This is a genomic window from Sphingomonas colocasiae, from assembly GCF_019880585.1.
GTDB lineage: Bacteria > Pseudomonadota > Alphaproteobacteria > Sphingomonadales > Sphingomonadaceae > Sphingobium_A > Sphingobium_A colocasiae.
Map to the genome: position 1 here is coordinate 1 of NZ_JAINVV010000004.1, position 223929 is coordinate 223929.

At 67.2% G+C, this 223929-nt stretch carries 211 protein-coding genes, 1 tRNA gene and 1 other RNA gene (1 of these 213 only partly in view); 103 read left to right on the forward strand and 110 right to left on the reverse strand.

Annotated features, from left to right (window positions below; translation table 11 throughout):
• Positions 1-563: 563 nt before the first annotated feature.
• From K7G82_RS30285 to K7G82_RS06515, 6 genes are all read left to right on the forward strand, one after another.
• A complete protein-coding gene (locus tag K7G82_RS30285) occupies positions 564-992 on the forward strand; it encodes a DUF6961 family protein (RefSeq protein WP_425517249.1) in 429 nt (142 codons plus the stop codon).
• A gap of 1242 nt (positions 993-2234) precedes the next feature.
• A complete protein-coding gene (locus K7G82_RS06495; protein WP_222989055.1) occupies positions 2235-2441 on the forward strand; it encodes a cold-shock protein in 207 nt (68 codons plus the stop codon).
• A gap of 62 nt (positions 2442-2503) precedes the next feature.
• Entirely contained in the window at positions 2504-2728 is a 225-nt protein-coding gene (locus tag K7G82_RS06500; RefSeq protein ID WP_222989056.1) for a hypothetical protein, read from the forward strand.
• A gap of 115 nt (positions 2729-2843) precedes the next feature.
• Entirely contained in the window at positions 2844-3590 is a 747-nt protein-coding gene (locus K7G82_RS06505) for a spermidine synthase family protein (protein ID WP_343228538.1), read from the forward strand.
• A gap of 15 nt (positions 3591-3605) precedes the next feature.
• On the forward strand, positions 3606-3815 hold the full coding sequence (locus K7G82_RS06510; protein ID WP_222989057.1) for a hypothetical protein: 210 nt from the start codon (positions 3606-3608) through the stop codon (positions 3813-3815).
• 416 nt (positions 3816-4231) lie between these two features.
• Positions 4232-4642, forward strand: coding sequence for an EF-hand domain-containing protein (locus K7G82_RS06515; RefSeq protein WP_222989058.1), 411 nt, complete (start codon positions 4232-4234; stop codon positions 4640-4642).
• A gap of 19 nt (positions 4643-4661) precedes the next feature.
• Here K7G82_RS06515 and K7G82_RS06520 read toward each other — a convergent pair whose 3' ends face one another.
• The 6 genes from K7G82_RS06520 to K7G82_RS06545 form a co-directional block, all read right to left on the reverse strand.
• Positions 4662-5705 (reverse strand): zinc-dependent alcohol dehydrogenase family protein, encoded by a 1044-nt coding sequence (locus K7G82_RS06520; RefSeq protein ID WP_222989059.1) that lies wholly within the window; start codon positions 5703-5705, stop codon positions 4662-4664.
• Positions 5706-5815: 110 nt separating this feature from the next.
• Complete coding sequence (locus K7G82_RS06525; protein ID WP_222989060.1) at positions 5816-6649, reverse strand: oxidoreductase; 834 nt, start codon at positions 6647-6649, stop codon at positions 5816-5818.
• 18 nt (positions 6650-6667) lie between these two features.
• Positions 6668-7201: a nuclear transport factor 2 family protein gene (locus K7G82_RS06530; protein ID WP_222989061.1), complete on the reverse strand. Its 534-nt coding sequence runs from the start codon at positions 7199-7201 to the stop codon at positions 6668-6670.
• A 58-nt stretch (positions 7202-7259) separates the two neighbouring features.
• Entirely contained in the window at positions 7260-8069 is an 810-nt protein-coding gene (locus tag K7G82_RS06535) for an SDR family oxidoreductase (RefSeq protein ID WP_222989062.1), read from the reverse strand.
• Positions 8070-8119: 50 nt separating this feature from the next.
• The gene (locus tag K7G82_RS06540; protein WP_222989063.1) at positions 8120-8521 is read right to left on the reverse strand and encodes a GlcG/HbpS family heme-binding protein; all 402 of its coding nucleotides are present in this window, start codon (positions 8519-8521) and stop codon (positions 8120-8122) included.
• Positions 8522-8679: 158 nt separating this feature from the next.
• Complete coding sequence (locus K7G82_RS06545; protein ID WP_222989064.1) at positions 8680-9561, reverse strand: helix-turn-helix domain-containing protein; 882 nt, start codon at positions 9559-9561, stop codon at positions 8680-8682.
• Positions 9562-9727: 166 nt separating this feature from the next.
• Here K7G82_RS06545 and K7G82_RS06550 point away from each other — a divergent pair, with 166 nt between their 5' ends.
• From K7G82_RS06550 to K7G82_RS06570, 5 genes are all read left to right on the forward strand, one after another.
• Entirely contained in the window at positions 9728-10336 is a 609-nt protein-coding gene (locus tag K7G82_RS06550; RefSeq protein ID WP_222989065.1) for an outer membrane protein, read from the forward strand.
• A 222-nt stretch (positions 10337-10558) separates the two neighbouring features.
• The gene (locus K7G82_RS06555) at positions 10559-11233 is read left to right on the forward strand and encodes a response regulator transcription factor (RefSeq protein ID WP_343228571.1); all 675 of its coding nucleotides are present in this window, start codon (positions 10559-10561) and stop codon (positions 11231-11233) included.
• Positions 11230-12576 carry a sensor histidine kinase gene (locus K7G82_RS06560; RefSeq protein WP_222989067.1) on the forward strand — a complete coding sequence of 449 codons (1347 nt, stop codon included), beginning with the start codon at positions 11230-11232 and terminating at the stop codon, positions 12574-12576. Before K7G82_RS06555 ends, K7G82_RS06560 begins: the two co-directional genes overlap by 4 nt.
• Positions 12577-12626: 50 nt before the next feature.
• A complete protein-coding gene (locus K7G82_RS06565) occupies positions 12627-13019 on the forward strand; it encodes a hypothetical protein (protein ID WP_222989068.1) in 393 nt (130 codons plus the stop codon).
• Positions 13020-13122: 103 nt separating this feature from the next.
• Entirely contained in the window at positions 13123-13590 is a 468-nt protein-coding gene (locus K7G82_RS06570; protein WP_222989069.1) for a hypothetical protein, read from the forward strand.
• Between the two features lie 21 nt (positions 13591-13611).
• On the opposite strand, the gene K7G82_RS06575 is transcribed toward K7G82_RS06570, so the two are convergent.
• Entirely contained in the window at positions 13612-14892 is a 1281-nt protein-coding gene (locus K7G82_RS06575) for an ACS family MFS transporter (RefSeq protein ID WP_222989070.1), read from the reverse strand.
• Between the two features lie 139 nt (positions 14893-15031).
• Here K7G82_RS06575 and K7G82_RS06580 point away from each other — a divergent pair, with 139 nt between their 5' ends.
• The 4 genes from K7G82_RS06580 (at position 15032) to K7G82_RS06595 (ending at position 17968) form a co-directional block, all read left to right on the forward strand.
• Positions 15032-16252, forward strand: coding sequence for a helix-turn-helix domain-containing protein (locus tag K7G82_RS06580; protein ID WP_222989071.1), 1221 nt, complete (start codon positions 15032-15034; stop codon positions 16250-16252).
• Between the two features lie 31 nt (positions 16253-16283).
• Positions 16284-16916 carry a Vgb family protein gene (locus K7G82_RS06585; protein ID WP_222989072.1) on the forward strand — a complete coding sequence of 211 codons (633 nt, stop codon included), beginning with the start codon at positions 16284-16286 and terminating at the stop codon, positions 16914-16916.
• A gap of 106 nt (positions 16917-17022) precedes the next feature.
• Positions 17023-17673, forward strand: coding sequence for an FABP family protein (locus tag K7G82_RS06590; RefSeq protein WP_222989073.1), 651 nt, complete (start codon positions 17023-17025; stop codon positions 17671-17673).
• A 112-nt stretch (positions 17674-17785) separates the two neighbouring features.
• Positions 17786-17968, forward strand: coding sequence for a hypothetical protein (locus K7G82_RS06595; RefSeq protein WP_222989074.1), 183 nt, complete (start codon positions 17786-17788; stop codon positions 17966-17968).
• Between the two features lie 89 nt (positions 17969-18057).
• Here the strand turns inward: K7G82_RS06595 and K7G82_RS06600 are convergent, their stop codons facing one another.
• The 3 genes from K7G82_RS06600 to K7G82_RS06610 form a co-directional block, all read right to left on the reverse strand.
• Entirely contained in the window at positions 18058-18741 is a 684-nt protein-coding gene (locus K7G82_RS06600) for a Fe2+-dependent dioxygenase (protein ID WP_222989075.1), read from the reverse strand.
• An 83-nt stretch (positions 18742-18824) separates the two neighbouring features.
• Complete coding sequence (locus K7G82_RS06605; protein ID WP_222989076.1) at positions 18825-19973, reverse strand: aromatic ring-hydroxylating oxygenase subunit alpha; 1149 nt, start codon at positions 19971-19973, stop codon at positions 18825-18827.
• Positions 19974-20001: 28 nt separating this feature from the next.
• On the reverse strand, positions 20002-20928 hold the full coding sequence (locus K7G82_RS06610) for a DMT family transporter (protein ID WP_222989077.1): 927 nt from the start codon (positions 20926-20928) through the stop codon (positions 20002-20004).
• A 74-nt stretch (positions 20929-21002) separates the two neighbouring features.
• Between K7G82_RS06610 and K7G82_RS06615 the strand changes: the two genes are divergently transcribed.
• The 14 genes from K7G82_RS06615 (at position 21003) to K7G82_RS06680 (ending at position 34058) form a co-directional block, all read left to right on the forward strand.
• A complete protein-coding gene (locus tag K7G82_RS06615; RefSeq protein ID WP_222989078.1) occupies positions 21003-22253 on the forward strand; it encodes a Rieske 2Fe-2S domain-containing protein in 1251 nt (416 codons plus the stop codon).
• A complete protein-coding gene (locus K7G82_RS06620) occupies positions 22247-22732 on the forward strand; it encodes an aromatic-ring-hydroxylating dioxygenase subunit beta (protein WP_222989079.1) in 486 nt (161 codons plus the stop codon). Before K7G82_RS06615 ends, K7G82_RS06620 begins: the two co-directional genes overlap by 7 nt.
• Positions 22729-23574, forward strand: coding sequence for an alpha/beta fold hydrolase (locus tag K7G82_RS06625; protein ID WP_222989080.1), 846 nt, complete (start codon positions 22729-22731; stop codon positions 23572-23574). The genes K7G82_RS06620 and K7G82_RS06625 overlap by 4 nt, the downstream gene beginning before the upstream one ends.
• Positions 23571-24917 (forward strand): metal-dependent hydrolase family protein, encoded by a 1347-nt coding sequence (locus K7G82_RS06630; RefSeq protein WP_222989081.1) that lies wholly within the window; start codon positions 23571-23573, stop codon positions 24915-24917. Before K7G82_RS06625 ends, K7G82_RS06630 begins: the two co-directional genes overlap by 4 nt.
• A 23-nt stretch (positions 24918-24940) precedes the next feature.
• Positions 24941-26119 carry a Rieske 2Fe-2S domain-containing protein gene (locus K7G82_RS06635; protein WP_222989082.1) on the forward strand — a complete coding sequence of 393 codons (1179 nt, stop codon included), beginning with the start codon at positions 24941-24943 and terminating at the stop codon, positions 26117-26119.
• Between the two features lie 5 nt (positions 26120-26124).
• Positions 26125-26943 (forward strand): alpha/beta fold hydrolase, encoded by an 819-nt coding sequence (locus tag K7G82_RS06640; protein ID WP_246623363.1) that lies wholly within the window; start codon positions 26125-26127, stop codon positions 26941-26943.
• Between the two features lies 1 nt (position 26944).
• Entirely contained in the window at positions 26945-27208 is a 264-nt protein-coding gene (locus K7G82_RS06645; protein ID WP_222989083.1) for a hypothetical protein, read from the forward strand.
• A gap of 9 nt (positions 27209-27217) precedes the next feature.
• Positions 27218-28045 carry a DODA-type extradiol aromatic ring-opening family dioxygenase gene (locus K7G82_RS06650; RefSeq protein WP_222989084.1) on the forward strand — a complete coding sequence of 276 codons (828 nt, stop codon included), beginning with the start codon at positions 27218-27220 and terminating at the stop codon, positions 28043-28045.
• A 5-nt stretch (positions 28046-28050) separates the two neighbouring features.
• Positions 28051-28365 (forward strand): non-heme iron oxygenase ferredoxin subunit, encoded by a 315-nt coding sequence (locus tag K7G82_RS06655; protein WP_246623436.1) that lies wholly within the window; start codon positions 28051-28053, stop codon positions 28363-28365.
• Between the two features lie 117 nt (positions 28366-28482).
• Positions 28483-30780 carry a TonB-dependent receptor gene (locus tag K7G82_RS06660; RefSeq protein ID WP_222989086.1) on the forward strand — a complete coding sequence of 766 codons (2298 nt, stop codon included), beginning with the start codon at positions 28483-28485 and terminating at the stop codon, positions 30778-30780.
• The gene (locus K7G82_RS06665; RefSeq protein WP_222989087.1) at positions 30773-31966 is read left to right on the forward strand and encodes an NAD(P)/FAD-dependent oxidoreductase; all 1194 of its coding nucleotides are present in this window, start codon (positions 30773-30775) and stop codon (positions 31964-31966) included. Before K7G82_RS06660 ends, K7G82_RS06665 begins: the two co-directional genes overlap by 8 nt.
• On the forward strand, positions 31963-32835 hold the full coding sequence (locus K7G82_RS06670) for a fumarylacetoacetate hydrolase family protein (RefSeq protein ID WP_222989088.1): 873 nt from the start codon (positions 31963-31965) through the stop codon (positions 32833-32835). Before K7G82_RS06665 ends, K7G82_RS06670 begins: the two co-directional genes overlap by 4 nt.
• A gap of 18 nt (positions 32836-32853) precedes the next feature.
• Positions 32854-33261 carry a RidA family protein gene (locus K7G82_RS06675; RefSeq protein ID WP_222989089.1) on the forward strand — a complete coding sequence of 136 codons (408 nt, stop codon included), beginning with the start codon at positions 32854-32856 and terminating at the stop codon, positions 33259-33261.
• 53 nt (positions 33262-33314) lie between these two features.
• Positions 33315-34058: a GntR family transcriptional regulator gene (locus tag K7G82_RS06680; RefSeq protein ID WP_222989090.1), complete on the forward strand. Its 744-nt coding sequence runs from the start codon at positions 33315-33317 to the stop codon at positions 34056-34058.
• A 15-nt stretch (positions 34059-34073) separates the two neighbouring features.
• On the opposite strand, the gene K7G82_RS06685 is transcribed toward K7G82_RS06680, so the two are convergent.
• The 3 genes from K7G82_RS06685 to K7G82_RS06695 are packed head-to-tail and all read right to left on the reverse strand — an operon-like array spanning position 34074 to position 38358.
• Entirely contained in the window at positions 34074-34595 is a 522-nt protein-coding gene (locus K7G82_RS06685) for a GNAT family N-acetyltransferase (protein ID WP_222989091.1), read from the reverse strand.
• Between the two features lie 20 nt (positions 34596-34615).
• On the reverse strand, positions 34616-37012 hold the full coding sequence (locus K7G82_RS06690) for a penicillin acylase family protein (protein WP_222989092.1): 2397 nt from the start codon (positions 37010-37012) through the stop codon (positions 34616-34618).
• The gene (locus tag K7G82_RS06695) at positions 37009-38358 is read right to left on the reverse strand and encodes a peptide MFS transporter (protein WP_222989093.1); all 1350 of its coding nucleotides are present in this window, start codon (positions 38356-38358) and stop codon (positions 37009-37011) included. Before K7G82_RS06695 ends, K7G82_RS06690 begins: the two co-directional genes overlap by 4 nt.
• Positions 38359-38514: 156 nt before the next feature.
• On the opposite strand from K7G82_RS06695, the gene argE reads away from it, so the two are divergent.
• Complete coding sequence (gene argE, locus K7G82_RS06700; protein ID WP_222989094.1) at positions 38515-39720, forward strand: acetylornithine deacetylase; 1206 nt, start codon at positions 38515-38517, stop codon at positions 39718-39720.
• A gap of 16 nt (positions 39721-39736) precedes the next feature.
• The gene (locus K7G82_RS06705) at positions 39737-40501 is read left to right on the forward strand and encodes a GntR family transcriptional regulator (protein WP_222989095.1); all 765 of its coding nucleotides are present in this window, start codon (positions 39737-39739) and stop codon (positions 40499-40501) included.
• Positions 40502-40641: 140 nt separating this feature from the next.
• On the opposite strand, the gene K7G82_RS06710 is transcribed toward K7G82_RS06705, so the two are convergent.
• From K7G82_RS06710 to K7G82_RS06720, 3 genes are all read right to left on the reverse strand, one after another.
• Positions 40642-41943, reverse strand: coding sequence for a spinster family MFS transporter (locus tag K7G82_RS06710; RefSeq protein WP_222989096.1), 1302 nt, complete (start codon positions 41941-41943; stop codon positions 40642-40644).
• A complete protein-coding gene (locus K7G82_RS06715; RefSeq protein WP_222989097.1) occupies positions 41940-43934 on the reverse strand; it encodes an alpha/beta hydrolase family protein in 1995 nt (664 codons plus the stop codon). Before K7G82_RS06715 ends, K7G82_RS06710 begins: the two co-directional genes overlap by 4 nt.
• Before the next feature lie 87 nt (positions 43935-44021).
• Positions 44022-46151 carry a TonB-dependent receptor gene (locus K7G82_RS06720; RefSeq protein ID WP_222989098.1) on the reverse strand — a complete coding sequence of 710 codons (2130 nt, stop codon included), beginning with the start codon at positions 46149-46151 and terminating at the stop codon, positions 44022-44024.
• 134 nt (positions 46152-46285) lie between these two features.
• Here K7G82_RS06720 and K7G82_RS06725 point away from each other — a divergent pair, with 134 nt between their 5' ends.
• The 5 genes from K7G82_RS06725 to K7G82_RS06745 are packed head-to-tail and all read left to right on the forward strand — an operon-like array spanning position 46286 to position 50108.
• Complete coding sequence (locus K7G82_RS06725) at positions 46286-46783, forward strand: acyl-CoA thioesterase (RefSeq protein ID WP_222989099.1); 498 nt, start codon at positions 46286-46288, stop codon at positions 46781-46783.
• A gap of 1 nt (position 46784) precedes the next feature.
• On the forward strand, positions 46785-47543 hold the full coding sequence (locus K7G82_RS06730; RefSeq protein ID WP_222989100.1) for an SDR family oxidoreductase: 759 nt from the start codon (positions 46785-46787) through the stop codon (positions 47541-47543).
• 2 nt (positions 47544-47545) lie between these two features.
• The gene (locus K7G82_RS06735) at positions 47546-48445 is read left to right on the forward strand and encodes a beta-keto acid cleavage family enzyme (protein WP_222989101.1); all 900 of its coding nucleotides are present in this window, start codon (positions 47546-47548) and stop codon (positions 48443-48445) included.
• Positions 48445-49689 (forward strand): aconitase X, encoded by a 1245-nt coding sequence (locus tag K7G82_RS06740; RefSeq protein WP_222989102.1) that lies wholly within the window; start codon positions 48445-48447, stop codon positions 49687-49689. The genes K7G82_RS06735 and K7G82_RS06740 overlap by 1 nt, the downstream gene beginning before the upstream one ends.
• Positions 49683-50108, forward strand: coding sequence for an aconitase X swivel domain-containing protein (locus K7G82_RS06745; RefSeq protein ID WP_222989103.1), 426 nt, complete (start codon positions 49683-49685; stop codon positions 50106-50108). Before K7G82_RS06740 ends, K7G82_RS06745 begins: the two co-directional genes overlap by 7 nt.
• Before the next feature lie 122 nt (positions 50109-50230).
• On the opposite strand, the gene K7G82_RS06750 is transcribed toward K7G82_RS06745, so the two are convergent.
• Both K7G82_RS06750 and K7G82_RS06755 read right to left on the reverse strand, forming a co-directional pair.
• On the reverse strand, positions 50231-52750 hold the full coding sequence (locus K7G82_RS06750) for an ABC transporter permease (protein ID WP_222989104.1): 2520 nt from the start codon (positions 52748-52750) through the stop codon (positions 50231-50233).
• Positions 52747-53439: an ABC transporter ATP-binding protein gene (locus K7G82_RS06755; RefSeq protein WP_222989105.1), complete on the reverse strand. Its 693-nt coding sequence runs from the start codon at positions 53437-53439 to the stop codon at positions 52747-52749. Before K7G82_RS06755 ends, K7G82_RS06750 begins: the two co-directional genes overlap by 4 nt.
• 71 nt (positions 53440-53510) lie before the next feature.
• On the opposite strand from K7G82_RS06755, the gene K7G82_RS06760 reads away from it, so the two are divergent.
• The gene (locus tag K7G82_RS06760; protein WP_222990198.1) at positions 53511-54158 is read left to right on the forward strand and encodes an arylesterase; all 648 of its coding nucleotides are present in this window, start codon (positions 53511-53513) and stop codon (positions 54156-54158) included.
• Between the two features lie 176 nt (positions 54159-54334).
• Positions 54335-54757: a VOC family protein gene (locus K7G82_RS06765; protein ID WP_222989106.1), complete on the forward strand. Its 423-nt coding sequence runs from the start codon at positions 54335-54337 to the stop codon at positions 54755-54757.
• A 57-nt stretch (positions 54758-54814) separates the two neighbouring features.
• On the opposite strand, the gene K7G82_RS06770 is transcribed toward K7G82_RS06765, so the two are convergent.
• Both K7G82_RS06770 and K7G82_RS06775 read right to left on the reverse strand, forming a co-directional pair.
• Positions 54815-55207, reverse strand: a complete 393-nt coding sequence (locus tag K7G82_RS06770; protein ID WP_222989107.1) for a cupin domain-containing protein — start codon at positions 55205-55207, stop codon at positions 54815-54817.
• Positions 55208-55242: 35 nt separating this feature from the next.
• Positions 55243-55383 carry a hypothetical protein gene (locus K7G82_RS06775; RefSeq protein WP_222989108.1) on the reverse strand — a complete coding sequence of 47 codons (141 nt, stop codon included), beginning with the start codon at positions 55381-55383 and terminating at the stop codon, positions 55243-55245.
• Between K7G82_RS06775 and K7G82_RS06780 the strand changes: the two genes are divergently transcribed.
• Positions 55382-57223 (forward strand): amidase, encoded by a 1842-nt coding sequence (locus tag K7G82_RS06780; RefSeq protein ID WP_222989109.1) that lies wholly within the window; start codon positions 55382-55384, stop codon positions 57221-57223. The genes K7G82_RS06775 and K7G82_RS06780 overlap by 2 nt on opposite strands.
• A gap of 109 nt (positions 57224-57332) precedes the next feature.
• On the opposite strand, the gene K7G82_RS06785 is transcribed toward K7G82_RS06780, so the two are convergent.
• From K7G82_RS06785 to K7G82_RS06795, 3 genes are all read right to left on the reverse strand, one after another.
• Positions 57333-59108 carry an SLC13 family permease gene (locus K7G82_RS06785; RefSeq protein WP_222989110.1) on the reverse strand — a complete coding sequence of 592 codons (1776 nt, stop codon included), beginning with the start codon at positions 59106-59108 and terminating at the stop codon, positions 57333-57335.
• A gap of 86 nt (positions 59109-59194) precedes the next feature.
• Entirely contained in the window at positions 59195-61555 is a 2361-nt protein-coding gene (locus K7G82_RS06790; RefSeq protein ID WP_222989111.1) for a transketolase, read from the reverse strand.
• Positions 61556-61772: 217 nt separating this feature from the next.
• The gene (locus K7G82_RS06795; RefSeq protein WP_222989112.1) at positions 61773-63557 is read right to left on the reverse strand and encodes an ABC-F family ATP-binding cassette domain-containing protein; all 1785 of its coding nucleotides are present in this window, start codon (positions 63555-63557) and stop codon (positions 61773-61775) included.
• Positions 63558-63665: 108 nt separating this feature from the next.
• On the opposite strand from K7G82_RS06795, the gene K7G82_RS06800 reads away from it, so the two are divergent.
• From K7G82_RS06800 to K7G82_RS06810, 3 genes are all read left to right on the forward strand, one after another.
• Positions 63666-63983 carry a hypothetical protein gene (locus K7G82_RS06800; protein ID WP_222989113.1) on the forward strand — a complete coding sequence of 106 codons (318 nt, stop codon included), beginning with the start codon at positions 63666-63668 and terminating at the stop codon, positions 63981-63983.
• Positions 63984-64057: 74 nt separating this feature from the next.
• Positions 64058-64723, forward strand: coding sequence for a response regulator transcription factor (locus tag K7G82_RS06805; protein WP_222989114.1), 666 nt, complete (start codon positions 64058-64060; stop codon positions 64721-64723).
• Between the two features lie 44 nt (positions 64724-64767).
• Positions 64768-66144: a sensor histidine kinase gene (locus tag K7G82_RS06810; RefSeq protein ID WP_222989115.1), complete on the forward strand. Its 1377-nt coding sequence runs from the start codon at positions 64768-64770 to the stop codon at positions 66142-66144.
• Here the strand turns inward: K7G82_RS06810 and K7G82_RS06815 are convergent, their stop codons facing one another.
• From K7G82_RS06815 to K7G82_RS06825, 3 genes are read right to left on the reverse strand one after another with little or no spacing between them, the layout of a single operon-like run.
• Positions 66145-66948, reverse strand: coding sequence for a hypothetical protein (locus tag K7G82_RS06815; RefSeq protein ID WP_222989116.1), 804 nt, complete (start codon positions 66946-66948; stop codon positions 66145-66147).
• Between the two features lie 13 nt (positions 66949-66961).
• A complete protein-coding gene (locus K7G82_RS06820; protein ID WP_222989117.1) occupies positions 66962-67843 on the reverse strand; it encodes an ABC transporter ATP-binding protein in 882 nt (293 codons plus the stop codon).
• Positions 67844-67850: 7 nt separating this feature from the next.
• Positions 67851-68132: a chorismate mutase gene (locus K7G82_RS06825; RefSeq protein WP_222989118.1), complete on the reverse strand. Its 282-nt coding sequence runs from the start codon at positions 68130-68132 to the stop codon at positions 67851-67853.
• A gap of 96 nt (positions 68133-68228) precedes the next feature.
• Between K7G82_RS06825 and K7G82_RS06830 the strand changes: the two genes are divergently transcribed.
• Genes K7G82_RS06830 through K7G82_RS06845 form a run of 4 tightly spaced genes read left to right on the forward strand, consistent with a single transcriptional unit; the run spans position 68229 to position 72441 of the window.
• Positions 68229-69245: a polyprenyl synthetase family protein gene (locus K7G82_RS06830; protein WP_222989119.1), complete on the forward strand. Its 1017-nt coding sequence runs from the start codon at positions 68229-68231 to the stop codon at positions 69243-69245.
• Positions 69246-69255: 10 nt separating this feature from the next.
• Complete coding sequence (locus K7G82_RS06835) at positions 69256-69651, forward strand: DUF1801 domain-containing protein (RefSeq protein ID WP_246623364.1); 396 nt, start codon at positions 69256-69258, stop codon at positions 69649-69651.
• 8 nt (positions 69652-69659) lie between these two features.
• Positions 69660-72110, forward strand: coding sequence for an ATP-dependent helicase HrpB (gene hrpB / locus K7G82_RS06840; RefSeq protein WP_222989120.1), 2451 nt, complete (start codon positions 69660-69662; stop codon positions 72108-72110).
• Positions 72111-72162: 52 nt separating this feature from the next.
• Positions 72163-72441 (forward strand): ETC complex I subunit, encoded by a 279-nt coding sequence (locus K7G82_RS06845; protein ID WP_222989121.1) that lies wholly within the window; start codon positions 72163-72165, stop codon positions 72439-72441.
• Between the two features lie 206 nt (positions 72442-72647).
• On the opposite strand, the gene K7G82_RS06850 is transcribed toward K7G82_RS06845, so the two are convergent.
• Genes K7G82_RS06850 through K7G82_RS06865 form a run of 4 tightly spaced genes read right to left on the reverse strand, consistent with a single transcriptional unit; the run spans position 72648 to position 75349 of the window.
• A complete protein-coding gene (locus tag K7G82_RS06850; protein WP_222990200.1) occupies positions 72648-73184 on the reverse strand; it encodes an NUDIX hydrolase in 537 nt (178 codons plus the stop codon).
• Positions 73178-73861, reverse strand: coding sequence for a TPM domain-containing protein (locus K7G82_RS06855; RefSeq protein WP_222989122.1), 684 nt, complete (start codon positions 73859-73861; stop codon positions 73178-73180). The genes K7G82_RS06850 and K7G82_RS06855 overlap by 7 nt, the downstream gene beginning before the upstream one ends.
• Positions 73861-74739 (reverse strand): TPM domain-containing protein, encoded by an 879-nt coding sequence (locus K7G82_RS06860; RefSeq protein ID WP_246623365.1) that lies wholly within the window; start codon positions 74737-74739, stop codon positions 73861-73863. Before K7G82_RS06860 ends, K7G82_RS06855 begins: the two co-directional genes overlap by 1 nt.
• Before the next feature lie 10 nt (positions 74740-74749).
• On the reverse strand, positions 74750-75349 hold the full coding sequence (locus K7G82_RS06865; protein ID WP_222989123.1) for a LemA family protein: 600 nt from the start codon (positions 75347-75349) through the stop codon (positions 74750-74752).
• Between the two features lie 114 nt (positions 75350-75463).
• Between K7G82_RS06865 and mscL the strand changes: the two genes are divergently transcribed.
• The 3 genes from mscL (at position 75464) to K7G82_RS06880 (ending at position 76704) form a co-directional block, all read left to right on the forward strand.
• Complete coding sequence (mscL, locus tag K7G82_RS06870; protein ID WP_222989124.1) at positions 75464-75886, forward strand: large conductance mechanosensitive channel protein MscL; 423 nt, start codon at positions 75464-75466, stop codon at positions 75884-75886.
• Between the two features lie 53 nt (positions 75887-75939).
• Positions 75940-76280: a transfer-messenger RNA gene (gene ssrA, locus K7G82_RS06875) on the forward strand.
• A 154-nt stretch (positions 76281-76434) separates the two neighbouring features.
• Positions 76435-76704 (forward strand): hypothetical protein, encoded by a 270-nt coding sequence (locus tag K7G82_RS06880; RefSeq protein ID WP_222989125.1) that lies wholly within the window; start codon positions 76435-76437, stop codon positions 76702-76704.
• A gap of 109 nt (positions 76705-76813) precedes the next feature.
• Here K7G82_RS06880 and K7G82_RS06885 read toward each other — a convergent pair whose 3' ends face one another.
• From K7G82_RS06885 to hisG, 20 genes are all read right to left on the reverse strand, one after another.
• The gene (locus tag K7G82_RS06885; protein WP_222989126.1) at positions 76814-77818 is read right to left on the reverse strand and encodes a sensor histidine kinase; all 1005 of its coding nucleotides are present in this window, start codon (positions 77816-77818) and stop codon (positions 76814-76816) included.
• A gap of 213 nt (positions 77819-78031) precedes the next feature.
• Complete coding sequence (gene pnp, locus K7G82_RS06890; protein ID WP_222989127.1) at positions 78032-80362, reverse strand: polyribonucleotide nucleotidyltransferase; 2331 nt, start codon at positions 80360-80362, stop codon at positions 78032-78034.
• A gap of 169 nt (positions 80363-80531) precedes the next feature.
• The gene (gene rpsO / locus K7G82_RS06895) at positions 80532-80801 is read right to left on the reverse strand and encodes a 30S ribosomal protein S15 (RefSeq protein WP_222989128.1); all 270 of its coding nucleotides are present in this window, start codon (positions 80799-80801) and stop codon (positions 80532-80534) included.
• Between the two features lie 24 nt (positions 80802-80825).
• Positions 80826-81722 (reverse strand): tRNA pseudouridine(55) synthase TruB, encoded by an 897-nt coding sequence (truB, locus tag K7G82_RS06900; RefSeq protein WP_222989129.1) that lies wholly within the window; start codon positions 81720-81722, stop codon positions 80826-80828.
• 31 nt (positions 81723-81753) lie between these two features.
• Positions 81754-82113 carry a DUF6491 family protein gene (locus K7G82_RS06905; protein ID WP_222989130.1) on the reverse strand — a complete coding sequence of 120 codons (360 nt, stop codon included), beginning with the start codon at positions 82111-82113 and terminating at the stop codon, positions 81754-81756.
• Position 82114: 1 nt separating this feature from the next.
• On the reverse strand, positions 82115-82501 hold the full coding sequence (locus K7G82_RS06910; RefSeq protein ID WP_222989131.1) for a DUF6491 family protein: 387 nt from the start codon (positions 82499-82501) through the stop codon (positions 82115-82117).
• A gap of 48 nt (positions 82502-82549) precedes the next feature.
• The gene (locus K7G82_RS06915; RefSeq protein WP_222989132.1) at positions 82550-83101 is read right to left on the reverse strand and encodes a GNAT family N-acetyltransferase; all 552 of its coding nucleotides are present in this window, start codon (positions 83099-83101) and stop codon (positions 82550-82552) included.
• Positions 83098-83673, reverse strand: a complete 576-nt coding sequence (locus K7G82_RS06920) for a thymidine kinase (RefSeq protein WP_222989133.1) — start codon at positions 83671-83673, stop codon at positions 83098-83100. The genes K7G82_RS06915 and K7G82_RS06920 overlap by 4 nt, the downstream gene beginning before the upstream one ends.
• A 4-nt stretch (positions 83674-83677) precedes the next feature.
• Positions 83678-84568, reverse strand: coding sequence for an alpha/beta fold hydrolase (locus K7G82_RS06925; RefSeq protein ID WP_222989134.1), 891 nt, complete (start codon positions 84566-84568; stop codon positions 83678-83680).
• Positions 84569-84877: 309 nt separating this feature from the next.
• Positions 84878-85270, reverse strand: a complete 393-nt coding sequence (rbfA, locus tag K7G82_RS06930; protein ID WP_222989135.1) for a 30S ribosome-binding factor RbfA — start codon at positions 85268-85270, stop codon at positions 84878-84880.
• A 68-nt stretch (positions 85271-85338) separates the two neighbouring features.
• Positions 85339-87921 (reverse strand): translation initiation factor IF-2, encoded by a 2583-nt coding sequence (infB, locus tag K7G82_RS06935; protein ID WP_222989136.1) that lies wholly within the window; start codon positions 87919-87921, stop codon positions 85339-85341.
• Positions 87922-87955: 34 nt separating this feature from the next.
• Positions 87956-88615: a DUF448 domain-containing protein gene (locus K7G82_RS06940; RefSeq protein WP_222989137.1), complete on the reverse strand. Its 660-nt coding sequence runs from the start codon at positions 88613-88615 to the stop codon at positions 87956-87958.
• Between the two features lie 66 nt (positions 88616-88681).
• Positions 88682-90280 (reverse strand): transcription termination factor NusA, encoded by a 1599-nt coding sequence (gene nusA / locus K7G82_RS06945; RefSeq protein WP_222989138.1) that lies wholly within the window; start codon positions 90278-90280, stop codon positions 88682-88684.
• A gap of 3 nt (positions 90281-90283) precedes the next feature.
• Positions 90284-90829, reverse strand: coding sequence for a ribosome maturation protein RimP (gene rimP, locus K7G82_RS06950; RefSeq protein ID WP_222989139.1), 546 nt, complete (start codon positions 90827-90829; stop codon positions 90284-90286).
• Positions 90830-90962: 133 nt separating this feature from the next.
• Complete coding sequence (locus K7G82_RS06955; protein ID WP_222989140.1) at positions 90963-92933, reverse strand: alpha/beta hydrolase family protein; 1971 nt, start codon at positions 92931-92933, stop codon at positions 90963-90965.
• Positions 92934-93086: 153 nt separating this feature from the next.
• Entirely contained in the window at positions 93087-95201 is a 2115-nt protein-coding gene (locus K7G82_RS06960) for a sodium-translocating pyrophosphatase (RefSeq protein WP_222989141.1), read from the reverse strand.
• Between the two features lie 132 nt (positions 95202-95333).
• Entirely contained in the window at positions 95334-96242 is a 909-nt protein-coding gene (gene thiL / locus K7G82_RS06965; protein WP_222990202.1) for a thiamine-phosphate kinase, read from the reverse strand.
• On the reverse strand, positions 96239-96694 hold the full coding sequence (nusB, locus tag K7G82_RS06970; protein WP_222989142.1) for a transcription antitermination factor NusB: 456 nt from the start codon (positions 96692-96694) through the stop codon (positions 96239-96241). The genes thiL and nusB overlap by 4 nt, the downstream gene beginning before the upstream one ends.
• Before the next feature lie 29 nt (positions 96695-96723).
• Positions 96724-98028 (reverse strand): histidinol dehydrogenase, encoded by a 1305-nt coding sequence (gene hisD / locus K7G82_RS06975; protein ID WP_222989143.1) that lies wholly within the window; start codon positions 98026-98028, stop codon positions 96724-96726.
• A complete protein-coding gene (gene hisG, locus K7G82_RS06980; RefSeq protein WP_222989144.1) occupies positions 98018-98683 on the reverse strand; it encodes an ATP phosphoribosyltransferase in 666 nt (221 codons plus the stop codon). Before hisG ends, hisD begins: the two co-directional genes overlap by 11 nt.
• A gap of 47 nt (positions 98684-98730) precedes the next feature.
• Between hisG and K7G82_RS06985 the strand changes: the two genes are divergently transcribed.
• From K7G82_RS06985 to K7G82_RS06995, 3 genes are read left to right on the forward strand one after another with little or no spacing between them, the layout of a single operon-like run.
• Positions 98731-99798, forward strand: a complete 1068-nt coding sequence (locus tag K7G82_RS06985) for a DUF2332 domain-containing protein (protein WP_222989145.1) — start codon at positions 98731-98733, stop codon at positions 99796-99798.
• Positions 99785-100831 (forward strand): DUF2332 domain-containing protein, encoded by a 1047-nt coding sequence (locus K7G82_RS06990; RefSeq protein WP_222989146.1) that lies wholly within the window; start codon positions 99785-99787, stop codon positions 100829-100831. Before K7G82_RS06985 ends, K7G82_RS06990 begins: the two co-directional genes overlap by 14 nt.
• A gap of 55 nt (positions 100832-100886) precedes the next feature.
• Positions 100887-101243, forward strand: coding sequence for an endonuclease domain-containing protein (locus K7G82_RS06995; RefSeq protein ID WP_222989147.1), 357 nt, complete (start codon positions 100887-100889; stop codon positions 101241-101243).
• Positions 101244-101374: 131 nt separating this feature from the next.
• Here the strand turns inward: K7G82_RS06995 and K7G82_RS07000 are convergent, their stop codons facing one another.
• The 4 genes from K7G82_RS07000 to K7G82_RS07015 all read right to left on the reverse strand — a co-directional run bounded on the left by K7G82_RS07000 (position 101375) and on the right by K7G82_RS07015 (position 104084).
• Positions 101375-102259, reverse strand: coding sequence for an alpha/beta fold hydrolase (locus tag K7G82_RS07000; protein WP_222989148.1), 885 nt, complete (start codon positions 102257-102259; stop codon positions 101375-101377).
• 56 nt (positions 102260-102315) lie between these two features.
• Entirely contained in the window at positions 102316-103215 is a 900-nt protein-coding gene (locus K7G82_RS07005; protein WP_222989149.1) for a pirin family protein, read from the reverse strand.
• Complete coding sequence (locus tag K7G82_RS07010) at positions 103212-103664, reverse strand: NUDIX hydrolase (RefSeq protein ID WP_222989150.1); 453 nt, start codon at positions 103662-103664, stop codon at positions 103212-103214. The genes K7G82_RS07005 and K7G82_RS07010 overlap by 4 nt, the downstream gene beginning before the upstream one ends.
• Before the next feature lie 135 nt (positions 103665-103799).
• Positions 103800-104084: a BolA family protein gene (locus tag K7G82_RS07015; protein ID WP_222989151.1), complete on the reverse strand. Its 285-nt coding sequence runs from the start codon at positions 104082-104084 to the stop codon at positions 103800-103802.
• A gap of 40 nt (positions 104085-104124) precedes the next feature.
• On the opposite strand from K7G82_RS07015, the gene K7G82_RS07020 reads away from it, so the two are divergent.
• Entirely contained in the window at positions 104125-104727 is a 603-nt protein-coding gene (locus tag K7G82_RS07020) for a J domain-containing protein (protein ID WP_222989152.1), read from the forward strand.
• Between the two features lie 88 nt (positions 104728-104815).
• Here the strand turns inward: K7G82_RS07020 and K7G82_RS07025 are convergent, their stop codons facing one another.
• From K7G82_RS07025 to K7G82_RS07050, 6 genes are all read right to left on the reverse strand, one after another.
• Positions 104816-105622: a TIGR04222 domain-containing membrane protein gene (locus K7G82_RS07025; RefSeq protein ID WP_222989153.1), complete on the reverse strand. Its 807-nt coding sequence runs from the start codon at positions 105620-105622 to the stop codon at positions 104816-104818.
• Between the two features lie 38 nt (positions 105623-105660).
• Positions 105661-106227, reverse strand: coding sequence for a glycine-rich domain-containing protein (locus tag K7G82_RS07030; RefSeq protein ID WP_222989154.1), 567 nt, complete (start codon positions 106225-106227; stop codon positions 105661-105663).
• Positions 106228-106420: 193 nt separating this feature from the next.
• Positions 106421-106909 (reverse strand): VOC family protein, encoded by a 489-nt coding sequence (locus K7G82_RS07035; protein ID WP_222989155.1) that lies wholly within the window; start codon positions 106907-106909, stop codon positions 106421-106423.
• A 24-nt stretch (positions 106910-106933) separates the two neighbouring features.
• Complete coding sequence (locus K7G82_RS07040; RefSeq protein WP_222989156.1) at positions 106934-107710, reverse strand: VOC family protein; 777 nt, start codon at positions 107708-107710, stop codon at positions 106934-106936.
• Positions 107711-107870: 160 nt separating this feature from the next.
• Positions 107871-108590 (reverse strand): DUF1428 domain-containing protein, encoded by a 720-nt coding sequence (locus K7G82_RS30290; RefSeq protein ID WP_222989157.1) that lies wholly within the window; start codon positions 108588-108590, stop codon positions 107871-107873.
• A gap of 99 nt (positions 108591-108689) precedes the next feature.
• Positions 108690-109127 (reverse strand): VOC family protein, encoded by a 438-nt coding sequence (locus tag K7G82_RS07050; RefSeq protein ID WP_222989158.1) that lies wholly within the window; start codon positions 109125-109127, stop codon positions 108690-108692.
• Between the two features lie 62 nt (positions 109128-109189).
• Here K7G82_RS07050 and K7G82_RS07055 point away from each other — a divergent pair, with 62 nt between their 5' ends.
• The 3 genes from K7G82_RS07055 to cobT all read left to right on the forward strand — a co-directional run bounded on the left by K7G82_RS07055 (position 109190) and on the right by cobT (position 112802).
• On the forward strand, positions 109190-109894 hold the full coding sequence (locus K7G82_RS07055; protein WP_222989159.1) for a winged helix-turn-helix transcriptional regulator: 705 nt from the start codon (positions 109190-109192) through the stop codon (positions 109892-109894).
• Positions 109895-109964: 70 nt separating this feature from the next.
• Positions 109965-110969, forward strand: coding sequence for a cobaltochelatase subunit CobS (cobS, locus tag K7G82_RS07060; RefSeq protein ID WP_222989160.1), 1005 nt, complete (start codon positions 109965-109967; stop codon positions 110967-110969).
• A 6-nt stretch (positions 110970-110975) separates the two neighbouring features.
• Positions 110976-112802 carry a cobaltochelatase subunit CobT gene (gene cobT / locus K7G82_RS07065; protein WP_222989161.1) on the forward strand — a complete coding sequence of 609 codons (1827 nt, stop codon included), beginning with the start codon at positions 110976-110978 and terminating at the stop codon, positions 112800-112802.
• Positions 112803-112966: 164 nt separating this feature from the next.
• Here the strand turns inward: cobT and K7G82_RS07070 are convergent, their stop codons facing one another.
• On the reverse strand, positions 112967-113365 hold the full coding sequence (locus K7G82_RS07070; RefSeq protein ID WP_222989162.1) for a glycine zipper 2TM domain-containing protein: 399 nt from the start codon (positions 113363-113365) through the stop codon (positions 112967-112969).
• 182 nt (positions 113366-113547) lie between these two features.
• Here K7G82_RS07070 and K7G82_RS07075 point away from each other — a divergent pair, with 182 nt between their 5' ends.
• Entirely contained in the window at positions 113548-114549 is a 1002-nt protein-coding gene (locus K7G82_RS07075; RefSeq protein WP_246623366.1) for an esterase-like activity of phytase family protein, read from the forward strand.
• A 286-nt stretch (positions 114550-114835) separates the two neighbouring features.
• On the opposite strand, the gene rpmB is transcribed toward K7G82_RS07075, so the two are convergent.
• On the reverse strand, positions 114836-115126 hold the full coding sequence (rpmB, locus tag K7G82_RS07080) for a 50S ribosomal protein L28 (protein WP_222989163.1): 291 nt from the start codon (positions 115124-115126) through the stop codon (positions 114836-114838).
• Between rpmB and K7G82_RS29720 the strand changes: the two genes are divergently transcribed.
• The 3 genes from K7G82_RS29720 to K7G82_RS07095 all read left to right on the forward strand — a co-directional run bounded on the left by K7G82_RS29720 (position 115116) and on the right by K7G82_RS07095 (position 118590).
• Complete coding sequence (locus K7G82_RS29720) at positions 115116-115454, forward strand: YqaE/Pmp3 family membrane protein (protein WP_246623367.1); 339 nt, start codon at positions 115116-115118, stop codon at positions 115452-115454. The genes rpmB and K7G82_RS29720 overlap by 11 nt on opposite strands.
• Before the next feature lie 37 nt (positions 115455-115491).
• Complete coding sequence (locus K7G82_RS07090; protein WP_246623368.1) at positions 115492-115944, forward strand: nucleoside deaminase; 453 nt, start codon at positions 115492-115494, stop codon at positions 115942-115944.
• 315 nt (positions 115945-116259) lie between these two features.
• Positions 116260-118590, forward strand: coding sequence for a TonB-dependent receptor (locus K7G82_RS07095; protein ID WP_222989164.1), 2331 nt, complete (start codon positions 116260-116262; stop codon positions 118588-118590).
• Positions 118591-118774: 184 nt separating this feature from the next.
• On the opposite strand, the gene K7G82_RS07100 is transcribed toward K7G82_RS07095, so the two are convergent.
• From K7G82_RS07100 to K7G82_RS07130, 7 genes are all read right to left on the reverse strand, one after another.
• Positions 118775-119296: a nuclear transport factor 2 family protein gene (locus K7G82_RS07100; RefSeq protein WP_222989165.1), complete on the reverse strand. Its 522-nt coding sequence runs from the start codon at positions 119294-119296 to the stop codon at positions 118775-118777.
• Between the two features lies 1 nt (position 119297).
• Positions 119298-120047, reverse strand: a complete 750-nt coding sequence (locus tag K7G82_RS07105) for an SDR family oxidoreductase (RefSeq protein WP_222989166.1) — start codon at positions 120045-120047, stop codon at positions 119298-119300.
• Positions 120044-120607: a nuclear transport factor 2 family protein gene (locus K7G82_RS07110; RefSeq protein WP_222989167.1), complete on the reverse strand. Its 564-nt coding sequence runs from the start codon at positions 120605-120607 to the stop codon at positions 120044-120046. The genes K7G82_RS07105 and K7G82_RS07110 overlap by 4 nt, the downstream gene beginning before the upstream one ends.
• Positions 120607-121506: an SDR family NAD(P)-dependent oxidoreductase gene (locus tag K7G82_RS07115; protein ID WP_222989168.1), complete on the reverse strand. Its 900-nt coding sequence runs from the start codon at positions 121504-121506 to the stop codon at positions 120607-120609. Before K7G82_RS07115 ends, K7G82_RS07110 begins: the two co-directional genes overlap by 1 nt.
• Positions 121507-121568: 62 nt before the next feature.
• Positions 121569-122510: a winged helix-turn-helix transcriptional regulator gene (locus K7G82_RS07120; RefSeq protein WP_222989169.1), complete on the reverse strand. Its 942-nt coding sequence runs from the start codon at positions 122508-122510 to the stop codon at positions 121569-121571.
• 6 nt (positions 122511-122516) lie between these two features.
• Entirely contained in the window at positions 122517-123875 is a 1359-nt protein-coding gene (locus K7G82_RS07125; RefSeq protein ID WP_222989170.1) for an MFS transporter, read from the reverse strand.
• A 1-nt stretch (position 123876) separates the two neighbouring features.
• On the reverse strand, positions 123877-124371 hold the full coding sequence (locus K7G82_RS07130) for a nuclear transport factor 2 family protein (protein ID WP_222989171.1): 495 nt from the start codon (positions 124369-124371) through the stop codon (positions 123877-123879).
• Between the two features lie 138 nt (positions 124372-124509).
• Here K7G82_RS07130 and K7G82_RS07135 point away from each other — a divergent pair, with 138 nt between their 5' ends.
• Positions 124510-126000: a carotenoid oxygenase family protein gene (locus K7G82_RS07135; protein ID WP_222989172.1), complete on the forward strand. Its 1491-nt coding sequence runs from the start codon at positions 124510-124512 to the stop codon at positions 125998-126000.
• Positions 126001-126129: 129 nt separating this feature from the next.
• Here K7G82_RS07135 and K7G82_RS07140 read toward each other — a convergent pair whose 3' ends face one another.
• The gene (locus K7G82_RS07140) at positions 126130-127827 is read right to left on the reverse strand and encodes a class I adenylate-forming enzyme family protein (RefSeq protein ID WP_222989173.1); all 1698 of its coding nucleotides are present in this window, start codon (positions 127825-127827) and stop codon (positions 126130-126132) included.
• A gap of 163 nt (positions 127828-127990) precedes the next feature.
• Between K7G82_RS07140 and K7G82_RS07145 the strand changes: the two genes are divergently transcribed.
• The 3 genes from K7G82_RS07145 to K7G82_RS07155 are packed head-to-tail and all read left to right on the forward strand — an operon-like array spanning position 127991 to position 131045.
• On the forward strand, positions 127991-128998 hold the full coding sequence (locus K7G82_RS07145) for an NAD(P)H-dependent amine dehydrogenase family protein (RefSeq protein ID WP_222989174.1): 1008 nt from the start codon (positions 127991-127993) through the stop codon (positions 128996-128998).
• Positions 128995-130143, forward strand: a complete 1149-nt coding sequence (locus K7G82_RS07150) for a thiolase family protein (protein WP_222989175.1) — start codon at positions 128995-128997, stop codon at positions 130141-130143. Before K7G82_RS07145 ends, K7G82_RS07150 begins: the two co-directional genes overlap by 4 nt.
• Entirely contained in the window at positions 130140-131045 is a 906-nt protein-coding gene (locus K7G82_RS07155; RefSeq protein ID WP_222989176.1) for an NAD(P)H-dependent flavin oxidoreductase, read from the forward strand. The genes K7G82_RS07150 and K7G82_RS07155 overlap by 4 nt, the downstream gene beginning before the upstream one ends.
• Positions 131046-131329: 284 nt before the next feature.
• Here K7G82_RS07155 and K7G82_RS07160 read toward each other — a convergent pair whose 3' ends face one another.
• From K7G82_RS07160 to K7G82_RS07175, 4 genes are read right to left on the reverse strand one after another with little or no spacing between them, the layout of a single operon-like run.
• Positions 131330-132121: a DUF1295 domain-containing protein gene (locus tag K7G82_RS07160; protein WP_246623369.1), complete on the reverse strand. Its 792-nt coding sequence runs from the start codon at positions 132119-132121 to the stop codon at positions 131330-131332.
• Between the two features lie 18 nt (positions 132122-132139).
• Positions 132140-133915, reverse strand: a complete 1776-nt coding sequence (locus K7G82_RS07165; RefSeq protein ID WP_222989177.1) for an AMP-binding protein — start codon at positions 133913-133915, stop codon at positions 132140-132142.
• The gene (locus K7G82_RS07170) at positions 133912-134424 is read right to left on the reverse strand and encodes a nuclear transport factor 2 family protein (RefSeq protein WP_246623370.1); all 513 of its coding nucleotides are present in this window, start codon (positions 134422-134424) and stop codon (positions 133912-133914) included. The genes K7G82_RS07165 and K7G82_RS07170 overlap by 4 nt, the downstream gene beginning before the upstream one ends.
• Positions 134421-135647, reverse strand: a complete 1227-nt coding sequence (locus K7G82_RS07175) for an acetyl-CoA acetyltransferase (protein ID WP_222990208.1) — start codon at positions 135645-135647, stop codon at positions 134421-134423. Before K7G82_RS07175 ends, K7G82_RS07170 begins: the two co-directional genes overlap by 4 nt.
• Positions 135648-135874: 227 nt before the next feature.
• Between K7G82_RS07175 and K7G82_RS07180 the strand changes: the two genes are divergently transcribed.
• The 6 genes from K7G82_RS07180 to K7G82_RS07205 all read left to right on the forward strand — a co-directional run bounded on the left by K7G82_RS07180 (position 135875) and on the right by K7G82_RS07205 (position 143464).
• Positions 135875-137881, forward strand: a complete 2007-nt coding sequence (locus tag K7G82_RS07180) for a serine hydrolase domain-containing protein (protein WP_222989178.1) — start codon at positions 135875-135877, stop codon at positions 137879-137881.
• The gene (locus tag K7G82_RS07185) at positions 137881-138891 is read left to right on the forward strand and encodes a dipeptide epimerase (RefSeq protein WP_222989179.1); all 1011 of its coding nucleotides are present in this window, start codon (positions 137881-137883) and stop codon (positions 138889-138891) included. The genes K7G82_RS07180 and K7G82_RS07185 overlap by 1 nt, the downstream gene beginning before the upstream one ends.
• Positions 138888-140168 carry a peptide MFS transporter gene (locus K7G82_RS07190; RefSeq protein WP_222989180.1) on the forward strand — a complete coding sequence of 427 codons (1281 nt, stop codon included), beginning with the start codon at positions 138888-138890 and terminating at the stop codon, positions 140166-140168. Before K7G82_RS07185 ends, K7G82_RS07190 begins: the two co-directional genes overlap by 4 nt.
• A gap of 79 nt (positions 140169-140247) precedes the next feature.
• Entirely contained in the window at positions 140248-141375 is a 1128-nt protein-coding gene (locus K7G82_RS07195; protein ID WP_246623371.1) for a dipeptidase, read from the forward strand.
• Between the two features lie 56 nt (positions 141376-141431).
• Positions 141432-142475, forward strand: coding sequence for an N-acetyltransferase DgcN family protein (locus K7G82_RS07200; protein WP_222989182.1), 1044 nt, complete (start codon positions 141432-141434; stop codon positions 142473-142475).
• Positions 142476-142549: 74 nt separating this feature from the next.
• Positions 142550-143464: a hydroxymethylglutaryl-CoA lyase gene (locus K7G82_RS07205; protein ID WP_222989183.1), complete on the forward strand. Its 915-nt coding sequence runs from the start codon at positions 142550-142552 to the stop codon at positions 143462-143464.
• Positions 143465-143690: 226 nt separating this feature from the next.
• On the opposite strand, the gene K7G82_RS07210 is transcribed toward K7G82_RS07205, so the two are convergent.
• A complete protein-coding gene (locus K7G82_RS07210) occupies positions 143691-144605 on the reverse strand; it encodes a kinase (RefSeq protein WP_246623372.1) in 915 nt (304 codons plus the stop codon).
• A 26-nt stretch (positions 144606-144631) separates the two neighbouring features.
• On the opposite strand from K7G82_RS07210, the gene K7G82_RS07215 reads away from it, so the two are divergent.
• Complete coding sequence (locus K7G82_RS07215) at positions 144632-145597, forward strand: 2-hydroxyacid dehydrogenase (protein WP_222989184.1); 966 nt, start codon at positions 144632-144634, stop codon at positions 145595-145597.
• Positions 145598-145647: 50 nt separating this feature from the next.
• Here the strand turns inward: K7G82_RS07215 and pruA are convergent, their stop codons facing one another.
• Positions 145648-147276, reverse strand: a complete 1629-nt coding sequence (gene pruA, locus K7G82_RS07220) for an L-glutamate gamma-semialdehyde dehydrogenase (protein WP_222989185.1) — start codon at positions 147274-147276, stop codon at positions 145648-145650.
• A 238-nt stretch (positions 147277-147514) separates the two neighbouring features.
• Between pruA and K7G82_RS07225 the strand changes: the two genes are divergently transcribed.
• From K7G82_RS07225 to ccoS, 11 genes are all read left to right on the forward strand, one after another.
• On the forward strand, positions 147515-148321 hold the full coding sequence (locus tag K7G82_RS07225; protein WP_222989186.1) for an AraC family transcriptional regulator: 807 nt from the start codon (positions 147515-147517) through the stop codon (positions 148319-148321).
• Positions 148322-148367: 46 nt separating this feature from the next.
• Positions 148368-148589: a hypothetical protein gene (locus K7G82_RS07230; protein WP_222989187.1), complete on the forward strand. Its 222-nt coding sequence runs from the start codon at positions 148368-148370 to the stop codon at positions 148587-148589.
• A gap of 124 nt (positions 148590-148713) precedes the next feature.
• On the forward strand, positions 148714-149454 hold the full coding sequence (locus tag K7G82_RS07235; RefSeq protein ID WP_222989188.1) for a Crp/Fnr family transcriptional regulator: 741 nt from the start codon (positions 148714-148716) through the stop codon (positions 149452-149454).
• Between the two features lie 27 nt (positions 149455-149481).
• Complete coding sequence (gene ccoN / locus K7G82_RS07240) at positions 149482-151149, forward strand: cytochrome-c oxidase, cbb3-type subunit I (RefSeq protein WP_222989189.1); 1668 nt, start codon at positions 149482-149484, stop codon at positions 151147-151149.
• An 11-nt stretch (positions 151150-151160) separates the two neighbouring features.
• Positions 151161-151895 carry a cytochrome-c oxidase, cbb3-type subunit II gene (ccoO, locus tag K7G82_RS07245; protein ID WP_222989190.1) on the forward strand — a complete coding sequence of 245 codons (735 nt, stop codon included), beginning with the start codon at positions 151161-151163 and terminating at the stop codon, positions 151893-151895.
• Positions 151892-152053: a cbb3-type cytochrome c oxidase subunit 3 gene (locus K7G82_RS07250; RefSeq protein WP_222989191.1), complete on the forward strand. Its 162-nt coding sequence runs from the start codon at positions 151892-151894 to the stop codon at positions 152051-152053. The genes ccoO and K7G82_RS07250 overlap by 4 nt, the downstream gene beginning before the upstream one ends.
• Positions 152046-153023 carry a cytochrome-c oxidase, cbb3-type subunit III gene (gene ccoP / locus K7G82_RS07255; protein ID WP_222989192.1) on the forward strand — a complete coding sequence of 326 codons (978 nt, stop codon included), beginning with the start codon at positions 152046-152048 and terminating at the stop codon, positions 153021-153023. The genes K7G82_RS07250 and ccoP overlap by 8 nt, the downstream gene beginning before the upstream one ends.
• The gene (ccoG, locus tag K7G82_RS07260) at positions 153010-154461 is read left to right on the forward strand and encodes a cytochrome c oxidase accessory protein CcoG (RefSeq protein WP_222989193.1); all 1452 of its coding nucleotides are present in this window, start codon (positions 153010-153012) and stop codon (positions 154459-154461) included. Before ccoP ends, ccoG begins: the two co-directional genes overlap by 14 nt.
• Positions 154458-154913, forward strand: coding sequence for a FixH family protein (locus K7G82_RS07265; RefSeq protein WP_222989194.1), 456 nt, complete (start codon positions 154458-154460; stop codon positions 154911-154913). Before ccoG ends, K7G82_RS07265 begins: the two co-directional genes overlap by 4 nt.
• Complete coding sequence (locus tag K7G82_RS07270; RefSeq protein ID WP_222989195.1) at positions 154910-157033, forward strand: heavy metal translocating P-type ATPase; 2124 nt, start codon at positions 154910-154912, stop codon at positions 157031-157033. Before K7G82_RS07265 ends, K7G82_RS07270 begins: the two co-directional genes overlap by 4 nt.
• Entirely contained in the window at positions 157030-157179 is a 150-nt protein-coding gene (gene ccoS, locus K7G82_RS07275) for a cbb3-type cytochrome oxidase assembly protein CcoS (protein ID WP_222989196.1), read from the forward strand. The genes K7G82_RS07270 and ccoS overlap by 4 nt, the downstream gene beginning before the upstream one ends.
• 89 nt (positions 157180-157268) lie before the next feature.
• Here the strand turns inward: ccoS and K7G82_RS07280 are convergent, their stop codons facing one another.
• Positions 157269-157925: an OmpW/AlkL family protein gene (locus K7G82_RS07280; protein ID WP_222989197.1), complete on the reverse strand. Its 657-nt coding sequence runs from the start codon at positions 157923-157925 to the stop codon at positions 157269-157271.
• A 130-nt stretch (positions 157926-158055) separates the two neighbouring features.
• On the opposite strand from K7G82_RS07280, the gene hemN reads away from it, so the two are divergent.
• Together hemN and K7G82_RS07290 are read left to right on the forward strand one after the other, a co-directional pair.
• Positions 158056-159378 (forward strand): oxygen-independent coproporphyrinogen III oxidase, encoded by a 1323-nt coding sequence (hemN, locus tag K7G82_RS07285; protein WP_222989198.1) that lies wholly within the window; start codon positions 158056-158058, stop codon positions 159376-159378.
• Positions 159368-159595, forward strand: a complete 228-nt coding sequence (locus tag K7G82_RS07290) for a hypothetical protein (protein ID WP_222989199.1) — start codon at positions 159368-159370, stop codon at positions 159593-159595. The genes hemN and K7G82_RS07290 overlap by 11 nt, the downstream gene beginning before the upstream one ends.
• A gap of 80 nt (positions 159596-159675) precedes the next feature.
• Here K7G82_RS07290 and K7G82_RS30015 read toward each other — a convergent pair whose 3' ends face one another.
• The 6 genes from K7G82_RS30015 to K7G82_RS07320 form a co-directional block, all read right to left on the reverse strand.
• A complete protein-coding gene (locus K7G82_RS30015; protein ID WP_222989200.1) occupies positions 159676-162150 on the reverse strand; it encodes a cadherin domain-containing protein in 2475 nt (824 codons plus the stop codon).
• A 136-nt stretch (positions 162151-162286) separates the two neighbouring features.
• Positions 162287-164119 (reverse strand): sensor histidine kinase, encoded by a 1833-nt coding sequence (locus K7G82_RS07300; protein WP_222989201.1) that lies wholly within the window; start codon positions 164117-164119, stop codon positions 162287-162289.
• On the reverse strand, positions 164116-164805 hold the full coding sequence (locus K7G82_RS07305) for a response regulator transcription factor (RefSeq protein ID WP_222989202.1): 690 nt from the start codon (positions 164803-164805) through the stop codon (positions 164116-164118). The genes K7G82_RS07300 and K7G82_RS07305 overlap by 4 nt, the downstream gene beginning before the upstream one ends.
• A 63-nt stretch (positions 164806-164868) precedes the next feature.
• Positions 164869-165486 carry a response regulator FixJ gene (fixJ, locus tag K7G82_RS07310; RefSeq protein WP_222989203.1) on the reverse strand — a complete coding sequence of 206 codons (618 nt, stop codon included), beginning with the start codon at positions 165484-165486 and terminating at the stop codon, positions 164869-164871.
• Complete coding sequence (locus tag K7G82_RS07315; protein ID WP_343228539.1) at positions 165479-166612, reverse strand: sensor histidine kinase; 1134 nt, start codon at positions 166610-166612, stop codon at positions 165479-165481. Before K7G82_RS07315 ends, fixJ begins: the two co-directional genes overlap by 8 nt.
• A 30-nt stretch (positions 166613-166642) precedes the next feature.
• Entirely contained in the window at positions 166643-167455 is an 813-nt protein-coding gene (locus K7G82_RS07320; protein ID WP_222989204.1) for a universal stress protein, read from the reverse strand.
• Positions 167456-167630: 175 nt separating this feature from the next.
• On the opposite strand from K7G82_RS07320, the gene K7G82_RS07325 reads away from it, so the two are divergent.
• Entirely contained in the window at positions 167631-167990 is a 360-nt protein-coding gene (locus tag K7G82_RS07325; RefSeq protein ID WP_222989205.1) for a hypothetical protein, read from the forward strand.
• A 187-nt stretch (positions 167991-168177) separates the two neighbouring features.
• Here K7G82_RS07325 and K7G82_RS07330 read toward each other — a convergent pair whose 3' ends face one another.
• Positions 168178-169719, reverse strand: a complete 1542-nt coding sequence (locus tag K7G82_RS07330; RefSeq protein ID WP_222989206.1) for a DUF4403 family protein — start codon at positions 169717-169719, stop codon at positions 168178-168180.
• A gap of 79 nt (positions 169720-169798) precedes the next feature.
• Positions 169799-171007, reverse strand: coding sequence for a threonine synthase (locus K7G82_RS07335; protein WP_222989207.1), 1209 nt, complete (start codon positions 171005-171007; stop codon positions 169799-169801).
• Positions 171008-171179: 172 nt separating this feature from the next.
• On the opposite strand from K7G82_RS07335, the gene K7G82_RS07340 reads away from it, so the two are divergent.
• On the forward strand, positions 171180-172121 hold the full coding sequence (locus tag K7G82_RS07340) for a LysR substrate-binding domain-containing protein (RefSeq protein WP_222989208.1): 942 nt from the start codon (positions 171180-171182) through the stop codon (positions 172119-172121).
• A gap of 12 nt (positions 172122-172133) precedes the next feature.
• Here K7G82_RS07340 and K7G82_RS29735 read toward each other — a convergent pair whose 3' ends face one another.
• The 7 genes from K7G82_RS29735 to K7G82_RS07370 all read right to left on the reverse strand — a co-directional run bounded on the left by K7G82_RS29735 (position 172134) and on the right by K7G82_RS07370 (position 179359).
• Positions 172134-173276 (reverse strand): hypothetical protein, encoded by a 1143-nt coding sequence (locus K7G82_RS29735; RefSeq protein ID WP_485117847.1) that lies wholly within the window; start codon positions 173274-173276, stop codon positions 172134-172136.
• 5 nt (positions 173277-173281) lie between these two features.
• A complete protein-coding gene (locus K7G82_RS29740) occupies positions 173282-174100 on the reverse strand; it encodes a DUF3857 domain-containing protein (RefSeq protein WP_246623373.1) in 819 nt (272 codons plus the stop codon).
• Positions 174101-174298: 198 nt separating this feature from the next.
• Positions 174299-174375: transfer RNA gene (locus tag K7G82_RS07350), tRNA-Arg, on the reverse strand.
• A 63-nt stretch (positions 174376-174438) separates the two neighbouring features.
• Positions 174439-174843, reverse strand: a complete 405-nt coding sequence (locus tag K7G82_RS07355) for a hypothetical protein (protein WP_343228540.1) — start codon at positions 174841-174843, stop codon at positions 174439-174441.
• Between the two features lie 17 nt (positions 174844-174860).
• Entirely contained in the window at positions 174861-175514 is a 654-nt protein-coding gene (gene nth, locus K7G82_RS07360) for an endonuclease III (protein WP_222989209.1), read from the reverse strand.
• The gene (gene dapB, locus K7G82_RS07365) at positions 175511-176239 is read right to left on the reverse strand and encodes a 4-hydroxy-tetrahydrodipicolinate reductase (protein ID WP_222989210.1); all 729 of its coding nucleotides are present in this window, start codon (positions 176237-176239) and stop codon (positions 175511-175513) included. The genes nth and dapB overlap by 4 nt, the downstream gene beginning before the upstream one ends.
• A gap of 210 nt (positions 176240-176449) precedes the next feature.
• On the reverse strand, positions 176450-179359 hold the full coding sequence (locus K7G82_RS07370; protein WP_222989211.1) for a TonB-dependent receptor plug domain-containing protein: 2910 nt from the start codon (positions 179357-179359) through the stop codon (positions 176450-176452).
• A 400-nt stretch (positions 179360-179759) separates the two neighbouring features.
• Between K7G82_RS07370 and K7G82_RS07375 the strand changes: the two genes are divergently transcribed.
• On the forward strand, positions 179760-180470 hold the full coding sequence (locus K7G82_RS07375; protein ID WP_222990211.1) for an NAD-dependent deacylase: 711 nt from the start codon (positions 179760-179762) through the stop codon (positions 180468-180470).
• Between the two features lie 266 nt (positions 180471-180736).
• On the opposite strand, the gene era is transcribed toward K7G82_RS07375, so the two are convergent.
• From era to K7G82_RS07400, 6 genes are all read right to left on the reverse strand, one after another.
• Positions 180737-181642, reverse strand: a complete 906-nt coding sequence (era, locus tag K7G82_RS07380; RefSeq protein WP_222989212.1) for a GTPase Era — start codon at positions 181640-181642, stop codon at positions 180737-180739.
• Between the two features lie 70 nt (positions 181643-181712).
• Positions 181713-182438, reverse strand: a complete 726-nt coding sequence (gene rnc / locus K7G82_RS07385; protein ID WP_222989213.1) for a ribonuclease III — start codon at positions 182436-182438, stop codon at positions 181713-181715.
• Positions 182387-183208 carry a signal peptidase I gene (gene lepB / locus K7G82_RS07390; RefSeq protein ID WP_222989214.1) on the reverse strand — a complete coding sequence of 274 codons (822 nt, stop codon included), beginning with the start codon at positions 183206-183208 and terminating at the stop codon, positions 182387-182389. Before lepB ends, rnc begins: the two co-directional genes overlap by 52 nt.
• A gap of 46 nt (positions 183209-183254) precedes the next feature.
• On the reverse strand, positions 183255-183380 hold the full coding sequence (locus tag K7G82_RS30020) for a hypothetical protein (RefSeq protein ID WP_281422978.1): 126 nt from the start codon (positions 183378-183380) through the stop codon (positions 183255-183257).
• Positions 183377-184576, reverse strand: coding sequence for an MFS transporter (locus tag K7G82_RS07395; RefSeq protein ID WP_222989215.1), 1200 nt, complete (start codon positions 184574-184576; stop codon positions 183377-183379). Before K7G82_RS07395 ends, K7G82_RS30020 begins: the two co-directional genes overlap by 4 nt.
• Positions 184573-184986 (reverse strand): MarR family winged helix-turn-helix transcriptional regulator, encoded by a 414-nt coding sequence (locus tag K7G82_RS07400; RefSeq protein WP_222989216.1) that lies wholly within the window; start codon positions 184984-184986, stop codon positions 184573-184575. Before K7G82_RS07400 ends, K7G82_RS07395 begins: the two co-directional genes overlap by 4 nt.
• A 114-nt stretch (positions 184987-185100) precedes the next feature.
• Between K7G82_RS07400 and pgi the strand changes: the two genes are divergently transcribed.
• From pgi to K7G82_RS07415, 3 genes are all read left to right on the forward strand, one after another.
• The gene (gene pgi, locus K7G82_RS07405) at positions 185101-186621 is read left to right on the forward strand and encodes a glucose-6-phosphate isomerase (RefSeq protein ID WP_222989217.1); all 1521 of its coding nucleotides are present in this window, start codon (positions 185101-185103) and stop codon (positions 186619-186621) included.
• A gap of 178 nt (positions 186622-186799) precedes the next feature.
• Entirely contained in the window at positions 186800-188146 is a 1347-nt protein-coding gene (gene gorA / locus K7G82_RS07410) for a glutathione-disulfide reductase (protein ID WP_222989218.1), read from the forward strand.
• 55 nt (positions 188147-188201) lie between these two features.
• A complete protein-coding gene (locus K7G82_RS07415) occupies positions 188202-189221 on the forward strand; it encodes an NAD-dependent epimerase/dehydratase family protein (protein WP_222989219.1) in 1020 nt (339 codons plus the stop codon).
• Positions 189222-189258: 37 nt separating this feature from the next.
• On the opposite strand, the gene acs is transcribed toward K7G82_RS07415, so the two are convergent.
• Both acs and K7G82_RS07425 read right to left on the reverse strand, forming a co-directional pair.
• Complete coding sequence (acs, locus tag K7G82_RS07420; protein WP_222989220.1) at positions 189259-191208, reverse strand: acetate--CoA ligase; 1950 nt, start codon at positions 191206-191208, stop codon at positions 189259-189261.
• 368 nt (positions 191209-191576) lie between these two features.
• Complete coding sequence (locus tag K7G82_RS07425) at positions 191577-192977, reverse strand: helix-turn-helix domain-containing protein (RefSeq protein ID WP_246623374.1); 1401 nt, start codon at positions 192975-192977, stop codon at positions 191577-191579.
• A gap of 216 nt (positions 192978-193193) precedes the next feature.
• Between K7G82_RS07425 and K7G82_RS07430 the strand changes: the two genes are divergently transcribed.
• The 6 genes from K7G82_RS07430 (at position 193194) to K7G82_RS07455 (ending at position 201227) form a co-directional block, all read left to right on the forward strand.
• Entirely contained in the window at positions 193194-194726 is a 1533-nt protein-coding gene (locus K7G82_RS07430; protein WP_222989222.1) for an acyl-CoA carboxylase subunit beta, read from the forward strand.
• Between the two features lie 30 nt (positions 194727-194756).
• Positions 194757-195179 carry a methylmalonyl-CoA epimerase gene (gene mce, locus K7G82_RS07435; protein ID WP_222989223.1) on the forward strand — a complete coding sequence of 141 codons (423 nt, stop codon included), beginning with the start codon at positions 194757-194759 and terminating at the stop codon, positions 195177-195179.
• A gap of 11 nt (positions 195180-195190) precedes the next feature.
• Positions 195191-195967, forward strand: a complete 777-nt coding sequence (locus tag K7G82_RS07440; protein WP_222990212.1) for an enoyl-CoA hydratase-related protein — start codon at positions 195191-195193, stop codon at positions 195965-195967.
• Between the two features lies 1 nt (position 195968).
• Positions 195969-198119 (forward strand): methylmalonyl-CoA mutase, encoded by a 2151-nt coding sequence (gene scpA, locus K7G82_RS07445; RefSeq protein WP_222989224.1) that lies wholly within the window; start codon positions 195969-195971, stop codon positions 198117-198119.
• A 2-nt stretch (positions 198120-198121) separates the two neighbouring features.
• On the forward strand, positions 198122-199114 hold the full coding sequence (gene bioB / locus K7G82_RS07450; RefSeq protein ID WP_343228573.1) for a biotin synthase BioB: 993 nt from the start codon (positions 198122-198124) through the stop codon (positions 199112-199114).
• Between the two features lie 127 nt (positions 199115-199241).
• Positions 199242-201227 (forward strand): acetyl-CoA carboxylase biotin carboxylase subunit, encoded by a 1986-nt coding sequence (locus tag K7G82_RS07455; RefSeq protein WP_222990213.1) that lies wholly within the window; start codon positions 199242-199244, stop codon positions 201225-201227.
• Positions 201228-201367: 140 nt separating this feature from the next.
• Here the strand turns inward: K7G82_RS07455 and glk are convergent, their stop codons facing one another.
• The 4 genes from glk to K7G82_RS07475 all read right to left on the reverse strand — a co-directional run bounded on the left by glk (position 201368) and on the right by K7G82_RS07475 (position 205200).
• Positions 201368-202336, reverse strand: coding sequence for a glucokinase (glk, locus tag K7G82_RS07460; RefSeq protein ID WP_222989226.1), 969 nt, complete (start codon positions 202334-202336; stop codon positions 201368-201370).
• Positions 202337-202488: 152 nt separating this feature from the next.
• Positions 202489-202935, reverse strand: coding sequence for a RidA family protein (locus K7G82_RS07465; RefSeq protein WP_222989227.1), 447 nt, complete (start codon positions 202933-202935; stop codon positions 202489-202491).
• Between the two features lie 37 nt (positions 202936-202972).
• Positions 202973-203155, reverse strand: a complete 183-nt coding sequence (locus tag K7G82_RS07470; protein WP_222989228.1) for a YbdD/YjiX family protein — start codon at positions 203153-203155, stop codon at positions 202973-202975.
• Positions 203152-205200: a carbon starvation CstA family protein gene (locus K7G82_RS07475; RefSeq protein WP_222989229.1), complete on the reverse strand. Its 2049-nt coding sequence runs from the start codon at positions 205198-205200 to the stop codon at positions 203152-203154. The genes K7G82_RS07470 and K7G82_RS07475 overlap by 4 nt, the downstream gene beginning before the upstream one ends.
• A 180-nt stretch (positions 205201-205380) precedes the next feature.
• Between K7G82_RS07475 and K7G82_RS07480 the strand changes: the two genes are divergently transcribed.
• Positions 205381-205887 carry a DUF1993 domain-containing protein gene (locus K7G82_RS07480; RefSeq protein WP_222989230.1) on the forward strand — a complete coding sequence of 169 codons (507 nt, stop codon included), beginning with the start codon at positions 205381-205383 and terminating at the stop codon, positions 205885-205887.
• Between the two features lie 194 nt (positions 205888-206081).
• On the opposite strand, the gene K7G82_RS07485 is transcribed toward K7G82_RS07480, so the two are convergent.
• Entirely contained in the window at positions 206082-207329 is a 1248-nt protein-coding gene (locus K7G82_RS07485) for a M24 family metallopeptidase (protein WP_222989231.1), read from the reverse strand.
• A gap of 158 nt (positions 207330-207487) precedes the next feature.
• Between K7G82_RS07485 and K7G82_RS07490 the strand changes: the two genes are divergently transcribed.
• Positions 207488-208849: a serine hydrolase domain-containing protein gene (locus tag K7G82_RS07490; RefSeq protein ID WP_222989232.1), complete on the forward strand. Its 1362-nt coding sequence runs from the start codon at positions 207488-207490 to the stop codon at positions 208847-208849.
• A 213-nt stretch (positions 208850-209062) separates the two neighbouring features.
• Complete coding sequence (locus tag K7G82_RS07495; protein WP_222989233.1) at positions 209063-210958, forward strand: amidase; 1896 nt, start codon at positions 209063-209065, stop codon at positions 210956-210958.
• Between the two features lie 106 nt (positions 210959-211064).
• Here the strand turns inward: K7G82_RS07495 and K7G82_RS07500 are convergent, their stop codons facing one another.
• The 3 genes from K7G82_RS07500 to K7G82_RS07510 are packed head-to-tail and all read right to left on the reverse strand — an operon-like array spanning position 211065 to position 215579.
• Complete coding sequence (locus tag K7G82_RS07500) at positions 211065-212654, reverse strand: serine hydrolase domain-containing protein (RefSeq protein ID WP_222989234.1); 1590 nt, start codon at positions 212652-212654, stop codon at positions 211065-211067.
• A 31-nt stretch (positions 212655-212685) separates the two neighbouring features.
• A complete protein-coding gene (locus K7G82_RS07505; RefSeq protein ID WP_222989235.1) occupies positions 212686-213951 on the reverse strand; it encodes a dicarboxylate/amino acid:cation symporter in 1266 nt (421 codons plus the stop codon).
• Positions 213948-215579 carry an N-acyl-D-amino-acid deacylase family protein gene (locus K7G82_RS07510; RefSeq protein ID WP_343228541.1) on the reverse strand — a complete coding sequence of 544 codons (1632 nt, stop codon included), beginning with the start codon at positions 215577-215579 and terminating at the stop codon, positions 213948-213950. Before K7G82_RS07510 ends, K7G82_RS07505 begins: the two co-directional genes overlap by 4 nt.
• Before the next feature lie 160 nt (positions 215580-215739).
• Here K7G82_RS07510 and K7G82_RS07515 point away from each other — a divergent pair, with 160 nt between their 5' ends.
• From K7G82_RS07515 to K7G82_RS07530, 4 genes are all read left to right on the forward strand, one after another.
• Entirely contained in the window at positions 215740-216645 is a 906-nt protein-coding gene (locus K7G82_RS07515) for a LysR family transcriptional regulator (protein ID WP_222989236.1), read from the forward strand.
• 161 nt (positions 216646-216806) lie between these two features.
• The gene (gene dgcN / locus K7G82_RS07520) at positions 216807-217817 is read left to right on the forward strand and encodes an N-acetyltransferase DgcN (protein WP_222989237.1); all 1011 of its coding nucleotides are present in this window, start codon (positions 216807-216809) and stop codon (positions 217815-217817) included.
• Positions 217802-218806: an N-acetyl-D-Glu racemase DgcA gene (gene dgcA, locus K7G82_RS07525; protein WP_222989238.1), complete on the forward strand. Its 1005-nt coding sequence runs from the start codon at positions 217802-217804 to the stop codon at positions 218804-218806. Before dgcN ends, dgcA begins: the two co-directional genes overlap by 16 nt.
• Before the next feature lie 54 nt (positions 218807-218860).
• Positions 218861-220546, forward strand: coding sequence for an amidohydrolase family protein (locus K7G82_RS07530; RefSeq protein ID WP_222989239.1), 1686 nt, complete (start codon positions 218861-218863; stop codon positions 220544-220546).
• Between the two features lie 393 nt (positions 220547-220939).
• On the opposite strand, the gene K7G82_RS07535 is transcribed toward K7G82_RS07530, so the two are convergent.
• Together K7G82_RS07535 and K7G82_RS07540 are read right to left on the reverse strand one after the other, a co-directional pair.
• Positions 220940-223672 carry a TonB-dependent receptor domain-containing protein gene (locus tag K7G82_RS07535; protein WP_222989240.1) on the reverse strand — a complete coding sequence of 911 codons (2733 nt, stop codon included), beginning with the start codon at positions 223670-223672 and terminating at the stop codon, positions 220940-220942.
• A gap of 160 nt (positions 223673-223832) precedes the next feature.
• On the reverse strand, positions 223833-223929 hold the 3' portion of the coding sequence (locus K7G82_RS07540) for a serine hydrolase domain-containing protein (protein WP_222989241.1). Its footprint extends 1406 nt past the window's final position; the window shows 97 of its 1503 coding nt (coding positions 1407-1503); its start codon lies off the right edge, out of view; the stop codon is at positions 223833-223835.

The window sequence follows — 223929 nt, forward strand, 5'->3', positions numbered from 1 at the left end:
GCTTCCCCTTCCGTTCATAGATTGCAGCCAGCTTTTTCATGTCTTCACTTTGCGCACGAAGCGCACGCCTGTCCACTCGATGACGGCGACCAACCCAGTCTTTTCAATTTATGAGTTCACGGCCTAAACCAGGCGAAACAGATTGAGTGCATCGGTCGTCCTGATATCGACTCATTGATTCGGACATCGGGGTGATGATGACGATTTGTCGTCGAGTCCCGGTCAAGTTTCGTGGTGCTGAAGCGAAATATCAGTGGAAGACCAAAAAAATAAAAGAAATTCCGATGATATGAATATATTTTGATTTGGATTAGGACTCATCGGTAAAAATCATGTATCATCCCTTCATCGGTGTCGCTGTTCCCCACAAGCTGATGCCGAATGACGGTAATTTTGTTGAGCCGCCGCTTGTGAAAGCCGGAGGCTCCTTATGTCCCAGGAAAATCATTACGATTATCTCTCGCGACGCGAACGCGAGTGTCGTGAAGCTGCCGAACGAGCTGAAGATCCAGCGGTCCGCCTCACCCATATGACTTTCGCGAAGCATTATGCGAGGCTGATCGATGCGCCCATCGCCCAAGGGCAAATCGGATGAGAGGCGTCAGCCAGACTCGGGAGACGCGCGAAGATCTCATTGCGCGTGCCCGCACGGCAATGCGCCAAGCGGAGGCCGAAAAAGTGCCGAACCGCGCACGGATTTATGTGGAGGCTGCAGAAACCTGGCTGCGATTGGCGGAGCGCAAGGTGAAGCGGACTGCTCAGGCGTCTCAACAGCTTTCACTGCCAGCTTGTCGCGCGTAGACGATCAGGAGCGATGGGCTTTCGCTGTCAGGCTTCTGGCGCAGCATGGTGGTCGCGTCGGAGATGTTGTCGAGGAACGGGTCCATCATTTTGGAAGGCTAGGTGATGAAGATGCCCTGATCTTCTGGGGTGATATCGCTGAAAAGCTGATCCAGTTGATGGGGCCGGAGAACGGCTCCGAGTCGAACTGATGGTCGCTTGCCTTGCTCCCATCCTTACCAAAAACCTGTCAGGCCGAGATCATTGTCGGCGCGGATGGCTCAGGAATCGTTCGCGTGACCCTGATCCGGCCAGTCGCGAGGCATGGCCATGGAGGAGCGGTCACAACGGCCGCAGCGATATAGCGGTGGGACGCCTCCGCGACTCACGGCCAGCGTGAACCGTCCGATGATCAGGAAGGCAACAGGGACAACCTCGCCCCTTGTGCCAACGGAATCCCTGTTCTGTGACCATCGCGCGTGGCCCTTCGCCCCGCATGAACATAAAAGGTCGCCCAACTGGGCTTCTGGCTTATGCAACTGACGCTCCGTCAACGCGGTCGGCGCTTGCGCCTAACCTATTTCAAGCGAGAGCTTTGCAGATGCTCCCGGTCGCTGACGTGCTCGGTCGGTTTCAACGATGTCCGCTGATAGCAGATGGTGAGCAATACGGCGAGTCGAGCTTGGGCTGTATTCATGCAGGTTTCCCGCCCGCAGTTGTGTCCAGGGCAGTGGTTCGACCGATCCTGCGACCTGTCATGGCGCTTCGGCAGGACTTGATAATACAATCCAGCGCAATGCATCGCTTATGACTTCCGGACTGAGGCGGAAGCAGTTTCGGGGAGCGGACGATTTCATCGGAAACCCGCGTCGGGCTACGGGCGGTAAAATCAACGTAGCGCCAGCGCGATTTCACCTCGGCGATCACATCCTGACCACGCCGTATCGTCGTCTTGTAGAATGCGATTTCTCGCTGAAGCTCGCTGTCAGCCGGTCGTGCGGAAACGCTGGTCGGCGATACCTGATGTCGTGCTTCACGGCGATCCCCAGGAAGTTGGCCACTGTCTCTGGTGATGCAATCCGTTGCCAATGATCGAGCACACCAGCCTGTATTCATTTCGAATATTCGATATTATTCGCACAGCATATGCAGTTGATATCTGGACCTTTGATGATCATGCCAAAATCATGATGATGTGATGAATTCATGGATATCCGAATGACGCCGCGTATCTGCTTGCGCGCTTCAAATTTATTTTTTTTAGAATTTTTTTCGGGTTCTCTTGCCGTCGGGCTATCTTTTTTTCGGATTGGCCCTATGATTTAAGGAGCTGACGTCGCCTGCGACGGATATCGGGCCGCTATTGGCTCCCCTTTGTCCCTTTCTAGCCTCACGACGCCGGGATGTGCCGCTGTTGGCGCATGCCCGTCACGCATGGGATAAAGGATATCCATATGATCACCGGAACCGTTAAATTCTTCAATGCTGACAAGGGCTTTGGCTTCATCGCGCCGGAGAGCGGCGGCAATGACGCATTCGTGCACGTCAGCGCTGTCGAGCGCGCCGGAATGCGCACGCTCGATAAGGACCAGCGTATCTCCTACGAGTTGGAGACGGATCGTCGTGGCAAAACTTCGGCGGTGAACCTGCAGGCTGCCTGAGGATGCTCGACCGGCGGAGGTTTCAGGATCTCCGCCAGTTTTTCAGGGGATCAGGAGGCGTCATGTTGTCTTTGCAGTTCTACCAGGAGCAGGCGGCTCTGCAGCAAATTGCTGCCGATAACGCGACGCTTGAAAATGTTCGCGAGCGCTGTCAGCGCGCCGCTGATACGTGGGCGGCTTTTGCGGCTCGCAGCGAGCGCGCGGAGAAAGCGCGTATAGAGGCGGCGTCCGAAAAGCTGCTTGCTGGACTGAGTGAAAATCCTGACCAAGGGTGCGCGACAGTCTGAGTGCGCTGTACGCAGCGGTCGTCAGCGGTGCTCAATCCAAATCTGAGGTAATCGATATTTTTGACTATGGCTGTCGCGGACGCGACGGATGCCTTCCTTTTTGCGGGATCGGCATGTGAGCCTGGCTTTGTCCAGGCCGGACGGTGCGTGCGAGGAAGACCCGACACCATGGGGGGTGATCATCGACACTGCCGCCATCCCCGGCGGCGGCTATTTGCATCTTCTTCGTCACGAGCAGGATTATGAAATTCTGTTTGGTGACGAGCAATTGATGGGTAGCTGGGATTATCATTCAGAAAGGGCCCTGGCGACGCTCGTCTTCGATCGGTTGGGAGCACGTGTTGATCGTGTACTGGTCGGTGGATTGGGCATGGGCTTCACGCTCGCCGCCGCGCGCTCCGTGTTGCCTTCCACTGCGACCATAGTCGTAGCTGAACTCGTTCCGAAGGTTGTGGCTTGGGCCAGCGGTCCTCTCGCCCACATGTTCGGGGATTCACTCGGAGATCCGCGAGTGTCGATCGAGGTTCGGGATGTGCACGATATGATCGTGGAAAGTCGCTCCAAGTTCGACGCGATCCTGCTTGACGTCGACAATGGTCCGGATGGCCTCGTAAGCGAAGCCAATGAGCGGCTTTACTGCAACTGGGGACTCAAGGCAGCCTATGCCGCACTCAGGCCGGGCGGCATGCTCGCGGTCTGGTCGGCATATCCTGACGATGCTTTTTCGGAAAGGCTTCGGACGGCGGGTTTCGAACTGGAAGTCGTCAGCGTGGATAGCGGGGACGAACAGTATCCGCCTCACGTCATTTGGCTGGCGGCTAAACGACTCGCGTCGGAGTCGATCAGATTCTCAGGCTCATAGTTTCGGAGAAACTTTATGTCGTCAAAGGTCGTCCGCCCCTATCTTTTGTCGAAGGATGAAGACGGAGCTTTCAGGGTTACCGTGCGCACAACGCGGTTCAATTCGCAGGGCTATCCTCTCGTGTCGAGTGAAATGCTGGACGATGTGTTTCGGACCCAGGCTGCGGCGCGCGCGTTTGTGAAGGAAACATTCCGCGTCGAGGCGGCTCAAATCGCTACGAAGTGACAGGCTCCCAAGTGCAAAGCCAAGGTGCCGGATGAGGCATCGCAGGTCCAGCGCAGGTCGGATTTTCGATTTTCATTGGGCCAAAGCGCTTTCAGTAGGAAAACGCCCAGAGGCGTACGCGGGCCAGTTTGGGTCTGGCGTGGGTAAGCCAAATCTACCTGCCATTACAGCCTGAAAACCGCAGAAAACCAACGTACTTCGCAAATTCTGGAGAGGCCTTCGTAATGCGAGGGTCAGGTGTTCGAGTCATCTAAGCAGCAGCACCTTTTTGCGCTTCCCAAGCTGGTGGAATCAGGCCGACCTGCGGATGCCGCGTGGACGTATGGGCGTTGCGACCAAAACGGCACCCATGCCGGATCATTCACATTGCCGACAGCCATGGGCGATCAATGTGCGCCTTTCAGAAGGAATGACGCATGATCCGGATTATCGCCGCCATCGCGCTGTGTATCGGCGCTCCAGCCCTGTTCGCGTCGCCCACGGCCGCGCAGTCGGCGATCGCGCTGGGGGAGCGTCCGATCAAGCGGGCGGAGGTGGTCGCTTTCGTGAAGCGGCAATTCGCGCAGATGGATGTCAATCGCGACGGGCATGTCGATCCCAGGGAGTATGAGGCCTATCGCGCGGCCCAGGGCGACAGGACCGGCGCGGGGCTCGGCTATATCGGCCGCCGCTGGTTCGAGCGCGCGGATGCAAATGGCGACGGCCGCGTGACGCCGGAGGAAGCGCAGGCCCGGCCGCTTCAACTGTTCGACATGGCCGACGCGAACCGGGATGGCGTCGCGAGCCTTCAGGAACAGTCGGTGGCCTCCCTCTTCATGGGGCGCTGACCGGGACGGCGAACGGCTTTCAGCCCAGGTCCGTAATGACGCTCAGGCCGACCGCGTCGGAGGTGCCCATGCCGGTGAGCGCGTCGATCCCCTCGGCAAGCGCGATGCGCCGGCCGATCAACGCGCCGGGCGCGATCCTGCCGGATTCGAGCATCGCCAGCATGGCGTCGTAGCGCCATGCCTGCATGCCGTGGCTGCCATAGATCTCCAGCTCGTGGCCGATCACCTGCGCCATCGGGATCCTGGGCGTCGCTTCGTCGCCGACCATCAGGCCGATCTGCACATGCCGGCCGCGCCGGCGCAGATTCTGGATCGAGTTGAAGCAGGTCGTCGGATGCCCCAGCGCGTCGATCGACACATGCGCGCCGCCCCCCGTGATCTCGCGCACGGCTTCGACGACAGACGGCACATCGGCGGCGTTGACGGTCGCGACCGCGCCGCATTCGCGGGCGAAGGCGAGCTTGTCGTCCGCCAGGTCGATCGCGATCGGATGCGCGCCCAGTGCCGCCGCGATCATGATCGCGGACAGGCCGACACCGCCGCAGCCATGGACGGCGATCCATTCGCCCGGCTTCAACCGGGCCTGATCGACGACGGCGCGAAAGGAGGTGGCGAAGCGGCATCCCAGGCTGGCGGCGGTGGCGTCGTCGACGCTGTCGGGCAGCGCCACCAGATTGGTGTCGGCGAAATCCAGCGCGACATATTGGGCGAAGGATCCCCAATGGGTGAAGCCCGGCTGGAACTGGCTGGGGCAGATCTGCTGGTTGCCCGAATGGCAGGTTCCGCAGCGGCCGCAGCCGGAAACGAACGGCACCGTCACCCGGTCTCCGATGGCGAAGCGCCGGACGTCGCGACCGATCGCGACGATGCGGCCGGCAAGCTCATGGCCCGGCACGTGCGGCAGGCCGATATCGGGATCATGCCCCATCCAGCCATGCCAGTCGCTGCGGCAGATGCCCGTCGCGCCGACCTCGATCACCACGCCGCCTTCGCCAGGCTCCGGATCGGGCAGGGTTTCGATCGTCGGCGTCCGCCCGAACGCATCGTAGAACATCGCCTTCATCCTGGGATCCGCCTTCGTTCCGTCATCGACGGGATGCTCTTGGGCAGGATGCCGCCCGGTTCCAAGCGGAAAATTGAGCGGCCGCACCGTCGCGGCCGCTCGCATCGGGTTCAGGCGCCGGGAAAATCGGTCGAGATCGAAACCGGGCGCCACTGCGCGAGGATCGCGGCATCGGAGAGATGCTTCGCCTCGATCGCCGCCACCGTATCGCTGCCCAGCGGCAGGCGAACCGGCGGGTTCGGCGCATCGGCGAATTCGACGAGCACGCGCGCCAGCCGGTCGGGATCGCCCGGCTGGGCATGGTTGAGGCCGGCGGCGCGCGCCCGCACCGCGCCCGCGGTGCCGGCATAGTCCGCGATCGCGTGCGGACTCACCGAAAGCGACGTCGCGTCGAGGAAGTCGGTACGGAAATAGCCGGGTTCGACCACCGTGACATGGATGCCGAGCGGGGCGAGTTCGGCGTGAAGCGATTCGGACAACCCTTCCACCGCGAATTTGGACGAACTGTAGACGCCGAAACCCGGACCGGCGCGATAGCCGCCGATCGACGAGATGTTGAGTATCCGTCCGGACCGCCGCGCCCGCATATGGGGAAGCACCGCGCGCGTGACGTTCAGGAGCCCGAACACATTGGTGCGGTAGAGGCGCTCGACATCCCCGGCGGTCGCCTCCTCGACCGCGCCGAGCAGGCCGAAACCGGCATTGTTGAGCAATATGTCGATCCGCCCGAACCGTGCGATGGCGGCGTCCGCCGCGGCCTTTGCCTGCGCTTCGTCGGTGACGTCGAGCGCGATCGCCAGCAGCCTGGAATGCGTGCCCAGCCGTTCGGTCACGCGTTGCGGGTTGCGCGCCGTCGCGACGACGGCGTCGCCCCGCGCCAGTGCCAGTTCGGCGATCCGCGCGCCGAAGCCGCGTGACGCGCCGGTGATGAACCAGGTTTTCATGACGGGTGTCCTTTCCGTTCAATTGGCAGGGGCCGGCGCGACGCGGGCCCAGAGTTCGTTGAATTCGATGGCGTCGAAAAAGGCCGAGGCCTTGATGATCCGGCCGTTCCGCATGTCGAGGAACCAGGCATAGGTGTTGACATATGGCTTGCCGTCCAGGGCGGTGCCGCGCGCGTCGAAGAAGGCGACGACGGTGTTTCCGTCCGCATAGAGATTGCGGACGCTGGGCCTGAGCGGCGACTGCATCCGCGCATTGAACGGCCGGATCACCTCCCGCATGAAATCCGCCTTGCTGGGATAGGTCCTCGACGCGACCGAATGGCCCTCGATCGTCCAGCGCGCATCGTCGGCGAGCAGGTCGAACGGGCTGCCGGTGCCGGCGCGCCAGGCGTCGAAACTCGACTGGACGGCATGGCGGTTGCGCTTCTCGGTCTCGGTCGGCGTTTGCGCCAGGGCCGTGGGCCGCAATGCGAACAGCGCCAGCGCGGTGGCGCCGACGCCCAGTGCGGCGTCGTAGATCCGGCGGGTGCGGGATTTCAGATGGGCGAGCATGGCATGGTTCCTTTCGAAAGATCCGGGGCGGCTGGGTAAGCCGCCCCGGCAGCGGGGATCAGATCCGGTTTTCCCAGGCGTCGAGCTGGTGCTGTTTCAGCATGTCCTCGATCACCTGGGGCACGACGTTGCGGAACTTGCCTTCGTCGGCGGGGACGATCTCGATCATGCGATCGATCATCTCCTGCGGGTCCATCTTGCCTTCGGGCGTGGCGAAGAAATCGTCGAAGCCCTTGCGCAGATCGGCGCGCTTGGTGAAGTTCTTCTCGTCGTCGAGCCAGCGGAACGGATTGTCCGCCATCGTCTCGTTATAGCCGGTGTAATAGGCGCCGGGATTGATCGTCTGGACCTTGATGCCATAGGCGGCCAGTTCCTGCTGCATCGCCTCGGCGAACGCTTCCAGCGCATGCTTGGTCGAGACATAGGTGCCCCAGTTGGCCGGGGTGAACAGCCCGCCCATCGACGAGGTGAAGACCACCTTGCCCTGCTTGCCCTCGCGCACCCATTTCTGGACGACGCCCTGGGTCAGCACCAGCGGCAGGAACACGTTGACCTCGTAATTCCTGCGAACCAGATCCACCGGGATCTCCCAGACCGGCCCGGCTTCGCCCATGCCCGCATTGTTCCACAGCACGTCGAAGTCCCAGCTCTGCGCCTGGCGGATGTCGTAGGGATCGGTCAGGTCGAGCCGCTCGACGCGAACCCGGTCCTCCAGGCCCAGGGCCTCCACTTCCTCGCGCAGCGGGGTGACCTGCGAGGAGACCTGGACGGTGGCGATGACGGTGTGGCCGTTCCGGGCCATGCCGATGGCGGCGCCCTTGCCGAAGCCAGAGCCTGCGCCGGTGATGAGGATCGTCTTGGTGGTCATGATGATGTCCTTTCGATTTGATGGGTTGAGTTGGCTGTGATGGTTGGTGGTCAGTTGCCGAGCGCCGCGAGCGCGGCCCTGGCGATGTCGAGGTCCTGGGCGACCGCGCCGCCGGAAATCCCGAGTGCGCCGATCAGCGTGCCTTGGGCATCCCGGATGGGAAGGCCGCCGGCAAAGACGACCAGGCCGCCATTGGTCTGTTCCAGGCCGGGCGAAGTGCCGCCGGGCTTGCAGAACTCGCCGATCGCTTCGGTGGGCATGCCGAACAGGGCGGCGGTACGGGCCTTGCCCAGAGCGATGTCGATCGACCCCAGAAGGGCGCCGTCCATGCGGGCGAAGGCCTTCAGGTTCACGCCGGCGTCCAGAACCGCGAGGTTGACCGGAACGCCGATTTCAGTGGCCCGCGCCTCGCCGGCGGCGATGATGGTGCGGGCGGCATCGGTGGTGATCATGGTGTTTCTCCTGCCTTGCGAGGATCGGAAGGGATGGTGTTCCCGTCCGATGAGGCAGGTTTAGGCGGCGGGCGCGGGCCGGTATTTCCAGATCCTGCGGAGTGATGCGCAGATCTTGCTCTTGAACCGATCTTGCCGATGTGCGGATCGGCGGCCGTCTATCGCAGATGCAGTTCCCGATACTGGCCGGGGGTCAGGCCGGTGGCCTTGCGGAACACGCGGATGAAATTCGCCTGCGAACCGAAGCCGGTGTCGAGCGCGATCTCGACCAGCGAGGAATGGGCAAGGGCCAGTTTGTGCCGGGCGGCCTGGACACGCCGATCGGTGATGTAGCGATGCGGCGTAAGCCCCGTGGCGTCCCGGAACAGGCGGGAGAAGTGGAACGGGCTGAGGCAGGCTTCGGCCGCGAGATCGTCGAGCGTGACATCTTCGGCGATCCGCGCCTCGATGAAGTCCAGCACGCGCTTCAGCCGCTTCTGATCGAGCGAAGGCGCCCTGGCGGCGGGCTGCCAGCGATCGACGGTGTAATTCCCGATCAGGTGCCCGGCGAGCGCCACCTGCATGCCGTCGATGAACAGGCGATCGGTCGGTTGCGGCGGGCGATCGAGCATCGATCGGAAGGCGGATCCGATCTGTTGCAGCGTCGCGTCCGCGAAACCGCCGGCATAGGCCAGCCGGGTCTTGGCCGGGTCGATATCGTAATCGGCGAGCGCGCTTGTCTCCATCAGCGTGGGCGGCAGGAACAGGTGGAGGCTCTCCACCGGACCCGAAAGCTCGATCCTGCTTTCATCCGTCCCCACGGGCACGATCCAGCTCGTGCCCGGCCGCGCGATACCCTCCTGCGCATTGCCGTCGCCGGTGCGGCCCACCTGTGCCTGCCCCGACAGGATCAGCACGATCTCCGTGCATTCGGGGGTGACCGCCGTTTGCGCGCCGCCCTCCAGCCGTCGATGCTCGACGCGCAGCGACGGCCAGGCCTCCGCGCTGCTCAGCCGTTCGCTTCTATGATATTTCCGGTCGCCGTGCGTCGTGATCGCCATGCCGATCCTCAGACGGCCATCTTATCCATTCGTTTCACAGTGGCAACATCCGGTGCGCGCACCGATCGACCGCGCGCAATGCCGCGGCAACGCAACGGGTGGAAGAGGCTGGCGGCCGCCGCCTCGGATGCGAGCGGCCGATCAAGGTACAGTGAAGGAATGACAGATGAAGAGTCGAATTCTTGTTGCGGCAGTATGCGCGATGGTGCCTGCGGGCGCCTTCGCGCAATCCGCGGATGAAGGCAGCTTCAGCGGCATGAAGATCGGGGTGTCGGCGGATTATCGTTCGCACGAGGCGGAATATCCGCTCACCCGCATCGGCACCACCATCGACAGGGACCGGGCGGGCTTCGGCTATCGCGGTCATGCCGGCTTCGACATGGAGCTGGGGCATATGCTCGTCATCGGCGCCGAAGCCGGGCTCGGCCGGGGCGGCAAGCGGCTGCGCGCCAAAAGCGCCACGGGCGAATATTCGCTCACGCCCGGCTGGAGCTGGGATGTCTCGGGCCGCGCGGGCATCCTGCCGGCGGACACTGTCCTGCTCTACGGCCGCGTCGGATATAGCTGGCTGCGGGTGCGGGAGAAGACCGATTTCGTGGCGACCACGGTCAAGGACATCCGCACCGGTGCCACCGAGAGCGGATTGCTGTATGGCGGGGGCATCGAGACCGCGATCGCGCCGGGCATCTTCGTCCGTGCCGAATATAACCGCGTCAATTACCGTGACGGTCTGCGCGCGTCGCGCACCCAGCTTGGAATGTCGATGAGTCTCTAGAGCGATTTGAGTCTCTAGAGCGATTTCGAGGCGGGCGGACCCGCCCGCCGGCTTGGAAATCGCGGTGAGTAAATGCAGCGATTTCGAGGCGGGCGGACTCGCCCGCCGGCGAAATGCCCAGGGTCGATCCGGTCCCGGATCGGCCCTGGGCCTGGCCCCGGCGGCGGCGCGACGGCCTGTCGTCCCCGATACGGCTCAATCAACGAAAACGGAGCAGCCTTGGTGCGGATATTGCTGGTCGAGGACGAGATGGAAATGGCGGCGGCGCTTCGTTCGGTGCTGGAGCGCGAGGGCTTCGTCGTCGATCATGTCCACAGCTTCGCCGATGCGCGCGAGGCCGCGATCGATGGCGACCACGATCTCGTCCTGCTCGACCGGACCCTGCCCGATGGCGAGGGGCTTTCGCTGCTGCCCGAATTGCGGCGCGGCAATCCCGGCGTGCCGGTGATCGTGCTCACCGCGCGCGGCGACATCGCCGATCGGGTTTCCGGCCTCGATCACGGCGCGGACGATTATCTCGCCAAGCCCTTCGCGATGGAGGAATTGCTCGCGCGGATCCGGGCGGTGCGCCGCCGCCCCGCGACCCTGGCCGCCGAACAGGTCCAGTTGGGAGAGCTGATCTACGACATGGCGCATGACGAGGCGCATGTGCGCGATATCCGCTTGGACCTGCCGCGCCGTGAATTGCGCGTGCTGGCCGCGCTGATGCGGCGGCGCGGGCGCACCGTGCTACGCCCCGCGCTCGAACAGGCGGTCTATGGCTTCGACGACGAGATCCAGTCGAACACGCTGGATTCGCACATATCGCGGCTGCGCAAGAAGCTGGCGGAATCCGGGGCGGGAGTGGAAATCCACGCGATCCGGGGCGTCGGTTACCTCCTCCGTCGCGCGTCATGAAGCGCCGCAGGCCGCGATCGCTCAAGCGCCGGCTGATCGTCCAGCTTCTGCTGTTCCATATCGTCGTGCTGTTCATGTTCGGCCTGGCCTTTGTCGCGTTCCTGATCCGCGCGGACACGGGCGGCGCATTGGTCGATCCCCAGATCACCGATATCGCGGCGCGCGCGATCGCGCGGCGGCCCGATGGCCGGCTGGAACTGAGGGAAACCGACGAGATGAGGGCGCTGCGCGCCGCCGTGCCCGATTACTGGTTCGTTGCGCGCAGCGGCCGCGGCGAGATCATCCAGGCCGGCGTCGTGCCCGAACCCTATCGGGCGCTCGGCCGGCAGCTCGATCGCGTGGGCTTCGCCGACATTCGCGATCTGGGCGAACCATCGGAGCTTTCGGCGGTCATCCGGAAGGCCGACGGGCCGGCGGGGCGCTTCACCGTGCTTGGCGAAGGCCGGCTGTTCAGCCTGACCTTCGTCGTGCTGTTCCTCTCCAACCTGCTGATGATCCCGATCCTGGCGCTGCTCGCGGTTATCACCGTGATCGCGATCCCGTGGATCGTGAGCAGGGCCTTTGCCGGCATGGCGACCGTCGCCCGCGAAGCCGAGCTGATCGATACCGATCGGCGCGGATACCGGCTCGCCGAAGAGAATATCCCGGCGGAGGTGATTCCGCTGGTGCGGGCGATCAACGGCGCGCTGCACCGGCTTGACGAGGGATATGACCGGCATCAGCGCTTCGTCGTCGATGCGGCGCACGAGCTGCGCACGCCCATCGCGATCCTGCAGGCCAAGATCGAGGGGCTGGACGATGCCCGGATCGTGAACCGGCTGGGGCGCGATGTCGGCCGGCTCGGCACGCTGGCGGAGCAGCTCGTCGATCTCCAGCGGATCGACAAGGGCGTGTCGCTGTCGCGCGGTGTCGATCTGGGGCTAATCGCGCAGACCGTCGCGGCCGATCTCGCGCCGATCCTGATCGCCAATGGCTGCGAGGTCGAGGTGATAGACCTGGGCAACGCGCCGGTCTGGGGCGATGCCGGTGCGATCGAACGCATCCTGTGCAATCTCGTCCGCAACGCGATCGAGCATGGCGGCGACCATGTCGTCATCCGCGTCCAGGGCTGCGCCGTCGAGGTGGAGGATAATGGGCCCGGCATTCCCGATCATGAGCGCGAGCGGATCTTCGAGCCCTTTTATCGGCTGCGCGCGCGGTCGACCGGGGCAGGGCTGGGCCTCAATCTGGTGCGGCAGGTGATGAACCGGCATCATGGGCGGATCGAGGTGTCGGACGCCCCCGACGGTGGCGCGACGATGCGGCTCGAATTTCTCGCGGCGACGCGATCGCTGCCAGCCTGACGCAATGCAGATGGCGTTGGCTGCCGCGATCGATCCGATCGCGAGGTTTCATGAAACGCCACAGCCCGACCCGTCTTTCCGTGCCCGCCGCCCTGCTACTGGCGATATCGGTGCTGGCGGGCTGCTCGGCCGATATCATGCGCGGTTATGTCGGCCGCCCGCCGGAAGCGGTGATGGCCAGATATGGCCCGCCCGTCGATGTACGCGACCTGCCGGGCGGGCGCCGCGCCTATCAATGGCTTGAGGAGAGCACCGTCACCGCCTTCGGCGCGACGACGACGACCGTCGAGGAAAAGGGGAGGCGAAGGCCCCGGCAGGAGATCACGACCGAATTCGCGCCGTCGACGACGGAAACCCAGCGCTGCTTCTACACCTTCTACGCGCGCCGCGCGGCGGAAGGGTGGCTGATCGACGGTTTCGAGAAGCCGGCATCCGGCTGCTGAACCCGCTTTCAGGGCGGCCCGGCGGCCGGCGCCAATTCCCCGCAATGTCCGTCATGTTGTCTTCGGAGCGCGGCCCGCTTGGCCGCCAGTTCGGAGTAGAGACATGGTCGCTCGTTTGAGAAGATGCGCGCTGGCAATCGGCGCGTTCGCCTGGCTTGCCGACGCCGTACCGTCCGTTTCCGTGGCGCATGCGCAGGATTCGCAGGATCGGCGATGGAGCCATCGCCCGCCGCCCCGCCCGATGGAGCCGTCCTTCGATCGCTGCGACCGCCTGCACGGGCGCGACCGGGCGCGCTGCGAGGGCCGGCGCGATCGCGACCGGCGCGCCTGGCGTCATCACGAACGCGAAAGGGAGCGCGATCGGCGAAACGATGCCAGGACAGAGGGCGTCGTCGCGGGCGTGGTCGGTGCGGCGATCATCGGCGGCGTGATCGCGGCGGTCGCGAAGGACGGCAAGAAGAAGAAGGAACTGCGCGAACGCCGCCGCCACTGCATCGACCGCTACGGCAACTATGACGAGCGGACCGACAGCTATCGCGCCAGCGACGGGCGCTTCCATCGCTGCGAATGATGGAGGCGCGCAGGCGCCGGATCAGTCGATGATCCGGCGCCCCGTGCCCCAGGCCAGCCAGATCACCGCGCCCAGCACATTGACCCCCGCCGCGAGCAGGAAGGTCGCCGTATAGCCGCCGGTCAGGTCGAGCAGCAGCCCGGTCGCCGCGACGCCGATGATGCCGGGCAGGGTGCCGGCGGTGTTGGTGATGCCCCACAGCACGTCGGCATGGCGTGGCGCGATGTCGAGATGGTTCACCGCGAAGCCGGCGAAGGCGAGCGCGCCGACGCCCAGCGCGCCGCACATGCACAACAGCGCCATCGCCGGCGTCGTCGCCTGGAGCGCGAGCAGGAAGAAGGCCGCGCTGCCGAGCAGCCCGCCGCATTGCATGATGCGCCGCACGCGCGTCACGTCCGCGCCGCGCGCGATCATCTTGTCGGCGACGACGGCGGCGGCATTGCCGACCACGAACTGGCTGATCCAGGGGCCGATCGCGAACAGGCCCGATCCGGCGACCGACATGTGCTGCACGTCGCGGAAGTAGCTCGGCAGCCAGGCGAGCATCAGGTAGAGTGTCCAGTTGTTGCAGAAATGATTGATGATCAGCGCCCAGACGGCCTTGTGCGACAGCAGCACGCGCCACGGGATCGGCTGGCGCACCGTGCCCGTTTCCGCCTCGATCGGCGCGAGCAGCGCGCGTTCCTCCGCGCTGATCGTCGGATGCACCGCCGGCCGCGCATGGATCAGCCGGAACCAGAAGACCGCGAAGACCAGGCCGAGCCCGCCAAAGGCGTAGAAGACGCTTTGCCAGCCATGATGTTCGATCAGCCAGCCGGTGACGAGCAGCGCGAAGATCGTGCCCATCGGGATGCCGGTGAGGTTGATCGCGGCGGCGCGCGATTTTTCGGGCCCCGGCATCCAGCGCGCGAGCAGATTGTAGATCGCAGGGAAGCTCGCCGCCTCGCCCGCGCCCATCAGGATGCGCGTGGCGATCAGCGCCGCGAGCGAGATCGAACCCGCGATCGGGGTCAGGAAGGTGAAGGCGGACCAGGCGATCAGCGCGCCGCCCAGCAGCAGCCGTCCGCCGATCCGGTTGGCGAGCCAGCCGGTGGGGACCATCGCCGCCATATAGCCGATGAAGAAGGAGGACAGCACCAGCCCCTTGGTGGTGCCCGACCAGCCATATTCCTCGGCCATCGGAATGATCGCGACCGAGATGTTGACCCTGTCGATATAGCAGATGAAGGTCGCGATCGCGCACATCAGCACCACGATGTGCCGTTTCTGCAGCCCCGGTTTCGAGGCCTGCCCCGCCGCCATGCTTGTCCTCCCCGCTGATTTATCCTGTTTCCGCAGATAGATCGGATGTGGCGCCGTTACGCAAGCGCCACGTCCATCGGTTGTCGCTTCACGGGCTTCGGATTACCACCGGGCCGATGACAGGGTGGACGCGACCGGCATGGATTCGCTGATCACCGCGGCGGCGCGCGCGCTGGCGGTGGGCGATGCGATCGGCGCGCTGAACCGCGTCGCGTTGCGCGACGATGCGCCGGCATTGGCGTTGCGCGGCATCGCCATGGCGCAGCTCGGCGAATATGCGCGCGCCACCGCCCTGCTGCGGGGCGCCGAGCGCGGCTTCGGTTCGAAACAGGCGGTGGCGCGGGCACGCTGCGTGGTCGCGGAGGCGGAGATCGCCTTGGTCTCGCGCGATCTGAACTGGCCGGTGAAGCGTCTCGACGCGGCGCGGCTGGCGCTCGCGGCGCGGGGCGATCCGGTCAACGCCGCGCATGCGGGCCATCTCCAGATCCAGCGCCTTCTGCTCATCGGCCGGATCGAGGCGGCCGAGCATCTGCTTGCCGGATTCGATCCCGCGCCCTTGCCGCCCGCCTCGCTGGCCGCGCATGCGCTGGTCGTCGCCGGGATCGCGCTCCGCCGTCTCCAGACCGGACGCGCGCGCGACGCATTGGCGCGGGCCAGGCGCGCGGCGGATGCGGCCGATATTCCGGCGCTGACCGCCGAGGTCGAGAGCGCGGTGCGCAGCCTCGACCGGCCGGCGGCACGGCTGATCACCGGCGGCGAGGCGCGCGTGATGCGGTTGGATGAGGTGGAGGCGTTGTTCGCTTCGGATGTGCTCGTCATCGATGCGTGCCGCCATGCGTTACGCGATCCAGGCGGCGTCGCCACGCTGGCGACGCGGCCGATCCTGTTCGCGCTTGCCCGCCTGTTGGGGGAAGCATGGCCGAACGATGTGTCGCGCGAAGCGCTGCTCAAGGGCGCATTCGGCGCGCGTCACGCCGATGAATCGCATCGCGCGCGGCTGCGCGTCGAGATCGGCCGGCTGCGTGCCGCGCTCTCGGCGCTGGCCGGGATCAGCGCGACCGGGCGCGGGTTCGCGTTGCGGCCGCACGGTACGCGCCGGGTGGTCGTGCTGGCGCCGCCGATCGACGACGATCACCGCGCGGTGCTGGCGCTGCTGGCGGATGGAGAGGCCTGGTCGAGCTCCGCGCTCGCGCTCGCATTGGGGGCGAGCCAGCGCACGGTGCAGCGCGCGCTCGATGCGCTGGCGGCGGCGGGCAAGGCGCGGCCGGTCGGCCGTGGCCGCGCGCGCCGCTGGATGACGCCGCCCGCCATCGGCTTCACGACAAGCTTGTTACTCCCGGGGCCGCTGCCAGTCGGTTAGGACCGATCATCAGTTTGGAGGATGGCGAGACATGAAACGATCAGAGGCCGAGATCATCCGCGAATATGGCCCGTTCCCGGATGTGGAGGCGGTGCACGGCGTCACCTATGACGGCGAACGCGTGTGGTTCGGGGCGGGGGAACGGCTGCAGGCGCTGGATCCCGAGAGCGGCGAACTGCCGCGCGCGATCCCGGTCCCCGCGCATGCCGGAACCGCGTTCGACGGACGGCATCTGTTCCAGATCGCCGAGGACCGCATCCAGAAGATCGATCCCGGTTCGGGCGCGGTGGTCGCGACCATCCCGGCCCCCGGCGGCGGCGGTGATTCGGGGCTTGCCTGGGCGGAAGGGTCCCTGTGGGTGGGCGAGTATCGCGCGCGCAGGATCCATCGCATCGATCCCGAAACGGGCACGATCCTGCGCACGATCGAATCCAGCCGCATGGTGACGGGGGTCACCTGGGTCGATGGCGAGCTGTGGCATGGCTGCTGGGAGGGGGAGGAAAGCGCGCTGCGGCGGATCGATCCGGACAGCGGCGCCCCGATCGAACAGATCGACATGCCGGCGGGCATGGGGGTGTCGGGGCTCGAATCCGATGGCGGCGATCGCTTCTTCTGCGGCGGCGGCGACAGCGGCCGGCTGCGCGCCGTGCGGCGGCCTCGCTGAAGCGGAACGCCGCCGTTACGATTTTGGCTGCCGCGCGGCCGATCTTGCCATAATGTCCCCGCCATCGCCGCCGCGGATCGCGGCGGTCAACGGCGGAGGGCAGGGCGTGGATATTCCAGACGACATCTTTACCGAACCCGAGGATGTCGATCCGGAAACGCTCGCCAATCTGGGGCCGCTGCGTCGCCTGGCCGGCATATGGGAGGGGCAGCGCGGCGTCGACATCAATCCCAAGGCTGACGGGCCGGAACAGCGCGATTATTATGAGCGCATCGAAATGCAGCCGATCGATCCGCAGGCGAACGGGCCGCAGCTTTTCTACGGCCTGCGCTATCACGTGCACATCAACACGCGCGAGGAGGCGATCACCTTTCACGATCAAGTCGGCTATTGGCTGTGGGAGCCGGCGACCGGGCTTATCCTGCAGACGCTGGCGATCCCGCGCGGGCAGATCGCGATCGCGGCGGGCCATGCCGCGCCCGATGCGAAGCAACTCGTGCTGAAGGCGGAGCGCGGGCAGACCGACTATGGCATTTGTTCCACCAGCTTTCTCGAAGCCGCCTTTCGCACCGATTCCTACACCATCCAGGTCGATTTCCACGATGACGGGTCGTGGAGCTACGTCTCCGACACGATGTTGCAGGTGCGCGGCCAGGATGCGCCGTTCCTGCACCGGGACCGCAACACGCTGACGAAAGTGGGCGAGCCCGATCTCAATCCCTGGGCGCGGATCGAACGAGACGGGCAGGGCGACTGAGCCACGGCTTTTGCGCGGCGACGGGTGGTCTGCCTGCGTCGGACGCCCTTCCGAATCGCGCGCCGAACATGATATCATGCCGGCGAGCGCGGGGGTGTTCGAAGGAGGAACCATGATCCTCGACAATGAACGCGGCTATCTGGGCTGGCGCGCACGGATGGAGCGCATCCGTGCGCAACGCGCCCCTGATCCCGCCGGATATCGCGCGCATATCGAACTGGCGCGCAGCTATGAGCGCCGCCTGTCCGGTCTGACGATCGGCGACATCAGGAAACCGTCGCTGAGAAAGGCCTGAGAGGCTGTTTGGAGATGTGCTGAAGCGCATATTTCAAGGCCGGCGCGGCAATGCGCCATCGGCGCATTTTCCAAACACACTCCGAGGCGTCAGGCGTCGGCCCAGCGGCGCAGCAGATTGTGGTAGACGCCGGTCAACTGGATGATCGCGCGATCGTCCTGGCCGCGATCCTGGGCGATGGTCTGGATCGCGGTGTCGAGTTCGAACATCGTCCGCCGCGCATCGGTGTCGCGGATCATCGACTGGATCCAGAAGAAGCTGGCGACGCGGCGGCCGCGCGTCACCGGTTCAACCCGGTGCAGGCTCGATGCCGGGTAGAGCAGCATATGGCCGGCGGGCAGCTTCACCGCCTGCGCGCCGAACTGGTCCTCCACGATCAGCTCGCCGCCGTCATAGGCATCGGGATCTTCCAGGAAGAGCGTGGCGGACAGGTCGCTGCGGATGCGGAAATCGCTGCCGCGCCGGATGCGGATCGCATTGTCGACATGCAGGTCGAACGCCTGGCCGCCCGAATAGGCGTTGAACAGCGGGGGAAAGATCTTGAGCGGCAGCGCCGCCGCGATGAACACAGGAGACCGGCCGAGCGCGTCGAGGATCAGCGCGCCCGCCTGCTTCGCGGCGGCGCTGTCCTCCGGCAATTGCATGTTGCGCTTGGCCAGCGCCGATTGATGGCCGGACGTGGCGTTGCCGTCGATCCAGTCCGCGGCGTCGATCAGGCCGCGCACTTCGGCGAGGGCGGCCGCATCGAGAATCTCGGGGATCGCGATCATCATGATGCCTTCGCGCTATTGCCAAGGCGTGCAATCGTCAATGCTATTGCGATGCGTTCTTAGAAATGATCGGGCCTCCCGCGCGATCACACGGCGCTGCTCAACCTGTCCGCCAGATATCGCGCGAACCGGTGCGTTCCCGTCTCGAGCGGTGAAAGCGGCGCCTGCTGCCCATATCCGCTGGCCGCGCCGCGCTGGACCGCTTCGGTCCTCAACCGGTCCTCTTCGTTGAAGGTGGCCGCGAGATCGAGAAAGTAGAAGCGGGGATCGGTCGGATCGATCGCCGCCGGATCGATCGAAAACGGGCCGCATAGTCCGTGATCGATGCGCACCTCGCTGGCGGAGATCGGCTGCATCGCGATCCACCAGACCCAGTCCGACGCGACGGAGAAGACCAGCCCGGGAAAGACCCCGCCGACAATGGCGGTCCGCCGTTCATGGTCGGTGAGATATGGTTGGGGCGTGGCGATCGCCGGATCGGCCGGCGGCGGCGCATAACCATCGGCAAGCCCCGCGAGATAGTGGAAATAGTCGATCGGGCCCGGCTGCATCCGAACCCGGCTGACCGGCGAAACCGGCGCCAGCGTTCGCGGATGGGTCGCGCTCAGATGATAGGCCTCCAGCCCGTTCTCGACGAGGATTTTCCAGTTGCATCGCCAGACCAGCGTTTCGCGGCGCAACGAGCGCATTGCGCCGACACCATAGGCCGCGATCGCGCTGTCCAGGCCGGCGAGGCGAGGTTGGAGGGGGGCGGGCGAGTCCGCGAGGCTGAGGAAGATGAAGCCGTTCCACAGCGTCACCGCCACCGGCCGCAGCGCGATCGACGCCGGGTCGAAACCATCGCCCATGCGTGGGGCATTGAGCAGTCGCCCGTCGATGCCATAGCTCCATGCATGATAGGGGCAGGTGATCGCGCGAACGCAGCCCGCGCCTTCGATCAGGATCGAAGCCCGATGCGCGCACACGTTCAGGAAAGCCGCGATTGATGTATCCTTCTGGCGAACCACGACGACCGGGGCGCCGTTGACCTCGGTCGTGAAATAGCCGCCGGTGTCCGCGATCTCGTCGTCGCGGCCGACGCAGATCCATTCGCGCGCGAAGATGTGCGTGCGTTCGCGTTCGAGGAGCGCCTGGCTGGCATAGGCCGATGGCGGCAGCGTCGTCGCGCGCGATTCCGGCGCTGCTGCAAGCGCGCCGATCTGATCGAGAATGGTCGAAAGCTGGGGAGTGGACATAAGCGCTCCGGATGTGAGGAGGGTGCGATCAACTGCTCGGGTTCGCCGACTGCGCACGGACGATCAGCGCCAGCGCGGCCAGCGTCATCGCCAGCGCGAGGAGATGGAGGTGCGTCACGGTCGCGCCCAGCCAGCACGCGGCGAAACCGGCGCCGAACAGCGGCTGGAGCGCGAGGGCGAAGGCCGTCCGGGTGGCGCCGTTGACGATCAGGCTGCGATTCCAGGCGAGATAGGCGAGGATATAGGCGCCGATCCCGAGGTAGAGCATCGCCGCCCAATGCCGGGCGATCGCGTCGATCGCGCCGAATCCGCCGGTCAGCGCCGCGAACGGCAGCAGCGAGATCAATCCGCCGAGGATCGCGATCGTCATGAAACTGAGCGGCGAACAGCGCCATCGCCGCAAGCGGCTGCCGATGGTGTAGATCGTCATCAGCAGGTTCGCGGCGAGGATCAGCAGCTCGCCGCGTCCGATGCCGCCGCCGCTGCCCCGGTCCACCAGCATCGCGCCCGCCGCCAGCGTCAGCAGGCATGCAATCGCGACCGGTCGCCAGGGCAGTTCGCGCAGGATCAGCCAGGCGGCCGCGGCCACCATCATCGGTAATGTCGCGGTCAGGATCGCGACGCTCACCGGTTGCGCGGTCGTGAGTCCCTCGAACCAGAGATATTGGAACCAGGTGGTGCCGCAGGCGCCGAGCAGCGCGATCCAAGGTGCCTCGCCGCGCAGCGCCGCGCGATCGGCCAACAGATCGCGCCCTGCCAAGGGCAGCAGCGCTCCTAGCGCCACCGCCCAGCTCCACAGCGTCAGCGGAAGTGCCGGCACATCTGCGAACAATGCGCTGCCCACCACGATCAGGCTGGCCCAGATCAGTGGCGGCAGCACCAGCAGCGCGATGCTGAAAAGCTGGCCGCCGCCGCCTTGCTGGCGGGCAACGCCGCTACTCAATCGATCCGTCACGGTATCCCCTCTTGCATCGACGTAACATTTCTGTATCAGGAGAATCGTCCTACGAAAAGAGTGATCAGGTGGTGATGAACAGTTCGTTTGAGTGGCCGAGCGCCGATTTCACGCGGGTTCCCTATCGCGTCTTCCGCGACGAGAAGGTGCATGCGCGCGAAGCCGAGCGCCTCTTCAAGGGGCCGTTCTGGAGCTATCTCTGCCTCGACATCGAACTGCCGGCCGCGGGCGACTATGTGATGTCCTATGTCGGCGAGACGCAGGTCTTCGTGACGCGGACCGAGGAGGGCGGGGTCGCCGCCTTCGTCAACAGTTGCGCGCATCGCGGCGCGCAACTGGTACGCAACCTGCGCGGCAACAGCCTGTCGCACACCTGCGCCTATCACCAATGGTGCTTCGATCTGGAGGGGCGGCTGATCGGCGTGCCGCAGCAACGCGGCGTGAAGGGCAAGGGCGGCATGGGCCCGGAATTCGATCGCGATCGCCACGGGCTCAAGCGCCTGCGCGTAGACAGCTACAAGGGGCTGTGGTTCGGCACCTTCTCCGACGATGTCGCGCCGCTCGCCGACTATATCGGCCCGCGCATCACGCCTGAGATCGACCGGATCTTCGACCGGCCGATCAAGATACTCGGCTATTATCGCCAGCGCATCCCGGCCAATTGGAAACTCTATCTGGAGAATGTGAAGGACCCCTATCACGCGGGGCTCCTCCATCTCTTTCACGTGACCTTCGGCATCTATCGGCCGACCATGTCCGGTCGCGTCTTCATGGACGAGACCAACGGCCACAGCGTGCTGCGGACCGCCGATATCGGGGAGCGGCAGTCCGATGTGAACGAGGCGTATAGCGGGATCGACAAATATCGCGCCGATTATCGCCTGGCCGACGCATCGATGTTCGACGTCGCGCCCGACTATGACGACCGGGTAACCAACATGATCATGACGATCTTCCCCAATCTGATGCTGGGGCAGGTCGCCAACACCTTCCAGGTCCGCCACGTTCGCCCCAAGGGGCTGAAGGAATTCGAACTCTACTGGACCTATTTCGGCTTCGCCGACGAGGATGAGACCGCCACCGAAGGCAAGTTGCGCCAGTCCAATTTCGTCGGACCGGCCGGCTATATCTCGCTGGAGGACGGTGAGGCTGGGCGCCTCGTCCAGATCGGCACCGACCGCCGGAGCGACGAGGATTGCTCGATCGTCGAGATGGGCGGGCGCGGCGAGATCGGTGACGCGGATACGCTGGCGACCGAAGTCGCATTGCGCGGTTTCTGGAAACGCTATGTCGGGGCGATGGGATGGGACGTCGCGCCATGCTGAACCCGCTCCCCACGCCATTCGATCGCGAAGCGGTGCTGGCGCTGCTCGCCGAACATTCGCTGTGCCTTGACGAGGGACGGATCGACCAATGGCCCGATCTGTTCGTCGACGACGGCATCTACCGCGTGCTCTCCCGCGAGAATGTCGAACTCGGCCTGCCGGCGCCGCTGGTCTATTATTACAGCCGGGGGATGATGCGCGATCGCGTCACCGCGCTGCGCGACGCCCTGACGTTCGAGCCGGTCTATACCCGCCACATGATCTCGGACATCCGCCTGTCCGCCGATGGCGCGGGCCAGGTGGAGGCGCGGTCGAATTTCGCGATCTACCAGACGACGGAGGAAGGCGTGACGCGCCTGTTCGCCGTTGGCGGCTATCGCGACGTGATCACGGCGACGCCGGACGGACCGCGCTTTCGCGAGCGCTGCGCGATCGTCGATACCTTCGGTGTCCAGAATCTGATCGCGTTGCCGCTATGACGGCCGCGAACCCCTTCACCAGTCTCGAGCGCCGCCTGCTGCGGTTCGAGGATATGGCCGTCAATGCGTGGGAAGGTGGTTCCGGTCCCTCACTGCTGATGCTGCACGGGTCCGGACCCGGCGCGTCGAGCGTCGGCAACTGGCGGCCGGTGCTTGACCGGCTGACGGCGCATTTCCGTGTTCTCGCGATCGATCTGATCGGCTTCGGGGAATCGGGGCGCAGGCCCGCGCCGCCGTTCTTCGACACCGATTTGTGGCTGCGCCAGGCGCAATGGGCGCTCGCCTTGCTGCCGGGCGAGGCGGTGGGGGTGATCGGCCATTCGCTGTCCGGCGCGCTGGCGTTGCGCCTCGCGGCGCGTGACGGGCGCGTCGCCGGGGTTCTGGCGACGGGCACGATGGGTGGCGACATGCCGGTCAACCCACATCTCGATCATGTGTGGCGATGCCCGCGTTCGCGCGACGCCATGCGCGCGGCGGGGCGAACATTGATCGCGGACGAGCGCCTGATCACCGACACCTATCTCGATCAGCGCATGGCCGTCATCGGCGCGCCCGGATATGCCGATTATTTCGACGCGATGTTCGCCGGTCCGTTCGATCGCTTCATCGCCGCGGCGCGCGTCACGGATGCGGATCTCGCCCGGATCGCGGTTCCGGTCATGATGCTGCACGGCCTTCAGGATCGCGCCTTCCCGGCCGAACCCAACACGCTGGCATTATTGCCCAGGCTCGCGCGCGGCGATGCGCTGCTGTTGTCGAACTGCAGTCATTCGGTCGCGATGGAGCGGCCCGACGCGCTGGTCGCGGCCGCCATCGGCCTCTTCGGAAAGGACGGACTATGACGCTCACACTGATCCGGTGCGGAACGCTTTACGCGGGGGGAGAGGCGGCGCCCGCGTCCCGTCAGTCGCTGCTGATGGACAATGGGCGGGTGATCTGGACGGGGCCGCGCGATCAGGAACCGACGGTGGAGGACGCATCGATCATCGACCATGACGACGCGTTCGTCATGCCCGGCCTGATCGACGTCCATGTCCATCTTTCCTATGGCGAGGCACGGACGGAGGAGGATATCGATCTGTTCGCCAGCCTCGAGTTCCGCGCGCTTCGCGGCATGGAGGCGGCGCAGCGCATCCAGCGCGCCGGCTATACCTCGATATGCGATCCCACCACGTCGGGGCGTGTCAGCCTCGCGATCCGCGACGCCGTCGATGCGCGGCTGTTCGGTGGTCCGCGCGTCACCACGTCCGGGCGCAACATCAGCACCCGGCAAGGGCTGGTCGACTGGTATCCGACCTGGATCGGCGTGCCCGAAACCTCGATCGGCCAGATCGTCCGCACCATCGACGAGGGGATCGACGCGATCCGCGCGCAGGTGAAGGACGGCGTCGATTTCATCAAGCTCGCGATGGACGGGGATTCGATGAATCCCTCCTCGGTCAAACTCGCCTGCGCGTTCCGTCAGCAGGAAGTGGATGCGCTTGTCGAGGAAGCGCATCGCCTGGGCCGCAAGGTCGTCGTCCATGCGCGCGGATCGGAAGGCGTGCTCCACGCCGCGCGCGCGGGCGTCGATCTGATCTTCCACGCATCCTATATGGATGACGAGGCGCTGGACGCGGTGGTCAGGAGCGGTGCGGCGATCTGTCCGACGCTCAGCCTGCTCGTCAACAATATCGAGTTCACCCAACCGACCGATCCGAGCCATCCCGCGCTGGTCGATGCCCATAAGCGCGAACTCGAAGCCGCCTCGCGCAACCTGGAAAAGGCCCGGAAAGCGGGCGTGCGCTTCCTGGTCGGCAGCGAAGCGGGCTTCGCCGTGACGCCCTATGGCGAATGGCATGCGCGCGAACTGCAGAACCATGTCGATTATATCGGTTTTTCCAATGCCGAAGTGCTGGCCCAGGCGACGACGAACAACGCCTGGTTCACGCGAGACGGCGGCGATGTCGGGCGGATCGGCGCCGGCAGCCATGCCGATCTGCTGGTCGTGCGGCGCGATCCGTTCGCGGACTTCGGCGCGCTGCTCGATCGGTCGAATATCGTGGCCGTCTATCAGGGCGGCGAAGCCGTGGACCTGGCGCCCAATGCCGCGCGGAAACGGCTGCCGACCGAATTTTCCTACGCCATGTGGAACGAAGTCTACACGCGTGACACTCTCGCGGCGCGCGCCCGCGTCGCCGCATAAACAAAAGAGGATGGGACAGGATCATGCTGCACAGCGCTGACGAACTGGTCGACCCCGCGATTCTCGACAAGGTGCGCGGGTGGCGCGACTATGTCGAGGCGAAGCTGGGCTTCCGCAACCACTGGTATCCGATCCTGCTGTCGAGCGAGGTGGAGGAGGGGCGCCCCGTCACGGCGATGCTGTGCGGGGAGAATCTGCTGCTCAACCGGATCGACGGCGAGGTTTTCTGCATCCGCGATCGCTGCCTGCATCGCGGCGTGAAATTCTCCAGAAAGCCGGAATGCCATACCAAGGCGACGATCACCTGCTGGTATCACGGCTATACCTATCGCTGGTCCGACGGCCGGCTGACCGATGTGATCGCGGCCCCCGATACGCGGATCGTCGACGGCAATCGCGGCGTGCGCGCTTATCCGGTGCGCGAAGCCAAGGGCCTTGTCTTCGTGTTCATGGGCGATCGGGAAGGCAACGTCCCGCCGCTTGCCGACGACGTCCCGCCCGGCTTCCTCGACGACGATAATTTCGTCATCGCGCGGCATCAGGTGGTGGCATCCAACTGGCGGCACGGCGTCGAGAACGGCTTCGACACCACGCATATCTATATCCATCGCGAATCCAGGCTGATCCAGGAAGGCAACATGGTCCTGCCGCTCGGCTTCGCGCCGTCGCAGACCAAGAGCTTCGAGATATCCGATCCGGAGGACGGCCCGGTCGGCGTGATCGAAACCTACGGCCCGCACGTCGTCCCGGCATTCGAAGGCCGGGTGGAGGGCGAGACCGTGTTGACGGTGCCGTCCGACATCACGGGCAAGAATCTGGTGCCGAGCACGATCTCGATGTGGATGCCGTGCGCGCTCAAGGTCGATCCCTGGCCGTCGCCGACGACGACCCAGTTCGAATTCTACGTGCCGATCGACGACACGCGCCATCTGTATGTCCAGACGCTCGGCACCCGGGCCACGACGCCGGAGGAGGAGCGCGCCTTTACCCGCGAATTCAACAATCGCTGGGCCTATTATGCGCTGGAGGAGTTCAACGGCCCCGACATCTGGGCGCGCGAGGCGGCCGAGGAGGGCTATGCCGACGACCGGCAATGGATCGATGAGGCCCTGTTCGAAGCCGATGAGAATATCGTCGCGTTCCGCCGACTGGCCGCCAGACGCAATCGCGGCGTGCAGCGCCCCGCCGACATAAGGAACTGACCGGAATGATGATGTTTCAGCACAGGCATGTCGATGCCGGGGGGCTCGACACCCATTATCTCGAAGCTGGCGAAGGATCGCCGATCGTCCTGATCCATGGCGGCGGCGCGGGCGCCGATGCGGAAGGCAACTGGGCCAACCTGATCCCGATGCTCGCGGCCCATCATCGGGTGCTCGCGCCCGACATGGTGGGATTCGGCCGTTCGGCCAAGCCGGGCGGCGTGGATTACGAATATTCGCAGCCGGGGCGAGAAGCGCATATCATCGCATGGCTGGAGGCGCTCGATATCGGCCCGGCGATGCTTGTCGGCAATTCGATGGGCGGGCTCACCGCATTGGGCGTTTCGGTCGATCGGCCCGATCTGGTTTCCGGGTTGGTGCTGATGGGCAGCGCCGGCCTGCCGGTGCCGCCGTCGCCCCAGCTCCGCGCCATCATCGAATATGACTATAGCGCGGAAGGCATGGCGCGCATCGTGGACGCGCTGACCGGTCCTGATTTCAGGGCGCCAGACGGCATGGTCGACTATCGGCTGAACCTCTCGACAGAGCCGGACACCCGCCGCGCATATGATCGCATCGTGGCCTGGCAAAAGGCCAATCACGGACTGGAGATTCCCGAAGCGCGGATCGCGGCGGTGACGGTGCCGACATTGGTGATGGCGGGCAAGGACGATGGCGTGGTGCCGGTGGCCAATGCCTATCGCTTTCTCGACCTCATTCCCCAATCCTGGGGGGCGATCCTGCCGCGCTGCGGGCATTGGCCGATGATCGAGTTCCCGGAGATCTTCACCGGCCTGGTGCGGCGCTTCGCGGGGCAGGGCTGAAATGAGGCGCGGCGCCTTTCATGATTTCGCGCATCGCCTGTGGCAGGAACCGGATCTGCGCGCGGCCTTCGCCAGCGATCCCGCGGGCGTGCTCGAAGCCTCCGCGTTGAGCGAGGAGGAGAAGCGGCTGCTGCTCGACGGATCGTTTCCGGCGCTCGCGGAGCTCGGCATGCATCCGCTGGTGCAGATGCCCTATTCGCTCGCGCGCAATCCGCAGGTGGCCGATCAGATCAGCTTCCGCGACTATCTTGACCATCTCGACTGAGGATTTACGATGGGCAGCATCGTCGGCGCATTCGGTACGGCGCATATCCTGATGAAGCGTGGCACCGGCGGGGACGCGGGTGAACGCGTCTTCGCGGGGATGAAGGAGATCGGGCGCCGCGCGCGCGCGTTGCGGCCCGATCTCCTCGTCATCGTCTCCTCGGATCATTTCTACAATTACCATGCGGATGAAGCCGCGGGCTTCGCCGTCTCGCCGGCCGCGATCCATGTGCCGTTCGGCGACATGCAATTGCCGCGGGATTCCTTTCCGGGGGATTCCGGGTTCGCGCGGGGGCTGGCGGCGCATGCCGGGCGGCAGCATGTCGACGTGAAGCTGCTCGACGGATATCGGCCCGATCATGGCGTGGTCATTCCGGCGCTGATGGCGGACAAGACGCGGTCGATCCCCATCGTCCCCCTGATATCGAATACCGGCCGCACCCCGCCGCCGGCCTTCGCGGAGGCGTGGCGGCTGGGCGTCGCGCTGCGCGACTATGTCGAGCAGGCGACGCCGCCGGATCTGCGGGTCGTCGTGATCGGCACCGGCGGGCTTTCCCACTGGCTGGGCGTCGAGCAGATGGGGCGCATCAATCCCGATTTCGATGCCGCCGTGCTCGATGCCCTCACCTCCGGCAGGCCTGACGACCTGACGGCCTGGGACGAGGCCCGGATCGTGAGCGAGGGCGGCAATGGCGGGCTTGAGGTGATGAACTGGCTGGTGATGGCGGGCGCCGCGGGCGGTTCGGGCGGTGAGCGCGTCTATTATGAGGCGGTGCCCGAATGGATCACCGGCATGGGTGGCGTCGAACTGTTCGTGAACGAGGGGGGCATGTGTTGAGCGACATGGATCTGGTGCGGATTGGCAAGGCCGACGATCTTCAGGAAGGCGAAATCCGCCGCGTTTCCGTGCCTGGATATGAGCCGCTGGCGCTGTGCCGCAGTGGCGGGCGCCTGCACCTGTTCGCGGATATGTGCTCGCATGGCATGGCGTCGCTGAGCGAGGGCGAAGTGGCGGATGGCCAGGTCTTCTGTCCCTTTCACGGCGGCGGCTTCGATGTTGCGACGGGTATGCCGACCGAGCGGCCCTGCACCATTCCCATCAATGTCTATGCGCTTGTCGAGCGCGATGGCGACGTGCTGGTCGCCGGAAAAATGTGATCCACGATAATCGTCCTACAATTATTGGTTGACGTAAAACGCAGGACCAATCATTGAAACAAATGTGCCGCAAGCCCGAGACTCGGGCGGCCGCCCATTTGGATTGGGGGACTGACAATGAAACATCGTCGTTCATTGGTTTTCGGCCTGCTCGTCAGCAGCGCCTCGATCGTCGCATTTCCGCCCTCGGCCGCGATCGCGCAGGACGTGACGGCGGATCAGTCGTCGCAGGCGGATGCCGCTCCGCGCGATGGCGAACTTGCGGAGATCGTCGTCACCGCGCAGAAACGGGCCGAACCGCTGCAGCGGGTTCCCGCTGCGGTAACCGCCTTCGGCAGCGACCAGATCGCGCGCTACGGCTTTTCCGATGCCAAGAGCCTGACCCAGCAGACGCCGGGATTGCAGATCAAGTCATCCAACGGGCAGACCAAGCCCAATGTCTTCCTGCGCGGCATCGGCACGTCCGATTTCAACGCGACGGCATCGGCGGCCGTCGGCTTCTATGTCGACGAGGTCTATCAGGGGCTTCAGTCGAACCAGCTTTTCCAGATCTTCGATCTCGACCGGATCGAGGTGCTGCGCGGGCCGCAGGGCACGCTGTACGGCCGCAACACCACGGGCGGCGCGATCAATTTCTTCACGCGCAAGCCCGATGGCTCGACGCGCGCCAACGGTACGCTGACCTATGGGCGGTTCGATCAGCTCGAGGCGGAAGCCGGCGTCCAGACGGGGCTGAGCGACACGCTCAGCATCAGATTGTCGGGCGTGTATCGCCGCAGCGACGGCGACGGCGTCAATCTGTTCGACGGCAAGCGCATCCGCGATTACCGGACGATGGGTGGCCGCGGCATCATCCGCTGGGCGCCGGATGGCCATGAATGGACGCTCAGCCTGTTCGGCGGGCGGCATCGCGGCGACGGGGTCCGCTATCATTTCCAGCGCGTCGACAACGGCCTGTTTCCTGACGATGTACTGCCGATCATCGGCGTGGCTTCGCCCTATGAGGAACCGGGCGGTTTCTATGACGGCTCATGGGATCTGCCGGAAACCGACCGGATCAATTCGCACGGCGGATCGCTGGCGGGCAGGATCGATCTCGGCGGCGGGTTCACGCTGCACAGCATCACCGGATATCAGCGCGTCAGCGCCTATACCCGGTTCGATTCGGACGCGTCTCCGCTCAATTATGTGAACGTGATCTATTCCGACAAGGATTGGCAGGCATCGCAGGAATTGCGGCTGGAATCCGATCCCGAACAGCGGCTGAGCTGGATCGTTGGCGGTTATTTCTACCGCGATCGCATCCGCGCCTCGAACCATTTCGACATCGGCCGCTTCGCCCGCGAACTGTTCGGCGCGCAGCCCGACCTCAGCGACTCGCACGCGCCGATCGATCTTGGTCAATTCTATACCCAGCGCACGCGCAGCATCGCGGCTTTCGGATCCGCGAGCTACCGGTTCAGCGACACGCTGAAGCTCACCGCCGGCCTGCGCTACACGCGTGATCGCAAGACGCTCGACTATGTCACCACCGCCGATGCCGCCGAAGCGATCGGCATTCCCGCGTTGATCGACGTGGCGCGGCGCAGGAACTGGGAAGGCGTCACCGGCAACGCCGTCATCAATTATCAGGTGACGCCGGCGACGCTGATCTACGCATCCTATAATCGCGGGTTCAAGAGCGGCGTCTACAACGCCTCGCCATTCTTCAATCCCGACGATGTGAACTCGGCCGATCCCGAGCATGTGGACGCCTATGAGCTCGGTCTGAAGACGACGGTGCTCGATCGGCGGCTGCGGATCAATCTGTCGGCATTCCAGAACAGCTTCTCCGACCTTCAGGTCTTCCAGTTCGTTCCCGATCCGACCACCGGCATCCCGACGTCGCGCTATTCCAACGCGGGCGCGGCGCGGGTGCGCGGCCTCGAATTCGAGATCCAGGCGAAGCCGGTTCCCGATCTGACGCTGGCGCTGAGCGGCGCCTATCTCGACGCCAAATATACGCGCTTCATCGCGGTGGCGGACGATCCGGCCACCCCGGTGAACGAGGCCCGCGATCTTTCCGGCAACCGGTTGATCGCCGCGCCGCGCTGGAACGTCAGCGGATCGATCGAATATGCCATCCATGTCGGCGGTGTCGACATCGTGCCCGGCTATGACTTCAGCTATAACAGCCTGCAATATTTCACCGCCGAGAACAGCCGCGCGCTCTCCCAGCCGCGATATCTGGTCCACAATGCCGGGATCGCGATCCGTTCGCCCGACGAGCGCTACGGGCTCATGATCTGGGCGCGCAATTTCACCGGCCGGCATTTCAACAACGAGATCCTGCCGCTGCCCGATTTCGGCCTGAACGGCGTGGTGCGGGGAACGCGCGCCAGCTACGGCATAACGCTGACCGCCAGATATGAGTGATCGCGTCGAGCGGATCGTCATCGTCGGCGCTGGGCAGGCGGGCGGACGGGCGGCGTCGGAACTGCGTGGTCTCGGCTTTGCGGGATCCATCACGATCCTGGGCGATGAAGCCCGCCTGCCCTATGAGCGGCCACCCTTGTCGAAGGTGGTGCTGGCCGGCGATGCCCGTGCCGAGGATGCGCCGGTCAATCCCGCGGCCTTTTATGAGGAACAGGGCATCGAACTGCGCCTGGACGATCCGGCATGCGCGATCGATCGCGCGGGATCGGCGGTGTCGCTCGGGAGCGGCGAGACCATCCCATATGATCGGCTCATTCTCGCCACCGGCGTTCGGCCGCGTGCCTTGCGGGTCGCGGGCGCCGACATGGCCGGGATATTCAGCCTGCGAACGGCGGCGGATGCCGAACGGATCGGTGCGTCGCTCGCGACGGCGCGCTCCGTCGCGATCGTGGGTGGCGGCTTTGTCGGGCTCGAAGTGGCGTCGCTGGCCAGCGCGCGCGGATTGCCGGTCACGGTGATCGAACGCGCGGGGCGCTGCCTGTCCCGCGTCGTTCCCCCGCTTGCCGCCGGGCGCATCGCCGCCCGCCACCTGGAACGGAATGTCCGGATCCGGTGTGATGCGGAGATTGCGGCGATCACCGGCGATGGGCGGGTGGAGCATATCGAACTCGCCGATGGGGAGCGCGTGGCCGCCGATCTGGTGATCGTCGGAATCGGATCGCGGCCGCAGGACGATCTCGCGCTGGCGGCGGGGCTCGCCTGCGCCGATGGCGTGCTTGTCGATGCGCGGGGGCGGACATCGGATCCCGCGATCCATGCGATCGGTGATGTCGCGCGCCATGGCGCGGGGCGCCACGAATCATGGCAGAACGCCGAACACGGCGCCGCCAGGGCGGCATCGTCGATCATGGGGCTGCCGCTGCCGGCGGACGATGCTCCCTGGTTCTGGACCGATCAGCAGGGCTGGAACGTGCAGCTCGTCGGCGCCTTCGTGGATGGCGACGACGTGCGCGAGGTCTCTCTCGGCCCGGAAAGCTTCGTCCATCTCCATGTGCGTGACGGGCGCCTGGCCGGCGCGGTGCTGTTCAACGCAGGGCGGGAGCGCCGGAAGCTGACGCGCATGATCGGTCAGGCGGCGTCTTTCGATCAGATCATCGGCCAACAGACAGGATTGGGTGTGGCATGAAATTGGTGAGTTATGTGGCGGATGGCGCTGTGCGGCCCGGTGCGCTGCGCGATGACGGGCGAATCGTCGATCTGGGTGGACTCGCACCGTCGGTGCTCGCGCTGATCGCCGGCGACGCCTTGGACCGCGTGCGCGCTCTTGTGTCCGATCCGGCCACGCGGCTGGCGCCATCTGCCGCGCCGATCGTCGCGCCAATCCCCGAACCCCGCCGCAACATCTTCTGCGTGGGCAAGAATTATCGCGAGCACGCGCTGGAGTTCGGCGGAAGCGGTTTCGACGGCGGCGCGAAGGGCGGCGACGAGATCCCCGAGGCGCCGATCATCTTCACCAAGGCGACCACAAGCGTCGTGGGGCCGTTCGCGCCGGTGCTGGGTTGGCTCGATCCGGATGGGCAGGTCGATTATGAGGGCGAGCTTGCCGTCGTCATCGGCCGTGGCGGACGTGCCATCGCCGCGCATGACGCGATGAGCCATGTGTTCGGCTACACCATCGTCAACGACATCACGGCGCGCGGTGCGCAGAAGCGGCACAAGCAATGGCTGCTCGGCAAGGGACTCGATACATTCTGCCCGATGGGTCCGACGCTGGTGACGGCTGACGAGATCGGCGATCCGGCCGGCTTGCGCGTTATCACCCATGTCAATGGCGAGCTGCGCCAGGATGCGCCGGTTTCCGATCTGATCTTCGACATTCCGGCGCTGATCGCGGCGATCTCGCAGGGGATCAGCCTGTTGCCCGGCGACGTGATCGCCACCGGCACGCCCGCGGGTGTGGGGATCGGTTTCTCGCCGCCGCGATTCCTGGCGGCGAACGACATCGTCAGCGTGCGGATCGATCCGATCGGCACGCTCGAAAACCCCATCCACTGAACGAAAGGCGAAACCGACATGGCCGATATCGCGATCTACAATCCCGAAACGCTTGGCGCGCCGCTGGGCCAATATACGCATGTCACGCGCGTGCGCGCCAATGAGTTCCTGTTCATCGCGGGCATGCTGTCCGCCAATCCGGCGGGTGAAATCGTCGGGGAGGGCGATTTCGACGCGCAATGCGTGCAGGTGTTCGCCAATATCGAGGCCGCGCTCGCTTCGGCCGGCGCCAGTTTCGCGAACGTGGTCCAGTTCACCACCTATCTGGTCCATTCGCAGGATATTCCGCGCTTCATGTCCTATCGCCTGCGCGCCTTCCCACGCCTGTTCCCCAGCGGAATCTATCCGCCCAATACCCTGTTGATGGTCGATCGGCTGGTGCAGGAGCCATTTCTTGTCGAGGTGCAGACTATTGCGGCCATTTAATGTAGACGGATTTTGTAACGACGGATTTTGTGATTTCGAATGAAAGGTTTGAAATGAACGCGCTTGCCGATTTCCTGAAAGCGCAAGCACCGAACAAGCCCGTGGCCGATGTGCTTGCGGACATATTCCGCAAGCGGATCATGGATGGCGAGTATCTGCCGGGCGAACGCCTGGTCGAGGCCGATCTCACCAAGCTGTACGGCGTCAGCCGCGGGCCGATCCGGGAGGCCATCCGCAGGCTGATCGCGGAAGGACTGGTGGAGGCCGAGAAGCATCGCAGTCCGACGGTCAAGGGCCTCGATCAGGCGCAGTTCCAGGAAATGTTCGAGATCAGGGGCGTGCTGGAAGGCTATGGCGCCGCGCTCGCCGCGCGCAACGTGACGGACGCCGCGAAACGCAAGGCGCTGAAGGAAGAGGCGCAGAAATGGCGATCGGGCGTCTATTCCTCCGCGCCCGAGGTCTTTGTCGCGGCGAACACGCGCTTCCACGACGAGATCGGCGTTCTCGCCAATCGCGAACTGCTTGCCACCCAGATCCGCATGCTGGCGATCCCGGGCTATAAGGCGGTGTTCGAACCGCTGCTCCAGCCCGAGGAGATGGCGCGGTCGTCGGTCGATCACGCCGATATCCTGGAATTGATCGCGAAGGGTGACGCGACGGCGGCCGAGGCGCGGATGCGCAGCCATGTGCAGAATTCGGGCGCTCGTGTCGGCGCCAAATATTCCGATCAATTGTTCGACCGGCGCCTGCGTGAGCTGGAACGATTGCGGGGCCTCGATTCCTTCAAATCGGACTGAGGCGGATCGTACCTGTCAGGCCGACGACCCGGCTCGGCGGCGATCGAACATGATCGTCGCCGCGCCGTTGAATTCGATTTCGCCGATCGGGCGATAGCCGCGCGCGGTGGCCAGCCTGATCGACGGCGTGTTCGCCGGATCGATCAGGCAGGTGGTGCATGGGGCGGGCAGATGCGCGTCGGCCCAGGCGAGCACCGCCGTCAGCGCCTCGCCCGCCAGCCCGCGCCCCTGCGCGCCTGATGCGAGCATCCAGCCGGTTTCCGGCTGCTCGCCCGACATCGGCACGCCCACGCGCTGCTGATAGGCGAGCGCGATCTCGCCGACGAAGCGGCCGGTGTCCGCCTCGCGCAGCATCCAATAGCCGAAGCCGAACAGCGACCAATGGCCGGCATATTTGAGCAGCCGGGCCCAGCCCTCCTCGCGCGTGCAGGGCTTGCCGATGAAGCGCAGCAACTCGGGATCGGACCAGAGCGCGAGGATGTCCGCGAAATCTCGTTCGGCCGGCCGGCTGAGCGTCAGGCGCGGCGACGAAAGCATATCGGGCGCGGCGCAAGCGATCACGGCGCGGGTTTGAGCGCGATCACGCGTTCGGCCGCCTGGTCGACCGCAGCCCGGCTGAACGAGAGCGGCGCGTAGCGCCCCTCCTTCCAGGCCGGCAGCAGATCGCGATAATGCGGATCGCTCGGGTCGCCCGACTGGCCGGGCATGTTGAGGAACATCGACTTGTCCCAATCGCCGACATCCATCACCAGCCGGACCGAGGGGCCGTGGACGGCGGCGAAGCTGCTGCCGCGATAGGCGGTCATCGCGGGGGTGGAGGAGGATCCCGCCACCGGCACCGGCCCCACCGTCATCGACTGCCGCAGCGCGTCGTCCGCCAGCGCGGCGACGGCGGGCTTGAGCGTGAGCGTGTGCAGCCGGCCCCATTGCCATGTCGTCATGTCCGGCCCCAGCTTCCCGCGCAGATCGGCGAGCGTCGCTTCCAGACTGTCGAGCAGCATCGATTTCGCTGCCGCCGCCGGATCGGCGCCCAGCAATGCGTCGCGCGTCTCCAGCAGGGAAAGCAGCGCGTCGGGCGATCCGCGCTCGATGATCGGGCGCGCGGGCGCCGGGGCGATCCGATCGACCATCACGCGGCCGAGATGCTGGGTCAGCCAGCTTTCGTAGATCGCCGCCGCCACGCTCTCCGCCGCGACATTGCCGTCCCACGCCTTGATCAGCGCCAGCGCCTGGCGCGCCTCGGGCGTCCCGCCTTCGAGCGGGGCGGCCAGCGCGATCATGCGCAACGCCAGGAAGCTGCCGGTATCCATCTGCAGCGCCATCGCGTCGGCGACCGACAGGCGGGGCTTGGCGGCCATCACCTGCGAGATACGATCGATGCGGCTGCGATCGCTCCATTCGAAATTGAGTGGATAACGTGGCGTATAGCCGGCCGGGAAGTTCATTTCGTTGGCGCTTGCGAACCAGCCCTTTTCCGGATTCTTGATCTGCGGCAGGTCGGCGGGGCGGCTGACGCCTTGCCATTCATAACGGCCATCGCCGGGGACTGGCAGCAATCCGTCCCAATTGGAGCGGATCGGCGCGAAGCCGGCGGCGGACCAGCCCGTCGTGCCGCTGAGATCTGCCCAGATCAGGTTGAGCGGCGGCGTGCCCCAATGATCGGCGGCCTTGCGGAAATCGCTCCAGTTCGCGGCGTTCGCCAGCCAGGATGCGGCGGCATAGCCCGATGCTCCCGGTTCGGACCAAGCGGTACGGAGCGCGAAGGCGCGACCTTTTTGAGCCTCCTGCCGCAGCACCGGACCGTGTCTGGTGTAGCGGAGCTCGACCTCGACCGGTGCGCCGCCCTTCACGGGAATGGTCTCGCGCACCCGCTTCATCTTCTCCCAGCGGCCGCGATAGCGATAGGAATCCGGATCGCCGGCTTTGGTCTCGTAGACGTAGAGATCCTCCTGATCGGTGCCGAAGATGGTCAGGCCGAACGCCGCCTTGCCGTTGTGGCCGAACGACACGCCGGGAATCGCGGGCTCGCCCGCGCCGATCAGCGAAACCCCCGGCGCGTCGAGATGAACGACATAGCGAAGGCTGGGCACGCCGAAGGCGCGATGCGGATCATTGGCCAGGATCGGCCGGCCGGTCGCGGAATGAGAGGGGGCGATCACCCAGTTGTTCGATCCATCCGCGGTGTTCGGATCGGCCGCATCGGCAAGGCGTGCCGTTGCGGTCGAGGGCGGTGGCGATGGCGCGAAGCTCACTTCGGCTGTGGCGAGAAGATAATCCTCCATCACCTCCGGGGTGACGGCACAGGGATCGAGCCCCTGCGGCATGACCGGCGCATGATCCGGGTAAAGCTTGGCGCGCAGCCGGTCTGCTTCGAGCCCGCCGGCACAGGCAACCCGCGCGCGCAACACTTCCTGCCTGGCGTTGGAAACCAACGCGTGGCTGCGGATGCGGAGAATGTCGTCCGCCTGCCAGCGTTCCGGCCGGCTGCCGGTGATGTCGAATTCGACCGGCAATGGCTTGGTGCCGGCCAGCACCTCGTCGACATAAGCGTTTACCCCCGCCGCGAATGCGGTGTAGCGATCGCGGCTTCCCGGTGCGTACCGCGTCCATTCATGGGCCATGTCGCCGCGATAGAGGAAGAGCCGCGCGGCGCGGTCCTGCTTGACATAAGCGGGGCCGAAGCTGGCGGAAAGCAGGCCGAGCCCCCGCTTGCGCCAGAGGTCGATCTGCCACAGCCGATCGCGCGCGGCATTGTAGCCCTGCAGGAAATAGGCATCGCGTTCCGATTTCGCGTAGATATGCGCCAGTCCCCAGCGGTCGACGACGATTTCGGCGGGCTGTTGCAGGCCGCGTACGGCCCAGTCGTCGCGCTTCACGTCCGATGCGGCGGCGACGGACGGCAGGGCGGCGGCGATCAGCGCAATCGATCGAATCCGGGGCAGGGCAGGCATCATCCGGTCACTCTCCTCTCAACCAGTTTATGGATGATCGGGCGCAGCATCAGGGCCGCGACCAGCCCCGTGACGGCGATGCCGGCATGCAGCAGCCAGAATTCCGGCGCCCCCATCCTTTCGTAGAAGCGACCAAGCCAGCCGACGGTGAAATTGGCAAGTGCGATCGACATGATCGCGAGGCTCATCATGATCGTCGCCTTGGCGGGCGGCGCGTGGCGCGATACGAATGCCTTGAGCGGCGGTTCGCCCCAGATGAAGCTGAAATCGAGCATCACGAAAAAGGCGAGCACCCAGATGAGGGGCACCGGCCCGGACGCGGTCGCGGCACCCAGCGCCAGGATCGCGAAGGCGGTCGCCGCCATCGCGCAGCCGATCGCGATCTTGCCGATATCGCCGGGCTCGCGGCCGCGCGCGTCCAGCGCCCGCCACAGTCGGACGCCGGCGAGGATGCCGGCCATGGTGGCGATGCCGTCGAAGGTGAAGATCCAGGTGACGGGGATCGTCAGCCCCCAGGCCCGGCGGTCGACATGGTCGGTCGCCCAGACGGGAAACAGCGTATAGGCCTGATAGACCGCGCTGAACATCAGCACGAAGGGGATGAACGCCAGCAGCAGCCCCAGGATCGCGCGCCAGTCGTCGCGGGTGAGCGGGGCCTGCGCGACGCTCAGGCGGACGACAGGCGGTTCGGGGGGCAGATGGCGCCGGCCCGCGAGGTAGATGATCAACGCCGCGACCATCGCGACCGCCGCGACGCCGAAGCCGTAATGCCAGCCCAGCGTCTCGCCCAGCGTGCCGCAGACGAGCGGCGCGGAAAGCGCGCCGATATTGCGGACGAGCATGTAGATGCCGAAGCCGCGCGTACGGCGCGGATCGTCCGCGCCGTAGAGGCGGCCGATCTGGACGGCCATATTGCCCTTGATGAAGCCCGCGCCGAGCACGAGCAGCAGCAGCGCAAGCAGGAACAGCCGTTCCGACGTCATCGACAGATGGCCGAGCGTCATCAGCACCGCGCCCAGCACGATCGTCCGCGTCTGCCCGAGCACGCGATCGCCCAGCCAGCCGCCGAGCAGCGGTGTCGTGTTGACCAGCCCGACATAGAGGCCGAAAATCTGCGACGCGAGCGCGATGGTGGTCATCGGCCCGCCGATCGACTCGAGCCCGGCGCGCAGCTGGCCGAGCCCGGCGACATGCTCGAAATGCCCCGGCCGCAGCAACTGGCCGACCATGTAGAGCATCAGCAGCGCCTGCATGCCGTAATAGGAAAAGCCCTCCCACACCTCGGTGAAGGCGAGGTAGGCCAGGCCGCGCGGATGTCCGAAAAAGGCGGTGTCCGCGCTGCGTTCCATGCTTTCCCCAAAAGCGGTTCATCGCCCCGCGCGACGAATATCTATTGACTGTGTACCTCAAAAATACAATGTGTATACAGATTTTTGAGTGCACGCGTCTCAGCGTCGGAACAGGGGTTTCATGTCGTTATCAAGCACCGGCGGGGGTGTCGCACAATGCCGTCGGTAACCATCGATCCCAAGGCCGGCGTGCAGGCGGAACCCGAGATCGTCCGCGAGGCGATCGATATCCTCGACCGGCTGGTCGGGTTCGACACGACATCGTCCGAATCGAATCTGGCGCTGATCGCCTATGTCGAGGGGTATCTCGCCGAACATGGTGTGACGTCGCGCCGCATCGCCAATGCCGACGGGTCCAAGGCCAATCTGCTCGCCACGATTGGAGAGGGGATGGCGGGCGGCATCGTCCTTTCGGGCCATACCGACGTGGTGCCGGTGAAGGATCAACCCTGGACGTCCGATCCGTTCGTGCTCACCCGGCGGGGCGACCGGCTCTATGGGCGCGGCACCAGCGACATGAAGAGCTTCCTGGCGCTGGCGCTGGCGGCAGTGCCGCTGCTGGCGCGGGCGCCGCTCGCTCGCCCCGTGCACCTCGCCTTTTCCTATGACGAGGAGATCGGCTGCCTTGGTGCGCCCGATCTGATCCGCAACATCGTCGACGACGGTTATAGCCCGATGGCCGCGATCATCGGCGAGCCGACGGGCATGACGATCGTCAACAGCCACAAGAGCATCCACCTCTATGAAGTGGTGGTGATCGGCCGCGAGGCGCATTCGAGCCTGGTGCATGAAGGCGTGTCGGCGAACATGGTCGCGATCGAACTGCTCGCCACGCTGGTCGAGATTGCCGAGGCCGAACAGCGCGACCATCGCGATCCGCGTTTCGAGCCGCAATGGTCGACGCTGACGGTGGGCACGATCCAGGGCGGCACCGCGCCCAACATCCTGGCGCGCGAATGCCGCTTCACCTTCGATCTGCGCTGCATTCCCGATCGCGAGGCGGAAACCGTGCTCGAACCCTTCTGGCGCGCGGTGGAGCGGGCGCAGGCACGGCTCGCGGCGGAAGGCGACGGCACCGGCGTCGTCATCAACCGCCTGGCGCAGGTGCCGGCGCTGCGCCGCGAACTGAGCGGCGCGGCCGAGCAATTGTCGGCGATGCTGAGCGGCGCGAACGAGCCGGGAACCGCGGTTTCCTATGGCGCGGAGGCGGGTCAGTTCCAGGCGGCCGGTCTTTCCACTGTCATCTGCGGCCCGGGATCGATATCTCAGGCGCACCGGCCGGACGAATTCGTCGAGCTGAGCCAGATCGAAGCGGGCGCCCGCTTCATCGCCCGGCTCGTCGCATTCGTCCGCGGGGGATGAGGGAAAGGCAGGCAGCATGGGAAGCAAGACGATCGCCAAGGCCGTGAACGATCCGGACGAAACCGGCTCGGACGATGGCGCGCTGGGCGATGGCGTGCGTCAGTCTTCGGGGCAGAAAGTCTATACGCTGCTGCGCGAACAGATCCTCAGCCTTGAACTCGCGCCCAATACCGAGCTGGACGAAGTGCAGTTCAGCCGCGAGCTCGGCTTTTCGCGCACGCCGATCCGCGAGGCGCTGATCCGCCTGGCATCGGACAGCCTCGTCGTCCTCGCGCCCAATCGCGGCGCGCGCGTGGCGCCGCTCGATCTCGATCAGGTGCCGCAGGTGCTCGAAGCGCTCGAACTCTATGAACGCGCGACGACGCGCTGGGCGGCGCTGCGCCGCCAGCCGGTGCATCTCGCGCTGCTGGAACAGCGCAATCGCGAGTTCGCGGTCGCCTGCGAAACCGAGGATCCGCGCGTGATCGTGGAGGCGAACTGGGCATTCCACGATGCGATCAACCAGGCGTGCGGCAACAAATATCTGGCGGCCGATTGCTCGAAGATGCTGCGCGGCGTGATGCGCCTGTCCTTGCTCGCCTTTCGGCAGAGCGACGCGCAGCTTTCCAGCTACGACGTGATCGAGCAGCACCGCGAGATGATCGAGGCGATCCGCAGCGGCAATGCCGATCTGGCGGAGGAACTGGTCTATCAGCATTCGGACGAGTTCCGCGACCGGATGAAGACCTTCGTCGCGGGGACGTCGACGGCGGATTTCTCGCTGGTCGGGCGGCGGGGGTAACAACCCCACTTTGTCATTCCCGCGAAAGCGGGAATCCAGCTTCTTCTTCTTTCTGACGCTTCACGGAAAAGCTGGATTGACCTACGGTCGACTACGTCTCCCGCGTGCGCGGGAATGACACAGAAAGGCGAAGTTGGAGTCTAATCCTCCAGATCACCCGGCACCGCGCCGGCCGCGCTGAACATCAGGATCGCGGTCGGCACGGTCAGCGTCATCACGATCAGCAGGGCGTAGCGCAGGCCGGTCGGCCCCATCGACGCGCTGAACATGTCGCTGAGCGCGCCCGTCACCACCGGCCCCAGGCCGAAGCCGAGCAGATTGCCGAAGAACAGCAGCAGCGCGATCGCGGTCGCCCGTCGCGCGCTGCCGCACACCGCGTGAACCGCCGCGAAGGCCGCGGGCAGCGAGGCGTAGAGCAGGATGCCGCCGAGCGTGCTGATCGCCAGGAACCAGCCGAGATCGTCGATCAGGAACATCAGCGTGTTGGGGAGCGCGGCAAGGCCGAAACCGAGCGCCGGGAACCAGGCGATCCATCTTTTGTCGCGCCGGACCAGCATGTCGCACGCCATGCCGCCCGCAAGGCTGCCGATCAGCACCGCGACGCCCGAAGACAAGCCATAATAGAGCCCGGCATCTGCGATCGGGCTGCCGACCACGCGGATCAGATAGGATGGCACGAAGACGAGCGAGCCATAGGCTGCGAAATTGTAGAAGGTGAAGCCGATCAGCAGCCGCACGAAGGAGCGTTTGGCGGCGAGGCGACGGATCGAGGCGCCGAAGGCTTCGGTGGTGCCGCGCGGCGCCGAAGTTGCGCCGGAACGGCGGGGTTCGTCGAGCAGGAAATAGACGATCGCCGCGATCAGCAGCCCCGGCAGCCCGAACGCCATCAGCGTCGCGCGCCAGCCATAAGCGGTGACGATCTGCGACCCGATCGAAAGACCGATCAGATAGCCCGCCGTGCCGGATGTCGCGAAGATGCCGATCGCGCGCGCGCGTGAAGATGGCGGGAAATAATCGACGATCAGCGCCTGTGCGGGCGGGGTCGCGCCCGCTTCCCCGACGCCGACGCCGATCCGCGCGAGCAGCAATTGCCAGAAACTGCCCGCAACCGCGCACAGCATCGTCATCGCGCTCCAGATGCTGATCGCGACGGTGATCAGCAGCGTGCGATCGCCGCGATCGGCCCAGCGCGCGATCGGCAGGCCGAGCATCGAATAAAGCAGCGCGAAGGAGAGGCCGCTAAGCAGCCCCAATTGCGTGTCGGAAACGCCGAATTCCTGCTTGATCGGTTCGAGCAGGACCGAGATCACGACACGGTCGATCGAACTCGACGTGCCGACCAGGAACAGGATCGCCAGGAAGAACCAGCGCCGCGCGGGCGAATAGAGATGCGACGATCCGGTGGTCGCGGCCTGATCCGGGGCGGCAGCGCCCGGCGTCATGGGCGTGGCCCGGTGTTGCGCCCCTCCCAGGTGCGGAACCAGCGCAGCACGCGTATGCCCTGGTCGATCTGCGCCTCGAAGCGCGCCGCGGCGTGCCCTTCCTCGGGATAGAGCACCAGCTCGCTCGGCACGCCGCCCAGCACCAGCGCATGGTGATATTGCACGGCCTGGCTCGACGGTGTGGTCTTGTCCTGCTCGCCGGCGATCAGCAGTGTCGGCGTCACCACCGTGTTCGCACGCGCCAGTGGGCTGCGTTGGTCGAACACGCCGCCGACATCATAGGGGTCGCCGCCCGAATAGAGCGACAGGAATTCGGGATGGTGCGCGGTGAAGAATTGGCTGCGCATGTCGGTGAGTGGCGCGATCGCGCAGGCGGCCTTGAACCGGTCGGTCTGGCCGACCAGCCAGCAGGTCATGAACCCGCCATAGCTGCCCCCGGTGACGAACAGCTGGGTCGGATCGACATCGTGATTGGCGATGACATGGTCGACGCCGGCGAGGATGTCGTGCGCGTCCTCGCCCGCCATGTCGTCGATCACGCGCGATGCGAAATCGAGCCCGCGTCCGGAACTGCCGCGCGGATTGGGGAAAAGCACCGCATAGCCCGAACTGACGAGCAAGGCGGCGAGCGGATTGTCGAAACTCCAGGAATCGCGGAACAGGTGCGACGGCCCGCCATGGATGAAGGCGACCAGCGGCGGCCGTTCGACGCCAGCAGGCAGGGCGAGATAGCCCATGATTTCCAGCCCGTCGCGCCCTTGCCAGCGGATCGCCTGGGCGGGCCGCATCGCATCCAGGATCGCGCGTGCGCCGTCATGCGCCAGATCGAGCACTACCCGCTCGCCGCCATCGTTATCGACGCGGATGATATGGGCGTAGCGGTCGAATGCATGACCCGGCACGATCGCGCCGGTGTGGCCGCTGGGCGTCGCGGCGGGAACCTTGCGGCCGCCGGTGCCCGGCGATCGCCACTCGATCGCGGTTTCGCCGGTGGAGAGGTCATGCGTGCCCGCGACGCTTCCGGGCGCCGCGAAGCCCGCGAAGAACAGGCGGGCGCTGTCGCGCCATGCGAGTGCCGAGACTTCGGCGCCGATCGCGGGCTGGCGCCGCTCGCCCGTCGCGCGATCGTAAAGCGTCAGCGTGCCGAGCGCGACGGTGCGGTGGAAGCGCCCCTCGACGATGGCGATGGTCCGCCCGTCGGGCGATCCGCAGACTCTGGCCAGTTCGACATCGGGTCGCGCGAAACGCGCGAACGCGCCGCCGCTTGCTGGCGCTATGCCGATTTCGGTCTGGTACCAGCCGCCCTCGGTGGGGCTGGAGGAGAGGATCGCGACGATTTCGTCGCTGCCGCACCAATCGGCTTCCCAGACAGTCTGGCCGGCGGTGCCGATCGCGGTCAGGCGGTTCGCCGCGATGTCCCAGACGCGCGCGCGCCGCCAGAGATTGTCGTGCGATCCGGTTTCGACCGTCGGCATCCAGGATGGGCGCGCGACATCCGCGCTGCCGATGCGCGCGGTGCTCGCCGATCCGGCGGCGTCCGCGCCGGCATCTGCGCTCTGGATCAGGATGCGCCGCCCATCGGCGGACCAAGCGAAACTCTCGACCGCCTCGCCCTCCAGCACGGGGCCGGCGATCTGAACCTCAGATGTGTCGGCGTCCGCCAGGAAAAGCTGGAAGTTGCCGCCGCCGCGGCCACGATCGGAGAGAAAGGCGAGCTGGGTGCCGTCGGGCGACCATTTGGGATCGGTATCGTTGGCGCCCGCGTTGCCCAGCAATCGCACGGTGCCATCGGTGCCGAGCAGCGCCAGTCGGGTGACCGGAAAGCCGCCTTCCGCTTCATAGACCGGCCCGGAAAAGGCGATCACGCCCGTCGCGGGATTCTCGACAGCGTGGACGATCGCATGGAATTGCGCGGTGCCGGGCCGATAGAGTTTCTCGAAATAATCGGCGACGCGCGTCTGGATCGCGGCGAGTTCGTCGTTTTCAATCATGCCGGCCCGGGTCTTTCGATCGTCGTCACGCAACACATGTTCCTATCGCATCGGGCGGCGGACCGGGAGGTCCGCCGCCCGACGGGATCAGAGATGGAATTCGAACTGGAGGCCGACGGTGCGCGGCCGGGTCCGGAATTCCAGGCTGACATCGCTGGGCGGCTGCAGGCGGCCGTTCCAGTTGGTGATATTCTCCACGAACAGTGTCGCGGTCCAGTTGTCGGGCGATTTCAGCGCGAAGCCGGCGCGGGCGGTGAAGGGCGCGTCGCTGATGAACAGCCGCGACACGCCGCCCGAAAGCAGGCGGCCGGGGATCTTCGAGCGATAATTCACCGATCCCGTGAACTGCCCTTCCAGGCCCGCGCCGCCGATCGGGAATTCATATTCGGCGAAGGCGCTGGCGGTATATTCGGGCGAGAAGGCCAGCCGCTCGCCCTTCTGGAACAGCACCACCGGGCCGGCGGCCGTCTGGGTGATGATCGCCGCGTCGAGGTCCAGCCCGTTCCAGCTGAAGGTGCCGCCGAAATCGAGCCCCCTCACCGGGCGGACCGTCGCGCTCAGATCGACGCCGAAGCCGCTGGCCGACGAACCGTTGACGCTGGCCGCGATCGGCGCCCCCATGAAGTTCAGGTTCACATTCTGCTGAATGTCCTTCCAGTCGATATAATAGAGCGCCGCGTCGAAGCTGAGCGCACCGTCGAGCAGGCTGCCCTTGGCGCCGATCTCGTAGTTGGAGAGCTTGTCCGCGCGGACGGGCGGCAGCGTCGGCGCGGTGCGGATCACCGTCGGGCTCTGGTTGAAGCCGCTGCGGAAGCCCTGCGAATAGGATGCATAGGCCGTGAAGCTGCGCGAGGGCAGCCAGGTGAGCACCACGCGCGGCGTGACCGCGTCGAAGGTTTCGGTGCGGTGTGCCAGAGGCTGGGCGGGGTTGCCCGTCGTCGGCGTCCGTTCGATCTGCGAGACGCGGTCGTTGAAATAGCGCAGGCCGCCGGTCAGCTCGAGCGTATCGTCGAGGAAGGTCTTGGTGAGCTGGCCGAACACCGCGTAGGAACGCGACTTGTCGTTGGTGTTGATCGGCGCGGGCAGCACGAACAGCGTCTGGTACAAAAGGTCGGTCGCGTCGCGGTAGAAGGCGCCGGCGGACCAGCGCCAGCTTCCCTCGCTCTTCGAATTGAGCAGCAGCTCCTCGGTGAAGACCTCGGATTCGATGTTCGAATAGAGCGTCTGCTTGGGGCCGAGCGTATTATAGTCGCGCAGGCCACGATTGACGAACTTCAGATAGCTGGTCGCGCTGGTGATGGCGACGCCGGGCAGGTCATAGCCGATCTTCGCGCTGAACGCGTCATAGTTCAGCTTCTGCGGGATCGGCACCGGCGCGAGCTGGATGCCGGCGGCATTGGCATAGCTGGGCGCATCCTGATCGATGCGCGAGATCCAGGCCGACAGGCCGATGCTGAGTGCGTCGGTCGGCTGCGCGTTGATCTTCAGCCGGACGTTGCGCGATTGGGTGTCGTTGGCGTTCTTGATGCCTTGCGCCGGCTGCTCGATCCAGCCGCCCGCATTCTCGAAACCCGCCACCACGCGCACCGCCAGCTTGCCTTCGACGAGCGGGATGTTGACCGCGATATCGCCGCGATAGCTTTCGTCGCCGTCCTGCGTCGAGGAGATGCCCGCGCGCGTCTTCAGCTCGAATTTGTCGAGATTGGCGTCGTTGGTCAGTAGGCGGACGACGCCGTTCAGCGCGTTGGCGCCATAGAGCGTGCCCTGCGGCCCGCGCAGCACCTCGATCCGCTGCATGTCGAAACCGTTGGTGTCGGGCAGGATCGCGGACTTCACCAGGCCGAAGGGCACCGAGTCGATATAATAGGCGGCGGTGCTCGATCCGGCGAGCGTCGCGCCATTGGCGGCCACGCCGCGAATGGTGAGCTGGGTGGCGCCGCCCTGCGCGGTGCTGGTGATCGAAACGCCCGCGACGTTGCGCAGCGCATCGGTGACGCCGCCCGTGGTCTGGCCGTCGAGCTGCGCGCCGCCGAGTACGGCGACCGAGATCGGCACGTCCTGCAGCCGTTCCTCGCGCTTCTGTGCGGTCACGACGATCTCGTCAGTGGCGTCTTCCGCCGCGTCGGCGGTCTGCGCGCCGGCGGGCGCCGCCCAGGCCAGCGGCAGCAGCGCCAATGCCACACCACACTGCAATCCCGTCGACAGCTTCTTCCGCATCATATCCCCCTGCACCTTTTCGGTTCGTCAGTGTTGAATTTCTCGTGAACACAATTTGTATAATCTGTGTAGACAAGTCAAGCGCGTCGCTCTAACCCAGCGTTTATCGGCGGTTTCGAGAGGGATTTGAGGGCATGGCTGGGCCGGAAGGCGTGGTGGAAACCACGTCAGGAGACGGGATCGAGACGTTTCGGGGCGTCGTATTCCCCTGGCATTGCGACTCGATGGGGCACATGTCGGTGCAGCATCAGATGCCGCTGCTCGACAATGCGGCCTATCATCTGCTCGGCACGCTGGCGCCGACGACCGCGCTGGAGGACGGGCACCGCCTCGGCTGGGCCGATGTGTCGCACGAGATCCGCTATCTGCACGAACTGGTGGCGGGCGATCTGCTGGTGCTGCGATCGGGCATCCTGTCGATCGGACGTTCGTCGCTCAGGCACCGCACGGTGATGACGCGGCGGTCCGACGATCGCGTCTGCACCGTGCTGGAGGGCGTCACCGTCCGTTTCGACCTCGATGCGCGGCGTTCGATCCCGCTGTCCGATCCGGTCCGCGCCATCGCCGGGACGCTGCTGATCCCGGCCGCATCCGATCAATCTTCGCCCGATCAATCTTTACAGGGAGCATAAAATGGAACGAGTCCTCGTGACCGGCGCGGGCGACAGTGTCGGCCGCGCCATCGCCGAACGATTTCTGGGCAAGGGATACAAGGTCCATATCTGCGACATCCGCGCCGATGCGGTGCGGGCGACGCTCGACGCCAATCCGGGCATGAGCGGCAGCGCCGTCGATGTCGGCGTCCGCGCCGATGTCGACCGGCTGTTCGACGATGTCCGCGCCTCGGTCGGCGACCTGTCGATCCTCGTCAATGTCGTCGGCATGGCGGGGCCGCGTGGCGCCATCGAGGAAATAGACGAGGACGAGTGGGACAAGACCATCGCCGTCAACCTGTCCGGCATGTTTTATTGCATGAAGCGCGCGGTGCCGATGCTGAAGGCCAATGGCGGCGGGTCGATCGTCAATTTCTCGACCTGCTCGACGCGCACCGGCATCCCCTATCGCGCGCCCTATATCGCGTCGAAGGCGGGGGTCGAGGGGCTGACGAAGAACAGCGCGCGCGAACTCGGGCCGTTCGGCATCCGCTGCAACGCGATCCTGCCCGGCATCATCAACAACGACCGGTTCCGCTTCATCGTCCAGCGCAACGTCGACGCGACGGGGCGCAGCTTCGAGGACATCGAGAACGACTATCTCAAATATGTCTCGCTGCGCACCAAGGTCGAACTGAGCGAGTTCGCCGACATGGTCGAGTTCATCACCTCGGACGCGGGCCGGAAGATCACCGGCGAGACGATCGCCGTCAGCGGCAACATGGAATGGGAAGAATAAGCATGAGCGGCAACAAGACGATCCTCACCTGCGCGGTCACCGGCGGCGCGCCCTTCAACCCCAGGCATCCGTCGATGCCGATCACGCCGAAGCAGATCGCCGATGCGTGCATCGAGGCGGCGTCCGCCGGGGCCAGCATCGTCCATATCCATGTCCGCGATCCGGAAACCGGCCAGGGCAATCGCGATCGCGCGCATTTCCGCGAGGTGGTCGATCGCGTCCGCCAGACCGGCACCGATATCGTGCTCAACCTGACCTGCGGCATGGGCGCCTATTTCCTGCCCGATCCGGAGCGGGAAGGGCATATGCTGCCGGGCAGCGACGTGGTCGGCGTCGACGAGCGCGTCGCGCATGTCGAGGAACTGCTGCCCGAGATCGCGACGCTCGACATCGTCACCAACAACCAGGTGGAGGGGCCGACCGAATATATCTATTTCAGCCCCACCCATACGCTGCGCGCGATGGCGAAGCGATTCCAGGCGGCGGGCGTGAAACCCGAACTGGAAGTCTTCGGCGCGGGCGATATCCTGTTCGGCAACACGCTGGTCGAGGAGGGGCTGATCGACGGGCCACCGATGATGCAGATGGTGCTGGGCGTGCAATGGGCGGCGCCGCATGGCGTCGATACCATCCTCTACCAGCGCGGTCTGATGACGCCGGGCACGCATTGGGGCGCGTTCGGCATCGGCCGCGAACAGATGCCGATGCTGGCGCAGACCCTGCTGCTGGGCGGCAATATCCGCGTCGGGCTGGAGGACAATCTCTACATGTCGCGCGGCGTGTGGGCGACCAACGGCCAGCTGGTCGAGCGCGCCTATTCGATCGTCAACGCGATCGGCGGCTATAGCGTGGCGACGCCCGCCGAAACGCGTGAGATCCTGAAATTGCGGCAGCCCGGCTGATGGAGCTGGAGCCGATCGACCGCGCGCTGCTGGATGGCGATCATGGCGCCGCGGCGGCGCGCGCGATGGCGATGCTCGTCCGCTATGGCGAAGCGGGTGGCGCGCCCCGCTTCGTGTCGATCGAATCCGCGCATATCGACGGCTGCCTCTATCACGGCCCGTCGAGCATCGATTTCGCGCGCCGCTTCGCCGATCTTGGCGGGCGGGTACGGGTGCCGACGACGCTGAACGTCGCCGCGGTCGATGTCGTCCATCCCGGCTGGCATTGCGGCCCGCCGGAATTGATCGACGCGCAGCGGGAACTGACTGATCTGCACGAACGGCTCGGTTGCGTCGCGACGCTCACCTGCGCGCCCTATCAGCGCATGGTCCGTCCCCGGCCGGGCGAGCATGTCGCCTGGGCCGAATCGAACGCGATCGTGTTCGTGAACTCGGTGCTGGGCGCGCGCACCGATCGCTATGGCGATTTCACCGATCTCTGTGCTGCGCTGACCGGGCGGGTGCCGCTCGCCGGGCTGCATCGCGACGAGAATCGCCGGCCGCGATGTATGGTCGCCGTGCCGGGGCTTGAGGCGGCCGGGCTGCCGCGCGATCTGTATTTCGCGGCGGTCGGCTATGTCATCGGCCAGCGGGCGCCGGGTCAGGTTCCGTTGGTGAGGGGCGTTCCGGTGGACGCCACGGAGGATGAGCTGAAGGCGCTGGGCGCGGCGGGGGCATCCTCCGGCTCGCTCGCGCTGTTTCATGCCGAAGGGGTGACGCCCGAAGCGCAATGGGCGGCCGAGCAGGCCGCGCGCGCACCGCTTGCCGAGATCGCGATTCAGGCCGCCGACCTTCATGACGCCGTTTCCCGGCTGTGCCCGGTGGTGGAGGGGGAGGCGGTGGCGGCGGTCTGCCTGGGCACGCCGCATTATTCGCTCGACGAATTCCGGATCCTGAACGCCGTGCTCGACGGACGCGGCCCGGCCGAGGGCGTCGCGCTTTACGTCTCGACCTCGCGCGAGATCGCGGCGGCGGTTGAGCATGATCCGGCCTTCGCGCCGCTGCGCCGTTTCGATGCCCGCATCGTCGTCGATACCTGCACCTATCTGGCGCCCGTCGTCCGCAACACCCAGGGCGCCATCCTGACGACCTCCGCCAAATACGCGCATTACGGCCCCGGCAATCTTCAGCGGCGCGTGGGGCTGATGACGCTCGAACGCTGCATCCGTTCGGCCGCACTCGGCCGGGTTGCGCCGCCATGCTGATCGCGGCGCGGGCATTGACGCCGGGCCGCGCCGCCGGGCCGTTGCTGCTGCTGAGCGAGCCGCTCAGCCTGTGGGGCGGGCTCGACCTGCGGACGGGCGCGATCATCGATCGGACGCACCCGCAATGCGGGGAGGGAATCGCGGAGCGCATCGTCGCGATGCGCAGCGCGCGGGGGTCCTCGTCCTCGTCGAGCGCACTGGTCGAGGCCGCGCGCGCCGGCGTCGCGCCCGCCGCGCTGATCCTGGGGCTGCACGATCCGATCCTGACGATCGGCGCGCTCGTCGCGGCGGATCTTTATGGAATCGAGATTCCGTTGATCGTGGTCGACGAGAGGGCTTGGCCCGCGCTCGTGGATGGAGTTGCGCTGTCGATCGAGACGAAAGGCAATCAAGCCTGGATCACCGTCGATCCAGTTTAGCCGTCCACACCCGTTCGGGCTGAGCCTGTCGAAGCCCTGTCCTTCTACTTCGATACCAAGGAAAGGCAGGGCTTCGACAGGCTCAGCCCGAACGGTGAAGGGGATAGCGTGCTATCCTGACGCTACAGCCGCCGCAGCGCCTGTGCGGGCCGCACCGACATCAGCGGCAGCGATCCGAGCAGGCCGATGCCGAGCGTCAGCACCGCGCCGGCGCCCAGCGTCCCGAGCACGGCCCACCAGTCCGGCGCCCAGCCGAATTCGAACACCCGCACGATCACATACCAGGCGGCGGCGATGCCCAGGCCGAGTGAGACCGAGGCGAGCAACGCGGCCAGCAGGCCATATTCCATCGCCTGCGCCGTCAGGATCTGCCCGCGCGTCGCGCCCAGCGTCTTCAGGATGACGCTGTCATAGCTGCGCGCCTGGCGCGAGGCGGCGATCGCGCCGACCAGCACCGCGATGCCCGCCAGGATCGCGACCGAGGCCGACAGCAGGATCGCGGTCGCCATCTGGTCCAGGATGGTGCGGACCTGCCCGATCACCTCGCTGACCGCGATGATCGAGGCGGAGGGGAAGGCCGCGAGCAGCGCGCGCGAGACCGGGCCGTCATGGCTTTTGTCCATGCTGATCGTCGCGGTCAGGCTGTGCGGCGCGCCCGCGAGCGCGCTGGGTGAGAAGACGAGGATGTAGTTGAAGCCCATCGTGTCCCAATGGACCTCTCGCAGCGAGGCGATCCTGGCCTCGATCTCGCGGCCGAGCACGCTGACGGTCAGCGTGTCGCCGACGCCGACCTTCATGATCGTCGCGGCTTCGCGGTCGAGCGAGACGAGCGGCGGCCCGGCATAGTCTTTCGGCCACCAGCGCCCCTCGACCAGCTCGCTGCCCTGCGGCAGGCTGTCGCTATAGGTCACGCCGCGTTCGCCGCGCAGGAACCACGCGCCCTCGGGCAGTTCGGCGAGGTCTGCGACGCGCTGGCCGCCATAGGCCACGATCGTGCCGCGCATCGAGGGGACGATGTTCATCTCGGCCTCCGGCGCCTCGCGCCGGATTACCCCCTCGAAGCGCGCGCGTTCGCCCGAGGGGATATCGAGCACGAACTGGTTGGGCGCCTTTTCGGGCACGGTGCGGGTGATCTCGGCATTGAGGCTGGTCTCGATGCCGGCGAGCGTGACGAACAGGGTGAGCGCCAGGCCGAGCGCGATGACCAGGGCGACGGTCTGCGCGCCGGGGCGATGGAGATTGGCGAGCGCCAGCCGCAGCAGCGGCCGTTTCGGGCGCGGCAGGCGCTGCGACACGCGCCGGATCGCCCAGCCGATGCCGAGCAGCAGCACCAGCACCGCGCCGACCGATGCCAGCACGACCGCCGCGAACAGCGGCTCGCGCGCGGTGCCTGTCGCCAGCGCGACGACCAGCGCGGCCAGCAGGGCGACCCAGCCCAGGGTGCGACGATCGATCCCGGCGGCGTCATCGACGGCGGCGCGGAACAGGGCGGCGGCGGGCAATGTCCGCGCGCGGGCGAGCGGGGGCAGCGCGAAGGCGAGCGCGATCAGCGCGCCATAAGCGGCGCTCGTGGCGAGCGGCAGCGGATAGACCGCGATACCGGGCCGGACGGGCAGCAGATCCTGCGCCAGCGTGACGATCGCGATCGGCAGGATCGCGCCGAGCACGAGGCCGCAGCCGATCGCGAGCAGCGCGACCGCGCCGATCTGCATCAGATAGATGCGCGCGATATCCACCGATGTCGCGCCCAGGATCTTGAGCGTGGCGATGCCGCCGCGCTTGAGCGTCAGATAGGATGCGACGCCGTTGCTGACCCCGATCCCGGCGATGACGAGCGCGGCGAGGCCGATAAGCGACAGGAACTGGCCCATCCGTTCGAAGAAGCGGCTGGCGCCCGGCGCGGCGCGGTCGCGATCCTTATATTCCCAGCCGGCGGAGGGATGGCGTGCCTCCAGCGTATCGACCGTTTCGGCGGGATCGCGGCCGGCGGACAGGCGCAGCCGGTATTTGCTTTCGAACAGGCTGCCGGGCTGGAGCAATTGGGTGCGGCGAAGACCCTCCAGCGAGACGATCGCGACGGGGCCGAGCGTGAAGCCCTCGCCGACGCGATCGGGCTCCTCGGCGATCAGCCCGCGAATGCGGAATTCGGCCTCGCCATAGCGCAACGTGCCGCCGGGGCGGACGAGCAGCCGATCGGACAGCGCCTGGTCGATCAGGATCTCGCCGGGCGCGAGCGGTTTGTATGTGGTGCCGTCCGCCAGCCGCAGCGTGCCGTAGAGCGGATAGGCGGTGTCGACGCCCTTGAGTTCGGTGAGCACCGCCGGTGGCGCGCCGCCCGTACCGGGGCCACGCGCCATCGCGCGTGTGCGGACGGTATCGCTGAGCCGGCCCAATTTGCCGAATTCGGCCTTTTCCGCCGCGCTGGCCTCGCGCTGGGTCATCGCGATCTCGATGTCGCCGCCCAGGATGACGCGCCCGCGCGCGGCGAGTTCGGCGGTGATCGATGCGGTCAGGCTGCCGATCGCCGCCAGGGTGGTGACGCCGAGCAGCAGGCAGACGAATAGCAATCGGAGCCCGCGAAATCCGGCATGGAGATCGCGCCGCGCGATCCGCCAGCAGGCGGCCCAGCCGAGCGGGGTCACGCCGCGCGATCCGCGACGAGCAGGCCGTCGCGCATCTCCAGCACGCGATCGCAGCGCGTGGCGAGCGCGGGATCGTGCGTGATGATCACCAATGTCGCGCCCGCCGCCGCTTGCCGCGCGAACAGCAGGTCGACGATCGCGTCGCTGGTGTGGCCGTCGAGATTGCCGGTGGGTTCGTCGGCGAAGATGATCGTCGGCCGCGGCGCCACGGCGCGCGCGATCGCCACGCGTTGCTGCTCGCCGCCCGAAAGCTGCGCGGGATAATGGCCGATCCGGTGGCCGAGGCCGACCGCTTCGAGTTCGGCGGCCGCGCGCGCGAAGGCGTCGACGGCGCCGGCGAGTTCCAGCGGCACCGCGACATTCTCCAGCGCCGTCATCGTCGGCAACAAGTGGAAGGATTGCAGGACGATGCCGACGCGCCCGCGCCGCGCCCGTGCCAGCGCATCCTCGTCGAGCGCGCGATAGCCGATGCCCGCCACGGCGACCTCGCCGTCGCTGGCGCGCTCCAGCCCGGAAAGGATCGCCATCAGCGAGGATTTGCCCGATCCCGACGGCCCCAGGATCGCGACACTTTGTCCGCGCGCGATATCCAGGTCGATCCCCTTGAGGATTTCGACGGGCGTTTCCTTCGATCCCAGCGTCAGCGTGACATTGCGCGCGCGGATTGCGATATCGGTATCGTTGGTCATTGCCGGAGCGCGCGCCCTTGTCGTTGAAGTTTCCCCACTATGCGGTCGCAGCCTTGCTCGTCCACTCGCTCATGGCCTGCACATCCGAACCGCCGGCAGGCAATTTGGTGACTGCCGACGCCAATGCAACGGCACCGGCGTCGAATGTGGTGGAAGACGGCGGCAAGCTGGTCGTTGCCTTCGGCGACAGCCTCTATGCCGGTTACGGCGTGCTGCCGCAGGAAAGCTTTCCCGCCGACCTGCAAAAGGCGCTGGCGGCCGACGGAATCGCGGCGACCGTCCACAATGCCGGCGTCTCGGGCGATACCAGCGCGGCCGGGCTCGCCCGGCTGGCCTTCACGCTTGACGGCCTGCCGCGCAAGCCCGATCTGGTGATCGTCGGGCTGGGCGGCAACGACATGCTGCGCGGCATCGATCCCGAGCAGACGCGCGCGAACCTGACCGCGATCTGCGAGGAACTGAAGAAGCGTGGCATTCCGATCATGCTGACCGGCATGCTCGCGGCACCCAATATGGGCGCGGATTATGCCGGGCGCTTCAACCCGATCTACGCCGATCTCGCCAAGCGCTATGGCGCGACGCTCTATCCCTTCTTCCTCGACGGGGTGGTCGGCACGCCCGCGCTGATGCTGCCCGATCATATCCACCCCAATCCCCAGGGCATCGATCGCATCGTCGGGAAAGTGGCGCCGGTCGTCGCGGACGCGCTGGGGGACTGAGCCGATCCGGTTTCGGTAGCCGGGTGGCCATGCTATGCCGTCCGCGTCGAAAAAGGCCGGCCGGTGTGGTTAGCCCGGCCCCCCGTTCACAACGGGTCTGTCCGTCGCCGATGCGACGAGTCCCGCGGCCTTGAACGCCCGCGCATGGTGCGCGGGCGAGAAAAGGAGCGTGGACGATGCAACAGCAGATTTCCGTCATCACCCTGGGCATTTCCGATCTCGCGCGATCGCGCCGTTTCTATGTCGACGGCTTTGGCTGGGGCCCGGTGTTCGAGAATGAGGAGATCATCTTCTACCAGATGAACGGCCTGATGCTCGGCACCTGGCTACAGGGCGCGCTGGAAACGGATATGCGGCGGAGCGGCCTTGCCCGCCCCGGCGCCTTCGCGCTGGCGCACAATGTCGCGGCGGCGGCGGATGTGCAGCCCCTGATCGAACGGCTGGCGGAGGCGGGCGGCACGATCCTGCGCGAGGGCGATGCACCGCCGCATGGCGGCTTTCGCGGCTATGTCGCCGATCCCGACGATCATTGCTGGGAAATCGCCTGGAATCCGTCCTGGACGATCGATGCGGAGGGCAGAGTGACGTTCGGCCTTTGACCGGCCCCAAGGCTGAAAGGTCTGCGGGGGGCGGCGCACTCCCCCGCAAACCGATCCTCAATGTTCTTTCGACAGTTCCACCACGATCACCTCGATCGGCTCGGGACCGACATTCACGTCCTGATGCTGGGTGCCGGGCGCGTTGGCGGGCAGCCAATAGGCCTTGCCCGACTGCCATTCATGGATCTCGCTGGTGCCGTCCTGCTCCAGGATCTTCATCGTGCCGCCCTTGAGCGCGATGAGCGCGCGGGGATGTTCGTGGCGGTGGAAGGGCAGCGGCGTGTTGGGGGTGATCACCGATTTCCACACCCGCGCCTGCGGGTTCTGGAACAGCGGCTCGCGTCCCGTCTGCGGCGCCGCAGCGACGCCGGCGGCATAGCCTGCGCCCGCCGACACGGCCGATACCGCCATCGCCATTATCGCCACTGTCAGTCCCGTCTTTCGGTTCATCGTCCATCCCCCGGAAAAGTTGCGCGGCCAAGCTATCACGGTCGCCGTGCGGGGAAAGCTGAAATCCCGTGGAAATCGATCGTGGCGGCGCGTTGCGCGCCCGCCATGCCGTGATAGGGTCGGGCACGGGTGATGCGGGGGCGATGGATGCGGTTCTGGTCGGGTTGCAGGGTCATGATGCTCGGCGCCGCCGCGCTGGCGTTGACGGGGGCCGCGCCGGCGCCGCCATTCGATGTAGTGGAGGCGTCGATCGCCGATATCGACGCGGCGCTGGCGTCGGGCAGGGTGACATCGCGGCAGCTTGTCGAGGCCTATCTGGCGCGGATCGCCGCTTATGATCAGGCGGGGCCGGCGCTCAACGCGATCGTCACGCTGAACCAGGCCGCGCTGGCGCAGGCCGACGCGCTCGACGCGGAGCGCAAGGCGAAGGGGCCGCGCGGGCCGCTTCACGGCGTGCCCATCCTGATCAAGGACAATTTCGACACGGCGGACATGCCGACGAGCGGCGGCACGCTGGCGCTCGCGACGCTGCGGCCTTCGGTGGACGCGGCACAGATCGCGAAGCTGCGCGCGGCGGGCGCGATCATCCTGGGCAAGACGACGCTGCACGAACTGGCGTCCGGGGTGACGACGGTGTCGTCCTATACCGGCTATAGCCGCAATCCCTATGATCCCGCGCGCTCGCCCGGCGGATCGAGCGGGGGCACCGCCGCAGCCGTCGCCGCCAGTTTCGCGGCGGCGGGCATGGGCAGCGACACCTGCGGATCGATCCGCGTGCCTTCGGCCTATCAGAATCTGTTCGGCCTGCGCGGCACGGCGGGCCTGTCGAGCGGCAAGGGTATCATGCCGCTTTCCTCCACCCAGGATATCGGCGGGCCGCTGGCGCGCTCGGTCAGCGACCTCGCGATCATGCTGGAGGCGACCGTCGAGCCCGACGCGGGCGGTACGCCGCGATCCTATCGCCCGATGCTGCGAGCCGACGGGTTGAAGGGCGCGCGGATCGGCGTGATCCGGGGTATGTTCGGCACCGCGCCCGAGGACAAGGAAGGGCAGGATGTCGCCGACGCCGCGATCGTCCGGATGCGCGCGGCGGGGGCGGTACTGGCCGACGTGACCCTGCCCGGCGTGGAGGATCTGCTCAAGGACAGCAGCATCACCCCGCATGAATTCAAATATGATTTCGCCGCCTATCTCGCCGCGCATCCCGGCGCGCCGGTGACGTCCCTGTCGCAGATCATCGCGCTTGGCCTGGATCACGACGCGCTCGACGCGCGGTTCCGGCTGCGCGATGCGGGATCGTCACGCGACGAGGCCGCCTATGCCGCGATCCTGGCCAAGCGCCGCGCGCTCAACGCGCTGGTGCTGCGGGTGATGGCCGAACAGAAGCTGGACGCGCTGCTCTATCCCACCACGCTGCGCCGCGCGCCGCTGATCGGGGCGGACGATGCGATGGTCGCGCCGACCTGCCAGTTCAGCGCGACCGCCGGTCTGCCGGCGATCGCCATTCCCGCCGGGTTCACCGAGCGCGGATTTCCGATCGGACTGGAATTGCTGGGCGCGACCTTCGCCGAACCGACGCTGATCCGGCTCGCTTATGGCTGGGAACAGGCCGCGCGACCGCGCCGTGCGCCGTTCAGCACGCCCCCGCTGATCGCGGGCAAGGCCCCCGCGCCGATCGCCTTCACCACCACGATGCGTGTGGCCGGCGGTGGCGGCGCGACGGCCGATTTCCGCTATGATCCGACGACGGCGACGCTCGACATCCGCGCCAGGGTGACGGGCATCGCCGCCGACCAGATGATCGCGCTGACGCTCCAGCGCGCGCGGGACGGCGGCCCCGGCCCGATCCTCGCGCCGCTGATCATGCATGGCGGGCTCAGCGGCGCCACACGATTGACGCTGTCCGCCCCGGATCGCGCCGCGCTGCTTGCCGGCGGATTCTACACCGCGCTCTACACGCGCGCCGCGCCATTGGGGGCGGCGAAGGCGGTGGTCAGGGTGCCGCCGGGGAAATAGAGCATCGTGCGGAAAAGTGGGAACCGGTTTTCCGTAAAAACGATGCGATCACAAATATCTAGAGCGGACTTCGCGATTCAGGTTTTGCGCAGTCCGCTCTAGAAGCGGTTCAGCGCACCGGCCAGAAGGCCAGGATCAGCGGCACGCCGACGATCAGCACGATCAGGCTGAGCGGCGCGCCCAGACGGGCATAGTCGCCGAACCGATAGCCGCCCGGCCCCATCACCAACGTGTTGCACTGGTGGCCGATCGGCGTGAGGAAGTCGCAGCCCGCGCCGACCGCGACCGCCATCAGGAAGGCATCCGGGCGCATGTGCAGGTCCTGCGCGAAGCTGGCGGCGATCGGCGCCATCACCAGCACGGTCGCGGCGTTGTTGAGGAAGGGCGTCACCGCCATCGCCGCGACCAGGATCAGCGCTACCGCGCCCCAGGGCGGCAATGTCGCGGCGGTGGCGGACAGCCAGTTGGCGATCAGATCGGTCCCGCCCGTCGTCTGCAGGGCGCCGCTGACCGGGATCAGCGCGCCCAGCATGATCAGGATCGGCCATTCGACATGGGCATAGGCTTCGCGCACCGGCAGCGCCCCGGTCAGCATCACGAGCGCGGCGGCGCCGAAAAAGGCGACGGCGACGGGCACCAGCCCGAGCGCTGTCGCCGCCATCGCCGCGCCGAGGATGGCGACGGGCAGGATGCGCTGCTGCGGACTGCCCAGCCGCAGCGGCCGTTCGGCGAGCGGCAGGCAGCCGAGCGCGCGAAGCTGTTCGGGCAATGTGTCGAGCGCGCCCTGGAGCACGATGACGTCGCCGGCGCGCAGCATCGTGTTGCCGAGGCCGCGCAACAGCCGGTCCCCGGATCGCGATATCGCGAGCAGATTGACGCCGTACCGATCGTGCAGCGCCACTTTTTCGGCGGCGCGCCCGATCAGCACCGAATCGGCGCCGATCACCGCTTCGATCACGCCGACATTCTCGGCGGCGGTTTCGGTCACCAGCGCGCGGTCCTGTCCGGCCAGCGCCAGGCCGTTCTCCGCGATCGCGCGTTCCAGCGCGTCGGGTTCACCCTTCATCACCAGCGTGTCGTCCGCCTTCAGCACCATCCGCCCGGACGGTTTCCGCCGCTTGCCGTCGCCGCGTTGCAGGCCGGTCAGCTCGACCTCGCCCAGCCTGTGCCGGAGGGCGGCGACCGTCTGGCCCACGATCGGGGCGTTCTCGGGGATTTCCGCCTCGGTCGTGTAATCCTGGATGTCGAGCGCTTCGCCCATCGTCGGCGCGGCGCGGCGGTCGCGCGGCAACAGGCGATAGCCGAAACGCAGGAAGACGATGCCGACCAGCGAAAGACCGAGCCCGACCGGCGCATAGTCGAACATCGCGAAGGGCTCGCCCGTCATCTGTTCGCGCACCCGCGACACGATGATATTGGGTGAGGTGCCGACCAAGGTGATGAGGCCGCCGAGCAAGGATCCGAACGCCATCGGCATCAGGAAGACCGATGGTGAGGCGTCCGATCGCTTCGCCATGCGGAAGGCGGCGGGCATCAGGATCGCGAGCGCGCCGATATTCTTGACCAGCGCGGAGAGGAAGGTGACCGACGAGACGAGGATGGTGAGCTGCCAGCGCACGCGCGACATGCCGGCGGTCAGCCGGTCGAGCACCCGCTCCACCAGGCCCGATCGCGCGACCGCGGCGCTGACGACCAGCGCGCTGCCGACGATGATGACGATATCGTCGCTGAACCCCGAAAATGCCTGTTTCGCGGGCACCGTGCCCGCCGCGATCGACGCGAGCAGCGCGAGGATGGCGACGAGGTCGTAGCGCAGCCGTCCCCAGATGAAGAGCAGCATCATGCCCGCAAGAATTGCTAATGCGAGCATCTGGGGTTGGGTCATCGCGGCTCCGGACGGGCAAGCGCGACCGGACGGCCCCGCCCGAAGCTAAACGCCCCGGGCGGGAAATTGGTCCCGATAAAAGCGGGTTAGTCCAGGATCAGCTCCGCCATGGCATCGACGATCGCATCGGCGTCGAGGCGATAGGTGCGATACAGGTCCGGCAGGTCGCCGGTCTGGCCGAAGCGGTCGAGGCCGAGCGGGCTCACCCGGTGGCCGCGCACGCCGCCCAGCCAGGCGAGCGAGGTCGGGCTGCCGTCGATCACCGTCACCAGCGAGGCGTTTCGCGCCAGCCGGCCGAGCAGCGCATCGGCATGCGACGCGCCGGCCTCGCCCTTCGTCCAGCGATTGGCGCGCTGCGCGGACCAGCCGCGCTGGAGCAGATCCGGCGAGGTGACGTTGAGCAGGCCGATGCCCGGCAGATCCTCGCTGAGCTGTTCCCAGGCGGCGAACGCCTCCGGCATGATCGCGCCCGTCGCGACGATCGCGTGCGCCGCGCCCTCGCCGGGCTCCTTCAGCCAGTATCCGCCCTTCAGCGCGTCGTCGCGCCAGCCCGTGCCGGCGCGCTCCACCTGATCGAGCGTGCGCGTGGTCAGGCGCAGATAGACCGAGCCGCCGCCATCGGCCTGCATATGGTCGAACGCCCATTCCATCATCGCGGCGAGCTCGTCGGCATAGGCGGGCTCGAAATAGGTGAGGCCCGGCTGGCCGATGCCGATCAGCGGCGTGTTGATCGACTGGTGCGCGCCGCCCTCCGGCCCGAGCGTCAGGCCCGACGGGGTGGCGACGAGCAGGAAGCGCGCATCCTGGTAGCAGCCATAGTTGAGCACATCGAGGCCGCGCGAGATGAACGGATCATAGACCGTGCCGATCGGCAGCAGCCGCGTGCCGAACAGCGGCGCGGCCAGGCCGAGCGCGGCCAGCGTCAGGAACAGATTCTGTTCGGCGATGCCCAGCTCGACATGCTGGCCGGCGCCATTGCCCGTCCATTTCTGCGCGGAGGGGATGCGGGCGAGCTGGAAGACGTCCTTCAGCTCCTGCCGGCGGAACAGGCCGCGCTGGTTCACCCAGGCGCCGAGATTGGTTGAAACGGTGACGTCGGGCGAGGTCGTGACGATATGGTCGGCGATCGGATGGCCCGATTTGGAGAGGTCGAGCAGGATGCGCCCGAACGCCGCCTGGGTCGATTGCTCGGCGCCCTCGGGAACCGGGATCGCGGGCACGGGCACCGCGGGCGCCGCGGTCTCGCGGTTGCCCGCGCTCAGCGGAGAGGCGTCGACGAACGCCTTCAGTTCGGCGGCGGCATTGTCGCCAAGCCCCGCATAGGGCGCCCATTCGTCGCCCTCGGCGATGCCCAGCCCCTGGCGCAGCGCTTCCACCTGGCTGGGGTTCATCAGCCCGGCATGATTGTCCTTGTGGCCCGCGAAGGGCAGGCCATAGCCCTTGACGGTATAGGCGATGAACACCGTCGGCCGGTCGTCCTGCGCGTCGTCGAACGCCTCCGCCAGCGATTCGGCGCAATGGCCGCCCAGATTGGTCATGAGCTGCGACAGCGCCGCATCGTCATAGCTCGCGATCAGCGCGGCCACGCGCTTGTCGGCGCCGATGTCGCGCATCAGCCGCTCGCGCCACGCGGCGCCGCCCTGATAGGTGAGCGCGGCATATTCGGCATTGGGGCAGGTATCGATCCATTGCTCGATCGCCTTGCCGCCGGGCCGCGCGAACGCCGCCTTTTGCAGCTTGCCGTATTTCAGCGTGACGACGCGCCAGCCGCAGGTCTCGAAGATATCGTCGAAGCGGCGGAACATCCGGTCCGCCGTCGTCGCGTCGAGCGACTGGCGGTTATAGTCGATGATCCACCAGCAATTGCGGATGTCGTGCTTGTACCCTTCGATCAGGCATTCGTAGATATTGCCTTCGTCAAGTTCGGCATCGCCCATCAGCGCGATCATCCGGCCCGCCTTTTCGGGGGCGAGGCGGCCATGCGCGATCAGATAATCCTGCACCAGGCTGGCGAAGGCGGTTATGCCGACGCCCAGGCCCACCGATCCGGTCGAGAAATCGACGGGAATCCTGTCCTTGGTGCGGCTGGGATAGCTTTGCGCGCCGCCCAGCCCGCGAAAGCGCTGGAGCTGGTCCAGCTCCTGGTTGCCGAGCATATAGTGGATCGCGTGGAGCAGCGGCCCGGCATGCGGCTTCACCGCGACCTTGTCGTTGGGGCCGAGCGCGTGGAAATACAGCGTCGACATGATCGTCGACATCGACGCGCAGCTCGCCTGATGCCCGCCGACCTTCAGCCCGTCGCGGCTGTCGCGCAGGTGATTGGCGTTGTGGATCGTCCAGGCCGATAGCCAGCGTAGCCGCGCATCGATCCATTCGAGATAGGTGACCCGCCGCTTGCGCTCCGCGCGCGCCGCGATGCTGTCGATACGGGTCTTCGAAGGGGCCATGATCGGGTTCCGTGAAAAGGACGCTAAGCCTGTCCTAATCCGTGGAGCTCGAAGGCGGCAACTTGAATCGTCATTTCGGTGGTTTGGAATGCGCGGAGGCTTATCGCCCTACTCATGTCATTCCGGCGAAAGCCGGAATCTCTTGCTCTATGCCGAGGGAGATTCCGGCTTTCGCCGGAATGACGTGATGACGGTGAAAGTTGTTCCAACCCCGCCCTCAATCGAGCGCTTCCGCCATCTCCGCCAGTTCGAGCCAGCGCAGTTCGGCCGCGTCGCGTTCCGTGCGCGCGTCGTCGATCGCCTTGGTGAGCGCGGCGAAGCGCTTGGGATCGCGCGTGTAGAGGTCGGGATCGGCGAGCGTCGCCTCGTCGCGGGCGATCGCGGCCTCGATCTCCTCGATCCGGCCGGGCAGCAGGTCCAGGTCGCGCTGATCCTTGTAGCTGAGCTTGGTTCTCGCCTTGGCGGGCGGCGGGGGCGGCGGCGGCGCGGCTTTCGCCACGGCGCGCGCGGGTTGCAGCCGCGCCTTGCGCTGGCGTTCCCAATCCTCATAGCCGCCGGCGACGATATCGACATGGCCCGATCCGTCGAGGCCGAGCGTGACCGTCACCGTCCGGTCGAGAAAGTCGCGATCGTGGCTGACGATCAGCACCGTGCCTTCATAATCGGCGATCACTTCCTGCAGCAGGTCGAGCGTTTCCAGGTCGAGATCGTTGGTTGGTTCGTCGAGCACCAGCAGGTTGCTGCGCCGCGCGAATTCGCGCGCGAGCAGCAGGCGCGAACGCTCGCCGCCGGACAGCGAGCCCACCTTGGCGTCGGCCAGCGCGGGTTCGAACAGGAATTCCTTCAGATAGCCGACGATATGCTTCTTGGCGCCGAGCACCTCGATCCAGTCGCCGCCATCGGCCAGCACGTCGCGCACCGTCTTTTCCGGCGCCATCAGGCTGCGCTGCTGGTCGATGATCACGCCGTCGAGCGTCTTGGCGAGCTTCACGCTGCCCTCCTCGGGCTCGATCTCGCCGGTCAGCAGCTTCAGCAGCGTCGTCTTGCCCGCGCCGTTGCTGCCGACGATGCCGATGCGGTCGCCGCGCTGGATGCGGAAGCTGAAATCCTTGATCACCGCGCGCTCGCCGAAGCGCTTGGTGACGCCGACGGCGTCGATCACCGTCTTGGTGCGGACATCGTCGGTGCCGATCGAAAGCGCGGCGGTGCCCGCCGGGCCGAGCATCGCGGCGCGAGTGGCGCGCATTTCCTTGAGCTTGGCCAGCCGGCCCTGGTTGCGCCGGCGGCGGCCGGTGACGCCGCGCTGGAGCCAATGCTCCTCGATCTTCAGCTTGGCGTCGAGCCGCTGCGCGTTGCGCGCTTCCTCTTCATAGACCTTCTCGGTCCAGGCATCGAAGCCGCCGAAGCCGATTTCGTGCCGGCGCAGCGTGCCGCGATCGAGCCACAGGCTCTGGCGCGTCAGCCGGGTGAGGAAGGTACGATCGTGCGAGATCGCGATAAAGGCGCCGCGATAGCGGCCCAGCCAGTCCTCCAGCCAGTCGATCGCGCCGATGTCGAGGTGGTTGGTGGGTTCGTCGAGCAGCAGCACGTCGGGATCGAGCGCCAGCGCGCGGGCGATCGCGGCGCGGCGCCTTTCGCCGCCCGAGGCGGTGGCGGCCGGACGGTCCATGTCGATACCGAGTTGATCGGCGATCGCGGCGACTTCATGGGCTTCCGGCGCATCGCTGCCCGACAGCGCATAATCCATCAGCGTCGCATGGCCCGCCATCGCGGGTTCCTGTTCGAGCAGCACCACTTTCGTGCCGGGCACCATCGTCCGGCGCCCTTCGTCGCAATCGATGGCGCCGGCGATCAGCTTGAGCAAGGTCGTCTTGCCCGCGCCGTTGCGGCCGATCAACGCCAGCCGGTCACGCGGGCCGACGAACAGGTCGAGATGGCGGAACAGCCACCCCGAACCCTGGATCAGGCCGAGATCTTCATAGGCAAGGACGGGGGCTGACATGGAACGCTCTGATTGTCCTGAACTTGGGGTGTCGGATCGCCGTTCGATGAACCGGCTATTCATGGCCTATTCAACGCTTTCCCCCTATGCCACAAGCCCATGAACGCAATGACTCGTCTTCTTGTATCCCTCGGATTGGCGCTTTCGACCGCGCTTCCGCCCGTCGCGGCAGAGGCGCAATCCCGCCGTGACGAACAGGATTCGGCCTATGACGCGAGCCGCAAGGGGCATGTGATGCCGCTGCACCGGATCGAGGCGATGGTGGTGCCGCGCTATGAGGCGAGCGGCGCGTCCTATCTGCGCGCGAGCCCCGAATATGACGAGGAACGCGCGATCTATCGCCTGAAATTCCAGCGCGACTACAAGGTGTTCTGGGTCGAGGTCGATGCGCGCAACGGGCGCGAGGTCGGCCGTTCGGGGCGCTAGTTTCTAGACCTTCGACAAGTCCCGCGTCCCCGGTGTAGGGTTGCGGCGAACACCCGTTTCAAAAAGGGGAAGAGATGCGCGTTTTGATCGTTGAGGACGAGCCGAGCCTCGGCCAGCAGCTCCGCAGCACCTTGGAGGGCGCGGGCTATGCGGTGGATCTCGCCACCGATGGCGAGGACGGCCATTTCCTGGGATCGACCGAAAGCTACGACGCGGTCGTGCTCGACCTTGGCCTGCCCGAGATCGACGGGCTGACGGTGCTCGATCGCTGGCGCCGCGAGGGCAAGGCGATGCCCGTGCTGGTGCTGACGGCGCGCGACAGCTGGTCCGACAAGGTGGCCGGGCTGGACGCGGGCGCGGACGATTATCTCGCCAAGCCCTTCCAGTCCGAGGAACTGATCGCCCGCCTGCGCGCGCTGATTCGCCGCGCATCGGGCAATGCCTCGTCCGAACTGGTGGCGGGCGACGTCCGGCTGGATACGCGATCGGGCAAGGTCACGCTGGCGGGATCGCCGGTGAAGCTGACCGCGCAGGAATATAAGCTGCTGAGCTATCTGCTCCATCACAAGGGCAAGGTGGTCAGCCGCACGGAGCTGATCGAACATATCTACGATCAGGATTTCGACCGCGATTCGAACACGATCGAAGTGTTCGTCACGCGGATCCGCAAGAAGCTGGGGCCGGACGTGATCACCACCATCCGTGGCCTGGGCTACAGCCTGGAGGATCCGGAGGCGTGATCGCGCCTTCGTGCTGAAGACGATGCGGGGCCACGCCGACGCTGATGACTGAACCCGCGCCCGCCGCTCTCAAGCTGCCGAAGCAGCGCAACACCGGATCGCTCAGCCGGCGCATGATCGGCGTCGCGGCGCTGTGGATCCTGGTGCTGCTGGTCGGCGGCGGGCTCGCGCTCGATCGCGTGCTCACCACCGCGATCACGCGCAATTTCGACGCGGGCATGGAATATGTGCTCAATTCGATGATCGCGTCCGCGGAGATCGGGCCGGTGGGGGAGGTGCGCTTCAGCCGGCCGCTGGCCGACCAGCGTTTTCTGGAGCCCAATTCGGGCCTGTACTGGCAGGTGACCGGCAAGGGCGTCGAGCCGTTCCCGTCACGCTCGCTATGGGATCGGCGGCTGCGCACGGGCGCCGCGCATCGCGATTCGGCGATCCACACCTATGACAGCAGTGAATTCCAGGATCAGAAGCTGCGCGTGATGGAGCGCGACATCCAGCTTCCCGATTCGCCGACGATCTGGCGCTTCCAGATCGCGCAGAGCCGCGACGGGCTGGACGAGCAGATCGAGACATTGCGCCGCACATTGGTGCGCAGCTTCGCGTTGCTCGGCCTGGGGCTGATCGTGATGGCCGCGCTCCAGACCTTTTACGGCCTCTGGCCGCTCAAGAAGCTGCGCGAAGCGATCGGCGCGATGCGCGCGGGGCGGACGAATCGGGTGGAGGAAGCGATGCCCGACGAGGTCCAGCCGCTGATCCAGGAACTGAACGCGCTGCTCGCGCACAACGAGAAACAGGCGGAGGAAGCGCGCGAACATGCGGGCAATCTGGCGCATGCGCTGAAGACGCCGCTGACCGTGATCATGAACGCCGCGACCGCGCACGCGGCCGACCTGCCCGAAACCGTGATCCGCGAAGCCGCGACGATGCGGCGGCAGGTCGACCATCATCTGGCGCGCGCCCGCGCGGTCGGCCGGCGCGGCCATGCCCATAGCCGCGCGGTGGTGTGGCAGAGCCTGGAAGCGGTGGAGCGCGCGGTGGGCCGGCTCTACGCGCATGTCCGTTTCGACATGGACGGCCCGCGCGATCTGGCCGTGCACACCGAACGCCAGGATCTGGACGAGATGCTGGGCAATCTGATCGAGAATGCCGCGAAATATGGCGGCGGCAGCGTGTTCGTCACCGTCCAGCAAAGCGGCGGTTTCGTCGAATGCCTGGTCGAGGATGACGGCCCCGGCATTCCCGAGGAGGAGCGGCAGCGCATCTTCGATCGCGGCGTCCGCCTCGACACCGGCAAGCCCGGCACGGGCCTTGGCCTCGCCATCGTCCGCGACGTCGCCGAAATCTACGGCGGCACGGTCACGCTGGAGGAAAGCGAGGATCTGGGCGGCCTGCTGGTGCGGCTGAGACTGCCCGCCGCGGCGTGATCACTCCCGCGACAAGTCCTGCCGCGAAAACAGGATGATCGCCGTGGCGATCAACACGAAAGCCCAGCAGAGCAGCATCGCCGCGCCCGCCAGCGCATCGCCGCCCGATCCGCCCTGCGCCCAGCCGCGCGCCATGTCTCCGGCATGGACGGGCAGCAGGATCGCCCGGTTGATGCCGGCGGGCGGCTGCGCGAAGGCGAGCAGCAGCGACTGGCCGAGCGCGAACAGGAAAGCGGGCATCGCGCCGCCGAGCAGAGAGCGCGTCGCGACCGCTCCCGCCATGGCGAGCGCCCCCAGCGCCGCGAGTTCGGCGAGCGACGCCGCCCAGGCCACGGCCAAAGCGGCCCAGCCCGGCCCGCCATCCACGTTCCAGGCGACCGGCGTGCCCTTCGCCAATCCGGCGACGAACGCCGAGAAGAACTCGACCGCGACGATCGCGGCCAGGCTCAGGGCGGCGCAGGCCAGATAGACCATGAATTTGGCGAGGATCAGGTTGAGCCGCCGGTTGCGCGGGCCGATCAGCCGCCAGCTTTCCCAGCGATATTCGTTGGCGACCAGCGCGGCGGCGCCGATCGCGTAGAAAAGCTGCGCGATCGGGTTGCCGCCGGCGCCGAGCGACCGGATCGCGAGGCGGAACGGCTCGATCGTCGGCGGCACCATCTTCGAATCGATCCGGACCGCCAGTTCGATGCCCAGCCCGAAGATCAGGATGAACAGCGGCACCAGCGCATAGGCCCAGAACAGCGCGCGCGGATTGCGCAGCGCGCGATAGGCTTCGCCCGAGATCGCCTGAGCCAGCATCATCGGCCAGTTCCTATCATTGGCCCGTTCTTTCGAAGAACAGCCTTTCCAGGTCACCGCGCACCCAGCGCGCCTCGCTGACGGCAATGCCCGCGCCGACCAGCGCGGCGATCAGGGCCGGCGCGTCGGCCCGCGCGATCGGCGCCAGCATCGCGTCCTCGCCATCGGCGCGCGCATCCGCGCCCGCGATTTCGATCGCCCGCGCGATCGGCGTGGCGGCGATCCGCAGCCTGTCGCCCGATCCCAGCAGGTCCGCGATCGGCCCGCTCGTCACCAGCCGGCCATGATCGAGGATCGCGACATGGTCGCAGATGCGCTGGACCTCGTCGAGCAGATGGCTGGACAGCAGCACGGTCGCCCCGTCGCGATCGGCGATATCGCGGACGAGCCGGCGGATGTCCTGGATGCCGGCGGGGTCCATGCCGTTGGTCGGTTCGTCGAGGATCACCAGTTCCGGCGCGCCGATCAGTGCGCAGGCGATGCCCAGCCGCTGCTTCATGCCCAGCGAGAAGCCGTCGACCCGCCGATTCGCCGCCTCGCTCAGCCCGACCCGATCGAGCAGGCCCTCCGCGTCGGCATCGGCGATGCCCGCCGTCAGCGCGACGCTGCGCAACGTCTGCGTGGCGGTCAGATAGGGGTGGAAGCGCGGCGCCTCGATAAAACCGCCGACCCGGCGCAGGACGCGGGCATCGACCGGCGCGCCGAACAGCAGCACCTCGCCCGAACTCGGCCGCACCAGATCGAGCACGATCCGCAAAAAGGTCGATTTGCCGGCGCCATTGGGGCCGAGCAGCCCGAACACGCCGCCCCGGGGCACGGCCAGGTCGAGCCCAGCGAGCGCCGTCACCGCGCCATAGCGCTTGGCGACCGAGCGTGCCTCGATGACCGCGCCGGTCATGTGCCTGTCAGCCGGCCTGCATGCCCTGATGGTGGCGGATCACCTCGTCGATGATGAAGCGCAGGAATTTCTCGGTGAAGTCCGGATCGAGATTCGCCTGTTGCGCCAGCGCGCGCAGGCGCGTGATCTGGCGTTCCTCGCGCCCCGGATCGGCGGCGGGCAGGCCGGTTTCGGCCTTGTGCCGGCCAACCGCCTGGGTGATCTTGAAACGCTCCGCCAGCATGAACACGAGCGCCGCGTCGATATTGTCGATGCTCTCGCGATAGCGCGTCAGCCGGTCGTCGGTCATGGAGCCTCCCTGTCGCCGTGGCTTTTCGGGGGAGCGGCGCGCGAAAGCAAGGCCATATTGCTTGCATATCGCCGCCGTCCGGGCCAAGGCGCCGCCATGTCAGCGACCATCCACCGCCTCGCGCCCGCCGGGCGCGCTCCTTCGCTCGAACCGATGATGGCGCTGGTCGCCGGCGATCTCAATCAGGTCAACAGCGTGATCCTGGCGCGGATGCAGTCGGATATTCCGTTGATCCCCGAACTCGCCGGGCATTTGATCGCGGGCGGCGGCAAGCGCATGCGCCCGATGCTGACGCTGGCCTGTGCGCGGCTGCTCGATTATGCGGGCACGCGCCAGCACAAGCTGGCCGCCTGTGTCGAATTCATCCACACCGCGACGCTGCTGCACGACGATGTCGTCGACGGATCGGATCTGCGCCGGGGCCGGCGCACCGCCAACATGATCTGGGGCAATCCGGCGAGCGTGCTGGTCGGCGATTTCCTGTTCAGCCGTTCGTTCGAGCTGATGGTGGAGGATGGCAGCCTGAAGGTGCTGCGCATCCTGTCCAACGCCTCCGCGGTGATCGCCGAGGGCGAGGTGAACCAGTTGACCGCGCAGCGCCAGGTGGAGACCGGCGAGGATCGCTATCTCGAGATCATCGGCGCCAAGACCGCCGCGCTGTTCGCCGCCGCCTGCCGGATCGCGGCGGTGGTGGGCGAACGCAGCGAGGCGGAGGAACTGGCGCTCGACGCCTATGGCCGCAATCTCGGCATCGCCTTCCAGCTTGTCGACGATGCGATCGACTATTCCTCCGACGAGGAGACAATGGGCAAGGGCGTCGGTGACGATTTCCGCGACGGCAAGGTGACCTTGCCCGTGATCCTCGCCCATGCGCGCGGCAGCGACGAGGATCGCAAATTCTGGCGCGACGCCATGCATGGCCACCGCATCAGCGATGCCGATCTGGCGCATGCCACCGCCCTTTTGAACAGCACCGGCGCGATCGCCGACACGCTGCAGCGCGCACGCCATTACGGCCAGCGCGCGATCGACGCGCTCGGCCTCTTCCCCGCAAGCCAGGCTAAGGCGGCGCTGGTCGAAGCGGTCGAATTCGCGATCGCGCGCGCCTATTGAGGGCGGGCCGATGATGCGCGGCATGGCGCCGGCGGCAAGCCCCGATGCCTATGTCGCCGCGCTCACCGGCTGGCAGCGCGAACGCGTCGAGATGCTGCGCGCGGCGATCCAGGCGGGCGCGCCCTTCGACGAGATCATCAAGTGGGGCAATCTCGTCTTCGTCTCCAACGGCCTGTGCATGCTGATCCGGGCGGAGGCGCATCGCGTTCTGCTCGGCTTCTGGCGGGGCAAGCGGCTGACCGCATATGATCCGCGCATCAAGCCGAGCGGCAAATACGAACTCGCCAATCTCGTCATGACCGAGGAGACGGTGATCGATTCCGCTCTGGTCTCGCGGCTCGCCGCCGCCGCCGCCGCGCTCAATGCCGAGCTGGGCGATCCGACGCGGGTAACGAAGGGCGATTGAGCTGGGCCATGGCCGACCTGCCGATCCACGCCGTTCTGCCCGTGCTGCTCGCCGCCTTGCGCGACGCTCCAAACGCCGTGCTCGTGGCGCCGCCGGGCGCGGGCAAGACCACGGCGGTCGCGCCCGCGCTGCTGGGCGAACCCTGGTGCACCGGCCAGATCCTGCTGCTCTCGCCACGCCGCCTCGCCGCGCGCGCCGCCGCCGAGCGGATGGCGCAGCTCGCGGGCGAGTCCGTCGGCGGCACGATCGGCTATGCGACGCGCATGGACAGCCGCCAGTCCGCGGCGACGCGCGTGCTGGTGTTGACCGAGGGGATTTTCCGCAACCGCATCCAGGCCGATCCCGAATTGCCGGGTGTCTCCGCCGTGCTGTTCGACGAGGTGCATGAACGCAGCCTCGACAGCGATTTCGGCTTGGCGCTCGCGCTCGACGCGCAGGGCGGGTTGCGGCCCGATCTGCGGCTGGTCGCGATGTCCGCCACGCTCGACGGCGCGCGTTTCGCGGCGCTGATGGGCGACGCGCCGGTGGTGGAGAGCGAGGGGCGGAGCCATCCGCTCACCTTGCGCCATATCGGCCGACGCGCCGAGGCGCGGATCGAGGACGAGATGGCCGCCGCGATCCGCCGCGCGCTGGCGGAGGAGGCGGGCGGCGTGCTCGCCTTCCTGCCCGGCGTCGCCGAGATCGAGCGCACCGCCGAGCGGCTGACCGGCCTGCCCACCGATGTCGATCTCCACCGGCTGCACGGCACGCTCGATCCCGGCGCGCAGCGCGCCGCGATCGCGGCCGGGCCGGCGGGGCGGCGCAAGCTGGTGCTGGCCACCAGCATCGCGGAGACCAGCCTGACGCTCGACGGCGTGCGCGTGGTCGTCGATTCGGGGCTGGCCCGCCGCCCGCGCTACGATCGCGCGGCGGGGATGACGCGTCTCGTCACCGAACGCGCCAGCCAGGCATCTGTGACGCAGCGCGCGGGCCGCGCGGCGCGGCAGGGGCCGGGCGTCGCGATCCGGCTGTGGGAGGAAGCGGCGACGGTGGGGCTGCCGCGTTTCGATCCGCCCGAGATCCTCGAAGCCGATCTGTCGCCGCTGATGCTCGATTGCGCGCTGTGGGGCGTGAGCGATCCACGCAGCCTCGCCTGGCTCGATCCGCCGCCAGACGCCGCCATCGCCGAAGCGCGCGGGCGGCTGGTCACATTGGGCGCGATCGACGGCGACGGCCGCCCGACCCGCCATGGCGCCCAACTGGCGAAGCTGCCGATGCCGCCGCGCCTCGCCCATATGCTGGTGGAGGGCGGCGCGCGAGGCTGGGGGCGGCTGGCCGCGCAGGTCGCGGTGCTGCTGTCCGAACGCGGGCTTGGCGGGCAGGACGCCGATCTCGAACTGCGGCTGCGGCGCTGGCGGGGCGAACGCGGGCAACGCGCCGAATCGGGGCGGCGGCTCGCCGAACGATGGGCGAAGCTGGCTGGCGGCGGCGCGGGCGATATGGGCGGCGATGCGGAGATCGGCGTTTGCGTGGCGCTCGCTTTTCCCGATCGCCTGTCGCGGCGGCGCGGCGCCGACGGGGCGGACTGGATTTCGGTTGGCGGGCGCGGCTTCCGGCTCGATCCGACATCGCCGCTCGCGCGCGAGGAATGGCTGGCCGTGGCGGAGATTCAGGGCGTGGCGCAGGGCGCGCGCATCCTCTCCGCCGCCGCGATCGACTTCGCGACGGTGGAGGCGCTGTTCGGCGACCGGATCGAGAGCGGCGCGCATGTGAGTTTCGATCCGGCGACGCGCGGCGTGCGGGCGATGCAGGGGCGCTGGCTGGGCGCGATCCAGCTCGCCAAGGGGCAGGATGCGAAGGCCGATCCACAGGCGATCGCCGTCGCGCTGGTGGAGGGCGTCCGCCTCCACGGCGTCGATCTGCTGCCATGGAGCGAGAATGCCCGGTCGTTGCGCCGTCGCGCCGGTTTCGCCCGTCGTTCCGCCCCGGAGCTGCCCGATCTGTCGGACGAGGGGCTGGCGGCGACGCTCGACCAGTGGCTGCCGCCGCTGGTGGCGGGCAAGCGCCGGCTGTCCGACGTGGAGGGCGCAGCGCTTTCGGGCACGCTCGACGCGCTGCTCGGCTGGGAGGGCCGCAAGCGCGTCGATTCGCTGGCGCCCGCCGATTTCGCGAGCCCCGCCGGCAGCCATCACGCGATCGATTACGAGGCCGATGCGGGGCCGACCGTCACCGTGCGCGTCCAGGCGTTGTTCGGGCTGGCGACGCATCCGATGGTGGCCGGCGTGCCGCTGGTGCTCAGCCTGACATCGCCGGCCGGCCGGCCGATCCAGACGACGCGCGACCTGCCGGGATTCTGGGCGGGGAGCTGGCATGCCGTCGCCAAGGAGATGCGCGGCCGCTATCCGCGCCACCCCTGGCCGGACGATCCCGCCGCTGCCAATGCGACGCTCAGGACCAAGAAGGCGGACGCGCGGCGTTGAAGCCGCGCCATGCCCTGTGTATGGGGCGTGGCAAGGACAAGAGGGCAGACAGATGGCCGCACGAATCTACCAGACCCCCAAGAACGCGATGCAGTCGGGCAAGGCGCGCACGCATCGCTGGGTGCTCGAATTCGAGCCCGCCGAGCGCAAGCGCCCCGATCCGCTGATGGGCTGGGCCGGTTCGGGCGACACGCGCGAGCAGGTGAAGCTGAGCTTCCCGAGCGCGGAGGCCGCCAAGGCCTATGCCGATCGCGAAGGCATCGCCTGCCATGTCGTGGCCGCGCCGGAACGGACGCTGAAGCTTCAGGCTTACGCGGATAATTTCCGGTAATCGGTTCGGTTTGATGATGTGCCTGACCGGTTTGTCGCCGATCGGGCAACAAAAGGCAGAATCTTCCCCGTTCGTCGCTGCAGCGGAAGCTGGAGCCCGTACAGTCCGTCCACCGCGCGGATGCGAGACATCGCATGGACCCCGGCTTTCGCCGGGGTGACATCAGGGAAAGGGAAAATCGCGCCGTTCCGGATTGCCCGGGGTGATCAGCGCCCCAGCAGTCCCGGCCCGAGCAGCGTCAGCAGCTTCACGTCCATCACCATGCCGGCGCGCCGTTTTTCGGCGATGAATGCCGCGATGTCCGCCAGCTTCACGCGGTGGACCGTGATGTTCTCGCCTTCGACGCCGCCGCCCTCGCTCACCTTTTCCAGATCGTGCGCGCGCACCAGCGTGAAGGTTTCGGAGACCATGCCGGGCGAGGAGGCGAAGCGGCCGATCGTCTCGATCCGGGCGGCGCGATAGCCGGTCTCCTCCTCCAGCTCGCGGCCCGCGGCGAGCTCGATCGCCTCGCCTTCATCCTCGTCGCCGACCAGGCCCGCCGGCAGCTCAAGGCAATCGGCGCCCAGCGGCACGCGATATTGCTGGACCAGCAGCACATGATCGCCGTCCTCGCCCGAATCAATGGCGAGGATCACCGCGGCCTCGATCCCGCGCGTGCGTGAGACATATTCCCATTTGCCGCGCGTCTTCGCGGTGATGAAGCGGCCCTGCCAGACCGTGTGTTCGATATCGTCGCTCACAATTCGATCAGCCGATCGGGAATTTCATTGGGGTCTCCGGAATCCTTTGGAAAATGGGCGGCGAGGATCGCGCCGACCTGGCGCACGGCCGCCGCCATGCCTTCGCCGGGGCGCCCGGCGCGGACCTCGTCGATCAGCGCGGCCATCGCGTCGCCCCAGCTTTCGGAGGGCACGGCGCGATGCACCGCCTCGTCGGCGACGATCTCCGCCATATGCTCGCCCATCGAAAGATAGATGAGCACACCGGTCTTCTTCACGGTGCGGCTTTCGGCGCCGACCTTGAAATACTGGATCGCGCGCGCGCGGACGCGGCGGGCCTTGGTCGCGCGCGGGGTCAGCGCCAGCCGCAGCGGCATCCAGGCGAGGATGTAGCGCACCGCGAGGAACTTGGCGGCGAGCGCCACGAAGATGATCGGCAGGATCTCGCCGATCGAGAATTCATGTTCCCAGCCGTTCGCCGCCCAACTGAGGATGGCGATGATCTTTTCGGGAAACACCGCGAACAGCGCGAGCGCAAGGAACATGATGCCGATCGCCCAGTGCAGCCCGGCATCATGATATTTGTCGGACAGATCGGTGACGATCGTCACGATCTCGCCATCGGTGCCGCGTTCGGCCTCCGTTACCGCGTCGCTCACCCGCTTGTGGTCGGCCTCGCTCAGCCGGTTCACCTTCGCCATCACCAGCTCCCCGATGCGCCGCCGCCGCCGAACGATCCGCCGCCGCCCGAAAAACCGCCGCCTCCGCCGCCCCAGGACGATCCGCCGCTACTGCCGCTGCTCCAGGAATCGCTGCTGGAGGACGAGCTCCAGCCGCCGGAGGAGGGGCCCCAGATCACCACCGGCCCGCGCCCGCCACGATAGCGGCTGCCGCGTCCGCCGCGCACCGCGTTGAACAGCGTCGGCAGCACGATCATCGCGACCACGATCAGCCAGAACAGCAGGATCAGCGGCGATCCGCCGCTGTCGCGCCGCGCTTCCTTGTCCGCCGCCAGCAACTGCTGTTGCCGCGTCGCCGCCTGATCCGTCGGCAGGCCGATCTGCTCCATGATCGCATAGGCGCCGGAGACGATGCCGCCGGGCATGTCGCCCGCCTTGAAGTGCGGCAGGATCTGCTGGTTGATGATCAGGCTTGAAAGAGCGTCGGTCAGGATCGGTTCCAGCCCATAGCCGACCTCGATCGCCACCTTGCGTTCGTTGGGCGCGACCAGCAGGATGACGCCGTCATTCTCCTTGGTGCCGATCCCCCAGTGGCGGCCGAGCTGATAGCCATAGTCGCGGACCTCATAGCCCTTGAGATCGGATATCGTCGCGACGACGAATTGCCGCCCGCTGGCCTTTTCGAGCGCATCGGACTGGGTCGTGATCTGCTGTTCCTGCTCCGGCGTCAGCAGGTCGGCCTGATCGACGACACGTCCCGTGAGCGGCGGGAAGGCGCTCGCGGGAACGATCTGCGCCTGCGCCGCCGGCATGAGCGAGGCGATCAGCAACGCGAACAGGATGGACAGGCGCATCACGGGATGCGGCATGGCCGGCAATGCGATGCGCAGACGGCTCATCGCGCTTCTATCAGCCCTTGCTGAAATCGACGGTGGGGGCCTGGTCCGCGCCGGCCTTGGCTTCGAAGGGGACCATGGGCTTGGCGCCATGGATGATCTTGGCTCCGATCATGTCCGGAAAGGTGCGGATGGTGGTGTTATAGCTCTGCACCGCGCCGTTATAGTCGCGGATCGCGATGTTGATGCGGTTCTCCGTGCCTTCGATCTGGCTCATGAAGGTCGTGAAATTCGCCTGGCTCTTGAGCTCGGGATAGGCCTCGACATTGGCGAGCAACCGGCTGAGCGTGCCGCCGAGCTGCGCCTGCGCCTGCTGGAACTGGGCGACCTTGGCGGGGTCGGTCAGATCATTGGCGCTGACCTGGATCGACGTCGCCTTGGCGCGTGCCTCGATCACGTCGGTCAGGATCGTCTTTTCCGATTCGGCGGCGCCCTTCACCACGGCCTGGAGATTGGGAATCAGGTCCGCGCGGCGCTGATAGGCGGCCTGCACGTCCGCCCATTTGGCCTTGGCGTTCTCCTCGGCCGTGGGCACGCTGTTGATGCCGCAGGCCGAAAGCGTCAGCACGGCGGCCGGGGCGAGCAAGGCGAAACGAAGGCGGTCGCTGGTCATATATCCCTCCGGACTGTCCTGCACACGCAATACAGCCCTGCCCAACATGCTGCAACGCCTTGCGTTCGCCGGCAGAGTGGGCGAATCTGCCGACAGGCAGACAGGGAGTGACAGATGTTCCAGGAATTCAGGGCGTTCATCGCGCGCGGCAACGTGCTCGACCTCGCGGTCGCGGTCATCATCGGCGCGGCGTTCGGCAAGATCGTCACATCCTTGACCGAAGACCTGATCATGCCGGTGATCGGCGCGATCTTCGGCAATATCGATTTTTCGTCGCTGTTCGTGATCCTGGGTGAGGTGCCGGCCACCTATACCGGCTCGCTGGCCGACTATGCCGCGTTGAAGGCGGCGGGCGTGCCGCTGTTCGGCTATGGCGCCTTCCTGACGCAGGTGATCAATTTCGTGATCATCGCCTTCGCCATCTTCATGCTGGTCAAGGCGGCCAACCGTTTCCACAAAAAGGCCGAGGACGCGCCGGCGGGGCCGACCGAGGTGGAACTGCTCACCGAGATCAGGGACGCGCTGCGCAACAAATAAGCGCGGGCGATCGGGCAATGGAATGGGGCGGGGTGTCGCGACGGCGGCATCCCGCCCTTTCAATTTGGCGCGCCCGTCCCTATATCGATCGCGCCGGACTTGTCCGGAGATGGCGATGAATGATGTCGTGGAATAGATGCAGCGGACCCGGGGGCAGTACCCGGCGGCTCCACCAAAAACCCGTCTCGGCGGGCTTCTGACGGGGCCGAACCAGGATCGACGTGTGTTCAAAGACGATGTTTTCGCCCGGCCTGAATGCGCCGTAAAACCGTTCAAAACCACAAGTGCCAATGACAACGAGGCGCTCGCGATTGCCGCGTAATCACGGCCTAACGGCTTAGATTACAAGGCTTGAACGCGGTTCGGGCCGAACCGGGCAACAGAATCGGATTCCGGCGGCACGGGGAGCGCCGAGCAACAGAAGCTCCCCACCTGTTTTTCTTTCGTCATCGGTTCGTCGCAAATCTCGGAACCCTTGGGGTATCCCGCGATTTGTGCCTGTTCCGCCGTGCAGGTTCGCGCGGCCCCAATTGTTGCAGGGGTAGGAAATGAAGACAGTTTTCAAATCGGTCGCTCTGGCGAGCCTGGTGGCGCTGGCCGCGTGCGGCGGCAAGGGCGACGACGCGCTGGCCGACAATGTCGAGGCGAATGCGGACAATGTGGCCGACGCGCTCGACGCCCAGGCGGACAATGCCGTCAATGAGGCGACCGAGGACATGCTGGAGAATCAGGCGGATTCCGTGCGCGAGAATGGCGAGGCTGCGGCCGACGCCATCGACGATGCGGACGTCAACGCCGCGCAGGTGAAGACGAGCTAGGCGAAGCGGTCTCCCGTTTCGGCTTCCAGGGGCCGGTGCCGCGTGCGGTGCCGGCCCCTTCCCGTTTCAGGATTGGCCGTCCTGACTGACGGCCAATCCTGCTGGTCGCTCAACCGGGCATGGCCAGCAGGGCGCGGGTGCGTTCCTCGCGGACCAGCGTGAAGGATCCGCCCAGTTGCCGGGCGAGCATCTGGGCGATGCGCAGGCCCAGGCTCTGGCTGTCCTCCAGCCGAAACCCCTCGGGCGGGCCGGCGCCGTTGTCGCTGACTTCCAGCAACAGCCCCGAGGGTGTCCGGTTGAGGCGAACGCCGATGCTGCCCGCCGAACCGTTCGCGAAGCCATGTTCGATCGCGTTGGCAATCGATTCGGCGACGATCAGCGCGATCGGGATCTTGGCGTCCGGCCCGATCTCGATGCCGTCGTCCACCGACACCTCCAGCGCGACGTCGTCGCGGCCGCTGGCGGACAGGACATCGCCGCACAGCGTGTCGAGAAACGGGCCGACGGGTACATGGCCGCCCGTGGTGTCGTGAAGCTGGCGGGATATCTTGCCGATCAGCGTCAGCCGGCGCGCCGCCTCGTCCAGTGCGTCGCGCGCGCGCTTGTCGGTCACCCCGCGCTTTTGCAGCGTCAGCAGCCCGGCCACGACCTGGAGATTGTTCGAAACGCGGTGCTGGAGCTCGCGGAACAGCAGTTCGCGATTCTCCGCGAGCAGGCGGCTGGTCTCGCGTTCGCGCGCGGCGCGGGCCACGAAGGTCTGGAGCGCGTGGATCAGCACGATCTCCGCGCCGACGACGAGCGCGAAAAAGCTCAGCGCGACCGCGATGCCGGCGTCGAACGCGAAGACCGTTGTCGGCGTGATGAAGAAATACCAGGCCAGCGCGCCGCTCGCGACGGCGCAGAGCGTGCCCGGTTTCCATCCGAACAGCAGCGTGGTGGCGACCACCATCGGAAAGAAGGTGAGGAAGGGGTAGCCGGGCGGCATCCAGGGCGCGGACAAGAGCCGCAGGCCCAGGCCGATTCCCGCCGCGAGCAGCGCCGCGAGCATAGCAAGCAATTGCCGATCCGCCAGCAGCGGCAAACGCTCGACAAAGGCCTGTACCCGTCCCGACATGCGCCCCCCGGCGGCCAGGGCATGTGGTGATCCGCTGGAAGCCGATCGCAAGCCCTTGATCTTCTTCGTCGCGATTTGCGGCGCAAATCCCCGAAGACCGCGCATGCGTATCACGCCGCCAGGGGCTTGTCAGCGGATTCCTGTGCTAAGTTATTGGAGATAAAGAAAAGGGGGCGTGAAGCCCCCTTTTCCGTGTCTTTGCCGTTCAGGCGATCAGTCGTCGTCGCGCTTCAGGAAGGCCGGCGCGAATTCGGGCTCCGGCCCGTCATCATTGCCGCCTTCGCTGCGTTCACGGCGGGGACCGCGATCGCCCCGGTCGCCACGCGGGCCACGGTCACGGTCACGGCCGCCGCGTCCGCGGTCGCCGTCACGACGGGGGCCGCGATCGCCACGGTCACCGCGCGGACCGCGATCTTCGCGGGGCTCGCGGGGCGGGCGGGTGTCTTCCAGCTCGGCGCCGGTTTCCTGATCGACGACGCGCATCGACAGGCGAACCTTGCCGCGCTGGTCGATCTCGAGCACCTTCACCTTCACTTCCTGCCCTTCGGACAGGACGTCGGCGACCTTCTCGACGCGCTCGTTCTTGATCTCGGAGACGTGGACGAGGCCGTCCTTGCCGCCCATGAAGTTCACGAACGCGCCGAAATCGACGAGATTGACGACCTTGCCGGTATAGATCTTGCCGACCTCGGCTTCCTCGACGATGCCGAGGATCCACTTCTTGGCGGCTTCGATCTGCGACAGGTCCGACGAGCTGATCTTGATCAGGCCCTCGTCGTCGATGTCGACCTTGGCGCCGGTCTCGGCGACGATCTCGCGGATCACCTTGCCGCCGGTGCCGATGACTTCGCGGATCTTCGACTTGTCGATCTGCAGCGTCTCGATGCGCGGGGCGTGCGCCGAAAGCTCCGTGCGGGTTTCGCCCAGTGCCTTGGCCATTTCGCCCAGGATGTGCGCGCGGCCCTCATTCGCCTGCGCGAGCGCCTGCTTCATGATCTCTTCGGTGATGCCCGCGATCTTGATGTCCATCTGCAGCGAGGTGATGCCCTCGCTGGTGCCGGCCACCTTGAAATCCATGTCGCCGAGGTGATCCTCGTCGCCCAGGATGTCGCTGATCACCGCGAAGTCCTTGCCTTCCAGGATCAGACCCATGGCGATGCCCGAAACCGGGCGCTTCAGCGGCACGCCGGCATCCATCATCGACAGCGAACCGCCGCACACCGTCGCCATCGACGACGAGCCGTTGGACTCGGTGATGTCGGAGAGGACGCGGATCGTGTAGGGGAACTCGTCCTTGGTGGGCAGCACCGGATGCAGCGCCCGCCACGCCAGCTTGCCGTGCCCGACCTCGCGGCGGCCCGGCGCGCCGAAGCGGCCCACTTCGCCGACCGAATAGGGCGGGAAGTTGTAGTGCAGCATGAAATGCTCGTAGCGCAGGCCGTTCAGGCCGTCGATCATCTGCTCGGCGTCCTTGGTGCCCAGCGTGGTCGTGCAGATCGACTGGGTCTCACCGCGCGTGAACAGCGCCGAACCATGCGTGCGCGGCAGGAAGCCGACGATCGCCTCGATCGGGCGGATCTGCGTGGTGGTGCGGCCGTCGATGCGCTTGCCGTCCTTCAGGATGGCCTGGCGGACGATCTCCGCCTCCAGCTTCTTGACGAGCTTCAGGCTGGCGATCTTCTCGCCGGCTTCCGCGTCGGCGAACAGCTCGCGCGCCTTGGCGCGGGCTTCGTTCACCGCGTTCTGGCGGGCCTGCTTGTCGGTCAGCTTGTACGCGGCGGTCAGATCCTTGCCGATCGCGCTCTTCAGCTTCTTCTTGGTTTCGCTGCGGTCGATCTCCGCCGACATCTCCCAAGGATCCTTGGCAGCCTGTTCGGCCAGCTTGATGATCGCCTGAATCACCGGCTGGAAGCCGCGATGCGCGAACATCACCGCATTCAGCATGACCTCTTCCGAAAGCTCCTTGGCTTCGGATTCGACCATCATCACCGCGTCGTGCGTGCCGGCGACGACCAGATCGAGCTCGCCCGCGGCGACCTGCTCGTCGGTCGGGTTCAGGATGTACTCGCCATCGACATAGCCGACGCGCGCGGCGCCGATCGGGCCCATGAAGGGCACGCCCGAGATGGTGAGCGCGGCCGACGCGGCGACCATCGCCAGCATATCGGGCTCGTTTTCGCCGTCATAGCTCAGCACCTGAGCGATGACGTTGATCTCGTTGAAGAAGTTCTCGGGGAACAGCGGGCGGATCGGGCGGTCGATCAGGCGGGAAACCAGCGTTTCCTTTTCGGTGGCGCCACGCTCGCGCTTGAAGAAGCCGCCCGGAATGCGGCCGGCGGCCGAGTATTTTTCCTGATAATGGACGGTGAGCGGGAAGAAATCCTGCCCGTCCTTCACCGAGCGCGCGGCCGTGACGGCGCAGAGCACGACGGTTTCACCCAAGGTCGCGAGCACCGCGCCGTCGGCCTGGCGGGCAACGCGGCCCGTTTCGAGCTTGAGGGTTTGTCCGCCCCACTCGATTTCGACTGTTTTCATGTTGAACATTGATTTTCCTTACGTCCGGATCGCCAGATGCGATCCGGTGCATCTTGTGTACGCGCCGGATTTGGCGCGCTTGTGACGGGACTGGTATCCTGCCCGTCTGCTCCCGCCAAGGCGCCGGATTGCGCCAGGCCGGAATGTGCGAACGGCCCCGTCTCCGGGGCCGTTCGGATTATTTGCGAAGGCCGAGCTTCGCGATGATTTCACTGTAGCGCCCGCTATCCTTCTTCTTCAGATAGTCGAGAAGGCTGCGGCGCTTGTTGACCAGCATCAGCAGGCCGCGGCGCGAGTGGTTGTCCTTGGCGTGCGTCTTGAAATGCTCGGTCAGGTTGGTGATGCGCTCGGTAAGGATCGCGACCTGGACCTCTGGGCTGCCGGTGTCGCCGGCTTCACGGCCATGTTCCTTGATCAGCGCGTCCTTGCGCTCAGCGGTAATCGTCATGTCATTTCTTCCTTCGACATCGCATCACAGGTTGAAGCCGCGCACCACCCGGAGTTCATGTCCGGAAAGCTCGACCAGCGCGACCGGCGTTTCCGCTTGGGTGGCGAGGTGGAGGCCCTGCTGGGCGGCAATCCCGATCAAGACCTGCCCCTGGCGGAGCAGCCTTGCCTGATCGGGGGTGACGGATAGAGCCGGGATGTCGTCCAGCCCCGCCGTCAGCGGCAAGGTTATGTCTTCAAGTCGGCGGGCCTTAGCGGCTTCGGCCAGATTGTCCAGCGAAATCGCGTGATCGAGCGTGAACGGGCCGGCCTTTGTGCGGCGCAGCATGATGACATGGCCGACGGTGCCGAGCGCCAGCGCGATGTCCCGCGCCAGGCTGCGGATATAGGTACCCTTCGAGACATGGGCGGAAAGGGTGACGGCGGCGACCGGCCCGTCCGCCGGTGTTTCGCCGGCCAGCGCGAGACTGTGGATGGTCACGTGCCGCGCGGCCAGCACGACCTCTTCGCCGGCGCGGGCCAGATCGTAAGCGCGCTTGCCGTCGACCTTGAGCGCCGAATAGGCGGGGGGCATCTGCTCGATCGCGCCGGTGAAAGCGGGCAGGATCGCCTCGACCGCCGCGCGCGTCGGCAGCACGTCGCTTTCGGCGATGATCCTGCCTTCGGCATCGAGCGTGTCGGTCTGCGCGCCGAAGCGAATCGTGAAATCATAGATTTTCGACGCGTCGAGCATGCGGCCTGCCAGCTTGGTCGCCTCGCCGATCGCCACCGGCAGGACGCCCGATGCGAGCGGATCGAGCGTGCCGCCATGGCCCACCTTCATCTTGGGATAGCCGCCCTCGCGCAACGCGCGCTTGACCGCCGATACGCCTTGCGTCGACCCCAGTTCCAGGGGTTTGTCGAGAATGATCCAGCCGTGCATCGGCCGCGATTAGCTGGCAGGCGGGGAAAAGTCAGCTACTGCGCTTCGCCTTTCTGGGCGGAGCCTCCGAACGGGTCAGGCTGTCGATCTGGCAACGCCAGCCCTGGGCGTAGAGCGCGCCGGTACGGTCCAGCGTGCCGCCCGGCGGCGTCTCGAAACCGATCGTGTTGGCGGAACGGAGCCGTGCACACCGGCCCATCGTACGCGCATAATACCATTCGCCGGTGATGCTGCGGATATAGAGGCCGCGATCGTCAAGCGCCCGGTAATCCTGGATGCCGTCGCGATTCGCGAAGGGGATTTCGGCTTCCTGGCCGATCGGCGTCGGCGTCCGTTCGGCCAGGGCGGGAACGGCGGCGAGCATCAGCGGCGCGATCAGCAGGGCTTTCATCTCAGCTTTCCTTCCTCTTCTTGCGATCCGCCTTTCTGGGCGGCGGGTTTGACGTGGCGAAGGTCTCGATCTGGCAGGTGCGGCCCTCGACGACGATCTGGCCGAATTTGTCGAGCGCGCTCGTCCCCTTGGTGACGAAGCCGATGCCGATCGCATAGGGCAGGCCAGGGCAGGGGCCGAACAGCGTGGCGCGATACCAGTTGCGGCCCTGGTCCTGGATCCACAGCGCGCTGTCGCCGTCGGCCTGGAAGTCGCGGATGCCGCGATGATCGGCGAAGGGGATCTGGGTTTCCATGCCGATCGGGCGCGGTTTCGGCGGCGCGGCCACCGCGCCGCCGGCCATCGAGGCTGCGGCAAGAGCCGCCAGCGCGCGTTGCAATGTCTTCATCGGCCTTTCCTGCCTTTCCGACGCTGAACGCATGCTGAGCGGAAGCGTTCAGCCGTCTTTGCGCCATTCATCGGCAAGGACGGAGAAGAGGGCGGTATCCCGCACATGCCCGGTCCAGGTGATGCGTTCCTGGCGCAGCACGCCTTCCTTCACGCCACCGATCTTCGCGACCGCCGCCATCGACCGCGTGTTGCGCACATCGACGCGGAATTCGACGCGCCGGAAGCCGCAGGCGAAGGCGTGATCGAGCATCAGCCGCTTGAAACGGTCGTTGATGCCGGTGCCGCGCGCTCCGGGGACGATATAGGAATTGCCGATCTCGACCACGCCGCGCGGTGGCTCGATCGCCAGATAGGCGCTCATCCCCACCAGCACGCCGCCATGCATGATCGCGAAGCCCAGCTTGGCGCCGCCGGCCGCCAATATCTCGAAATTGGCGTCGAAGTGATCGGGATCATAGGACAGGCCGTAAATCGGCCAGATCGCCAGATCCTCCGCGCAGGCCGCGCGGAGCGCCACGCGGTGGCGTTCGGCCAGCGGTTCGAGCACCAGATCGCCATCGGCGAGCACGGTCGACAGGGCGGCGGCATCGGCGGTCATCGGGTCTTCTCCATGAAATGGCGGCGGCACAGCGCGACGTAGCGGTCGTTTCCGCCGATCTCGGTCTGCGCGCCCTCGCGCACCGCATGGCCGGTCGCGTCGACGCGCAGGTTCATCGTCGCCTTGCGGCCACATTCGCAGACCGCCTTCAGCTCGACCAGCGTGTCGGCGATCGCCAGCAGATGCGCGGCGCCTTCGAACAGATTGGCCTTGAAATCGGTACGCAGGCCGTAGGCGAGCACCGGGATATTCATCTCGTCGCACACCCCGGCAAGCTGGAACACCTGGTCGCGCGTCAGGAACTGCGCTTCGTCGACGAGCACGCAGGAGAGCGTCCGCCGGTCATGCTCGGCTTCGACGGCGGCGCGCAGATCGGTCGCGCGATCGAACAGTTCCGCCTGCGCCGCCAGGCCGATGCGCGAGGTGATCATGCCGCGCGCATAGCGATCGTCGACCGAGGCGGTGAACAGCATCGTCTCCATGCCGCGCTCGCGATAATTGAAGCTCGCCTGCAGCAAGGTCGTCGATTTGCCCGCGTTCATCGACGCGTAGTAGAAATAGAGCTTGGCCATCGGATCAGCCGATCGGCGGCGCGATCTGGATCAGCCAGCGGACGAGCAGATCGGCCAGCGCCACACGGTGATCGGAAAAGCTGTGATCGGTCGGCCAGACCTGGATCTGGGTGCGGCGCGCGACCGACTGGGCGTCTCCACCCACCCGCCGCGCCGTGGCGGCACCGCCGCGTTCCGCGCCGACGATCGTCAGTGGGCGATCCCCATAGGCGATCAGCCTTTGCGCGAGATCGAAGCGTTCGCGATTGTCCGTCATCTCCTTCGCCAGCGCATCGGCGCTGGTACCGGACAGCGGGGGCAGGTTGCCCGCCGCGCCGCGATTCCACCCCGCCAGCCCCTGGGGCGAGGCGATCGCCGCCGCGGTTTCCGCGATGTCCCAGGGATCGATCAGGAACAGGCCCTGCACCGCGGCATCGTCGGCGGCGGCGTCGGCGGCTATGAAGCCGCCCATGCTATGCCCGGCGACCGCGATCAGCGTGGGGTCGATCCGGTATTTGGCAACCGCTTCGGCCGAGCGGAGAAAGGCGAGCGCGACATGCGCGTCCTCGGCTGAGCGGGCGAAGGAGAAATGACCGGGGCTGCCCCAGGATCCGCGATAGTGCAGGGTCAGCACGTTCCAGCCGGCGCGACGCGCGGCCTGCGCCAGATCCAGATTCTGCTCATTGCCCGGAAAGCCGTGCAGCAGCAGCAGCGTGGGGTGGGGCGCCTTGCCCGATGCGGTGTACATCACCGCGTTCATCGCGCCGTCGCCCGACGGGATCACGCAGGCCGACATGCCGGCGGGCGCCGTGGCGTCCGCCGCCGGATCGGCGATCACGGCGCGATGGATCTCGTCCTTCGCCAGCGCCGGAACCGCCGGCATCAGCGCCGCAAGCGCGAAGATCAGCCACCGCATATTCGAAACTCCCCAAAGCCCGGCGTCGACACGTCGCATCCGCCGGAAACCGGATCGTCATTGCGAGGCGCGCAGCGACGAAGCAATCCGGCGGCGGATGCATCCCTGGATCGCTTCGCTACGCTCGCGATGACGGACGTCAAGGGGATAGGTTGGAGATCATACCGGAATGCGCTGAGTTCGACTTATCGCATTCCGGTCAAGCCCGCGCGGCGTTTGAGCGTTCCAGGGGGCGGATGCGTCAGGATCCCTGCATCCTGCTATCAGAGCGCCGGCGAGCGGATCGAAGCCGGTTGCCGCCCGATCCGCTCAGTCGTCGGCGTCCAGGTCGCGCGCCACTTTCGGATCGCGCAGCAGCCGGTCGATATGCGTGCCCTCGTCGAAGCTTTCGTCCGCCAGGAACTTCAGCTTCGCGGCATATTTCATCTTCACGCGGCGGGCGACCTCGCGCTGGAAATAAGCGGTGTTGGTGCGCAGCGCCTTGAGCACGGCTTCCTCGTCGCGGCCGAGCAGCGGTTTCACGAACACCGTCGCGTGGCGCAGGTCGGGGGACATGCGCACCTCGGTCACCGAAACCGGGTGGCTGGCGAGCACATCGTCATGCACCTCGCCGCGCGTCAGGATCTCGCTCAGCACATGGCGCACCTGTTCGCCCACGCGCAGGACGCGGACGGAGCGGGTTTCGGGCGTTTCGTTTCGCATCTTCAATTCACCAATCGGCCGCCGCCCGGATCACCTCCGGGGCGGCGGCCCATATTCGCACGTTCGCGTCACAGCGTCCGATCGCGCATCTCGACTTCGAAGGTTTCGAGATAATCGCCCGCACGGATGTCGGTGAAGTTCTGCGTGAATGTCACGCCGCACTCCAGGCCGGCGCGAACTTCGGCCACGTCATCCTTGAAGCGCCGCAGCGACGCGATTTCGCCATTGTAGATGATGACGTCGTCGCGCGTGATGCGGGCCTTGAGCGCCTTGCGGATCGCGCCTTCGGTGACGAGCAGACCGGCCGCCTTGCCGTGCTTGCCCGCCGAGAAGACTTCGCGGATCTCGGCGCGGCCGACCACGGTTTCGATCGCTTCCGGACCGAGTTCGCCCGCCATTTCCGAACGGATGTCGTCGGTCAGGTGATAGATCACGTCGAAATATTTGAAGCGGACCTTGTCACGCGTGCCGATTTCACGCGCCTTGGCGTTGGGGCGGACGTTGAAACCGATGATCGGTGCGTTCGACGCCCGGGCGAGAGTCACGTCGGACTCGGTGATGGCGCCGACACCCGAATGGAGCACGCGCACCTTGATCTCGTCGGTCGAGATCTTGTGGAGCGCGGCCACGATCGCTTCGGTCGAGCCCTGCACGTCGGCCTTCACGACCACCGGATATTCCAGTGCCTTGTTGGCCTGAAGCGCCGAGAACATCGTGTCGAGCGAGGCCGGCGCGGTCGCGGTCCGTTTCTGCGTGGCGAGCTGCTCGCGATAGGCGGCGACTTCGCGCGCCCGCGCTTCGTTCTCGACCACCGAAAGCGGATCGCCGGCGCCCGGCGTACCCGACAGGCCGAGAACCTCGACGGGGGTCGAGGGACCGGCTTCCTTGATCTGCTGGCCCTTGTCGTTGACCATCGCGCGCACCTTGCCGCTCTGCTGGCCGACGACGAAGACGTCGCCGACGCGCAGCGTGCCGCGGCCGACCAGAACGGTGGCGACCGGACCACGGCCCTTGTCGAGCTTGGCCTCGATCACCGTGCCTTCGGCGGCGCGATCGGGATTGGCCTTCAGTTCGAGCAGTTCGGCCTGGAGCAGGATCTTGTCGATCAGTTCGTCAAGGTTGAGCTTCTTGAGCGCCGAAACCTCGACGTCCTGGACGTCGCCGCCCATGTCTTCGACCACGATCTCATGCTCAAGCAGGCGCTCGCGCACGCGCTGGGGATTGGCGTTTTCCTTGTCGATCTTGTTGATCGCCACGATCATCGGCACGCCGGCCGCCTTGGTGTGATTGATCGCCTCGATCGTCTGCGGCATCAGCCCGTCATCGGCCGCGACCACGAGCACGACGATGTCGGTCACGTTGGCGCCGCGCGCGCGCATGTCGGTAAAGGCTTCGTGGCCCGGCGTGTCGAGGAACGTGATCTTGTCGCCCGACTTCACCTGCACCTGATAGGCGCCGATATGCTGGGTGATGCCGCCGGCTTCGCCGGTCACGACATCGGTGCCGCGCAATGCGTCGAGCAGCGAGGTCTTGCCGTGATCGACATGGCCCATGATCGTCACGACCGGAGGACGCGGCTTCAGCGTCTCCAGGGCATCGATATCGGCGGCGGTATCGATCTCGACGTCGGAATCCGACACGCGCTTGATGTTATGGCCGAACTCGGTGACGAGCAGCTCGGCGGTGTCCTGATCGATCGTCTGGTTGACGGTGACCATCATGCCCATCTTGAACAGCGCCTTCACCAGGTCGGCGCCCTTTTCGGCCATGCGGTTCGCCAGTTCCTGAACGGTGATGCCTTCCGGCACGACGACGTCGCGGATCTGCTTGGCCTGCGGCTGGCCGCCGCCCGTATAATGGGCGCGCCGTTCCTTCTCGCGGGCGCGCTTCAGCGCCGCGAGGCTGCGCGCGCGCGCGCCTTCGCTGTCGTCCAGCGCCTTGGTGACGGTGAGCTTGCCCGATTGCCGGCGATCGTCGCCGCCGCGCGGACGCGCGGGGCGCGCCGGCGGCTCGGGGCGCTTGGGGCTGGGCACCGGCGTGAACTTGCGCGGCGCGGGGCGATTGTCCTCGGGCTTGGCGGCCGGTGCTGCGGCGGCGGGCGCCGGAGCCGCCGTCGCCGCGGCGGGCACGGCTGCGGCAGGCACGGGGGCGGGGGCTGCAACGGGTTCGGGTTCAGGCGCGGGCGGCGGCGCGTTCGCCGCTTCCTCCTCGGCCTTGCGATTCTGCTCGGCGCGACGCTTTTCTTCCTCGGCGGCAGCCTGCTTCTGCTGCTCCTCGCGGCGACGCGCGTCCTCGAGCGCGGTCATCCGCGCCTCCTCGGCTTCACGCAGCAGCTTGGCCTGCAGTTCCTGGCGCGAGAGCAGGCTGTCCTGCTGGCGCGGCGCTGCCGGCGGCGGGGGCGGGCTGGCCACCGGGCGTGCAGGGGCGGGCGCGGCGGGCGCGGGCGCCGCGGGTGCGACGTCCTGTTCGACGGGCGCGGCATCGGCCTCGCCGGGCTTGCCCAGGATGCGGCGGCGCTTGACCTCCACGACCACGGTGTTCTGGCGGCCATGGCTGAAGCTCTGCTTCACCTTGCCCGTCTCGACCGTGCGCTTCAGCCCCAGCGGCGGGCGCATGCCCAGTTTCGGCTTGTCGTTGTCCGTATCACTCATCGACTGATCTCAAACCCTTCATTCTTGTCCGCCGTCATGCGCCCGTGGCGCATGAACCCTGCACCGCATTTGCGCAAGGCTCCGCTTCCGATTCACTTCCGATAAAATCCCGCCAGCGGACGATGGCGTTCTTCACGCGCTCGGCTGCTGCCCGATCGGTCACCGCGACATGGACCGCGTTCTCGCGGCCCAGCGCCATCGACAATATAGTGCGTCCCACCGGCAAAGTCATGCCCCTGAGGTCGCTTCCTTCCGCATCGCTGCCCACGCGCCATGCCTGGTCGAGCTTGCGCGTGCCGTCCGCGCTCGCATCGGCGGCGTGGAGCAGCAGGCGAACCTGGCCCTTGCGCGCGGCATCCTGGATCTTTTCCGATCCGATCAGCACCGCGCCCGATCGCGATTCGAGGCCGAGCCGGTCGAGCGCGTCACGCTGCAGCGCGTCCGCGATGCGCGCGCCCAGATCGGCGGGCGCCGAAACCGTGCCGGACTTGAAGGCCCGCGCCAGCGCGCCCTTGAGCTTGCCCTTGGCATTGGCGGTGTCGAGCGTCGCCCGGTCCACGCCGATCCATGCGCCACGGCCCGGCGCGCGGGCGCGAATGTCGGGCGCGACGACATCGTCCGGGCCCAGTGCGAGCCGGATCAGTCCCTCGCGAGCCTCGCGCTCGCCCGACAAGATGCATTTGCGATCGTTCATCGGCGCCCTCCCCGGTGGAAGGGCGCGTCCGAAAGCCGCGATGCCGTTCGATTACGCCTTAGCGTCTCATTGGGAGGTATCCGCAACCGCGTCCTCCCCTTCATCCTCGAACCAGTGCGCGCGCGCGGCCATGATGATCTCGTTGCCCTGTTCCTCGCTCAGCCCATATTCGGCGAGCACGCCGCCCTTGTCCTCCGGGCGGCTGCTGTCGTTGCGGCGGCGCGGATCGTTGCGCTTCTTCTGGATCAGCTCGTCGGTGGCGAGATCGGCGAGATCGTCGAGCGTCTTGATGCCGGCCTTGCCGAGCGTGACGAGCATCGCCTCGGTCAGATAGGGCATGCCGGCCAGCGCATCCTCCACGCCGAGCGAGCGGCGCAGTTCGCGATTGGCTTCCTCGCGGCGGTCCAGCGCTTCCTGGGCGCGGCTCTGCAGTTCGGCGGCCAGCTCCTCGTCGAAGCCCTCGATCATCGAAAGCTCGTCGGTCTCGACATAGGCGACTTCCTCGAGCTCGCCAAAGCCTTCGGCGACCAGGAGCTGGGCCAGCGTCTCGTCGACGTCGAGCTCGTTCTGGAACATCTCCGAACGCTCGATGAACTCGCGCTGGCGCTTCTCGCTCGCGTCGGCCTCGGTCATGATGTCGATCGCCTTGGCCGTGAGCTGGCTGGCGAGGCGGACATTCTGGCCGCGACGGCCGATGGCGAGGCTCAACTGATCGTCGGGCACCACCACTTCGATGCGGTCTTCCTCCTCGTCGAGGATCACGCGGCTGACGCTGGCGGGCTGGAGCGCGTTCACCACGAAGGTCGCGGTGTCCTCGGACCAGGGGATGATGTCGATCTTCTCGCCCTGCATCTCCTGCACCACCGCCTGGACGCGGCTGCCCTTCATGCCGACGCAGGCGCCGACGGGATCGATGCTCGAATCATGGCTGATCACGCCGATCTTGGCGCGGCTGCCCGGGTCGCGCGCGGCCGCCTTGATCTCGATGATGCCGTCGTAGATCTCGGGTACTTCCTGCGCGAACAGCTTCTTCATGAAATCGGGATGGGCGCGCGACAGGAAGATCTGCGGCCCGCGATTCTCGCGGACGACGCGCAGGATCAGCGAGCGGACGCGATCGCCGACGCGGACCACTTCGCGGGGGATCTGCTGGTCGCGGCGGATGACGCCCTCGGCGCGGCCCAGGTCGACGACGACATGGCCGAACTCGACGCGCTTGACGACGCCGGTGATGATCTCGCCCGAACGGTCCTTGAATTCCTCGTACTGGCGCTCGCGCTCGGCGTCGCGCACCTTCTGGAAGATCACCTGCTTGGCGGCCTGCGCGGCGATGCGGCCGAATTCGATCGGCGGCAGCGGATCGACGATGAAGTCGCCGACGACCGCGTCCTTCTGAAGCTTCTGCGCTTCCTTCAGGTTCACCTGCTTGAAATAGTCGTCGACCGCCTCGACCACCTCGACGACGCGCCACAGGCGCAGGTCGCCGCTATTGGGGTCCAGCTTGGCGCGGATGTCGTTCTCGGCGCCATAGCGCGCGCGCGCCGCACGCTGGATCGCATCCTCCATCGCCTCGATGACGATCGTCTTGTCGATCATCTTCTCGCTGGCGACCGCATTGGCGATCGCGATCAGCTCGGCCTTGTTGGCGGAAATGGCTGTAGCCATGGCTTAGTCCTGTCCTTCCACTTGAATGCTGTCCGCGCCTTCGGCTGAAAGCGGCGCTGTCGCGGCGATCAGCCGGTCGGTCATGACCAGCTTCGCGCTTGCGATGTTGGCGAAGGGCGCGCGCATCTCGCCCGCCTTGTTTACATCGACGACGACGATATCGCCATCGATTCCGATCAGGTTGCCGGTCAGCTGCTTGCGGCCGTCCTGCGGCTCGGCAAGGTTGATTCGCGCCTCATGCCCGGCCCAGTCGGAGAAATCCTGGAGGCGGGTGAGCGGCCGGTCGATCCCCGGCGAGCTGACTTCCAGGCGATAGGCCTCGTCGATCGGATCGCGGCCCTCGGCTTCCAGCGCATCGAACCGGTCGGAGATTCGGCGCGACAGCGCGGCGCAATCGTCGATGGTGAGCTGGCGGGTGTCGGGCCGTTCGGCCATAACCTGCAAGGTCCGGTCACCCACGCCGCCGAACAGCTTGACGCGCACCAGCGCGAAGCCGAGCGCTTGCGCCTCGGGCTCGATCAGGCTGGTCAGTGCGTCGATATCGGTCATCGGATCTCCGGACATGAATATGCGGCTTCGCCGCCGGAACCTTGCGGTTACCGGCCTCGCCATTGTTACCGATGTCGAGAAAGCAGATGCGATATAGTGCGGCTTCGCATCCGGGGCAAGCGGTGATGCGCGATCAGGCCGGGTTGTGCTTCGCCAGGAACGCTTCAAGCCGGTCGAGCCAGTCCTGCATATTGGCGGGATCGCTGAAACCGTGTCCCTCGGTCTCGTAGGTCCTGAACTCGACGTCCTTGCCCGCGCGCTTCAGCGCATCGGCATAAAGGCTCGACTGTTTGTAGGGCACGGTGCGGTCCTCCTTGCCGTGCGCGAGCAGCACGGGGATGCGCAGCCTGTCGACCTGCTGAAGCGGCGAGATGGTCGCGAGATCGAAGCCGGGCCCGCCGCGCACCGTGTCGCGCCAATCCTTCCGGTACCGTTTCGATATGGCATAGGTCAGGCTGTATTTGAGCTGGCGGTTGAAATCGCTGACGCCGGCGAAGCTGGCGGCGCAGCGATAGCGTTCGGGATTGCGCGTCGCGCCCCAGAGCGCGGCATAGCCGCCATAGGATGCGCCGACGATGCACACGCGCTTGGGATCGATCAGCCCCTGCTTCGCCAGCCAGTCCATGCCGTCGTCCAGATCGTCCTGCATCGCGCGGCCGATCTGTCCCTCGCCCTTTTCGTAGAATTGCTTGCCATAGCCGCCCGAGCCCCGGAAATTGGGCTGGAACACCACATAGCCGCGATTGGCGAGGAACTGCACCTCGGCATCGAAGGCCAGCTTGTCGCGCACGTCATATGGGCCGCCATGCGGCAGGATGATCAGCGGCAGATTCTTTTCCGGCCGGCCGCGCGGCAAGGTGAGGTAGGCGGTGATCGCCAGCCCGTCGCGTGCCTGATATTCGACGGCGCGGGTGGGGGAGAGCTGGTCCGCGCGCAGATCCTTGTTCACATAGGCGACGCGCCGCAGCACCCCGTCGTCGATATTGTAGAAATAATAATAGCCGGGATCGCTGGCCGATCCGATCCAGTACAGCATCTTCTTGCCGTCGGTGCTGCGGTTGACCAACCGGCTTTGCCGCCCCTTTAGCGCCGAGTCGATCTGCGACTGATGCGCCTTCATCGCGGGATCGAACCAGACGACGCGATCCTGATCGTCGACATAGCGGATCGCCTCCACGCCGGTCCCGTCGTCGTTGAGGTCGACATCGGAGAGATCATATCTGGGATCGCCGAACACCAGTTCGCCGCGCGTCCGCGTCGCGTAATTATATTTGTAGAGCGCGAAGCGGCCGGTTTCCTTGTTGGACAGGACGAAGCCCTCGTCCGATTCGCGGTTGAAGCGGAGCAGGTCGAAGCTCGCCTCGTCATCGTCATAGCGAGCCTTGCCGACGGTGCGGAATTTCTCGTCCGCGCTCTTGCGGTAGACCAGCGACCAGACCCGCTCGCGAAAGGCCATGCCGGCGCGCACCGTGCCGCCCGAATCGGCGAACCATTCCCAGACCGGCGCCATCGGCTTGACGATCTCCTGCATCGCGCCGGTGGCAAGCTCGACCCGATAGACCGACGGCCAGTCGTAGATCGTCTTCTGGATCTGCATCAGCAGATAGACGCCCGCAGGATCGACATAGAGGACGTCGTCGCCCTCCAGCCCCTGGTTCTTGCGGCCGATGAAGCTCATCTTCTTCGTCGCCAGATCATAGGCGAGCAGGCGTGTCAGCCGGGCCTCGTCGTCGAAATAGGGGACGGTGGAGGCGATGCTGACCAGGATGCGGCCGGGGCCGGCCCAGCGATACCAGGCGATCTCCCCCTTTTCGGGGCCGGCGAAGGAGTCATAGGTGCCGTCCGCCAGCGTGAAGATGGCGATGCCGTCGCGTCCGCCGCTGGTGGTGCTGGCCAGCAGCTTCAGCCCGTCGGGCGAAAGCTTCGGCCCACGCAGCGTCGGCTGTGTCGCGAAGATGGCGCTCGGAATCCTGGTGGGCGGGCCGGCGGGGCGGGCGGATTCGCTCGCGGCCGGCGCGGCGGCCGGAATCGGCGCCGTCTGCGCGAATGCGGCGGCGGACGCGCACGCCGCGCCGAACGTCAGCATCGAAAAACCCCGTTTCAAGCCCGCTCCCCCGAACGCCCCATCGGGCCGGGTTATGGAAATACGGCTTCGGCTACAAGGTGATCGGTCCATTTCGGACCCGATAAAGCCCGATAAAGAAAGCCCCGCCCGGACAGTGTCCGGACGGGGCGAAGTCGATCGATGCGTGTTCGGTTACATCGCGCCGTGCGCCAGCGCCGCCAGCAGCAGCAGCGCGACGATGTTGGTGATCTTGATCATCGGGTTCACCGCCGGACCGGCGGTGTCCTTGTAGGGATCGCCAACCGTGTCGCCGGTCACCGCGGCCTTGTGGGCTTCGCTGCCCTTGCCGCCGTGATGACCGTCCTCGATATATTTCTTGGCATTGTCCCACGCGCCGCCGCCCGAGGTCATCGAGAGCGCGACGAACAGGCCGGAGACGATCACGCCCAGCAGCAGCGCGCCCAATGCCGCGAAGCCGTTGGCCTGACCCGCCACCGCCGTGATCACGAAATAGACCAGGATCGGCGCCAGCACCGGCAGCAGCGAAGGGATGATCATCTCCTTGATCGCCGCCTTGGTGACCAGATCCACCGTGCGGGCGTAATCGGGGCGGCTGGTGCCGTCCATGATGCCCTTGTTGCTGGCGAACTGTTCACGCACGTCCTTCACCACGTCGCCCGCCGCACGGCCGACGGCGGTCATGCCCATCGCGCCGAACAGATAGGGCAGCAGCGCGCCCAGCAGGAGCCCGACGATCACATAGGGATTTTCGAGGCTGAAATTGACCTGCAGATCGGGGAAGAATTCCCGAAGGTCGGTGGTGTAGGCGCTGAACAGCACCAGCGCGGCGAGGCCCGCCGAACCGATGGCATAGCCCTTGGTGACGGCTTTGGTGGTGTTGCCCACCGCGTCGAGCGCGTCGGTCTTTTCACGGACGCTGTCGTCCAGCCCCGCCATTTCGGCGATGCCGCCGGCATTGTCGGTGACGGGACCATAGGCGTCGAGCGCGACCACCATGCCGGCGAGCGCGAGCATCGAGGTGGCGGCGAAGGCGATGCCGATCAGCCCGGCGAGCTGATAGGCGATGACGATGCCGACGACGATCACCAGCGTCGGCAGCGCCGTCGCCTCGAGGCTGACGGCGAGTCCCTGGATCACATTGGTGCCATGGCCCGTTTCTGATGCCTTGGCGATCGAGCGGACCGGGCGATAGCCGGTGCCGGTGTAATATTCGGTGATCCACACGATCAGCCCGGTGACGGCGAGGCCCACCATCATCGACCAGAAGAGGTCCATGCCGGTGAAGGCGCCGATGCCGCTCAGATCGCCGCCGATCGGCGTGTTGAGATCGCCGAGCGTCCACTGCGTGACCCCGAAGATCGCGGGGATCGAGAGGATCGCGGTGGCGAGGAAGCCCTTGTAGAGCGCGCCCATGATCGAGTTGCTCGAACCCAGGCGGACGAAATAGGTGCCGATGATCGAGGTGAGCGCGCAGACGCCGCCCACGGCGAGCGGCAGGCTCATCAGCGCCAGCAGCGTGCTGTCGTCGATGCCCGACACGAGCAATGCGGTCAGCACCATGGTGGCGCCGACTGTGACGACATAGGTTTCGAACAGGTCGGCCGCCATGCCCGCGCAGTCGCCGACATTGTCGCCGACATTGTCGGCGATCACGGCCGGGTTGCGCGGATCGTCCTCGGGAATGCCCGCCTCGACCTTGCCGACCAGATCGGCGCCGACATCGGCGGCCTTGGTGAAGATGCCGCCGCCGAGGCGCGCGAAGATCGAGATGAGCGAGGCGCCGAAGGCAAGCGCGACGAGCGCGTCGACCACCTGGCGCTCACCGGCCGCCAGCCCCGCCGGGCCGGTCAGGTACCAGAAGAACACCGCGATCGCGAGCAGCGCCAGGCCCGCCACCAGCATGCCGGTGATGGCGCCCGCGCGGAACGCGACGGTCAGTCCGTTCTGCAGGCCCTGGCGTGCCGCCTCGGCCGTGCGGACGTTCGCGCGCACCGAGATGTTCATGCCGATGAAGCCGGTCACGCCCGACAATATGGCTCCGAGAAGGAAGCCGATCGCGGATGTGAGGCCGAGAAAGACGAAGACCAGCACCGCGACGACGACGCCGACGATGGCGATGGTGCGATATTGCCGGCCGAGATAAGCCTTTGCGCCTTCCTGGATGGCGCCTGCGATTTCCTGCATCTTTTCGTTGCCGGCGGATGCTGCGAGCACCTGCCGGCTTGTAATGAAGCCATAGAGCACGGCGATCAGGCCGCACGCTATGGAAAGCTGGACGACGGTCATCAGGTTTCCTTCCCCTGTTCCGGGCATATTGAAGCACGCGAACACTCGCCCCCTGTTGTGGTTTTTCGGGGCTGTGCAGGGGTATAGGGGGCGGTTTCTCGCTTTTGCAAGCCAGCGCGGGCGCGGCGCGGATTATCCGTGGAGATAGCCGAGCCGGGCGGGCGGCGCGACGGCCTCTCCATGATGGCGGATCGAGAGCCCGTCGCCCGCCGTGACGGCGCCGATGCGCGTCGCCGGAACGGGAAGCGCGGCGGCGGCGGGCGCCGCGAACAGCAGTTGATAATCGTCGCCGGCGGTGGCGGCGCTCAGGCGCGCCTCGCGTCCGTCGCCGTTGAGCGCGCGATAGCCGTCAGACAGCGGCACAGCCTCCAGTTCGATCGCGATGGCGACGCCGCTCGCTTCCGCCATGCGGGCCGCATCGAGCAGCAGCCCGTCGGATACGTCCATCATCGCATGGACGACGGGCGCGAGCGCGCGGCCATCGGCGAGGCGGGGAGTGGGGCGGCGATAGGCGGCGAGCAATACGGGATCGGCGGCGATCAGACCCTGGGCCATGGCGAGGCCCGCGCCCGCGTCGCCGATCGTGCCGGTCACGTACAGCGCGTCGCCCGGCCGCGCGCCGGTGCGCGAGGGCGCCGGGCCTTCGGTGCGCCCGATCGCGGTCAGCCCCAGCGTGCGCGGCGCGCCCGCCGGCAGCGAGACGGTGTCGCCGCCCAGCAACGGCACGTCATAGGCGGCGAGCACCGCGTCCAGCCCGGCGAGGAAGTCGGTTTCCCATCGGCTGTCGGCGGCGAGCGCATAGCCCAGCAACACCCCGGCGGGCGCCGCGCCCTTGGCCGCCAGATCGGAGAGATTGACCGCGACCAGCTTCCACGCGACGTCGCCCGCCGGATCGTCCGGCAGGAAATGCACGCCCTCCGCGATCATGTCGTGCGTCAGCACCAGCCCGTCGAGGACCGCCGCGTCGTCGAGAAGGCCGCGCGCCGCCGGATGACGCGCCAGGCCGCGAAGGGCCGCGATGAAGGCGGCCTCGCGACTCAGCCGCGCACCGCCTTCGCCACCGCGTCGAGCAGGCCGTTGACGAAGCCGGCCTCGCGCTTGTCGTAAAAGGCGTGCGCGACGTCGAGATATTCGCTGATCACGCTGCCGGTGGGCACGTCCGCGCGGGCGAGCAGCTCATAGGTGCCCGCGCGCAGGATCTGGCGCATCGGCTTGTCGAGGCGTTCGAGCGACCAGCCGCTGGCGAGCTTGCCGGCGACGATCGCGTCGATCTCCGCGCGGCGGGCATCGACGCCCGCGACGACATCGTCGAAGAAATCGATCTCGGCATCGGCATATTCGACCTCCTCGATCGTCGCGCCCAGCCGGTGCTGATGGAATTCATGGAGCAGCACGCGCAGCGGCGTGCCTTCCATCTCCATCTGGTAAAGCGCCTGCACGGCGGCGAGGCGGGCGGCGGAGCGGGACTGGGCGCGGTTGGCGGGTTTGGTCATCGATCGATCTTATCTCAAAATAGGCGCGGTCAGGAGAGGCGGAGCGCGACCGACCTGGCGTGCGCCGGCAGTCCTTCCGCATCGGCGAGCGCGACGGCGGCGGGGCCGATCCGCTGGAGGGCGGCGGGATCGCAGGCGAGGAAGCTGGTCCGCTTCATGAAGTCGAGCACCGAAAGCCCCGACGAGAAGCGCGCGCGCCGCCCGGTCGGCAGCACATGGTTCGGCCCGGCGACATAATCGCCCACCGCCTCGGGCGTGTGGCGGCCGAGAAAGACCGAGCCGGCATGGCGCACGCGCGCGAACAGCGGCTCGGGATCGGCGACGGCGAGTTCGAGATGTTCGGGCGCCAGCCGGTCGACAAGCGGCAGCGCGGCGTCCAGCGACGGCACCAGCACGATCGCGCCATTGGCCAGCCAGCTTTCGGTCGCGGTCGCGCCGGTGGCCAGCGAGGCGAGCTGGCGCGTGACGGCGGCGGCGACGGCATCGGCGAACGGTGCGTCGTCGGTGAACAGGATGGACTGGCTGGTCGGGTCGTGCTCGGCCTGGCTCAGCAGATCGGCGGCGATCCACTCGGGATCATTGTCGCGATCGGCGACGACGACGATCTCCGACGGGCCCGCGACCATGTCGATGCCGACGACGCCGTAAAGCTGGCGCTTGGCCTCCGCCACCCAGGCATTGCCGGGGCCGGTGACGACGTCGACCGCGCCGATCCGGGCGGTGCCATAGGCGAGGGCGGCGACCGCGTGCGCCCCGCCGACGCGCCATACCTCATCGACGCCCGCGATCTCGGCGGCGGCGAGGACGAGCGGATTGGTCTCGCCACGCGGCGTGGGCGTCACCATGGTCAGCCGGTCGACCCCCGCGACGCGCGCGGGAATCGCGTTCATCAGCACCGAGGACGGATAGGCGGCGCGCCCGCCGGGAACATAGACGCCGGCGGCGTCGACGCCGCGCCAGCGCGCGCCGAGCCGGACCCCCGCCGCGTCGACATTGTCGCTGTCGGCGGGCTTCTGTTTGAGGTGATAGGCGCGGATGCGATCGGCCGCGAGCTCCAGCGCGGTGCGCAGCTCGGCGGACAGGCCGTCGAGCGCGGCGCGGCGCTCGGCGCGCGGGACTTCCCAGCCGGTCGTGTCGAGATCATGGCCATCGAACTTGAGCGTCAGCGCGTGGAGCGCGGCGTCTCCCTCCGCCCGGACGCGCGCGAGGATCGCCGCCACGTCGCGCGAGACATCGGCGTCGCTTTCCCGGCGCGCATCGACCAGCGCGGCGAAATCGCGCGCGAAATCGGGCGCCGAGGCGTCCAGGCGCAGCGGTCCGGCGTCAGGCCGCATCGCGATTTCCGGCGATTTCGCGGAACCGGTCGACCAGCGGCACGATCTCGCCCGCGCGCATCTTGAACGCGGCGCGGTTGACGATCAGCCGCGCGGAGACCTGCGCGATCACCTCGACCTCGACCAGGCCGTTCTCCTTGAGCGTGCGGCCGGAGGAGACGAGATCGACGATCCGGCTCGACAGGCCGAGCAGCGGTGCCAGCTCCATCGCGCCGTTCAGCTTGACGCATTCGGCCTGCACGCCGCGCGCCTCGAAATGCTTCCGCGTCAGATTGGGATATTTGGTGGCGACGCGTACATGGCTCCAGCCTCGCGGATCGTCCTTCGCAGCGAGATCGACGGGTTCGGCGATCGACAGGCGGCAATGGCCGATGCCGAGATCGACGGGCGCGTAGAGCTCCGAATAATCGAATTCCTGCAACACGTCCGATCCGACGATGCCGAGCTGCGCCGCGCCATGCGCGACGAAGGTCGCGACGTCGAACGCGCGAACGCGGATCAGCGAGATTCCCGGATGGTTGGTCGAGAAGCTGAGCGCGCGGCTGCCCTCGTCCGAAAACGCGGGTTCGGGCACGATGCCGGCGCGCGCGAGCAGCGGCAATGCCTCTTCCAGGATGCGCCCCTTGGGCACGGCGATGATGATCGGCTGGGCCATGATGCGCGGCGCTTTACTTGGGCGGGCACAATAGGGCAACTGAGCCCGTGGCCAGCCAATCCGACTCCACGGTGCTCGACACGTTCCGCGCGCAGGCGGCCGCGTGCCGCGAGATGGGCGCGCCGCGCACCGCCGCGATCATCGATGCCGCCGCCGACCTTGCCGATCCCGCGACATCGACCGGCGGACGCATCCTCGGCCTCACCGGTGATTCGTCGCGTTTCGGCGGGGCCACGGGGCTGCGGCTCGCCGGCGGCCTGCACGCGCTGGCGCGCAGCGGCGCGGTGCCCGAACTCAGCGCCTATTACGCGGCGGCCAGCGACGACGCGCATGCCGCCGTCGCCGCCGCGCTCGGCGCGCGCGACGCATGGCTCGAAACCTGGCTCGATCTGCCGCCCCAGACCAACGAGACCGCGCGCTCGGCGGCGGTGATGGCGGGATTGCTGGTCGCGGCCGACCGGTTCGGCCTGCCCTTCGAACTGCTCGAACTGGGGGCGAGCGCGGGGCTCAACCTCAATCTTGCCCGCTACCGCTTCGATCTGGGCGGCGTCGCGGCGGGCGATCCCGGCGCGCCGCTGGGTTTCTCACCCGAATGGCGCGGCCCGCCGCCGCCGGCCGTGCCCGCGCGCATCCTGGGCTCGCGCGGGGTGGACAGGGCGCCGATCGACGTCGCCGATCCGGCCAATCACGAGCGGCTGATCGCCTATATGTGGATCGACCAGCCCGAGCGGATCGCGCGGGCGGAGGCGGCGCTGGCGATCGCGGCGGCGCATCCCCCGCGACTCGACCAGGGCGATGCCGCGGACTGGGCGGAGGCGCGGCTCGCCGAACCGCGCGCGCCGGGCGTCGCGCGCATCCTCTATCACACCGTTGCGTGGCAATATTTCGACGAGGCGGGGCAGGCGCGCATACGCGCCGCGCTCGATGCCGCGGGGGCGGTCGCGACCGACGACACGCCGCTCGGCTGGCTCGGGCTGGAGATCAACGAGGATCGCAGCGCCTATGAGCTGCGGCTGACCCTGTGGCCGGGCGGCGAGACGCTGCACCTGGCCGATTCGCACCCGCATTGCGCATGGATTCAGTGGCACGGGATCGAACGGCATGGCCGACGCTGAAACCAATCTTCAGGCGTTCGAGCTGCAGGCGCGATATTGCGATGCCAATGACGCGCCGGTCACCGCGCGGCTGTGCCGGGGCATCGCCGCCGCGATCGATGCCGCGACGGAGACGGGGCGGCGGATCCTGGCATGGCCGGGCGCGCCGATTCCCGATGCGCTGCCGCTGCGGGTGGCGGGCGGCTTCCACGCGCTGTGGCGCGACGGCCGCGCGCCCGAACTCGACGACCTGTTCGTTGGACGCGAGACTGGTCGCGATCGGATCGCGGATGCTCTCCGCGTCACGCTGGCCGCCCATGATGGCGAGATCGCGACCTGGCTGGCCGGTCCGCCGCAGACCAACGAGCCGGGCCGTTCGGCGGGGCTGATGGCCGGGCTGCTCATGCTGGCGCGGCGGTTCGGGCCGCGCTTCGAGCTGCTGGAGATCGGATCGAGCGCCGGTCTCAACCTGTTGATCGACCGCTATCGCTTCGATCTGGGCGGGGTCATGGTGGGGCCGCCGGCCTCGCCGGTGCTGATCCGCCCCGAATGGCGCGGCCCGCCGCCGCCCGCCGCGACGGTCGAGATCGAAAGCGTGCGCGGCGTCGATATCCAGCCGATCGATCCGACCTCGGCGGAGGCGGAGCGGCGGCTGCTCGCCTATATCTGGGCCGATCACGCGATCCGTTTCCCGCGCGTCGCTGCGGCGATCGAGATGATCCGCGAAAAGCCGGTGATGCTCGATCATGGCGACGCGGCGGACTGGGTGGAGGCCCGCCTCGCCGAACCGCAACAGGCCGGCGTCACCCGTGTCCTGATGCACTCGATCGTCTGGCAATATATCCCCGCCGCCGGCCAGGCGCGGATCGAGGCGGCGATGCGCGCCGCGGGCGCGCGGGCGAGCGCGGAACGGCCGCTCGGCTGGGTCCATCTGGAAGCCGACCGGACGATGAACCGCCACGACCTGACGGTGCGGCACTGGCCCGGCACGGGCGAACCGGTGCTCCACGGCCATGCCCATGCGCACGGCTTCTGGGTGGAATGGCTGCAATAAATTCCTCCCTGGAGGGGAGGGGGACCAGCCGCAGGCTGGTGGAGGGGTAGGCACGATGCTGGGTAGTCCGAAAGGAACTGTCAAACGCGCACGCTCGTTGCGGCGAACGATGAGTCTGCCTGAAGTTCTGCTCTGGCGTGCGCTTCGCGGCAGGCCGTATGGGCTAAAATTTCGGCGTCAGCATCCCGCCGGGGATTATGTGATCGACTTCTTCTGCCTTGAAGCGGGATTGGGAATCGAGGTGGATGGGGTCTCGCACGATATGGGCGATCGGCCTGAGCGCGACATGGCGCGCGATGCTTGGCTGCTGGAACAAGGGGCGGAGGTGCTGCGGATCCCGGCGCGGGATGTGCTCGACGATCTCGATGCCGTGGTTCGGCATATCGTGGCGGCTGTCCGGCGGCGGCGCTGAACCCCTCCACCACCCCGGCGCTGCCGGGGCGGTCCCCCTCCCCTTCAGGGAGGATTTGCGCATGAAATCATTCCTCCCTGAAGGGGAGGGGGACCAGCCGAAGGCTGGTGGAGGGGTTGGCGCGATCCTGGTTAAGCCAGAAACGCCCGGATCGCCTTCGTCACCGCTTCGGGATTCTCCCACGGCACGAAATGGCCGGCATCGACCTTCACGATCTTCAGGTCGGGCACCAGCGCGTCGAGCCCGTCGAGCTGGCAGGGGAGCAGCGCGGTGTCGCCCAGGCCCCAGATGACGAGCACGGGCATGCGGAGCGGCGGGAAGGGTTGGGAGAGGAAGGCGGGCGGTTCGGCATCCTCGCCGGTTTCCGGCACGACGATCGACGAGGCGCGGTACCAGTTGAGCATCGCGGTCATCGCGCCGGGCTGGCTCCATTGGTCGAGATAGACCGCTCTTTCGTCGCCGACCTTCGCGGTGTCGACATGCTTGGCGAAGGTGCCGTCGAAGAACGCCTCCAGCCCGATCGCCTCCAGATGCTTCTCAAGGTTCGGATTGCGGAAGGCGCGGATATACTGGCTGGCGGCGCGCTGGCCCGCGTCCTTGATCAGCGATTTCTGGAAGATATAGGGGTGCGGCGCGTTGATGATGATCAGCCGTTCCACCCGGTCGGGCCGGGTGAGCGCCGCCATCCAGGCGATCGCGCCGCCCCAGTCGTGGCCGACCAGCGTGAAGCGGCCGATGCCGAGCGCGTCGGCGAGGGCGATCAGGTCGCCCACCGTCTTGTCGGGCGCATAATCGGCGACCTCCGGCGGCTTGGACGAACGCGCGAAGCCGCGCTGGTCGGGCGCCACGACGAAATGATCCTCCGCCAGATCGGGAAGCTGGTGCCGCCAGGTGCGGTGCGATTCGGGAAAGCCGTGGAGGAAGATGATCGGCGGGCTGGCCGGATCGCCCCCCAGCGCCACGTCGAGCTCGACGCCCGTGGGCAACGCGAAACGTTCGTGCCTGATCTCCGCCATGCGATCCTCCCTTTGCGCGCGCAGCTTAAGCCGCTCCGGCGGCGGAGGCGAATCCGTTACGGATAGCTGACGGTATTGGGGATTTCGGGGATCGGGATGAATTCCTTGTCGTCGCCCGGCACCTTGGGGAAGCGGTCCTCGTTCCAGTCCCGCCTGGCCTGCTCGATCCGCTCGCGGCGGGAGGAGACGAAATTCCACCAGACATGGCGCGGCGTCGCGAACGCCTCTCCGCCGCACAGCATCACGCGGCCGCCCTGTTCGGACCGCAGCGTCGCGCGCGTGCCGGGCTTGAGGACGTACAGCGTCATGGGGGCGAGCGCCATGCCGTCCAGGCTGGCGTCGCCGATCGCGACGTAGAGCGCGCGTTCCTCGGCTTCGGCGTCGATCGGGATCGCGCTGCCCGCGCCGAGCAGGATGTCCGCATAGATGGTGCCGGCATAGGTGGTGGTCGGCGCGGTCCGGCCCCACAGGCTGCCCATGATGATCCGCGCCTGCACGCCTTCGTCCCTGACGATGGGCAGCGCCGCCTTGGCGACATGTTCGAATGCCGGGGCGATCTCCTCGTCCCGTTCCGGCAGCGCCAGCCAGGTCTGGATGCCCGACAGCGCCGGCCCGGCCGCGCGTTCGCGGCGTGGCGAGCGTTCCGAATGGACGATGCCGCTGCCCGCCGTCATCAGGTTCACCGCGCCCGGCTCGATCGTCTTGAAGGTGCCCAGCGAATCGCGATGGTCGATCGCGCCCGCGAACAGATAGGTGACGGTGGCGAGGTTGATGTGTGGATGCGGGCGCACGTCGATGCCCTCGCCCACCGGCAGGTGCGCCGGCCCCATCTGGTCGAAGAAGATGAAGGGGCCGACCATGGTGCGCGCCCTGGCCGGCAGGGTGCGATGCACCTTGAACCCGCCCAGGTCGTGGGTCACCGGCAGGATGGTCTGGATCACGGGATCGTCGGTCATGCGGTTGCTCCGGTTGTGGCCTTGAGGAGTGCGACCAGATCCTCGGGATAGATGCGTTCGGGATGCGCGGCGATCTCGTCGGGCGTGAACCAGCGCCACCGCGTCATCACGCGTTGCTCAAGCTCGGTATGGCGCGCCGTGTCGATCGCGGCGTCGCCGGCGCGGACCAGGAACCAGCGTTCGTCGGCGGTGACGGGCACGCCCTCCAGCGTGACGAACTCGATCTGCCGGCGCGCGATCTCCTCGCCCGGATCGGCATCGATCCCGGTTTCTTCCAGCAATTCGCGCCGGGCGGCCTGATAATAGCTTTCCCCCGGATCGACCGCGCCGCCCGGCGTGCACCAGAAGGGCGGCCGGTCGTCAGGATCGAAGCGGAACAGCAGCGCCCGGCCCGCCGGATCGATCAGCAGGATGCGGGAAGCGGGGCGGGCGGTTCGGGTATCGGTCATGCATCGGGCCTAAAGCGGGTGCCGGACGGGTGAAAGCGCCTGTCGGGCCGGGATCCGCGACAGGCGAAGGTCGATCCGAAATGTGAATCAGGCTCTAAGCGACAGGGTGAGGGCGCGATTCACGCTTTCAGTGAGTCACTCGCCCGGCGCGCGCGCCTTGATCGCGAGCGCGTGGACGGCGTTCCGCATCAGATCGCCGAGCGCGTGGTTCACCATACGCTGCCGTGCGACGCGGCTCTGCCCGGCGAACGCCGCGCTTTCGATCTCGACGGTGAAGTGCGATTCGCCGCTGCCGTCATCACCCATATGGCCGCGATGCTGCGCGCTGTCGTTGATCACGGCGAGCCGTGCGGGGGAGAGGGCCGCCGTCAGCCGCGCTTCGATTTCCGTGGCCACGGGGCCTTTTGTCGGGGTCTGCATCGGCCCTATATAGGGGGTTTGATCGGGATCGGGAGCGGTTTTGAGCGACGGACGGACAGAAGAGGGCAAGCGCCGCACGCGCTTCCACGGGCGCGTGGAGGGCGGGGGCCGGCGATGCGACCATGCCGGATGCGAAGAAGCCGGGGAGTTCCGCGCGCCCGGCACGCGCCGCCCCGGTTTCGACGGCCCGGGCGATTGGCGCTGGTATTGCCTGGAACATGTCCGCGCGTTCAACGCGGGCTATAATTTCTTCGAAGGCATGGATGCCGACGAGATCGCGGCCGCCCAGCGCCCCTTCGCCGGATGGGAGCGCGAGACCCGCGCCTTCGCGACGAGCGGGGCGGACCGGCCGCCGCGCTGGGCCGATTTCTCCGATCCGCTCGACGCGATCTCCGCGCGCTTCCGCGACACCGCGCCGCAGCCGCGCGCCGACGGCAAGCCGCTGTCAGGCGAGAACCGCAAGGACCTGAAGCTGCTCGGGCTCACGCCCGACGCGACGCGCAAGGACTTGCGCCAGCGCTATGCCGATCTGGTGCGGCGCTACCATCCCGATCGCAATGGCGGCGATCGCAGCCATGAAAAGGCGCTGGGCGATGTCATCGCGGCTTATACGCGGCTGAAGGGCGCGCCGGCCTTTGCTTGAGATGTCCGCGGATCGGTGAGGTCATTCGCCGACCTGAATTCATTCCGTCGCTCCAGCGCACGCTGGAGCGACTGGGGGCTGGAGTAGCTTAACCGCCGCAGCCGCCACATCCGCCGCCGCCGCAACCGCCGCCGCCTCCTCCGTCGCCACCCCCACCGCTGCCGCTGTCGCCGGAGCCCGCGCTGCGAAGCTGGTGGAAGGCGGCCCAGCCTGAACCGGCGAGCACCGTGGTGCCGAACAGCGCGACGGCAAGGCCGATCTCCGAGTTGGTCGGCGCCTGTTTGAGCCGCGCGGAGCGGGCGGTGGCCTGTTCGAGCGCGTCCTGGCCCGCCCGCGTCCGCCGGTCGACCGCGAAGAAGCGGATGAGCGCAAAGATCGCGGTGACGATCAGGAAGACGGTGAGGAAGCCGACCGGGCGGCCGCGCGCGTCGCCGATCAGCCATTTGGTCGCGCCGAAGACGATCAGCAGCAGATAGGGCGATGTCTGCCAGAAGCGCATCTGGAACAGCGTCGCCCCATCCATCAGCAGGCCGGAGGCGGTGAGCCGGCGTTCGACCGGTTCGGCATAGGGTCGCAGCGTCTTTTCGATCGCCGGCCACGACATGGGCTGGGGCAGCGCGAGCACGCTGTGTTCGGCCGCGCCCTGGCCGGCATCGCGCGCGATGGCGCGGAAATTGTCCTTGCCGATCATGTCCAGCGCGCGAATCGACAGCAGCCGCGCCACGACGGCATCGGCGAAGCGCGCCGGGCCGCCCGCCAGCCATGCAAGGTCGTTCGCGTCGGTCACGCGCTGGCTTCGTCCGTCGGGGCGCAGCCAGCGCGGAATGGCGAGGCCCACGAAGATGGTGAGGATCAGCAGCACCCCGTACAACAGCAGAAAGGGTCCGCCGGTCATGTCGAAGGGTCCAAGGGGCATAATCTGGGTCTTTCTCCCTACCAGTAAAGGAAATGGACGACGGCGATGGCGCCGGCCAGCCACAGCAGCGGCCGGACCGCCCGTCTTGGAATGATCAGCGCGTCGCGCGGATGGACGCGCCGTGCCCTGGGATCGTCGATCAGCCGCCGCGCCGCGCTCGGCCACAGATCGGCGGGCGGCGGGGCGCCAAAGGCCTGTTCGTAGCTTTTGAGCGTATCGGCATATTGTTCGAAATAGCGATGCTGCTCGGCGCCGCCGCCCGCCGTCGGCCCGTGATGGAGCGGCCGGCCGAGCACCTCCGGGCAGAAGCGCTCCCAGTAATCGCGGCTGTAGGTGAGGTGGAGGTGCCAGGCCTGGTCGACCGCGTCGGATGGCGTGACCTGATGATCCACCGTCGCGGCGAGGAAGCAGAAGCGCTTATATTCCTCGATCACGCGCTGGGCGTGCGCGCCGGTCCAGCCATTGTCGCGCGCCAGCCGTTCGGCGAAGGGCAGGTCGGCGTCTTGGGGGCCGATGATGTAAGGGGAAAGCGCGGCCCAGACCGGGTGGTCAGGTGTTGCAAGCAGACTGTGTGTCTCGCTCATCTATTATGTCTATTAGCATGGTAGATATTACGAATCGATGAAAAAAAAGCCCGGCCATCAGACCATCTGAGTGGAGCCTGATTGGCTGCGCCGTACTGACGTTTCACGCCATCGGTGGAAGCGCGTAGCGCTTCCACCTCAAGCGATCAGGCTCCAGGCCGGGCTCGAAGAAATATCGCCTTGTCGATGCCGGTCAGTCGACGAGCTCGCCGTCCGCCGCCGCTTCCACCCTGGCGATGTCGATCCGCTTCATCGTGAGCATCGCCTGCATCGCGCGTTTGGCGCGGCCCGGATCGGGATCGCCGAGCAGCGCGATCATGCGCCGGGGCACGATCTGCCACGACAGGCCGAACCGGTCCTTCACCCAGCCGCATTGCTCGGATTCGGGCACGCTCGACAGCGCATCGGTCAGCCGGTCCGCCTCGGCCTGATCGTCGCACATGATCTGGAAGCTCACCGCTTCGTTGAATCTGAAATGCGGGCCGCCGTTCAGCCCGACGAAATTCTGGCCGGCGACGACGAATTCGACGGTGAGCACGCTGCCCGCGCCGCCGCTGGGATTGTCCGCCGGCGAGCGGTGGACGGCGACCACGCGCGAATCGGGCAGGTGCTCGGCATAGAAATTCGCGGCTTCCTCGGCATTGCCGTCGAACCACAGGCAGGGAATGATCTTCTCGGACATGATCCGTCTCCTTGTTTTCCGGGTTTACTTGCCCGGTGCGACCAGGCCGAAAAGCGCGCCCTGGGGGTCTATCGCGTTGAGCACCATCTCGCCGCCCGGCACTTCCATCGGGCCGTGGGTGACGGTGCCGCCGGCCTGCTCGATCCGCGCCTTGGCGGCCTCGATCTCGGGCACGCGGAAATAAAAGCCCCAGCCCGGGCGCACGCCCGGCATTGCCTTCATCACCGCGCCGATCGCCTCGCCGCCCTCGCTATTGGCGATGAAGCTGTAATCGCCCATCTCGCCCATCTCCATCGCGCCGACCTTCTTGATGTCGAAATGCGTGTCGTAAAAGGCGAGCGCGGCGGCATCGTCGGTGGTCTGCAGCTCGTTCCAGCTCACATGGCCCATCGCATGCCGGCCATAGGCGGTGCTGGCCTCGTCGCTGGCCCCGCGCATCACATAGATGGCGACGCCCTGGGGATCGCTGACCATCGCGATGCGGCCGACATCGGGGATGTCGCTGGCGGGCAGATGGATCTGGCCGCCCGCCGCCACGATCGCGGCGACGGTGGCGTCGACATCGTCGACCCCGAAATAGCCCATCCAGCCGGGCACGGCGCCGCCCGCGACCATGTCCGCATTGAGCGCCAGCACGCCGCCGACAAAACCGTCGGCCGCCGCGATCATGCGATAATCCATGCCCTGGGAAGGCCTGTCGCCGATCGTCCAGCCGACGACGCTGTCGTAGAATATCTTCGACGCGTCCGGATCGGGCGTCATCAGTTCGTACCAGATGAATTCGCCATGCGCATTGGCCATGACCTGTCTCCCTCGTCCGTGTTCAGATTTGTTTTGGAAAGCGGAAGAGCGCTTTCCGGCGGCACCGGCCCGCTCCCCCGCCCAACCTCCCGACAGGATGATACTGGTTCGCGAGGTTGGGCGAGGGAGCGGGCTGGCACCGGCTTTCCCCAAAAGCCGCTCAGGCGTCGACGAGCGGCGAGAAGCCGCCATAGATCATGCGCTGGCCGTTGAAGGGCATCTCGGAGCCGTCGGGCTTCATCCGCTCGTCCTCCATCACCTTTTTCCAGCCTTCCTGGCGCGCTTCCTTCGATGGCCATTCGACCCATGAGAAGACGGCGACCTCGTCGCCCTCGGCCTTGATGGCGCGCGCATAGTCGGTGACCTTGCCGGTGGGCACGTCGTCGCCCCATGCCTCCACCACGCGCGTTGCGCCGTGATCGAAAAAGACCTGCGACGCCTTTGTCGCCAGCGCGCGATAGGCTTCCTTGTTGCCGGCGGGCACGGGCACGAGATAGCCGTCGGCATAGCCCATGGCGCCCTCGCCGCTGTCGTCGACGATCGCCTCGAAGCCGCCGACGATCATGCGCTTGCCGTCGAACGGCATGTCCGCGCCCATCGTTGCCATGCGCGGATCGGACATCATCTTCTCGACGGCGGCTTCGCGCACCGTCTTCGATGGATATTCGAACCAGGAGAAGACGACGACCTCGTCCTCCTTCGCCTGCACCGCGCCCTTGAAATCGGTCACCTTGCCGTCGGGCACGTCGTCGCCCCAGCACTCGACCATCCGGGCCACCCCGAATTCCTTGAACAGCGGCAGCGCCTGTTCGGCATGCTTGCGATAGGCGTCCTTGTTGGCCGCCGGCACCGCGACGACGAATCCTTCCACATAGGTCATTGCATCTCTCCTCATGCGAACCGGGCGGGGGCTTCGCGCCCCTCGAAAATCAATTGCGGAACCGCCATCCGTTTGCCGGCCCCTGCTTCATCGCGCGGCTCAGGCGGCCGCGGGCTCGGCGCTCCACGCGGCCATCGCCGCATCGACATCCATCCACACCAGCTCGACGATATGGCCGTCGAGATCCTCGAAACTGCGGCCGTACATGAAGTCGCCCATTTCCTGGCGCGGCGTCGGATCGGCCTTCGCGCCGGCCGTGATCGCCTTCGTCATGGTCGCCTCGACTCCATCGCGGCTGTCCTCGCTCAGACATAGCAGCACCTGGGCGGTGCTGCGGGTGTCTGCGACGGACTTTGTCGTGAAGTCGTTGAACCGTTGATGTGACATCAGCATGAAGGTGATCGTGTCCGAAAACGCCATCATCGCGGTGTCGTCCGTGCAAAAGCGCGTATCGGCCGTCGCGCCCACCGCTTCGTAGAAGCGCCGCGCCTTCGCCACATCCGCCACCGGCAGGTTCACGAAAATCATCTTCGCCATTTTTCATCCTCTCGCGACTCGTTGTTTGACCCTGATGCCCCCGGAGGTTATAAAAAGCAACTATGAAGTTACAAAAAATAACCGACTCGTCCGAAGCCGCGCAAAAGCGCCGTTATGACGATGCCTGCGCGGCCACCCATGGGATGGACATCATCGGGGAGCGCTGGGCGCTGCCGGTGATGCGCGAACTGATGCTGGGGCCGCGCCGCTTCAGCGAACTGCGCAAGAGCCTGCCCGCGATCAGCGCGAACGTGCTGACGCAGCGGCTGACCGGGCTGGAGGAAGCGGGCATCGTCACGCGATCGAAGCTGCCGCCGCCGATCTCCGTCCAGGTCTATGGGCTGACGCCCTGGGGGCAGGAGGCGGGGCCGGTGTTCCAGGCGCTGGGCCGCTGGGCCGCGCGTTCGCCACGGCATGATCCGACGCGCCCGTTCAGCGCGGTTTCGCTGATGCTGTCGTTGCGCACGATGATCGATCCGGCGCGCGCGCGCGGGCTGACGATGCGGATCGGCTTTCATCTGGGCGAGGAGGCGTTCTTCCTGACGATCGACGACGGCGCGGTCGCGATCGGGCGCGGCGCGGTCGAGCGGCCCGATCTGGTGATGACCGGGGTGCCCTCCGGCGTGGCGGCGGCGGTCTATGCGGGCGTGCCGCTCGACGATCTGGCGCGGGACGGGCTGCTGGCGGTGGAGGGTGATCGCGCGCTCGCCGCCCACTTCGCCACGCTGTTTCCGATTCCCGCCAAGGCGCCGCCGGGCGTTGTTTGACGCGTTCGCGTTGCATCCGCGCGCGCCAGCCTTTAACCGGGCCGCGACTCTCTTGCATGCAGGCCGATCCATGACCGACATTCCCAACGCCCAGCCCGACAGCCGCGAGTCGACGGTGCTCGACGCGCCCGACAAGCAGGTGAGCGTCCGCGACCTGTTCGGCATCGATACCGACATGATGGTGCCCGCCTTCAGCGAGGCCGACGAACGCGTGCCCGATCTCGATCCCGCCTATGTGTTCGACGGGGACACCACGCTCGCGATCCTGGCGGGTTTCGCGCACAACCGGCGCGTGATGGTCCAGGGCTATCACGGCACCGGCAAGTCGACGCATATCGAGCAGGTGGCGGCGCGCCTCAACTGGCCGTGCATCCGCATCAACCTCGACGCGCATATCAGCCGTATCGACCTGATCGGCCGCGACGCCATCGTGCTGCGCGACGGCCAGCAGGTCACCGAGTTCCGCGAAGGCCTGCTGCCCTGGGCGCTGCAGACGCCGACCGCGCTGGTGTTCGACGAATATGACGCCGGCCGCCCCGATGTGATGTTCGTGATCCAGCGCGTGCTGGAGACCGAGGGCAAGCTGACGCTGCTCGACCAGAATCGCGTGATCCGGCCCAATCCCTGGTTCCGCCTGTTCGCCACCGCCAACACGGTGGGCCTGGGCGACACCAGCGGCCTGTATCACGGCACGCAGCAGATCAACCAGGGCCAGATGGACCGCTGGAACATCGTCGTCACGCTCAACTATCTGCCCGCGCAGGTCGAGGCGCAGATCGTGCTCGCCAAGTCGGGCGAATATGATCACGAGGGCGGCAAGAAGGAGGTGGAGAACATGGTGAAAGTGGCGGACCTGACCCGCCAGGGCTTCATCAATGGCGACATCTCCACCGTCATGAGCCCGCGCACCGTGATCACCTGGGCGCAGAACTCGCTGATCTTCAAGGATGTCGGCTTCGCCTTCCGCCTGAGCTTCCTCAACAAGTGCGACGAGGCGGAACGCGCGCTGGTGGCCGAATATTATCAGCGCGTCTTCGGCAAGGACCTGCCCGAAAGCGTCGTGGCGAAAGCCTGAGCCGGGGTGGCCGAACAGACGCCCCTCGACCGCTTCAAGGCGGTGCTGACCGGCACGGCGCGCGCGATCGCGCGTGAGCCGGAGGTGGAGCTCGCCTTCACCGCCGACGCGCCGGTGCAGGCCGGGCGGCATCTGAAGGTGCCGATGCCCGGCCGCAACCTGCCGCCCGAACAGGTGGCGGAAGCGCGTGGCTTCGCGGACAGTTTCGCGCTGAAGCTGCGCCATCACGACGCGGCGCTGCACGCGCGCGCGGCGCCGGGCGACGCGGTGGCGCGCGCCGCGTTCGACGCGGTGGAACAGGTGCGGATCGAGGCGCTGGGCGGCCGCAACATGGCCGGGGTGAAAGCCAACCTGGCCGATGCCCATGCGATGCGCATGCGATCGGACCCGATCACGCGCGCGCGCTCGCGCGAGGAAGTGCCGCTGTCCAGCGCGATCGCGCTGCTCGCGCGCGAAAGGCTGACCGGCGAACCCGTGCCGGAGGCGGCGAAGGGCGGCCTCTCGCTGGTGCGTGACTGGATCGAGGAGAAGGCGGGCGCCGATCTCGACGCGCTCGGCCTCGCACTCGACGATCAGGCCGCGTTCCAGAAGCTCGCCACCCGCCTGCTCGAGGATCTCGAGCTGATCGACGGCGAGATGGTGCCCGATTCGGCCGATGAGGGCGGCGACGAGCAGGAAGGCGAGGATCCCGAGGAAGGCGACGAGAGCGAGGGCGAGGACGAGTCGGGCGGCTCGGACGGCCAGAGCGACGCGCGCGGCGAGCCCGACGGCAGCCAGTCCGAGGATGGCGAGGCCGGCGAGGCGCAGGAGGACATGGCGTCCGAAACCGACGCCGAACTGGGCGAGGAAGGCGAGGAGGGCATGTTGCCCGTCCGCCCCAACCGGCCGGTGCCCGATCTCAACACCCAGTTCGACTACAAGGTGTGGACCGAGCAGTTCGACGAGGTGGTGACCGCGCTGGAGCTGTGCGACGAGGACGAGCTGGACCGGCTGCGCGCCTATCTCGATCACCAGCTCGTCCATCTTCAGGGCGCGGTGACCAAGCTCGCCAACCGGCTGCAGCGCCGGCTGATGGCGCAGCAGAACCGGAGCTGGGATTTCGACCAGGAGGAAGGGATGCTCGATGCCGCGCGGCTGGCGCGCGTCGTGGTGAGCCCTGGCCATTCGCTGTCCTACAAGGTGGAGCGCGAAACCGATTTCCGCGACACGGTGGTGACGCTGCTGATCGACAATTCGGGTTCGATGCGCGGGCGTCCGATCTCGATCGCCGCGATCTCGGCCGACATCATGGCGCGCACGCTCGAGCGTTGCGGCGTCAAGACCGAGATCCTCGGCTTCACGACGCGGGCGTGGAAAGGCGGGCAATCGCGCGAGAACTGGCTGGCCGCCGGCCGGCCGCCGATGCCCGGCCGCCTCAACGACCTGCGCCACATCATCTACAAGCAGGCCGACGAACCCTGGCGCCGCGCGAAGCGCTCGCTCGGGCTGATGATGCGCGAAGGGCTGCTCAAGGAGAATATCGACGGGGAGGCGCTGCTCTGGGCGCATAACCGCCTGATCGGGCGGCCGGAGGAGCGGCGGATCCTGATGGTGATCTCTGACGGCGCGCCGGTCGACGATTCGACGCTCAGCGTCAATTCGGGCAGCTATCTCGAACGGCATCTGCGCCAGGTGATCCACTGGATCGAGAACCGCTCGCCGGTGGAGCTCGTCGCGATCGGCATCGGCCATGACGTGACCCGCTATTATCAGAAGGCGGTGACGATCATGGACGCCGAACAGCTAGGCGGCACGATGGTGGAGCAGCTGGCGGCGTTGTTCGACAATGATTGAGGGCTGACGCCTGCTGGTGTCATCCCCGCGTGCGCGGGGATGACAAGGTGGCCCAAATAACGCGAGGGCCGAAACCTTTCGGTTCCGGCCCTCCGGGGTCCGCGATGTACAGGTCGCGGCGTACCCCTTGTCCTCGTTACGCTACACCGAGGAATGTCGTTGGCTTAGCGGCAGCGGCTGTCCGACTTGTCGATGGCGCGGCCGGCCAGGGCGCCCACGGCGCCGCCGATGATCGTGCCTTCGGTGCGGCTGCCGCGACCGGCGACCTCGTTGCCGAGCAGGCCACCGGCGATCGCGCCGATGATGGTGCCGGCGGTGCCGTCGCGGCGGCAGCGATAATAGCCGTCATTACCACGATAGCCGCGATCGTTGCGGTAACCGTAGCGGTCGCCGCGATAGCCGCGATAACCACGGTCGTTATAGCCGCGATAGTTATTGTAGCCGCGGTGATTGTCGTAACCGCGATAATATCCGTCGCGCTGCGCCATGGCGGGCGTCGCGGGGATCAGGGTGGCGGCGCCCATGGCGAGCGTGGCACCCACAAGGCTCAGTTTCTTCAACATGGTCTTCTCCTTGCGTTTCAAACTCGGCGGCGGGGCCAACCTCCGTCCGATGAGATGCTTATGCCCTGATTCGTTTGAGGCTCGCCTGAACGCACATGTTATCCGCCGTTCAGATGCCGTTGCCTGCCGTTCAGGAAAGCTTGGGCTGGCAAGCGGGGACAGCTTCTCTACAAGCGTCGCCGATGCGCCTGTTCAAGCCGTTACTGTTGCTGCCCGTCCTGCCGTTCATGCTGATGCTGAGCGGCGATGGCGAAACCTCCATGGTGCGTCAGGTGCTGGGGCCGAGCAGCGCGGTCTCGGCGATTCCGATCCCGCTCGACGCGTCGGACCCGAAGCGCGTTCGCGTCGGCCGCCTGCACTATCTGAAGGGCTGGCGGCTGGAGAATCCCGATCCCGCCTTTGGCAGCTTTTCCTCGATGCTGGTTTCGGACGAGGCCTTGCTGCTGCTCAACGACGCGGGCGGATATGTCCGGCTGGCGCGGGGGCCGGGGGATACCATCGGCGCGGCAAAGTTCGGCGATCTGCCCGACGGCCCCGGCGATCCCTATCTCAAGCGCAATCGCGACAGCGAATCGATGACCGTCGATCCGCGCACGGGCGCGATCTGGGTGGGCTTCGAAAGCCGCAACGCGATCTGGCGCTATGCGCCCGGCCTGGCGCGCGCGGAGGCGGGGCGCCGCCCGCCCGAGATGCGCAAATGGCCGGGCAATGCCGGCGCGGAGGCGATGGCGCGGCTGAGCTCGGGGCGCTTCCTTGTCCTGTCTGAAGGCGGCAAGGCGCCGCCGGGCGCCGACGCGGCATTGCTGTTCGATCGCGACCCGACCGATCCCGCCGCGAAGGCGACGCGCTTCTATTATCGCCCGCCATCGGGCTTCCGCGTGACCGACGCCGCCGAGCTGCCGGACGGGCGCGTGCTGGTGCTGCATCGCCGCCTGGGCGTCTGGCCGCTGTTCACCGCCAAGCTTTCGATCCTGGACCCGAAGACGATCGAGCGCGACGGGCTGGCATCGGACGAGGAGATCGCGACGCTCGCGCCGCCGCTGGCGGTCGACAATATGGAGGCGCTGGCGATCACGCGCGAGGAGGGGCGGATTATCGTCTGGATCGCATCCGACGACAATTTCGGAACGCCGTTCCAGAAGAGCCTGTTGCTGAAATTCGTGCTGGAGGATGGCGGCCGCTAGCGGGGCAAGGCGTTCAGGCGAGTCGGGCTTGCGTCCACCACCCGCCGTTCGTGCTGAGCCTGTCGGGACGAAGTCGGCCGTAGGCCAACCCCTGTCCTTCTACTTCAATGTTAAGGAAAGGCAGGGCTTCGGCAGGCTCAGCCCGAACGGGCGCGGGCGGCGCGCCGGCGTGGCATGGCGATGGCGCCGGTTTCGGCTTGTTTCGAAGTTCACCGGACGCGACAAAGCGCCGCCCGGTTTTCACCGGCCGGCGCCACATCGTCCGAATCAAATCGGTTGGCGCGGCTCAGGCCGCGGCCGAGACCTTCTTGGCGACTTCGCGCTTCAGGCGACGCGCCTTCAGGCTCAGCTTCTCGTCCGAGGTCTTGAGCAGCCAGTTGTCCAGGCCGCCATTATGCTCGACCGAACGCAGGCCATGCGTCGAAACGCGCAGCTTCACGCTCTTCTCGAGCGAATCGGACATCAGCGTGACATTCTGCAGGTTGGGCAGATAGGTCCGCTTGGTCTTGTTGTTGGCGTGGGACACATTGTGGCCCACCTGGCGGCCCTTGCCGGTCAGTTCGCAAATGCGCGACATCGTCTTCGTCCTGCAATCAAAAGCGTCTGGAAAGCGTGGGCCACTAGCGGCCCGGGCGATTCGCGTCAACCTTCGCGCCGATGAAACCCGGCGCGGCGTCGTTCGTTCATCCAGCATGTCCGCCGCAACCCTCATCGCCGCGATCCTGCTGCCGCCGCTCGGCATCTTCCTCGTGCGCGGGATGGGGCGCGACTTCTGGACCGCGACGATCCTGACCGCGCTGTTCTACCTGCCGGGCATGATCTTCGCGCTGTTCGCGGTGCTCGGTGGCTCCACCGCGCGCCTGGACGACCTGTTCGCGCGCTTGCGGAGACCGGCGAAGGCCTGAGCTTCCGCGCCGGGCGATCACGCTTTATGGCTCGGCGATGGCCTTTCCCTTGCCCGATCCGATGCGCCAGGCGCTTCTGCTCGCCGAAGCCGCCGCCCAGGCGGGCGAAGTGCCGATCGGCGCGGTGGTGGTGCGCGACGGCGTCGTGATCGCCAGCGCCGCCAACGAGACGCGCGCACGGCCCGATCCCACCGCCCATGCCGAGATGCTCGCGATTCGCCGCGCGGCGGAGGCGCTGGGGCAGGAACGGCTGACCGGCTGCGACCTGTGGGTGACGCTGGAGCCATGCGCGATGTGCGCCGGCGCGATCGCGCATGCGCGCATCGCCAGGCTCTATTATGCGGCGTCGGATCCCAAGGGCGGCGGCGTCGAACATGGCGCGCGCGTGTTCGACCAGCCGACCTGCCATCATCGCCCCGAAATCTATGCCGGGCTGGGCGAAGGCGAAGCGGCGGCGCTGTTGCGGGATTTCTTCGCCGCGCGCCGATAGCCGCCACCCGGCCCTTGCTGCGATCGTCCGGGGTGACCCGCTTCATCGTCCACAAGGGTTTGCTTTCGAAATCCACTCGGCCAGGCCGCTCCGGATCGAACCGCGTAGCCCGGAAACACGTGTCGTGATCGCCGCAATATCCAGCAAAGACAGGGATTCTGCCGCATATCCGCGATGACGTCGCCGGTCGCCGACCATGCCCGTCGAATCGCGATTGAACTAACTTGCATTGACGAACCAACTAAATGGGCATAGCTTCCTTGGCGAAACGACCGAGGGGCGCGGCCCGATCGGCGTCGAAAAGGGAGGGAGTCCATGAACGGCATTCGTGCGCGCGTTTCGTATCTCGCAATCGCCCTGGGGCTCGCCTCGGCCTGTTCGCCGGCCCTGGCGCAGACATCGCCGCAAGCGCCGCAGGACGAGGCCGCATCCGGCCCGCAGCTCGCCGATATCGTCGTCACCGCGCAGCGGCGCGAGGCGACGGTTCAGGATACCGCCGCCGCCATCTCGGCATTCGGCGGCGAATCGCTCGAAAACGCGCGCGTGCTCAGCTTCGAGGATCTCGCCGGTGCCGCGACCTCGCTGTCGTTCACCGCGCTGACGCCGATCGATCAGGAATTCAACATCCGCGGCATCACCAACACCCGGCTCGATTCGCCATCGGCCGACCAGTCGATCGGCATCTTCGTCGACGACGTCTATGTCGGGCGATCGGGCCTGTTCAATTTCGACCTGTACGATATCGACCGCGTCGAGGTGGTGCGCGGGCCGCAGGGCGTGCTGCTCGGCCGCAACGTCGTCGGCGGCGCCATCAACATCCTGACCGCGCAGCCCGAAGCGGAGACGGGCGGGGCGGTCACCGTCTCCTACGGCAATTACAACGAGAAGCTGGCGCGCGGGCACATCACCGGCACCATTTCCGGCCCGCTCACCGCGCGGCTGTCGTTCCAGTATCGCAACCGCGACGGCTTCAACCACGATCTGCTGCACGATGTCGATCTCGACAATGCGGACAGCTTCCAGATGCGCGGGCAGCTCAAGCTGGCGCCCGAAGGCAGCGATTTCACCGCGCGGCTGGTGTTCGATTACACCAAGGACAAGTCCAACGGCTTCCACAGCGTCGCGATCGACGGGCCGGCGGCAGGCTCGGGCCCGTGGAGCGCCGCGCGCGCGGCGATCGGCACGATCCGGGGCAAGCCGCTGGGCGTGCGCGAGAGCCTGCCCGAATGGCCCCGCTACAAGGGCGACGCGGCGGATACGCCGCAGCAGCTCAACCGCGAGGCATGGGGGCTTTCGCTCCGGCTCGACAAGGAACTGGGCGGCCTCGGCACGGTCAGCTCGATCACCGGCTATCGCAAGGGCGAGGCGTTCAACGTCTATGACCAGACGGGCATCGGCCCCGACAATGGCTATGGCGTGATCTCACCCACATTGTTCACCTTCCCGGTGAACGAGGACGAGAATATCCGCCAGTTCACGCAGGAGATCCGGCTGGTTTCGCCCGAGGTGGAGGATAGCGGCTTCGATTATATCGTCGGCGCCTATTACCAGCACGACAAGGTGAGCAAGCTCGACAAATTCTGGGCGGAAGTGCCGCTGCCCGCGCTCACGACGCTCTCGGGCGAAAGCCATTGGGACAATCGCGCCACCAACGAGAGCTATGCGATCTTCGGCCAGCTCGGCTACCGCTTCAGCGAGAAGTTCCACATCGTCGGCGGCGTCCGTTATTCGCACGACAAGAAATCGGGCCGGGTCACCGGCATTTCGGTGGAGGGCGGCGACAAGTTCAATCCCACCGATCTCGTCGCGCTGACGCCGCTCGCCGGCACCTTCCGCGAAGGGCAGAGCTTCACCACGCCCTATCGCGACACCTGGAGCGAGATGACGCCGCAGGTGACCGCCGAGTTCAAGCCCAATCGCAACATGCTGTTCTATGTGACCTTCGCCACCGGCTATAAGGGCGGCGGGTTCGAGGACGATCCGGCGAACGCGGTCGCGGCGCAATCGAGCTACGATCCCGAAACCGTCGATAGCTGGGAAGCGGGCGCCAAGCTGGACCTGTTCGACCGCCGCGTCCGCCTCAACATCGCCGCGTTCAAGATGCGCTACAAGAATCTCCAGGTCACCCAGACCTCGGCGGCGTGCCTGTGCAACATCACCGACAATGCCGCCGACGCGAAGATCAAGGGCGTCGAACTGGAAGCGACCGTTGCGGTGACCGACGGGCTGACGCTCAACGGCGGCCTGACCCTGCTCGACACCAAATATATCAATTTCATCGACTCGCTGGGCAACGACAATTCGGGCAATTTCCTCCAGCGCACGCCCAAATATCAGTGGAATGTCGGCGCCGATTTCGTGACCGACCTGGGAAGCTGGGAGCGCGGCTTCCGCGCCAACATCAACTATAGCCGCCAGGGCAAGCTCTATTGGGCGCCAGACAATCTGCAGATGGAAAAGCCCTATGGCCAGCTCGGCGCGCGCGTCTCGGTCACGCCCAATCGTGGCGACTGGACCTTCTCGCTCTGGGGCCGCAACCTCACCAACACGCTCTACCGCACCAACATCATCGCCTTTTTCGGCGATGAGGTGAGCCGCCTCGGCGCGCCGCGCCAGTACGGCGCCGAGGTCTCCATTAAATTCTAAGGCCCCTCCTCGGCCAAACTGAAAGGGCGGCAACCGCAGGGGTGCCGCCCTTCTTGTTTTTCCGTTCGATCTCCGTTCGGGCTGAGCCTGTCGAAGCCCTGTCCTTCCCATCCACGGTGCTGAAGAAAGGACTGGACTTCGACAGGCTCAGTCCGAACGGTGTGACTGGCTTCCGGACTCCGCTTCAAAAGCGCGTGTAGCTCAGATCGCCGCCACCCTTCTCGCCCATCACCATGCGCGGATCCTCGGGCTTGAACAGGCCCAGGCACCAGCCCTCGCTCGACGGCATGTCGTGGTTCCAGTCGAACGCCATCTTGCGGTGGAGGATGCGCCATTCGCCGTCGCGGCGGACGAACTTGTCGACGATGCGGCCGCCGGTCAGCGTGTCCCAGGGCTCGTCGCCCTTGGGGAAGCGCGCGAAGGTGAGCAGATAGCTTTCCACCCAGGCGGTATCGCCGTCGAGCTCGACATGCATGTTGCAGACATAGTGGCAGATCGTGCCCGTCTTCATCAGCCGCTGCACCGCGCCGTCGACATAGGGGCGGGCGGGGCCGGAATAGCTGCTGCCATGTTCCTCGATCGCATCGTCCCAATAACAGCTATGGAGCAGCGGCCCGTCGGCGCGATCGACGCCGCGGGCGTAGCGCGCCATGACATCCTGGATATCCTGCTTGGCGAGCAGGGTCTCGATCGTGTTCGCGTGCATCTCAGCGCCTCCCGTCGTGCAGCGCCTTGACCATCGAGCGCTTGATCGTGTGCGGATCGCGCGCGAGGAACGCGCGCACCGAAACCGAATGGGGATCAGTGTCGTGCTCGTCGATCCGGTGTTTGACCGCGAGCAGCCCGGCCTTGCCGATATCGCGCGGCGTCGATTTCTCCTGCCAGGTGACGTGGCTCGCCATGCGCGTGTCGACCGATCCGACGATCAGCGCCGCCACATGCGTGCCCTGCGGCTCCAGCTCGGCGCGGATGCAATCGCTCGCCGCGCGCGCCGCGAATTTTGACGGGCTATAGCCGCCCATGCTGGGCACCGCGATGATACCGCCGGCGGAGAGCACATTGACGATCGCGCCGCCGCCATTCGCCTTCAAGATCGGCGCGAAGGCGCGGCACATGGCGACGAGGCCGAGATAATTGGTCTCGATCTCCTGCCGCATCGCGCTCAGGTCGGGCGCGTCCATCAAGGTCACGCGGTTGAACGCGCCGGCATTGTTGATCACCAGATCGACATCCTGGCAGCGCGCGGCGGTGGCCGCCACCTGATCCTCGCGCGTCACGTCCAGCGCGATCGGCACCAGCCGTTCGGGATCCTTCGCGCAGGCCGCTTCCGCATCGGCCAGCGCGCGCGCGGCGACATAGACGCGGCGGGCGCCCTGTTCGATCAGTTCCTCGACAAAGCCCTCGCCGATGCCGCGATTGCCCCCGGTCACGATCGCCGTGCATCCCTCGATCCTCATGCCGCTGCTCCTTCGTGGCGCCCAATTCCTTCGTGTCGACCGGTCCATTCGCCATAGAGGATGTCGTGCGGCTTCTTCGCGCCGCGCACCGCCTTCGCCATGTCCGGAATGATCATGCCGCGCCCCCAGGTCTCGTTCACCGGCATCTCGTGGTTCCATTCCCAGGCGAGCCGGCGATGCGCGATCCGCCACGTGCCGTCGCGGCGCTCGAACCGGTCGACGCAGCGCGCCATGGTCAGGCTGTCATAGCTGTCCTCGCCGCCGTCCCGGCGCGAGAAGGTGAGGAAATAGCATTCGCTGAGCGCGCGATCGCCATCCAGCTCGATCGTGATGTTGGTGCAGAGATGCGTCATCAGCGGCGCGCCCGGCAGGATCTTGCGCATCACCGCGACATAGTCGCTCGCCGGCCCGACAAACACGCCGCCATGATCCTCGATCGCGTCGGGATGATAGGCGGCGGCGATCAGATCGGCATCGCCGCGATCGGCGCCGCGCGCATAGCTGATCAGCACATCCTCTATCTCCTGCCGATCGAGCAGTTGCTCCACCGTCAAACGCATCATGCTCTCCCTTTCTGACTGTCGCGCCGGGCATCGGCGTAAAGATCGGCGAAGGCGGCTTCCGCGCCCACGAATTCGCGCGCATCGGCCATGTCGCCGATCGCGGCGATGTTGGCGGCGATCCAGGCGGGATCGGTGTCGGGCGCGCTCGCGCCCGGCGCCTCCATCACGCGGGCGCGGCGGAAGCGCCGGCCGCCCGCCATCAGGATCTGGCCGTTGAGGTCGCAGGCGGCGCTCGTCAGGTGGAGCGCCATGGCGGCGGCATTGCCGGGCGCCATCAGCGGGTCGCTGGGCTCGCCATCGGCCACCGTCATCGCGGTGGCGGCATAGGGGCAGATCACGTTGGTGCGGACGGTGCTGCGCCGCATCTCGTCCGCGATGGTGAGCGCGAAGGCGTTCACCGCACCCTTGGACGCGGCATAGGGCGATCGCCCGCGCACGCCGTGCAGCCCGGCAGCGGAGGAGACGAACAGCAGCCGCCCGGCCGGGCTCGCCTCCAGATGCGGCATCGCCGCCTGGGCGAGCGCCACGGTTGCGAAGAAATTAGTTTCCATGAGCGCGCGAAGATCGGCTTCGACGAGCGCTCCGAGTTTCGCCGCGGGGCCACTGATCCCGGCATTGAGGATGACGGCGTCGATGCGGCCATAGGCGTCGAGCGCGGTGCGCAGGATCGCGTCCGCCGCGCCTGGCGCATCGACCGCATGCGTATCGGCGACGGCGTCACCCCCGGCGGCGCGAATCTCTGCCGCCACGGCTTCGGCCGAGCTCGGCTCGCCGGCGCGTGCGCGATTGTTCACGATCACGCGCGCACCCTGCCGGCCCCAGGCCCGCGCAAAGGCGGCGCCGAGCCCCTTGCCGGCGCCCGTCACGATCACAACCCGTCCGATGTCGTCGTCCATCGCATCGCTCTCCCTGACAGGATGCTAGCGACGTAGGTATGATAATGAAAGTAAGAATCGTGTCAGGCGGCGTCGCGTTCGTCGCCTTCGACGATCTCGAATTCCACCTCGTCCGGGCGGATCGGCTTGCGGCATTCCGAACAGATCACCTGCGGATCGAGCGGCTGGCCGCATGCCTTGTGGGTCAGCAGCAGCGGCGGCCCTTCGGGCGAGCAATAATAGGTGTCGCCCCACTTCATCAGCATCAGCAGCGCGGGATAATAATCCACGCCCTTGCGCCGCAGCTTATATTCGTAGCGCGGCGGGCTGGTGGCGTACTGGACCTGGCGGATCGCGCCGATCGAGGTGAGCCAGGCGAGCCGTTCGGACAGGATGTTGGTCGCGATCGCGGTGTCGCGGCGGATATCGTCGAAGCGGTTGATGCCGGTGAAGATCGACCGCATGATCAGGCTGGCCCAGCGATCGCCCATGATCCGCGCCGCTTCGTCGAACAGCGAGGTCGCGTCTTCGGAACTGTCGCGCTGCTGCCGCCGCCGGCTGTAGAGCGGCGCCATCAGGCCGACGCCGGGGCCGGGTTTCCAGTCGACCACGGTGGCGTCGATCGTCTCGTTGCACGCGCCGCAGGCGGGGGTGGGCTCGAAGGTCTTGCCGCAGGGCTTGTGCGTCAGGATCACGCCGATCTTGCCGGCGCGGTCCGCCCAGCGCTGTTCCCAGCGCAGCAGCATCAGCGAGGTCCAGTAGACGTCGCGCCCCTTGCGGGTGAGCACATATTCGTGGCGCGGCGGGCTGGTTTCGTAGAGCCGCTTTTCCAGCATGCCCGATTCGACCAGCCGCTTCAGCCGGTCGCTGAGCAGCGCCTTGAGCAGGCCGGTGCGCCGGCGCAGCACGTCGAAACGCCGCGCGCCGAGCCATCCCGCCTCCAGGATCAGCAATGTCGGGGTGTCGCCCACCACTTCGAGCGCGCGCCAGATGGAACAGGTCCGGATGAGATTGTCGCCATGCATCACGATTCAAGCATATAGGCCCGATGCCGTCCGGGTCGAGTGCCCCGCGTGCGATGCCAGCCGCGCCGCCCGCCAGAAGAACAGCGCGGCGATCAGGTAGCCGAGCGGCGCGACGATCGCGATGGCGTAGCGGATGCCCGATTCGAACGGGAACAGCGTGTCGCCCAGCAGCGCGGTCGCGGTCGGCCCCAGCCCGAGCCCGACCAGGTTGATGACGAAGACATAGGCCGCCGAAACCGTCGCCCGCATCCGGTTGGGGGTAAGCTGCTGCAAGGTGGAGGGGGCCGCGCCCACCGTGACGGCGGCGGCGGAGAAGAACAGCACGAAGGCGATCGCGAAGCCGCCGATCGACGGCACGAGCGGGAAGGCGGCGGCGCCCAGCGTGCCTGCCGCCGTCGCCCAGGCGCAGAAGCGCATGCGTGCGCCCGGCGCCCCGCCGCCATAACGATCCATCAGCAGGCCGCCGCCGATCATGCCGATCAGCCCGCCCAGGATCAGCAGCCCGCCCGCCAGATAGCCCGCGTCGTGCATCTCCATGCCGAATGCGCGCATCAGCATCGCCGGCAGCCAGGAAACCGATCCGAGCACCGAGAAATTGACCGCGCTCACGCCGATGAAGATCGACCAGAACAGCCCGCCATTGCGGCCGACATGATCGACGACCTCGCGGATCGGCGGTGCGGCGGCGGATGCGCCGCCGGCATCGCCCTCGCGGGGCGGTTCGGGCAGCAGCAGGAAGATCAGCGCGACCAGCACGCCCGGCAATCCCGCGCAGACAAAGGCGAATTGCCAGGGCTTGAGCGCGCCGATCAGCGGCATCGTCACATCGCCGGCGCGCGCGACCAGCGTGATCACCAGCGCGCCGATCATGAAGGCGAGCCCGGCGCCGATCGCCGATCCCAGGCCGTAGACGCCCATCGCCAGCCCCAGGCGGCGGCGGGGGAAACTGTCCGAAATGATCGAATAGGCGGCGGGGGAGAGCACGGCTTCGCCCACGCCCACGCCCATGCGCGCGACGAAGAACTGCCAATAGCTCGTCACCGTGCCGCACAGGGCGGTCATCAGGCTCCACAGCGCGATCCCCGCCGCGACCACCTTCATCCGTGGCGCGCGATCGATCAGCCGCCCGATCGGCAGCCCCGCGATGGTGAAGAACAGCGCGAACGCCATGCCCTGCAACAGGCTGATCTGCGTGTCGCTGAGGCCGAGATCGGCCTTGATCGGCTCGACCAGCAATCCGATGATCATCCGGTCGATGAACGAGAAGATATAGGCGACGAACAGCGCCGCCACGATTCCCCAGGCGAGGAAAGGCGGCGGGCGCTCCGGATCGGACGGCGCGGCGGGGCGCTCGTCCCCCGCCATGCTATTCGCCTTCCGCCTTGTGGAAATCCTCGCTCAGGCCCATTTCGCGGACGAGCATCGCCCGGTCGTAATATTCGCGCCAGGCCTTGATCTTGTCGCCCTCGACCTCGAGCACGCCGACGACGGGCACCGCGCCGGCATGGCCCTTGTAGACGAACCGGTCGACGCGCTCGATGAACACGACATCGCCGACGCGGCCGATATTGCGCACGTCCAGCTTGATCGATTCGGTGCCGTCGCCAAGCTGCGCGATGCGCTCCGCGATCGCCTTTTGCCCGTTGATCGGTTCGATCATCATCGAATGGAGCACGGCGTCGTCGGCGAACATCGCGCCCGCGCCCGCCCAGTCCCTGGTGTTCCATGCCTCGATCTGCCGTTCGACCACCGCGATCTTCGGATCCTTCGCCATGCTCTTCTCCTGTTGCGGCGAATCGCCTGCGAAGGCGGGGGCCGAAATCGCGGCCATCAGCGCCGCCGCCAGCATCCCGAAACGCATGCTCTTCTCCTATTGGTATGACTATGAAAGCGATGCTGTCGGGTTGCGAGGCGCAGGTCAAGCCCCATGGAGCGACAAACTTGCGTAACCAGACCGATGCGCGTATTGCAACTGAATGACACGCAGCAAAGGTGCAGCATGAAGGTAGAGCGTCTGCCGCCGATCCGATCGTCACTCCAGCCGAGCAACCACCCCTATCTCAACGGCGCGTGGACGCCGCAGATGGAGGAGGTGAACGCGATCGACCTCGACGTGATCGAGGGGGAGATTCCGTACGATCTCGATGGCATCTATCTGCGCAACACCGAGAATCAGATCCACCAGCCGGCCGGGCGCCACCACCCGTTCGACGGCGACGGGATGATCCACCAGATCGACATCCGCGACGGCAAGGCGAGCTATCGCAACCGTTTCATCCGCACGCGCTGCTTCCATGCGGAGCAGGAAGCGGGGCGCTCGCTCTGGGGCGGGCTGATGGACGGGCCGGGCGTTTCGGAACGGCCGGGCTTCGGCGCGCATGGCCGGCTGAAGGACAGCGCGAGCACCGACGTGATCGTGCATGGCGGCAAGGCGATCGCGACCTTCTACCAGTGCGGTGAGGCCTATGTGCTCGACCCCGAGACGCTGGAGACCGAAGGGGTCGCCCCCTGGGTGCCGATCGACGGCATCTCCGCGCACCCCAAGCTCGATCCGCTGACGGGCGAACTGCTGTTCTTCAACTATTCGACGCACGCGCCCTACATGCATTACGGCACCGTCGATCCGGCCGGGCGGCTGACCCGCTACACGCCGGTGCCGACGCCGGGGCCGCGGCTGCCGCACGACATGATCTTCACGAAGAACTGGGCGATCCTGAACGACATGCCCGTCTTCTGGGACGCGGAGCTGCTCAAGCGCGACATCCATGCCGTGCGCCTGCACGAAGGGGTGCCGACGCGCTTCGCGCTGGTGCCGCGCGACGGCGACGGCGATATCCGCTGGTTCGAGGCGGAGCCGACCTATGTGCTCCACTGGAACAATGCCTATGAGGATGGCGACGAGGTGATCGTCGACGGCTATTTCCAGGAAAATCCGACGCCCGATCCGATCCCCAACGAGGATGGCTACGGGCATTTGATGGCCTATCTCGACCAGTCGAGCATGCGGCCCCGGCTGCATCGCTGGCGCTTCGACCTGAAGACGGGCGAGACGCGCGAGGAGCGGCTGGACGATCGCATCCTCGAATTCGGCATGATCAACCAGCGCTTCCTGGGCCAGCCCTATCGTTACGCCTATAGCGCGGTGGCGAAGCCCGGCTGGTTCCTGTTCAACGGGCTGGTCAAGCATGACCTGGCGACCGGGGAATCCTGGACGGTGACGCTGGAGGAGGGGCGCTACGCCTCCGAAGCGCCGTTCGCGCCGCGCACCGGCGGCACGCAAGAGGATGACGGCTATCTGATCAGCTTCGTGACCGACGAGAACCGGGGCACGTCGGAATGCGTCATCATCGATTGCAAGCGCTTCGAGGATGGCCCGATCTGCCGCATCGCGCTGCCGCACAAGATCTGCAGCGGCACCCATGCGCATTGGGTGGAGCGCAAGGATCTGGAGGCGGCCAAGGCCGAGCGGCGGGAAGCGCTGGCGGCCTGAGGTGGGGTGGGGTCCCGCGCCCACTCATGTCATTCCCGCGAACGCGGGAATCCAGTGTCGTAGAGCACTATGATCGACATCTCCTGGATTCCCGCATTCGCGGGAATGACAGGGTTCTAACTGGCCTGCCTACTCCGCCGCCAGCACCAGCGCGCGCAGATCGGCGCGCATCACCTTGTTCATCGCATTGCGCGGCAGGGCGGGGACCGCGACCACGCGTTCCGGGCGCTTGAACACCGCGACGCCAGCCGCCGCCAGCCGCTCGCCGAGTTCGCGGACGCTGGGCGGCGTCGCGCCGTCCTCGACGACCACCGCCACCGCGACGCGTTCGCCGAGATCGGCATCGGGTACGCCGACGCTCGCCGCCTCGCGCACGCCGGGGATGCCGACCAGCAGTTCGTCGATCTCCGCCGGCGAGATGTTCACGCCGCCGCGTACGATGATCTCCTTCGATCGGCCGACAAAGCGGTAGAAGCGTTCGAGCGGCCCGTCCCCCGCGATCTCGAACAGGTCTCCGGTGCGGAACCAGTCGCCGTCGAACGCGGCCCGGGTGAGCGCCGGCGAGCGCCAATATTGGGCGAAGGTGGTGCCGCCGCTGATCTGCATCTCGCCGGGCCGGCCGGGCGTGGTGATTTCCTCGCCGCTGGCTTCGTCGATCAGCCGGGTGCGTATCACGCGCGCGACGGGGCTGTCCCAGCTGATGCCGGCCGCGCCGAAGCGCGGGAAGAAATGCGCGCGCTCCGCCCGGTCCGGCACGTCGGCGGGGCTGGAGATCAGCGACATGCCCTCGTTCGATCCGAAGATGTTGCAGATCTCTATGCCATAGCCGTCGGCCCAGCCCTCGATCAGCCAGGGGGTGAGCGGCGCGGAGCCCGATCCGATCGCGCGCAGCGAGGAGATGTCGGTATCGCCCATGATCGCGGGCTGCTTCAGCAGCGCCGTGAGCACGGCGGGCGGCGCGATCGTATAGGTGACGCGCTCCGCCGCGATCTGCTTCAGGAAGACGCCAAGGTCGAAGGGATGGTGCAGCACCAGCTTCCCGCCAATCTCCAGCCAGGGCATCACCAGTCCGCCGATCGAGGCGATGTTGACCAGCGGGAAGGGGTTCAGCAGCACGTCCCCCGGCACCATCTCGCACGCCCAGACCAGCACATGGGCGTTGAGCACCCAGTGATTATGGTCGCGCGGCACGCCCTTGGGCCGCGCCTCCGTGCCCGAAGTCCAGCAGATCGTCAGCACCTCGCCCGCATCGACCGGATTGCCGGCCAGCCAGGGCGCCACCGTCGCGGGATCGGCGGCGTCGATCGCGGCGCGCAGGTCCACGCCATGCGCCGTCGGGCCAAACACCAGCACTTCCATGCCCGGCAGCGCTTCGGCGAGCGCCGCCGCCATCGCGGCATGATCATGGCCATGAAAGCCGGGAATGGTGATGAAGGCGCGTGGTTCGGCCTGTTCGACGATGTGCGACAATTCGTGCGCGCGATATTGCATGACGACAGGGCTAAGGATCAGCCCCAGCCGCGCCGCCGCCAGGAAGATGGTGACCGCGTCGATGGTGTTGGGAAGCTGCACGCAGATGCGGTCGTCCTTCGCCAGCCCGCGCGCGATCAGCGCGGCGCATGTCCGCTCGACACGGTCCTGCAGTGCAAGCCAGGTCAGGCGCTCCGGCGCGCGCCCGTCCAGCGCCTCCCGATTGAGCGGATCGACGATCGCCTCCGCCGCGCCGCCCGCCATCGCCGCCCGCTGAAACAGCGTATCCACGCAGGCCCCGTCCCACCATCCGCGTGAAACATGGTCGGCGGTGCGCTCGGCCGGCGTCAGGAACATCGCTCTCTCCCTCTTGTACTTTCAAACTTTCATAAAGATACTGACATCGCCGGGCAAGTGATCTACGATCGCAGCATGGCGCCGCGATGCGGCCATGACGAACGAAATTTCTGGGGGGAGAGCCGCGATTCCGATCCGAGTCATCCAATGGGCGACGGGCTCCATGGGCCGCACCTCGCTGCGCCGGATCATCGATCATCCCGGCCTCGAACTGGCGGGCGTCCATGTCTATTCCGCCGACAAGGCCGGGCGCGACGCGGGCGAGATCGCGCGGCGGCCGCCCGTCGGCATCATCGCCACCAGCGATCGCGACGCCATATTGGCGACGGCGGCGGACGTCGTGATCCACGCGCCGCGCATCACCCTGCCCTATGACGCGCTGGTGCCCGATGTGGAGGCGCTGCTGCGATCGGGCAAGAATGTGATCTCGACGGCGGGCTTCCACTGGCCTTCGGCGCAGGGCGCCGAATATGCCGACAGGCTGCGCGACGCCGCGATCGCGGGGGGCGCGACGCTCGCGGGGGTGGGGGTGAATCCCGGCACCATCGTCGAGCGGCTGGCGCTGGCGGCGACCGCGATGTGCGTTGATCTCGATTCGCTCACCGTCTCCGAAACCGTCGATGCCTCGGCGATGGCGAGCCCCGCCTTCGTGTTCGACCTGATGGGGCTGGGCAGCGATCCCGCGACGCGCGATATCCGCAACGGTCCGCTCGCCGCGCTCTATTCGACGCTGTTTTCCGAAGTGCTGCATTTCGCGGCGCACAGCATGAAGACGGTGATCGCGTCGATCACGCCCGATCACCGGCTGACGCTGGCGCCGCGCGACATTGTCGTGCAGGCGGGGCTGATCCCGGCGGGCACCGTGGCGGCGACCGAATGGCGCTGGACCGCGCATCTCGCCAATGGCGCGGATTTCACATTGTCGATCCTGTGGACCGCCGATCCCTCGCTCCACGCCAATAACAACGGCCATTGGGATATCCGGATCGAGGGGCGGCCCAATATCCGCATGACGCTCGACATATCGGAGGCCGATCCGGCGGCGCCGCCGTCGCGCGCGCTGACCGACGCGACGATGGCGGTGGCGATCAACGCGATTCCCGATGTGGTCGCGGCGCCCCCCGGCCTGTTCGCGTTCATGCCGCCCACGGCCTGGCGGGCGGCGGCATGAGCGCCGTCTATATCCATGACGCGCTGCGCACGCCGCGCGGCAAGGCGCGCGCCGATGGCGGGCTGGCGGGCGAGACGCCGCAATCCCTGGTCGCGCATCTCGTCGATGCGCTGGAGGCGCGCGGCCATGATCCGCGCGGGCGCGCGGGACGGCTGACCCTGGGCTGTGTCGGCCAGATCGGCGCGCAGGGCGGGCATGTCGCGATGGTGGCGAAGCTGAAGGCGGGATTGCCCGACGCGATGCCTGCCCACACGATCAACAATTTCTGCGCGTCCGGGCTCAGCGCGATCGGCCTGTCCGCCGCCGCCATCGCCGCCGGGCAGGCGCAATGGGCGCTGGGCGGCGGGGTGGAGATGCTGTCGCGCGTCGCCTTCATGGCCGATGGCGCGGATTATTACACCGCCGCCGACATGGATCCGCCCCGGCGCTACATCCCCGTCGCGCTCGCCGCCGATCTGCTGGCGGAAAAGGAAGGGATCGATCGCGCGGCGCTCGATGCCGTCGCGCTCGCATCGCAGGCGCGCGCCGTCGCGGCGGAAGCGCGGCCCGAACTGCTCGCCTCGCGCATCGCCGTCGCCGGGCTGGACCGTGACGAGGCGGTGCGCCCGACCGACGCCGCGCGGCTCGCGGCGCTGCCGCCCGCCTTCGCGGTGCTGGCCGATCAGTATCGCGGCGTGATCGGCGACGCGCCGATCGACCATCGCCACAGCGTCGGCCACGCGCCGCCCATGGCCGATGGCGCGGGGCTGGCTTTGCTCGGCCCGAAGGAGGGCGCGCGGGCCCGCATCCTGGCGATCGCGGAAGCCGGCGGGGATCCGCGCGATTCGCTGACCGCCGGCTTCGCCGCGATGGACATCGCGCTCGATCGCGCCGGGCTGACGCTGGACCGGATCGACCGGATCGAGTTCATGGAGGCATTCGGCGTCACCATCGCCAAGTTCATGCGCGATCGCGCGCCGGACCCTGCTCGCGTCAATGTCGGCGGCGGCCATATCGCCAAGGGGCATCCGATGGGGGCCACGGGCGCGATCCTGCTGTCGACATTGCTCGACGCGCTCGACGCGGCGGACGGAACATTGGGGCTGGTGGTCGCGACGGGCGCGCAGGGCGTCGGCGTCGCCATGATCGTGGAGCGGATCGGATGATCGAGAAATTGCGCCTGCCGGTGGTGGCCGCGCCGATGTTCCTGGTGTCCGGGCCGGACATGGTGATCGCCGCCGCGCGCGCCGGAATCGTCGGCGCCTTTCCCACGCCCAATTGCCGCACGGCGGCGGAACTGGACGGCTGGATGGCGCGGATCGCGGCGGAAACGGCGGATGCGCCGGGCCTGTGGGCGGCGAACCTCGTCACCCATTCGAGCAACGCGCGGCTTGCCGACGATCTGGCGCTGGTGGCGAAGCACAGGCCACCGATCGTGATCACCGCGCTGGGCAGCCCCGCGCCCGCGATCGAGGCGGTGCACGGCTATGGCGGCACGGTGCTGGCCGACGTCATCAACGTGCCGCTCGCGCGCAAGGCCGCGGCGGCGGGGGCCGACGGGCTGGTCTGCGTTTCGGCGGGGGCGGGCGGGCATACCGGCTTCCTTTCCCCCTTCGCCTTCATCTCCGCGTTGCGCGCCGAGTTCGGCGGGCTCATCTGCGTCGGCGGCGGCATCGCCGATGGCGCGGGCGTGGCGGGCGCGATCGCGGCGGGCGCGGACCTCGTCTATATGGGCACGCGCTTCCTGGCGGCCGAGGAAAGCATGGCGGTGGCCGGTTACAAGGACATGGTGGTGGCGAGCGGGCTGGAGCACCTGATCGTCAGCGCCGCGATCACCGGCACCCCGGCATCCTGGCTGATTCCCTCGCTTGTCGCCTGCGGGTACGATCCCGCCGCGCTGGGCGCCGCCGCGACGCGCGATTATGGCGGCGATGCCCACAAGAAGTGGAAGGACCTCTGGGCGGCGGGGCAGGGGGTCGGCGCGGTCCGCGGCATCGAGCCGGTCCGCGCGATCGTCGATGCGATCGCGGGGCAATATGCGGCGGCGGTTGAACGGCTTGCGGGATAGCTAACCCCGTCGCTCCAGCGAAAGCTGGAGCCCATGTGATCTTCGAGCGGCGGTGCGGTTGGACGCACCGTATAGGCTCCAGCTTTCGCTGGAGCGACGGGGTGGTTGCTATCTCAACAAATGCCAACCCAACACGTCATCCCAGCGCAGGCTGGGATCTCCCACAGAAAAAAGCGCGATCTGGTTGGCAGACCCCAGCCCTCGCCAAAGGCGAGGTTTATCCTGAGCGCCTGCTTCCAGGCAGTCGAAGGGCTGGAGTGACGTGTAGGTTTGAAGTCTGGCGTCTACACCCGCTTCGGCGGCCAGGGCACGAAGCCCGAGGTTTGCCGCACATAGTCCGCATAGCCTTCGCGGGTCTTGCCCAGGCGGCGTTCGATCGTCGGCGCGCCGGACCATTTCATCAGCGTCCAGGTGAGCAGCACCGGGCCGGGCAGCGCCCATAGGCCGGTGCCGGTTTCCGCGGCGATCAGCCACAGCCCCCACCAGGTGAGCGCGTCGCCGAAATAATTGGGATGGCGCGTATAGCGCCACAGGCCGCGATTCATCACCTGGCCGGCATTGGCGGGATCGCGCTTGAAGCGGACGAGCTGCGCGTCGCCCACCGTTTCGAACAGGATGCCGGCAAGCGCCACGCCCGCGCCGATCCAGCCGAGCACGCCCACCGCCGGCGCGGCATCGACCTGGCCGAGCTGGACGGGCAGGCAGACGACGAACAGCAGCGGCGCCTGCGTCGCGAACACCAGCAGCGCGGATGCCTTGGCGAAGCTCCAGCCCTTCGCGGATTCGGCCTTGCCCAGCAGCGCCTGGTAACGCCGGTCCGGCCCATGATCGCGCCAGCGCCAGATCATGTAGCTGCCCAGCCGCGCCGCCCACAGCCCGCACAGGCCGAGCAGCAGCAACTTGCGCTGCGGATCGCCGCCGGCCTGGGCATAGCTTGTCGCCGCCATCACCAGCATGCCCCAGGCCCAGAAGCTGTCGACGGGCGTCACGTCGCGCATCGGCAGGCAGATCAGCCACAGCAGCGCGAAGCAGCCGGCCAGGATCAGCGCGTTGGTCACCAGTATCGAAAGCAGCATCGTCGTTCCCCCAGAAATTCAGATGATTCGGACGCCATCGTCCGGCAGGTCCGCGAACACGCGCTCGACCAGTCCGGCGCGATGGTCGAGCACGGCGCGGCGGTTGATCGTGCCCTTGTCCGAAACCTCGTGCGTGCGCGGATCGGGCGGCGTGTCGAACAGCGCGACGCGGCGCACCGTCGCCGATCCGCCATGCTGCCCCTCATTGGCCTCCGCCACGCCAGCTGCGATCGCGTCGAGCGTGGCGCCCGGCCGGGGCCATGCGATCATCGCCAGATAGGGGCGCCCGTCATCGGCGAGGACAAGATCGGTCACCTGCCCGGCAAGCGCCTTCAGCAGCTTTTCGCGCAGCGCGCCGCCATGCACCCAGGTGCCGTTGGCGAGCTTGAACTCCTCGGCCAGCCGGCCGGCGAAGGCGAGGCCCTGGCCCGGATCCGCGGGATCGTGGAAGGTCGCGACATCGCCGGTGCGGTAATAGCCCTCATCGTCGAACACGGTCGCGTTCTTCTCCGGCTCGTCGAGATAGCCCTTCATCACATTGGGGCCGCGCAGCCGCACCTCATACCGCCCGTCATAGGGGACCAGCTTCAGGTCGAGCCCGGGCGCGGGCAGGCCGATGCCGACGCGCGTGGTGGGGAAATGGATCGCCATGCAGCCGGAGACGGTCTCCGTCATGCCATAGCCCGTCGTCATATGGATGCGGTGCCCGGTTTCCCGCACCGCCAGCGCCTGTAGCCGGTCATAGACATGCTGGGGCAGGCCGGCGCCGCCATAGAGCATCAGCCGCAGCTTGCGGAAGAAGCTGGCGCGCAGCGCCGCGTCCCCCTCCAGCGCCTCGACCAGCATCGCATAGCCGGCGGGGACATTGTTGAAATAGGCGATCGAAACGTCGCGCAGATTGGCGATCGAAGTCTCGAACAGGCCCGGCGCCGGCTTGCCCGCATCGATATGCAGCGTGCCGCCTTCGAGCAGGCAGGTCCGCAGCACCGATGCGCCGGCGGCATGGTGCCAGGGCAGCCAGTCGAGCATCACCTGATCCCAGCCCGCCGCCTTGCCGATCATGTCGAGACCCTGCGCGCCACAGGCGGCGAGCGCGCGCATCGATTGCGGCACCACCTTGGGCAGGCCGGTCGAGCCGGAGGTGAGCATGTAGATCGCGGGCGCGTCGGGATCGATCGTGGCGATCGCCCGGGCGACGGCGTCGCGCGGCTCGGTCGCGACGATCGCGTCATAGGCGGCGCCGCGCCCGAACGCGGCGGGGTCGGTCGAAATCACCATCGCATCGGCGTCGAACACCGCGTTCACCGCGGCCGCGATCGCGGGATGGGGATCGGCATAGACCGCCCCGGGGCGCGTCTTGCCGACGACATGGCGCAGCCGGGCGTGATCGCCGCCCACCAGGCCATAGGCCATGCTGACGGGCACCAGCACCACGCCCGCCGCGAAGGCGGCGAAGCTGAGCACCGCGACGGGCAGGCTGTTCTCAGCCATCACCAGCATCGCCGATCCGCGCGGCAGCGTATCGAGCATCCATTGGGTGGCGCCGTCGATGTCGCGCTTCAGTTCGGCATAGCCGCGATAGGCCCATGCGCCCCCGGCATCGCGCCAGCCGATCGCCGGGGCATCGCCGCGTTCGGCCGCGCGCGCGGCGAAGGCGCGCGGCATGTTGGGGTCGTGATCACGCAGCGGCACCCGGCTGCGGATGACGATCGTGCCGTCAGGGCGCCGATCGACATCGAGGTCCACCGCCATGAACTCCGCCTCGCGGAAGGGCGCGTCGTCCGGGCCCGTCATGCGGCGGGGCGATTGATCAGTTCGGTCACCTGCGGCGGATAGGCGCCGCCCGCCTTCATCGCGTCGATCGTGGCGCGATCGACATAGTCGCGCCAGCCGGTGATCTTGTCGCCGCGAAACTCGATCACGCCGGCATAGGGCGCCGCGACCTGCTTGCCGTCGGTGGTGACATATTCGTCGACCCCCTCGACGAACAGGCGGTCGCCATCCTCGGCATGCGCGAAGATCCGCCAGCGCACCTCGCCGATGGACTTGCCGAAGCGCTCGATAAAGGCGCGCGCTTCCGCCTTGCCGCGCGCGGGCGGCGCGATCGCGGCGGCATAGTGCCAGACGATATCGTCCGCCATCTGCCCGATCACGAACTCCACATCCTTGCGCTTCCACGCATCGATCACGGCCTGGAACTGTCGGAAGCGCGTATCTGGCATCTGTCTCTCTCCTGCTTGGGCGCCGCGGCCGATCGCGAGCGCCGCGACGCCCGCGCCGATCATCGCGCGCCGGTTCATCATGCCGCGCGTTCGACGACGAAGCTGACGGTGGTGGTGGTGGATCCGCCGATATTGAGCGTCTGGACGCGGCGGGCATTCTCGACCTGCATGTCGCCGGCCTGGCCCGTCACCTGGCGGCTGGCGTCGAGCAGCATGCGCACGCCCGTCGCGCCGACGGGATGGCCCAGGCCGATCAGCCCGCCCGAGGGATTGATCGGCAGCCGGCCGCCCATCTCGATATCGCCGGCCTCGATCGCCTTCCACGCCTCGCCCGGCGCGGTCAGGCCGAGATGGTCGATCGCCATATATTCGGTCATCGCGAAGCAATCATGGGTCTCGACCGCGTCGATCGCCTCCACCCCGCCGATCCCGGCGCGCGCGCGCGCATCGTCGATGGCGCGCTTGACCTGGGGGAAGACATGGCTGGCGCCCTCGCTCATCCGCAGCTTGTCGCGATAGCCGATCGGGGCGGAGCGGTGGCCCCAGCCCGAGATCCGCGCCAGGCTTTCGACGGGCGCGCCGCGTCTGGCCGCATATTCGGCGGCCTTCCGGGGGGAGGCGAGGAAGACCACGGCCGCGCCGTCGGTGATCTGGCCGCAATCATTCTTGCGCGTGCGGCCCTCCACCACCGGATTGGCGGTGTCGTCCTCCGTGAAGCTGTCCGGCCCGAATTGCCAGCCGCGCGTCTGCGCATTGGGATTGCGGCGGGCATTGCCGAAATTCACCTCCGCGATGCGCGCCAGATGCTCGTATTTCAGGCCCCAGCGCTGATCATATTCCTCGGCGAGATCGGAAAAGGCGCGCGGCCAGACGAACGCGGCGTCGGCGAATTCGCGGCCGGCATAGGCGGCGGCGGCAAGGTGCTCCGCCGCCGTCTGGCCTGATACGTTGCGCATCAGTTCGATGCCGACGACGCAGGCGAGGTCGTAGCGGCCAGCCTCGATCTCCGCCGCCGCCGCCAGCACCGCGACGCTGCCGGATGCGCAGGCGGCCTCGTGTCGCGCGGTCGGCAGCCCGTCGAGCGCCGGATCGACATAGGCGAAGAAGCCGCCAAGCAGCCCCTGCCGCGCGAACAGGTCTCCGACGAAATTGCCGACATGGCCGGATTCGATCTCGGCGGCGTCGAGGCTGGTCGCCTCCAGCCCGTTGCGGACCGTGTCGACGAAGCCGTCGCCGATGCTCATGCCCTGGCGATCCCAGTTCCGCGCGAAGTCGCTTTGCCAGCCGCCCAGCACATACACCATCGTCACTCTCCCGATTCTTATAGGTATGGTTATACAAGTTATGGGGGCGGGGCAATGGCAAGCGCGTTCGTTCACCCGGTTTTGGCGGCGATCGCTCGCCGCGCCCGGTTTGGCCAAGAGTTCGTGTTGACAATTTTCCAATTGGGACCAGAATGTCCCGTTCAGAACATATCGAGGGGATCGGTCCGTGGCAGGATGTTGCCGTGGGCCGGACGAAGGGGACGGACATGCGAACGATCAAGTTATTCGCCGCCGCCGCGCTGATGCTGGTCGCGGGTGCGACCGCCGCGCAGCAGGCGATCAATCCCGCGCCGACGATCCTGCCGCCGCCGGCCGCCAAGCCCGTGGGCGCCGCCGCCGGAACCGCCGCCGTTCCCGCCACCCCCGGTCAGCCCGCGCTCACCAAGCAGGATGTCGATAGCTGGCTCGACGGCTATATGCCCTATGCGCTGAAGACTGGCGATCTCGCGGGCGCGGTGGTGGTGGTGGTCAAGGACGGCCAGGTGCTCACCCAGCGCGGCTTCGGCTATGCCGATATCGCCAAGCGCAAGCCCGTCGATCCCGAACGCACGCTGTTCCGCCCCGGATCGGTCTCCAAGCTGTTCACCTGGACGGCGGTGATGCAGCAGGTCGAGGAAGGCAGGATCGACCTCGACGCCGATGTGAACACCTATATCGATTTCAAGATCCCGGCGCGCAACGGCAAGCCGGTGACGATGCGCCAGATCATGACGCACACCGCGGGCTTCGAGGAGCATGCGAAGAACGTCATGTTCTACGACGTCAAATATCTCGCCCCGCTCGGCGATTATCTGAAGGAATGGGTGCCCAAGCGCATCTTCGACGCGGGCACCACCCCGGCCTATTCCAACTATGCCACCGCCCTTGCCGGCTATGTGGTGGAGCGCGTCGCCAAGATGCCGTTCGACGATTATGTCGAGCGCCGCATCTTCCAGCCGCTGGGCATGGCGCATTCCAGCTTCCGCCAGCCGCTGCCCAAGGCGCTGGCGGCGGACATGGCCTCCGGCTATCGCGCGGCCTCGTCGCCCGCCGCCCAATATGAGATCGTCGGCCCGGCGCCCGCCGGCAGCCTCGCCTCTCCGGGCGCGGACATGGCGCGCTTCATGATCGCGCATCTGAACGGCGGCGCCGGGCTGATGAAGCCCGAGACGGCGAAGCTGATGCACGACACGCCGACGACGATCCTGCCGGCGGTCAACCGGATGGAGCTGGGCTTCTTCGAAACCAACATCAACGGCCGGCAGGTGATCGCGCATCTGGGTGACACGCAGGTGTTCCACACCTCGCTGCACCTGTTTATGAACGAGAATGTCGGCTTCTACGTGTCGTTCAACGCGTTGGGCAAGCAGGGCGCGTCCGGCCGCCTGCGCGGCGCGCTGTTCGAGGATTTCGCCGACCGCTATCTGCCCAATATCGCGCCGAAGGACGGCAGCGTCGACGCCAAGACCTCCGCCGAGCACGCGCGGATGATGGCCGGGCTGTGGCAGAGCAGCCGCCGTGGCGAGAACAACTTCATGGCGATCACCAACCTGCTCGGCCAGACCGAGGTGAGCGTTGGCCCCAAGGGCGAATTGCTGATCCCGGCGCTGACCGATCTGGCCGGCCAGCCGCGCAAATGGGTGGAGATCGCGCCCTTCGTCTGGCGCGACGCCAACGGGCATGAGCGGCTTTCGGCCAATGTGGCCGATGGCAAGGTCGTGCGCTGGTCGTTCGACGGCGTCTCGCCCTTCATGGTGTTCGATCGCGTGCCCGCCTCGCAATCGGGCGCCTGGCTCAAGCCCCTGCTCTACACCAGCCTGCTCGTGTTGCTGCTGACGCTGCTGCACTGGCCGATCGCCGCGCTGATCCGCCGCCGCTACAAGGCGCCGCTCGCGCTGGAGGGCCGCGCGCGGCTCGCCTATCGCGCGGTCCGGCTCGGCGCGGGCCTCGATCTGGCGATGCTCGGCACCTGGATGTACACCTTCACGGTGCTGATGGGCGATCTCGCCAATCTGACGGCGGCGTCCAACGGACTGCTCTGGACGCTCCAGATCTTCAGCCTGATCATCTTCGTTGGCGCCGTGGCGCTGGCGGCGTGGAACCTCCTCGTCACCTTCAAGGGCAATCGTCGCTGGACGAGCAAGCTCTGGGCGGTGCTGCTGGTTGTCGCCACGCTGACCGTGCTCTACGTCGCCTGGACCTTTGGACTCATAGCAATGACGGTGCACTTCTGATGTCACGCCTTACTCTCGGTACTTCTGTCGAAAGCCTTCCCTTCGCGGCGCCCTTCCGCATCTCCGGCTATGTGTTCGAATCCGCCGAATGCGTTCTGGTGACGCTCGACGACGGCGAATATCGCGGGCGGGGCGAGGCGGCCGGCGTCTATTATCTGGGCGACGACGTGCCGCACATGCTCGCCGCGATCGAGGCGGCGCGCCCCGCGATCGAGGCCGGCGTTTCGCGTGAGGAACTGCGTTCGGTCATGCCGGCGGGCGGCGGGCGCAACGCCGTCGACGCCGCCTTGTGGGAACTGGAATCGAAGCGGACGGGCCGGCCGATCTGGGATCTGGCGGGGCTTGAGGCACCGCGTCCGCTCGTCACCACCTTCACGCTGGGCGCCGACGATCCGGCGGTGATGGCGGAAGGCGCGAAGGCGTTCGATCATGCGCGCTCGATCAAGATCAAGCTGACCGGCGAGCTCGACCTCGACATCGCCCGCGTGAACGCGATCCGCGCCGCGCGGCCCGATGTGTGGCTGGGCGTCGACGGCAATCAGGGCTTCGACATCGCCGATCTCGACGCGCTGGTCGAAGCGATGGTCGCGGCCGATGTGAAGCTGATCGAACAGCCGCTGAAGCGCGGGCGCGAGGCCGATCTGGACGGCTATAAATCGCCGATCCCGATCGCGGCCGACGAAAGCGCGCTGACGCTGGACGACGTGCCCGGCCTGGTCGGCCGGTTCGACGTGTTCAACATCAAGCTCGACAAGTGCGGCGGCATGACCGAGGGCCTGATGATCGCGCGCGCCGCGCGCGAAGCGGGCCTGGGCGTGATGGTGGGCAACATGGTGTGCACCAGCCTGGGCATGGCGCCCGGCTTCCTGGTCGGCCAGCTTTGCGACATCAACGATCTCGATGGCCCGATCTTCCTGAAGCAGGATCGCAAGCCCGGCATCCTCTATCGTGACGGCACCGCCTGGTGCGACGAGAAGGTGTGGGGCGCGGAAGGGCCCGCCGCCGCATGAGCGACGACACGGCGCGCGGCTGGTTCGGCCAGCCGCGCGGCCTGACCATATTGTTCCTCACCAACATGTGGGAACAATTCTCCTATTACGGCATGCGCGCGCTGCTGGTCTATTACATGACCAAGCAGCTCCTGATGAGCCAGGGCCACTCGTCCTTCGTCTACGGCGCCTATACGGCCTGCGCCTATTTCACCCCGATCGTCGGCGGCGTGATCGCGGACCGGCTGCTGGGCAAGCGCCGCGCGGTCATCATCGGCGCGACCATCATGGCGCTGGGCCATTTCATGATGGCGTTCGAAGCGCTCTTCTATGTCGCGCTGGCGACGATCGCGCTGGGCAACGGCCTGTTCCTGCCCAGCCTGCCGAGCCAGATCAACGATCTCTACAAGGCGGGCGATCCCCGGCGCGGCTGGGCCTATAATGTCTATTATGTCGGCATCAATATCGGCGGCTTCCTGGCGCCGCTGATCTGCGGCACGCTGGGCGAGCTTTACGGCTGGCATTACGGCTTCGGCGCGGCCGGGCTCGGCATGCTCGCCGGGCTGGTGATCTATCTGGCGGGGCAGCGCTATCTGCCGCCGGAGACGCCGCGCGCGCCGACCGAGGATCTGCCCCCCATGCGCTGGGCCGATCATCGCCGCACCTTCATGGTGCTGGGCGCGATCGCGCTGTGCGTGACGGTGTTCCGCGGCGCTTACGAACAGGTGGGCAACACCGTCGCGCTCTGGGCCGATGCGGGCATCGATCGCGCGGCGGGCGGCTTCACCATTCCGATGACGTGGTTCCAGTCGCTCAATCCGCTGATGGTTATGCTGATGACGCCCGCCTTGCTGGCCTATTGGCGGCGGCGCGCCGATGCGGGGCGCGATACGCCGCCGGCGCGGCGCATGGCGACGGGGGCGCTGATCGTCGCCGCCGCCTATCTGATGCTGGCCGGCGTCGAATGGTCTTCGGACGCGCGCGCGGGCTGGATCTGGCTGGCGATCTTCTTCGTGATCTTCACGCTGGGCGAATTGTTCATCCTGCCGACGGGCCTTGGCCTGTTCGCGCGTCTGGCGCCGCCCCGGCTGGGGGCGACGACGGTCGCCGCCTGGTATCTGGCGATCTTCACGGGCAGCCTGTCCGCCGGTCTGGTCGGCACCTTCTGGAGCCGGATGGATCATGGCGGCTTTTTCGCGCTGCTGGCGGTGATCGCGACGGTCGCCGCCGGGCTGCTGCGATTGCTCGACCGGCAGGTGCGTGCGGTCGATCCGACATGGATCGCCAAAGTCGATTGACATTTTTCCGATCAGGACAATACCATCCTTGATTGGATCAGTGTTTCAGGGGGGATGTGGGATGCCGGAAGTTGCGCGCATGGGTCGTCGTGCCGTTCTGCGGGGCGCGGCCGTCGCGACCGCGCTCGGTTTCCCGATGATCAATTCGGGCAGCTATGCCGCCGCGCCGGGCTCCGCGAAGCGCTATTCGAAGCGCGCGCTCGACCTGATCGAAAAGACGCTGGTGATCGACATGCTGGCGGTGCCCAAGATCGACATGTCGCCCGACGTGTTCGCGCGGCCGCTCACCCCGCAGCAGATCGCCGATTTCAAATCGTGCGGCATCACCGGTTTTCACAATGCGGAGGGGATTGGCGGCCCGAAGGCGCGCGAGGAGGCGCTGACCTTCCTGGCGGCATGGCAGGGTTTCGCCGGGCGCAATTCCGACCTGTTCTCGCTGGTCGGCACGATCAAGGATCTCGAGCGCGCCAAGGCGGAACGCAAGATCGGCATGATCATGGGCATCCAGAACGCCGAACAGTTCAACGGCCCCGACGATGTCACCCTGTTTTACCGGCTCGGCCTGCGCTGCGCCCAGCTCACCTATAACACGCAGAACCTGATCGGATCGGGCAGCACCGAGCGCGTCGACGGCGGCGTCAGCGATTTCGGCGCCGCGATCATTGAGGCGATGAACAAGACGGGCATGCTCGTCGACGTCTCGCACAGCGGCGACAAGACCACGCTCGACGCGATCGCGCTGTCCAGGCCCGCGCTCGCCTTCACCCATTCGAACTGCCGCGCGCTTTCCAACCACCCGCGCGCGAAGACCGACGAGGCGATCCTGGCGCTCGGCAAGGCCGGCGGCGTGATGGGCATCACCGGCGTGCGCATGTTCGTGAAGGACAAGGACCCGACGACGCTGTCCGACATGGTCGATCATATCGAGCATGTCGTGAAGCTGATCGGCGTCGAGCATGTCGGCATCGGATCGGACGCCGATCTCTACGGCTATGACGATATGCCGCCCGATCAGTACAAGCAGCTCAAGGCCTATTACAAGGCGAGCTACGCCTTCCGCGAAAAGATCGACATCGACGGCTTCGATCATCCCCTGAAGATGTTCGACCTGACGGAGGAGCTGATCCGGCGCGGATGGTCCGACGCGAATATCAGCTTGGTGCTGGGCGGCAATTTCAAGCGGCTGCTCGGCACGATCTGGAAATAGGTGCAAGACCGGCCGGCCATTATCCGATCGATCAGCCGGACGCATGGATATAGGAGATGACGATCCCGAACGATGCCACCACCGCAGGCGCACTGGCCCTGCCGCAACCCTATCTGCTGTTTCTGGGCGACACCACGATCCCGGGTTATGCGAAGACGGCCTTCGGCCTGCGCGACTGGGCGGGTGATCGCTGCGTGGGTGAGTTCGCGCTGCCCGGCGCGACCGTGTCCGCCGGGCTGACGCCGATGACCCCGGCCGAGGCGCACGCGAAGGGCGCGCGATCGCTGGTGATCGGCGTCGCCAATGTCGGCGGCGTGATCCCCGATAGCTGGATCGCGGGGCTGATCGCGGCGCTGGAGGCGGGGCTGGACATCGTCAGCGGCATGCATGCCAGGCTGGGCGATATCGCGGCGCTGCGCGAGGCGGCGGAGCGGCTGGGCCGCCGGCTGATCGACGTGCGCAAGCCGCCCGCCGGCATCCCCGTGGGATCGGGGGCCAAGCGCGGCGGCAAGCGGCTGCTGACCGTCGGCACTGATTGCGCGCTGGGCAAGAAATACACCGCGCTCGCCATCGCCCGGGGGCTGCGCGCGCGCGGGATCGACGCGACGTTCCGCGCGAGCGGGCAGACCGGGATCATGATCGCGGGCGCCGGCATGCCGATGGATGCGGTCGTGTCCGATTTCCTTTCCGGCGCGGCCGAGATGCTCAGCCCCGACGCGCCCGCCGATCACTGGGACGTGATCGAAGGTCAGGGATCGCTGTTCCATCCCGCCTACGCCTCGGTCTCGCTTGGCCTGCTCCATGGCAGCCAGCCCGATGTCTTCGTCGTCTGCCACGAGCCGGGCCGCACCGATATCCTCGGCCATCCCGGCTATGCGCTGCCCTCGATCGAGGCGGTGATCGAACAGACGATCGCGATGGGGAAGCGGACCAATCCGGCCATCCGCTGCGGGGGCATCAGCCTCAACACCGGGGCGCTTTCGCCCGAGGCGGCGGAAGCGGAGATCGCGGCGCACAGCGAGCGGCTGGGCCTGCCTGCCGCCGATCCGATCCGGGGCGGCCCCGCGTTCGAACGGCTGCTCGACGCCTGTCTGTCCTGACGCAAGGGACTTGGCACGGGGCTGATCCTGTATAAGGCGACCCGAAAGGGATTTATCGCCGAGGAGCAGCGGGCATGACCGAACGGACATTGGAGATCGTCGAGGTCAGCGCGCGCGACGGGTTGCAGAATGAAAGCGTGCTGGTGTCGACCGCCGACAAGGTGGCGCTGATCACGCGGATGATCGATGCGGGGGCGCGGCGGTTCGAGGTGGGCAGCTTCGTCAATCCGAAGCGCGTGCCGCAGATGGCGGACACGCCGGAGGTGATCGCGGCGCTGCCCGATCGCGAGGACGTCCGCTATATCGGGCTGTGCCTGAACCGGAAGGGTGTGGAGCGCGCGGCGCGATCGCGCGACGGCAACAAGCGCGGCGTGGATGAGGCGGGCTGCGTGACGGTGGCGAGCGATGCGTTCGGCATCGCCAATCAGGGGCAGAATTCGGCGGAATCGGTTGCGGAGAATCGCGCGATGCTGGCGCTGGCCCGGCAGGAGGGGCTGGTGCCGCAGGTGACGATCGCGACGGCGTTCGGCTGCCCGTTCGAAAAGGCGGTGTCACCGGATCGGGTGGTGGAGATCGCCGAACGGCTCGCCGAGGCGGATCCGGTGGAGATCGCGGTGGCCGACACGATCGGCGTGGCGGTGCCGGGGCAGGTGCGCGACCTGATCGGGCGGCTGCGCGAACTGCTGCCCGCGCATATCCGGCTGCGCGCGCATTTCCACGATACCCGCGCGACCGGCGTCGCCAATGCCTGGGCGGCGTGGGAAGCGGGGGCGGACGTGCTCGACAGTTCGCTGGGCGGGCTGGGCGGCTGCCCGTTCGCGCCGGGGGCGACGGGCAATGTCGCGACCGAGGATCTCGCCTATCTGTTCGGCCGCTCGGGCGTCGACACGGGCATCGACCTCGACAAGGCGATCGCGGTCAATCGCTGGTTCGCGGGCGTGATGGGCAAGCCGCTGCCCTCCAATGTGGGACGCGCCGGCGGATTTTGAGACGAGTGCGAAATGTCAGATACGCTTGACGCCGGAATGACGCACCTGCCCCCAAACCGTTCGGGCTGAGCTTGTCGAAGCCCTGTCCTTCTACCTCCAATCCAGGAACAAGGCAGGGCTTCGACAAGCTCAGCCCGAACGGATCTGGTGGCGAGAGCGATATGGTCCCCCCGCAAAGCTTGGCCCGTGCCTGCCGCCCGCCAGAAAATCGCGGACGGTCCGAGCCCTAACCCAGCACCAGCGACCGCACCGCGCGGTCGTTGTCGAGCGACATCACCCCGTCCGCGCGACCGGGCATTTCGGACAATATGTGCCGGGTCAGCCGCTCATAATGCATGATGAAGCGCGCGACCGCCGCGTCGTCCATGATCGCGCCGCCATCCGCGCCCGTCGCGGCGATGCGCTCAGCAAGCTTGCGTTCCTGTTCGCGCCGCCACGCGAAGACCGCGTCGAACGAGGGGGCGGCGATCATCAGCAGCAGGTCCAGTTCCGCGAACAGCGCCTGATAATCGTCGGCGAGGCGGGCGTTGACCGCGCTTCGCCAGAGCTGTTCGGCGTCCTCCCCGCGCTCCAGCGCGTTGACGGGATCGGCGAGCGCGGCTTCATCCTGCGGCCGGGCGCCGACGCACCAGCCCTCCAGCAGGATCACGTCCGCCGGCCCGGAAAAGACCGGCCAGTCGCTGGCGGCCACCACATCGTCGCGCGCCTTGTCGAAGCGCGGCAGCTTGACGGACGAACCCGGCGCGGCCGCGCGCAGGCTGGCGATCACGTCCATCGCCAGCCCGACATCATGGGTTCCGGGCACGCCGCGCGCTGCGAACAGCGGATGGACATCCGCCGCCAGCATCGCGCGGATCCTGCGCGACACGTAGAAATCGTCGATCGAGAGATTGGCGACCCTGAGCCCGGCCGCCTGATCGAGCGCGGCGGCGAGTGCGAGGCTCATCGTCGATTTGCCGCTGCCCTGCGCGCCGCAAATCCCCAGGACCAGCGGCGCGCTTCCGGCTTCGCGCTTCGCCAGCAGCCAGTCCGCGATCGCCAGATAATCGGGCAGGATCGCCGCGCCGTCGGCGGGGGCGATGCGTTCGGCGGCGAAGACGGCGCGTATTGCGGCGGCCGCGGTTTCGCTCGATATGCCCATCATTCCTCCACTGCCCGGATCACGCGATGACTGCTTCCATCCTCGTTACCCGGAAATGGCCCGCCGAAGTAGAGGCGCTGCTGGCCGGACGCTTCGGCGCCGCGCTGAACGACGCCGACGTGCCGATGACGGCGGCGGCGCTGGGCGACGCGATGGCCCGGCACGACGTGATCTGCCCGACGGTGACCGACCGGATCACCGCCGACATGCTCGACCGGCCGGACCGGCGGGTGAGGCTGTTGTGCAATTATGGCGCGGGCGTCGACCATATCGATCTCGACGCCTGCCGCCGCAACGGCGTGACCGTCACCAACACGCCCGACGTGCTGACCGACGCGACCGCCGAGATCGCGATCCTGCTGATGCTGATGGCGGCGCGGCGCGCCGATGAGGGCGCGCGCGAGCTGCGCGAGGGGCGATGGACGGGCTGGCGGCCGACGCACATGATCGGCACGCAACTGGCGGGCAAGACGCTGGGGCTGATCGGCTTCGGCCGGATCGCGCAGGCGACCGCGCACAAGGCGCGGGCGCTGGGCATGGACATCGTCTATCACAGCCGCCGCCGCGCCGATCCCGCGATCGAACAGGCGCTGGAGGCGCGGTTCGAGGCGGAGCTGGGCGGCCTGTTGGCGGCGGCGGACATGGTGTCGCTGCACATGCCCGGCGGCGCCGCGACCGAGCGTTTCATCGGCGCGGCCGAACTCGCGGCGATGCGACCGACCGCGATCCTGATCAACACCGCGCGCGGCAGCGTGGTGGACGAGGGCGCGCTGGCCCGGGCGCTGCACGCCGGAACGATCGCCGCCGCCGGCCTTGACGTGTTCGTCGGCGAGCCCGTCATCGCGCCCGCGCTGCTCGACGCGCCCAATCTCGTCATGCTGCCGCATCTGGGCAGCGCGACGCGTGAGGCGCGGGCGGCGATGGGCATGCGCGCGCTCGCCAATCTGGACGCCTGGCTGGCGGAGGATGAACCGGCGGATCGCGTGGCTTGATATCCCCTGATTGTCATTCCCGCGTTCGCGGGAATGACATCGATGAGATCCTAACCCCGATCCGCCCGCATCGCCGGGTAGCGATAATCGGTCGGCGGCGCGAAATTCTCCTTGATCGTGCGGGGCGAGATCCAGCGCGCCAGATTCCACATCGATCCGGCCTTGTCGTTGGTGCCCGACGCGCGGGCGCCGCCAAAGGGTTGCTGGCCGACCACGGCGCCCGCCGACTTGTCGTTGACATAGACATTGCCCGCCGTGTGGCGCAGCCGGTCGAGCGCGGTGGCGATCGCGCCGGCGTCGCGCGCGAAGATCGATCCGGTCAGGCCATAGGCGCTGCCCTTGTCGATCGTGTCGAGCATCGCCTCGAACGCGTCGTCCTCATAGACGAAGGCGGTGACGATCGGGCCGAAAAACTCTTCCGTCATGAAGCGCGAGGCCGGGTCGCTGGTCTCGATCAGCGTCGGCGGCACGAAATAGCCCACGCGCATGTCGGGCACGCCGCCCGCGATCAGCGTCTCGCTCGCCGATCGCTCCGCCGCCTCGCGCGCGGCCGCCTGTTTGTGCCATGATTTCTCGTCGATCACCGCGCCCATGAAATTGGTGAAGTCGGCGACGTCGCCCACCCGGATCGTCTCGATATCGGCGACCAGCCGGTCGCGCAGCGCGGGCCAGAGCGAACGGGGCGCATAGACGCGCGACGTCGCCGAGCATTTCTGCCCCTGATATTCATAGCCGCCCCGGATGATCGCGGTGGCGAGCGCCGCGATGTCCGCTGAAGGGTGGGCGAGCGTGAAGTTCTTGCCGCCGGTCTCGCCGACGATGCGGGGATAGTTGCGATACTTCCGGCCCGCCACGTCGCGCAGGATCGCATCGAAAACCCCGGTCGATCCGGTGAAATGGATGCCCGCCAGCTCCGGATCGGCCAGGATTTGCGCGCTCGTCGCGGCGGCGTCGCCATAGATCAGGTTGATCACGCCATCGGGCAGGCCGGCTTCCCGCAGCAGCGCCATCACGAAATGCGCCGAATATTTGGCGGTGGCGGAGGGTTTCCAGACCACCACATTGCCCATCAGCGCGGGGGCGGCGGGCAGGTTGCCCGCGATGGCGGTGAAGTTGAACGGCGTGATCGCGTAGATGAAGCCTTCGAGCGGGCGATAGTCGAGCCGGTTCCAAACGCCCTCCGACGAAAGCGGCTGCTCGCCATAGATGCGCAGCATGAACGACACGTTGAAGCGGAAATAATCGGCGAGCTCGGCGGCCGAATCGATCTCGGCCTGCGGCGCGGTCTTGGACTGACCGAGCATCGTGGCGGCGTTGAGCCGGTCGCGCCACGGGCCGGAGACGAGATCGGCGGCCTTCAGGAAGATGCGCGCCCGCGCCTCCCACGGCGTGCGCGACCAATCGTGCCAGGCGGCCTTGGCGGCGGCGATCGCCTGGCCGACCTCGTCCGCGCCCGCCAGATGCGCGTCGGCCAGGACATGCGCATGGTCGTGCGGGCTGATCGCGGCTTCGAGCCGGCCGGTGGTGACCGGCTTGCCGCCGATCACCAGCGGCAGTTCGATCCGGTCGCCCGCCATGGCGGCGAGCGCGGCGCGCAGGCTGTCGCGCTCCGGCGATCCCGGCGCATAGCCGCGCACCGGTTCGTTGCGGACGTCGATCGAAGGCGAGATTGCGAACATCAATGGGCTCCTGCGCTGCGCCGAAAAAGCGATTCCGGCGCCCATCCAGTCTGCCGCGTCATCGCCGTCAAGTCTCGCGCGGATATCGATGCGGCCGGGCCGGATATCGCGGCATCCGGGCCTTTCTGACCCGCCGGCGACGAACTTAGTCCTGATACGGAAGGCGGGTGACGCCGCGATCGTCGATAAGGGCGCCGCATCGCATGGCATGGCATCGGGGGGCTGGAGCGGATATCGGATGACGAGCCTATCGGAGACCGGCGGCAGGGCGCGCGGCAAGCTGGCCGCCGATTGCCAGCATGTGCCCCGGCGCGTGGCGATCCTCGCCGACGATTATCCGCCGGGCCATCTCGATCCGGTCCACCGGCACCGGCGCGGGCAGCTCATCTACGCGATGGAGGGGGTGATGACCGTCACCACCGACGATTTCAGCCTGATCGTGCCGCCGCAGCGCGCGGTGTGGGTGCCGCCGGGGATCGATCACACGCTGCGATGCATGGGGCCGGTCTCGCTCAGGACGCTCTATGTCGATCCCGCCGAACGATCGCTGCCGTCGATGTGCCGCGTGATCGAGGTGTCCAAGCTGCTGCGCGAGCTGATCCTGGAGGCGGCGCGCATCCCCGTGCTGTATGACGAGGCTGGTCGCGACGGCCGGCTGGTCGCGCTGCTGCTCGACGAGATCGTCCGCACCCCGGTCACGCCGCTGTCGGTGCCGATGCCGCGCCGCGCCTGCCTGGCGCGGATCTGCCGGACGCTGCTCGACGATCCCGCGCAGGACGCGGCGCTCGATCGCTGGGCGGTAGCGGCGGGGATGAGCCGCCGCAATTTCACGCGCGCGTTCCGCGAGGAGACCGGCATGGCCTTTTCGGCCTGGGTCCGCGACGTGCGCCTGCTCAAGGCGCTGTCGCTGCTCGCGATGGGCCAGAGCGTGACGCGGGTGGCGTTCGATGTCGGCTATGGCAGCGCCAGCGCCTTCACCGAGATGTTCACCCGCACGCTCGGCCGCTCGCCGAGCCGCTATGTCGAATCCTTCGCGGGCGAATAGCCGCGCCGTCTTGCAAGTTCCGGCGGGCGGGCACATGGCGGCGGTGATGACCGCGCGCGACCTTCAGGAGCTTCTCGTCACCATGCTCACGCGCGAGGGCGGCAACCGCCGGCGCTGGCGGATCGTGATCGGCGATGTGCGCGTCTACAGCCTGTCGACCCATCCGCACTGCAACTGGTCGATCACGCCGGACGGCAACGCGGGCGAGGTCGCGCGGGTGGAACGGCTGCTCGATACGCTGCGTCTGAGCCATCCCATCGTCCAGTAGACGCGGCCGCCCGCGGCGGTAGGGGAAACTCCGTATATCTGGAAAGCCGCGCCGGGATCATGAGCGGATCCGAGGGGCTGGAGCGACACCGCGACCGGTGTGAGCGGCCCCGGGCGACCGGATCATGACCACAGAGACACTGGCAGCCGCGCAGGCACAGGCACCCGCCACCCCCCGGACGGGCTGTGACGACTGCGTCCTGAAAGTGGGCACCTTGTGCCGGCGGCTCGACCATGACGCGCGCGAGGCGCTGCACCGCTATGGCCGCCGCCGCACGCTCGCCAAGGGACAGACCATCACCTGGCAGGGCGAGCCGGCGAGCCATGTCGCCAATGTGCTGAGCGGCGTCGTAAAGCTGAGCGCCACCACGCCGGACGGCCGCGAACAGATTCTCGATATCGTCGGGCCGGGCGGTTTCCTGGGCCGGATCGACGATCGCGCGAGCGCCTTCTCCGCGATCGCGCTCGGCCCCGTCGAGATCTGCCTGTTCCCGCGCGAAAGCTTCCTCGCCGCCGTGGAGGACAGCGCGGAGGCGGGCGCCGCGCTGCTCGAACGCGCGCTGGAGGATCTGGATCGCACGCGCCGCTGGCTGCTGATGATCGCGCGCGGCACCGCGATCGAGCGCGTCGCCACGCTGCTGCTCGCCTTCGCCGAACGCGACACGTCGCCGCGCCACGCCTTCGCGCTCACGCGCGGGCAGATGGCGGACCTGGCCGGCCTCACCATCGAGACGGTGAGCCGCCAGATCGGCCGCCTGAAGGCGAGCAACATCATCGCGCTGCCGACGCGCGACAGTTTCGAGATCCGCGACGCGGAGACGCTGCGGGCGATCGCCGGCGAACAGCCGGGCCACCGCCCGCATTGAACAACGCCGCGCAGAGGGAGCCGGTCGATGGATAATCTGGTGATGAAGAGCGGGGGCTGGATGCTTGTCGTCCTGCTCGCGATCGCGGGGTTCGCGCTGTCGCACGATCCCGGTTTCTCGGTGCATATGGTGATCGTCGGCCTCGCCGCGATGATCGCGCTCTGGGCGGGGCTCAAACGGGCGGACTATGCCGCCCTGGCCGGCGGCATCCTGCCCAAGCCCGCGGACGAGGGCGTCTATGACGACGATCCGATCCGCTGGGGCGTGATCGCGACGGTCTTCTGGGGCCTGGCGGGTTTCCTCGCCGGGCTCTACATCGCGTTGCAGCTCGCCTTCCCCGCGCTCAACCTGGGGATCGAATATACCAGCTTCGGCCGGCTGCGCCCGCTGCACACATCGGCGGTGATCTTCGCGTTCGGCGGCAACGCGCTGATCGCGACCAGCTTCTATGTCGTCCAGCGCACCTGCCGCGCGCGGCTGGCGTTCCCGACGATGGCGCGCTTCGTCTTCTGGGGATACCAGCTCTTCATCGTGCTCGCCGCCACCGGCTACGTCATGGGCGTCACCGAGGCGAAGGAATATGCCGAGCCCGAATGGTATGTCGATCTGTGGCTCACCCTTGTCTGGGTCTGCTACCTGCTCGTCTTCGGCGGCACGCTGCTGCGGCGCCGGGAACCGCATATCTATGTGGCCAACTGGTTCTACCTGTCCTTCATCATCACCATCGCGATGCTGCACATCGTCAACAATCTGGCGATCCCGGTCAGCATCGTCGGCTCCAAGAGCTACAGTGCGTTCGCGGGCGTCCAGGATGCGCTGACGCAGTGGTGGTACGGCCACAACGCCGTCGGCTTCTTCCTGACCGCCGGCTTCCTGGCCATGATGTATTATTTCGTGCCCAAGCAGGCCGAACGGCCGGTCTATTCCTACCGCCTGTCGATCATCCACTTCTGGTCGCTGATCTTCCTCTACATCTGGGCGGGGCCGCACCATCTGCACTACACCGCGCTACCCGATTGGGCGCAGACGCTGGGCATGGTCTTCTCGATCATGCTGTGGATGCCGAGCTGGGGCGGCATGATCAACGGCCTGATGACGCTCAACGGCGCATGGGACAAGATCCGCACCGATCCGATCATCCGCATGATGGTGATGGCGCTCGCCTTCTACGGCATGAGCACCTTCGAAGGGCCGCTGATGTCGATCAAGGCTGTCAACAGCCTGTCGCACTATACCGACTGGACGATCGGCCATGTCCATTCCGGCGCGCTGGGCTGGAACGGCATGATCACCTTCGCCGCGCTCTATTATCTGGCGCCGCGCCTGTGGGGCCGCAGCCGGCTCTATTCGCTGCGCATGGTCAACTGGCACTTCTGGCTCGCGACCGTGGGCATCGTCCTCTACGCCGCGTCGATGTGGGTCGCCGGCATCATGCAGGGGCTGATGTGGCGCGAATACGGGGCTGACGGCTACCTGGTCTACGCCTTCTCCGAAGTCGTGAGCGCGATGTTCCCGATGTACGTGATCCGCGCGGCGGGCGGCCTGCTCTACCTGGCCGGCGCGCTGGTGATGGCCTTCAACATCTGGATGACGATCGCCGGCCGGCAACGCGCCGAAAAGCCGATGCGCGACGCCACCTATGATCCCGCGAAGGATCGCCCGCTGCCGGCCCCGGCCGCCGTTCCCGCCGAATAAGGAGCTCAGTCATGGCGAGCAAATTCTTCAGCCACGCGAAGATCGAACGCAACGTCACGCTGCTCGGCGCGCTCTCGCTGGTGGTGGTCGCGATCGGCGGCATCGTCGAGATCGCGCCGCTCTTCTGGATCGACAGCACGATCGAGAAGGTGGAGGGCGTGCGGCCCTACACCCCGCTCGAACAGGCCGGGCGCAACATCTACATGCGCGAGGGCTGCTACAACTGCCACAGCCAGATGATCCGCCCGTTCCGCGACGAGGTGGAGCGCTACGGCCATTACAGCCTGGCGGCGGAAAGCATGTACGATCATCCCTTCCAATGGGGATCGAAGCGCACCGGGCCCGATCTGGCGCGGGTGGGCGGCCGCTATTCCGACGAATGGCACGTCCAGCACCTGAAGGATCCGCAATCGGTGGTGCCGGAATCGATCATGCCCTCCTACGCGTTCCTGGCGGAGCGCGAGCTGAAGGCGGGCGACATGCGCCAGCATCTGCGCGCGCTCTACCGGGTCGGCGTGCCTTATACCGACAAGGCGATCGAGGCGGCCAATGACGACCTGCGCGCGCAGGCCGATCCCGATTTCGACTCCGAAGGCTTCAAGGATCGCTATCCCAAGGCGCAGGTCCGCGATTTCGACGGCAAGCCCGGCCAGTTGACCGAGATGGACGCGCTCGTCGCCTATCTCCAGATGCTCGGCACGCTCGTCGATTTCGAGGCCGCCGCCCCGCAGGAGCAGGCGCGATGAGCCTGTACGACACCCTCCGCCACTTCGCCGACAGTTGGGGCCTCGTCTTCATGAGCGTGCTCTTCGTCACCTTTGTCGGCTGGACCTTTCGCAAAGGCGCTTCCGCCCGCCATCGCGACGCGGCGCACATGATCTTCGAGGATCGTCACAATGGCTGAAAAACGCATCGACGAAGCCACCGGCACCCAGACGATGGGCCATGAATGGGACGGGATCGAGGAACTCGATACCCCCATGCCGCGCTGGTGGCTGTGGACCTTCTACGCCAGCATCGTCTTCGCGGTCGGCTATACCGTCGCCTATCCCGCCTGGCCGCTGATCGACCGCGCGACCGGCGGCACGCTCGGCTGGTCGAGCCGCGGCGATTTCGAGAAGGAGATGGCGGCGGAGGCGAAGACGCGCGCGCCGATCATGCTGGCGCTCGCCGCCACCCCGATCGACCGGTTGCCCGACAATCCGGAACTGATGCACGCCGCCGTCGAGGGTGGGCGCGCCGCGTTCAAGGTGCATTGCGTCCAGTGCCACGGATCGGGCGCGGCGGGATCCAAGGGCTATCCCAACCTCAATGACGACGACTGGCTGTGGGGCGGCGACATCAAGTCGCTGCAATATACGATCGAACACGGCATCCGGAATCCGGATCATGATCAGACGCGCATGTCGCTCATGCCCGCCTTCGGCCGCGACGGCATATTGAAGCCGGCGCAGGTCGACGATCTCGCCGCCCATGTCCGCGTGATCTCCGGACAGGAGAAGCCGGGCGCGGCGGCGCGGCGGGGGGCGGCGCTGTTCGCGGAGAATTGCGCGGTCTGCCACGGCGCGGACGGCAAGGGGCTGCGCGAGTTCGGCGCGCCCAACCTGACCGATCCGATCTGGCTCTATGGCGGCAGCCGCGAGGATATCGCCGCGACCATCACCACCGCGCGTTACGGCGTGATGCCGCGCTGGGGCGAGAAGCTGGGGCCGGTGACGGTGAAGATGCTCGCCGCCTATGTCCATTCGCTGGGCGGCGGAGAGGCGCTGCCCGCGCTGGGGGCGCTGCCCGTCTCCGATGCGCCCGCGACCCCCGTCGCGGATGCGGCAAAACCCCCGCTCGCGGATGCGGCGAAGTCAGATGCCCAACGCTGAGCATATAGCGCCGTCGCTCTACGAGAAGCGCAAGGCCGTCTATCCCAAGGCGGTCGACGGTTTCTATCGCCGCCTGAAATGGGCGATCATGGCGGTCACCCTCGCCATCTATTACGTCACGCCCTGGCTGCGCTGGGATCGCGGCCCCTATGCGCCCGATCAGGCGGTGCTCGTCGATCTCGCCAATCGCCGTTTCTACATGTTCGCGATCGAGATCTGGCCGCACGAATTCTACTATGTCGCCGGGCTGCTGGTGATGGCGGGAATCGGTCTGTTCCTCGTCACCTCGGCGGTGGGGCGCGCATGGTGCGGCTATGCCTGTCCGCAAACCGTGTGGACCGATCTCTACCAGCATGTCGAACGCTTCATCGACGGCGATCGCAACGCCCAGTTCCGGCTCGACAAGGCGCCCTGGGGGCCGGCCAAGATCGCGAAGCGGCTGACCAAATGGGGCATCTGGCTGCTGATCGCGGTGGCGACGGGCGGCGCCTGGGTCTTCTACTTCGCCGATGCGCCGACCTTGCTGAAGGATCTGCTCGCGCTCGACGCCGCGCCGGTCGCCTATGGCAGCATCGCGGTGCTGACCGCGACCACCTTCATCCTGGGCGGCTTCATGCGGGAGCAGGTGTGCGTCTATATGTGCCCCTGGCCGCGCATCCAGACCGCGATGCTCGACGAGAAATCGCTGATCGTCACCTATAAGGACTGGCGCGGCGAGCCGCGCGGCCATGGCCTGAAGAAGACGCAGACGGCGACGCTGGCCGAAACCGGCGACTGCATCGACTGCCTGCAATGCGTGTCCGTCTGCCCCACCGGCATCGACATCCGCGAAGGGCCGCAGATCGGCTGCATCACCTGCGCGTTGTGCATCGACGCGTGCGACAAGGTGATGGCGCAGATCGGCAAGCCGCGTGGCCTGATCGACTATGCCTCCGCCGAGGATGCGGACCGCGAACGGGCGGGCGCGCCCGCGCGGCCGGTGATCCGGCTGCTGCTGCGGCCGCGCACCATCGCCTATCTGCTGGTGTGGACGGGAATCGGCGCGGCGATGCTGTTCGCGCTGGGCACGCGCACCCGGCTCGACATCAGCGCGCAGCAGGATCGCAACCCGCTCTACGTGCGGCTGGCCGACGGCACGATCCGCAACAGCTTCACCGTCAAGGTCCGCAACATGGAAGCGCGCCCGCGCGCGGTGGAGATCGGCATGGACGGGCTGGTGGGCGCGGTGCTGTGGACGGGCGGCGCCCGCCCGGCGGCCACGCGCACGCTGCGCATCGAGGTGCCGGCGGACAGTGTCGCCAAGCAGCGCGTGTTCGTCGGCGCGGGCGCGGCGGGCGCGGTGCGCGAACCCTTCGCCTTCACCGTCCGCGCGCTCGACGCCGAAGGCGGGCGCGGCCGCGGCGATGCCCAGTTCGAACGTCCGGAGGCCACGCCATGATCCGTCACTTCAAGGCCCGTCCTTTCACCGGCCGCCATATGGCCGCGATCCTCGTCGCCTTTTTCGCAGTGGTCATCGCGGTCAATATCACCATGGCGCGCCTCGCCATCGGCAGTTTCGGCGGCACCGTCGTCGACAACAGCTATGTCGCCAGCCAGAAGTTCAACGGCTGGCTGAAGGACGCGGCGGCGCAGAAGGCGCTGGGCTGGAGCGTGGCGATGTCGCTCGATGGGCAACGCCATGTCGTGATCGATCTCGACGCGCCGGGCGCGCACGCCACCGCGACCGCGCGCCATCCATTGGGCCGCGCGCCCGATATCGCGATCGATTTCGTGCCCGTGGCGCCCGGCCGGCTACGTGCCACCCGGCCGCTGCCCGCCGGGCGCTGGCTGCTGCACGCCACGATCAGCCGCGACGGCCGGGACTTTCATGCGATGGAGACGTTGAAATGAGCGTGGTCGATCGTCCCGCCGGCGCCGCGCCGCTCAGCGAAACCGTCTTTTCCGTGCCCGGCATCCACTGCGCCGGCTGCATCTTCAAGCTGGAGGACGGGCTGGCGCTGACCGCCGGGATCGCGGCGGCGCGCGTCAATTTCACCACGCGGCGCGTGACGATCAGCCATTTGCCCGAACTCACCATTCCCGATCTGGGCGACGCGATCGGCGCGCTCGGTTTCGAGGCGCAGCCGCTGGGCGACGCCGTGGCGGAGGCGGCTGACAGCGAAAGCCGGGCCCTGCTGCGCGCGCTGGCGGTGGCGGGCTTCGCGTCGATGAATGTGATGCTGCTGTCGGTCTCGGTCTGGTCGGGCGCGCAAGGCGCGACGCGTGACCTGTTCCACTGGCTTTCCGCGATGATCGCGCTGCCCACCGTCGCCTATGCGGGGCGGCCCTTCTTCAAGTCCGCCTGGACCGCGCTTCGGCACGGCCGCACCAATATGGACGTGCCGATCGCGATCGGCGTGCTGCTGACCTGCGCGATCAGCCTGTTCGAGACGATCAACAGCGGCCCGCACGCCTATTTCGACGGCGCGGTGATGCTGCTGTTCTTCCTGCTGACCGGCCGCGTGCTCGACAGCGTGATGCGCGATCGCGCGCGCGACGGCGTCACCGCGCTGCTCAAGCATCGCGCGGCGGGCGCGCTCGTGCTCAACAAGAGCGGCGGCACCGACTGGCGCGACGCGCAGAGCCTGGCGCCCAATATGCGGATGATCGTCGCGGCGGGCGAGCGGCTGGCGGCCGACGGCGTGATCGAAAAGGGCGCGAGCCGCTTCGATATCGCGCTGCTCACCGGCGAAAGCGCGCCGCGGGCGGCGGGGGAGGGCGATGCCGTCCATGCCGGCACGCTCAATATCGACGCGCCGGTGACGGTGCGGATCACCGCCGCCGGGCCGGATACCGCGATCGCAGATATCGCGCGGATGATGGAGAACGCCACCCAGTCGCGCTCGCATTATGTCCGCCTCGCCGATCGCGCGGCGCGCTATTATGCGCCCGCCGTCCATCTGCTGGCGCTGCTCAGCTTCGCGGGCTGGATGCTGGCGGGTGCCGGCTGGCACCAGTCGCTGATGATCGCGGTGGCGGTGCTCATCATCACCTGCCCCTGCGCGCTGGGGCTGGCGGTGCCGGTGTCCCAGATCGTCGCGTGCGGCGCGCTGATGCGCGCGGGCGTGCTGGTGAAGGACGGGTCCGCGCTCGAACGGCTGGCGGAGGCCGATCGCGCGGTGTTCGACAAGACGGGCACGCTCACGCTCGGCCGGCCCGAACCCGTCAACCTCTCCGTGCTGGACTGGCGGCAGAAAAGCGTGATCCTGGGCCTTGCGCGCAACAGCCGCCATCCGCTGAGCCAGGCGCTGCGCAAGGCGATCGAGCGCGAGGGCATTCCCGCCGCGCAGGTGGAAGCGGTCGGCGAAACGCCGGGCATGGGATTGAGCGGGCTGTTCGAAGGCGAGGCGGTGGCGCTGGGCCGCGCGGACGAGGCGGGGGAGGCGATGGCCTGCCGCTTCGGGATCGAGGGTGAGGAACCCGTGACGATCCTGTTCGAGGATCGCCTGCGCCCAGGCGCGGAGGCGCTGCCCGCCCAATTGGCCGCGCTGGGCATCCAGAGCTCGATCCTGTCGGGCGACCGCGCCGCCGCCGTGCTGCCGGTCGCGCGCGCGCTGGGGCTGACCGCGCAGACCGGCATGCTGCCGCAGGACAAGCTCGACGCGCTCGCGCGGCTGTCCGCCGGCGGCGCCAGGGTGCTGATGGTGGGCGACGGGCTGAACGACGGCCCGGCGCTCGCCGCCGCCCATGTCTCGATGGCGCCGGCCTCGGCCAGCGATGCCGGGCAGAGCGCCGCCGATACGGTGTGGCTGGGCGACGGGCTGGCGTCCGTGCCCATCGCGATCCGCGCGGCGCGCGCGACGATGCGTGTGGTGCGCCAGAATTTCGTGCTCGCGATTGGCTATAATGTGGTCGCGATCCCGCTGGCGATCGCCGGCCATGTGACGCCGCTGATCGCGGCGCTCGCCATGTCCGGATCCTCGATCATCGTCGTCGCCAATGCTTTACGTTTAAGGAGCGCCGCCCGATGAACGGCCTGGCCCTGTTGATCCCGATCGCGCTGTCGCTGGGCCTTGCCGGGCTCGCGGCGTTCTTCTGGGCGCTGCGCGGCGGCCAGTTCGACGACATGGACGGCGCCGCGCTCCGCATTCTGATCGACGAGGACGAACCCCGCTGACTGGGGGCAACCGTTCCCCGTGTTTCTCCCAAAAAAAAGAGGCCGGCGATGGGAATCGCCGGCCTCAGTGGGAGAGCTCGTTGGAAAAATCAGAGCCGGAAGCCGACCCCTACGCCGATGACGACGGGATTGAGATCGATCTTCACCTTCTGGGTGCCGGCGGCGGTGGTGCGCAGCGTCGCGACCGTCGAGATATCGAGATATTTGGCGTCGAGATTGAGGAAGATCTTCTTGTTGAGGTCGATATCCACGCCCGCCTGCAAGGCGTAGCCGACGCTGTCGGACATCGAGACCTTCGTCTTGCCGACCGCGGCTTCCAGCCCCTTGGACGCGTCCTCCGCATAGAAGAGCGTGTAGTTGATGCCGGCGCCGACATAGGGGCGCACCGGGCCGTTCGCGATCGGGTGATATTGCACCGTCAGCGTCGGCGGCAGCACCCAGGTGGAGGCGAGCCTGCCGATCGTGCCGGTGGTGCCCGTGCGGCCCGACGCGGCATGTTTGGTGGTCGCCGCGATCAGCTCGACGCCGACATGGTCGGTCACCATGTGCGTCACGTCGATTTCGGGCATCACGCTGTCGTTGACGCGGACTTTCTCGCCCGGAAAACCCGGCAGCACGCTGCCCGAACGCTCGGTGGGCGTGACGGCGATGCCGCGGATGCGCAGATAGGTGTCGCCCTTTTCGGCGAGGGCGGGCGGAGCGATCAGGCCGGCGGCGATCACCGGCAACACGATCAGTTTCCTCATGACACGATGGTCCTTCCTTGCTTGGTCCCCCATCCATGAGCGGACCGGGCCGGGCTTTCCTTGATCCCGGCCAAGAAGCTTTTTGACCTGCGTCAAATGCGCGCCCGCGCGCGCGCGATAGGGTGCCGGCATGTGGACCCATCACCCCGATCTGCTCGCCACGCCGGTGCCGCGCTACACCAGCTATCCCACCGCCGCCGAGTTCCATGACGGCCCCGACACGGCGGCGCTGGAGGGCGCGCTCGCGGCGATCGGGCCGGACGCGCCGGTCTCGCTTTACGTGCACATCCCCTTTTGCCGCGAGATCTGCTGGTATTGCGGCTGCAACACCGGCGCGGCGAACCGCGACCGGCGGCTCACCGCCTATCTGGAGGCGCTGACCGCCGAGATCGCGATGGTCGGCGATGGGCTGGCCGGACGTGGGCGGTTGCAGCGCATCTCGTTCGGCGGCGGCAGCCCCAATGCGATCGCGCCGACGGACTTCATCGCGCTGGCGGAGGCGCTGCGCGTCGCATTCGGCGCGCCGAAGGACGGGCTGTCGGTCGAGATCGATCCGCGCGGCTTCTCGCACGAATGGGCAGGCGTGCTCGGCGCGATGGGCGCCGAACGCGTCAGCCTGGGCGTGCAGACCTTCGCGGAGCCGGTGCAGCGCGCGATCGGCCGCGTCCAGCCCGCCGGGCTGATCGAGCGCACGACGCGCTGGCTGCGCGATGCCGGGATCGGCTCGATCAATTTCGACCTGATGTACGGCCTGCCGCATCAGGGCTTGGCGGACCTCGCCGAAACCCTGGAGATGGCGGTGGCGATGCAGGCCGAACGGATCGCGCTGTTCGGCTATGCGCATGTGCCGCACCTGATCCCGCGCCAGCGGCGGATCGACGGCGCCGCGCTGCCCGATGGAACGCTGCGGTTCGCGCAGGCCGGGCTTGGTCATCGGATGCTGGCGGAAAGCGGTTATGCGCCGATCGGCTTCGATCATTTCGCGCTGCCCGCCGATCCCATCGCGCGCGCCGCGCGGGCGGGAACGCTGCGCCGCAATTTCCAGGGCTTCACCGACGATCCCAGCGATGTTGTGATCGGCCTGGGCGCCAGTTCGATCAGCATGTTCCCCGATCGCATCCTGCAGAACGAGAAGAATGCCGGGCGCTATCGCATGATGGTGAGCGCCGGGCGGCTGCCGGTTTCGCGCGGGCTGTTCCGCACCGCCGAGGACCGGCTGCGCGGACGCATCATCGAGGCGCTGCTGTGCACGGGCGCGGCCGATACCGCCGGCCTTTCCGATCGCGGCGAGACGGAGGCGCGGATCGCCCCCTTCGTCGCGCGCGGGCTGGCCGAATGGACGGGCGCGACGCTGCGGCTGTCGGCGGACGCGGCGCCCTATGCCCGCGCGATCGCCGCCGCTTTCGACACCTATCGCCAGCCGGACGCCCGGCGGTTCAGCAATGCCATCTAGGCCGGGCGCGATCGCGGGTTTCGCGGGGCTGGCCATGCTGGCCGTCCCCGCATCGGCGCTGCCGCACATGGTGATGACGCGCATCTGTAGCGAAGGCGGCGTGCGGATGATGGCCGTGCCCGCCCCGGGCGAAAAGCCCGTGCGCGACGAATGCATGAAGGCGTGCCACGCCACCTGCGAGGGGCGGAAAAGGGCGGGAAAACGGCCGGGAGTCTGAACGGCTGTCGAAGGATTCGACTTGGGAGGCCCCGATTGCCGTCATTCCGGCTTTCGCCGGAATGACGTGAGTCGTCGTGATCAGGCGAAGGTCACCTCGCCGATATCGGAGATGCCGAGCAGCGTCACCGATCCGCCGAACTTGAGCGAGAGCGTGAGGTCCGCGATCGTGTCGCCATTGGTGTCGGCGACGCTGTGGTCCAGGATGGTCAGACCGGCGGCGAGATCGATCACGTCCTCGCCGGGCGTGTAGTCGGTGATCACGTCGGCGCCGTCCTGGATGTTGATCACGAATATGTCTTGGCCGGTGCCGCCGGTCAGTGTGTCGTTGCCCGCGCCGCCGATCAGCGTGTCGTCCCCGCCCATGCCGTCCAGTCGCTGGTTGCCGGCGAAGCCGTAGAGCCGATCCTCGTCCGCCGTTCCCGTGAGCACATTGCCGCTGCGGCCACCGCTGACGATCTGCTTGCCGTCGAAGATGCCGGTGATGGTGATGGTCACCGTCGCCATGCTGGAGAGCCCGCCCGCGTCGGTCACCGCATAGGTGAAGCTGTCGGTCGCGGTCTCGCCGGGGCTCAGCGCGTCGAACGCCGCCGCGTCCGCCACATAGTCCAGCCGCTGCGTGGCGGGATCGAAGATGACGACGCCCAGCGTCCCGCCCGTGCCCACGCCCGTGATGGTGAGCGCGCCTTCGTCGAGATCATTGCCGAGCAGCAGAGCGGTGAGGTTCCCGCTCGCCGCATTCTCGTCGAGCGCCAGGCTGTCTCCCGCCGCCGTCGGACGGCTGTTGACGGTGAGCGAAACGGTCTCCTCGTCGAACAGGCCGCCGCCATCGGTCGCGCGGATGACGATGCTGTACTGGCCGCCCGCGACGGCCGCGAGATCGCTTTTCGTCGTCACCGCGCCGGTCGCCGCGTCGATCTGGAAAAGGGCGGCGTCGGTGCCGCCGAGCGACCAGCTCAGCGTGTCGCCATCGACGTCGCCGGCGGAGGCCGTGGCCACCGGCGTGCCGGCGGGGGCGCCCTCGTTGAGCAGCGTCGTGTCGATCCCGATCAGCACCGGCGCCTCGTTCACGTCGCCGATGGCGATGACGAGCGCGGCGCTGTTCGAAAGCCCGCCCCCATCGGTGGCCTTGACCGTGATGTCGTAGCTGGCGCGGGTTTCGTGATCGAACACCGCCGCTGTCGTGATCACGCCGGTGGCCGCGTCGATCGCGAACAGCGCCGCGTCCGCGCCTTCCAGCGACCAGCTCAGCGTGTCGCCGTCGGGATTGACGGCGGATGCGATGCCCACCGTCGTGCCCGTCGGCGCATTCTCGTCGACCGCCGCGGGGGTGATCGAGATGGCGCCCGGCGCCTCGTTGACGAACTGATAGACCTGCGCCTTGATATTGTAGATGGTGCCGTCGTCGTTGATATCCTGCCAGCTCACGACGAAGCCGCCATCGGCGAGATCGGCGATCGTCGGCGTGCTCTGGGTGAGATCGGTCTTGCTGTTGACGAGGAATTCGCCGCCGGCACGGGCGCCCGTCGCGCTGAAGATCTGCGCCTTCACCCCGGCAAAGCTGGCGTCCGCGCCGATGCCGCTTTCATCGGTCCAGCTGATGACGAAGCCGCCATTGGCGAGGCTGGTGATCGATGGTTCGAACTGCCAGCCCGCCGCCTGGGTGTTGACCAGGATCTCGCTGCCGACGCGCGCGCCGGTGGCGTCATGGACCTGCGCCTTGACGGCATTGCCGCTGCCGTCGCCATTGGTGTCGCTCCACGCGATCACGAACCCGCCATTGGTGAGGCCGGTAATCGTCGGTGTCGTCTGGAAACCCGCTTTCTGCGTGTTGACGAGGAATTCGCCGCCGACGCGCGCGCCCGTGGCGTCATAAACCTGCGCCTTGATGCCATAGCTGCTGCCGTCGCCATTGGCGTCGCTCCAGCTCATCACGAAGCCGCCATCGGCGAGGCCGGCGACCGCCGGTTCGAACTGCCAGCCCGTCACCTGGGTGTTGACGAGGAATTCGCCGCCGACGCGCGCGCCGGCAGCGTCGTAGATCTGCGCCTTCACGCCATAGCCGCTGGTGTCGCCGCCGGTCTGGCTGGGATCGGCCCAGCTCACGACGAAACCGCCGCCGGCCAGCCCGGTGATGCTGGACGCCAATTGCTGGTTCGCGGTCTGGGTGTTGACGAGGAACTCGCCGCCGACGCGCGCGCCGGCCGCGTCATAGATCTGCGCCTTGATGCCGGAGGGGGCCGCGTCGCCGCCGATGCCGCTGAAATCGGTCCAGCTCACGACGAAACCGCCGCCGACAAGCGCGGTGATGGCGGGTTCGGCTTGGATATTTTCGGTCTCGCTGTTGACGAGGAATTCGCCGCCGACGGGGGCGCCGGTCGCGTCGTAGATCTGCGCCTTGACGCCCAGGATGCTGGCGTCGCCGCCGATGCCGCTTTCGTCGCGCCAGGTCACGACGAAGCCGCCGCCGATCAGCCCCGTGATCGCCGGCTCAGTCTGATCGAGCGCGGTTTGCGTGTTGACGAGGAACTCACTGCCCGAGCGACTATATGCCATGGATCATCTCTCAACGCGGCCCGCGCCGGACCGATCTCCGGGCATCGCCATGGCCGGAGAATTAGGCGGGCGCAGGTCGGGTTGGTATCCCCGAAACCGGGGGGATATGTTGTTAAATCTCTGTAAAGATCGGCAATTATGCCGGTTCGGGAAAGTCGAGGCGGAGCGTGGCGCCGCCCATGTCTCCGCCGATCTCGAGCGATCCGCCCAGCCGCGCGGCGCGGCGCTTCATGCTCGCGAGCCCGGTTCCAGAACCCGTCCCCGCCGCGAACCCCTTGCCGTTGTCGCGCACCTCCACGCGGATCCGGCCTGCGCCGCGCGCGATCCGCACATCGACCCGCGTGGCCCGGCTGTGCTTCAGCACATTGGTCAGCGCTTCCTGCAACAGGCGCAGCAGATCGAGGCTGGCGGCGCTGCCGAGCAGGACGCCGTCCATTCCCTCCAGATGCCAGCGGCTGTCGATGCCCATGGCTTCGAGCAGCAGGCCGGATCGATGCCGGAACGGCGCGAGCAGGCCGACCAGATCGTCCTGCTCGCGCGTCGTGGTGTCGATGACGAGACGGAGATCGTCGCGCATCTCGCGCAGGATCGCGGCCATATGGCCATCGGGCAGCTCGCGTGGCGCCTGTTCCAGCCGCGTGATCGCGCCCACCAGCGTGCCGCCGAAGCCGTCATGCAGATCGCGGACGAGTTGCAGCCGTTCCTCGGCGCGGGCGTGGGCGAGCGCCAGCCGATGCTCGCGCGCGAGCGTGTCGGAAAGCGCGAGGGTGGCGGCATCGACCTCGCCGCGCAGCTCGGCGTTGAAGCCCTCGATCCGCCGGGTCGCGGCGACGAGGCGATAGGCGATGACGAAGCCGCTGGCGGCCAGCATGAAGATGGTGGCGATGCCGAAGATATAGTCGCTGCCCCGGATCCAGCCGAACAGCAGCACATAATCGTGGAGCGAGGCCAGCACCGGCACGAGCTGGCAGGCGAGCAGCACATTATAGTCCAGCCTGCGGCAAGCGAGCGCGCGCGCCGCCAGCCAGGCGATGCTGGCATAATAGATGACGCCGCTCGCCAGATAGCAGGGCGCGCGATTGGCGCCGATCCAGGCGGGCGCCGCCATCGCCAGCAGCGCCAGCCCCAGCCATGCCGCGCCCATCATCGCTTCCATCCGCGGATATCGCCGCTCGCCGAAGCGGAACAGGAAGATGGCGTAGCAGATGCTCATGCCCAGATTGGCGACGACGTTCATCGCCTGCCAGCCATGGGTGGTGGCGAAGGGGCCGGGGCTTTGCGCCAGGAAATTCCAGTTGAAGACCAGGGTGGCGAACTGGGCGAGCGCGAACCAGCCGAACACCGTCTCCTTGCGGCGCAGCAGCCAGATCATCAGGAAGAAGGCGCCCAGCGCGCCGTTGAGCGCGATGGTGACGAGCTTGATGTCGAAGCGCATGAACTGCCGGCGCGCGAATTCGGCCTTCACCACGGCGGGATCGCCGACCGTCACCGTGCCGAAACCCGGCTGATAGGCCGCCAGGCCGGAAACGCGGACGAGCAGGATATTCTCGCCCGTCTTCAGCACCGGCGCGTCCAGCAGGAAATAATGCGGCCGGGTCCAGCTTCTCGACAGTGGCTCGGCCAGGCTGGCGTCGCGCGCGATCAGGCTGCCATTGACGAAGATCGCGCCCGCGAGCGAGGCATGGTCGACAAGCAGGCCGGTCGGCCGCGCGGCGGTTTGCCGCCAATGGACGCGGTACCAGACGACGCCGTCATGCCGGGGCCAGCGCGCGTCCCATCCATCGGGCAGCGCGACGCCCGTCCAGCCCGTGGCGGGCGGTGTTGCGCTATCCCATCCGGCGGGCGCCGCTTCGGCGGCGCGGATCGTGGTCGGCGCCGGGGCGTCGCGCGGCGGGGCGGGCGCGCATGAAGCGGCGAGCAAAAGGCAGAGGCCCCAGAACAGCCATCGCACGGGAATGAGCGGGCTCAATCGAGCAGGCCCAGGCTCTTGGCTTCGTGCACGGCGGCGGTGCGCGATCCCACCGCGAGCTTGCGGTAGATCGCCTTGGTATAGCCCTCCACCGTCAGGCGGGAGAGCGCGAGCCGTTCGGCGATCTCGCGATTGCTGTGCCCGCGCGAGACCAGCTCCAATATCTCGCGCTCCCGCGCGGTCAGGTGCAGGTCGGTCGCTGGCTCGTTCCTGCGCGCGGGCGGCTGGGCGGGCAGCAGGGTGAGGATGCGGCGCGCGATCAGCGGATCGATCGGCGCGCCGCCGCGCTCGATGCTGCGCAGCCACAAGGCGAGCTCGCTATCCTCGCGTTCCTTCAGCAGATAGCCGATCGCGCCCGACTTGAGCGCCGCGAGCACGACCGCGTCGTCGCCCCAGGCCGAAATCACCACCACCGTCATCGCCGGCCGATGATCGTGCAGCCAGGCGATCAGATCGCGGCCATCGCCGTCGGGCAGGCCGATATCGACCAGCGCGAAGGCGAAGCGGGTCTCGTCGATCAGCCGCCGCGCCGCCGCCAGGCTGCCGGCCACCGCGATCGGGCTGTCGGCCCCCGCGATGCCGGCGAGCAGGCCGGTCAGCCGGCGTTGCATCGCCTGATCGTCTTCCACGATCAGCGCCGGCGCCAGCGCCACGGCGGTTCCCGAATTGTCGACCCGGATGTTCATCACCGCCACAGGTACAAACTGCGCCGGGGGCGATCAAATCGATAAACCTGGTTCCAGTCGCTCCTATCCGGCCGCCGCGTCCGCCGCCGCGAACGCGATGCGCAGCGCTTCGGACAGGCTTTTCACCTCCAGCTTGGCCATCACATTGGCGCGGTGGATCTCCACGGTGCGCGGGCTGATCCCCAGATCATAGGCGATGGTCTTGTTCGGCAGCCCCTCGACCAGCCCGTCGAGCACGTCGCGTTCGCGTGGCGTCAGCACCTTCAGGCGCGTGGCGGCTTCCTCCGCGCGGAGCAGCCGCCGGTCCGACTGTTCGAGCCTTTGCCACGCCTGTTCGAGCGCGGACATCAGCACCGCCTTTTCGAAGGGCTTCTCGATGAAGTCGACCGCGCCGGCCTTCATCGCGCGCACCGCCAGGTTGATGTCGCCATGGCCCGTCATGATCACCACCGGCATCGAGACGCCCTGCGCGTTCAACTGCGCCTGCACTTCCATGCCGTCGGTGCCGGGCATGCGGATGTCGAGCAGCACGCAGCCGGCGGGCAGGCCGCTCGCCGCCTTCAGGAAGGCGTCGCCCGATTCGAAGGTCTCCACCTTGTGGCCGGAGGTGCGCAGCATGAAGCCCGCCGAACGGCGGATCGCGTCCTCGTCATCGACCAGATAGACGATCTTCTCAGTCATTCGCGGCCTCCACGGGCGTGCTGGCGATCAGCGTGAAGTGAAAGGCGGTGCCGCCCAGCGGCGAGGGTTCGGCCCATATCCGCCCGCCCTGCGCCTCTATGATCGTGCGGCAGATCGACAGGCCCAGCCCCATGCCGCCATCCTTGGTGCTCAGGAAGGGTTCGAACAGGCGCGCGGCAACGTCGGGATCGAGCCCGCCGCCGCTGTCCGCCACCATCATATGGACCAGCGATTCGCCCTCGGCGCGCGACGTGATCTCCAGCCGGCGGACGGGCGCGTCGTGCATCGCCTCGATCGCGTTGCGGATCAGGTTGAGCAGCACCTGCTGCACCTGGATGCGATCGACCAGCACCTGATCGGCGGACGGATCGAGCGACACCGTCACCTCGATGCCCTGTTCGCCCGCGCCGACCAGCGCCAGCGCATTGGCCTCGGTCACCAGCTTGCTCAGGCTCTCTATGCGTTTCTCGGCCTCGCCGCGCGCGATGAATTCGCGCAGCCGGCGCACGATCTGCCCGGCGCGCACCGATTGCTGCGCCGCCTCGTCCAGCGCCTCGCGGATCATCGCGATGGTTTCGGGATCGGTGGCGCCGACCAGGTCGCGCGCGCCCTCCATATAATTGGCGATGGCGGTCAGCGGCTGGTTGAGCTCGTGCGCGAGTGCTGCGGCAAGCGTGCCCATCGCGCTCACGCGCGAGACATGGGTGAGCTCGCCCTGCAGGTCCTGAAGCCGGCGCTCGGTCTTCTGCCGTTCGGTCAGGTCGCGGATGAAACCGGTGAAGATCTGCCCGTCCTCGGACCGCGCCTCGCCGATCGACAGTTCGATCGGGAAGGTCGATCCGTCGCGCCGCCGCGCGGTCGTCACGCGGCCGATCCCGATGATGCGCCGTTCGCCGGTGTGGTGATAGCGTTCCAGATAGCCGTCATGCCGCTCGCGATCGGGCGATGGCATCAGGATGCTGACATCCTCGCCCACCACCTCATGCTCGGCATAGCCGAACATCGCCTCCGCCGCGCTGCTGAACGACAGGATCAGGCCGCGATTGTCGATGACGACCATGGCGTCGGGCACGGTGGAAAGGATCGAGCGCAGATGCGCTTCGCTGATGGTTCGGCCCGTGCTCACGCCCTCCTTCTAAACACGAAATCGTGCCGCTCAATGCGCAAGGAACAGCGGCAGCGGCGCATGGGCGATCAGATCGCGCGTCACCCCGCCCAGGATCGCCTCGCGCAGCCGCGAATGGCCATAGGCGCCCATGACGAGATAACCGGCATCCACCGCCGAGGCGGTGTCGCGCAGCGCCTGGCCGATGCCGCCCGCCGGCGCGTCGACCGCCGCCAGCTTCGCGGTGACGCCATGGCGCTGGAGATAGGCGGCGGCCAGAATCGCGGGGAAGTCCTCGTCCGGCTGGCCCACCTCGATCAGATGGACCGCGCCGGCGAGGCGGAGCAGCGGCACCGCCGAGCGCAGCGCGTGCGCGGCTTCATAGGATCCGTTCCAGGCGATCGCCACGGCGCGGCCCGCCTCGAAATAGCCCCGGTCGTGCGGCACCGAGAAAACCGGCGTGCGCGAATGGATGGCGACATCGCTCACGATATCGTCGGGCCGGGTCAGCACATTGCCGCCCAGATCGGCGCGGCTGACGATGATCACGTCGGACAGGCGGCCCAGCGCCATCAGCATATGGGCGATATCGCCGTCCTGGCTGGTCCAGTCCCACGACAGCCCCTCCTGGGCGAGGCGCGTCTCGACCCGCGCGCGCTCCAGTTGCTCGGCCTCGCGCAGTTCCTCCAGCATCACTTCGGACACATGGACGCCGCCAAAGGTGTCGATGCCCACGAAGCGGTCGAACGGGGTGATCTGCGCGCAGCGGATATGCGCGCCGGTCGCCTGGGCGAGGTCGATCGCGAAGTCCAGGCGCGATGCCAGTCCCGGATCGGTCTGAACGTGCAGCAGGATCGATTTCATGGCGCATCTCCATCGAAAGGCGGCGATGGCGACAAGATATCGTGCCCGCCATCGGCGCGTCTCTACGCATCTTTACGGAAACGCATGGCGTGCGCGCGCGGTCGCATCGGCCGTGCCGGAGCCTCCGTATCTATCCGTATTACGCGGCGGCCGCCGCTCGGGCATGCCGGAGGATATGAGCTGGAAGACCGTCCGCCTGGAACTCGCGAAAACGCCCGGATACCCGAACGGATCGGCGGTGCGCGCCTATCTGCTGCGCCTGCCGCTCGACGATGCCGGGCGGATCGACCTGGGCGAATTCCGCTCCAACCCCAAACATGCCACGGTCCGCCGCTACTGGCCCAACGAGCCCGACCGGCTCGGCCATCTCCGCCGCACGCAGACGGGCTGGATCCTCTCCTATGGCCGTGACGGCACGGGCGGAGAGGCGGTGCTCGACACCGGATCGCAGCCGATCGTGCCCGAGGCGATATTGGGCATCACCGAGGCGGGAAGCGACGCGCTCAGCTTCCGCGTCGCGCGCTGCGAGCGGTGAGGTCTGGCCTGCGCCGGAGCCGGCGGCGGGATGGCGCATCAGCGCCCCCCAGCCGTTCGGGCTGAGCCTGTCGAAGCCCTGCCTTTCCTTGGCACCGCGGTAGAAGGACAGGGCTTCGACAGGCTCAGCCCGAACGGTGAAGGGGTTCGCACGCTATCCTGACGCAGTTGCCCATGCCAGCTCAACCCTAAGGCAGCCGGCTGATCGTCGCGGTGCCCGTCACCTCGGTCAGCATGTAGAGGCCCGATCCGGTCACGTGGACGCGGCCGTGCTGCGCGTGCTGGATTTCCGCCTTCAGCAGAAAGCCCTTTTCGCGGCGCTCGGCGATCGCCTTGCGCGCGGCGGTCACCACCTTCTGATAATCCTTGCCGAAATCCTGGACGAGCCCGGCCTCGATCGTCGCGATCACCGTCTTGTCGAGGAACAGCCGGGCGAGGAGATCGATCACCGCGCGATCGGTCTGTCCGTAGATCTGCAGGTCGCGCACGCGCACCACCTCCGATCCGGGCTCGTTATAGGGCAGACCGGTCAGCCACACCTTGCCGCGTGTCGCCGATAGCGGGCCGCGCACCGCGTCCGCCGAGGCCTCTATGCCCACCGCCAGCCGTCCGCCGGTGGTGGGGTGGATGCTGACCCCGCCAAAGGCGACGGTGACCGGGCCGATGGTCTCGAGCGTGATCGGCTTGCGCGCCAGCTTGTCGAGCGCGCGTTTCAGCACGGGTTCCAGCTCGCGATAATCGGCCATCACCGGGATATGGAAATTGAGCCCGCCCTGCGGCCGTTCCCTGAGTGGCGCGGGCAATGGTGTGGGGAAGGGGTTTTCGGGGCGGCCGCCGACAAAGGTTTCGGTGATCGCGCGCGCCGCGATCCGCGCCTCCAGCGTGCGGCCGGCGATCCGGTATCCCTCGAACCCCACGCCCTGCGGCGTGATCCGCATCCAGGCGGGCGGGCGTTCGCGGTTGAGCTCGATCGTCGTGAACGCGTCGCGCCAGGCATCGGCGATGCCGCGCCGCAGCGCGCCCCTGGGAAAGGCGCGGGGCAGATCGCGTTCCAGCCCGACGATCACCTTTTGCAGTTCGCGATCGGCGCGGCGGGCGAAGCGGATGCGCTGGCCCAGAAAATCGATGCCGGGCGGATCGGTCCAGTCATAATCGAGATCGACCTTCGCGGTCGGGCCCCATTTGCCGTCGATGCCCAGGCGGACGGTGGCGCGCACCAGCGCCGATCCGGTCGCGGTCTCGCGCTTGATCACGCCGCCGACGTCGCGCGCCTGGATCTCGGCATGAACGGGCATGGCGAGCGCGATCACCGATCCCTTGCCGCTCAGCCGGATCGGGCCGCGCGTCACGCGGCCGACGATGCGGCAACTGATCGGCGGGGAAACGCGCAGCCGCTCGACCCCGATCTTGCAGGGTACGTTGCGGCATTCCTCGCCCTTGCACTTGCGTTCGTGCTTCACGCAGATGGTGACGCGCGCGGGCGGGATGCAGGTGGTGCGTTCGTCGATCGACCACAGCGCCGCCGGGGCCATGCGGTTGATATCGGCCTGCAGCCGATCGAGATCGAAGCGGACGGGCACGCTGATCGTCGAGGACGGCTTGGGCGGCGTGAAATCGTCGGTCAGGCGCGGCGGCGGTTCCAGTTCCGCCCGCTTCTCGCACGCGCCCAGCAGCAGCGACAGCAGCAGGAGCGCGAGCGAGGGGAGCGACAGGAGCGATCGCGAAGCCATGCGTCCTCTTTACGGCGCCGATGGTTTCGAAATCTTCTTCGTTTCCGCGCGCTTGGCAAGCGCAAAGCGCGGATGGCGGTCAAAGCAGGATCGAGCGGTCCCGCATCGGATATTTGAGGCCGGTGGCGCAGTTGAACAGCAGCACGCGTTCATCCGCGCCGACAATGCCCTCGGCGAGCGCCCGGCGATAGGCGGCATAGGTCGCGCCGCCTTCGGGGCAGAGCAAAATGCCTTCCTTGCCGCCCACCTCGTCGACCGCCGCCGCGATCGCCTCGTCGGGCACCGCAATCGCGCATCCGCCGCTTTCGCGCACCGCGTCCAGGATCATGAAATCGCCCACCGCCTGCGGCACGCGGATGCCCGACGCGATCGTCTCCGCGCCCTCCCAGCGCACGGCGTGGCGCTCGCCCGCTTCGAAGGCGCGGACCATCGGCGCGCATCCCGCCGCCTGCACCGCGATCATCCGGGGGCGCTCCGAACCGATCAGGCCGATCGCCTCAAGCTCCTGGAACGCCTTCCACATGCCGATCAGCCCGGTGCCGCCGCCGGTGGGGTAGAAGATCGCGTCCGGCAGCCGCCAGCCGAGCTGTTCGGCCAGTTCCAGCCCCATCGTCTTCTTGCCTTCGATCCTATATGGTTCTTTCAGGGTCGAAAGATCGAACCAACCATGTTCCTTCGTGCCCTGTGCGACCAGCTTGCCGCAATCGTCGATCAGGCCGTTCACGCGATAGACGCGCGCGCCCTGCGCCGCGATCTCGCGCACGTTGATCTCGGGCGTGTCGGCGGGGCAGAAGATCACCGCCTCGATCCCGGCCTGGCGGGCATAGGCGGCGGCGGCCGATCCGGCATTGCCGTTGGTGGGCATCGCGATCGCCGTCACCCCGAGTTCCTTCGCCATCGAGATCGCCATCACTAGGCCGCGCGCCTTGAACGATCCGGTGGGCAACCGCCCTTCATCCTTCACCCAGAGCGCGTCCGCGCCCAGTTCGCGCCCGATCGCGCGCAGCGGCAGGATCGGCGTCGCATTCTCCCCAAGGCTGACGACATTGCGGGTTTGGCGCACCGGCAGCAGCTCGCGATAGCGCCACAGGTCGGCCGGGCGCGCGGCGAGCGCGGATGGCGTCATCGTCTTCGCCACGCCGGCGAGGTCGTAGCGCACGAGCAGCGGCTTTCCCGCGCGGGACAGGCCGTGCAGCCGATCCGCCTCGTATCGTTCGCCGGTATAGGCGCATTCGAGATGGGTGACGAAGGTGGCGCGATCCGCCGTCAGATTGTCGTCGTGCGGCATCGGTGCGGGCTCCCGTGCAAAATGCTCCGATGGACCCGGCGGCTTCGGCCCGCAAATGGCGATTGGTGATAGCGCAATTCACGAAATGGCAAGCGCCGCGCCTGTGCCGGCCATCAATATTGGTTTATGATCGATGCCAGCTGATAATCATTGCTTATCGAAAGGCGGGCCATTGTCGCATTCGACCAGGGCGCTTTCGCTCCGGCATTTCCGCGCGATCATCGCGATCGCCGATGCGGGCAACCTGATCGGCGCGGCGCGGGCGCTCCATCTCAGCCAGCCCGCCATCACCAAGACGCTTCAGGAAGCGGAGGCGATGATCGGCGCGCCGATCTTCGAGCGGACGAGCCGGGGCGCACGGGCGACGATCTTCGGAGAGGCGCTGATCGGCCATGGCCGGATCATCCTGTCGCAGCTCGCGCATGCGGGCGAGGAGGTCGACGATCTGCGCGACGGGCTGGGCGGGCAGGTCGCGATCGGCGGGCTCGCCGCCGCGATGGTGGAATTGCTGCCGCTCGCGATCGCGCGGCTCAGGGCGGAGCGCCCGCGCCTGTCGGTCTCGCTGGTCGAGGCGACGAACGATCGGCTGCTGCCGCTGCTGCGCGGCGGCGAGCTCGATTTCGTGGTCGGGCGATTGTCTCCGTCCGGCGATCTGGATGGGCTGGCGCAGGAAGCGCTGGTCGATGATGTCGCCTGTGTCGTCGCCGGCCCCGATCACGGCGCGCGTTCGGCGCCCCGGCTGGCGCTGCGCGCCCTGATGGCGGAACGCTGGATCCTGCCGATCGCGGGATCGACGCTGCGCGCGCCGGTGGAGGCCGCGTTCAGGGCACAGGGGCTCGATCCGCCGCGCCACGCCATCGAATCGGTGTCGCTGCTCGCCAATGCGCTGCTGATCCGCGACCATGGCTATGTCGCATTCTATCCCCGCCCGCTCGCCGCGCGCGAGGCGGCGATGAGGCAGGTCTCGATCCTGCCGATCACGCTCGACGCCACCGCCGCGACGATCGGCATCACCACGCGCCGGGGCGCCCGCCTTTCCCCCGCCGCTCAGGACGCGATCGGCTGCATCAGGGCCGTGGCGCGTGTGTCCGGGACACCGCCGCCGCGCCCCTGATGCGCCCGCGATTCAGCGCAGCGCGGCGGGGGAGAGGCAGGGGACCGTGTCGGCCGTCCAGTCGATATCATAGGTGGCCGGCACGCTTTTCTGGTCGCCGGCCGGGGCGTTGCGGCTGGCCGGGTCGTAGGAGATCCAGCCCATGCTGTTGTCGAAGTCCGGGATGCGGCCATTGTCGCGCTTCGCGGTGCCTGCGTCGATTTCCGGGCTGTCGACACGCGAGCCGCGGATCATCCGGATCGAATCGTCGCGGATTTCGAAGGCGCGATAATAGTTTCTGCCGAACATGAGCGTGTCGTAACTGGGCTTGGTCGACCAGTCGGCCGCCTTTGTCGCGGTCGGCAGGCGAACCGTCGTCACATGGCAATCGAATTCGGGCTTGCTGTAGAAGGGCACTTCCTGATTCTGGTCGGAGGGCCGCGACCGTCGCTCGGGCGGGCTGAAGCCGCCGCCGGGCAGCGCCAGCGATTTGGCGCCTTCGCCGTCATCCTCCCAGTCCACCTGCGCTGTGCCGCTGATCGTCAGCACGCTCGCGCCGGCCTTCTGATCGTAGCGCCATTTGACTTCGTCCACCGTCCGCCACCAATTGCCGACAAGCTGCTGGCGCAGGCCGCTCAGCAGTTGATCGTTGGTCAGGCCGGAGAACTGGACCTGCTGCTGGAGCCCGGCGATGCCGCGCATGATGGTGGTGTTCGTCATCCGCGCCGGCTGGTCGAAGCCCGTGCGCGCATCGATCTCGTAAAGGCTGATCTCGTCGGGGCGCCTGGCCGGCGGCCATTCGAGATGCTCGAGCGAACCGCCCCGCTGGTTGAGTGGCAGCACCCAGCCATAGCGGAATACCGGCGTGGCGGCCGGCGGAGCGACGGGCGGAAGCGTGCCGTCCAGCCAATAGGTCGCGCCGCCGATCCGCGCCCGCACGATCACATGATCGAACATGCCGGGATTGGGCAGTCGCTCGTTCAGCCCGTCATCGCCGCCGCTGTTGTTGACGAGCACGGGTTCGGCTTCGATCCCCAGTTCGGCGAGCAGCGCCAGCAGCAGCACGGTCTTGCCCTTGCAATCGCCATAGCGGCGCTGCCAGGTCTCGTCCGCCGTGGCGGGCGTCAGGTTTCCGCCGTTGAGGCCGACATAGATGTAGCGGACGTCCTGCTGCACCAGCTTCAGCGCCGCGCTCGCGCGGTCGAGCGCGTCGGCATGCGCGGCGGCGATGCGGCCCGCCTCGCGCTTGATCGGCGATGCGCCGGGAAGCGCCGCCGCCTTGGCGTAGAGCGGCGCGAAGTGGCGCGATACGGCGGCGGGATCAGCAGCGCCGGATTGTCGAATCGGAATTCGACGTTCCGCTCACTCTTCTGCGCGATGTCCGTCATGTCCCGCGTCATCTTCAGATTGGGATTCCGGCTCTTGTCCCAGCTCAGCCCCAGCCGGAAACGGCCGGGGGCGGGATCGGGGCCGAGCAGGAGCAGGCCGGCGCTGTTGTTGCCCAGCGTGGGATCGTTCGTGGGGATGGTCAGGCCGAATTCCAGCTCGTCGCCGACGCGCAGATCGGCGACGCGAAGCACCGCGGTCAGGTTGCCGTCGATCTGGGCGGCTTCGAGTTGATCCTCACGGCGCAGGATCTCGAACGACGCCTTCGCCAGAACGTCGATCGTCTCGCCCGCGCGATGGATCTTGATGGCGTGCACTGTCGGCTTGCCGGACATGGGGTTCCAGCCGATCGACAGATTGCCGAGCTGGAGCGCGTTCGGGTGCAGGATCCTGATGCGATAGCCGAGATATTGCGCCTGCCCCTTGTCCCCCAGATGGATCAGCGCGTCCTGCCGGCGCACGAAGACGAGGCCGCCGGGATTCTCCGGCACGGGCATGAGTTCGGATGGAACGGCCCAGGCCGGCGCCGGCCCGCGCTGGATCTGATCCTTCTGGGCATGGGCGGGGCCGTGTGCGATCAGTACCGCCAGAGCAATCGAAACTGGAATACGCATTCTACCCCCGCGATTCCGCGCCCATGATGTCCAGATTCGCCGAAGATGCAAGGCGCCCGCGCAAGGGGGCGTTCTTTCGCGTGACTTGGCGGCGGCCGGTTTTCCATTGGGCATCGCCGGCCATGATCCGGCGCGGCTCCGCTTCTATTCGGGCGCGATCATGATCGGAATTGCGGATCTTCCGCACGGTATACGGGGTGGCGCACCCAAGAGGATTCGAACCTCTGGCCTCTGCCTTCGGAGGGCAGCGCTCTATCCAGCTGAGCTATGGGTGCATGCACGCCGGGCGGCAAGCTTCGGGGCGCTTAGCAAAGCCTTGCGCGCTTGGCGAGGGATTTTCAGCGCCCGGCTTTGCTCTTCGCCAGCGTGACCGGCTGGAACTGGCCCAGCCCGCAGCTTGGGCCGGAAACCGAGATCGGCGTGCGGATCACCGTGATGATGTCGGTGGAGCAGAGCTGGCTGATCGAGGTCTGGTAGGAAAAGCGTTCCTCGAAACCCAGCGACGCGCAGTCATAGGGCAGGGTGTTGCGATAGACCTTGCCGCCGGACATGTGGAAATCGATGGTCCTGTCGCCATGGACGCGGGTTTCGCGGATCTGCTGGATCGGGATGCAGCTTTGCGCCTTGCCCGCCGGCGTCGCGTCCGGGATGGCGCCCCGATCCTTGCGGGCCTGGGCGGATCCGGCGCCGAATGTGGCGGTGACGGCGAAGGCGGCGGCGGCGAAGATGATAGCGCGTTTCACGACTCGTCCTTTCCTGCTCATCCGCGAGCGTGCGCCGGCGGAGGTGTCTTTGGCCTGAACGCGCAAAGGTCGCTGACGATGCATCGCCAGCATTCGGGCTTGCGCGCCTTGCAGACATAGCGGCCGTGCAGGATCAGCAGGTGATGCGCGGGCAGGCGGAAGGGCTGGGGCGTCTTTTTCTCCAGTCCCTTTTCCACCGCGAGCACCGTCTTGCCCGGCGCCAGCCCGGTGCGGTTGCAGATGCGGAAGATATGCGTGTCGACCGCGAATGTCTCCGCCCCGAACGCGGTGTTCATCACGACATTGGCGGTCTTGCGGCCGACTCCCGGCAGGCGTTCCAGCGCGTCGCGGTCCGCCGGCACCTCTCCGCCATGATCGGCGATCAGCATTTCGGACAGGGCGATCACGTTCTTCGCCTTGGCGTTGAACAGGCCGATCGTCTTGATGTGCTGTTTCAGCCCCGCCTCACCGAGCGCGACCATCTCCTCGGGCGTCGTCACCTCCTGGAACAGGCGGCGCGTGGCCTTGTTGACGCCCGCGTCGGTCGCCTGCGCCGACAGCACGACCGCGACGAGCAATGTGTAGGTGTTGACATATTCGAGCTCGGTCTCGGGCGCGGGATTATCCTCGTGCAGGCGCGAGAAGAATTCGAAGATATCGGCCTTTTTCACAGGCCGAGCACGTCCGCCATGCGGTAGCGGCCGGCCGGCTTGCCCGCCAGCCACAGCGCCGCGCGTACCGCGCCGCGCGCGAAGATCTCCCGGCTTTCGGCGCGGTGATTGAGTTCGACGCGCTCACCCTCGCCCGCGAAGATGACGAAATGGTCGCCCGCGACCGATCCGCCGCGCAATGCCGCGAAGCCGATATGCCCCTCCGCGCGCGCGCCGGTCATGCCGTCGCGGCCGCGATCGCTGTTGGCGGCCAGATCGATGCCGCGCCCTTCGGCTGCGGCCTGCCCCAGCAGCAGCGCGGTGCCCGACGGCGCGTCAACCTTGTGGCGATGGTGCATCTCGGCGATCTCGATATCCCAGTCCGGCCCCAGCCGTTCCGCCGCCTGGCGGACGAGCGCCGCGAGCAGCGTGACGCCGAGCGAGGTGTTGCCGGTCTGCAGCACCGCGACATGGCGCGCGGCGTCGTCGACGGTCTGGTGATCGTCCGGCCCCAGCCCGGTGGTGCCGATGACGATCGGCACGCCCGCCGCCACCGCCGCGCCGACATTGCCGACCAGCGCCCTGGGCACCGAGAAATCGACGAGCACGTCGCTGGCCCGCGCGAGTTCCAGTGCGTCACCGCCCGCATCGATGCCGCCCGCCAGCGTCGCACCCGCGACGGCGACCGCATCGGCGATGGCCTTGCCCATCCGCCCCGCGCTTCCGATGATTCCGATCCGTATCATGCTGTCCTGTCCCGCGTGCCCGTGTGTCGGCTGCTTCATGGGCGACATCGCGGGCATCCGCAACCGGACACAAAAAAGGCGGCGGCCGAAGCCGCCGCCGGGGAATGGATCCGCCGCCCATGGGGGCAGACCGCGGACTCCAGTCACTTCTTGCCAGGGTACGGAATGCCGACGCATCCGTGCCCTGGAACGTTCAGTCGCCGCGCGGGCTCAGAAAGCGACGCGAACGCCGCCGATGAACTGCCGGCCGACCACGTCATAGACGTGACGCGCCGTCGCCCAGTCGTAACCGGTGATCGGCGGATCGGTGTTGAGCAGATTCAGGATCGAACCGAACAGCGCGATCTTGCTGTCGCCGCCCGCCGGACGGAACAGCGTCACCTCGCCCGAAAGGTCGAGATAAAGCCGGCCTTTGACATAGAGCTTGTCGGTGATCTGCGCGGGATAGGGCTTGGTCGCCGCCGGCTTGTCGCGGGTGACGATGCCGCCGCCCACCCAGCGGCCGGTCAGGTTCACATTATACTGATCGGTGCTGTAGCCGGCATTGGCGGTGATGCGCACATGCGGCGATCCATTGACGCCATCGATGAACACCTGCGACAGCGCGCCCGCCATTTCGGTCTTCACGCCGCCATCGCCGATCAGCGTCAGCTTGTTGACGTAGTTGGCGAGCACACGCAGGTCGAGGGCACCGTTCCAGAAGTTGGTCCGGTAGCGCGCCTCGATATCCATGCCCTCGGTCTTGATCGACTGGAAGTTGACCGGCGCCAGCTTCACGCCGGAGATGCGGCCGCCGCCGGCTTCACGCGTGATGAGCAAGCAGGCACCGGCATCGGCCTGATCGTTGCATCGCGTGATGATCTGCTGCGCGCTGAGCGCCGCGACCGCGCCCTCGATGCTGATATTGTAATAGTCGAGCGAGATCTGGAGGTTGCGCGCCGGCGACAGCACCAGGCCGCCGGTGAAGGTGTTCGCGATCTCCGGCTTCAGGAACGGGTTGCCCGACGAGGTGCCGGAAACCGAATAGTTCTCGCCGCGCGCCGAGTCGGTGATCGTGTAGATCAGCGTCTGGCCCTGGGCGAACAGTTCCTGGATGTTGGGCGCGCGGATGTCGCGCGAGCGCGTGGCGCGCAGGCGGACGACGTCGTTGACGGTGTAGTTGGCGCCGATCTTCCAGGTCTCCACCTGGCCCGACGTGCGATAGTCGGTGATACGGCCGGCAAGGTTCAGGTCGAAATTCTTGGCCCAGGGCTGATCGCGGAAGATCGGGATCAGGATTTCGCCGAAAGCTTCCTTCACTTCCTCGGTGCCCGAGAAGGGAATGGTGTTGCCGACACGGAACACGGTGGCGCCGCCCGGGCGGCTTGCCGAAAGCGCATCCGCCTTCACGTCCACATCGAACTTGCGCCAGTGGACGCCCGCTGCGATGGCGAACGGACCGGCGGGAAGCTCGAAGGGGGCGCCGCGGATGATGAAGTCGGCGGTCTGCTGCTTCATGTGCCAGTCGCGGATCGAATTGCCCGTGATGTAATCGAGCGCGGCCGTCTGCTCGCCGGGCAGGATCTCGCCGAACAGGTTGAGCGGAACGCAGCCATTGGTCGGATCGGTCAAGGTCGAGCGGCAGATCGGATCGACCACGCCCGGCGTGCGCGGATCGTCGATCGCGTCGACGGCGCGCTGCCAGTTGGCGGTGATGCGGGCGCCGGCGAAGTCGGTATAGTCGCGCGCCTTGCCATAGGCATAGGACGCGTCATAGCTCCATCCGCCGCCGATATTGCCGCGCAGGCCGATGATGCCCTGCCAGTTGGTCGCCTTCTTGTTGATATAGCCGCGCGCATAATCCTGAAGGGCGCGGCCCATCACGAAGTTGGTGATCGTCGGGTTGGCGTTCAGGATGTTGCGCACCGATGTCGGGATATAGACGTTGTCGCGCTGGATCGTGATCTGATCGTTGCCGGTGATCGAGGGTGCGTTCTTGATGTCCGAACGCGCATAGCTGCCCGTGGCGTAGAGCGTCGCCGCGTCCGAGAATTCGAACTCGCCCGATGCGATGGCCGACCAGCGTTCATAGGGCTGCTTCAGCACCGCGTCGCAGATGCCGCAGACGCCGTCGCCGCCCGAATGCGAGTTGGCGCTCTGCACCGTGCCATAGTTGAACGCGGAGGTCTGGCCGCCGCGCAGGAACTGGGTGCCGCGCAGCAGCGCAGTGCCGTTGCCGGTGGCGCTGTTGATCAGGCCGCCATAGGACGCGATCGAGCTGCGCGGCTGGTTGACGAGCACGAAGGTCGGTTCGCCATTGGTGGTGGTGCTCGCGGGGTTGGTGATGACCGCATAGTCGCCCCATTCGCGGCCGGCATAGTCGGGAATGCCCTTGCTGCCCGCGATTTCGCCGCCGACGATGATGTGGCCTCGGCCGTCGGCGAAGCTGGTGCCCGCCGCGAAGCTGCCGAGATAGCTCTTGTTGTCGCCATAGTCGCTGAGGCCGTACTGGCCGCTTGCCCGCACGCCTTGAAGCTTGTGGTCGATCTTGAAGTTGACGACGCCGGCGACGGCGTCCGAACCATAGGCGGCCGATGCGCCGCCGGTCACGACTTCGGCGCCGCTGATCACCGATTGCGGGACGTTGTTGATGTTGACGACGCCTTCGGGCGACGACGGCGTCGGGCGCTTGCCGTCGACCAGCGTCAGCGTGCGCAGATAGGTGAGGCCGCGAAGATCGAGATAGTTGCCGCCCGACAGTTTCGACAGGTTCGTCGTCGCTTCGGGGGTGACGCTCGCCTTCAGCGCGGGAAGCTGGTTCAGCGCATCGGCGATGTTGGGCGCGCCGACGCGTTCGAAATCGGCGGTGCTGACGACGGTGACGGGGGTTGGCGTATCGAAGCCGGTGCGGGCGATCTGCGAGCCGGTGACGATGATGTCGGCGCCCTGTTCAACCTCTGGCTCGGCGGCTTGCGGCTGCTGCGCATGGGCCTGTCCCGCGATGCCCAGCGCGGCGCCCGCCGCGAGCATCATGAGCGAGCGAGAAAGCCGCTGCACTCCGAAATCCCCGGCGAGGGCCGTGCCCGCCATCATCGCGCCAGCGGCGCGGCGCCTGTCGGCCGAAACGATCTTGTTCATCATGATTTTCCCCCTTTTTCGATTTTACGCCGATCAAGCCTCCTCTGGCCGCTCACCCCTGTTGTGAGACTGGCGCATTTTCGATTCTGAAAACTTTTTCTCAATTTGAAGAATGGGCGTCAAGTGCTAAACGCGCTTTATTGTGCAATGCCGAAAATCCGTTGAAAGCCAAGGATTTCGGCCTTTGGGCGGCGTTCATGGCGCGACGGGGCGGGTATGATCGGCATGATCGCAGGCGATGAGTCCTCCACCATCTGACGAACATTAGGATCGATGAAAATCGCTATAGTTCAGTCGCTTAGGCTCGATGTTTTCAAAGATCGAAAATCCTGCATGTGATTTGACCGGGCGTGAAGCCGCCCCGCGCCTTTGCGGCGATGCGCCGATCGTCTATCCCGGCGCCATGTCCGACATTCGCAACATCGTCATCCTCACCGGCGCCGGGATTTCCGCCGAAAGCGGGCTCGCCACCTTTCGCGGGCCGGACGGGCTGTGGGAAGGGCATCGGGTGGAGGATGTGTGCACGCCCCAGGCGCTGGCGCGCGATCCCGACACGGTGCACCGTTTCTACGATGCGCGCCGCGCCGCGCTCGCGACGGTCTCGCCCAATCCCGCGCATGACGCGCTGGCGCGGCTCGACGCCGAATGGCCGGGCGAACTGCTGATCGTCACCCAGAATGTCGACGACCTGCACGAACGCGCGGGCGCCCGGCGGCTGCTGCACATGCATGGCGAGCTGCGATCGGCGCTGTGCGCGGCGTGCGGGCGGGCGGAGCCCTGGGACGGGCCGATGGGGCAGGGGCGGCGCTGCGGCGGTTGCGGCACGCCGGCATTGCGCCCCGACATCGTCTTTTTCGGCGAGATGCCTTACGAAATGGAGCGGATCGAGCGCGCGCTGGCGATGGCGGACCTCTTCGTTTCGATCGGCACCTCGGGCGCGGTCTATCCCGCCGCCGGCTTCGTCCAGACCGCGCGGCACCATGGCGCCCGCACGCTCGAACTCAACCTCGATCCCTCGGCCGGCAGCTTCCTGTTCGAGGAGACGCGCCAGGGGCCGGCGAGCATGCTGGTGCCGCAATGGGTGGAGGGCCTGCTCGCCGCGCGCCCGGCGTGATCGGGCGCCGCGCGGGGCCCGACGTCATGACGGCGATACCCTTCGGCGATTCATTGGGCTTGCATTTCCGTACGAATAGGGAAACTATCCCCAAAATAGTCTGGGGACGAGGATAGATGCGCTCATTGTTGCGCCGGCAAGGCGATTGCATTCTGATTGGCACCTTCGCGGCCATTGCCTGGGTCGCGTTGATCGGAACGATCGTCCTTAAATTCTGACCGGCTGAAAACCGAACGGCTGAATGGCGGGCGCGCTAAAGCGCTGCGTCAGTCGACCCAGTCCAGCCCGATATCGCGGTAGACGCCGCGATCCTCTTCCCAATCGGGCTTCACCTTGACGTGCAGATACAGATGGACGCGCACGCCCAGCAGCGTCGACAGCTCGGCGCGGGCGCGGCTGCCGATCTCCTTCAGCCGCTGGCCGCCCTTGCCGAGGATGATCGCGCGCTGGCTGGTGCGCCCGACCAGGATCTGCTGGTGGATCTCGACCGATCCGTCCTTGCGTTCCTCGTATTTCTCGGTTTCGACGACACAGGCATAGGGCAGCTCCGCATGGAGCTGGAGGTAGAGCTGCTCGCGCGTCACTTCGGCCGCGAGCATCCGGTCGGTCGCGTCGGACACCTGATCCTCGGGGAAATGCCACGGCCCCTCGGGCATCGCCGCGCCCAGCGCGGATTTGAGGTCGGACAGGCCGTCGCCCGTCGTCGCGCTGATCATGAAGATCTCGTCGAAACCGAGCTGCGCGTTCAGCCGCTCGGCATGGACGAGCAGCCGTGCCTTGTCCGCGATGTCGACCTTGTTGAGGATCAGGATCTTGCGTTCGGAGCGGCCCTTCAGCACGTCTACGATGCTCGACACCTTGGGGCCGAGACCGGCCTTCGAATCGACGACCAGCGCGATCAGGTCCGCATCCTGCGCGCCGCCCCATGCGGCGGCGACCATCGCGCGGTCCAGCCGCCGCTTCGGTTCGAAGATGCCGGGCGTATCGACCAGCATGATCTGATTGGCGCCGTCGATGGCGACGCCCATCAGCCGGGTGCGCGTCGTTTGCGCCTTCGGGCTGACGATCGCCACCTTCTGCCCGACGAGCGCGTTGACCAATGTCGACTTGCCCGCATTGGGGGCGCCGACCACGGCGACGAGGCCGCAACGTTGTTGATTGATGTCGTTCACGGAACCCGCCTTCGCGCGAAACCGCGCGCGAGGCAAGGAAGAGGGTGCGATCAACCCACGCGGGCGGGCGTCAGTCGCCTGATTTCAGCTTCGCCAGCAGCGTTTTCGCGGCGGCGGTCTCCGCCTCCTGCTTCGAGGTGCCGGTCGCGCTCGCCTCCGCCAGCTTGCCGATCGAGACGGTGACGGTGAACACCGGCGCGTGATGCGGGCCGGACCGATCGGTGACGGTATAAGTGGGCGGGCGGCGGTTATGCGCGGCGGCCCATTCCTGGAGCGCGGACTTGGGATGGCGCGGCGCGCTCGTCTGCGTGTCGATCAGATCGGCCCAGGCGCGGCGGATGAAGGCGCGCGTCGCGTCCAGCCCCGCTTCCAGCCACAGCGCGCCGATCAGCGCCTCCACCATGTCGCCCAAGATATTGTCGCTTTGCGCGGCGCCGTCGTCGCGCGCCTGCTTGCCCAGCCGCATGTGCGGCACCAGCCCGATCCGCCGCGCGACCTCGGCACAGGTCTCGCCCGCCACCAGCGCGTTGAAGCGAGGCGAAAGCTTGCCCTCGGGTTCGTCGGGGAAGCGTTCGAACAGCCAGTCGGCCATGACGAGGCCGAGCACGCGATCGCCCAGGAACTCCAGCCGCTCGTAATTGGTCGTGCTCTGGCTGCCATGCGTCACCGCGCGCGCGAACAGCGCGGGATCGGCCGGGCGGTGGCCCAGCGTGGCTTCAACCCAGGCGGAAAGGTCGGGCGCGCTCAGAACCGTTCCCCGATCCGTTCCCAGCGCGCGGCGGTGAACCAGGTCCATGGCAGCAGCCACGATGCCGAACCGTCGGTGGAGAAGACGCTGATCCAGGCGCGGCCGACCAGATTGGCTTCCGGCACCATGCCGATCGCTTCGCCGTCGCGCGCGGGGAAGCGGCTGTCGGCGCTATGGTCGCGATTGTCGCCCATCAGGAACAACATGCCTTCGGGTACGGTATAGACGCGGGTGTCGTCGCCCGCCGTGCCTTGGGTGGTATCGAGCACCTCATAGCTCTTCCCGTTGGGCAGCGTCTCGCGATAGCGCGTGTAGCGGCACTGGCGGACGCCCGCCACCGTCTCCATCGACGCGTCGGTCAGGCATTTGTTGTAGGGTTTTTCGGGCAGCACGAAATCGGCGATCCGTTCGCGCGGCACCGGCGCGCCGTTCAGGATCACCTGGCCGTCGCGCACCTGGATCAGGTCGCCCGGCAGGCCGATCACGCGCTTGATATAATCCTGGCGCTGATAGGGGGGCGCCTTGAACACCACCACGTCGCCGCGCTCGGGCGTGCTCGCCAGGATGCGGCCGGGGATCAGCGGTACGCTGAACGGCAGCGAATAGCGCGAATAGCCATAGCTCCATTTGGAGACGAGCAGATAATCGCCCACCAGCAGGCGCGGCATCATCGATTCGGACGGGATGTTGAACGGCGCCGCGAAGAAGCTGCGGAACAGGAAGACGAAGATTCCCAGCTTGAGCAGGAAGATCATGAAATCGGCGGTTTCGGACCGCTTCTGCTTGCGCGGTTTGGATGCGGAGGTCTGGTCGCTCATGTTGGTGCTTTGCGGCGCGCCCGCGAACGCGTCAAGCGACGCGGCATCATAGGCAATAGAGGATTGCGCCCTGCAGCCAGATCATCACGCCCTGGCTGCGCCACAGCAGCCAGCCCGTGGCGATCAGCGGCGCCGCGATCGCGGCGGCGACGATCGTGCCCCGCCGCGTCATGCGGCAAGCGGGCGGCGCACCAGCGGCGCGTCGCGGATCGGCAGGTGGACGAGCGCGGCCATCGCAGCGAGCGCGATCGAGGCGATCCAGGCGGCGTCGTACGATCCCATAAGATCGAACATATAGCCCGCCGCCCAGGCGCCGAAGAAGCTGCCGACCTGATGCGAGAGGAAGACGATGCCGCCGAGCATGGAAAGATGCCGCACGCCGAAGATCTGGCTGACCAGCCCGTTGGTGAGCGGCACCGTGCCCAGCCAGAGGAAGCCCATCGCCGCCGCGAAGGCGAGCGCCGTCACATTGGTGAGCGGCAGCGCCAGGAACAGCACGAACACCAGCCCCCGCGCGGCATAGAGGCCGGCGAGCAGATAATGTTTGGGATAGCGATCCCCGGACAGGCCGAAGGCATAGGATCCGAAGATGTTGAACAGCCCGACCAGCGCCAGCGCGGTCGCGCCGATCGCGGGCGGGATCTGCTTGTCCGCCAGATAGGCGGGGAAATGCGTGGCGATGAAGGCGATGTGGAAGCCGCAGACGAAGAAGCCGGCGTTGAGCAGCCAGAAGCTGCGCACGCCCGACGCCTCGCGCAGCGCCTCGCCCACGCTTTGCGCGGGGCCGTCCGCGTCCAGCGCGCGCGGCTTGCCGGCCACGCCGATCGCGAGCACGGCGGCCAGCCCGATCAGCCCCGCCAGCGCGATGAACGCCATGTGATAGCCGAGCTGGCCGAGCAGGAGCTGCGCGCCGGGCACGACCAGGAACTGGCCCACCGATCCGCCCGCCGTGACGATGCCGAACGCCATCGTCCGCCGTTCGGGCGGGACGACGCGGCCGACCGCGCCGAGCATCACGGTGAAGGTGACGCCGGTCATGGCGAGGCCGACCATGAAGCCCAGCGTCAGGTGGATGCCCATCGCGTCGGTGGCGTAGGCCGCGCCGACAAGGCCGGCGACATAGAGCAGCGCGCCCGCCAGCGTGACGCGGCCCGCGCCATGCTTGTCGGCGATCGCGCCGACAAAGGGCTGGGCAAGGCCGAGCATCAGGTTCTGGATCGCCAGCGCCAGCCCGAAATCGGACCGGCCGATATCGAGCGCCGGCCCCATTTGCGGCAGGAACAGGCCGAAGGACTGGCGCACGCCCATCGCCAGCGTGACGACGGCGGCGGCGCAGATCACCACCGTCCAGGGGGAACGGGTGTTCACGGGCGAATCTCCTCGATCCGGTCGAGCAGCGCGAACAGCGCCTGCCGATCCGCCCCCAGCAGCGTATCGATACGATGTTCAGCCGCTTCCCAGGCGGGCAGGCAGCGCGCGATCGCGTCCTTGCCCGCCGGCGCGATCTCCACGATCCGCGCGCGCTGGTCGCCGCATTCGGCCGCGCGCACCAGCCCCTGTTCGCGCAGCGCGCCGATGGTGCGGCTGATCGTCGTCCGGTCATGCCCGGTGCGTTCGGCGAAGGCGGTGAGCGAGCAGGGGCCGGACCGGTCGAGCAGGCGCAACAGCGAGAATTGCGGCGTCGACAGCCCCGACCCTTCGAGCGCGGCATCGTAAAAGGCGGTGACCGCGCGCGCGGAGCGGCGCAGTTTGGTACAGGCGCAAACGGTGGGCAACATGATTCGTGCATATACACGCATGTTCGCGGCGATCAATGGTCGCGATACGATCAATGGACGTTTCCACCGGCGGGCACAAAATCTATTGTCGCGCCGCAGCAAGGAGAATCGAAGATGGGTGGAGCCGCAGCGAATGGGGCAGCGAACTGGGCGGCGATCGACGGCGCCGGGCGGCCTACGCTCGCCGAGATCTTCACCGCCGAGCCCGACCGGCTCTCGCGCCTCGCGCTCGACGAGGCGGGCATCCGCTTCGACTGGTCGAAGACGCATCTGACCGCCGGGCTGATCGACGGTTTCGCGGCGCTGGCCGATGCCGCCGGGCTGGCCGGCGCGCGCGACGCGATGTTCGCCGGAAAGCCCGTCAACGTCACCGAGGGGCGCGCCGCCGAACATTGCGCCGAACGCGGCGAAGGCTCGCCCGAAAGCGTGATGCGCGCGCGGGCGCTCCATGCCCGGATGCGCGCGCTGATCGACGCGATCGAGGCCGACGCCTTCGGCCCGATCCGCCACGTCCTGCATATCGGCATCGGCGGTTCGGCGCTGGGGCCGGACCTGCTGGTCGACGCGCTGGGCCGCGATTCGAACCGATACGACGTCGCGATCGTCTCCAATGTCGACGGCGCGGCGCTGGAGGAGGCGTTCGCGCGCTTCGATCCTTCGGCCACCCTGCTCGCGATCGCGTCCAAGACCTTCACCACCACCGAGACGATGCTCAACGCCGAAAGCGCGATCGAATGGATGGCGGAGGCCGGGGTGGAGGATCCCTTCGGCCGGATCGTCGCGCTCACCGCCGCGCCCGACCAGGCGGTCGCCTGGGGCGTCGACGAAACCCGCGTCCTGCCGTTTTCCGAAAGCGTCGGCGGGCGGTATTCGCTCTGGTCGTCGATCGGCTTTCCCGCAGCGCTGGCGCTGGGCTGGAACGCGTTCGAGGAATTGCTGGAGGGGGCGGCGGCGATGGACCGTCATTTCCGGCTCGCGCCCTGGCGCGCCAACGCGCCGGTGCTCGCCGCCTTCGCCGATCTCTATTATGCGCAGGTGCGCGGCTGCGAGACGCGCGCGGTGTTCGCCTATGACGAGCGGCTGCGCCTGCTGCCCAGCTATCTCCAGCAGCTCGAGATGGAATCGAACGGCAAGCGCGCCACGGCGGACGGCCGGCCGCTCGACCGGCCGAGCGCGCCGATCACCTGGGGCGGGGTGGGCACCGATGCGCAGCATGCGGTGTTCCAGCTTCTCCACCAGGGCACGCATCTGGTGCCAGTCGAGTTCGTCGCCGCGATCGAGCCGGGCGACGCGCTGGCGGAGGATCATCACCGCCAGTTGCTGATCAACTGTTTCGCGCAAGGGGCGGCGCTGATGGCGGGCCGCGCCAGCGAGGATGCGGCGCGCGACTATCCCGGCGATCGCCCGTCGAGCACGATCCTGCTCGATCGGCTCGATCCTTCGACGCTGGGCGCGCTGATCGCCTTTTACGAGCATCGCACCTTCGCCAACGCGGTGATGATCGGGATCAATCCCTTCGACCAGTTCGGCGTGGAGCTGGGCAAGGAGATCGCGCGATCGATCGGCAGCGAGGGCACGGCGCGCTTCGACGCGTCGACGCGCGCGCTGATCGATCGTGCCGGCCTCGGCGGGTGATCGGGTTGCTCGCTCGATCATTGTGATGCGGAAAAGCCGTTTGTTCGATCAGGCGGCAATCCCTAGATAGCCTCAACATTGTCATTCCCGCGAACGCGGGAATCCAGAAATGCCGACATTCGCGCGGGTGGCCCCTGGATTCCCGCTTTCGCGGGAATGACATCAGAAGGAAACCGCGATGCCCAGCTACGATTACGACCTTTTCACGATCGGCGCGGGATCGGGGGGCGTGCGCGCCTCGCGCGTCGCCTCGGCGCATGGCGCGAAGGTCGCGGTGGCGGAGGAATATCGCGTGGGCGGCACCTGCGTGATCCGGGGCTGCGTGCCCAAGAAGCTGCTCGTCTATGGCGCGCATTTCGCGGAAGACCTGAAGGACGCGCGCCGCTTCGGCTGGAACGTGCCCGATTGCAGCTTCGACTGGAGCGTGCTGCGCGACAATGTGCTCGCCGATGTCGACCGGCTGGAAAAGGCCTATACCGAGACGCTGGGCAACCATAAGGTGGAGGTGATCCGCGAGCGCGCGGTGGTGAAGGGGCCGCACGAGATCGCGCTGGCATCGGGCCGGACGGTGACGGCGGGCAAGATCCTGATCGCGACCGGCGCCTGGCCGCTGATCCCGGACGTGCCCGGCGCGGAACATGGCATCACCTCCAACGAGGTGTTCCACCTGCCCGAACTGCCGAAGCGCGTGGTGATCGCCGGCGGCGGCTATATCGCCAATGAATTCGCGGGCATCTTCAACGAATTCGGCAGCAAGGTGACGATCGTCAACCGGTCCGACGCGATCCTGCGCGGCTATGACGAACAGATCCGCGACCGGCTGCTCCAGATCTCGATGATCAAGGGCATCGAATTCCGCTTCAACGCGCCGTTCGAGAAGATCGAGAAGCTGGAGGACGGATCGCTGCGCATCTTCATGCAGGGCTGCGATCCGATCGAGGCCGATTGCCTGATCTTCGCCACCGGCCGCCGCCCCAAGAGCGACGGCATCGGGCTGGAGGAGGCGGGCGTCGCGCTGAACGAGAAGGGCGCGGTGGTTGTCGACGAGGACAACCGCACCAGTGTCGACAGCATCTATGCGGTGGGCGACGTCACCGATCGGGTGCAGTTGACTCCGGTCGCGATCCGCGAGGGCCAGGCCTTTGCCGACACCGTGTTCGGCGGCAAGCCGCACCGCGTGGATTATGGCTGCATTCCCAGCGCCGTGTTCAGCCATCCGCCGCTGGCGGGCGTGGGCATGACCGAGGGGCAGGCGCGCAACAAGCTCGGCTCGATCAAGGTCTACCAGTCCGATTTCCGGCCGATGAAGAATGTGCTGGCGGGCCGCAACGAACGCTCGCTCTACAAGATGATCGTCGATGCCGCGAGCGACCGCGTCGTCGGCCTGCACATGATCGGCCCCGATGCGCCGGAGATCCTCCAGGCCGCGGCGGTGGCGGTGAAGGCGGGGCTGACCAAGCAGGCGTTCGACGACACCGTGGCGCTCCACCCCAGCATGGCCGAGGAACTGGTGCTGCTGAAATAGGTTGCTGTTGGCAACCTAATAACCTAGCCTCCGCCGAACGGGGACGGAGGGCGCGATGGCGGCTGGCACGGTTCTGGTGACTGGGGGAAGCGGCTATCTGGCCGGCTTCCTGATCAGGCGGCTGATCGCCGACGGCTGGTCCGTCCATGCGACGATCCGCGATCTGGCGCGCGAGGCGGACGTGCGCCGCGCGCTTTCGACCGACAATGGCCGGCTGCGCTTCTTCGCCGCCGATCTGATGCGCGACGATGGCTGGGCGGATGCGGTGGCGGGCTGCGCGCTGGCCGCCCATGTCGCCTCCCCCTTTCCCGCGACCGCGCCCAGGCATGAGGACGATCTGATCGTGCCCGCGCGCGAGGGCACGTTGCGCGTGCTGAGGGCGGCGCGCGACGCGGGTGTGCGCCGGCTGGTCGTGACGTCGTCGGCCGCCGCCATCGCCTATGGCCATGGCAAGGGGAACCGGACCTTCAGCGAGCGCGACTGGACCAATATCGATGCGCCGGGCGTCTATCCCTATATCAAGTCGAAGACGATCGCCGAGCGCGCCGCGCGCGACTGGATGGCGGCCGAGGGCGGCGGCATGGAATTCTGCTCGATCAATCCCACCGCGATCCTGGGTCCGGTGCTGGGCGGCGATTATTCCACCTCGCTCGAACTGGTGAAGAAGCTGCTCGAAGGCGCGTTTCCCGGCACGCCCGATTTCGGCTTCGGCATCGTCGATGTCCGCGACCTCGCCGATCTGCACGCGATGGCGCTGACCGTGCCGGGGCTGGACGGAGAGCGGTTCGCGGCCTCCGGGTGCTTCATGAAGCTGAACGACATCGCGCTGGTGCTGAAGGCGCGGCTGGGCGCGGAGGCGCGCAGGGTGCCGACGCGCAAGCTGCCCGACTGGCTGGTGCGCATCGTCGCACGCTTCGATCCGATGGTGCGGCAGGTGGTGTCCGAACTCGGCAATGTCCGTGACATCGACGCGAGCCATGCCCAGGCGGTGCTCGGCTGGCGGACCCGCGACGAGGCGGACACGATCGAGGATACTGCGCGCAGCCTGATCGCGCAGGGGCTGGTGAAGCTGTGATTCGTCGCTGCGGACGTGGCGGTTTCGCGAAACCCGTTTAACGAGTGACTCTGTTCGCCACGAGATCGTCGACCACCGCCGGATCGGCCAGCGTGCTGGTGTCGCCAAGGGCCTGGGGGGAGACGTCGCCTTCGGCGATCTTGCGCAGGATGCGGCGCATGATCTTGCCGGATCGGGTCTTCGGCAGGCCGGGGGCGAACTGGATGGCGTCGGGCGTCGCGATGGGGCCGATTTCGGTGCGGACCCATTGCCTGAGTTCGGCGCGCAAATCCTCGCTGGCCTCGCAATTGGCGTTGAGCGTCACATAGGCGTAGATGCCCTGGCCCTTGATGTCGTGCGGCATGCCGACGACGGCGGCCTCGGCCACCTTTTCGTGCTGCACCAGCGCGCTTTCGACCTCGGCGGTGCCCATGCGGTGGCCGGAGACGTTGATGACGTCGTCGACGCGGCCGGTGATCCAGTAATAGCCGTCCTCGTCGCGGCGGCAGCCGTCGCCGGTGGTGTATTTGCCGGGGAAGGTGGTGAAATAGGTCTGGAAGAAGCGGGCATGGTCGCCCCACACGGTGCGCATCTGGCCCGGCCAGCTCCGCGCGATCACCAGATTGCCCTCGGTCGCGCCGTTCAGGATCGTACCTTCGCCGTCGACGATCTGCGGTTCGACCCCGAACATCGGCTTGGTCGCCGATCCCGGCTTGAGCGCGGTGGCGCCGGGCATCGGCGTGATCATCGCGCCGCCCGTTTCGGTCTGCCACCAGGTATCGACGATCGGGCAGCGTTCCTCGCCCACCACCGAATGATACCAGCGCCACGCCTCGGGATTGATCGGCTCGCCGACGGTGCCGAGCAGCTTGAGCGACGCGCGGCTGGTGGCGGTGACGAAATCGTCGCCCTCCTTCATCAGCGCGCGCAGCGCGGTCGGCGCGGTGTAGAGGATCTCCACCTTGTGGCGATCGACCACCTGCCAGATGCGGCTGGGCGTCGGCCAGTTGGGCAGGCCTTCATACATCAAGGTCGTCGCGCCGTTGGCGAGCGGGCCGTAGACGATATAGCTGTGCCCGGTGACCCAGCCGATATCGGCCGCGCACCAGTAGATCTGGCCGGGGCGATAATCGAAGACCAGTTCGTGGGTCAGGCTGGCCCACAGCAGATAGCCGCCGGTGGAATGGAGCACGCCCTTGGGCTTGCCGGTCGAGCCCGAGGTGTAGAGGATGAACAGCGGATCCTCCGCCCCCATCGGCTCGACCGGGCAGTCGGCGGAAACCGCGGCCGCCGCTTCGTGATACCAGATGTCGCGGCCGTCCTGCATCGCGACCTCGCCGCCCGTCGCCTTCACGACCACCACCTTGTCGAGGCAGCGGACATGTTTCGCGGCTTCGTCGACATTGGCCTTCAGCGGCACATGCTTGCCGCCGCGCCGGCCCTCGTCGGCGGTGACGACGATGGTCGAATCGCAATCGGTGATCCGCCCGGCCAGCGCCTCGGGCGAGAAGCCGCCGAACACCACCGAGTGGATCGCGCCGATCCGCGTGCAGGCGAGCAGCGCGAAGGCGGCTTCCGGGATCATCGGCATGTAGATGGTGATGCGGTCGCCCTTGCGCGCGCCCGCCGCCTTCAGCACGTTGGCGAAGCGGCAGACTTCGGCGTGGAGCTGCCGGTAGGTGTAGCTGCGCGGCGCCTCGTCCGGGCTGTCGGGCTCCCACAGGATCGCCACCTGGTCGCCGCGCGTCTTCAGATGACGGTCGATGCAGTTGGCCGATACGTTCAGCTTGCCGTCGGCGAACCAGCGGATGCGGAAATCCGCCTCGTCGAACGACCAGTCCCCCGCTATCTCCGGACGCTTGATCCAGTCCAGCCGCTTCGCCTGCTCAAGCCAGAAACTGCCGGGATCCGCGAGCGCGAGGCCATAGAGCTGATCGTAGCGCTTCGCGTCGACCCTTGCCTTTTCGGCCCATTCGGCGGGAACGGGATAGGTCGACGGCTCGGTCATGGCGGCGCTCTCCACAAAAACTGCTCTGAAGCATCATTTGATGTCATTCCCGCGAACGCGGGAATCCAGAGTCGCTCGCGCATATGCCGAACATCGCATGGACTCCCGCTTTCGCGGGAATGACATGGAAGGAATTGGAGCCCCTGTGCCAAAGATCGGCGTGCAGGGGAAGCTGGAGTCTTGTTCGAGAAAGCGCGGAAGAGCGCTTTCTGGCGGTACCGGCCCGCTCCCCCGCCTAACTTCCCGACAGGATCATACTGGATCGGGAGGTTGGGCGGGGGAGCGGGCGGAGCAGCCGAAGGTTCCGACGATGCAAAGCATCGGTGGAATGGCTGCGGAGGGTGGTACCGTAGCTCGCAAACACGCACTCAACCGACGCGATAGGGCACAATATCGCGTCGATCGGGATCGATGCGGATGGTGCGGTCCGCCGGGGGGAAGGCGCGCTGGTCGCAATCGGTGCGCGGGCAGAGCCGGCAGGAGATGCCGATCGGCGTCGCCGCGCCCGGCGCCGCGATATCGATGCCGTCGGCATAGATGAAGTCGCGCGCATGCTCGACCTCGCAACCCAGCGCCACCGCGTAGCGGCGGGGGCTGCGCGCGTAGCTGCCCGATGGCTTCACCAGTCCCTTCGCCATCTGGACATAGCGCAGCCCGTCGGGCGTTTCGGCGAGCTGGACGAGGATGCGATCGGGAATCGCCACCGCCTCATGCACGATCCACAGCGGGCAGGCGCCGCCGAAGCGCGCGAACTGGAGGCGCGTGGCCGAATGGCGCTTGGTGATGTTGCCCGCCATGTCGACGCGGCAGAAGAAGAAGGGGATGCCGCGCGCGCCGGGGCGCTGGAGCGTCGACAGCCTGTGGCACGCCTGTTCGAAGCTGACCGCGAAGCGGCGGCACAGCCGGTCGATATCGTGGCGCAGGCTGCGCGCGGCGCCGCGAAACGCCTCATAGGGCATCAGCAGCGCGCCGGCGGCATAGTTGGCGAGGCCGATCGAGAGCAGCCGCCGCGATTCGGCGCTGCGCAGCGACGCGCTTTCGGTGATCGCGCTGATCGCATCCTCCATCTCCAGCGCGACGAGCTGATGCGCGAGCATGAAGCGCCGGCTTTCGGGCGGCAGCGCGGGCGACAGGGAGAGGCGCCGCGTCGCGCGGTCCAGCGCGCGCAACGGCGCGTCGATCGCGTCGCCGCCGGTATCGATGCCGACGCCGTGCGCGGTGCGCAGCCGGCCGATCAGCGCGGGTTCGCCCGGCCCGATCGCCGCGGCGAGGCTTTCGGCGCGGCGATCGAGCAGGTCGACATAATTGCCCGCTTCGTGGAACCAGTCGCGGATCTCCTCCCAGGGCAGGCGGCCGCCGTCGGAGACGCCGCTCGACATCGCCTCCTCCATCATCTGCAGCCGTTCCTCGCTGTCGCGATAGGCGGCGTGGAGCGCCACGAAACGCTCCGCGAACTGCGGCTGCTGCTCGACGAGCCGGGCGAGCATGTCCGGCGGCAGCGGCGCCTCCGCGAACAGGGGGTCGTCGAGCGCGGCGCGCGTGGCGGAGAAGCGGCGGGCGCCGTCGTCATCCTCCAGCTCGTCCAGCTCGCGGGGATGGTGCCGCCCCAGCGCAGCCAGCACCGCCGATGTCAGCGGGCGATCGTCATTTTCGAGCTGGCTCAGATAGCTGACCGAGATGCCGAGCCGCGCCGCCATCGCGCCCTGGCCCAGGCCCGCGCGCTGCCGCAGCGCGCGGAGCCGTTCGCCGGCGAAGAGTCTCTTGCGCATGTCCCTCCCTGTCATTCCCGCGAACGCGGGAATCCAGTGCGATGCCGATGGCCGCGCCGCGTTGCGACGGGCTCCCCTGGATTCCCGCGTTCGCGGGAATGACAGGGTAGCAGGATCGTAATTTGCAAAATGCCCGTTCGCAACTTCGCAAGTTCGCATTTGCAATGCGGCATGAAAGGCGGAAAGGGGAAAGCTCGGTTACGCAGGAAGCACGGAATGCAGACGATCATCGACACGCTCGAAGACAAGCGCGCGGCCGCGCGGCTGGGCGGCGGGCAGAAGCGCATCGACGCGCAGCACGCCAAGGGCAAGCTCACCGCGCGCGAACGCGTGGAAGTGCTGCTCGACGAAGGCTCGTTCGAGGAGCTCGACATGTATGTCGAGCATAATTGCGTCGATTTCGGCATGCAGGACCAAGTGATCCCCGGCGACGGCGTCGTCACCGGATCGGGCACGATCAATGGCCGCCTCGTCTATGTCTTCAGCCAGGACTTCACGGTGTTCGGCGGCTCGCTGTCCGAACGGCACGCGCAGAAGATCTGCAAGATCATGGATATGGCGCTGAAGGTGGGCGCGCCCGTCATCGGCCTCAACGATTCGGGCGGCGCGCGCATCCAGGAAGGCGTGGCGTCGCTGGGCGGCTATGCCGAGGTGTTCCAGCGCAACGTGCTGGCGTCGGGCGTGGTGCCGCAGCTTTCGGTGATCATGGGGCCGTGCGCGGGCGGCGCGGTCTATTCGCCGGCGATGACCGACTTCATCTTCATGGTGAAGGACAGTTCCTACATGTTCGTCACCGGGCCGGACGTGGTGAAGACCGTCACCAACGAGGTGGTGACGCAGGAGGAGCTGGGCGGCGCCGTCACCCACACCACCAAGTCCGGCGTGGCCGACGTCGCGTTCGAGAATGACATCGAGGCCCTGTGGGCGGCGCGCACGCTGATCGACTATCTGCCGCTCTCCAACCGGGAGGATGTGCCCGAGCGGCCGACCGCCGATCCGTTCGACCGGATCGAGGAAAGCCTGGACACGCTGATCCCGGCAAGCGCCAACCAGCCCTATGACATGCACGAGCTGATCCGGAAGGTCGTCGACGAAGGCGATTTCTTCGAGCTGCAGCCCGCGCACGCCGCCAACATCATCATCGGCTTCGGCCGGATCGAGGGGCGCACCGTCGGCATCGTCGCCAACCAGCCGATGGTGCTCGCCGGCTGCCTGGACATCAACTCGTCGAAAAAGGCGGGGCGCTTCGTCCGCTTCTGCGACGCGTTCGAGATCCCGATCGTCACCTTCGTCGACGTGCCCGGCTTCCTGCCCGGCACCGCGCAGGAACTGAACGGCATCATCAAGCATGGCGCGAAGCTGCTGTTCGCCTATGCCGAGGCGACCGTGCCCAAGATCACCGTGATCACGCGCAAGGCCTATGGCGGCGCGTACGACGTCATGGCCTCCAAGCATCTGCGCGGCGACCTCAACTATGCCTGGCCGACCGCCGAGATCGCGGTGATGGGCGCCAAGGGCGCGGTGGAGATCATCTTCCGCCAGGACATCAAGGATCCCGAGAAGATCGCGGCGCGCACGCGCGAATATGAGGACCGCTTCGCCAATCCCTTCGTGGCGGCGAGCAAGGGCTTCATCGACGAGGTGATCGCGCCGCACGCCACGCGCCGCCGCATCGCGCTGGGCCTGCGCAAGCTGCGCAACAAGAGCCTCGAGAACCCCTGGAAGAAGCACGACAATATCCCGCTGTGATGGCCGGGCGATGCTTGGAAGGATAGTGAAGTGACGATCGGACGCCTGAACCATGTCGGCATCGCGACGCCGTCGATCGAGAAGTCGATCGCGCTCTATCGCGACCTGCTCGGCGCGACGAAGATCCACGAACCGTTCGACCTGCCGCCGCAGGGCGTGCGCGTCTGCTTCGTCGATACGCCCAACAGCCAGATCGAGCTGATCGAACCCTATGGCGAGAACAGCCCGATCCACGCCTTCCTCGCCAAGAATCCGGCGGGCGGGCAGCACCATGTCTGCTTCGAGGTGGCCGATATCCACGCCGCCAAGGCCGATATGGAAGCCAAGGGCGCCAAGGTGCTGGGCGAGCCCCGGATCGGCGCGCACGGCACGCCGGTGATCTTCGTCCATCCCAGGGACATGGGCGGCGTGCTGGTCGAACTGATGGAAACACCGAAGGGAGATGGGCATTGAGCGCGTATGAGATGATCCGCCTGGACGTGGCCGACGCGGTCGCGACGATCACGCTGGCGCGGCCCGAACGGCTCAACGCCGCGCCGCCCGCGATGTTCGACGAGATCGCCGCCGCGCTGAAGTCGCTGCCCGAAGCCGGCGCGCGCGCGGTGCTGATCACCGGCGAGGGGCGCGCCTTCTGTTCGGGCGCCGATCTCGCCGCGAAGGCGGGTTCGTCGGTAGCGGGCGGCGAGGGCGCCTATCAGGCGCTGACGCGCAGCTACAATCCCGCGATGCTGCTGCTTTCGCAGCTGCCGATCCCGGTCGTCACCGCCGTCAACGGCGCGGCGGCGGGCATCGGCTGTTCGCTGGCGCTGGCGGGCGATTTCGCGATCGCCGGCAAATCCGCCTATTTCCTGCAGGCCTTCGTCAATATCGGACTGGTGCCCGATGGCGGCGCGAGCTGGACGCTGCCGCGCCTGATCGGCAAGGCGCGCGCTACCGAGATGATGCTGCTGGGCGAGCGTGTTTCCGCCGAGAAGGCGGCCGATTGGGGGCTGATCCACAAGGCGGTGGACGATGACGCGCTGATCGCCGAGGCGACGGCGCTCGCGCGCCGGCTGGCCGCGGGGCCGACCCTGGCGCTGGGGCTGGCGCGGCGCGCGATCGCCGCCGGGCAGGAACTCGATTACGCGGCGGCGCTGGCCGGGGAAGCCGTCAACCAGCGCGAGGCCGGCGGCAGCGCCGACGCGGCCGAGGGCATCCGCGCCTTCCTGGAAAAGCGCGCGCCGTCCTTCACGGGGAAATGAGATGACCGACACGTCCAGCATCGCCGACTGGCAGGCCCTGGCCGCCAAGGAGGTCAAGGGCAAGGACCTCGACTGGCATACGCCCGAGGGCATCGTGGTGAAGCCGCTCTACACGGCGGACGACGTCGCGGACCTTGATCCCGGCCTGCCCGGCTTCGCGCCCTTCACGCGCGGCGTGCGCGCCAGCATGTATGCCGGCCGGCCCTGGACGATCCGCCAATATGCGGGCTTTTCGACCGCCGAGGAATCCAACGCATTCTATCGCCGCAACCTGGCGGCGGGGCAGAAGGGGCTTTCGGTCGCCTTCGATCTCGCCACCCATCGCGGTTATGACAGCGATCATCCGCGCGTGACCGGCGATGTCGGCAAGGCGGGCGTGGCGATTGACACGATCGACGACATGAAGATTCTGTTCGACGGCATCCCGCTCGACAAGATGTCCGTCAGCATGACGATGAACGGCGCGGTCATCCCGATCCTCGCCTTCTTCATCGTCGCGGGCGAGGAGCAGGGCGTTGCCCAGGCCGAGCTCGACGGGACCATCCAGAACGACATCCTCAAGGAGTTCATGGTCCGCAACACCTATATCTACCCGCCCGAGCCGAGCATGCGGATCATCTCGGACATCTTCGGCTACACGTCGCGCAACATGCCGAAGTTCAACAGCATCTCGATTTCCGGCTATCATATGCAGGAAGCGGGGGCGACGCAGCTTCAGGAACTGGCCTTCACCATCGCCGACGGCGCCGAATATGTCCGCTACGGCGTCGCCTCTGGCCTGGATATCGACAAGTTCGCCGGCCGCCTTTCCTTCTTCTTCGCGATCGGCATGAACTTCTTCATGGAGATCGCGAAGCTGCGCGCGGCGCGGGTGCTGTGGCACCGGGTGATGACCAATCTGGGCGCGAAGGACGAGCGCAGCAAGATGCTGCGTACCCATTGCCAGACCTCGGGCGTCTCGCTGACCGAGCAGGATCCGTACAACAATGTGATGCGCACCACGATCGAGGCGATGGCGGCGATGCTGGGCGGCACCCAGTCGCTCCACACCAACGCGCTCGACGAGGCGATCGCGCTGCCCACCGATTTCTCCGCCCGGATCGCGCGCAACACGCAGATCGTGATCCAGGAGGAAACGGGGATGACCAAGGTCGTCGATCCCCTTGGCGGATCCTATTATATCGAGGCGCTGACCCAGGAACTGGTCGACAAGGCGTGGGAGATCATCGAGCGGATCGAGCGCGAGGGCGGCATGGCCAAGGCGGTCGCCGCCGGCTGGCCCAAGGCGATGATCGAGGAAGCCGCCGCCGCCCGCCAGGCCCGCGTCGATCGCGGCGAGGATGTGATCGTCGGCGTCAACAAATACCGGCTGGCGAACGAGGATCTGCTCGAAACGCTGGAGGTGGACAACGAGAAGGTCCGCCAGGGCCAGATCGCGCGCATCGCGAAGGTGAAGGCCGAACGCGACGCCGCGGCGTGCGAGGCGGCGCTGCAGGCGCTGCGCGACGGCGCGGCGCGGCCCGCGAGCATCGACAACAACCTGCTGGCGCTCGCGGTGGACGCAGCGCGCGCGCGGGCGACGCTGGGCGAGATCTCGTCGGCGATGGAGGAAAGCTTCAACCGCTACGGCACGCAGCCGACGCCGGTGAAGGGCGTCTATGCGGCGCCCTATGAAGGCGACAGCCGCTGGCAGCAGGTGCTCGACGGCGTGAAGGCGGTGGAACGGCGCATGGGGCGCAAGCCGAAGCTGCTCGTCGCCAAGATGGGGCAGGACGGCCATGATCGCGGCGCCAACGTCATCGCGTCGGCCTTTGGCGACATGGGCTTCGACGTCGTCTCCGGCCCGCTGTTCCAGACGCCCGAGGAAACCGTGGTGCTCGCGCTCGAAAGCGGGGTCGACGTGGTCGGCGCGTCGAGCCTTGCCGCTGGGCACAAGACGCTGATCCCCGAACTGATCGGCAAGCTGCGCGAACGCGGCCGCACCGATATCAAGGTGATCGCGGGCGGCGTCATCCCGCCGCAGGATTATGATTATCTGCGCGACGCGGGCGTGCAGGGCATTTATGGGCCGGGTTCCAATGTCGTGGAATGCGCCGCCGACGTGCTGCGCCTCCTCGGCCACAACATGCCCCCGCTGGAGGAAGCCGCGTGACCATCCGTACCGACTGGACCCGCGAAGAGATCGCCGCCCTGTTCGACCTGCCGTTCAACGACCTGCTGTTCGACGCGCAGACGATCCACCGCGCCAATCACCCGCGCAACGAAGTGCAATTGTCGACGCTGTTGTCGATCAAGACCGGCGGCTGCGTCGAGGATTGCGGCTATTGCAGCCAGTCCGCCGCGCATGAGACGGGCCTGAAGGCGACCAAGCTGATGGACGTGCGCGCCGTGCTGCAGGCGGCCGCCCAGGCCAAGGACAACGGATCGGGCCGCTTCTGCATGGGCGCCGCATGGCGCAGCCCCAAGGAGCGCGACATGCCCGCCATCATCGAGATGGTGAAGGGCGTGCGCCAGATGGGCATGGAAACCTGCATGACGCTGGGCATGCTCAGCGAGAAGCAGGCCGCCCAGCTCGCCGAGGCGGGGCTGGATTACTACAACCACAATATCGACACGAGCCCCGAGAATTACGCCAACGTCATCTCGACGCGAACCTTCGAGGACCGCATCGACACGCTGGAGACCGTTCGCGCGGCGGGCATCAACGTGTGCAGCGGCGGCATCGTCGGCATGGGCGAGACGCGCGCCGACCGCATCGGCTTCCTCCACGCGCTCGCCACCATGGCGCACCCGGAAAGCGTGCCGATCAACGCGCTGGTGCCGGTGAAGGGCACGCCGCTGGGCGACATGCTGGCCGATACGCCGATGGCCAAGATCGACGAGATCGAATTCGTCCGCACCGTCGCGGTCGCGCGCATCCTGATGCCCGGCAGCATGGTGCGGCTGTCCGCCGGCCGCGAAAGCATGAGCGAGGCGTGCCAGGCGCTGTGTTTCATGGCGGGCGCCAACAGCATCTTCACCGGAGACCGGCTGCTGACCACGCCCAATGCCGGCGACAATGCCGATGCGGCGCTGTTCGCCAAGCTGGGCGTGACCGCGATGCAGGCCGCGCCGCAGGCGCATCTCGAGGCCGTCGCGGCCGAATGATCTTTCTCCGTTCGCTTCGAGCAGGTTCGAGCTTGTCGAGAACCGTCTGTCGAGAAGGCTTCTCGACGGTCGCGTCTCGACTTCGCTCGACGCTGCTCGAACCGAACGGCTTTTTTGGGGCTCTGAGCTGATGTTCAAGAAAATACTCATCGCCAATCGCGGCGAGATCGCGTGCCGGGTGATCCGCACCGCCAAGAAGATGGGCATCGCGACGGTCGCGGTCTATTCGGATGCCGATGCGCGCAGCCCGCATGTGATGATGGCGGACGAGGCGGTGCGGCTTGGCCCGCCGCCGGCGGCGGAAAGCTATCTGCTGGCCGATGCGATCATCGCGGCATGCAAGGCGACGGGCGCGGAAGCGGTGCATCCGGGCTATGGCTTCCTCTCCGAACGGACGAGCTTCGCGCAGGCGCTGGCGGATGCCGGCATCGCGTTCATCGGCCCGCCCCCCGGCGCGATCGCCGCGATGGGCGACAAGATCGAATCCAAGAAGCTGGCGAAGGAAGCCGGCGTCAACGTCGTGCCCGGCTTCCTGGGCGAGATCGCCGATACCGAGGAAGCGGTGAAGATCGCCGGCGATATCGGCTATCCGGTGATGATGAAGGCTTCGGCGGGCGGCGGCGGCAAGGGCATGCGGCTGGCCTATGGCGAGCAGGATGTGCGCGAAGGCTTCGAGGCGACCAAGCGCGAGGGGCTGGCGAGCTTCGGCGACGACCGCGTCTTCATCGAGAAGTTCATCGAAAGCCCGCGCCATATCGAGATCCAGGTGCTGGGTGACCAGCACGGCAATATCGTCTATCTGGGCGAGCGCGAATGTTCGGTGCAGCGCCGCCACCAGAAGGTGGTGGAGGAAGCGCCGTCGCCCTTCGTCACGCCCGAGATGCGCAAGGCGATGGGCGAGCAGGCGGTCGCGCTGGCGCGCGCCGTCGGCTATTTCAGCGCGGGCACGGTCGAGCTGATCGTCTCCGGCGCGGACACGACGGGCCAGGGCTTCTACTTCCTGGAGATGAACACCCGGCTGCAGGTGGAGCACCCCGTCACCGAATGCGTGACCGGGCTCGATCTGGTCGAACAGATGATCCGCGTGGCGGCGGGCGAACCTTTGGGCTTCACCCAAGACGAGGTGACGCTGACCGGATGGGCGATCGAGAACCGCGTCTATGCCGAGGATCCCTATCGCGGCTTCCTGCCCTCCACCGGCCGGCTGGTGCGCTACAATCCGCCCGAGGACATGGACAATGTCCGCGTCGACGACGGCGTGGCCGAAGGCGGCGAGGTCTCGATCTTCTACGATCCGATGATCGCCAAGCTGATCACCTGGGGCGACACCCGCATCGAGGCGATCGACCGCCAGATCGCCGCGCTCGACCGGTTCGAGATCGACGGGCCGGGCCATAATATCGATTTCCTCTCCGCGCTGATGCAGCATCCGCGCTTCCGCGAGGGCGCGCTCACCACCGGCTTCATCGCCGAGGAATATCCCGAGGGCTTCACCGGCGCCCCGGCCGACGCGGCGTTGCTGCGTTCGCTCGCGGCGATCGGCGCCTTTGCCGCGATGGCGGGCGCGGATCGCGCGCGGCGCGTGAGCGGCCAGCTCGGCAAGCGGCTCGCGCCGCCCAGCGAGTGGCAGGTCCGCATCGGCGAGACGATCCATGACGTCGCGATCGACGGCGACGAGGTGAGCGTGGACGGCGCGCCGATCGAGCTGGAGCTGGAATATACGCCGGGCGACCGGCTGATCGAGGCGGTGATTGACGGCGAGCCGCTCGACGTGCGCATCGCGTCTGTGCGTTCGGGCATAAGGCTGACGGCGCGGGGGGCGAGCCATATGCTCCGCGTGCTGCCCGCCCATGTCGCGCACCATGCCGTCCACATGATCGACAAGCTGCCGCCCGACCTGTCCAAGTTCCTGCTCTGCCCGATGCCCGGCCTGCTCGTCGCGCTGCATGTCGGCGAAGGCGACAAGGTGGAGGCCGGCCAGCCCCTCGCGGTGGTGGAAGCCATGAAGATGGAGAATATCCTGCGCGCGGAGAAGACCGGCACGGTCAAGAGCGTCAGCGCCAAGGCGGGTGACAGCCTGGCGGTGGATGCGGTGATCCTGGAGATGGAATAAACTCCAGCGCATTTGCGTATTATTCCACCGTCACCCCAGCGAAAGCTGGGGTCTATGCGATGCCCGTCGCGGAGCACTAGCATCGTATGGATTCCAGCTTTCGCTGGAATGACGAAGGTGGGGAGATATCGCGGGAAGCTTCAGCCCCGCGCCGCCGCATAGGCCGCCGCCGCGCCGTAGAGGCCCGGCTGGGGATGCGTCACCAGCCTGACCGGCAGCGACGCCATCAGCCCTTCGAACCGGCCCTTGGCGGTGAAGCGTTCGGCGAAGCCCGAGCGGACGAGCCGGTCCGCGATGCGCAGGCCGAGGCCGCCGGCGATCACGACGCCTGCGGCGCCCTGCGCCAGCGCGATGTCTCCGGCGACGGCGCCCAGGCTTTGGCAGAAACGGTCGAGCGCGGCGGTCGCCAGGCTGTCTCCGCCCTCCAGCGCGAGCGTCCACAGCGTCTTGTCGTCCATCGGCGCGACCGCGCGGCCCTCGATCGCCGCCAGCGCCTCGTGGATCGCGGCGAGGCCGGGGCCGGAGACGATGCGTTCGGCCGAAACCCGGCGATAGCGCGTGCGCAGCCGCGCCAGGATCGCGTCCTCGATGGTGTCGAGCGGCGCGAAATCGATATGGCCGCCCTCGGTCTCGCTCACGAAATAGCGGCCGTCGCGGCGCAGCACATGCGCGACGCCCAGGCCCGTGCCCGGCCCGACGATGCTGATCACGCCCGTGGCGGGCAACGGCGTGTCCGGCCCGCAGAGATGGCGGAAACAGTCGTCGCCGAGCTGCGCGACCGCATGGCCGACCGCGCCGAAATCATTGACCAGCACATGGCCGTCCAGACCCAGCCGTTCGTCGATCAGCGCGGGGCGGATGATCCAGGGATTGTTGGTGAACTTGATGACTTCGCCCGCAACCGGGGTCGCGATCGCGATGCCCGCCGCGCGCGGCAGCGGGCGGCCGAGCATGGCGGCGAAATGCTCCCATGCGGTTTCCAGGCTGGCATGGTCGGCGGTCCGGAGCGTCACCGGCTCGCCAAGCGCCGTCACGCGGCCACCATCGATGTCCGCGATGGCGAAGCGGGCATGGGTGCCGCCGATATCGGCGGCGACGATCTCGACCATGATCTGTCCTGGCAGAATGTTGAAAGAAAGAACTGAGGTTCCAGGCCGCGTCATCCCCGCGCAGGCGGGGATCCATAGACTCAAGCATTTCCGCTAAATCTTGAAAGCCGGAGTGTATGGATTCCCGCCTGCGCGGGAATGACGAAGTGCTCCTAGCGCTTGCGGCTGGCGACCACGGTGATCTCGATCTTGGCGCCGAGCGCGAGGGCGTTGACGCCCACCGTGGTCCGCGTCGGCCGCGCATTGCCGAACGCCGCGATATAGGCCGCGTTCATCGACTGGAAGTCGCCCATGTCGGTCAGAAAGACCTGGGACTGGACGACATGGGCGAGATCGAGCCCCTGCGTCTTCAGCAGGTTGCGGATGTTCGCCAGGATCAGCGTCGTCTGCTCGGCGGTCGATTTGGCCGGGTCGAGCTTGCCGGTGGCGGGATCGATCGCGATCTGGCCGGACAGGAAGACGAGGTCGCCCGCGGTCAGCAGCGGCGAATAGGGGCCGATCGGCTTCGGCGCGGCGGCGGCCTGCGCGAAGGCCGGGGCGGCGCAGGCGAGCGCGATCGGCAGAAGCGAGGCGATGCTGGTTCGGATGGCGCGGTGCATGGGCGGACTCCTTGGGGACGGATGTGGTGGGTGATGGTCAGCAGCAGCGCCCGCCGCCGCCGCGATAGCGGGCGTCCTGGCGGTTGCGGAAGAACGCCGTCCGGTCCATCGGCGCGCGTTCGGGATGATGCTCCGCCATGTGGCGCAGATAGGCGTCGTAGCTCGGCAGCCCGACCATCAGCCGCGCGGTTTCCGCCAGCTTGGCGAACAGGCCGCTCATTCGGCGGGCACCGCGATCGCCGGGATCTCCCGCGCGGTCGGCCGGGGATCGCGCCGCGCGGCGAGGCAGGTGCGGATCGTGAAGAACAGGATCGAGACCACCACGAACATGAAGAAGGCGCACAGCCCCGCATCGACGCGATCGTTGAACACGATCGCCTGCATCTGCGCCATCGACTTGGCGGGCGCCAGCACCTCTCCGCGCGCGATCGCGGCGGAGAAGATGTCGGCATGGGCGAGGAAACCGACCTTGGGATCGCCCGAGAAGATCTTGAGCGTGCCCGCCGTGATCGTGCAGATCAGCAGCCAGGCGGTGGGGATCATCGTCACCCAGGCGTAACGATCCTGCTTCATGCGGAACAGCACCGCCGTCGCCAGCATCAGCGCGATCGCCGCCAGCATCTGGTTGGAGATGCCGAAGACCGGCCACAGCGTGTTGACCCCGCCCAGCGGATCGGTGACGCCCTGATACAGGAAGAAGCCCCAGCCGCCGACGCACAGCACCGTGGCGATCAGCCCCGGCGCGATGGCGCTGGTGTCCTTGAACGAGGGCACGGCCATGCCGATCAGATCCTGCAGCATGAAGCGGCCCGCGCGCGTGCCCGCGTCGACGGCGGTGAGGATGAACAGCGCTTCGAACAGGATCGCGAAATGATACCAGAAGGCCTTCATCGCGGGGCCGCCCAGCACATGGCTGAAGATCTCCGCCATCGCGACGGCCAAGGTCGGCGCGCCGCCGGTGCGCGAGATGATCGTCGCTTCGCCGACATCCTTCGCCGCCTGGGTGAGCATGTCGGGCGCGATCGGGAAGCCCATGGCGGTGACGGCGGCGGCGGCGCTGGCGGCATCGGCGCCGAGCACGGCGGCCGGACTGTTCATCGCGAAATAGATGCCGGGATCGAGGATCGAGGCGCCGACCAGCGCCATGATCGCCACGAACGCCTCCATCAGCATCGCGCCATAGCCGATGACCGGCGCGTGCGCCTCGTTCGCGATCAGCTTGGGCGTGGTGCCGCTGGAGATCAGCGAGTGGAAGCCGGAGACCGCGCCGCAGGCGATGGTGATGAACAGGAAGGGGAACAGGCTGCCCGACCAGACCGGCCCGCCGCCGCCCGCGAACTGCGTGATCGCGGGCATCTTCAGCGGCGGCGCCATGATGACGATGCCGATGGCGAGCGCGACGATCGCGCCGATCTTGAGGAAGGTGGAAAGATAGTCGCGCGGCGCGAGCAGCAGCCAGACCGGCAGGATCGAGGCGACGATGCCATAGCCGATCAGGATCCAGCAGAGCTGGACCGGGGTGAAGGTGAAGAACGGACCCCAGACCGGCGACTGGGCGACGCTTTGCCCCACCACGATCGCCAGGATCAGCCCGACCAGCCCGAACAGCGAGACCTCTCCGATCCGGCCCGGCCGTATCCAGCGTGTATAGATGCCCATCGCCATGGCGAGCGGCACCGTCACCGCCACGGTGAACATGCCCCATGGGCTTTCGGCGAGCGCGCGCACGACGATCAGCGCGAGCACGGCGAGCAGGATGGTCATGATGACGAAGGCGCCGGCCAGCGCGATCGTGCCGGCGACCGGCCCCATCTCCATGCGGACGAGTTCGCCCAGCGAGCGCCCGTCGCGGCGCATCGAGACGAACAGGATCATGAAATCCTGCACCGCGCCCGCCAGCACCACGCCCGCGATGATCCAGAGCGTGCCGGGCAGATAGCCCATCTGCGCCGCGAGCACCGGCCCCACCAGCGGCCCGGCGCCCGCGATCGCCGCGAAATGATGGCCGAACAGCACCGTCCGGTCGGTCGGCACATAATCGAGCCCGTCGCCGCGCCGGATGGCCGGCGTGGGCCGCGCGGGATCGAGCCGCATCACCGTGCGCGCGATGAACAGTGCGTAATAGCGGTAACCGACCAGGAAAATGCACACCGCCGCCGTCACGATCCACAGCGCGTTGATCGTCTCGCCCCGGCTGGTCGCGACCACCGACAGCGAAAGGGCGCCGATGATCGCGAAGGCGATCCACAGGGCGTGCTTCTTCATCAACATCTCCTCCACGGGATTCGCCGGCTGGTTACGCGTCCCTGTTCGATCGATAGTCGGAAGATCCCGCCGATGTCAGCTTTTTTGAACGGATGCGCCGCGCGGGCAATCATTGATTACGCGCGGGCGGCCTTTCGGGCGTAAGACGCCTCTCGATTCCGACTCGCTGAGAGGTGCTCCATGTCCATTTCGCTTCACGACGCCAGCATCGCCGTGTTCATCCGTGGCTTCGCGAATCTGTCGGCGATCCTGGAGAAGGGGCGCGCTTATGCCGACGAGAACGGCATTGACCATGCCGAGCTGCTGGAGGCGCGGCTCTATCCCGACATGGCGCCGCTGACCGGGCAGATCCAGCGCGCGAGCGACACCGCGCGCTTCACCGCCGTGCGCGTCGGCCAGGTCGAGCCGGTCGCCATGCCCGATACGGAGGTGAGCTTCGACGATCTCCAGGCGCGGATCGCGGCGACCGTCGATTTCCTGAAGGCGGTGCCGGCGGACGCGATGTACGGACGCGAGGACGCGCATGTCGAACTGAAGACGCCGACCGCATCGATCGACTTCACCGGAACCAGCTATGTGCTCGGCTTCGCGGCGCCCAATTTCTATTTCCATGTGACGACCGCCTATGCGCTGCTGCGCATGAAGGGCGTGCCGGTGGGCAAGCTGGATTTTCTCGGGCGGCGGTGACGGGATTGCAATGACGGCGGTGTTGAACCCATCCGCCGTCATGCCAGCCCTTCGACGCCGCCTGCGGCGTTGCTCAGGATAAACTTCGCCTTCGGCGAAGGCTGGCATCTCCCAACCAGATCGCGCTCAATCCTGCGGGAGATGCCAGCCTGCGCTGGCATGACGTGGGGGTTTTCGCAAAGGCCGAAGCGGGCCTACCCGAACGGCCGGTCGATCGCGTCGATCGGGCCGGAGAAATAGCGCGGGCCGGCGGGCGTCATGTGGAAGCAATCCTCCAGCCTGATGCCGAAGGCGCCGGGGATGTAGATGCCCGGTTCGTTGGAAAAGCACATGCCCGCCGCCAGCTTCGTCGTCTCGCCATGGACGAGGTTGACGGGCTCGTGCCCGTCCATGCCGATGCCGTGGCCGGTGCGGTGCGAGGTGCCGGGCAGTTTATAGCCGGGGCCATAGCCGAGCGTCGCGTAATAGGCGCGGACGGCGTCGTCGACCGATCCCGCCTCCGCGCCGATCCGGGCGGCGGCGAAGGCGACGGCCTGGCCCTGCCGCATCTGTTCGAACACCGCGCGCTGCCGCTGGGTCGCCGCGCCGAACACCATGGTGCGCGAGATATCGGCCTGATAGCCGTGCACCGAAACCCCGGCATCGAACAGGATCACCGTGCCGTCGGCCACGCGCTGCGGCTTGTCGCTGCCATGGGGATAGGCGCTGGATTCGCCGATCAGCACCAGCCCGCCATCGGTCTGCCCGCCCAGCGCGCGGCTGGCGGCGATCACCATCGCGTCGATATCGCCCTGGCTCATCCCCGCCACGATGCGCGGATGGACATGGCGGAAGGCCGCGACCTGCACGTCGTTGGCGATCTGCATCAGCGCGATCTCCGCCGCGGACTTGATCATCCGGCAGCCGCGCACCACCGCCGATCCGTCGACGATCCGCGCGTCCGGCGCGGCATGGCGCAGCCCGTCGACCGCGAAGAAGCGCACCGTTTCCTCGATCCCGATCGATCCACCGCCAAGGCGGCGTTCCTTCAGCCAGCCCGCGATCAGCGCGAAGGGGCTTTCATCCTCCTGCCAGACGCGGACGTCGCCGGGCACGGCCAGGCTTTCGCGGATCGAGGGTTCCTCGAACGCGGGCGTCACCACCAGCACATCCCCCTCCACCGGGATCACCGCGGCGGTCAGCCTTTCGCTGCGCCACCAGCGGATGCCGGTGAAATAATCGAGCGACGATCCCGCCTCCACCAGCAGGGCGGACAGGCCCCGCGCCTTCATCAGCGCCTGCGCCTTCGCGATCCGCGCCTGCCGTTCGGCCAGCCCGATCGGCTTGGCGGCGCCGGTGATCGGCGCGAGCGTGGCGGTTTCGGCGGTGGCCCAGGCAGGCAGCGCGGGCAGCGCGGCGGCGATGCCCGCCATGGCCAGGAAGTGTCGGCGGTTGCTGTGCATTGGGATCCCCCGGTTGCGCGCATAGCTTTCGGCTATGGGCTGCCCATGTCTTTGTTCTGGCGCTCTGCCCTGCGGACAGGACTAATCCGCGCGCGCCGCCGGGGAAAGCGAAGATGGCCGATGGCGGGCGCGGATCACGCGAAAACGGGGGAGCGGCGATGGCAAGATTTGTCACGGCATTGGTGATGGCGGCGATCGCGTCGTCGGCGCAGGCGGCGCCGGCACCCTCGGCGCAGGCGGAGAAGATCCGCGCGCTGATCGGCAACAGCAAGGGGCTCGACGCGCCGGGCTGCGCGATCTCCATCCTGCGGGACAGCAAGGTCACCAGCTTCGTCGCGGCGGGCGCGGCCGATATCGCCGCGAAACGGCCGCTCGACGCCGATACGCAAATCTACACCGCATCGGTCGCCAAGCAGTTCACCGTGCTCGCGATCGCGCAGCTCGTGGTGGCGGGCAAGGTCGGGCTGGATGACGATATCCGCAAATATCTGCCCGAAATGCCCGCCTATCGCGTGCCGGTGACGGTGGCGATGCTGATCCATCACACATCGGGCGTGCGCGACATGCTCGAACTGGGCACCTATGCCGGCTATGCGATCGCGACCGATGTGAGCCGCGCGGAGTCGCTGAAGCTGGTGATGTCGCAGCCCGACACCGCCTTCACCCCAGGCACGCAATATCGCTATTCCAATGGCGGCTATCTGCTGCTGTCCGAAATCGTCGAGCGCGTCTCCGGCACGCCTTTCGCCGATTATATGAAGACGAACATCTTCGCGCCCATGGGCATGAAGCGCAGCTTCGTGCTGACCGGCGCGCGCACCGCCGACGCCAATGCCGCGCATGGCTATGTGCCCGAGGGAGACGGGTTCCGCCTGGCCGACACCCATCCGCTTTACGGCGGCGCGGGCGGGGCGGTGTTCACGATCAACGACCTCGTGAAATATGATTACGACTTCAATTTCGGTCACAAGGTGTGGACCCCGGCGATCCGCAAAATCATGCTGGAACCGGGCAGGCTCACCGACGGGCGGCCCGCCAACCAGCCCGATTCGATCTATGCCGGCGGGGTGATGCTCAACGGCGGCTGGGTGCAGCATGGCGGATCGGGCGAGGGCTTCAAGAACGCGGTCGCCTGGCTGCCTGACCGGAAAGTCGCGATCCATGTGCTGTGCAACAACGGTGCGGCGAAGCCGGGCGCGATGGTGGAGGATATCGTCGACCTGCTCGGCGGGCTGCCCACCATCCGCGAGGCCGAACCGACGCTGGCGGGGCGCTATGCCAGCCCGGACCTGCCGGTCTTCTACACGCTGGCGCCCGAGGGCAAGGACAGGCTGACCGTGACGATCGAGCCGAAGCCCGGCGGGCCGGGCGCGCGGCGCACGATCGCGCTGACGAAGGCGGCGGACGGATCCTTCACCGGCAGGATGTTCAGGATCGTGCCCGACAATGACAGCCGGGGCTTCGCGCTGGGCGACGATCGCCGCCGCGCGGGCCTGTTCCGCTTCCGGCGGGTCGATTGAGTGAAACGTGGCATTGCCGCACCGGCCCGCTCCCCCACCCGGCCTCCCAGAAGATACTGCCGTTGGGAGGCCGGGTGGGGGAGCGGGCGGAACAGGCCAAGGTTCCGGCGATGCGAAGCATCGTTGGAATGCCTGTGGAGGGCGGTGCCGCCCTGGAAATGTGCTCTTCCGCACATTTCCCAAACAAACTCTCAGAAAAGTGGTGAAATCCTGATGCGTACACCTTGGCTTTTGACCGCGCTGCTGATCGCGGCCGCCCCCGCCGCGACCGCCGCCGCCGATCGCGGGGCGGCCAAGGTCGAGGTGTTCGAGGCATCGATCCCCGATCTGCAGGCGGCGATGGCGGAGCGGCGCGTCACCTCGCGCCAGCTCGTCCAGGCCTATCTCGATCGCATCGCCGCCTATGATCATCAGGGACCGGCGCTCAATGCGATCGTGACGCTGAACCCGAACGCGCTGGAGGAAGCGGCGGCGCTCGACCGCGAGCGCGCCGAAAAGGGGCCGCGCGGCCCGCTCCACGGCATTCCGGTGCTGGTGAAGGATAATTACGCGACCGCCGATATGCCGACATCGGCGGGCACGCTCGCCCTTGCGACCTATCGTACGAAGGTCGACGCCTTTCAGGTGAAGCGGCTGCGCGACGCGGGCGCGATCATCCTCGGCAAGACGACGATGCACGAACTGGCGATGAGCGTGATGACGGTGGCGTCGCTTACCGGCGAAACGCGCAATCCCTATGATCCGCGCCGATCGCCGGGCGGATCGAGCGGCGGCACCGGGGCGAGCATCGGCGCCAGCTTCGCGGCCGCGGGCATGGGCAGCGACACCTGCGGATCGATCCGCGTGCCCGCCGCCTATCAGAGCCTGTTCGGCATGCGCGGCACCGCCGGGCTTTCCAGCCGCGCGGGCGTGATCCCGCTGTCCTCCAGGCAGGACGAGGCCGGGCCGATGACGCGCGGGGTGACCGATCTCGCGATCATGATGGATGCGACGGTGGGCGTCGATCCCGCCGATCCGGTGACGGCGGCGATGAAGGGGCGGCCCGCGCCCGCCTATGCCGCCGGGCTGCGGCCGGGCGCGCTGAAGGGCGCGCGCATCGGCGTGCTGCGCGCGCTGCTGACGCCCGAGCTGTTCGACGGCGCGATGCGCGACAAGACCAACGAGGCGCTGGAGGCGATGAAGGCGCAGGGCGCCGAACTGGTCGATGTGGCGCTGCCCGATCTGGAGCCGGTGCTGAAGGCGGCGAGCGTGATCGCGCATGAATTCCGCTTCGATTTCGCCGATTATCTGGCGAAGCATCCCGGCGCGCCCGTCGCCTCGATCGCGGACATGGCGGGCAAGGGGCTGACGCACGAGGCGATCGACGCCCGGCTGAAGATCCGCGCCACCACCGACAAGCGCGACGAAAAGGCCTATGCCGAGGCGCTGGCGAAGCGCGACGTGGCGCGCAAGATGATCCTGGACGCGATGGAGAAGGCGAAGGTCGACGTGCTCGCCTATCCCAGCGCGATGCAGCCGCCGCTCTTCTGGGGCGCGGAGGCGTTCGGCACCGGCACCTGCGCGATGAGCTCTGAAACCGGCTTGCCCGCCATGTCGATCCCGCTGGGGCTGAGCGCGAACGCGCTGCCCGTTGGCCTCGACCTGCTCGGCCGCCCGTTCGACGAGCAGCGGCTGCTCAACCTCGCTTATGGCTGGGAACAGGCCGCGCATCCGCGCACCCCGCCGTTCAGCACCCCGGCGCTGGTGAACGGCAAGGCGCCCGGCGCGTCGCGCTTCACGGTGAAGACGGTGGCGGAAAAACCGGCGGGCGCGCCGAGCGCGAACATCGCCTTCACCTATGATCCGCTGACCGCCGACCTGCGCTTCGACGCGCGGATCGCGGGGCTTGGCCGCGACGAGCCCGTGGCGCTGACGCTGCAGCGCAGCGACGAGGGCAAGCCGGGCGCGGTGATCGCGCTGCTGCTGCGCGCGGGCCAGCGCGCCGGCGCGTCCGAAATCCGCCTCGACACCCGCGCCCGCGCGGACCTGGCCGCCGGGCGGCTGTTCGTCCATCTCTACACCCGCGATCACCCGCTGGGCGCGGGACGGGTGGCGTTGCCGGCGCGGTGAAACCCGATGTTCCCTTGTCATTCCCGCGAACGCGGGAATCCAGGAGATGTCGATCATCGAGCTCTACGTCCCTGGATTCCCGCGTTCGCGGGAATGACACAGGAGATCAGTTCCCGCTGCGCTCGAACGCCATGTTGTACGCCCGGCCGTCGCTAACCTTCAGGCCGGTGACCTTGCCCGCGCCGTCGCGGACGAAGCTGATCAGGCCCATCTCGCTGACGAACACGTCCTTGTAGGAGGGCGTCAGCTTGAGCGGCGGCCAGCCCGGGCGGTTGATCGCGATGCCGTTGCCGTCGCCGGAGACGACCAGCTCCACCGGATTGTCGATGCTGGCGAAGCGGCCGGTGAAGTCGGCGGCGGCCGGCGAGGCGACGGGTTCGACCTTGCGGAAGGCGACCATGATGCCCTCGCGCGTCAGGCGGGAAAGGCTGCCGTCCTTGCCGAAGATCAGATCGCCGCCCGGCGCGTCCCACCGGCCCGGAGAAACAGGCTTGAGCGCGCGGCCGTCGGCGGTGATGCCGTCCGCCGTCGCGGCGATGCGCAGGGGAAAGCCCGTCCGGACCTCCGCATAGAGGCCGGACGGGAAGGGACCCTTGGCGACATAGGGCTTGGCCGGTGCCGCCGGGGGCAGGAAGATGTCCGCGACGCGGTGGCCGATCTCGGTGCTGTTCACCTCGCCGGCATTGCACAGCAGCGCGATCGACAGTTTCTGCGCGGGATAGCGCGCCGCCCAGGCGCGATAGCCGCCGGTCGCGCCCGAATGCGCGATTTCCTGAAGCCCTTCATGTTCGAGCTGGACGATGCCGGCGGCATAGGCGATCGGCTTGCCGTCGTTGAGCACGGCGCGCGTCGCCAGCTTCTCCGAAATGCCCAGCGTGTTCCGGTCGAGCGCCTCGTTCCAGATCAGCAGGTCGCCGACGGTGGTGAGCAGGCCGCCATTGCCATAGGCGTCCTCGATGACGTTATCGATATAATAGCCGTCGGCGTTCCGGTCATAGGCCTTGGCGCGGCCGGGGACGAGCCGGGCGTGATCGTCGCGCCATTGCGTGTGCGTCATGCCCAGCGGCTCGAACATGCGCTTGCGCCCGAATTCGGCGAGCGTCTGCCCGCTCACGCGCTGGACGATGATCGCCATCAGGTTGAAGTTGGTGTTGCTGTAGAGATAATGGTCGCCCGGCGCGAAGTTCAGCCCCTTCTGGCGGCGCGCGATCTCCAGCACATGATCGTTGGTGGCGGTGCGGCTGTTGCGCGGCCAGCCCTCCAGCGCCGCGACCGAGCCCCAGTCGCGCAGCCCGCTGATATGGCTGACCATGTGGCGAAGCTGGATGGTCTTGCCGTAATCGGGCAGCTCCGGAATATATTTGCGGACATCGTCGTCCAGGCTCAGCTTGCCGTCGCGCTCCAGCATCAGCAGCGCGGCGGCGGCGAACTGCTTCGATGTCGATCCCGCCTCATAGATGCTGGCGGGGGTGGCGCGCACGTCCAGCTCCAGATCGGCGAGGCCATAGGCGCGCTGCAGGATGGGCTTGCCGTTCTTCGCCACGCCGATCGCGCAGCCCGGCGACGCGCCGCCCGACCAGGGCGCGAAGATCGCGTCGACGCGCGCCGCGCTGTCGTCGGGCGCGGCGATCGCGGGGGCGGAAAGGGCCGCGCCGGCGAGAAGCGCCGCGATCAGGGGGGATTTCAAGGCTGGCATGCGGGGCTCCCGTTCGTGATGATGGCCGCCGTCATTCGACGGGCGCGGCGCGATAGATGTCGAGGTCGATCTCGTTCTCCCAGCGGGCGACGGTGGTTGCCGCCGCCAGGTCGCTGGAGACGTTGGGGATGGTGCGGATCATGTCGAGCGGCCGGTCGATCGGCAGAATGAAGCCGACGAGCAGCGCCGTCTGTTCCGGGCTGATGCCGACGCCCGAGAGCACCGCGACCAGCAGGAACAGCGCGGCGGAGGGAATGGGGGCGACGCCCATGGTGACGCTGACGATCGAGAAGAACAGCAGCGCATAGTCCGAAGGCGAAAGGACGATGCCGAAGCTCTGCACCGCGAACATGCAGAGCAAGCCCATATACATCGCCGATCCGTCCATGCACATTGTCGCGCCCAGCGGCAGCACGGTGGAGGTGACGGGCGGCTTGATCCCCAGATTATGCTCCGCGACCGACATGGCGACGGGCAGGGTGGCGGAGCTGGAGGCGGTGGAGAAGCCGACGAGCAACGCGTCCGACGATCCCTTAAAGAAGGGCAGGACGGGCAGCCACGCGCCCAGGCGGACGAGCCCGCCATGCACGAGCAGCGTTTGCACCGCCGATCCCAGCACGACGCACAGCGCCAGCCAGAAGATGCTGCTGAAGGCGGCGAAGCCGCTGGCGCCGACCAGCGAGGCCATCAGCGCGAACACGCCGAAGGGCGCGGCTTCCATGATGATGCCGACCAGCTTGAGCATCACCGCCGTGGCGCCGTGGAAGACGTCCGCGACGATCTTGCCGCTGGGGCCGGCGACGAGGATGCCGACCGCGAACAGGATCGCGAAGAAGATGATCGACATCATCTCGCCATCGGCGATCGCGCGGACCGGATTGAGCGGGATGATCGACATCATCTGTTCGGCGAAGGGCTTGGCCTGCTGCATCGACGCGCTGGTCGCGCCCGCCAGCGAGACCCCGGCGCCCGGCTGGATCAGCGTGCCGATCGACAGTCCGATCACCGCGCCGGTCATCGTCAGCAGCAGGAACAGGCCCAGCGTCTTGACGCCGATCGACCCCAGCTTGCGCGGATCGCCCAGCGCCGAGATGCCGGAGACGATGATGACGAAGACGAGCGGCGCCACGAGCATGCGGATCAGGCGCACGAACAGGTCGCCGATCCATTTCACCTGCGCCGCGCCGTCGCCCCATAGCCAGCCGACGAGCACGCCGACGATCAGCGCGCCCAGGATGCGCTTCCACAGCGGAATATCGAACCAGTAGCGCCGGATCGCGCTTCCCCGGCCTGTCATGCGCAGGTTCCGGCGGGCGGCGTCTTGCGCAGCGCGCGTCCGGCGGCGGCGCCGGTGGGCTTGCCGCCCTCGATCGCCAGCGCGCCGTTGACGAGCAGCGTGCGCACGCCTTCGCTCAGCCGATCGGCATTCACATAATCGGCGCGTGGGCGATAGGCGGCCGGATCGAAGACGACGATATCGGCGAAATAGCCGGGGCGCAGATGGCCGCGCCGGTCGAGCCGGAAGGTGTCGGCGACGCGGCCGCTGCTCGAATTGATGAAGTCCGCCAGCGTGATCGCCTTTTCCGCCAGCACGTAGCGCGCGTATTTTTCGGGATAGGTGGCGTACATGCGCGGATGGCCCTGCGAACCGTCCGATCCGGTCATCACCCAGGGCTGCTTCATCAGCCGGGTGATGTCGTCATTGTGCATGCCGAACGAGATGGCCGAATTGGCGCCGTCGGGATCGAGGATGACGCGCAGCGCCGCCTCGATCGGATCGACATTCCATTCGCCCGCGATCTCGGCGAGGCGCTTGCCCGTCCAGGGCTTGTTCTTGCTCGGCAGCAACATGGTGGAGGGGCCGCCGCGCAGCTTCAGGCTGGCCGCCATGTCCTGCCTGATCTTCGCCGCCTGCGCGGGATCGTCCAGCCGCTTGCGGAACGCCTCCATGCCGCCGGCGACCGCCCAGCGCGGCACCAGCAGCGCGGCCAGGCTGGTTTGCGAGGCGGCCCAGGGATATTGATCGGCGGTGACCTTGACGCCTTCGGCGCGCGCCGCCTCCACGGCGGCGATCATGTCGACCGACTTGCCGTGCACGCCGGGGCCCGCCGCCTTGAAATGCGAGAAATGGACGGGGATGCCGGTTTCGCGGCCGATACGGATCACTTCCTGAACTGAATTGAGCAGGCCGATGCTGTCCGAGGATTCGTCGCGCTGATGGGTGTCGTAGAAACCGCCGCGCACCGCCGCCTCACGGGTGACGGCGATCACCTCCTCGGTTTTGGCGAAGCTTTGCGGGGCGTAGAACAGGCCGGTCGACAGGCCCAGCGCGCCTTCGCACATGCCCTTCGCCACCATCGCCTTCATCCGGGCCAGTTCCGCGTCGTCGGGCGCGCGCGCGTCGGATTTCAGCACCGCCTGCCGCACCGCGCCGAAGCCGACATAGGCGGCGACGTTCAGGCCGTGGCCGGCGCTCTCGACATGGGAGAGCAGCCCGCCCACGTCCACCTTGCCGCCGGGCTGGCCGTTGCCGTCCGATCCGGTGAAGATCGTCGTCACGCCCTGCATCATCCAGGGCAGGTTCAGCCGCAGTTCGGGCGTATCGCCCATCAGGAAGCGGTCCGAATGGGTATGGGTGTCGATGAAGCCGGGCGCGACGATCATGCCGGTGGCGTCGATCACGCGCGCGCCGCGCACGCGGGCCTTACCGGCGGGGCCGACGCGGACGATGCGGTCGCCCCGGATCACGACATCGCCGGTCACCGGCGTGGCCGAGGATCCGTCATAGATGGTGCCGCCCCGGATCACGATGGTGCCGTCGCGCTCCGGCGCTCCGGCACCCGCCATCGCCGGCCATGCGGCGGCGAGCAGCAGCATCGCCGGCAGACCGGCCCGCAACCCTTTCCCTGGCTTCGATCGCGTCACGCCGCAATTCCCCCTGATATCATTCTTATCCGCTGAGCATCGCCGATCGGCGCGCGCGGACAAGCGAAGATCATTCCACGCACCATAGCCGAAGGCTATCGATCGATATGCGCCATGCTCCGGTTGCCCGGCGGCCGGGCGGAATGCATAAGGAACCGCCATGGCCCTGATGAATCTCCGCCACATCGAGGTGTTCCACGCCGTCTATCAGGCCGGTTCGGTCAGCGGCGCCGCCCGCGTGCTGCAGGTCTCCCAGCCGTCGGTCAGCAAGGTGCTGCGCCATGCCGAAAGCCGGGTGGGCTTTCCGCTGTTCCGGCTGGTCAAGGGGCGCCTGATCCCCACGGACGAGGCGCACATCCTGTTCAACGACGCGCGCGACGTGCACATGCGCATCGAATCGCTGCACGAGACAGCGAAGAATCTGCGGCGCGGCGCGGAGGGGCATTTGCGGCTGGCGGTGCTCCATTCGCTGGGGCTGGACATCGCGCCCGCCGCCGTCGCCAGCTTCCGCCGCGATCACCCCGATGTCTCGTTCGACATCAAGACGCTGCATAACGAGGATATCGCGCGCGCGCTCTACGAACGGAATTGCGACATCGCCGTCGCCTATGACGCGCCGCGCAATCCGCGCCTGGCGGAAGTGAAGCTGGGATCGGGCGAGCTGGTCGTGCTCTATCACCGCGCCGACCTGCCCGACGCGCCCGAACGCATCTCGCTCGACATGATGGGCGATCTCAACCTGATCCGGCTGGTCAATGCCGGTTCGGTCGGCACGCTGTTCAACCGCTTCGTTTCCGACGACGCCTTCGGCCCGTCGAGCATCCTGGTGCAGACCTATTTCGTCGCCGCCTCGCTGGTGCAGCGGCGCGCGGGCTATGCGGTGGTCGACGAATATACCGCGCTGGCGCGGCTGACGCCCGAGCTCGACTATCGCCCGCTGGCCGACAGGGTGGCGTTCGACGTGTTCGGCATCCATCTGGCCGATCGGCCGCTGTCGCAGCTCGCCAGCAAATTCCTGGAGGCCGTGAGCGGCGCGCTGGACGCTGCGCGCGCGCCCCGGTCATAACCCCCGAGGGGCGCGCGCCCTCGATCATAACCCCTGAGGGGGCACTCCCGATCATAACCCACGTCTATACTTCCTGTCCGCCTTTGGGGATTGGCGCGGACTGGAATGTGAACGAGACCGTCGCCAGATCCAAAACAGAAAACTTTGTTCGCGAGGTTCCAGTGATTCCACATCCATATCTTCTGTATCTCGGCAGCGCGACCGACGAGCTTTCGGTCAAGACCGCGCGGGGCGTCGCTGCCTGGCGGCCCGAACTCTGCCTGGGCGAAGCGCGCGACGCGGGCGGCACCGTCAGCATCGGCCTGCCGCAGATGACCGTCGAGGAAGCGGTGGCCCAAGGCGCCAGGACCGTGATCATCGGCTTCGCCAATTCGGGCGGCTTCATGTCGGCCGAAACGATCGCCTTCGCGGTCTCCGCGCTGCGCGCCGGGCTGAACGTCGCATCGGGCCTGCACCAGCGCCTGACCGCGAGCCCGGAGATCCGCGAGGCCGCCGAGGCCGCCAATCTGAGCCTGTTCGACGTGCGCGAGCCGCCCGCGAACATCCCCGTGGGCAACGGCAAGCCGCGCGCGGGCAAGCGCCTGCTGGCGGTGGGCACCGATTGCTCGGTCGGCAAGATGTACACCACGCTGGCGCTGGAGCGCGAGATGAAGGCGCGCGGGATCGCCGCCGATTTCCGCGCGACCGGCCAGACCGGCATCTTCATCGCCGGCGCGGGCGTGCCGATCGACGCGGTGGTCGCCGATTTCATCTCGGGCGGCGCCGAATGGATCTCCCCCGCGCGCGAGGATGGCGGCTGGGATCTGATCGAGGGCCAGGGATCGCTGTTCCACCCCTCCTATGCCGGCGTCTCGCTGGGCCTGCTCCACGGATCGCAGGCCGACGCGCTGGTGCTGTGCCACCAGGCGGGCCGCACGCGCATCCGCTTCCTGGAAGGGCACCCGATCCCCGATCTGCGCACCTGCCTCGATCGCAACCTGGAAGCCGCGCGGCTGACCAATCCGGACGTGGTGGCGGTGGGCGTTTCGCTCAACACCTGGGGCATGGACGCCGAAGCCGCCAAGCGCGCCTGCGCCGAGGCGGAGGACCTGCTGGGCCTGCCCGCGCAGGACCCGGTGGCGATGGGCGTCGGCCGGATCGTCGACAGGATCGTGCAATGCTTCGCGGCCTGAACGCCGAAATCGAGCGCTGGCAGCTCAACAAGCCGTTCCGCATCTCGCGCGGCGCGCGCACCGCGATCGACGTCGTCTCGATCACGCTTGAACAGGATGGCGTGATCGGGCGCGGCGAATGTTCGCCCAACGCCCGTTATGGCGAGACCGCCGAAAGCGCGCTCGCCCAGATCCAGGCGGTGGGCGACGCGCTGCGCGCGGGCGCGACGCGCGCGGAGGTCGGCGCGCTGCTGCCCGCGGGCGCGGCGCGCAACGCGGTCGATTGCGCGCTGTGGGATCTGGATGCGGCGCTGGGCGTGCCCGACGCGGTCGCCCTGCTTTCCGCGCCGCTGCCGGCGATCCACACCGCCTTCACCGTCAGCCTCGACACGGCGGAGAAGATGGGCGAGGCGGCGAAGGAGCTGCGCGGCATCGAGCTGGTCAAGATCAAGTCCAACAGCGAGGATACGGAGGCGTGCCTGCGCGCCGTCCGCGCCTCGCTGCCCGGCTCGCGCCTGGTGGTCGACGCCAATGAGGGCTGGTCGATCGAGCTGCTCGAACAGTTGCAGCCGGCGCTGGTGGAACTCGACATCAAGATGGTCGAACAGCCGCTGCCCGCCGACCAGGACGGCGATCTGCTCGGCTTCAAGTCGCTGGTGCCGATCTGCGCCGACGAATCCTGCCATGTCGCCGCCGATGTCGAGCGGCTGGCCGATCGCTACGACATGGTCAACATCAAGCTCGACAAGACCGGCGGCCTGACCGAGGCGCTGCGCCTGCTGGCGGCGGCGCGCGCGCGCGACATGGGCGTGATGGTCGGCTGCATGATGTCGACATCCCTGTCGATCGCCCCGGCGCTGCGCGTCGCGGCGCATGCCGATTTCGTCGATGTCGATGCGCCGCTCTGGCTGCAATCCGATCTGCCGGGTGGCATCTCGCTCGCCGAAGGGGGCAGGGTGGTCGTGCCCGCGCCCGGCTTCTGGGGCGATCGATCGGTGGTGGCGTCCTGACGATCGAGCGCGTAACCCTTTGACACGAGGATCAGACTGTCAGGGGGTTAAGCGATGCGAAAGAAGGACCTGGGCTTGTGGCTGGCGGGTGCCGCCGCCGCCGCGCTCGTCACGGGTGCGGCGATGGCGCAGGGCCAGTCCGCGCCCGCGGCGGGGCCGAGCGAGACCAAGGCGCTGAACGCGGGCGTGGTGCCCGCGCCCGCCCGGCGGCCGGGCGAGGGGCTTGGCCCGTTCCGCAAGATGGTGATCCGCGGCGTCACCGTGATCGACGGCACCGGATCGCCGCCGCGCGGCCCGATCGACATCGTCGTCGAGAATAACCGCATCACCGCGATGCGGCCGGCGGGCACGCCGGGCCTGCCGCTGAAGGCGGGTCGCGCGCCGGACGACGCCGATTACGAGCTCGACGCCACGGGCATGTACGCGCTGCCCGGCTTCATCGACATGCACGCCCATGGCAGCGGCACGGACAAGGCGCCGGATCTCGGCTATTCCTACAAGCTGTGGCTGGCGCATGGCGTCACCTCCGTCCGCAGCGTGCCGCTGGCGCCGCTGGAAGTGTCGCTGAGCGAAAAGCGCCGTTCGGCCGCCAACGAGATCGCGGCGCCGCGCATCTTCGCCTGCCAGCGGCCCGGCGACGGCGCGGGCTGGGGCGGCAAGCCGATCGATGGCGAGGCGGCGGCGCGCGCCTGGACGCAATGGGCGGCGAAACAGGGCGTCGATTGCGTGAAGATCATGCTGCCCGCCGATTTCAGCCCGGCGGCGTTCAAGGGCGTGGTGGAGGAAGCGCGCAAGCTGGGGCTGGGCACCACCGCGCACCTGACGCAGACCGGGCTTTCGCGCATCGACGCGCGCAAGGCGGGCGCGATGGGGCTGGGCACCGTCACCCATTTCTACGGCCATATGGAATCGCTGCTGAAGAACGGCGCGGTCCAGCATTATTCGACCGATTATAATTTCAACGACGAGCAATATCGCTTCGCCGAGGTCGCGGATATCTGGGACCAGACCTATGAGCCCGGATCGGACGAGTGGAAGGCCTATCTGCGCGAGCAAAAGGCCAACAACGTCACCTTCGATCCGACGATGACGATCTATGCCGCCTCGCGCGACCTGATGCGCGCGCGCAACGCCGACTGGCACGAGAGCTACACCACGCCGCAGCTCTGGGACTATTTCCAGTCGAACCGCGAGAATCACGGATCCTATTTCTTCGACTGGACGACGCGGATCGAGGTGCAGTGGCGGCGCTTCTACGAACGCTACATGCGGCTGGTGAACGATTACAAGAATATCGGCGGCCGGGTGACGATCGGCACCGATTCCGGCTTCATCTTCAAGACCTATGGCTTCGGCTATCCCGAGGAGATGGAATTGCTCCAGGAAGCCGGCTTCGATCCGCTGGAGGTGATCCAGGCGGCGACATGGAACGGCGCGCTGACGATCTATGAACCCAAGGGCGTCGCGGAGCCGCCGATCGGCGCGCTGCTCGTCGGGCGGCTGGCGGATATCGTGCTGGTGAAGGAGAATCCGCTCCAGAACTTCAAGACGCTCTACGGCACCGGCACTCCGCGCCTGAACGAGGCGACGCAGAAGCAGGAGCGGGTGGGCGGCGTCAGCTACACGGTGAAGGACGGCATCGTCTACGACGCGAAGAAGCTGCTGGCCGAGGTGGCGGAGATGGTCGCCGCCGAGAAGCGCCGCGCCGGCTGGCCCGAAAAGGGCGTGCCGCGCCCCTGATCGCCGCGTTTCCCCGAAAAATGCGGCCCGCGAAGCTGGGTGCTCCGCGGGCCGCGCGTCCTAGGCCAAGGGAAGCCTAGAAACGAACTCGTGCGTCGAATCGGGAAGAGCGGCCTGTGGTGTCGCGCGTCGCGACAATGCTGGTCATCCACCGTCCCTTTTCGATTTCGCGTATTCGCGTTCAGCCGGGCGCTTGTGCGCTTCTCCGACTCTGTCTTGACATGAGCATCGGGCCATCCGGCCGATAAGTCCACAAGAATATCCTGATCAGGATGAAAAATTTCTTTGTGGGCTAGAGGCTGAGGTTATGGGCCCGAAATTGACGTTTACGGCATGCGGGCATGAAAAAGGGCCGGTCCGCATGCGCGAACCGGCCCCCAAAAGTTGGTGTTATCAGAAGCTTACGCGGACACCGGCGGTGTAGTAGCGGCCGATGATGTCGAGATAGGGCGAGCTGACCGCGCCGAGCGTCGGCTGACGGTCGAACAGGTTCTGCACGCTGCCATAAACCGTGAACCGGGTATTCTCGCCGGTGCGGATATAGGCGCGCAGGCCAAGGTCGACATAGGTGTGGCTGCTGATCCGCGCGTCCTGGTTGGCCAGAACCGTGGCCGGGGCGAAGCCGCCGCTGCCCACATAGCGGGTGCGCAGATCGGCGCCCATGGCTTCGCTCTCATAGTTCAGGGTCAGCGATCCGCGCCACTTGGGCACGAGATAGCCGGCCTGCGAACCCAGATAGCCGGCGCCGTCGATCGCGAGCACGCCATTGTCGACGACAAGCTTGTCGACATAGTTGGCGAGCGCGCGGATCTTGAGCTGGCCGTCGGCGAGCCGGGTGCGATACGAGGCTTCGATATCGACGCCGGTGTTCTTGAAGCTCGCCACGTTGATGTACGCCGCGTTGATCGTCGTCATCACGCCGCCGCCGTCACGCACGATCTGGGCGCAGGCGCCCTGGTTGCTCTGCAGGTAGCAACCATTGACGATCTGCTGCGCGGTCAGCGTGGTGATCACGTCGTCGATCTTGATGTTGTAATAGTCGACCGAGAAATCGAAGCCGGGGAAGAAGGACGGACGCAGAACGCCGCCGATCGTGAACGTGTCCGCGATTTCCGGGCGGAGATTGGGATTGCCGCCGGTGAACAGCGTGACGTTGGTCAGCGGGCTGCTCGGGCGGCCCACATCGGAGACGCTGGTGAACAGCGTCGAACGCTGGCTGAACAGCTCGGTTAGCGAAGGCGCGCGAATGTCACGCGACCGCGTGGCGCGGATCTTCAGGCCGTCGACGACTTCCCAGATGCCGCCCAGCTTCCACGACCAGATCGCGCCGCTGGTGCTGTAGTCCGAAACGCGGACCGCGCCGTTGAAGCTCAGCTTCTGCACGATCGGCAGGTTGGCGAGCAGCGGGATGTCGACCTCGGCGAAGGCCTCCTTCACGTTGTTGCCGGTCTTGTTGATGTTGACGCCGTTGATCGTGTTGAAGTTGTTCGCCAGCGAGTTCGCGTCGTAGACCGTCCGGAAGGCTTCTTCGCGATATTCGACACCCGCCGCGACCGAGACCGGAAGATCCCAGAGCGTGAAGGGCTCGCCGCTGATGCTGGCGCCCGCATGGTCCAGCCACGTCGTCGTCACCGCGTTCCACACGCCGGTCGCATAGGCGATCGCCGCCGGATCCGCGCGGCCCGAACCGAACAGGTTGAGCGGACGGCAGGCCGGATCGTCGTTGGTGGTGATCGCGTCGGCATTGACGGCGCAGACGATCGATCCGCCGCTCGACACGGCGTTGATCGCCTTGGCGAACTCGGCCTTCTTGGTCAGGCCGATCAGCTTCATGTCCTGTTCTTGCTCGCCATGCGTGAAGAACGCGCCATAACGCCACTTGCCGTCGCCGAAGCTGCCGTCGAAGCCGACCGAGCCCTGCTTCGTCACGCGCGAATAATTGTAGCGTGCGAGCGACATGTCGGTGAGCACGCGGCCCATGGTGAAGCTCGTCTCGCCCGCCGCCGCGAAGGCCGCGCGCTGCGCCGCCGTCAGATAGGGGTTGGTGGCCGAGAAGGTGAGCTGCGTCACGCCCAGATCGGGGAAGAACACGCGCTCGTCGAACACCTTGTTATAGCTGCCCTCGGCCCAGACCTTCAGATTGTCGGTCAGGTCGTAGCTGACGCGCGCGAAGACGTTGGTGCGTTCGATCGGCGCCGAAAGCGAACGATACTGGTCGATATTATAGCCTTCGCCGCCGATCATCGTCGACGCCGAACCGGGGCGCACGATGCCGAACTGGAAGGGACGCAGGCTGCCGTCGGGATTGAAGGTCTGCCCGGCGAGCACGCCGGTGCGGATCAGGCCGCCCTCGCTGCGCGTCAGTTCGTGCAGGTTGGCGGTCGGCACCAGCTTGCCGGAAGCGTCGGGGAAGAAGCCCGTCGAACCGATGCGGGGACGCGCGTTGCCGGGGATGATGCCCTTGTCCTTCAGATAGTCGGCACCGATCATGACATGGCCGCGGCCATCGGCGAACTTGAAGCCGGCCGAACCCTCGAACAGATATTTCTGGGCGTCGCCACGCTCGGAAATGCCCGTCTGGGCGCCGAGCTCGAAGCCTTCCTTGTTGTCGTCGAGCTGGATGTTGACGACGCCGGCGACGGCGCCCGAACCCCAGGCGGCCGAAGCGCCGCCGGTGACGATGTCGATCTGCTTGACCAGCGAATAGGGGACGGTCTGAAGGTCGTTCGAGCTGACGCTGCGGCGGCCGTTGATCAGCACCAGCGTGCGCGCCGCGCCAAGGCCGCGAAGATCGGCGGGCGACTGGCCGGACGAGGTGACCGTGTTGGTCGAGGTCGCGCTCTGCGTCTGGCGGAACTGCGGAAGATCTGCGAGCGAGGCGGCGATGTCGGTACGGCCGGCCTGCTGAAGCTCGGCGACGCCGATCACGGTCGTCGGGGTCGGCGCCTCGAAGCCGGCGGTGCTGATGCGCGAACCGGTGACGACGATTTCGCTCGACGTGGTCTCGTTCTCGTCAGGCGCGTCCTGCGCGAACGCGGGGGCGGAAAAGGCGAGCGCGATGCCGAGCGCGACGGCGCTGCCGCCACGCGACAGGGCGTGCCAATAGTGTTGGGTTGGGGAGGACATGCAGTGGTTCCCTTTTATGCATGGCGCCATGAACTGGATTCGTCTGTGCGAATCTTGCGCTCATCAACGCCCGTTTTGGCCGAAGCCGGACATCGGGCCGAAAACCTGGCCCAATCAGGATTTCAAGTTTCTAAAATAGAAAGTCTTGAACGGCAAGCCGTCACGGTTTCACCAGTCGGAAAAGCACGTGCGGCTGTGAACTGAAGGACAATTTGCGATCGTCGGCGGGGCCGTAGAATTGCAGCCGTTCGAACGGG

What these genes read in the sequence shown, in the direction of transcription:
- K7G82_RS30285 (WP_425517249.1), top strand. Translation starts at nt 564, where the DNA reads ATGCGCCCATCGCCCAAGGGCAAATCGGATGAGAGGCGTCAGCCAGAC.
- K7G82_RS06495 (WP_222989055.1), top strand. Translation starts at nt 2,235, where the DNA reads ATGATCACCGGAACCGTTAAATTCTTCAATGCTGACAAGGGCTTTGGC.
- K7G82_RS06500 (WP_222989056.1), top strand. Translation starts at nt 2,504, where the DNA reads ATGTTGTCTTTGCAGTTCTACCAGGAGCAGGCGGCTCTGCAGCAAATT.
- K7G82_RS06510 (WP_222989057.1), top strand. Translation starts at nt 3,606, where the DNA reads ATGTCGTCAAAGGTCGTCCGCCCCTATCTTTTGTCGAAGGATGAAGAC.
- K7G82_RS06515 (WP_222989058.1), top strand. Translation starts at nt 4,232, where the DNA reads ATGATCCGGATTATCGCCGCCATCGCGCTGTGTATCGGCGCTCCAGCC.
- K7G82_RS06520 (WP_222989059.1), bottom strand. Translation starts at nt 5,705, where the DNA reads ATGAAGGCGATGTTCTACGATGCGTTCGGGCGGACGCCGACGATCGAA.
- K7G82_RS06525 (WP_222989060.1), bottom strand. Translation starts at nt 6,649, where the DNA reads ATGAAAACCTGGTTCATCACCGGCGCGTCACGCGGCTTCGGCGCGCGG.
- K7G82_RS06530 (WP_222989061.1), bottom strand. Translation starts at nt 7,201, where the DNA reads ATGCTCGCCCATCTGAAATCCCGCACCCGCCGGATCTACGACGCCGCA.
- K7G82_RS06535 (WP_222989062.1), bottom strand. Translation starts at nt 8,069, where the DNA reads ATGACCACCAAGACGATCCTCATCACCGGCGCAGGCTCTGGCTTCGGC.
- K7G82_RS06540 (WP_222989063.1), bottom strand. Translation starts at nt 8,521, where the DNA reads ATGATCACCACCGATGCCGCCCGCACCATCATCGCCGCCGGCGAGGCG.
- K7G82_RS06545 (WP_222989064.1), bottom strand. Translation starts at nt 9,561, where the DNA reads ATGGCGATCACGACGCACGGCGACCGGAAATATCATAGAAGCGAACGG.
- K7G82_RS06550 (WP_222989065.1), top strand. Translation starts at nt 9,728, where the DNA reads ATGAAGAGTCGAATTCTTGTTGCGGCAGTATGCGCGATGGTGCCTGCG.
- K7G82_RS06560 (WP_222989067.1), top strand. Translation starts at nt 11,230, where the DNA reads ATGAAGCGCCGCAGGCCGCGATCGCTCAAGCGCCGGCTGATCGTCCAG.
- K7G82_RS06565 (WP_222989068.1), top strand. Translation starts at nt 12,627, where the DNA reads ATGAAACGCCACAGCCCGACCCGTCTTTCCGTGCCCGCCGCCCTGCTA.
- K7G82_RS06570 (WP_222989069.1), top strand. Translation starts at nt 13,123, where the DNA reads ATGGTCGCTCGTTTGAGAAGATGCGCGCTGGCAATCGGCGCGTTCGCC.
- K7G82_RS06575 (WP_222989070.1), bottom strand. Translation starts at nt 14,892, where the DNA reads ATGGCGGCGGGGCAGGCCTCGAAACCGGGGCTGCAGAAACGGCACATC.
- K7G82_RS06580 (WP_222989071.1), top strand. Translation starts at nt 15,032, where the DNA reads ATGGATTCGCTGATCACCGCGGCGGCGCGCGCGCTGGCGGTGGGCGAT.
- K7G82_RS06585 (WP_222989072.1), top strand. Translation starts at nt 16,284, where the DNA reads ATGAAACGATCAGAGGCCGAGATCATCCGCGAATATGGCCCGTTCCCG.
- K7G82_RS06595 (WP_222989074.1), top strand. Translation starts at nt 17,786, where the DNA reads ATGATCCTCGACAATGAACGCGGCTATCTGGGCTGGCGCGCACGGATG.
- K7G82_RS06600 (WP_222989075.1), bottom strand. Translation starts at nt 18,741, where the DNA reads ATGATGATCGCGATCCCCGAGATTCTCGATGCGGCCGCCCTCGCCGAA.
- K7G82_RS06605 (WP_222989076.1), bottom strand. Translation starts at nt 19,973, where the DNA reads ATGTCCACTCCCCAGCTTTCGACCATTCTCGATCAGATCGGCGCGCTT.
- K7G82_RS06615 (WP_222989078.1), top strand. Translation starts at nt 21,003, where the DNA reads ATGAACAGTTCGTTTGAGTGGCCGAGCGCCGATTTCACGCGGGTTCCC.
- K7G82_RS06620 (WP_222989079.1), top strand. Translation starts at nt 22,247, where the DNA reads ATGCTGAACCCGCTCCCCACGCCATTCGATCGCGAAGCGGTGCTGGCG.
- K7G82_RS06625 (WP_222989080.1), top strand. Translation starts at nt 22,729, where the DNA reads ATGACGGCCGCGAACCCCTTCACCAGTCTCGAGCGCCGCCTGCTGCGG.
- K7G82_RS06630 (WP_222989081.1), top strand. Translation starts at nt 23,571, where the DNA reads ATGACGCTCACACTGATCCGGTGCGGAACGCTTTACGCGGGGGGAGAG.
- K7G82_RS06635 (WP_222989082.1), top strand. Translation starts at nt 24,941, where the DNA reads ATGCTGCACAGCGCTGACGAACTGGTCGACCCCGCGATTCTCGACAAG.
- K7G82_RS06640 (WP_246623363.1), top strand. Translation starts at nt 26,125, where the DNA reads ATGATGATGTTTCAGCACAGGCATGTCGATGCCGGGGGGCTCGACACC.
- K7G82_RS06645 (WP_222989083.1), top strand. Translation starts at nt 26,945, where the DNA reads ATGAGGCGCGGCGCCTTTCATGATTTCGCGCATCGCCTGTGGCAGGAA.
- K7G82_RS06650 (WP_222989084.1), top strand. Translation starts at nt 27,218, where the DNA reads ATGGGCAGCATCGTCGGCGCATTCGGTACGGCGCATATCCTGATGAAG.
- K7G82_RS06655 (WP_246623436.1), top strand. Translation starts at nt 28,051, where the DNA reads ATGGATCTGGTGCGGATTGGCAAGGCCGACGATCTTCAGGAAGGCGAA.
- K7G82_RS06660 (WP_222989086.1), top strand. Translation starts at nt 28,483, where the DNA reads ATGAAACATCGTCGTTCATTGGTTTTCGGCCTGCTCGTCAGCAGCGCC.
- K7G82_RS06665 (WP_222989087.1), top strand. Translation starts at nt 30,773, where the DNA reads ATGAGTGATCGCGTCGAGCGGATCGTCATCGTCGGCGCTGGGCAGGCG.
- K7G82_RS06670 (WP_222989088.1), top strand. Translation starts at nt 31,963, where the DNA reads ATGAAATTGGTGAGTTATGTGGCGGATGGCGCTGTGCGGCCCGGTGCG.
- K7G82_RS06675 (WP_222989089.1), top strand. Translation starts at nt 32,854, where the DNA reads ATGGCCGATATCGCGATCTACAATCCCGAAACGCTTGGCGCGCCGCTG.
- K7G82_RS06680 (WP_222989090.1), top strand. Translation starts at nt 33,315, where the DNA reads ATGAACGCGCTTGCCGATTTCCTGAAAGCGCAAGCACCGAACAAGCCC.
- K7G82_RS06685 (WP_222989091.1), bottom strand. Translation starts at nt 34,595, where the DNA reads ATGCTTTCGTCGCCGCGCCTGACGCTCAGCCGGCCGGCCGAACGAGAT.
- K7G82_RS06690 (WP_222989092.1), bottom strand. Translation starts at nt 37,012, where the DNA reads ATGATGCCTGCCCTGCCCCGGATTCGATCGATTGCGCTGATCGCCGCC.
- K7G82_RS06695 (WP_222989093.1), bottom strand. Translation starts at nt 38,358, where the DNA reads ATGGAACGCAGCGCGGACACCGCCTTTTTCGGACATCCGCGCGGCCTG.
- argE (WP_222989094.1), top strand. Translation starts at nt 38,515, where the DNA reads ATGCCGTCGGTAACCATCGATCCCAAGGCCGGCGTGCAGGCGGAACCC.
- K7G82_RS06705 (WP_222989095.1), top strand. Translation starts at nt 39,737, where the DNA reads ATGGGAAGCAAGACGATCGCCAAGGCCGTGAACGATCCGGACGAAACC.
- K7G82_RS06710 (WP_222989096.1), bottom strand. Translation starts at nt 41,943, where the DNA reads ATGACGCCGGGCGCTGCCGCCCCGGATCAGGCCGCGACCACCGGATCG.
- K7G82_RS06715 (WP_222989097.1), bottom strand. Translation starts at nt 43,934, where the DNA reads ATGATTGAAAACGACGAACTCGCCGCGATCCAGACGCGCGTCGCCGAT.
- K7G82_RS06720 (WP_222989098.1), bottom strand. Translation starts at nt 46,151, where the DNA reads ATGCGGAAGAAGCTGTCGACGGGATTGCAGTGTGGTGTGGCATTGGCG.
- K7G82_RS06725 (WP_222989099.1), top strand. Translation starts at nt 46,286, where the DNA reads ATGGCTGGGCCGGAAGGCGTGGTGGAAACCACGTCAGGAGACGGGATC.
- K7G82_RS06730 (WP_222989100.1), top strand. Translation starts at nt 46,785, where the DNA reads ATGGAACGAGTCCTCGTGACCGGCGCGGGCGACAGTGTCGGCCGCGCC.
- K7G82_RS06735 (WP_222989101.1), top strand. Translation starts at nt 47,546, where the DNA reads ATGAGCGGCAACAAGACGATCCTCACCTGCGCGGTCACCGGCGGCGCG.
- K7G82_RS06740 (WP_222989102.1), top strand. Translation starts at nt 48,445, where the DNA reads ATGGAGCTGGAGCCGATCGACCGCGCGCTGCTGGATGGCGATCATGGC.
- K7G82_RS06745 (WP_222989103.1), top strand. Translation starts at nt 49,683, where the DNA reads ATGCTGATCGCGGCGCGGGCATTGACGCCGGGCCGCGCCGCCGGGCCG.
- K7G82_RS06755 (WP_222989105.1), bottom strand. Translation starts at nt 53,439, where the DNA reads ATGACCAACGATACCGATATCGCAATCCGCGCGCGCAATGTCACGCTG.
- K7G82_RS06760 (WP_222990198.1), top strand. Translation starts at nt 53,511, where the DNA reads ATGGCCTGCACATCCGAACCGCCGGCAGGCAATTTGGTGACTGCCGAC.
- K7G82_RS06765 (WP_222989106.1), top strand. Translation starts at nt 54,335, where the DNA reads ATGCAACAGCAGATTTCCGTCATCACCCTGGGCATTTCCGATCTCGCG.
- K7G82_RS06770 (WP_222989107.1), bottom strand. Translation starts at nt 55,207, where the DNA reads ATGAACCGAAAGACGGGACTGACAGTGGCGATAATGGCGATGGCGGTA.
- K7G82_RS06780 (WP_222989109.1), top strand. Translation starts at nt 55,382, where the DNA reads ATGATGCTCGGCGCCGCCGCGCTGGCGTTGACGGGGGCCGCGCCGGCG.
- K7G82_RS06775 (WP_222989108.1), bottom strand. Translation starts at nt 55,383, where the DNA reads ATGACCCTGCAACCCGACCAGAACCGCATCCATCGCCCCCGCATCACC.
- K7G82_RS06785 (WP_222989110.1), bottom strand. Translation starts at nt 59,108, where the DNA reads ATGACCCAACCCCAGATGCTCGCATTAGCAATTCTTGCGGGCATGATG.
- K7G82_RS06790 (WP_222989111.1), bottom strand. Translation starts at nt 61,555, where the DNA reads ATGGCCCCTTCGAAGACCCGTATCGACAGCATCGCGGCGCGCGCGGAG.
- K7G82_RS06795 (WP_222989112.1), bottom strand. Translation starts at nt 63,557, where the DNA reads ATGTCAGCCCCCGTCCTTGCCTATGAAGATCTCGGCCTGATCCAGGGT.
- K7G82_RS06800 (WP_222989113.1), top strand. Translation starts at nt 63,666, where the DNA reads ATGACTCGTCTTCTTGTATCCCTCGGATTGGCGCTTTCGACCGCGCTT.
- K7G82_RS06805 (WP_222989114.1), top strand. Translation starts at nt 64,058, where the DNA reads ATGCGCGTTTTGATCGTTGAGGACGAGCCGAGCCTCGGCCAGCAGCTC.
- K7G82_RS06810 (WP_222989115.1), top strand. Translation starts at nt 64,768, where the DNA reads ATGACTGAACCCGCGCCCGCCGCTCTCAAGCTGCCGAAGCAGCGCAAC.
- K7G82_RS06815 (WP_222989116.1), bottom strand. Translation starts at nt 66,948, where the DNA reads ATGATGCTGGCTCAGGCGATCTCGGGCGAAGCCTATCGCGCGCTGCGC.
- K7G82_RS06820 (WP_222989117.1), bottom strand. Translation starts at nt 67,843, where the DNA reads ATGACCGGCGCGGTCATCGAGGCACGCTCGGTCGCCAAGCGCTATGGC.
- K7G82_RS06825 (WP_222989118.1), bottom strand. Translation starts at nt 68,132, where the DNA reads ATGACCGACGACCGGCTGACGCGCTATCGCGAGAGCATCGACAATATC.
- K7G82_RS06830 (WP_222989119.1), top strand. Translation starts at nt 68,229, where the DNA reads ATGTCAGCGACCATCCACCGCCTCGCGCCCGCCGGGCGCGCTCCTTCG.
- K7G82_RS06835 (WP_246623364.1), top strand. Translation starts at nt 69,256, where the DNA reads ATGATGCGCGGCATGGCGCCGGCGGCAAGCCCCGATGCCTATGTCGCC.
- hrpB (WP_222989120.1), top strand. Translation starts at nt 69,660, where the DNA reads ATGGCCGACCTGCCGATCCACGCCGTTCTGCCCGTGCTGCTCGCCGCC.
- K7G82_RS06845 (WP_222989121.1), top strand. Translation starts at nt 72,163, where the DNA reads ATGGCCGCACGAATCTACCAGACCCCCAAGAACGCGATGCAGTCGGGC.
- K7G82_RS06855 (WP_222989122.1), bottom strand. Translation starts at nt 73,861, where the DNA reads ATGGCGAAGGTGAACCGGCTGAGCGAGGCCGACCACAAGCGGGTGAGC.
- K7G82_RS06860 (WP_246623365.1), bottom strand. Translation starts at nt 74,739, where the DNA reads ATGAGCCGTCTGCGCATCGCATTGCCGGCCATGCCGCATCCCGTGATG.
- K7G82_RS06865 (WP_222989123.1), bottom strand. Translation starts at nt 75,349, where the DNA reads ATGACCAGCGACCGCCTTCGTTTCGCCTTGCTCGCCCCGGCCGCCGTG.
- mscL (WP_222989124.1), top strand. Translation starts at nt 75,464, where the DNA reads ATGTTCCAGGAATTCAGGGCGTTCATCGCGCGCGGCAACGTGCTCGAC.
- K7G82_RS06880 (WP_222989125.1), top strand. Translation starts at nt 76,435, where the DNA reads ATGAAGACAGTTTTCAAATCGGTCGCTCTGGCGAGCCTGGTGGCGCTG.
- K7G82_RS06885 (WP_222989126.1), bottom strand. Translation starts at nt 77,818, where the DNA reads ATGTCGGGACGGGTACAGGCCTTTGTCGAGCGTTTGCCGCTGCTGGCG.
- pnp (WP_222989127.1), bottom strand. Translation starts at nt 80,362, where the DNA reads ATGTTCAACATGAAAACAGTCGAAATCGAGTGGGGCGGACAAACCCTC.
- rpsO (WP_222989128.1), bottom strand. Translation starts at nt 80,801, where the DNA reads ATGACGATTACCGCTGAGCGCAAGGACGCGCTGATCAAGGAACATGGC.
- truB (WP_222989129.1), bottom strand. Translation starts at nt 81,722, where the DNA reads ATGCACGGCTGGATCATTCTCGACAAACCCCTGGAACTGGGGTCGACG.
- K7G82_RS06905 (WP_222989130.1), bottom strand. Translation starts at nt 82,113, where the DNA reads ATGAAAGCCCTGCTGATCGCGCCGCTGATGCTCGCCGCCGTTCCCGCC.
- K7G82_RS06910 (WP_222989131.1), bottom strand. Translation starts at nt 82,501, where the DNA reads ATGAAGACATTGCAACGCGCGCTGGCGGCTCTTGCCGCAGCCTCGATG.
- K7G82_RS06915 (WP_222989132.1), bottom strand. Translation starts at nt 83,101, where the DNA reads ATGACCGCCGATGCCGCCGCCCTGTCGACCGTGCTCGCCGATGGCGAT.
- K7G82_RS06920 (WP_222989133.1), bottom strand. Translation starts at nt 83,673, where the DNA reads ATGGCCAAGCTCTATTTCTACTACGCGTCGATGAACGCGGGCAAATCG.
- K7G82_RS06925 (WP_222989134.1), bottom strand. Translation starts at nt 84,568, where the DNA reads ATGCGGTGGCTGATCTTCGCGCTTGCGGCGCTGATGCCGGCGGTTCCG.
- rbfA (WP_222989135.1), bottom strand. Translation starts at nt 85,270, where the DNA reads ATGCGAAACGAAACGCCCGAAACCCGCTCCGTCCGCGTCCTGCGCGTG.
- infB (WP_222989136.1), bottom strand. Translation starts at nt 87,921, where the DNA reads ATGAGTGATACGGACAACGACAAGCCGAAACTGGGCATGCGCCCGCCG.
- K7G82_RS06940 (WP_222989137.1), bottom strand. Translation starts at nt 88,615, where the DNA reads ATGAACGATCGCAAATGCATCTTGTCGGGCGAGCGCGAGGCTCGCGAG.
- nusA (WP_222989138.1), bottom strand. Translation starts at nt 90,280, where the DNA reads ATGGCTACAGCCATTTCCGCCAACAAGGCCGAGCTGATCGCGATCGCC.
- rimP (WP_222989139.1), bottom strand. Translation starts at nt 90,829, where the DNA reads ATGACCGATATCGACGCACTGACCAGCCTGATCGAGCCCGAGGCGCAA.
- K7G82_RS06960 (WP_222989141.1), bottom strand. Translation starts at nt 95,201, where the DNA reads ATGACCGTCGTCCAGCTTTCCATAGCGTGCGGCCTGATCGCCGTGCTC.
- nusB (WP_222989142.1), bottom strand. Translation starts at nt 96,694, where the DNA reads ATGACCAAACCCGCCAACCGCGCCCAGTCCCGCTCCGCCGCCCGCCTC.
- hisD (WP_222989143.1), bottom strand. Translation starts at nt 98,028, where the DNA reads ATGCGGCCTGACGCCGGACCGCTGCGCCTGGACGCCTCGGCGCCCGAT.
- hisG (WP_222989144.1), bottom strand. Translation starts at nt 98,683, where the DNA reads ATGGCCCAGCCGATCATCATCGCCGTGCCCAAGGGGCGCATCCTGGAA.
- K7G82_RS06990 (WP_222989146.1), top strand. Translation starts at nt 99,785, where the DNA reads ATGGCCGACGCTGAAACCAATCTTCAGGCGTTCGAGCTGCAGGCGCGA.
- K7G82_RS06995 (WP_222989147.1), top strand. Translation starts at nt 100,887, where the DNA reads ATGCTGGGTAGTCCGAAAGGAACTGTCAAACGCGCACGCTCGTTGCGG.
- K7G82_RS07000 (WP_222989148.1), bottom strand. Translation starts at nt 102,259, where the DNA reads ATGGCGGAGATCAGGCACGAACGTTTCGCGTTGCCCACGGGCGTCGAG.
- K7G82_RS07005 (WP_222989149.1), bottom strand. Translation starts at nt 103,215, where the DNA reads ATGACCGACGATCCCGTGATCCAGACCATCCTGCCGGTGACCCACGAC.
- K7G82_RS07010 (WP_222989150.1), bottom strand. Translation starts at nt 103,664, where the DNA reads ATGACCGATACCCGAACCGCCCGCCCCGCTTCCCGCATCCTGCTGATC.
- K7G82_RS07015 (WP_222989151.1), bottom strand. Translation starts at nt 104,084, where the DNA reads ATGCAGACCCCGACAAAAGGCCCCGTGGCCACGGAAATCGAAGCGCGG.
- K7G82_RS07025 (WP_222989153.1), bottom strand. Translation starts at nt 105,622, where the DNA reads ATGACCGGCGGACCCTTTCTGCTGTTGTACGGGGTGCTGCTGATCCTC.
- K7G82_RS07030 (WP_222989154.1), bottom strand. Translation starts at nt 106,227, where the DNA reads ATGAGCGAGACACACAGTCTGCTTGCAACACCTGACCACCCGGTCTGG.
- K7G82_RS07035 (WP_222989155.1), bottom strand. Translation starts at nt 106,909, where the DNA reads ATGTCCGAGAAGATCATTCCCTGCCTGTGGTTCGACGGCAATGCCGAG.
- K7G82_RS07040 (WP_222989156.1), bottom strand. Translation starts at nt 107,710, where the DNA reads ATGGCCAATGCGCATGGCGAATTCATCTGGTACGAACTGATGACGCCC.
- K7G82_RS30290 (WP_222989157.1), bottom strand. Translation starts at nt 108,590, where the DNA reads ATGACCTATGTGGAAGGATTCGTCGTCGCGGTGCCGGCGGCCAACAAG.
- K7G82_RS07050 (WP_222989158.1), bottom strand. Translation starts at nt 109,127, where the DNA reads ATGGCGAAGATGATTTTCGTGAACCTGCCGGTGGCGGATGTGGCGAAG.
- K7G82_RS07055 (WP_222989159.1), top strand. Translation starts at nt 109,190, where the DNA reads ATGAAGTTACAAAAAATAACCGACTCGTCCGAAGCCGCGCAAAAGCGC.
- cobS (WP_222989160.1), top strand. Translation starts at nt 109,965, where the DNA reads ATGACCGACATTCCCAACGCCCAGCCCGACAGCCGCGAGTCGACGGTG.
- K7G82_RS07070 (WP_222989162.1), bottom strand. Translation starts at nt 113,365, where the DNA reads ATGTTGAAGAAACTGAGCCTTGTGGGTGCCACGCTCGCCATGGGCGCC.
- K7G82_RS07075 (WP_246623366.1), top strand. Translation starts at nt 113,548, where the DNA reads ATGCGCCTGTTCAAGCCGTTACTGTTGCTGCCCGTCCTGCCGTTCATG.
- K7G82_RS29720 (WP_246623367.1), top strand. Translation starts at nt 115,116, where the DNA reads ATGCGCGACATCGTCTTCGTCCTGCAATCAAAAGCGTCTGGAAAGCGT.
- rpmB (WP_222989163.1), bottom strand. Translation starts at nt 115,126, where the DNA reads ATGTCGCGCATTTGCGAACTGACCGGCAAGGGCCGCCAGGTGGGCCAC.
- K7G82_RS07090 (WP_246623368.1), top strand. Translation starts at nt 115,492, where the DNA reads ATGGCCTTTCCCTTGCCCGATCCGATGCGCCAGGCGCTTCTGCTCGCC.
- K7G82_RS07095 (WP_222989164.1), top strand. Translation starts at nt 116,260, where the DNA reads ATGAACGGCATTCGTGCGCGCGTTTCGTATCTCGCAATCGCCCTGGGG.
- K7G82_RS07100 (WP_222989165.1), bottom strand. Translation starts at nt 119,296, where the DNA reads ATGCACGCGAACACGATCGAGACCCTGCTCGCCAAGCAGGATATCCAG.
- K7G82_RS07105 (WP_222989166.1), bottom strand. Translation starts at nt 120,047, where the DNA reads ATGAGGATCGAGGGATGCACGGCGATCGTGACCGGGGGCAATCGCGGC.
- K7G82_RS07110 (WP_222989167.1), bottom strand. Translation starts at nt 120,607, where the DNA reads ATGCGTTTGACGGTGGAGCAACTGCTCGATCGGCAGGAGATAGAGGAT.
- K7G82_RS07115 (WP_222989168.1), bottom strand. Translation starts at nt 121,506, where the DNA reads ATGGACGACGACATCGGACGGGTTGTGATCGTGACGGGCGCCGGCAAG.
- K7G82_RS07120 (WP_222989169.1), bottom strand. Translation starts at nt 122,510, where the DNA reads ATGCATGGCGACAATCTCATCCGGACCTGTTCCATCTGGCGCGCGCTC.
- K7G82_RS07125 (WP_222989170.1), bottom strand. Translation starts at nt 123,875, where the DNA reads ATGGCGGGGGACGAGCGCCCCGCCGCGCCGTCCGATCCGGAGCGCCCG.
- K7G82_RS07130 (WP_222989171.1), bottom strand. Translation starts at nt 124,371, where the DNA reads ATGCGTTTCGGGATGCTGGCGGCGGCGCTGATGGCCGCGATTTCGGCC.
- K7G82_RS07135 (WP_222989172.1), top strand. Translation starts at nt 124,510, where the DNA reads ATGAAGGTAGAGCGTCTGCCGCCGATCCGATCGTCACTCCAGCCGAGC.
- K7G82_RS07140 (WP_222989173.1), bottom strand. Translation starts at nt 127,827, where the DNA reads ATGTTCCTGACGCCGGCCGAGCGCACCGCCGACCATGTTTCACGCGGA.
- K7G82_RS07145 (WP_222989174.1), top strand. Translation starts at nt 127,991, where the DNA reads ATGGGCCGCACCTCGCTGCGCCGGATCATCGATCATCCCGGCCTCGAA.
- K7G82_RS07150 (WP_222989175.1), top strand. Translation starts at nt 128,995, where the DNA reads ATGAGCGCCGTCTATATCCATGACGCGCTGCGCACGCCGCGCGGCAAG.
- K7G82_RS07155 (WP_222989176.1), top strand. Translation starts at nt 130,140, where the DNA reads ATGATCGAGAAATTGCGCCTGCCGGTGGTGGCCGCGCCGATGTTCCTG.
- K7G82_RS07160 (WP_246623369.1), bottom strand. Translation starts at nt 132,121, where the DNA reads ATGCTGCTTTCGATACTGGTGACCAACGCGCTGATCCTGGCCGGCTGC.
- K7G82_RS07165 (WP_222989177.1), bottom strand. Translation starts at nt 133,915, where the DNA reads ATGACGGGCCCGGACGACGCGCCCTTCCGCGAGGCGGAGTTCATGGCG.
- K7G82_RS07170 (WP_246623370.1), bottom strand. Translation starts at nt 134,424, where the DNA reads ATGATGAACCGGCGCGCGATGATCGGCGCGGGCGTCGCGGCGCTCGCG.
- K7G82_RS07175 (WP_222990208.1), bottom strand. Translation starts at nt 135,647, where the DNA reads ATGGTGTATGTGCTGGGCGGCTGGCAAAGCGACTTCGCGCGGAACTGG.
- K7G82_RS07180 (WP_222989178.1), top strand. Translation starts at nt 135,875, where the DNA reads ATGCGAACGATCAAGTTATTCGCCGCCGCCGCGCTGATGCTGGTCGCG.
- K7G82_RS07185 (WP_222989179.1), top strand. Translation starts at nt 137,881, where the DNA reads ATGTCACGCCTTACTCTCGGTACTTCTGTCGAAAGCCTTCCCTTCGCG.
- K7G82_RS07190 (WP_222989180.1), top strand. Translation starts at nt 138,888, where the DNA reads ATGAGCGACGACACGGCGCGCGGCTGGTTCGGCCAGCCGCGCGGCCTG.
- K7G82_RS07195 (WP_246623371.1), top strand. Translation starts at nt 140,248, where the DNA reads ATGGGTCGTCGTGCCGTTCTGCGGGGCGCGGCCGTCGCGACCGCGCTC.
- K7G82_RS07200 (WP_222989182.1), top strand. Translation starts at nt 141,432, where the DNA reads ATGACGATCCCGAACGATGCCACCACCGCAGGCGCACTGGCCCTGCCG.
- K7G82_RS07205 (WP_222989183.1), top strand. Translation starts at nt 142,550, where the DNA reads ATGACCGAACGGACATTGGAGATCGTCGAGGTCAGCGCGCGCGACGGG.
- K7G82_RS07210 (WP_246623372.1), bottom strand. Translation starts at nt 144,605, where the DNA reads ATGGGCATATCGAGCGAAACCGCGGCCGCCGCAATACGCGCCGTCTTC.
- K7G82_RS07215 (WP_222989184.1), top strand. Translation starts at nt 144,632, where the DNA reads ATGACTGCTTCCATCCTCGTTACCCGGAAATGGCCCGCCGAAGTAGAG.
- pruA (WP_222989185.1), bottom strand. Translation starts at nt 147,276, where the DNA reads ATGTTCGCAATCTCGCCTTCGATCGACGTCCGCAACGAACCGGTGCGC.
- K7G82_RS07225 (WP_222989186.1), top strand. Translation starts at nt 147,515, where the DNA reads ATGACGAGCCTATCGGAGACCGGCGGCAGGGCGCGCGGCAAGCTGGCC.
- K7G82_RS07230 (WP_222989187.1), top strand. Translation starts at nt 148,368, where the DNA reads ATGACCGCGCGCGACCTTCAGGAGCTTCTCGTCACCATGCTCACGCGC.
- K7G82_RS07235 (WP_222989188.1), top strand. Translation starts at nt 148,714, where the DNA reads ATGACCACAGAGACACTGGCAGCCGCGCAGGCACAGGCACCCGCCACC.
- ccoN (WP_222989189.1), top strand. Translation starts at nt 149,482, where the DNA reads ATGGATAATCTGGTGATGAAGAGCGGGGGCTGGATGCTTGTCGTCCTG.
- ccoO (WP_222989190.1), top strand. Translation starts at nt 151,161, where the DNA reads ATGGCGAGCAAATTCTTCAGCCACGCGAAGATCGAACGCAACGTCACG.
- K7G82_RS07250 (WP_222989191.1), top strand. Translation starts at nt 151,892, where the DNA reads ATGAGCCTGTACGACACCCTCCGCCACTTCGCCGACAGTTGGGGCCTC.
- ccoP (WP_222989192.1), top strand. Translation starts at nt 152,046, where the DNA reads ATGGCTGAAAAACGCATCGACGAAGCCACCGGCACCCAGACGATGGGC.
- ccoG (WP_222989193.1), top strand. Translation starts at nt 153,010, where the DNA reads ATGCCCAACGCTGAGCATATAGCGCCGTCGCTCTACGAGAAGCGCAAG.
- K7G82_RS07265 (WP_222989194.1), top strand. Translation starts at nt 154,458, where the DNA reads ATGATCCGTCACTTCAAGGCCCGTCCTTTCACCGGCCGCCATATGGCC.
- K7G82_RS07270 (WP_222989195.1), top strand. Translation starts at nt 154,910, where the DNA reads ATGAGCGTGGTCGATCGTCCCGCCGGCGCCGCGCCGCTCAGCGAAACC.
- ccoS (WP_222989196.1), top strand. Translation starts at nt 157,030, where the DNA reads ATGAACGGCCTGGCCCTGTTGATCCCGATCGCGCTGTCGCTGGGCCTT.
- K7G82_RS07280 (WP_222989197.1), bottom strand. Translation starts at nt 157,925, where the DNA reads ATGAGGAAACTGATCGTGTTGCCGGTGATCGCCGCCGGCCTGATCGCT.
- hemN (WP_222989198.1), top strand. Translation starts at nt 158,056, where the DNA reads ATGTGGACCCATCACCCCGATCTGCTCGCCACGCCGGTGCCGCGCTAC.
- K7G82_RS07290 (WP_222989199.1), top strand. Translation starts at nt 159,368, where the DNA reads ATGCCATCTAGGCCGGGCGCGATCGCGGGTTTCGCGGGGCTGGCCATG.
- K7G82_RS30015 (WP_222989200.1), bottom strand. Translation starts at nt 162,150, where the DNA reads ATGGCATATAGTCGCTCGGGCAGTGAGTTCCTCGTCAACACGCAAACC.
- K7G82_RS07305 (WP_222989202.1), bottom strand. Translation starts at nt 164,805, where the DNA reads ATGAACATCCGGGTCGACAATTCGGGAACCGCCGTGGCGCTGGCGCCG.
- fixJ (WP_222989203.1), bottom strand. Translation starts at nt 165,486, where the DNA reads ATGACTGAGAAGATCGTCTATCTGGTCGATGACGAGGACGCGATCCGC.
- K7G82_RS07320 (WP_222989204.1), bottom strand. Translation starts at nt 167,455, where the DNA reads ATGAAATCGATCCTGCTGCACGTTCAGACCGATCCGGGACTGGCATCG.
- K7G82_RS07325 (WP_222989205.1), top strand. Translation starts at nt 167,631, where the DNA reads ATGAGCTGGAAGACCGTCCGCCTGGAACTCGCGAAAACGCCCGGATAC.
- K7G82_RS07330 (WP_222989206.1), bottom strand. Translation starts at nt 169,719, where the DNA reads ATGGCTTCGCGATCGCTCCTGTCGCTCCCCTCGCTCGCGCTCCTGCTG.
- K7G82_RS07335 (WP_222989207.1), bottom strand. Translation starts at nt 171,007, where the DNA reads ATGCCGCACGACGACAATCTGACGGCGGATCGCGCCACCTTCGTCACC.
- K7G82_RS29740 (WP_246623373.1), bottom strand. Translation starts at nt 174,100, where the DNA reads ATGCGTATTCCAGTTTCGATTGCTCTGGCGGTACTGATCGCACACGGC.
- dapB (WP_222989210.1), bottom strand. Translation starts at nt 176,239, where the DNA reads ATGATACGGATCGGAATCATCGGAAGCGCGGGGCGGATGGGCAAGGCC.
- K7G82_RS07370 (WP_222989211.1), bottom strand. Translation starts at nt 179,359, where the DNA reads ATGATGAACAAGATCGTTTCGGCCGACAGGCGCCGCGCCGCTGGCGCG.
- K7G82_RS07375 (WP_222990211.1), top strand. Translation starts at nt 179,760, where the DNA reads ATGTCCGACATTCGCAACATCGTCATCCTCACCGGCGCCGGGATTTCC.
- rnc (WP_222989213.1), bottom strand. Translation starts at nt 182,438, where the DNA reads ATGGACCTGGTTCACCGCCGCGCGCTGGGAACGGATCGGGGAACGGTT.
- lepB (WP_222989214.1), bottom strand. Translation starts at nt 183,208, where the DNA reads ATGAGCGACCAGACCTCCGCATCCAAACCGCGCAAGCAGAAGCGGTCC.
- K7G82_RS30020 (WP_281422978.1), bottom strand. Translation starts at nt 183,380, where the DNA reads ATGACGCGGCGGGGCACGATCGTCGCCGCCGCGATCGCGGCGCCGCTG.
- K7G82_RS07400 (WP_222989216.1), bottom strand. Translation starts at nt 184,986, where the DNA reads ATGTTGCCCACCGTTTGCGCCTGTACCAAACTGCGCCGCTCCGCGCGC.
- pgi (WP_222989217.1), top strand. Translation starts at nt 185,101, where the DNA reads ATGGGTGGAGCCGCAGCGAATGGGGCAGCGAACTGGGCGGCGATCGAC.
- gorA (WP_222989218.1), top strand. Translation starts at nt 186,800, where the DNA reads ATGCCCAGCTACGATTACGACCTTTTCACGATCGGCGCGGGATCGGGG.
- K7G82_RS07415 (WP_222989219.1), top strand. Translation starts at nt 188,202, where the DNA reads ATGGCGGCTGGCACGGTTCTGGTGACTGGGGGAAGCGGCTATCTGGCC.
- acs (WP_222989220.1), bottom strand. Translation starts at nt 191,208, where the DNA reads ATGACCGAGCCGTCGACCTATCCCGTTCCCGCCGAATGGGCCGAAAAG.
- K7G82_RS07425 (WP_246623374.1), bottom strand. Translation starts at nt 192,977, where the DNA reads ATGCGCAAGAGACTCTTCGCCGGCGAACGGCTCCGCGCGCTGCGGCAG.
- K7G82_RS07430 (WP_222989222.1), top strand. Translation starts at nt 193,194, where the DNA reads ATGCAGACGATCATCGACACGCTCGAAGACAAGCGCGCGGCCGCGCGG.
- K7G82_RS07440 (WP_222990212.1), top strand. Translation starts at nt 195,191, where the DNA reads ATGATCCGCCTGGACGTGGCCGACGCGGTCGCGACGATCACGCTGGCG.
- scpA (WP_222989224.1), top strand. Translation starts at nt 195,969, where the DNA reads ATGACCGACACGTCCAGCATCGCCGACTGGCAGGCCCTGGCCGCCAAG.
- glk (WP_222989226.1), bottom strand. Translation starts at nt 202,336, where the DNA reads ATGGTCGAGATCGTCGCCGCCGATATCGGCGGCACCCATGCCCGCTTC.
- K7G82_RS07465 (WP_222989227.1), bottom strand. Translation starts at nt 202,935, where the DNA reads ATGCACCGCGCCATCCGAACCAGCATCGCCTCGCTTCTGCCGATCGCG.
- K7G82_RS07470 (WP_222989228.1), bottom strand. Translation starts at nt 203,155, where the DNA reads ATGAGCGGCCTGTTCGCCAAGCTGGCGGAAACCGCGCGGCTGATGGTC.
- K7G82_RS07475 (WP_222989229.1), bottom strand. Translation starts at nt 205,200, where the DNA reads ATGAAGAAGCACGCCCTGTGGATCGCCTTCGCGATCATCGGCGCCCTT.
- K7G82_RS07480 (WP_222989230.1), top strand. Translation starts at nt 205,381, where the DNA reads ATGTCCATTTCGCTTCACGACGCCAGCATCGCCGTGTTCATCCGTGGC.
- K7G82_RS07485 (WP_222989231.1), bottom strand. Translation starts at nt 207,329, where the DNA reads ATGCACAGCAACCGCCGACACTTCCTGGCCATGGCGGGCATCGCCGCC.
- K7G82_RS07490 (WP_222989232.1), top strand. Translation starts at nt 207,488, where the DNA reads ATGGCAAGATTTGTCACGGCATTGGTGATGGCGGCGATCGCGTCGTCG.
- K7G82_RS07495 (WP_222989233.1), top strand. Translation starts at nt 209,063, where the DNA reads ATGCGTACACCTTGGCTTTTGACCGCGCTGCTGATCGCGGCCGCCCCC.
- K7G82_RS07500 (WP_222989234.1), bottom strand. Translation starts at nt 212,654, where the DNA reads ATGCCAGCCTTGAAATCCCCCCTGATCGCGGCGCTTCTCGCCGGCGCG.
- K7G82_RS07505 (WP_222989235.1), bottom strand. Translation starts at nt 213,951, where the DNA reads ATGACAGGCCGGGGAAGCGCGATCCGGCGCTACTGGTTCGATATTCCG.
- K7G82_RS07515 (WP_222989236.1), top strand. Translation starts at nt 215,740, where the DNA reads ATGGCCCTGATGAATCTCCGCCACATCGAGGTGTTCCACGCCGTCTAT.
- dgcA (WP_222989238.1), top strand. Translation starts at nt 217,802, where the DNA reads ATGCTTCGCGGCCTGAACGCCGAAATCGAGCGCTGGCAGCTCAACAAG.
- K7G82_RS07530 (WP_222989239.1), top strand. Translation starts at nt 218,861, where the DNA reads ATGCGAAAGAAGGACCTGGGCTTGTGGCTGGCGGGTGCCGCCGCCGCC.
- K7G82_RS07535 (WP_222989240.1), bottom strand. Translation starts at nt 223,672, where the DNA reads ATGTCCTCCCCAACCCAACACTATTGGCACGCCCTGTCGCGTGGCGGC.